We start from the raw sequence: 173,260 nt of genomic DNA, 5'->3' as shown, positions 1-173,260 counted from the left end.
GCCATCATCTTTAATGGAATAACGCTTGCGTACTACGACCGAAAAACCGAGAGTGTGGTCCGGATAGACTAGAAAGTGTTACCTATGTTCCCGGTCTGATCTGTCACCTATGTATCCGGTCATACAGAAGCGCCACCCGGCAACATCAGATACGTCAAAGCCGGTTTAAACTGGCTTTTTCTTGCGCGTCTTTTTGGCGGTCGTAATTCCTTTCACTTCGCTTTCTACCCAACCGTCGGCCAGACGGGTGGTGAGCACGTCCCCGGCTTTCACCTGTTTGGTCTGCTTCAGTACCCTGCCGTCGGTCGCCGTGGTCACACTGTAGCCGCGCGCCAGCGTCGAGAGCGGGCTAACGGCTTCCAGATGCGTCACCGCGTTGCCAAAACGCTCACGGGTGCTGCTCAGACGGGCACGGATATTCTCGCCCAGACGATACTCAAGCTGCTGCATGCGGGTTTGCGCGCGGTAGATGCGCGGCTGTGGGTTTTGCTGATTGAGGCGCTGGGTCATGCGTTGCTGACGCGAAACGGCGCGCTTAAGCTGATTATCCAGCGCGAAGTTCATCCGCTGGCGCAGACGTTCAAGCACCGTTTGCTGACGCGCCAGGCGTAGCTGCGGGTGCTGCTGTTGCAGGCGGTGTTGAAGCTGGGTGAAACGACGATTGCGGTTAGCGAGGAAATAGTCCATCGCCATCTCCAGACGCTGCTGACCGTTCTGCAACTGGCGCAAGAGTTCCAGCTGGTTCCGGCTGACGATTTCAGCGGCAGCCGACGGCGTAGGCGCGCGCATATCTGCGACAAAATCGGCGATGGTAACGTCGGTTTCATGGCCGACGGCGCTGACGATCGGAATCTGGCTTTCAAAAATCGCCCGCGCCACGCGCTCGTCGTTAAAACTCCAGAGATCTTCCAGAGAGCCACCGCCACGCCCGACGATTAACACGTCGCACTCCTGACGCGCGTTGGCTAACGCAATGGCGCGCACAATCTGCCCCGGCGCATCATCGCCCTGAACGGCAGTCGGATAAATAACGACAGGCAGCGACGGATCGCGACGTTTGAGCACGTGCAGAATATCGTGCAGCGCCGCACCGGTTTTAGAGGTAATCACCCCCACGCAATGGGCGGGAGAGGGCAGGGATTTCTTGAACTGTTGCTCGAACAAGCCTTCTGCCGAAAGCTTCGCTTTTAGCTGCTCGTATTTCTGCTGCAACAAGCCTTCGCCCGCGGGCTGCATGCTCTCGACAATGATTTGATAATCACCGCGCGGCTCATACAGGGTGATATTGGCGCGAACCAGAACCTGCTGGCCGTGCTGAGGGCGGAACGTGACCCGACGATTGCTGTTGCGGAACATCGCGCAGCGCACCTGAGCGGTGTCGTCTTTCAGGGTAAAGTACCAGTGCCCGGATGAAGGTTGCGTGAAATTAGAGATCTCTCCGCTGATCCAAACCTGTCCCATTTCCTGCTCGAGCAGCAAACGAACCGATTGATTGAGGCGGCTAACGGTATAAATTGAGGGGCTTTGGGAGGATAACATGTGAGCGGGATCAAATTCTAAATCAGCAAGTTATTCAGTCGATAGTAACCCGACCGGAGGTAATCGCAAGCATTTTTTATAAAAAAGTGTAGATGCAATCGGTTACGCTCTGTATAATGCCACGGCAATATTTAACCACCCAGGTCAGAGATATTGCCCATGCTACGTATCGCTAAAGAAGCACTGACGTTTGACGACGTCCTCCTCGTTCCCGCTCATTCCACCGTTCTGCCGAATACTGCCGATCTCAGCACGCAGTTGACGAAAACCATTCGCCTGAACATTCCTATGCTCTCTGCGGCAATGGACACCGTGACTGAAGCGCGCCTGGCTATCGCCCTGGCACAGGAAGGTGGCATCGGCTTTATTCACAAAAACATGTCAATCGAGCGTCAGGCGGAAGAAGTTCGCCGCGTGAAGAAACATGAATCCGGTATCGTTTCCGACCCACAGACCGTTCTGCCAACCACCACCCTGCACGAAGTGAAAGCGCTGACCGAGCGCAATGGCTTTGCGGGCTACCCGGTTGTGACCGAAGACAACGAACTGGTCGGCATCATTACCGGCCGTGACGTGCGTTTCGTGACCGACCTGAACCAGCCTGTCAGCGTGTACATGACGCCGAAAGAGCGTCTGGTCACCGTGCGTGAAGGTGAAACCCGTGAAGTCGTGCTGGCTAAAATGCACGAAAAACGCGTTGAGAAAGCACTGGTTGTCGACAGCAGCTTCCACCTGCGCGGCATGATCACCGTTAAAGATTTCCAGAAAGCAGAACGTAAACCAAACGCCTGTAAAGACGAGCGTGGCCGTCTGCGCGTGGGCGCGGCAGTGGGCGCAGGTGCGGGCAACGAAGAGCGTGTGGATGCGCTGGTTGCAGCAGGCGTTGACGTTCTGCTGATCGACTCCTCACACGGTCACTCCGAAGGCGTTCTGCAACGTATTCGTGATACCCGTGCGAAATACCCGGACCTGCAGATCATCGGCGGTAACGTGGCAACGGGCGCAGGCGCTCGTGCCCTGGCAGAAGCCGGTTGCAGCGCGGTGAAAGTGGGTATCGGTCCTGGCTCTATCTGTACTACCCGTATCGTAACCGGCGTGGGCGTTCCACAGATCACTGCGGTTTCCGACGCGGTAGAAGCGCTGGAAGGCACCGGTGTTCCGGTTATCGCCGACGGCGGTATCCGCTTCTCCGGCGACATCGCGAAAGCGATCGCGGCAGGCGCAGCGGCGGTGATGGTGGGCTCTATGCTGGCCGGTACCGAAGAATCCCCGGGCGAAATCGAACTCTTCCAGGGTCGTTCTTATAAATCTTACCGCGGCATGGGCTCCCTGGGCGCGATGTCCAAAGGCTCTTCTGACCGTTACTTCCAGACCGACAACGCCGCTGACAAACTGGTACCGGAAGGTATCGAAGGTCGCGTCGCGTACAAAGGGCGTCTGAAAGAGATCATCCACCAGCAGATGGGCGGCCTGCGTTCCTGTATGGGTCTGACCGGCTGTGGTACTATCGATCTGCTGCGTACTAAAGCGGAATTCGTGCGTATCAGCGGTGCAGGTATCCAGGAAAGCCACGTTCACGACGTGACGATCACCAAAGAGTCCCCGAACTACCGTCTGGGCTCCTGATAAGTTTCCGCGCCCGGCTCAATGCCGGGCGCTTTGTTTCACTTGCCTCGGAATTAGCGTCAATAATGGAAAACATTCATAAACATCGCATTCTTATCCTGGATTTCGGCTCTCAGTACACACAGCTGGTGGCACGTCGCGTGCGCGAACTCGGCGTTTACTGTGAGCTGTGGGCGTGGGATGTGACGGAAGCACAAATCCGTGAGTTCAACCCAAGCGGCATCATCCTTTCCGGCGGCCCGGAAAGCACCACCGAACATAACAGCCCGCGCGCACCGCAATACGTGTTTGAAGCTGGCGTTCCGGTATTCGGCGTGTGCTACGGCATGCAGACCATGGCGATGCAGCTGGGCGGCCATGTAGAGTCCTCTAACGAGCGTGAATTTGGCTACGCGCAGGTCGAAGTGTTGACCGACAGCGCCCTGGTTCGCGGCATCGAAGATTCCCTGACCCCAGAAGGCAAACCGCTGCTGGACGTATGGATGAGCCACGGCGACAAAGTGACCGCGATCCCGTCCGACTTCGTGACCGTTGCCAGCACCGAAAGCTGCCCGTTTGCCATCATGGCGAACGAAGAAAAACGCTTCTACGGCGTGCAGTTCCACCCGGAAGTGACCCACACCCGTCAGGGTATGCGCATGCTGGACCGCTTTGTTCGCGATATTTGCCAGTGTGAAGCCTTGTGGACGCCAGCAAAAATCATCGACGATGCCGTTGAGCGTATCCGCAAACAGGTTGGCGACGATAAAGTCATCCTCGGCCTGTCCGGCGGCGTGGACTCCTCCGTCACTGCGATGCTGCTGCACCGCGCGATCGGCAAAAACCTGACCTGCGTCTTCGTGGATAACGGTCTGCTGCGTCTGAACGAAGCCCAGCAGGTCATGGACATGTTCGGTGACCACTTCGGTCTGAACATCGTTCACGTCGAAGGCGAAGAGCGTTTCCTGTCCGCATTAGCAGGTGAGAACGATCCGGAAGCCAAACGCAAAATCATCGGTCGCGTGTTTGTTGAAGTGTTCGACGAACAGGCGCTGCGTCTGGAAGACGTGAAATGGCTGGCGCAAGGCACCATCTACCCTGACGTGATCGAATCCGCAGCTTCCGCAACCGGTAAAGCGCACGTCATCAAATCTCACCACAACGTGGGCGGCCTGCCGAAAGAAATGAAGATGGGTCTGGTTGAACCACTGCGTGAGCTGTTCAAAGACGAAGTGCGTAAGATCGGTCTGGAGCTGGGTCTGCCGTACGACATGCTGTACCGTCACCCGTTCCCGGGTCCAGGTCTGGGCGTGCGCGTGCTGGGCGAAGTGAAGAAAGAGTACTGCGACCTGCTGCGTCGTGCGGATGCTATCTTCATCGAAGAACTGCACAAAGCCGACCTGTACAACAAAGTGAGCCAGGCGTTCACCGTGTTCCTGCCAGTCCGCTCCGTTGGCGTGATGGGCGATGGCCGTAAGTACGACTGGGTTGTCTCCCTGCGTGCTGTCGAAACCATCGACTTCATGACTGCCCACTGGGCGCACCTGCCGTACGACTTCCTGGGCCGCGTATCCAACCGCATCATCAACGAAGTGAACGGGATTTCCCGTGTCGTTTATGACATCAGCGGTAAGCCACCAGCGACGATTGAGTGGGAATAAATCACACCTCTAGTCACACAGAACCCTCTGCTTTGGCAGAGGGTTTTTTATATCAAGTTGAATCGCTTATGTTTTTATATATTTATGGCAGGTATATAACTACATATCTGTTGTGAAATCACCAATAAAATTAAATGCTGAGGTCATACAAGGCACATGATTTAAGTAGCTATGCGGTAACTGAAAACAGCTTAAGAGTATTTAATGAGCTCATTAGTTCTATGAATAAACTAAGTTCGAAAGAAATATCTATTTTTGTGATGTTGTGAAAATATCTTAGATCTAGATCTATTAATGAGTTTGGATATTGTTCTATGCTAGTACGCATAAAAGAATAACTTGTTACTTTTTAATACCCTTAACTTGAATGAGTTTAGGAGATGGGAATCTTGGTTACAATGACAAGATAGACAAAAAGGATCGCGTATAGCGTGAATGTTACATAGTCAACTGGCGGAATCTGACAAATTAGTTTCACGACACATTCACAGCCGAAGTTAATTAGTGGTTTTTAATATGTATAAAATACTACGTATTGCAGCATTATTTATTCTTACTATTTATGCTTTATTTTGTTCTCTTGCTCTAGTTGATGGTGTTTACCACCTTGCCAGGTCGGACGTTGAGCTCTTTCTTTACGGCGGGGCAATTGTTTCTGGGATAGGTTTTTTCACAATTATAATACTTGAACCTTTTTCAGAGGAGGTTAACCCTCTAAAAGGTAATGTGTTAAGCCTGTGGCTGAAACGCAGGAAACTTGAAGAAGAGAAACGTATTAAAGAATTGCAAGAAAAATAATGTAATAAATAATGTTGTTTAATTATTTGCGTGATTACCGCTTCGTTAGGAACGAATGACCTTCAAGCGATAAAGAATTTGCTATCGATTGAAAATGCGTAATTTGTTGATATATATTATATAAATGTTCATTAACCTACGGGTATCACCGATGTGCTTCTTTGTCGCATTTTCGATTTAAAGAGATGCTTAAGAATAGTTTTCTCTTGTTAACCCAAAACCCTCTGACTTGCCAGAGGGTTGTCCCACCATCACCACCGCCTGCCCAAAATCACCACTGTTAATCCACACTCCACCCTCCTTGCCCCGAACACACCCAGTTCCCAATTTAGCTATGCGTAAGCAAACGGCGACACCGCTGCCATAAGCTGCGCCGGAATCAACAACACACAAGCGCAATATCAGGCTGTTTCAGCAAGGGAGGTGCCATTGTTGCAAAAGCAGGTGCGTGATAATTATCAGTTAATATGCGTCAGTGTTACGACAGGGAATACGCTGGTTGTTGTGCGGGTCGTGGAGGAGAACCGTCTGGTCAGATTTCCGGCAAGCGATCGGGCACTGGAGGTGATGTCAGTGCTCGATGAAGAGTTTGTCCTGATACTTTCGTAGGCGCAGGACCGAGATATTCCACTATTAACGCCGCAGTCATTGCACGTACTTCCCATGATTACGTTTGAATCAGGAAGTGGCTCACGGGATTTAATTGATGGCAGGTTTAACGGTTATGGTCTGGAGGTGATCATCTGTGATGAGATTGGGCTGTATCGAAGCCATTAAGCGTATGATCCGTGCCACGCATGGCGGTCGAGAAAGCTGCCGAACGGTGAGATCGTTAAACCTCGATTCTGCATCGTCAGTTAGGTAACGTCTTAAGCCATGAGAAAATTCACAGCAATGGAATTACAGAACTGATTCATTTACTACGCGAGAAAACTACCGAATTGCAGCATCCAACGGCTGACTCACCTGCTGAGACTGGATTTTGTCCTGATGATGGTACCAGGCACCGATGGAGGAATAGACGAAGCGGCCAAAGAAAAACAGGAAGCTGATAAGCAAGATAATGCGGGTCATTCGAGTGTTAAATCGATGTCGTTTGTGCATACGCGTTGCCTGACTCACTGTATTTTCCTGGGCATACCCTTTTGGGCGATGGGACTATTAAGTCACAGTGGGCGTCAAGGGTCAATTACGAAGTGTGTAAAAAATCGTCAGTGTAATAATTAGTTGATGTTATCGATAGCGATGCAATTATTTACCGCATTGATAGAAAACGGAAAACCTCAAGGAAAAATTGTAATATTTGATCTTTTAATGCGCTGGCGTTGATTTAAATCAATTCTCAACCGCCATTGATCACTAAAATCCTCCCTCCACGATGTTCTCTCTATGAAAGCGGTGTGCGTCAGCTCGTCAGGTTAGATGCCTGTCTGCAACTACCCTCAGGATCAAACGGTCTCAACCAGGCGTCTATGAACACTCTATTATTCCTGAAGCAGCACAAAGACCGGTGGTGGGCGCTCCCCCTGATTTTGCCTGTCATTTTTCTGCCCATATTTAGTTTTGCCAGCACCTATACCCACTTAAATGGCGGGATCATTGCCCTCTATTACATGCCGCTGGCATTCCTGCTCACCTTATTGCTGTTTTTCGGCCTGTCGGCCCTTCCGGGTATCATTCTGGCGCTGTTTCTTCGCTATCACTCCACGAGCGGTATTTTTGAAACGGCGGCGGTCATCTGTCATTTTATCGTTCCCCTGACGCTCAGCTGGGGCGGATACCGCGTGTTTTCTCCTCCGCGAAATATGGTGGCCTACGGCGATGCAAAGCTCATGGCGCTACGACTTTTCTGGCAGGTATTGTGCCCGTCGGCGCTGTTTTTGGTGCTGTTTCAGTTTGCGGTCTATCTTGGGATCTACGAGACTCGCCAGAGTATGGCGGGGCTGAACCCGCTGACCATACGCACTCTGGTAAATTTTCAGGGGCTGCTGGTGGGTGGGCTGACGGGCGTGCCGCTGAGCTATCTGCTGATCCGGATCATCCGCCATCCGCGCTATTTAAGGGCGCTGATGTCACAGATCCGAACGCAGATCGACAAGAAAGTGACCGTTGCGGAATTTATCCTCTGGCTCGCGGCGCTGGGCGGTTTGCTCTCTCTCCTGCTGATCCCCTTGAGCGATACCAGTACCATTTTCAGCACTAACTATACGTTGTCGTTGCTGATGCCGCTGATGCTGTGGGGCGCGATGCGGTTTGGCTATAAGCTGATGTCTCTTATCTGGACGCCAGTGCTGATGGTCGCCATTCACTATTTTTACCGCTATATCCCGTTGGGCCAGGGCTACGACATCCAGCTGGCGATCACCTCGTCCAGCTATCTGGTGTTCTCTTTTGTAGTGATTTACATGTCGATGCTGGCCACGCGCCAGCGCGTGATCACCCTTCACGCAAGACGTCTGGCGTTTCTCGATCCGGTCGTTCACATGCCGAATCTGCGCGCAATGACGCGGGCGCTGACGAAATCGCCCTGGTCTGCGCTCTGTATGCTGCGTATTCCGGAGCTCGAAGTGCTGGGCCGCAACTATGGCGTGCTGCTGCGCATCCAGTACAAGCAAAAACTGGCCGAGTGGCTCAAAAGTTCGCTCCAGCCGAACGAGTGTGTCTATCAGCTCTCGGGCTGCGACCTGGCGATTCGGCTGAACACTGAATCTCACGCGCTGCGGATTGAAGAGCTCGACAAGAAGATCAAAGAGTTTCGTTTCATCTGGGACGGAATGCCGCTGCAGCCGCAGGTGGGCATGAGCTATTGCTGCGTGCGCTCCCCGGTGAACCATCTCTATTTACTGCTGGGTGAGCTGAGCATCATTGCCGATTTGTCGCTATCCACTAACCATCCTGAGAATCTTCAGCAGCGCGGCGCCATGCATCTGCAGCGTACGCTGAAAGACAAAGTTGCCATCATGAACCGCCTGCAATGGGCACTTGAGCAAGATGAATTCAGATTAATGGCGCAACGGGTGCAGGGGATCCGGGGCGATCATTACCACGAAATTTTGATACGCATGCCAGGGGAGAACGGCGCGCTGCTCTCGCCGGATAAATTCCTGCCTGTGGCGCTGGAGTTTGGTTTGTCGTCGCGCGTCGATTTATGGGTGCTGGAACGTACGCTGCAATTTATGGCCGAGCATCGTGACAGATTGCCAGGGCAGCGTTTTGCCGTAAATCTGTCGTCCTCAACCATCTGCCGGTCACAGTTCCCGCTCGACGTTCACCGGCTACTGAAAAAGTACGGCATCGAAGCCTGGCAGATGATCTTTGAGATCACCGAAAGCAGCGGGTTTGGTAATGCCGATCTCGCCAGGCAGACTGTTAAACAGCTGCAGAAGATGGGGTGCCGGGTAGCCATAGATGATTTTGGTACCGGGTATGCGAGCTATGCGCGCCTGAAAAGCATCGATGCCGATATGCTAAAAATTGATGGCAGCTTTATTCGCAATATCGCTGACAACAGCCTGGATTACCAGATTGTGGCGTCGATGTGCCATCTTGCACGAATGAAGAACATGCTTGTGGTGGCTGAGTATGTGGAAAGCGAAGCGATTCGCTGCGCGGTGAATGCGCTGGGGATCGATTATCTGCAGGGGTATTTGATTGGAAAACCTGAGGCGCTTGAAACACTGATTGATTCTCAGGCGCCATCCGACGCCTGAGAACAGAGCATTACGCCGCGACGTCCGGCGACTGCTCTTCTTCAATTTTCAGCAACCAGCCGGTCACACCTTCCCAGTACTGCTGCTCTTTTTCGAGATCCAGCAGTACCAGCGCATTCTGGCTAAACCAGTCGTGCGGGAAACTGAGCGTCCAGTGATGGTCGTCGGTTTTAAGAATCAGCGTTGGCGGTGTGGTGGTCGCCTGACGCTGGTTATTCAGCAGTACGCCTAAGCGCAGCAGCTGGATCAGCGGCAGGAACTGTTTTTTCTTGAACAGCGTGAAGCGCGGCAGATCGTCCAGTTTGATCGCTTTACGGTGATAGCGCACGAGGGTCGCCATCATCGTCTGCTGCTCCTGGTTGAAGCCCGGCAGATCGCTGTTTTGCAGAATATAGGCGGAGTGGCGGTGCATGCCGCTGTGGTTAATATTCAGGCCCACTTCGTGCAGCATCGTTGCCCATTTCAGCAGGGCAGCCAGTTGCGGATGCGCCAGCTTCGGATTCTGCGCTTCCCACTGCTCGTAAATGTGCGTGGTGGTTTCCAGAACGCGCTTCGCCTGTTCACGGTCGATGTTGTACTGATTCGCCAGGCTTTGCGCGGTACGGCTGCGGATATCCTGATGACGGAAACGGCCTTCCATTTCGTACAGTACGCCTTCGCGCAATGCACCGTCGGACAGGCGCAGCTCGCGGATTGCCAGCGCATCGAAGACGCCGCACAGGATCGCCAGGCCCGGCACAAACACCGCTTTACGCTCGTCGGACAAGCCCGGCAGGCTCAGGGCATCAAAGCTTTTATGTTTCAGCACCTCTTCGCGCAATAACTCCAGGCGCTCCGGGGTGATAATCCCGTCTTTTTCGCCCATCGCCAGCAATACTTCATGCGCTGCCTTGATACTGCCAGACGCTCCGAGGGCAACGTTCCAGCCCTGAATGCGATACTGCCAGGCGAGGGATTCCAGCTTTTGCACCGCCGCCATTTTCGCGCGCTGGAAGTTTTCCCGGTTTATGGTGCCGCCAGGGAAATACATCTGCGCAAAGCTGACGCAGCCCATACGGCGGCTCTCGACCAGCTTCGGCTCGAAGTCTTCGCCAATGACCAGCTCAGTGGAACCACCGCCGATGTCGATCACCAGCTTGCGGCCTTTTTCCGGCTGAGTGTGTTCCACACCCATGAAAATCAGACGCGCTTCTTCGTTACCTGAGATGATTTCAATCGGGTAGGGGATCACTTTTTCCGCGCGTTTGAGAAACTCCGGCGCGTTCAGCGCCTGACGCAGGGTGTGCGTTCCAACGATGCAAACACTCGACGCTGAAAAACCCTGCAAGCGTTCGGCGAACAGCGACAGGCAGGCTAAGCCGCGCTCCATCGCCTCTTCGCTGAGCATATTTTTGTCGTCAAGACCATCGGCGAGATGAACGCGCTGCTTGAGGCGCCCGATGATCTGCATGGCTCCGTCGACCTCGCGGGCGATGACCATATGGAAGCTGTTAGAACCTAAATCGACCGCAGCAAACTCCTGCGGGCGTGGCGTCTTATCATTTATCGGCATAGGTTAATCAGGTTGCTCGAGTGATTTGATATAGTCGTAAATCGCCAGTTGTGAGCGCACTTTACGGCGGTTGCCGCGCTGCACGTAGCGGTTACTCAGTTCTTTGTCGATATAGCGAGCCTTCACTGTGTCGCTGAGTTGCAGCTCAATAATATCGAGGATTTGCTGCTTGAGACGCGGGTCCAGCAGCGGGGTGGCGACTTCAATTCGGTAATCAATATTACGCGTCATCCAGTCCGCGGAAGAGAGATACACCTGTTTATCGCCACCGTTTTCAAAAATATAGATCCTGTCGTGTTCCAGATAACGGTCCACGATGCTGGTCACGCGAATATTGTCGCTGATGCCTTCCAGTTCTGGAATCAACGAGCACATGCCGCGGATCAGTAAATTCACCGGCACACCGGTGCTGGAGGCCGCATACAGGCGATCCACCAGACCTTTGTCGACCAGGTTGTTTAGTTTGAGCGTGATACCCGACGGTTCACCTTTTTGCGCAGCGGCGATCTCTTTGTCGATCATCGCATACAGCAGGCGGCGCGAGTTCTGCGGGGAGACCAGCAGATAGTCGAAGCTCACCGGGCGGTACGGGTTTTCGATGAAGTTAAACACCCGACGCACTTCGTTGGTGATGCGCGCGTCGGCGGTCAGCAGCGAGTAGTCCGTATAGAGTCGCGCGGTTTTCTCGTTAAAGTTACCGGTCCCGATGTGGGCGTAGCGCACCACGTCGTCGCCTTCTTTTCGGGAAATCAGGAACAGCTTGGCGTGAATTTTCAGGCCAGGGGCGGAGAAGATGACGTGTACACCGGCTTCCGTCAGACGACGCGCCCAGTGGATGTTTGCCTCTTCGTCGAAACGCGCCTGCAGCTCAACCACCACCGTCACTTTTTTACCGTTGTGCGCGGCGTGGATCATCGCATCAATAATGCGCGAGTCTTTTGCCACGCGGTAGATGTTGATTTTGATCGCCAGCACGTTCGGGTCGAACGAGGCCTGGCGCAGCAGTTCCAGCACGTGCTCAAAGGTGTGGTACGGATAGTAAAGCAGTACGTCGCGCTCGCGGATGGCGTCGAATCCGTTACGGAATTTATCGAACCAGATATGGCGCAGGCGCGGCAGCGGTTTGTTGACCAGATTGGCTTTGCCGACGTTCGGGAAGCCAATAAAGTCTTTAAAGTTGTGGTAACGCCCGCCTGGCACGATGGAATCGTAGCGGGAGATGGTCAGCTTGTCGCGCAGCATTTCGACCATCGCGTCCGGCATGTCGCGCTGATACACAAAGCGCACCGGTTCGGCGGTCAGACGTTGTTTCAGGCTGGAGGACATCAGCTCCATCAGGCTGGCTTCCATCTCGTGCACCAGGTCGTACTCGGCGTCACGGGTCATTTTCATGGAATAGGCGTTCAGCGCGTCGTAATCGAAGAAGCCTTTGAAAATATCGTCGAGGCAGTAGCGCAGGATGTTATCAAGCAGGATCATCGGCTTGCGGCGGCGCGGCGTTTCCGGCGGCAGGTTCACAAAGCGCGGGACTTTGTCCGACGGGATCTCCAGCAGCGCATAGCGAATGGAGTCCCCACGAATAATCTCAACCGCCAGATAGGTGTAGTCATCTTTCAGGAACTGCACCAGATCCGTTTCGCGATTGATAAGAATAGGGGTGATGTGCTGGCGCAGATAGTGTTTGAAGTAGTGGCGCAGCCAGGTTTGTTGATTGGCGGAAAGCTGACGTTCATTAATCAGGAAGATTTGGTTGCGTGCCATCTCGAGCAGCAGCTCGTTATACAGACCGTCAAATTCCTGGTCCGCTTTCAGGACGCGCGCCTGGATTTTTCCCAGCAGATGGCGTGAATGGGAGTTCAGACCTTGCTCTTCGCTGATGATGATCCGCCGTTTCAGTTCGGCAAAACGGACCTTGTAGAATTCATCCAGGTTATTGGAATAAATACCCAGAAAACGCATACGCTCAATCAGCGGATTGCTTTTATCAGCCGCTTCCTGAAGCACACGTTCGTTGAACGCCAACCAGCTTAGCTCTTTCTCGATGTATAACTTTTCCTGACCCATTACAACTTACACTCCGTTTCAATCACGGGACGCAGCAAATCCGTCTCGATTCTATTATGGCGAGCTTTGACACGAGATGTCCAACTGTGCCAGAAAAGTATGACAGTTAATTTTTTTTCTGGGGGAATTTAGGGAGTTGGTGGGGGATGAAGGCGTGTCGGGTGGCGCTGCGCTTACCCGACCTACAAAAACCGTAGGCCCGTGCAAGCGCAGCGCCGCCGGGCAAAACAGACTACTCGTCCGCCGCATGTCCCTGCGCGGGCAGCTTCACGCCATCCAGCCAGGCGGCGTTATCGCGCATCTCAAGACGCCCGTCGACAAACCAGCTCACCACTAACGGATAAATGGCGTGCTCCTGCGTCTGGACGCGCTCGGTGATGTCGTCTTCGTCGTCGCCATCAAACACCGGAATTTTGGCCTGCAAAATCACCGGCCCGCCGTCCAGCTCGTCGGTGACGAAATGCACGGAGGTACCATGCTCCTCGTCGCCATTCTCCAGCACCTGACGGTGGGTGTGCAGACCGGGATATTTCGGCAGAAGAGAAGGGTGGATGTTCAGCAGGCGGCCGGAATAGTGAGAGACAAACCCCGGGCTTAAGATGCGCATATACCCGGCCAGCACCACGACATCCGGCGCGTAGGCGTCGATCTCTTGCACCAGCTCGCGGTCAAAGGCTTCACGACTGGCAAACTGTGAGGCTTCCAGCGCGTGCGCCGGGATATGGGCATCCCGCGCACGCTCAAGGCCGAACGCATCGGCCTTGTTGCTGAATACTGCGCGAATGGTGCCATTGATCTGTTTCTGTTTGCAGGCGTCGATGATTGCCTGCAAATTGCTTCCGTTGCCGGAAATGAGCACCACAATATTTTTCATTCAATGACCACGCGCTGTTCGGAATCAGAAGCTTTGATGATACCGATTTTCCACGCGTTTTCACCTTTCGCCTTCATCAGCTCAACGGCTTTATCCGCTTCGCTGGCAGGCAGGGCAATCAGCATGCCGACGCCGCAGTTGAAGGTGCGATACATTTCGTGCTGGCTGACGTTGCCCGCAGTCTGCAGCCAGTTGAACACGGCTGGCCACTGCCAGGAGGACTCGTCGATTACCGCCTGCGTATTGTCAGGCAGCACGCGCGGGATGTTTTCCCAGAAGCCGCCGCCGGTCAGGTGCGCAATGGCGTGAACGTCAACGTTCTCGATCAGCTCAAGAATGTTTTTCACGTAGATACGGGTCGGTGCCAGCAGGTGATCGGCCAGCGGTTTGCCGTCGAGCTCGGTGGTTTCCGGGTCGCAGCCGCTCACTTCGAGGATCTTACGCACCAGGGAGTAACCGTTAGAGTGCGGGCCGCTTGAGCCAAGGGCAATCAGGACATCGCCATCGGCCACTTTGCTGCCGTCGATAATTTCTGATTTTTCTACCACGCCGACGCAGAAGCCCGCGACGTCGTAATCTTCACCGTGGTACATGCCCGGCATCTCTGCGGTTTCGCCGCCGACCAGCGCGCAGCCAGACTGCAGGCAGCCTTCGGCGATACCGGTGATGACGCTGGAGGCGGTATCCACGTCCAGTTTGCCGGTGGCGTAGTAGTCGAGGAAGAAGAGGGGTTCAGCACCCTGCACCACGAGGTCGTTCACACACATGGCCACCAGGTCGATCCCGATGGTGTCGTGACGTTTGAGATCCATCGCCAGACGCAGCTTCGTGCCCACGCCGTCAGTGCCAGAAACCAGAACAGGCTCACGATATTTTTGCGGCAGTGCGCACAGCGCGCCAAATCCACCCAGACCACCCATCACTTCAGGGCGGCGAGTCTTTTTGACCACACCTTTGATTCGGTCAACCAGCGCATTACCTGCGTCAATATCAACACCGGCATCTTTATAGCTGAGAGAAGTTTTGTTGGTCACGGCTTAAGTCCCCACGCATAGCATAGTAAGAAAAATCGGCGCAATTCTAACAGTCCAGGCAAACGTTTGCGAGCCTATTCTGCGGTCAAAAAAAGTCGCTGAAAATTTACACATTTTTGCATTGGGCGAGGACAAACTTGATACCGTTCACGAAAATGAAACCGGTTTCGGTAATCTGCTTGCAACAGGCTAAGCCATTGCACATGATTTGACTGAAACCGGTTTCTGTAATTGTTTTTGCAGAAAATAACGCAGAATGAGGGAAAAGGTATGTCAGGATTTAAAGAAGGTTTTCTGTGGGGCGGCGCGGTGGCGGCGCATCAGCTGGAAGGTGGCTGGAAAGAGGGCGGCAAGGGGATAAGCGTCGCGGACGTGATGACGGTCGGGGCGCACGGCGTACCGCGTGAAATCACCCAGGGCGTCATCCAGGGAAAAAACTACCCGAACCACGAAGCCATCGATTTTTACCATCGCTACAAAGAAGACATCAAACTTTTCGCCGAACTGGGCTTTAAATGTTTCCGCACCTCCATTGCCTGGACGCGCATTTTCCCGAAAGGTGACGAGCTGGAGCCTAACGAAGCCGGTCTGAAATTCTACGACGACCTGTTCGATGAATGCCTGAAACACGGTATCGAGCCGGTGATTACCCTGTCGCACTTCGAGATGCCTTTCCATCTGGTGACCGAATACGGCGGCTGGCGCAACCGTAAGTTGATCGACATGTTCGTGCGTTTCGCCAGCGTCTGCTTCAAGCGTTATCAGCACAAAGTGAAGTACTGGATGACCTTCAACGAGATCAACAACCAGGCCAACTTCCACGAAGATTTCGCACCCTTCACCAACTCCGGCCTGAAATACGAAGAGGGTGAAGATCGCGAGCCTGTGATGTTCCAGGCCGCGCACTATGAGCTGGTGGCCAGCGCCCTGGCAGTGAAAGCCGGACGTGAAATCAATCCATCCCTGCAAATCGGCTGCATGATTGCCATGTGCCCAATCTATCCGCTGAGCTGCGCGCCAAACGACATCATGATGGCGATGAACGCCATGCACCGTCGCTACTGGTTCACCGACGTTCACGTGCGCGGGAAATATCCGCAGCATCTGCTGAACTACTTTGAGCGCCGCGGTTTCGAGCTGGATATTACCGACGAAGACATTGCAGCTCTGAAGCAGGGCTGTGTCGATTACATCGGCTTCAGCTATTACATGTCGTTCGCGACCAAAGCCACGCCGGATAATCCGCAGCTTGATTATGACGAAAGCAAAAGCCTCGTTTCCAACCCGTACGTGCAGAAATCCGACTGGGGCTGGCAGATTGACCCGGTGGGCCTGCGCTACTCCCTGAACTGGTTCTGGGATCACTACCAGTTGCCGCTGTTTATCGTTGAGAACGGCTTCGGGGCGATCGACGTGCAGGAGAGCGACGGCACGGTCAATGACCAGTACCGCATCGATTATCTCGACGCCCATATCCGCGAGATGAAAAAAGCGGTCGTCGAAGATGGCGTGGATCTGATGGGTTACACCCCGTGGGGTTGTATCGATCTGGTCTCTGCCGGAACCGGCGAGATGAAAAAACGTTACGGCTTTATTTTTGTTGATAAAGACAACGAAGGTAACGGCACCCTGAACCGTAGCAAGAAAAAATCTTTCGACTGGTATCAGAAGGTGATCGCCACTAACGGCGCAGACCTGTAATCGCCCGGCGGCGCTGCGCTTGCACGGGCCATAAGCCTCTGCGGTCTGGTGCCCTCACCCCGACCCTCTCCCACGGGAGAGGGCGCAAACACCAAAAACGGCAACCGGGTTGCCGTTTTGCCTTTACCTCCACCCGGCAAAACTCCCTTCTTTTTTTTCCTGTTTTATACTCACTATCGCTCCCTAATCCACTTTGCTTGATCGGCATCAAGCAAGATGGGTATGGCGAACCCGGAAAAAAGCGGTATAATCCGGCGATTTTTTTTGCGGTAGCCACCTCAGAGGAGAATGAGAATGAAGATTGTGGAAGTGAAACACCCACTCGTTAAACACAAGCTGGGCCTGATGCGTGAGCATGACATCAGCACGAAGCGTTTTCGCGAACTGGCCTCTGAAGTTGGAAGCTTACTGACTTACGAAGCAACGTCTGACCTGGAAACTGAAAAAGTGACCATCGAAGGCTGGAACGGCCCGGTCCAGGTTGAGCAGATCAAAGGTAAAAAAATTACCGTGGTGCCAATCCTGCGCGCAGGTCTGGGCATGATGGAAGGCGTGCTGGAGCACGTACCGAGCGCGCGTATCAGCGTAGTCGGTATCTACCGTAACGAAGAAACTCTCGAACCCGTCCCGTATTTCCAGAAGCTGGTGTCTAACATCGACGAGCGTATGGCGCTGGTCGTTGACCCAATGCTCGCCACCGGCGGCTCCATGATCGCCACCATCGACCTGCTGAAAAATGCCGGCTGTAACAGCATCAAGGTGCTGGTACTGGTTGCGGCACCGGAAGGTATCGCGGCGCTGGAAAAAGCGCACCCGGACGTTGAGCTGTATACCGCCTCTATCGACCAGGGGCTGAACGAGCACGGGTACATCATCCCGGGGCTCGGCGATGCCGGCGACAAGATTTTTGGTACGAAGTGATCGAATAACGATAAAGAAGCCGACTTTGATAGTCGGCTTTTTTTTGAATAAAACACAAACAACTCACAATACTTAGAGGAAAACACTATGACGCGCCGTACTATCGGGGTGAGTGAAAGACCGCCGCTTTTGCAGACGATCCCGCTTAGTTTGCAGCACTTGTTTGCCATGTTTGGCGCAACCGTACTGGTGCCCATCCTGTTTCACATCAACCCGGCCACCGTACTGCTGTTCAACGGCGTCGGCACGCTGCTGTACCTTTTCATCTGTAAAGGCAAAATCCCGGCGTATCTGGGCTCCAGCTTTGCGTTTATCTCCCCGGTCCTGCTGCTGCTGCCGTTAGGCTACGAAGTGGCGCTGGGCGGTTTTATTATGTGTGGCGCGCTGTTCTGCCTGGTGGCTTTCATTGTGAAGAAAGCCGGGACCGGCTGGCTGGACGTGATGTTCCCGCCTGCGGCGATGGGCGCAATCGTTGCCGTCATCGGCCTCGAGCTTGCGGGTGTGGCGGCGAACATGGCTGGTCTGCTGCCTGCGGACGGACAATCCCCGGAATCCAAAACCATCATTATTTCGCTGGTGACTCTGGGCGTGACCGTCTTCGGTTCGGTGCTGTTCCGCGGTTTCCTGGCGATTATCCCGATTCTGATTGGGGTGCTGGCGGGCTACGCGCTCTCCTTCGCGATGGGCGTGGTGGATACCTCCCCGATTGCCCAGGCGCACTGGTTCGCGCTGCCAACCTTCTACACGCCACGCTTTGAGTGGTTTGCGATCTTCACCATCCTGCCTGCAGCGCTGGTGGTGATTGCCGAGCACGTCGGCCACCTGGTGGTGACGGCGAACATCGTCAAAAAAGATCTGATCCGCGACCCTGGCCTGCACCGTTCGATGTTTGCCAACGGTCTGTCGACCATGATCTCCGGTTTCTTCGGCTCCACGCCAAACACCACCTACGGTGAGAACATCGGCGTGATGGCGATTACCCGCGTCTACAGTACCTGGGTGATTGGCGGAGCGGCGATCTTTGCGATTCTGCTCTCCTGCGTCGGGAAACTGGCGGCGGCGATCCAGATTATCCCGGTTCCGGTGATCGGTGGTGTCTCTCTGCTGCTGTACGGGGTGATTGGTGCGTCCGGTATTCGCGTGCTGATTGAATCCAAAGTGGATTACAACAAAACGCAGAACCTGATCCTGACCTCCGTTATCCTGATCATCGGCGTGAGCGGCGCGAAGGTGCACATCGGTGCGGCAGAGCTGAAAGGAATGGCGCTGGCGACTATCGTTGGCGTGGGCCTGAGCCTGATCTTCAAGCTGATCTCTGTGCTTCGCCCGGAAGAAGAAGTGCTGGACGCTCAGGAGAGCGAAAAAGCGTCACATTGATCCTGAATCCGGGCGGACGATCCGCCCGGTTCTCTCATCGCGGGTTCCGTGATAAACTCCCTCCCGATTTTATGTGAGACCTTGATCGAGGTATTTCTGAACGGACCGGCACAGCTCTCTCTGCCACTTTATCTTCCTGACGACGAAACTTTCGCGAGTTTCTGGCCGGGCGATAACCCCTCTTTACTGGCTGCACTGCAAAACGTGTTACGCCAGGAGCACAGCGGATACATTTATATCTGGTCACGCGAAGGCGCGGGACGCAGCCATCTGCTGCACGCCGCCTGCGCGGAGCTTTCCCAGCGCGGCGACGCGGTAGGCTACGTGCCGCTGGATAAGCGCACCTGGTTTGTCCCGGAAGTGCTCGACGGCATGGAACATCTTTCGCTGGTTTGCATCGACAATATCGAATGCATCGCCGGGGATGAGCTGTGGGAAATGGCGATGTTTAACCTCTACAACCGGATTCTGGAATCGGGGAAAACCCGGTTGCTGATCACCGGCGATCGCCCACCACGCCAGCTGAATCTCGGATTACCGGACCTGGCGTCTCGTCTCGACTGGGGACAAATTTACAAGCTGCAGCCGCTCTCCGATGAAGACAAACTTCAGGCGCTGCAGTTGCGCTCGCGGTTACGCGGGTTTGAGCTGCCGGAAGACGTGGGACGTTTTCTGTTAAAACGGCTGGATCGCGAGATGCGCACCCTGTTTGATACGCTGGATCAGCTCGACCACGCGTCTATCACCGCCCAGCGCAAGCTGACCATTCCGTTTGTGAAAGAGACGTTGAAGTTATAGAGCCGTAGGCCGGGTAAGGCGAAGCCGCCACCCGGCTTTGTTGCCCGGCGGCGCTTCGCTTGCACGGGCCTACGATTCGATATCCGCTAACAAATGCTCGACTAATAACGGAATCGGCCGTCCTGACGCCACGCTTCTCCCGCCTTCACGCCACAACGCGGTCCCGCTGATATCCAGGTGCGCCCACGGAATCGTCGGCGGACAAAAATGATGCAATAGCCACGCCGCTGACGCGCTGATCGCCGCGTTGTTGGTCGGGGTATTGCACAGATCGGCAATCGTACTCTCCGTCTGCTTTTTCAGCCGCGCGTCCAGCGGCAGCGACCACACTTCGTCCCCGCTCCTGATCCCTGCCTGGGTCAGATGATCCCGCAACATCTCGTTCTGCGTCATCAATCCGCTCAGCTCATAGCCCAGCGCCTTCACTACCGCGCCGGTTAACGTTGCCATATCAATGATGTAGTGCGCCTGCGGATGCCGCTGGCTCGCCCAGGCGATGGCATCGGCCAGCACCAGTCGTCCTTCGGCGTCGGTATTGTTGATCTCCACCGTCAGACCGTTACAGGCCCGCGCCACGGTTCCCGGCTGCATGGCGTCCGGGCCGATGGCGTTTTCCGCCAGCGCCAGCACGCCCATAATCTTCACTGGGAGTTTGAGTTCAGCCACCGTGAGCATCAGCCCCAACACGTTAGCCGCGCCGCACATGTCGTACTTCATGGTGTACATGCCCGCGCCTTCTTTCAGCCACAGACCGCCCGTATCAAAAGTGATCCCTTTGCCGACGTAACAGCGAACCGGACCGTCATTTGTGCCGTCGTAATGAATCGCCAGCAGGCGCGGCGGGCAGGTGGCCCCTTTGCCCACGGCATGCAGCAGACCAAGACCTTGTTCCACGATCTGTTTTTCATCGAGCACTTCGCAGCGCAAGGCAGGGAAGGCGGCACAGAGCGTTTGGGCTTCGTCGACCACATATTGCGGCGTGCAGCGATCGGACGGTGTATCCGCCAGACGACGCGCGGCGATCATTCCGTTGGCGATGGCCTGCTGCTGCTGGATGATTTTCGCCAAACGCTCTCGCTGCTCAGGCAGACAAAGCGCGGCGATGTGGCGAATCCGAACAGTAGAGTCGTCTTTTTTCTTCAGCTGCAAATCACTGAGTTTATGCGCCTGGTTGAACAGAAAGCGCAGCACCTGAGCCAGCACGGTGTCGTGAATATGGCTGACATCTATCACCACATTCTCGCTGACGGGCGTGGCAAACAGCGGACGCAGGGCGTTCACTAATCCGTCGGTCAGCGCATCCTGCCACAGGGCGTCCGGCAGCAGGGTGATGCGAGCGAAGGGCGCGCAGCCGAAGCGCGTATCCGCTACGCTTGTGAGTTCACGCATTTCACGAATCAGGGCGGTATCCGGCAGTTGCGCGCAGGACGGGCGCGCCAGCAGATGTGTCTCAGGTTTTGCTGCTGCAAGAGTGGTCATCAGCTCACAGGTGATCATGGTTATTCCTCAATCGGGGCGCGGATCCGCGCGGCATAGGCCTGCATCCATTCGTCATCCACGGCCTGATAGTGGGTTTTCTCGCGCAGGCGTTCGGTGCGAAAAACGGTTAACGGCTGAGTGGCGGTAGCGACCACAAACGAGAAGGTTTTGATATTGGTCGCTGCACCAAACTCGCCTTTGTTATTCATGCACACCACCGAGAGATCGCCCACGCGGCCAAAGCGCGACATCAGCTTATCTTCCAGCTCGAAGACCACGGAATCCGCGGCCTGCTGCGGCGTCATGCCCTGCGCCATGCGGCGGACGATTTCGTAGCTGGTGCAGCCTTTCATCAGGTCTTCACCCACGCCAGTGGCGGTGGCCGCCCCCGTTTCGCTGTCGCAGTAAAAACCTGAACCGATGATCGGTGAATCCCCGATGCGCCCGCGTTTTTTCATAAACAGGCCGCTGGTGGAGGTGGCAACGCTCATCGAACCCTGTTTATCGAGCCCGATAATGCCGACGGTGTCGTGGCCGTCATAGGGGCTTAAGCCCTTATCCAGCGTTTCTCGACAGCGCTTGCGGTAGTGCTGCATCGCCCGGTCAGTGAGCATGGTTTTGTCCGAAAAGCCCTGACTCAGCGCCCACTCGCGCGCGCCCTGGCCGACCAGCAGGCTGTTGTAGCGCTGGCGGCTGAGCGCCTGAGCGACCCGCACCGGGTTGGCGATATCCACCAGGTTGCCCACTGCGCCGAAGGCCAGGGTGTCGCCGTCCATATAGGCGGCGTCGAGTTCCACCTCGCCATTTTCGGTAGGCAGCCCGCCGTAGCCGACGGACTTGTAAAACGGGAAGTCTTCAACGGCAGCAACGGCATCCACTACCGCCGTCGAAACCGGCTTCCCCGCAGCCAGCGCAGACGCAGACTCCGTCACTCCTTCCAGCGCCATTCGCCAGGTTGCGATAATTCCCCACATGCTTTACTCCTGTTTAGCCAGTGTGGCTTCGGGTTGCGTCGCGGTGGCGATTTCCGCCGCGCGGTACTGTTTGTCCAGAATGCGCATAAACGGCAGATAGAGCATCGCGCCGATCAGCAGGTTGAGCAGTTGCATCACGCTGCCGCTAATGTGCCCGGTGACGATAAATCCGCTGATCACCGGCGGCAGCGTCCAGGGAATAAACACCCCGGTCGTCACGGCGACGGCGCCAATTTTCATCGCCGCATACTGGACGGTGACTAACACCAGCGGCACCAGGTTAAACGGAATCAGCATGATCGGGTTCATGATCACCGGCAGGCCGAATAGAATCGGTTCGTTGATGTTAAACACCGACGCGCCCGCACCGAGCCGCGCCACTTCGCGCATGTTTTTACTGCGGGCAAAAATCAGCATCGCAATCACCAGCGACAGCGTGGCACCCGCGCCGCCCATCCAGATCATGTCGAAAAACTGTTCGGTGATAATGTGCGGCGGCGTCACACCCGCCTGAATGGCGGCGATGTTGTCGGTCTGGTTCTCCATCCACAGCGGACGGATGATGCCGTTGATCATCGACCCGGAGTTAATGCCCACGGACCACAAAATGGTGATGCTGAACACCGTCATCAGCGCGCCGAAATAGGAGGTGCCGTAGTGACGCACCGGCGTGGCGACCACTTCATAGATGAACTGATGGATGGTGTGGTAATGGGTGTTTTCAAACAGGATGCGGATCACCAGCACCAGGATCATCACCACCAGGGCGGGGATCAGCGCGGCAAAAGACTCCTGCACCGCGGGCGGTACCCCCTCTGGCATTTTGATCACCAGATTTTTGCGCTTCAGCCAGCAGAACAGCTCCGTCCACAGCAGCGAGCCAATCATCGCCACGAACAGCCCTTTACTGCCAATCCACTCGACCGGCATCACGGTAATGCCGCCGTTCTCCGCCACTTTGATAAACGGTGTCAGGATCAGGAAGCTGACCAGCGCCAGGATCCCGCACGAGATGCGGTCTTCGCCGTAATGCTCCGCCAGACGGAAGGCGACCAGGAAGCTGATAAACAGCGACATGGTGGAGAAGACGGCGTTAAACGGGATCTCGATAATCGAGCTCCAGCTTTCGCCGAAGGCTGACGACATAAATTGCTGATAGGTCTGATTCGGAAACGACGAGATCACCAGCAGGATCGACCCGACGATGATAAATGGCATGAATGAAACGTACGCGCCACGAATGGCACCCAGATGACGCTGCTGAGCCGTTTTGGCCGCCAGCGGCATCAATTTTGCTTCCATAAATCCCAGAACATTGTTCATTGTGAACTCCGTACAAGATCGAGTGACGTTGTTTGTGTTATGTCTGAGGATTATCAGCGAAGCGTTGCCACCGAAAGGTGAAACAGGTCACAATGTAATCGCGTTGTTAATATAAATCTCATGAGATTAGTTATAAGAAATTCCACTGAGGATTTGGGATGGAAATTAAACTGCACGCCAATGCCACCACCACACCGCGCACCCGTCGCTATCTGCAGGAGTCTGATAAAAGCGACAGAGAGCTGGCCGTGGAGCTGGGCATTTCGGTCACTACCGTCCGGCGCTGGCGCAAGCGCGAGCAGGTTTCAGATAACCATACGACGCCAAAAGTGATACACAAAGCGATGAGACAAGAGCAGGTGTCATTGATTAATGCCCTGCGCGACGCCACCGGTGCGCCGCTGGACGAACTTTTGCTGCTGGTGACTGAAGGACTGGGGATCAGCGTTTCGCGCGCGACGCTCAATCGCTACCTGAAACCCGCTGCGGCATCGCGCCAGGGCGCGCCACTGCAGGGTACAAAGGCGCTAAAAGCGGGTCTTATGCCGCAGCGGCTGGAGCTGCATCATCTCCCGCTCTCGCTGCATATGGATGACGGCGGCGAGCAACATCTCCTGTGGGCGCGGGAGCCGATTAGCGGCTGGTGTTTCGCCCGGCTTTACGCGGGAATTTCGCCGCAGCTGGTGGCGAACTGGGCGAAAGAGCTGCTGAAAGCCTGCCCGGCTGATATCCAATCCGTTGAGACTTTCGGTTTTACCACGCGTTTAAACCTGGACGGTGTGGTGATAAAAAACAGCGCGGCGAAGCACAGTGCGGTGCAGGTGACGGTCCCGCTTGGCGAGATTATTCCGCGGGTGAATGTGGAACCGGCAGGGCAACTGCTGATGCGGATCGGGGAGTTTTACAATCAGGGCAAAGCGCAGAAAAAGCTGGGAGACACGACGCCGCAGGCTTTTCTCGAAGCACTGCGGCGCAATGTTTAGTTGAGGATTTCGAGCACATCTTCCGGCGGGCGGCCAATGCGCGCTTCACCGTTGGCGACCACAATCGGGCGTTCCATTAGCTTAGGATTTTCGACCATCGCCTGAATCAGGTCCTCTTCAGACAGGTGGCTGTCATCAAGGTTTAAGGACTTATACAGATCCTCTTTCTGGCGCATCAGCTCCCGTGCGCTCGTCATACCCAGCATGTGCAGGAGCTGGCGGATGGTGGCGGCGTCCGGCGGGGTGTCCAGATACAACACCACTTCAGGGTCAATGCCGTTAGATTTCAACAGGCTCAGGGTGTCGCGGCTCTTGGAGCAGCGAGGGTTGTGATAAATTTTTACCGCGTCTGACATGACTTCTCCTTATTACATCTTCTCGTACGGCTTGAAGCGTTGCTGCAACCCGCGCAGCTGATCGATTCGGGCGTCGTAACGTGCCTGCTGCAGGCTGCCCAGTTTGACCTGCGAACTGGCGCTGCTTAACAGGGAAATCGACTGATCCAGGCGCCCTACCAGGGCAAAACCTTCGGCGCGCGCGGCCAGCTCCTGATCGCGGTTGCCGAGCTGCGCTTCGGTCTGCGCCAGCAGATCCCAGCCGTTTTGATCGTCTTTGTGGTCAAACGTGTAGCGATTCAGAATCGTCGCCGCGTCCTTGGGCTGACCGCCCTGTAAGTAAGCGTTCGCCAGGTTGAGCTGCAACACCGGATTGGTGCGCAGATCTTTGGCGTTTTTCAGGCGGTTAATCGCATCGGCTGTTTTCTTCTGCCCTAAATCAATATCGGTCGAGAGATCCAGATACCAGGCGTTGTTCGGATCGGCGGCCAGCAGCGGCTGGAGTGCTTTGCGCGCTTCATCGTATTTGCTGGTTTCCATCGCCTGCAGCGCGCGGCCGTACTGCGCCGCGTTCTGCTCGCGGACGTTGCCTTTCGCCAGCGCATCGAGCAGTTCGCCCGTCAGCTGGTTACGCCCGGAATTGTACATGCCGAGGGTTCTGACCTTCGCCATGTAGAAATCCTGCGACGACTGAACGACGACCGGACGCATCTGGTTGGCGCGGTTACGCGCATCGGATAGACGGCTTTCCGGCAGGGGGTGGGTCAGCAAAATTTCCGGTGGGCGGGTAGAGTACCGCGCCTGGTCGAGCAGTTTTTCGAGGAACGACGGCATCGCCTGCGGATCAAACCCGGAGCGCTGGAGCACCTGAATGCCAATGCGGTCCGCTTCCTGTTCGTTCTGCTGGGTAAAGCTGATCATCCCCTGGCGCGTTCCGGCGAGCGTGCCGGTTAACGCCGCCATCCCGGCCTGCGGGCTGGCCATCGCCAGCAGAATCGAGCCTAAGGCACCGACCCAGGTCAGGGGCGCATTCTTTTTCTGATCTTCCATCGCACGCGCCAGATGGCGTTGGGTGACGTGGGAGATTTCGTGCGCCATCACCGACGCAAGCTGGCTTTCGTTATCGGAATAGCGGAATAACGCCGAATGCAGCACCACGTTGCCGCCGAAGAAGGCGAAGGCGTTGATTTCGTCGTTATTGATTAAATAGAAGTGGAAAGGGGTTTTGACCGAATCGGCGTGGGCCACGAGGCGCATGCCGAGCCCGTTGATATATTGCACCAGCAGAGGGTCATTGATCAGCGGCGCGCTGCCGCGGAGCTGACGCACATAGTAATCACCCATCTGCATCTCTTGCCCGATGGAGAGCGTGCTTCCTGCTGAGGTACCCATGTCCGGCAATGTATCGGCGGAGTCAGCGAAAGCTGGCGCCATTTGGCCGACAGTCAGCGCGGCAATCAGCGTTGCAACCAGAGTTTTTTTCAACTGCCTGAACATAACCTCTGCCCTGTATTTTGGATGTAGCCATTTGACCGAAGAACGTGCATATCGTTCACCTTCAACTGCTCTGCGAGTGTAGCCGTGTTAGGGCGTGAAGAAAATCCCCGGCGTCGGCCTTTTGCGTTTCGTGACGCCGCGTCAAAAATGGAAAGTCTTTTGTGTGACAGTTAGATACAATTCGCCTCTCGCTCCAGCCATCAGATTCAGGGAAGGGTTGTATGCTCGAAATGTTAATGCAGTGGTATCGGCGTCGTTTCAGCGATCCCGAAGCCATTGCTTTGCTGGTCATTCTGGTCGCCGGGTTCGGTATTTTATTCTTCTTCAGTGGCCTGCTGGCGCCGCTTCTCGTTGCCCTGGTGCTGGCCTATCTCCTCGAATGGCCGACGGTTCGGCTGGAGAAAATCGGCTGCTCCCGCCGCTGGGCGACCAGCATCGTGCTGATCCTGTTCGTCGGGATTTTGCTGTTGATGTCCTTCGTGGTGATGCCCGTGGCCTGGCAGCAGGGGATTTACCTGATCCGCGATATGCCGGGGATGCTGAATAAACTCTCCGATTTTGCCGCCACGCTGCCGCGTCGTTATCCGGCGCTGATGGACGCGGGCATTATTGATGCGATGGCGGAAAACATGCGCGCCCGCATCATGACGATGGGCGATTCGGTGGTGAAATACTCCCTCGCTTCGCTGGTGGGGCTGCTGACGCTGGCGGTCTATCTGGTGCTGGTGCCGCTGATGGTCTTCTTCCTCGTGAAGGACAAAGAGCAGATGCTCAACGCCGTGCGCCGCATTCTGCCGCGCAACCGCGGTCTGGCAGGGCAGGTGTGGAAGGAGATGAACCAGCAGATCACCAACTACATTCGCGGCAAAGTGCTGGAGATGATTGTGGTCGGCGTCGCGACCTGGATTGGCTTCATCATCTTCGGCCTGAACTATTCCTTGCTGTTGGCGGTGCTGGTGGGCTTCTCGGTGCTGATCCCCTATATCGGCGCGTTCGTGGTGACGATTCCGGTGGTCGGCGTGGCGCTGTTCCAGTTTGGTCTCGGCACTGAGTTCTGGAGCTGTTTCGCCGTGTACCTGATTATTCAGGGGCTGGATGGCAACCTGCTGGTGCCGGTGCTGTTCTCGGAAGCGGTGAACCTGCACCCGCTGGTGATTATTCTGTCGGTGGTGATTTTCGGCGGTCTGTGGGGTTTCTGGGGCGTGTTCTTTGCGATACCGCTGGCGACGCTCATTAAAGCCGTGGTTCACGCGTGGCCGGATGTGCCTGCCGTGGAAGAGTAAATTTGCCGGGTGGCGCTGCGCTTACCCGGCCTACAATGTTAAAAAAGGCAACCTCTCGGTTGCCTTTTGCGTTTTATTTGTAGGCCCGTGCAAGCGTAGCGCCGCCGGGCAGCAGACGGCTCAAGCAACTCACGCGTTCGCTTTCAGCCAGTCGAGCACCACGTCGTGGTGGTTGCTGGTTTTGAAATCGTCAAACACATGTTCAACTTTGCCATCGGCATCGATCAGGAAACTGATGCGATGAATGCCGTCGTAGGTTTTGCCCATAAAGGTCTTCTCGCCCCAGACGCCAAACTGTTCGCAGACCTGATGGTCTTCATCGGAGAGCAGCGTAAAGTTCAGCAGCTCTTTTTCAGCGAAACGTGACAGTTTTTCTGATTTATCGGTGCTGATACCCAGCACGTCGACCCCAGCTTTTTTCAAATCATCCATGTTATCGCGTAAACCGCACGCCTGTACGGTACACCCTGGCGTCATGGCTTTCGGGTAGAAATAGACCAGAACACGCTGTCCCTGGAAGTCGGTCAAATTTACTTGCTCGCCGTCTTGATCGGGCAGGCTAAATTTCGGTGCGATGTCACCGGCTTTCAGTGGATTCATTACTCAACTCCATCCTGTTCGTGCTGCGAATAATTGACGACGTTTATACTGCCTTGTGCATTGAGTTCTGTACAGAGTGCTTTGAACGCTTGCTCAATATTTGATGCATCGTGTGAGGCAGGGCTGTGTGCGGTGATCTGAATGAACAATTTTGGTACAGGCCCCGGCTGTGTGCGGGAGACCAGTTCGGCGATGTTCATCTGATGGCTGTCAAAGAGAGCCGTGAAACGTTCGATTAAATGCGGGGAGTCGGTGACTTCAACCTGCACCCAGACGGTCGCCGGCATCGCCGGGCGCGGGCGCGCAGTTGTGCGTTTCATCACGATCAGCAAATCCAGCTCCGCGCCTTTAAGCGGTAAAGTGGATTCAATGAGCGTAATCGCGTTCCATGTCCCGGAGAGCAGCATGATAAAGGTGAACTCGTCGCCCAGCATGGCCAGGCGGCTGTCTTCGATATTACAGCCGCAACTGCTGACGTGGCGGGTGATGGTGTTCACAATACCGGCTCTGTCGGCACCCAGCGCAGTGATAACCAGGTAATGTTGTGATGAGGTTGTCAAACCTGTTCTTCCTTTGCGTGGTTAAGTCATCCTAAGGAAAGCATAAAAAAAACGTGCATACAACAGCCTGGACGCCTTACGTCGCTTGCTTTTATTACAGTTCCAAACGTACCATTGAGAATCTTGTTTGCACAGAGGATGGCCCATGTTCACGGGAAGTATTGTTGCGCTTGTTACGCCGATGGATGAGAAAGGTAATGTCTGCCGGTCAAGCCTGAAAAAACTGATTGATTACCATGTCGCCAACGGGACTTCGGCGATCGTTTCCGTAGGGACTACCGGTGAATCCGCCACCCTGAGCCATGACGAACACGGCGATGTGGTGATGATGACCGTCGAACTGGCGGACGGGCGTATCCCTGTGATTGCCGGGACGGGGGCAAATGCCACCGCAGAGGCCATCAGCCTGACCCAGCGTTTCAACAACAGCGGTATCGTCGGCTGCCTGACGGTGACCCCGTACTACAACCGCCCGACCCAGGAAGGTCTGTTCCAGCATTTCAAAGCCATCGCTGAACATACTGACTTGCCACAAATTCTGTATAATGTGCCGTCGCGCACTGGCTGCGATATGCTGCCGGAAACCGTAGGCCGTCTCTCGAAAGTTAAAAATATTATCGCAATTAAAGAGGCGACCGGGAACTTAAGCCGCGTTCACCAGATCAAAGAGCTGGTTTCAGACGACTTTATCCTGCTCAGTGGTGATGATGCGACCGCGCTGGACTTCATGCAGCTCGGTGGTCACGGGGTGATTTCCGTGACCTCTAACATCGCGGCGCGTGATATGGCCGAAATGTGCAAACTGGCTGCGGCGGGTCATTTCGACGAAGCTCGCTTGATTAACCAGCGTCTGATGCCGCTGCACACAAAATTATTTGTCGAACCCAATCCGATCCCAGTGAAATGGGCATGTAAGGAGTTGGGACTTGTAGCGACCGACACGCTGCGTCTGCCGATGACCCCCATTACCGACCATGGTCGTGAAGTGGTCACCGGGGCGCTGAAGCATGCCGGTTTGCTGTAGAGTTTAGGGAGATTTGATGGCTTACTCAGTACAGAAGTCGCGCCTGGCGAAGGTTGCGGGTGTTTCGCTTGTTATGCTCCTCGCCGCCTGTAGTTCAGACTCGCGCTACAAGCGCCAGGTGAGCGGTGATGAATCCTATCTGGATGCAGCGCCGCTTGCTGAACTTCATGCGCCAGCGGGTATGATCCTGCCGATTCAAAACGGCGATTACAATATTCCTGTCACCAACGGCAGTGGCGCAGTGGGCAAAGCGCTGGACATTCGTCCACCGGCACAGCCTCTGGCGCTGGTGAGTGGTGCGCGTACCCAGTTTACGGGTGACACCGCAACCCTGCTGGTCGAAAACGGTCGAAACAGTACCCTGTGGCCGCAGGTGGTGAGCGTGATTCAGTCGAAAAATTACGCCATTGATAAGCGCGACGACGCGAGTCAGAGCCTGACGACCGACTGGATCGAATGGAACCGTCTGGATGAAGATCAGCAGTACCGTGGTCGTTATCAAGTCTCTGTCAAACCACAGGGTTATCAGCAGGCCGTCACGGTCAAGCTGCTGAACCTGGAGCAGGCTGGTAAGCCAGTGGCGGATGCGGCATCCCTGCAGCGCTACAGCACCGAAATGCTGAACGTGATTGCCTCGGGTCTCGATAAAAACGCGACCGATGCGGCGAACTCCGCGCAGAGCCGCAGTGGCGTGACCTTCGACGTGCAGAGCGCCGCCGATGACACCGGTCTGCCAATGTTGGTGGTGCGTGCACCGTTCCAGCAGACCTGGCAGCGTCTGCCAGCCGTGCTGGAAAAAGCCGGTATGAAAGTGACCGACAGCACCCGTTCAACGGGCAGCATGACGGCCACCTACAAACCGCTTTCCGATAGCGCATGGAAAGATCTGGGTGCCAGCGATCCGGGCCTCGCTTCCGGCGATTACAAAATTCAGGTCGGTGACCTCGATAACCGCAGCAGTTTGCAGTTCATCGATCCGAAAGGTCACACGCTGACCCAGTCGCAGAACGATGCGCTGGTGGCGGTCTTCCAGGCTGCATTCAGCAAATAAAAAACAGGGCTGGTTAATCCAGCCCTTTTTATTTTCGTGCTACGCAAACGTGTGCGTGGCATAATATCCCGAGATTTTGACCATATCATCACACCAGGAGTAATGAAGATGCAGAAGCAAGCTGAGTTGTATCGTGGCAAAGCGAAGACCGTATACAGCACCGAAAACCCGGATCTGTTGGTGCTCGAGTTCCGCAATGATACGTCAGCAGGGGATGGCGCGCGCATTGAGCAGTTCGACCGTAAAGGCATGGTGAACAACAAGTTCAACCATTTCATTATGAGCAAACTCGCCGAAGCCGGTATCCCGACTCAGATGGAAGCCTTGCTGTCCGATACGGAGTGTCTGGTGAAAAAACTGGATATGGTTCCGGTCGAATGCGTAGTGCGTAACCGCGCCGCGGGCTCCCTGGTGAAGCGTCTGGGCATTGAAGAAGGCATCGAGCTGAACCCGCCGTTGTTCGATCTGTTCCTGAAAAATGACGAAATGCACGATCCGATGGTCAACGAATCCTACTGCGAAACCTTCGGCTGGGTGAGCAAAGAGAACCTGGCGCGCATGCAGGAGCTGACCTACAAAGCCAACGACGTGCTGAAAAAGCTGTTTGATGACGCGGGCCTGATCCTCGTCGATTTCAAACTGGAGTTCGGTCTGTACAAAGGCGAAGTGGTGCTGGGCGATGAGTTCTCCCCGGACGGCAGCCGCCTGTGGGACAAAGAAACCCTCGATAAAATGGACAAAGACCGTTTCCGTCAGAGCCTGGGTGGCCTGATTGAAGCGTACGAAGCCGTTGCGCATCGTCTGGGCGTTAAACTCGATTAATTCCCTTGCAGGCCAAAGGATATGCACATCCTTTGGCTTCTTACCCTTGTTTCCTATGGTAATCCGCCCGTTAACCGCCTACGATCACTCTATCAATATGAAGAGAATTTCGAGGTGGTTATGCGCTGGCAAGGGCGTCGTGAAAGTGACAATGTAGAAGACAGGCGCAGCAGTGGCGGCATGGGGCCCTCCATGGGCGGGGGCGGCATGCGGCTTCCCGGCGGTAAAGGCGGCATTGTGCTGCTGCTTATCGTGCTGGTGGCGGGCTACTACGGTGTCGATCTGACCGGTTTAATGACCGGGGAACCGGTGCAACAGCAGCAACAATCTCAGCGCTCCATCAGCCCGAACGAAGATGAAGCCGCCAAATTTACCTCCGTGATTCTGGCGACCACCGAAGATACGTGGAGCCAGCAGTTCGAAAAAATGGGTCGCACCTACCAGCAGCCAAAACTGGTGATGTACCGCGGCGCAACGCGCACGGGATGCGGCACCGGCCAGTCCGTGATGGGCCCGTTCTACTGCCCGGCGGACAGCACCGTCTATATCGATCTCTCCTTCTATGACGACATGAAACGCAAGCTCGGCGCTGACGGCGATTTCGCTCAGGGCTATGTGATTGCCCATGAAGTCGGCCACCACGTGCAGAAACTGCTCGGCATCGAGCCCAAAGTGCGCCAGCTGCAGCAAAACGCCTCTCAAACCGAGGTAAACCGCCTGTCCGTTCGCATGGAACTGCAGGCCGACTGCTTCGCGGGCGTCTGGGGCCACAGCATGCAGCAGCAGGGCGTGCTGGAGTCCGGCGATCTGGAGGAGGCGCTGAACGCCGCGCAGGCCATCGGCGACGACCGTCTGCAACAGCAGAGTCAGGGCCGCGTGGTGCCGGACAGCTTCACCCACGGCACATCCGAAGAGCGCTACACCTGGTTTAAACGCGGTTTTGCGAGCGGCGATCCGGCCCAGTGCAACACCTTTGGTAAAGCCATGTGATGTGTTGCGCCAGGGAAGAGGCCGTGATGTTTGACCGTCTGGTTGCAGAGCTACAGCGGGAAGGGCATCGTCGACTGCTGGTCATTAGCGGCGACGAGGCGTGGTCCCAGGCGCAGTCCGAGCGGCTTCGTGACGCGCTGCCTGGCGACTGGCTGCGAATGGAGAACGATGCGCCTCAGGCATTAAAAAGCCTGCTCGGGCGCGAATACCGCCACGCGATTTTCGATGCCCGTCGCGGGTTTGACGTCTCAACCTTTGCGGCGCTCAGCGGAACGCTCCGCGCCGGAAGCCTGCTGGTGTTACTCACCCCGCCTTTCGCGGCCTGGCCTGAACAGCCCGACAGCGACTCCCTGCGCTGGAGCGACAGCGAACACCCCATCGCGACGCCGCATTTTGTCCACCATTTTTGCCGAACGGTGAGCCAGGATCCCGGCGTCATGGTCTGGCAACAGCATCAACCTTTCCCGGATAGTACGCTTCCTTCCGCACCCGACTGGCAGCCCGCCAGCGGCGAGCCGCAGCGCGAGCAGGATGAGATTCTGGCGGCATTATGTCAGATGCAATCCGGCGTGGCGGTGGTGACCGCCCCGCGCGGACGCGGGAAATCCGCGCTGGCAGGGATGTTGCTGAGCCGCATTTCGGGCCACGCTATCGTTACCGCTCCGGCGAAAGGGGCGACGGACGTCATCGCTCGCTTCGCGCAGGATAACTACCACTTTATGGCACCCGACGCCCTGCTGGCCTCGGACCAACAGGCCGACTGGCTGATTGTCGATGAAGCCGCCGCGATCCCCGGCCCTTTGCTGGAAAAGCTGGTGTCGCGTTTCCCGCGCGTATTACTCACGACGACCGTTCAGGGCTACGAAGGCACGGGACGCGGATTCTTACTCAAATTCTGCGCCCGGTTCAGCGGGCTGCATCATTTCACCCTTTCTGAACCGATTCGCTGGGCACCAGACTGCCCCCTTGAGCGCGTGGTGGCTGACGCGCTGTTATTTGACGACGTTGTGGATGTAACTCCCAACGGCGCACCCGAGATCCTCGCACTGGAACAAAACGCCTGGGCGCGCCAGCCGCAGCTCGCGGCGGACATCTACAGGCTGTTGTGCTCCGCGCACTACCGCACGTCTCCACTGGATCTACGCCGGATGATGGACGCGCCGGGCCAGCATTTTGCCGTCGCGCGCGTCGGGGAAAAACTGGCGGGTGCGCTGTGGCTGGTGGACGAGGGCGGATTAAGCCCAGAGCTGAGTCAGGCGGTGTGGGCGGGGTATCGACGTCCGCGCGGCAATCTGGTGGCGCAGTCTCTTGCCGCCCACGGCGGTTCACCGCTGGCCGCGACCCTTATCGGGCGACGCGTCACGCGTGTGGCGGTTCATCCTTCGCGGCAGCGCGAGGGCATCGGCCAGGCGCTTATCGCTGATGCAAGCCATCATGCACAGCAGGATTATGTCTCCGTGAGCTTCGGTTACACCGATGAGCTGTGGCGCTTCTGGCAGCGCTGCGGGTTTGTGCTGGTGCGTATCGGCAGCCATCGCGAAGCCAGCAGCGGGTGCTACACGGCGATGGCGCTGCGACCTGTCAGCGAGGCAGGGCAGGCGCTATGCGTGCAGGAGCATCACCGGTTGTGCCGCGATGCGCGCATCATTGAGCAGTGGAACGGAGAAAAGATCCCGGTGGAGGAGCGCTGGGAGACTACCCTTAATGATGATGACTGGCTGGAGCTGGGCGGTTTTGCCTTTGCCCATCGACCGCTGGCAACCTCTGCGCCGGCCCTGACGCGATTGCTGCTGGCGACCACTCTGCCGCTTCAGGCGCTGCGTGGCAAACTGGAAGAGAACCGAGACGACGCCTTGCTGTGTGCCGATCTCGCGCTTCAGGGTCGCAAACCGCTGCTGGCGCGACAGCGTCAGGAGGCGGCGCAAGCACTTGACTATCTTGATGTCGAACGCGCTCAGCAGCTCAAGACTGACATTTTGCAATGGCAATTTTTTCAATGACTTCTTCAATGAAGTGGCATGGTCATTACCCCACAGAGGCGTAAAATCCTGACTATCAATTAAGGAGACTGCCATGAAACATGACCATTTTGTTGTCCAAAGCCCTTCCAGCCCCGCGCAGCAACTGCTGCTGCTGTTTCATGGCGTCGGCGATAATGCAGTGAATATGGGGCAAATCGGCAGCTGGTTTGCGCCGATTTTTCCGGACGCGCTCATCGTCAGCATCGGTGGCGTAGAGCCTTGCGGTCCTCAGGGGCGTCAGTGGTTTTCCGTGCAGGGCGTGACGGAAGAGAACCGTCAGGCGCGTATCGATGCCATCATGCCGACCTTCATTGAAACCGTGCGCTACTGGCAACAACAGAGCGGCGTCGGGGCCGGGGCGACCGCGCTGATCGGTTTCTCGCAGGGGGCGATTATGTCGCTCGAGAGCGTGAAAGCGCTGCCAGGGCTGGCGTCTCGCGTCGTTGCCTTTAACGGCCGCTTCGCGACCTTACCGCAGAGCGCCACGACGGCAACGACGATCCACCTGATCCACGGCGGAGAAGATCGCGTGATTGAGTTGTCCCATGCGGTCGCCGCGCAGGAAGCGCTGATTCGTGAAGGCGGGGATGTGACGCTGGATATCGTGGATGAACTGGGTCACGCCATTGACGATCGCAGCATGCAGTTCGCGCTGGATCACCTGCGTTTTACCGTGCCGAAGCACTATTTCGACGAAGCGTTAAGCGGCAGTAAGCCGAACGACGACGATATTGTGGAATTTATGTGATTCGTTACCCCTCACCCTGACCCTCTCCCCATAGGGGAGAGGGAACTGTAGGGTGCGGAGTTTGACGATTACTTCTGGTCTTTCTGGTCTTTCTTCGGCCAGTTGTCGTCATCGTCCCACTTATCGTTAAAGTCACGATGCGGGGGAAGCTCAGGTTTATTGGCGAGGAACTTCTTGTGGTCCACGCGCTTCAGATCTTTGATCACGTTCAGCAGCACGCCTACCAGAAACACCAACACCAGAATCCACCAATATTTAGCCAGCCAGTCCATTCGCTATTCCTTCTCAGAGCAGTCGTCAGGCGACGAGTTGCTCCATGATACGTTGATACATACGAGCCAGTAGCTGCAAATCAGCCGCGTTCACGCATTCATTGATTTTATGAATGGTGGCGTTTACTGGGCCCAGTTCGACAACCTGCGCACCCATCCGGGCGATAAAGCGTCCGTCTGAGGTACCGCCGGTGGTCAGGAGCTGCGGTTTAATTTCATTATAGTGCGCGATAGCGTTAACCACCGCATCAACCAGCTTGCCGCGTTGCGTCAGGAACGGCTGGCCAGAAAGCCACCAGTCCAGGGTGTAGCGCAGTTCGTACTTATCCAGCAGAGCGATGACGCGGGATTTGATCATCTCGTCCGTCAGTTCGGTGCTAAAGCGGAAGTTGAACTGCACGAAGAAGTCGCCCGGAATGACGTTGTTGCTGCCGGTCCCGGCCTGCACGTTGGCAATCTGCATACTGGTCGGCGGGAAGAATTCGTTGCCTTTATCCCACTCGATGCCCACCAGTTCGTTGAGCATCGGCGCGGCGCGGTGTACCGGGTTATCGGCCAGATGCGGATAGGCAACGTGGCCCTGTACACCGTGGATCGTCAGGTTGCAGGTCAGCGAGCCGCGACGGCCATTTTTCACGACGTCGCCCACCACTTCGGTACTCGACGGCTCACCCACCAGACAATAATCCAGACGCTCGCGGCGCTCCATCAGGGCTTCGACCACTTTCACGGTGCCATTTTTGGCGCTGGCTTCTTCGTCGGAGGTGATTAAAAACGCGAGGCGATTTTTGTGGTTCGGATGCTGGGCAACAAAGCGTTCAGCGGCGACGACCATTGCCGCCAGCGAGCCTTTCATGTCCGCCGCGCCGCGGCCAAACAGCATTCCGTCGCGGATGGTCGGTTCGAAAGGTGGGTTGATCCAGCGATCAGCGTCGCCCGCAGGGACGATATCGGTGTGACCGGCAAAAGCCAGCGTTTCGCCCTGGCCGCGCCATGCCCAGAAGTTCTGGGTGTCGCCAAAATCCATACGCTCAACGGTAAAACCAATGGCGCGCAGGCGCTCAATCATTAATGCCTGACAACCTGCGTCGTCCGGGCTAAGGGAGGGACGGCGAATAAGCTGCTGAGTCAGCTCAATGACCGGGCAAGACATAGACTACACCTCAAATGATTTGTGTATAACTGGATTCACTAAAACCCAGCAGCATAGGCTGCCCTGGCGCGCAGAGCAATGGGCGTTTGATGATCGCTGGCATTTCGAGCATTAATTTCGCGGCGCTGTCGGCATCCGTGATGGAATTGCGCACAGATTCATCGAGTTTTCGCCATGTGGTCCCGCGCGTATTCAGCAGCGCCTCCCAGCCCAGCTCTTTGATTGCGGTATGCAGGAATTCCGCATCCAGGCCGTCGGCGCGATAGTCATGAAAGCGATAATCAACGTTATTGGCTTCCAGGAAGCGGCGGGCTTTCTTGATGGTGTCGCAATTTTTAATGCCGTACATCACAATCATGGTGAATCCTTTTGTCTTTATTTATAGCGAATGTTCAATTTTTTCGACTTTATATTGTTTGGAGAAATATAACACATTCAGCTTATCGTTAATTCAGCTATGCCGATTAATTCAACTTACAGCTGTTAGCTGAATAGTGTTTCATCTTTTACGCATAAATGTCCAGTCGCGTTAAATTTCCTTTAAAGTCAGTCCAGAATAAGATTATCACCCGCTCGTATGGTTGTTTCTAAATATTGCGATTGGTCACATAAAATTAAAGGAGATAGGGCCATATTTGTCTCAGGGCCAGCACAGCAGCGGGGGAGCCAATCGTAACCATTGATTAAATTATCTTCACAATGCCGATATATTCTCATAGAATACGCATAATAATAAGAGAGGTTGTTATGATTGAACGTGAACTGGGGAACTGGAAAGATTTTATCGAAGACATGCTTCGTAAATGACATTCAGGAAGAACTGCAAGAGCACTTAATTTAGTTATAAAAATGATGTGATAGTTTTTAAACAAATCACACGTTAAAAAGGCGGCTATCAAAGCCGCCTTTTTTATTGCCTGATTACTCCGGCTTTTCTTTTAGCGGGAAGCGCTGGCGCACCAGCACGAAGAACAGCGGAACGAAGTAGATGGCGAGGATGGTCGCAGAGATCATCCCGCCCATTACCCCGGTCCCGACCGCGTGCTGGCTGCTGGAGCCTGCGCCGGAGCTGGTGGCCATCGGCAGGACGCCAAACACAAACGCCAGCGAGGTCATCAGGATTGGGCGCAGACGCTGACGACAGGCGTGTAGCGTGGACGAGAGCAGATCGTGGCCCTTCGAATTCATCTCATTGGCAAACTCGACGATCAGTATGGCGTTCTTCGCCGATAGCCCGATCACCGTCAACAGCCCCACCTGGAAGTAAACATCGTTCTCCAGACCGCGCATCCAGGTCGCAAGCAGAGCGCCAATCACCCCGAGCGGCACCACCAGCATCACCGAGAACGGTACCGACCAGCTTTCATACAGGGCGGCCAGACAGAGGAATACCACCAGCAGGGAGACGGCGTACAGGGCAGGGGCCTGCGCGCCGGAGAGGCGTTCCTGATAGGACATCGCCGTCCACTCCAGGCCAAACCCGGCAGGCAGCTGATGCACCAGGTTTTCCATGATATCCATCGCCGTCCCGGTACTCACACCCGGCGCGGCTTCCCCGACGATCTCCAGCGCGGAGTAGCCGTTGTAACGCTCCAGTCGCGGAGAACCGCTCTCCCAGTGGGAGCTGGCGAAGGCCGAGAACGGCACCATGCCGCCGGAGTTATTGCGCACATACCAGAGATTAATGTCGTCCGGCAGCATGCGGTAAGGCGCGGCGGCCTGAACGTAGACTTTTTTCACGCGCCCGCGATCCATAAAGTCGTTCACGTAGCTGGAACCCCAGGCGGTTTGCAGCGTGTCGTTGATATCGTCGATGGACACGCCCAGCGCCTGCGCTTTACGCTGATCGATATCGACCTGCAGCTGCGGGCTGTCATCCAGACCGTTGTGACGCACGCGCGTCAGCTCCGGATTTTTACCCGCCAGCTCAAGCAGCTGATCGCGTGCGGCCATCAGGGCATCGTGTCCGACACCAGCGTGATCCTGCAATTCCATATCAAAGCCCGCCGAACTGCCGAGGCCGCTGATCGCCGCCGGGCTGCTGGCAAAGACCCGCGCCTCTTTGATGTGGCTAAAGGCTTTGGTGGCCCGCTCGATAATGGCGAATGAGGAGCCGGTTTTGCTGTCGCGTTCGTCCCAGTTTTTCAGGCGCACGAACATACGCGCGACGTTCTGCCCGTTCCCGCCCGGGCCGGAGCCGACGGTGGAGAACACCGACACGATGTTGTCTTTCTCTTTGGTGAAGAAGTACGACTCGACGTTCTCCACCACTTTCAGCGTCTGCTGCTGAGTCGCGCCGCTCGGGAGCTGCACGGAGGTGATAAACATCCCCCGGTCTTCCAGCGGCAGGAACGAGGTCGGCAGGCGCAGGAACAGGAACACCATCCCGCCGAGCAGCAGGACGTAAATCAGTATCCAGCGCAGACTGCGGTGGAGGATTTTCCCCACCCCCGCTTCGTAGCGCGCCGCATTGCGGTTGAACATGCGGTTAAACCAGCCAAAGAAACCCTTCTGGCCGTGCTGTTCGCCCTTGTGCAGCGGCTTAAGCAAAGTCGCGCAGAGCGCGGGCGTCAGGATCATCGCCACCAGTACCGAGAGCACCATCGCCGAGACTATGGTGATCGAGAACTGGCGGTAAATTGCGCCGGTGGTGCCGCCGAAGAAGGCCATCGGCACAAACACAGCGGAGAGCACCATGGCGATACCGACCAGCGCGCCCTGAATCTGACTCATCGATTTGCGCGTCGCCTCTCGCGGCGACAGACCCTCTTCGGTCATGATGCGCTCGACGTTCTCCACCACCACGATGGCATCATCCACCAGCAGGCCGATCGCCAGCACCATCGCAAACATGGTCAGGGTGTTGATGCTGTAGCCAAAGGCGTAGAGCACGGCGAAGGTGCCGAGCAGTACCACCGGAACGGCGATAGTCGGAATCAGCGTGGCGCGGAAGTTTTGCAGGAACAGGTACATCACGAGGAACACCAGCGCGATGGCCTCGAGCAACGTTTTGACCACATCCTCAATCGAGGCTTTGACGAAAGAGGTGGTTTCATAGGCGACTTTGTACTCCAGCCCATGCGGGAAGTACTGAGAGAGTTCATCCAGCCGGTCGATAACCAGCTTCGCGGTCGCCATCTCGTTCGCGCCGGAGGCCAGTTTTACCCCGATACCGGACGCCTGATTACCGTTAAACCGGCTCAGATAATCGTACTTTTCCGCGCCCATTTCGACGGTGGCGACATCGCCAAGACGCACTTCGGATCCGTCCTGATTCACCCGCAGGGTGATATCGCGGAACTGCTGCGGCGTCTGGAGCAGGGACTGGGAGTTGATGGTGGCGTTCAGCGCCTGTTTATCCACCGACGGCGTACCGCCCAGCTGCCCGACGGCAATCTGCGCGTTCTGAGATTTGATGGCATTGGTCACGTCGGTGGCGGTCATCTGGACGCTGTTCAGCTTCGCCGGATCCAGCCAGATACGCATGGAGTACTGCGAGCCGTAAGCGTCGATATCGCCGACGCCGTTGATACGGCTCAGCGGGTCCTGAATATTACTCGCGACGTAATCCGAAATATCCTGCTTATCCATCGACCCGTCGGTGGAGACGAAGGCGATGGTCAGGATGTTGGAATCGCCGGTTTTACGCACCGTCACGCCCTGGTTCTGCACCGCCTGCGGCAGCTTACGCATAGCCGATTGCAGCTGGTTTTGCACCTGCTGGACTGCTTCGTCGGGATCGGAGCCGGCGGTAAAGCTCAGGGTTACGGTCGCCTGACCCGTCGCGCTGCTCTGCGACGACATGTACATCAGGTTATCCAGCCCGGTCATGTTCTGTTCAATCACCTGGGTGACGGTGTTTTCCAGGGTTTGCGCCGACGCACCCGGATAGTTCGCGGTGATACGCACGTTCGGCGGGGCCAGATCGGGATATTGCTCAACAGGTAAAGACAAAATGGCGAGAGTGCCGGTCAGACATAAAATAATTGCCAGCACCCAGGCAAAAATGGGGCGATCAATGAAAAAATTCGCCATGAAAATAAGACCTCGTAAGCTTGCATCGTTATTGTTTATTGCCCGCTTAACTCTAGCGGCAAGGCGGATGCCAAACGTGGAGAAAAAAAGGAGTTAGTGTAAATTATCATGCGCATTTACAGCGCATTGTTTACTTTCCGACCTCAGGTTCCGGCGTGCGAAAACGAATACACACCTGGGTTCCACCGTTCTGCGGCTGCGAGAAACTTAGCGAGCCGCCCAACCGTTCGGCGCGCTCGCGCATGATGTTCAGCCCGTAATGCCCCGGCGGTTCGCTCGCGTCCCCGATCCCAATTCCGTTATCACGAATATAGACCGTATGTTCGCCGTCTGGCGCGGTAACGCAGCTGACGGTAATCACCGTCGCCTGGGCGTGTTTGATGGCGTTCAGCACCGCCTCACGCACGATTTGCAGCAGATGGACCTGTTTTTGCGCGTCCAGCGCCAGCGATGAGAGACGGCAGTCCAGCTCCAGCTTCGCGCTGGTCTGGCTTTGCAGGCCGCCGAGCGCTTCATGCAGGGCCGCCGGAAGATTGGAGTGATTGAGCGTCAGGCGGAAGGTGGTCAGCAGCTCGCGCAGCTGTCGCCAGGCGTTGTTCAGCTCGCGTGAGAAATCAGTAATGATGGTCTGCGCCGGGACGTTATCGTCCGGTACCGCGCGTTTGAGCAGCGTCAGCTGAATACGCAGGTAGGACAACACCTGCGCCAGGGAGTCGTGCAGCTCGCGGGCAATGGTGGCGCGCTCCTCCATCAGCAGCAGCTGCTGGAAGTGTTTTTGCGCCTTATTAAAGTAGAGGCCCCGCCCGAGCATTGTCGCCACGCTTTTCATCAGCGGCTCCGGCACCACGCTGTCGCTCTGCCAGCGCAGCTCGCCAAAGCGCGTCTCCTGCATCACCACCGGCAGGGTAAAGGTCTCGCGTTCGGCTTTTTTTGTCCCTTCGCACACCTGCCAGTTGTCTCCGGCCTGCAGTTCCAGATAGCTCATGCCGGTATATTCCTGAACGATCTGGATGATGTGGCGGAAACAATGGGTGTCTATCTGGCTGGCATTCAGCGCCTGCGAGCATTTGAACAGCATTTCGAGCTGCTGGTGGGCTTCGTTCAGATGGCGGGTTTTTTCTTCAACCGTGCTCTCAAGCGAGCGATAGTGCTTATGGAGCTCGGCGGACATGTGGTTGAAGGTGCGCGAGAGCAGCCCCAGTTCGTTGGGCAGGTGCGTGTCCTCGGCCTGAATGTCGAAATTGCCCTGTTCCATTTTCTGGCTGGCGTACACCAGATGATTAAGCGGGGCGACCACTTCCCGGCGGATCCCGCGCAGCGTCATGATCACCAGCAGTAAAATCCCTAAGCCTCCGGCCAGTGAAATGGCGACTACCAGCTGCATTTTATGTTCCGCGTAGTGCTGAAGGGCGAGCACGAAGGTATCAATACGCTCCACATATTGCTGAATATGGTCCTGATACCAGACTTTATCCCCCGCTTCGAGATGGCGGTCCATCTCCACCCACGCAATCTGTAGCTGCTGATAACCGGTTTTCACCGACTCCGGCACGTACCAGCGATCCAGCTCTTTGAGTACCGGGGAGTTGAGGGTGCTTTGCCAGTGAAGGCGATGGTCAGAAAACGCGGTGCTGTTGCGTTCGAGATCGTAGCCCAGCCGGTAGCTCTGCATGCGCAGTGAGCCCGCGATATTAATGGCTTCGGCGTCCCGCAGACTGCTGGCGAGCGTCATCAACGCAATGCCGCTGGTCAGCACGGAGAGCAAAATTATCGAGATAAAAGCCTGGGCCAGGCTTCCAGATACAGGACGTTTAACGATCACAACTCGGTTTCCTGAACGTTACTGAAACGCAATTTTACCTGGGATGAAATAAATTGATCTGTCACAGGTAAGTCGTAAATAGTCCCCCGTCCTGGGCAAATGACCATTGCCTGGGACTGACGGGGTGGTCAATATTCATATAAAAAATAGGGTTAATGCTACCAGAACAGGTGCCTTTATGAATCGTTTTATTATGGCCGATAACCTGCAATGTATTGGCTGTCACGCCTGCGAAGTGGCCTGCGTGATGGCGCACAATGATGAGCAACACGTCTTAAGCCAGCGTCAGTTTGTCCCGCGCATTACGGTGCTGAAAGAGGGCAAACGACACAGCGCGGTCACCTGTCACCACTGCGAAAACGCCCCCTGTGCGCAAAGCTGCCCGAACGGTGCCATCGCCAAAACCCACGACAGCGTACAGGTGAATCAGCAAAAATGCATCGGGTGTAAATCCTGTGCTGTGGCTTGCCCGTTCGGCACGATGGAAATTGTGATCGCCCCCATGTCGGACGGTCAGGTCAAAGCCTCAGCGCACAAATGCGATTTGTGCCACGGCAGGCCGCAAGGCCCCGCGTGCGTGGCGAATTGTCCGGCAGATGCCCTGACGCTGGTTACGCCAGACGTGCTAAATCGGCTGGCAAAAGCGCGCCGTCTGCGTGCGGCCTGTCAGGAAGCGCAGCCGTGGCACAGCGTGGTAACAGAGGTGGTGTCACGGCAAAGCAAAATTCAGCAGATGCAGGCCCTGGCCGCGCGCGGTGAACCGGATAAGCTCTGCCCGCAGGAGCGCGCCGACAATTTCGACGAAATCTATCTACCCTTCAGCGCAGACCAGGCGCACCGCGAGGCGGCGCGCTGCCTGAAGTGCGGCGAGCACTCCATCTGCGAATGGACCTGTCCGCTGCACAACCACATTCCCCAGTGGATTGAGCGCGTCAAAGCCGGAGATATCGACGCGGCGGTTGAATTGTCCCATCAGACCAACTGCCTGCCGGAGATCACCGGGCGCGTCTGCCCGCAGGACCGCCTGTGCGAAGGTGCCTGCACCCTGCGCGATGAATCCGGCGCGGTGACCATCGGCAACATCGAACGCTACATCTCCGATCAGGCGCTGACCAAAGGGTGGCGGCCCGATATGAGCGGCGTCATGCCTGTCGACAAGCGTATTGCGATTATTGGCGCCGGTCCGGCGGGGCTGGCGTGCGCAGACCGGCTGATTCGCCACGGCGTGAGTGTGACGGTCTACGACCGGCACCCGGAAATTGGCGGGCTACTCACCTTCGGCATTCCGGCCTTCAAGCTGGATAAATCCCTACTGGCGCGGCGTCGGGAGATATTTACCGCGATGGGGATTCAGTTCGAACTGAACTGCGAAGTGGGTAAAGATCTGCCGATGTCCCAGCTGTTGAACGATTACGACGCGGTGTTTATCGGCGTGGGAACCTACCGCTCGATGAAAGCGGGTATTCCGCACGAAGACGCGCCGGGCGTGTACGACGCTCTGCCGTTCCTGGTCGCCAACACCCGTCATCTGATGGGGCTCCCGTCCCTGGATGCCGAGCCCTTTATCGACGTCGCCGGGTTAAACGTGGTGGTGCTCGGCGGCGGGGATACGGCGATGGACTGCGTGCGCACCGCGCTGCGCCACCAGGCGGCGAAGGTCACCTGTGCCTATCGCCGGGACGAGGCCAACATGCCGGGTTCCAAAAAAGAGGTCAAAAACGCCAAAGAGGAGGGGGCGTACTTTGAGTTTAACGTGCAGCCCGTCGAGCTGGTGCTGGACGAGACGGGTCAGGTCAACGGCATTCGCCTGCTGCGCACTGCGCTCGGTGAGCCCGATGCCCAGGGGCGTCGCCGTCCGGTCCCCGTCGAAGGCAGCGAGTTTGTGATGCCCGCCGACGCGGTGATCATGGCGTTTGGTTTTAACCCGCATTCGATGCCGTGGCTACAGGCGCAGGGTGTGAATGTCGATGGCTGGGGACGCATCGTGGCAAGCGTCGAGAGCCGCTATCGTTACCAGACCAGCCATCCGCAAATCTTTGCCGGAGGCGACGCGGTGCGCGGGGCGGATCTGGTGGTCACGGCGATGGCTGAAGGGCGGCACGCCGCGCAGGGGATGATGGACTGGCTGCACATAAAACAGCCCAAAATTCATTAAATCAGCGGGGCGACAAAGCGGATTTCAGGGCGTACTATGAATCACTCATTACGTCCTGGAGCCCGTATGAGCCTGAAAATTGAGATCATCAAAGATAAAATCCTCTCTGAAAACTATTTTGTCCTGCGCAACATTACCTACGATTTAACTCACAAAGGCGAAGTGGTCCGCCACAAGCGCGAAGTCTACGACCGCGGCAATGGCGCCACCATCCTCTTATACAGCCGTGAAAAGCAAACCGTCGTACTGATCCGTCAGTTCCGCGTCGCAACCTGGGTGAATGGCAACGCCGACGGACGCCTGATCGAAACCTGCGCCGGTCTGCTGGATAACGACGAACCCGAAGTGTGCATCCGCAAAGAGGCCATCGAAGAGACGGGCTTTGAGGTGGGGCAAGTCACTAAACTGTTCGAGCTGTACATGTCCCCTGGCGGCGTGACGGAACTCATTCACTTCTTTATCGCCGAATACACCGACGCGCAGCGCAGCCATGCGGGCGGCGGCGTCGAGGACGAGGCCATCGACGTGCTGGAAATTCCGTTCACTCAGGCGCTGGAGATGGTCAAAACCGGCGAAATTCGCGATGGTAAAACGTTGATACTGCTCCAGTATTTACAGCTCTCTGGGCTAATGTCTTGATTAATAAACTATCGGTAAATTGTCTTTCAGATAAATCTATCCGATAAATCCGATTGAGCAATCCCGGCAACGAAACGAACATACCGCCAGTTTTCGAGTTTCTGTTTCCGGGATTGTGCCTTTCATGCGCCACAGCATTCTTCTTATTTTATTCCTCAGCGTACTGTCTGTGCCTCTGGCCTGGGCGGCACCTGCACAGCAAGCGTTTTCCGACTGGCAGGTGACCTGCAACAACCAGAACTTTTGCGTTGCGCGCAATACCGGTGAGCATCAGGGGCTGGTGATGACCTTAAGCCGCAGCGCAGGGGCCAAAACCGACGCCAATCTGCGCATTGATTTGGGTGGGCTGGAAGCGTCGCCGGTGAAAGAAGCGCCCGTTGCACCTCGCCTGCTGCTCGATGGTCAGCCCCTGACGCTGGATGCGCTGCACTGGAAAATTACGCCGTGGCATCTGGTGACCGACGATACCGCGACCATCGCCGCATTCCTGAAAACCATTCAGGAAGGGGAGGCGTTGACGCTGAAAGGCGGCAAACAGATTATCTCGCTGGCGGGGCTCAAGGCGGCGTTGCTGTTCATTGATGCCCAGCAAAAGCGTGTGGGGAGTGAAACCGCGTGGATTAAAAAGGGCGACGAACCGCCGCTCAGCGTGCCACCGGCCCCGGCGCTGAAAGAGGTGGCGGTGGTCAACCCGACGCCGACGCCTCTGACGCATGAAGAGCTCAACGATCTGCTGGATTACGGCAGCTGGCGCATGAACAACAGCCAGTGCTCGCTGGACCCTAACCGCCGCGAAGTGCGGGTGACGGCCTTAACGGATGACAAAGCGCTGCTGATGATCAGCTGTGAAGCAGGGGCTTACAATACGGTGGATCTGGCGTGGCTGGTGTCGCGTAAAAAACCGTTCGCCGCCCGAACCGTGCGGCTGCGCCTGCCGTTTGTCTCGTCGAGCGAGAGCAGCGAGATGGAGCTGATGAACGCCCGCTTTGACGAGAAAAGCCGTGAGCTGACGACCCTGGCGTTAGGGCGTGGAATGGGCGACTGCGGGATCCAGACGCGCTGGCGTTTTGACGGCCAGCGTTTCCGTCTGGTGCGGTACGCGGAAGAGCCGAGCTGCGACAACTGGCACGGGCCGGACGCGTGGCCGACGTTGTGGATCACGCGGTAACGTTTTTGCCGCGGTCATGGGGTATGCTCAGCTCGGTTTCATCCATAATTTGCCTGTATGTGTTGTTGGAGTGAACATATCAAAAACAGGCAATTGCACAATTTTAATTATAGTCTCTATCTGCTTTACGATAGACTCAATAAAATTTCGGGAAATTCTTTATAATTCTTATCAGTTTTCCATACTGGATATCCACATACCCTCCATCACGCAAGTCAGCCAGAATTTTCATCATCGTGCTGCGGCTTATATGACTTCTTTCAATGATAAATTTAGCAATACCTGTTTTTAATCGTATTGATTCAGGTAATGCAGCAAGTTCGCAGAGAATCGCACACACAATTCCATAGGGGGTTTGATTGATGAGGCGATTACTGTACCTTACTTCCATATCAGAAATATAAGCATGATAGTTAAGAACATCACGTAGCAGATTGTGATTATTAATTATATCAATTGCCATATCCCTGGGCAGGGCATAGATATTACAGTCACCCACGGCGACATATTTGAAAACCTCTTCTTTAAAGCTGGAACCCAACAATCCAAATACAGATGGACCCTCTGCAGTGCCAAAGAGTATTCCTCCTGAGGACTTTCTGATAAAATTCATTTTTCCCTTTAATAACAAAATGACCGAAAGCCCGCCCTTATTTTTATTGAGAAGTTTCAGGTTGATAACACCTCCACCTTCCTGCATGAAGACCGGAGTCGCGGCTGGAAGCAACTTCTCAATGATTCGTTCCACCTCTGCTACAGGTTTTTCCAGGTTAAAGCAGGGATCTTGATAAACGGAAACGCAATTATGTAATGCCGATTTCATTACTCTCTCCAGATAACAGTTTCTAAAATTACAATGTCAGGTAAAACCTCTGCTAAAATAAGCAATATAGAATGATTCAATATTTTGGCTGTCGTATAAATACAGATTATTTTAAACGCATCATTCACTTATAACAAAGTATCTATAAATGTAGGGTGAAGTGTCTATAATTGGACGGGGTGCTGTACAAAAATGGTTTAAATTTTCTATTTGATTGAAAGTAAAAAACTGCATAATTATCGGCGTAACAAATACCTCGTCATGCCAAAAATATCATGAATTCCCTGGTGTTCATGTGACGAATTATTTGTGAGCACGAGCAATGGTTTAACAATTTTTAGGGCTATTAGTAGATAGCTTATTTAAATAATAAAGGACGATATACATGACTAGTTCACAAAAACTGAACACTTTATTCGCAGCAACCCTTTTGGCTTTATCAGGTTCTGCGCTGGCAGCGGGCACCTCAGTGACCGGTGGTCAGGTGCATTTTAACGGTACCGTTGTCGATGCCGCTTGTTCAGTGGACGAAGACTCCGTCGATTTTAACGTCGATATGGGCCAGGTTCGTACCGCGAAATTTGCAGGTGCAGACGGCAAAGTTGCACCGGGTACCGCGGCGAATCAGAAACGCCCATTCACCATCAAGCTGTCCGACTGTGACACCACTGTCTCCAAAAATGCCGCCATCACCTTCAGCGGTAACGCCCCTGCAGCTATGCCTACCGCTCTCGACAATACCGCCGGTGCGGGTTCAGCCGTGGGTATTGGCATTCAGCTGTATGACAATGTCGGTAAAGCTCTGGCTCTGGGAACGGCGTCTCCAGCCTATGCGCTGATTAATGGTGAAAACTCACTGGTCTTCTCTGCGGATTACATCACCACCGGCACCACGGTGAAACCAGGCGATGTGCAGGCCACCGCGACCTTCAACGTGACCTACTCCTGATCCTGAAAAACTGATTCAAGGATGAAAAAAACGCCAGGGACGGCGTGATGATTCTCTGTTTCAAGGACCTTAAGATGCCGTTTCAGACGCTTACCAGGCAGATGTTTCCTGTTGTCGGCCTGCTTTTGCTCGCCTGTAGCGCCGCCGCGGATGAAACCGGAGGGCTAATCCACTTTAACGGCAACGCCGTAGATGCTGCCTGTGCGGTGAATGCCCAAAGCAGCGACCAGACCGTCGAAATGGGCCAGGTACGTAAAGAGGCCTTCAACGGCGTGGGCAGTTGGGCCGATCCTATTGGTTTCACCCTGACCTTAACTGACTGCAACTCCGCCGTCAGCCAGTCTGCCGGGGTGGCATTTCAGGGCGTTACCGACAGCCACGATCCTCTGGTTCTCGCCATCACTGACGGACCCGGTTCAGCCATCGGCGTCGGTCTCGGGATCTATGACGAACAGGCCAATCTGGTTGTGCCCAACAGTGCTCCACGTTCTTACAAGACCCTGATTGACGGCCAAAACGTCCTGCATTTTATCGCCAAATACCGCGCCACAGCGCGCATCGTCGCCGGTGATGCCAGCGTGGTGGCGAATTTTATCGTTATCTATCCGTAGTTATTGAGGTGAATGTGTTGACTCATCGTTTTATTCAGCCCTTCGCATTAACGGCGATGATGCTCTGTGTCAGCCACACGGCCTGTGCCGGTGGCGTCTCTCTCGGCGGCACCCGGCTTATCTATCCGGCGGGCAGCAGCCAGGTTTCCATGTCGGTCAACAACAGCGATGACAACGCCGTGTTTTTGATCCAGAGCTGGGTGGAAGATGAAAACGGCGCAAGAAGCCCGGATTTCGCAATTACCCCGCCGCTGTTTGTCATTCAGCCGCAAAAAGAAAACACTCTGCGGGTAATGTATATAAGCGCGAAAAACCTGCCTGCCGACCGTGAAACGGTCTACTGGCTGAATATGAAGGCTATCCCTTCAGCTGCCGCGGACACTAAAGGCAAAAACACGCTCCAGCTGGCGGTGCTGAGCCGGATCAAGCTGTTTGTGCGGCCGAAAAATCTGCCGATTAAATCGGTGGATGCACCGGCGCTGCTGCGCTTTCATCGCGTGGGCGCACAATTGTCGATTAAAAACCCGAGCCCCTATTACGTAACGCTGGTGCAGTTTACCGTCGGCGGCGAAAAGCTCCCCAACACCATGGTGCCGCCCAAGGAGAGCCTGACGGTTCCGGTTCCGGACAACGCTCAGGGTGAGATAGTCTTTCAGACGGTCAGCGACTTTGGCGCTAACACCGCCGGACAAAAAGGCATAATGGAATAGCATTATGCGAACGAGAATGGACACTCCGTTAACTCCGCCGACGCGTGCCTTCCTCCGTACGCCGGGATGGCGGCAGATAGTGCTGTTGACGTTGGTGTTTTCTCCTGTGACACGGGCGGATAACTATTTCAACCCTGCCTTTTTGTCGGACGATCCGTCGGCGGTCGCCAGCCTTAAACGCTTTGAAAAAGGCAACGGTCACGGGCCGGGGAAATATCGCGTCGATATCTATCTGAACGGGACGTTCGTCTCGACCGAAGACGTCGAGTTCAAAGCGCCTGCCAACAAACAGGGCGATGTCGCGCCCTGCCTGACGCGCGTGCGGCTGGACGCGCTCGGCGTTGAGATGAAAGCGTTTCCGGATATCGCCGCTATGGCGAAAGATGCCTGTGTGCCGCTGGCGACGATGATCCCCGACGCTCGTACCGATTTTGATTTTGAGCAGCAGCACCTGAACATCAGCCTGCCGCAGGCGGCGATGAAGCAGAGTGCGCGCGGCTATATCCCGCCGGAACAGTGGGACGACGGCATCACCGCGCTGCTGCTGAATTATGATTTCACCGGCAGTAACAGTTGGGGCGATAGCGTCAGCAACAGTTATTACCTCAATCTGCAAAGCACGCTGAACATCGGGCCGTGGCGGCTGCACGACTATTCATCCGGCACCTACGACGGGGGGCAGGGCGACGGCAGCGCCAGCCACTGGGAGCACATCAGCACCTACCTGCAGCGCAACATCATCCCGCTGAAGGGAGAGTTGACCGTCGGCGACAGCTATACCCCGTCAGACGTGTTCGATAGCGTCGGTTTTCGCGGTGTGCAGATAGCTTCTGACGACAATATGTTGCCCGACAGCCTGCGCGGTTTCGCGCCAACGGTGCGCGGTATCGCCCGCAGCAACGCCAAAGTGACTGTCAAACAGAACGGCTACGTCATCTACCAAACTTACGTCTCGCCGGGTGCGTTTGAGATCAACGATCTCTACCCGACCTCATCGAGCGGCGATATGGACGTGGAAATTGCCGAAACCGACGGCAGCAAAACCACCTTCTCGGTGCCTTATTCCGCTGTGCCGCTGTTACAGCGCGAAGGGCGAATAAAATATGCCGTGACCGCCGGGCAGTATCACACCAATACCGCCGATCAGGATGACCAGAATTTCGCCCAGGGCACTCTCATTTGGGGGCTGCCGTACGGGATGACGGCCTACGGCGGTATGCAGCACTCGGAAAACTATCAGGCGGAGAGCCTCGGGCTCGGGCTGAACCTCGGCGATATCGGCGCGTTTTCAGCCGACCTGACCCAGGCCAACAGTACGCTTGCCGACGACAGCAAACACAGCGGGCAATCATTGCGCTTTCTATACGCCAAATCGCTGAACTCGACGGGCACCAACTTCCAGCTGCTCGGCTATCGCTACTCGACGCAGGGCTTTTATACCCTGGATGACACCACCTACACCCAGATGAGCGGCTATACCATCGACACCCAGGACGGCAAAAAAGACGTCGAGCCGGACTGGACGGACTATTACGACCTCTACTACAGCAAACGCGGCAAAATACAGATCAACATTTCGCAGCAGGTCGGCAGCAACGGGTCGGTGTATGTCACCGGTAGCCAGCAAAGCTACTGGAATACCAGCGAAACCGACAATCTGTGGCAGGTGGGCTACAGCGGTAACCTGAATGACGTCAGCTTTAACCTGAGCTACAGCTACAACAAAGCGATGGGCCAGCCGCAGGCCGACCAGCAGTTTGCGTTGGGCATCTCGCTGCCGCTCGGAAAATGGCTCGCCTCTGGCGATAACAGCGACGTGAGCAACCCTCTCAATAACGCTTACGCCACCTACAGCAACAGTACCGATAACCACGGCAAAATGACCCAGTCGGCGGGCGTCAGCGGCACGCTGCTCAGCGACAACAACCTCAGCTACACGGTGCAGCAGGGCTACGCCAATCAGGGCGATGGCACCAGCGGTAACGCGTCGCTGAACTATCAGGGCGGACTCGGCAACGGCAACATCGGCTACAACTACGGCGCAGGCTACCAGCAGGTGAACTACGGCCTGAGTGGGGGGATCGTCGCCCATGCCAACGGCATTACCCTGAGCCAGCCGCTCGGCAGCACCAATGTGCTCATTAAAGCGCCGGGTGCCTCGGGTGTGGATATTGAAAACAGCACCGGGGTGAAAACCGACTGGCGCGGCTATGCCGTCGTACCGTATGCCACCACCTACCGCCAAAACCGTATCGCGCTCAATACCGATACGCTGGGCGATAAAGTGGATATCGACAATGCCGTCGTTGACGTGGTGCCAAGCGAAGGCGCGCTGGTGGTGGCGAATTTCGCAGCCCACACCGGACTGCGGGCAATGGTGACGCTAATACACAACAACAAACCGGTGCCGTTTGGTGCCACCGTCAGCCGCAGTGACGGCGGCAACTCGACCCTCGTCGGCGACGACGGCCAGGCCTATTTGATGGGACTGCCATTGACCGGGGAATTAACCGTCCAGTGGGGGGATGACGTTAAAGAACAGTGCAAAGCGACATACCAGCTTGCCGAGAGTGAAATGAATAAACCGATTAGTCTGTTTACCCTGAGGTGCCAGTAATGAGAGTCTTTTCTGTTATTTTTCTGCGATTTTTATTTGGCGCTATTTTATTGATCGGTAGCATCGATAATGTCTGGGCAAGCGAAGGCCCCTGTTACCCCTCCCCCTCAACACATCAATTTCATTATAATTTTGGCACCTATGCAATATCGGATATAAATTATAATCACCCCGGTGTATTTATTCAGAACGTTTACCACTGGCACAGTGGCGATAACTATCAAGGTTACTGCGATTGCACCGGAAATAGTATGACTGATGTAAAATATAAAACGATAACCTCTCTGGCTAATGGGCATACCTCTGGCTTTTATAAACTCAATGAGTACCTTGAATTTTCTATGGATATTCTTTTAGTTAATGGTGATAGCCAGAATTTCGTTCCCATCCCATGGAATAATGTTGCTAACCACTGGATTGAGCCATGCTATGTAGCTCACAGTGTTCATCAGTGGACCACAGGCTCCGAGGGGAAGCTATCGCTCTATATTGCTAAAGCTTTTATTGGTGAAACAGTCATTATCGATGAAAAACTTGTTGATATTTACGCCACCCGCGTGAGCGGCAATTATGGAAATACCCCTATGGCTTCCGTTTATATGGCAGGCATAATAACGGCACCGCAAAAGTGTGTTATTAACGCGGGGCAGATGGTGACGGTTAATTTTGGCAATATCCCCGCAGCGAATTTTACCACCAAAACGCAAGCTCCGACTGGCTATTCGCCTAAAACAATCAGCACGGCCATTAAATGCACCAACGTTGATGCCTATGCCAATCTGACAGTGCGCTTTCAGGCGGACGCGTCTCCAGACTACGCCAGTGCAATTAAAACGAATAACCCTGACATCGGGGTCATTATGATGGATACCAATGGCAAACTGACCCTCCCAAATTCAGGTCTAATTCCATTTCATCTGGATGGAAATGCTGAAGCTACGGTGACATTTAAAGCCACGCCCGTCAGCACCACCGGTAAAATTCCAGGCTTAGGCAAGTTCACCGCTCAAGCTTATATCCGTGTTGACTATGCCTGATGAGGAGTTAAAGGTTTACTTATGAAAAAAATCATTAGCGTTTTCGCGGGACTATTTTTTATTTCACCGATGCTGGGCTGTCCCGCGTACGCAGATTTAGCACAAATCAACCTGACAATGACGGGTACCATTGTGGACAGCACCTGTGACATCGATACCAACAGTAAAAACCAGACTGTCCATATTGGTTCATTTGCCACCACAGATTTTAAATCAGTGGGCAGCGTCAGCGTTGATGCGCCTTTTACAATCGTATTAAAAAAATGCTCATCAATGATTAAAAATGCCGGCATTTTATTCACGGGCACAACCGGCTCAGACCCGACGCTGCTTTCATTAACGGACACCAGCGGGGGCGGGAATATAGCATCGGGGGTCGCTGTCCAGGTGCTGGATAAAGATAAGAAGCCTGTTGCCATTAACAGTTCATCGCCGCTGAATTACGCTTTAAAAAGCGGCGACAATACACTTAATTTTTCCCTGCGCTACAAGTCCACTCTGGCGACAGTGACACCGGGAAACGCAACTGCTGTACTTTATTTTTCGGTGGAGTATCCATGATGAATCACATCGGGCCGCTCTCTTTTTGTCTGTTGACGATCCTCACCCCCCCTGTAACCGTTGCCTACGATGGCAAGGTGAATATCACGGGTGATATTCATACGGTGACCTGTGCGGTAACCACCAGCGATCTTAAAGTCACTCTGGGTGAAGTCTATTCCACCGCCTTTACAGCGTCCGGCGATAGCAGCGATCTCATTCCGTTCTCCCTTGGGGTTAAGGATTGCTCAGCGGTCAGCAACGTGACCGTCACATTCACCGGCATTGCCGCGGTGAAAGGCAGTCCGCTGGTAGCCCTGGACTCCGCGCCGGGCACGGCCACCGGCCTGGGCGTGAAGATTCTGGACGATACAAAATCTACTATCGCCGTAAACAGCACCAGCCACTCCTATCCTGTTAAGGCCGGAGCCACAACGGCGACGTTAAATTTTTACGCGCAGTTCACTTCCTACAGCACAAAAGTGACCGCTGGCCCCGCCTCTGCCACCGTCACCTTCAACATGACCTATGAATAAAATGAACAAAAGCTTCCCGTTACTGGCTTTATTTTGCAGTTTCACCGTCCACGCGGGAATCGTGATTAACGGCACGCGGTTTGTTTTTCCGGAGGTAGCGGAGTCTCTCACTGTTGATATGAACAACACGGCGACAACGGACTTTCTGGTACAGACCAAAATCAGCCCACTTCAGGGGAACACGATTTTTGTCGCCACGCCGCCGCTGATGATGGTCGGCGGCGGACATGCCGGAAAGATCCGTATCATTCGCACTGGTGGCATTTTACCCGCCGATCGTGAAAGCCTGTTTTACCTGACCATTGCGGCAATTCCGGCGGGCAGACCAGAGGCCAACAGTCTGCAAATTGCGGTAAAGTCTCGGATGAAACTCTTTTATCGTCCTGCGGGGTTAAATGAAGGGGCTGATTTGGCCTATCAGAAATTGCAGTGGGAAATGAATGATGGGGCGCTACAAGTCAGCAATCCTACGCCTTATTTTGTTACGCTCAGTCAGCTTAAAATTAATGATCAGCCTGTAGAACAAAGGAATATGGTCGCCCCCTTTAGTTCGCTAAAAGTGTCGGGGTGCCACGAAAGTGCTTCATGCCAGGTACAATGGCAAAGTCTGAATGATTACGCCGCTTTAATGCCAGTCCGTAAAACCTCAGTTGCACGCTCTCATCCCAACCTTCTCCCCCAGCAGAAGGAGAAAACCAGGGAAGATGAGCGCTGAACGCTCCCCTCTCCTCTGGGAGAGGGGAGCACAACAAGGCGCATTACATCACGCCTAACGCCTTCTCAACCACGTTCTCAACCGTAAAGCCAAAATACGGGAACAGCTTATCGGCAGGTGCCGATTCACCGTATCCCGTCATCCCGACAATCGCCCCTTTCAGACCGACATATTTGTACCAGTAGTCGGCAATCCCCGCCTCGACGGCCACGCGCGCCGCGACGTTGGACGGCAGCACTGATTCGCGATACGCCTCATCCTGCGCATCAAAAATATCCGTGGAAGGCAGCGACACCACGCGCACTGCGTGCCCTTCGGCGGTGAGTTTCTCCGCCGCTTTAACGGTGATTTCAATCTCGGAGCCGGTGGCAATCAAAATCACATCCGGCTTGCCGCCGCTGTCTTTCAGGATATACCCGCCGCGGGCGATATTTTTGACCTGCTCCGGTGAGCGCTCGATCTGCGCCAGGTTCTGCCGCGAGAGGATCAGCGCCGTCGGGCCGGTGTGGCGCTCCACCGCCAGCTTCCAGCCGACCGCCGCCTCGACCTGATCGCACGGCCGCCAGGTGCTGAAGTTTGGCGTCAGGCGCAGGCTCGCGAGCTGTTCCACCGCCTGGTGCGTTGGCCCATCTTCGCCAAGTCCGATGGAGTCGTGGGTATAAACCATAATCTGCCGCGCCTTCATCAGCGCCGCCATACGCGCCGCGTTGCGGGCATACTCGACAAACATCAGGAAGGTGGCGGTATAAGGGACAAATCCACCGTGATGGGCGAGGCCGTTGGCAATTGCGGTCATGCCGAACTCACGCACGCCGTAGTGGATGTAGTTCCCGGAGATATCCTCTTTCAGCGATTTCGAGCCGGACCAGATGGTCAGGTTACTCGGGGCCAGATCCGCCGAGCCGCCCAGCAGTTCTGGCAGGATGGGGCCAATGACGTTGAGGGTATTTTGTGAGGCTTTACGGGTGGCGATTTTCGCCGGATTGGCCTGTAAATCTTCGATCAGCGCCTGCGTTTTTGCTTCCCACTCTTGCGGTAGTTCCCCGCTCATACGGCGGGAAAACTCTGCTGCCAGATCGGGATGCGCTTTTTTGTAGGCACTGAATTTTTCGTTCCACGCCTGCTGCGCCTTCTCGCCGTCCGCGCGCGCGTCCCAGGCTTTGTAGATCTCTTTCGGGATCTCAAAGGCCGGATATTTCCAGCCCAGTTTCTGCCGCGTCAGGGCCACTTCCTCTTCGCCCAACGCCGCGCCGTGGGCCTCTTCTTTACCCGCTTTGTTTGGCGAGCCGAAGCCGATCACCGTGCGACAGATAATCAGCGACGGTTTGTCCGTCACGCTCTGCGCTTCAAGAATCGCTCTCTTTATGGCTTCCGGGTCGTGGCCGTCGATTTCATGCACCACGTGCCAGTGATAGGCCTCGAAGCGTTTTGCCGTATCGTCGGTAAACCAGCCGTCGGTTTCCCCGTCGATGGAGATGCCGTTGTGATCGTAAAAACCGATCAGTTTGCCGAGTCCCAGCGTCCCCGCCAGCGAGCTGACCTCGTGGGAAATCCCCTCCATCAGACAGCCGTCGCCCATAAACACGTAGGTGAAGTGATCGACAATCTCATGGTCCGGGCGGTTAAACTGCGCGCCCAGCGTGCGTTCGGCAATCGCCAGCCCGACCGCGTTCGCCAGCCCCTGGCCGAGCGGGCCGGTGGTGGTTTCGACGCCCGGCGTATAGCCCAGCTCCGGGTGGCCCGGCGTTTTGGAGTGCAGCTGACGGAAGTTTTTCAGCTCCTCTAACGGCAGGTCGTAGCCGGAGAGATGCAGCAGGCTGTAGAGCAGCATCGAGGCGTGGCCGTTGGAGAGGATAAAGCGGTCGCGGTCATACCAGGTCGGGTCGGTCGGGTTGTGCTTCAGAAAGTCATTCCACAACACTTCGGCGATATCGGCCATGCCCATCGGCGCGCCCGGGTGGCCGGAATTGGCTTTTTGTACCGCATCCATGCTGAGGGCGCGAATGGCATTGGCTAGCTCTTTACGGGACATAGTTCACTCCATGGCATGATTAAAGTTTGGCGGCGAGAAGATCTTCCAGTTTGCGCTGGTCAACGGCGAACAGGCGAATGCCTTCGGCCAGTTTATCCACGGCCATCGCGTCCTGATTATGTTCCCAGCGGAACTCGGCTTCGGTCAGCGGCTTTGGTTTTGGCAGGACGGTAGAAGTTGGGATCAGCTTGCGCACCACCGGCTCTTCTTTGTCCTGCAGATCTTTCAGCAGATTGGGCGAGATGGTCAGACGGTCGCAGCCCGCGAGGGCGAGGATCTGCTCGGTGCGGCGGAAGCTGGCGCCCATCACGATGGTCTCGTAGCGGTGCTGCTTAAAGTAATCGTAGATATTGCGCACCGATTTCACGCCCGGATCTTCATCCACCACGTACGGGTCCATCGGCTGTTTTGCCTGATACCAGTCGTAGATACGCCCGACAAACGGCGAGACGAGGAACACGCCCGCTTCGGCGCAGGCGCGCGCCTGGGCAAAGGAGAACAGCAGCGTCAGGTTGCAGTTGATCCCCTCTTTTTCCAGCACTTCGGCGGCGCGGATACCCTCCCAGGTGGAGGCGAGCTTGATCAGAATGCGCGATTTATCGATGTCCTGCTCCTGGTACAGCTCGACCAGGCGACGCGCTTTGGCGATGCTCTTTTCTTTGTCGAAGGAGAGACGCGCGTCCACCTCCGTCGAAACGCGGCCGGGAATACTTTTCAGAATTTCCGCACCGATATTGACCGCCAGTTTGTCGCTGGCCTCCGCCACCTTCTGCTCCTGCGTTTTACCGCGCTGTTTGCCGTAGGCGATGGCGTCGTCGATCAGGTGGCTGAAGTGGGCGAGGCCCGCCGCCTTCAGCAGCAGCGACGGGTTGGTGGTCGCGTCCTCCGGCTGGTAGTGGCGGATGGACTCGATATCGCCGCTGTCGGCGACAACCGTAGTGAATTTTTTGATGCCGTCTAATTGGTTCATGAAAATAACTCCTTAGAAATAAAGGACTCAGGCGAGTGCGTTGGTTCACACTTCTGCGAAATACATGACGTACTTAACAAAAAAGCATAGCAGACGGGGGAGGCATTGCTTTCGGGAGTGGGTAACATGGCTGTTATAAATTGATAACAAATTTTGCTCCGCGATGGTGAGACTTTGGCAGCCTTCAAAGTTTGCGCCGTCCGCAGGGGCGATACTAAGCGCCACTCCAGGGTGAGCATCAGGAACGTGAGTACGCCACCCTTTTTGATCGATACGTGAAAGGAACAATAAGATGGATGATCAGTTAAGACAGAGTGCCCTCGATTTTCATCAATTCCCTGTACCGGGCAAAATCCAGGTTTCCCCCACTAAGCCACTCGCCACCCAGCGCGACCTGGCGCTGGCCTATTCACCGGGCGTCGCCGCGCCGTGCCTTGAGATCGAAAAAGATCCGCTGGCCGCTTACAAATATACCGCGCGCGGCAACCTGGTGGCGGTGATCTCCAACGGCACCGCGGTGCTGGGGCTGGGCAATATCGGCGCACTGGCCGGTAAACCGGTGATGGAAGGGAAGGGCGTACTGTTCAAGAAATTCGCCGGTATCGACGTGTTTGATATTGAAGTGGATGAGCTGGACCCGGACAAATTTATTAACGTGGTGGCCGCACTGGAGCCGACGTTTGGCGGCATTAACCTCGAAGACATCAAAGCGCCGGAATGTTTCTACATTGAGCAGAAACTGCGTGAACGTATGAACATTCCGGTGTTCCACGATGACCAGCACGGGACGGCGATCATCAGTACCGCAGCCATTCTGAACGGCCTGCGGGTGGTCGAGAAAAACCTCTCCGATGTGCGCATGGTGGTCTCCGGGGCAGGTGCGGCGGCGATCGCCTGTATGAACCTGCTGGTGGCGCTCGGCATGCAGAAGCACAACATCGTGGTGTGCGATTCGAAAGGGGTTATCTACAAAGATCGCGAGCCGAACATGGCGGAAACCAAAGCCGCTTATGCGGTAGAGGATGACGGCAAACGCTCGCTGGACGACGTGATCGACGGAGCGGATATTTTCCTCGGCTGCTCCGGCCCGAAAGTGCTGACCCCGGAGATGGTCAAGAAAATGGCGCGTGCGCCAATGATTCTGGCGCTGGCGAACCCGGAGCCGGAAATCCTGCCGCCGCTGGCAAAATCCGTGCGTGAAGATGCGATTATTTGTACCGGGCGTTCCGATTACCCGAACCAGGTCAACAACGTCCTGTGCTTCCCGTTCATCTTCCGCGGCGCGCTGGACGTGGGTGCGACGGCAATTAACGAAGAGATGAAGCTCGCAGCGGTCCACGCCATTGCCGAGCTGGCCCATGCGGAGCAGAGCGAAGTGGTGGCCTCGGCGTATGGCGATCAGGATCTGAGCTTTGGCCCGGACTACATCATTCCGAAACCGTTCGATCCGCGCCTGATCGTCAAAATCGCGCCAGCCGTGGCGAAAGCGGCGATGGATTCCGGCGTGGCGACGCGTCCGATTGAAGACTTTGACGCCTACATCGACAAACTGACCGAGTTCGTCTACAAAACCAACCTGTTTATGAAGCCGATCTTCTCCCAGGCGCGTGCCGACGCAAAACGCGTGGTGCTGGCCGAAGGCGAAGAGGCGCGCGTGCTGCATGCGACGCAGGAGTTGATCACCTTAGGTCTGGCGAAACCGATCCTGATTGGTCGTCCGAGCGTGATCGAGATGCGCATCCAGAAACTCGGCCTGCAGATTAAGCCGGGCGTGGATTTTGAGATCGTGAATAACGAATCGGATCCGCGTTTCAAAGAGTACTGGAGCGAGTACTACGCGATCATGAAACGTCGCGGGGTAACGCAGGAGCAGGCGCAGAAAGCGGTCATCAGCAACACCACGGTGATCGGCGCGATCATGGTTCATCGCGGGGAAGCCGACGCGCTGATTTGCGGAACGGTGGGTGACTATCACGAGCACTTCAGCGTGGTGCAGGAGATCTTCGGCTATCGCGACGGCGTGCATACGGCGGGGGCGATGAACGCGCTGCTGCTGCCTAGCGGCAACACCTTTATCGCCGATACCTACGTCAACGACGATCCGACGCCGGAAGAGCTGGCGGAGATCACGGTGATGGCGGCAGAAACCGTCCGTCGTTTCGGTATCGAACCGAAGGTGGCGCTGCTGTCGCACTCTAACTTTGGCTCATCCAAATCAGCCGCGGCCTGCAAAATGCGCCAGACGCTGGAGCTGGTACGTGAGCGCGCGCCAGAGCTGATGATTGACGGTGAGATGCACGGCGATGCGGCGCTGGTGGAGAGTATCCGCAACGAGCGGATGCCGGACAGCCCGCTGAAAGGCTCGGCGAACGTGCTGATTATGCCGAACGTGGAAGCGGCGCGTATCAGCTATAACCTGCTGCGCGTGTCGAGTTCGGAAGGGGTGACCGTTGGGCCGGTGCTGATGGGCGTGGCGAAACCGGTGCATGTGTTAACGCCGATTGCGTCCGTGCGTCGTATCGTCAATATGGTCGCATTAGCGGTGGTTGAGGCGCAGACGCAGCCGTTGTAAGAGGGGAGTCGTCTGTGTTGTCGGGTGGCGCTGCGCTTACCCGACCTACTTAACCCGTAGGCCGGTGCAAGCGTAGCGCCGCCCGGCGTTAAACCCAGTCGCGGACTTTCAGAAACTCACTCAAGGCAGCCTCCGGGCTGCCTTCTTTTGGCTCGAAATTGTATTCCCAGCGCACCAGCGGCGGCATCGACATCAGAATCGACTCCGTGCGCCCGCCGGTCTGCAGGCCAAACAACGTCCCGCGATCCCACACCAGGTTGAACTCCACATACCGCCCGCGACGATAAAGCTGAAATTCGCGCTCGCGCACGCCGTAATCGGTATCTTTGCGTCGTGCAACAATCGGCAGGTACGCGTCCGTATAGCCCTTGCCCACCGCCTGCATAAAGGCAAACGCGGTGTCAAAATCCGGCGTATTCAAATCGTCGAAGAACAGCCCGCCAATTCCGCGCTGTTCGTCCCGATGCTTGAGGTAGAAATAGTCGTCGCACCACTTTTTGTACTTCGGATAAACGTCCTCGCCAAACGGCTGACAAATATCGCGTGCGGTGCGATGCCAGTGGACGGCGTCCTCTTCGAATCCGTAATAGGGCGTTAAATCGAAGCCGCCGCCAAACCACCACACCGGATCGGCACCCGGTTTCTCGGCGATAAAAAAGCGCACGTTGGCGTGGCTGGTGGGCACAAACGGGCTGTGCGGATGCACGACCAGCGACACGCCCATCGCTTCGAAGCTGCGTCCGGCGAGCTCCGGGCGATGCGCGGTGGCAGACGCAGGCATCGCGTCACCGTGGACGTGAGAAAAGTTAACGCCTGCCTGCTCAAACACGCCGCCGTTACGCAGCACGCGACTGCGCCCGCCGCCACCGGCTTCGCGCTGCCAGTTATCTTCCTGAAATTCGCCGCCGTCGACGGCGGCCAGCTGCTGGCAAATCTGATCCTGCAGGTGCAGCAGAAACGCTTTGACCTGCTGAGAGTTCGGTTTCATTTACGTCTCGACGAATGCGCTTTTTGATTATCAAACCAGTTGAAATAACTGATCACCCCGGAGGCGATGGCGTTGGCGATTTTCTGACGAAACGCCGTGGTGCCGAGCAGACGCTCTTCGTCCGGGTTAGTAATGAATGAAGTTTCCACCAGCACGGACGGGATCGACGGCGATTTGAGGACCACAAACGCCGCCTGCTCCGTACCTTTACTGTGCAGGCGATGCACTGGCTTGATCTTCTTTAAGATGTGCGAGCCGAGCGTCAGGCTGTTTTTGATGGTGTCGGTCTGGACCAGATCGAACAGCACCTGCTGTAACAGGTGATCTTTATCGGTGGTTTTTTTGCCCGCCACTTCGTCCGCGCGGTTTTCGCGATCGGACAAGTATTTCGCCATGGCGCTACTCGCTCCGCGGTTGGAGAGGGCAAACACCGATGCGCCCGCGGCGCTCGGATTGGTAAAGCCGTCGGCGTGGATCGACATAAACAGATCCGCGCCGTGCTGGTGGGCAATTTCCACGCGATCGTACAGCGGGATAAAGGTATCACCGCTGCGCGTCAGGCGCGCGTCGATGCCGTTGGCGCGTAAAATCGAGCGCACGTTTTTGGCGATCGCCAGCACCACATGTTTCTCTTTCGAGCCGTTACGGCCAATCGCGCCGGTGTCGATCCCGCCGTGGCCCGGATCGAGCATCACCACGCGTTTGGCGCCCGCTTTCTTCGCCTTAGGCTTACTGTGCCCATTGCTGGTTTTCAGGGTACTGTCGTCTTTGGCCTGCGCCTGGGCGATGCCGGTTAACGTCAAGGCCGCCAGCCCCGCTTTGAGTACCTGACGACGCGATGTGAGTGTTTTTAAAGGTTTGAATGTGCTCATGCGGCCTGAATTGTAAAAAATGGGGTCCTGGTGTTATATCGTATCGCGTTTTACGTTACGACAGTCCTTGTTGAGAATTGTTTTACTTTTCATTTCAATACGTGACAGAGTGACATTATGCCAAAATTTTGGACATTTTTCGCCGCTTATTGGCTAATGGCGGCGTTCGCGCCATAATCACTGTTTTTAAACCCAAAAAGGCGGTTAATACCATGGAGATACGCGTTTTTCGCCAGGAAGATTTCGAAGAGGTCATTACCCTTTGGGAACGCTGCGATCTGCTGCGTCCGTGGAACGATCCGGAAATGGATATCGAACGTAAGGTCAATCATGACGTTAGCCTGTTTCTCGTCGCAGAAGTGAATGGCGAAGTGGTGGGCACGGTGATGGGCGGCTACGACGGGCATCGCGGCTCGGCCTATTATCTCGGCGTCCACCCGGAATATCGCGGGCGTGGCATCGCCAATGCGCTGCTCAATCGCCTGGAAAAGAAACTGATCGCCCGTGGCTGCCCGAAGATTCAGATTATGGTGCGCGAAGACAACGACGTGGTATTAGGGATGTATGAGCGGCTCGGGTATGAGCATGCCGATGTTCTGAATTTAGGGAAGCGCCTGATCGAAGATGAAGAATACTGAGTTTCACCCGGCGCACTATGACAGCCAGGGCCGCGTCAGATTGCCATTTCTGTTCTGGTGTGTGCTTCTGCTCCAGGCGCGAACCTGGGTGCTGTTTGTGGTGGCGGGGGCGTCGCGCGATCAGGGAAATACGCTGCTGAATCTGTTCTATCCCGACCACGATAACTTCTGGCTCGGGCTGTTGCCCGGCGTGCCGGCGGTGCTGGCGTTTTTGCTTAGCGGTCGGCGGCAGCATTTTCCGCGTGTCTGGTATAGCCTTCGTTGGCTGCTGATCCTCGCGCAGGTGGTATTGCTGTGCTGGCAGCCTCTGCTCTGGTACTTCGGTGAGCCGCTGAGCGGGATCGGGATTTCGCTGGTGGTGGCGGATATTGTGGCGCTGTTGTGGCTCCTGACGCATCCTCGTCTGCGCGCCAGTTTCGCCATCGAAAAAGATTAAAGGCACTTTTTATCGATGCTGCACTCCAACAAGCGTTGAATTAACAAGAAAGGACGTTTCAATGAAATCGCTGCGTTTAGTTTTATGCGCTTTGCCGCTGGTGTTAACCGGGTGTTCAACGCTCTCGTCAATCTCCTCCATCAACTGGTCGGCGGCCTATCCGTGGAACTGGTTTGGATCCTCATTCGAAGTGACCGAGAAGGGCGTCGGGAACATTAACGCAATGACCGCGCTGGACCAGGACGCCATCCAGTCAGAACTCAGCAGCGACTACCGCCTGCGCAGCGGCATGAAAACCGAGAATGGCACCATCGTGCACTACTTCGAAGCGCTGAAAGACGACAAGCTGGCGCTGATCATCAACGGCGATAAAGGCACTGTGAACCGCATTGAGGTGCTGGACCGCGATGTGGAAACCGATACCGGCGTTAAAGTGGGTACGCCGTTTAGCGACCTGTATCAGAAAGCGTTCGGCAACTGCGAGAGCGCGGTGGCGGATGAGAAAGTGGCCGTCGAGTGTAAGGCCAAAGACAGCCAGCATATTAGCTATCTCTTCACCGGTGAGTGGAGCGGCCCAGAAGGGCTGATGCCTGCGGACGACACCCTCAAAAACTGGAAAGTGAGCAAGATTATCTGGAAGCAGTAATTTGCGCCTGAACAAACCGCCTCGCTGAAATCCAGGTATAATACCCGCCATCAATGCCACGATATCGTGGCATCTTTTTTCAGGAGGAGCGATGTCTCAGGTTCAGAGTGGCATTTTGCCAGAACATTGCCGCGCGGCGATTTGGATTGAAGCCAATGTGAAAGGGGATGTGGATGCCCTGCGTGCGGCCAGCAAAGTATTTATCGATAAACTGGCGACCTTCGAGGCCAAATTCCCGGACGCGCATCTCGGCGCGGTGGTGGCGTTTGGCAACAACGTCTGGCGTCAGCTGAGCGGCGGCGAAGGCGCTACCGAGCTGAAAGACTTTATCCCTTACGGTAAAGGCCTGGCGCCAGCCACCCAGTACGACGTGCTGATCCATATCCTTTCCCTGCGTCATGACGTGAACTTCTCCGTGGCCCAGGCGGCGATGGAAGCCTTCGGTGACAGCATCGAGGTCCAGGAAGAAGTACACGGTTTCCGCTGGGTGGAAGAGCGAGATCTGAGCGGCTTCGTCGACGGCACCGAAAACCCGGCAGGTGAAGAGACGCGTCGCGATGTGGCGGTAATCAAAGACGGCGTGGATGCGGGCGGCAGCTACGTTTTCGTCCAGCGCTGGGAGCATAACCTCAAGCAGTTGAACCGCATGAGCGTGCACGATCAGGAGATGATGATCGGTCGCACCAAAGAAGCTAACGAAGAGATCGACGGCGACGATCGCCCGGTGACCTCTCACCTGACCCGCGTGGATCTGAAAGAAGACGGCAAAGGACTGAAAATTGTCCGCCAGAGCCTGCCGTACGGCACGGCGAGCGGCACCCACGGCCTGTACTTCTGCGCCTACTGTGCGCGTCTGTACAACATCGAGCAGCAGCTGCTGAGCATGTTCGGTGACACCGACGGCAAGCGCGACGCCATGCTGCGCTTCACCAAACCGGTGACCGGCGGCTACTACTTCGCGCCGTCCGTTGAGCGTCTAATGGCTCTGTAATTTTGTAGGCCGGGTAAGCGTAAGCGCCACCCGGCATTAACACTCCTCATCCTTATTCCCTTTTCTGCTGCTAAATCACCAAACGGTATATAAAACCGTTACTCCTTTCGTACCCGTTATAAATATTATGGCAATAAGTTAGTCATCACATTTATAAGGGTGCGCAATGGCCGTTACTGTACTGAAAAAAGGATATCTGGCGCTGGCAGCTTCCATGCTGTTGGTCGCGCAGGCGCAGGCGACTGAGCTGCTCAACAGTTCCTATGATGTCTCCCGCGAACTGTTTGCCGCCCTGAATCCACCGTTTGAACAGCAGTGGGCGAAAGAGAACAACGGCGACAAGCTGACCATCAAGCAATCTCACGCGGGCTCCTCAAAGCAGGCGCTGGCGATTTTGCAGGGGCTGAAAGCCGATGTGGTGACCTACAACCAGATTACCGACGTGCAAATTTTGCATGACAAAGGCAACCTGATCCCGGCGGACTGGCAGAGCCGTCTGCCGAACAACAGCTCGCCGTTCTACTCCACCATGGCGTTCCTGGTGCGTAAGGGCAACCCGAAGAATATCCACGACTGGAACGATCTGGTGCGCTCTGACGTGAAGCTGATCTTCCCGAATCCAAAAACCTCCGGTAACGCGCGCTATACCTATCTCGCCGCCTGGGGTGCAGCCGATAAAGCGGACGGCGGCGATAAAGCCAAAACCGAGCAGTTCATGACTCAGTTCCTGAGAAACGTTGAAGTGTTCGATACCGGCGGTCGCGGGGCGACCACCACCTTCGTGGAACGCGGTCTGGGCGACGTGCTGATCAGCTTCGAGTCGGAAGTGAACAACATCCGTAAACAGTACGAAGCGCAGGGCTTCGAAGTGGTGGTGCCGAAGGTCAATATCTTTGCCGAGTTCCCGGTGGCGTGGGTCGATAAAAACGTTAAAGCCAACGGCACCGAGAAAGCGGCGAAGGAATACCTGAACTATCTCTACAGCCCGCAGGCGCAGACCATTATCACCGACTATTACTATCGCGTGGCGAACCCGGACGTGATGAACAAGCTCAAAGACAAATTCCCGCAGACCGAGCTGTTCCGCGTGGAAGACCAGTTTGGCTCCTGGCCTGAGGTGATGAAAACCCACTTCACCACCGGCGGTGAGCTGGACAAACTGTTGGCGGCGGGGCGTAAGTAATGTTTGCAGTCTCCTCCAGACGCGTGCTGCCCGGCTTTACCTTAAGCCTCGGGACCAGCCTGCTGTTCGTCTGTCTGATTTTGTTGTTGCCGTTAAGCGCGCTGGTGATGCAGCTCTCTGAGATGAGCTGGGCGCAGTACTGGGAAGTGATTACCAATCCGCAGGTGGTGGCGGCCTATAAAGTCACGCTGCTGTCGGCGTTTGTGGCGTCGATTTTTAACGGCGTGTTTGGCCTGCTGATGGCGTGGATCTTAACCCGCTATCGTTTTCCGGGCCGTACCCTGCTGGACGCCCTGATGGATCTGCCTTTCGCGCTGCCGACGGCGGTCGCCGGTTTGACCCTGGCGTCCCTGTTCTCGGTGAACGGGTTTTACGGGCAGTGGCTGGCGCAGTTCGACATCAAAGTGACTTACACCTGGCTTGGGATCGCCGTGGCGATGGCCTTTACCAGCATCCCGTTTGTGGTGCGTACCGTGCAGCCCGTTCTCGAAGAGTTAGGGCCGGAATACGAAGAGGCGGCGGAAACCCTCGGCGCGACGCGCATTCAGAGTTTCTGCAAAGTAGTGTTACCGGAGCTCTCTCCGGCGCTGCTGGCCGGTGTGGCGCTGTCGTTTACCCGCAGTCTCGGCGAGTTTGGCGCGGTGATTTTTATCGCCGGGAACATCGCGTGGAAAACCGAAGTCACCTCGCTGATGATTTTTGTGCGCTTGCAGGAGTTTGACTATCCGGCGGCGAGTGCGATTGCCTCGGTGATCCTGGCCGCGTCGCTGCTGCTGCTGTTCTCGATTAACACTCTGCAAAGTCGCTTTGGTCGACGTGTGGTAGGTCACTGATGGCGGAAGTTACTCAATTGAAGCGCTACGACGCACCCCGCATCAACTGGGGAAAATGGTTTCTGATTGGCACCGGCGTGCTGGTGTCAGTGTTTATTCTCGTTGTGCCGATGGTCTACATCTTCGTGCAGGCGTTCAGCAAAGGGATTATGCCCGCGCTGCAAAACCTGGCGGACCCGGACATGCTCCACGCGATTTGGCTGACGGTGATGATCGCCCTGATTTCCGTGCCGGTGAATCTGGTGTTCGGGATTTTGCTGGCGTGGCTGGTGACGCGCTTTGACTTCCCTGGCCGTCAGCTGTTGCTGACCTTGCTGGATATCCCGTTTGCCGTCTCGCCGGTGGTCGCCGGTCTGATCTATCTCCTGTTTTACGGCTCGAATGGCCCGCTCGGCGGCTGGCTTGACGAGCACAACCTGCAAATCATGTTCGCCTGGCCGGGCATGGTGCTGGTGACGGTATTCGTGACCTGTCCGTTTGTGGTGCGTGAGCTGGTGCCGGTGATGTTGAGCCAGGGCAGCCATGAAGACGAAGCGGCGATCCTGCTGGGCGCATCCGGCTGGCAGATGTTTAAACGTGTGACGCTGCCGAACATTCGCTGGGCGCTGCTGTACGGCGTGGTGCTGACCAACGCCCGCGCGATCGGTGAGTTTGGCGCGGTGTCGGTAGTTTCTGGCTCGATTCGCGGCGAAACCCTGTCGCTGCCGCTACAGATTGAATTGCTGGAGCAGGACTATAACACCGTCGGTTCCTTTACCGCCGCAGCCCTGCTGACGCTGATGGCTATTTTGACCTTGTTTTTAAAGAGTGTGGTGCAGTGGCGTTTAGAGAATCAGGAAAAACGCCTGCAGCAGGAGGGAAATCATGAGCATTGAGATTGCCAATATTAAGAAGTCTTTTGGTCGCACCCAGGTGCTGAACGATATCTCACTGGATATCCCATCCGGCCAGATGGTGGCGCTGCTTGGCCCATCCGGCTCCGGTAAAACCACGCTGCTGCGTATCATTGCCGGGCTTGAGCATCAGACCAGCGGGCACATTCGCTTCCACGGAACCGATGTCAGCCGTCTGCATGCCCGCGATCGTAAAGTCGGTTTTGTGTTCCAGCACTACGCTCTTTTCCGCCACATGACGGTGTTCGACAACATTGCCTTTGGCCTGACCGTGCTCCCGCGTCGCGAGCGCCCGAATGCCGCGACCATCAAAGCGAAAGTGACCAAACTGCTGGAGATGGTGCAGCTGGCCCATCTCGCCGACCGTTATCCGGCGCAGCTTTCCGGTGGACAGAAGCAGCGCGTGGCGCTGGCTCGCGCCCTGGCGGTAGAGCCGCAAATCCTGCTGCTCGACGAACCTTTTGGCGCGCTGGACGCCCAGGTGCGTAAAGAGCTGCGTCGCTGGCTGCGTCAGCTCCATGAGGAGCTGAAATTCACCAGCGTCTTCGTGACTCACGATCAGGAAGAGGCGATGGAAGTGGCCGACCGCGTGGTGGTGATGAGCCAGGGGAATATCGAACAGGTTGATGAGCCGGAACAGCTGTGGCGCGAGCCGGCGACCCGCTTCGTGCTGGAGTTTATGGGCGAAGTGAACCGCATGCAGGGCAATATCCGCGGCGGACAGTTCCACGTCGGCGCGCACCGCTGGCCGCTGGGCTACACGCCTGCCCATCAGGGACCGGTCGATCTGTTCCTGCGTCCGTGGGAAGTGGACGTCAGCCGTCGCACCAGCCTCGATTCTCCGCTGCCGGTTCAGGTGCTGGAGGCGAGTCCGAAAGGTCATTACACCCAACTGGTGGTGCAACCCTTGGGCTGGTACACCGAGCCGCTGACGGTGGTGATGCGCGACGAAGAGGCGCCGTCCCGCGGCGATCGCCTGTTTGTCGGTTTGCAGCATGCCCGTATCTATCACGGCACCGAGCGCATCGAGTCGCGCGAGAGTCTTGCTCTGGCGGAGTCGGCCTGATAGGTTAATTAGACGTGGTATTTGCCGGGTGGCGCTGCGCTTACCCGGCCTACAAAGCGATCCCTGTAGGCCCGGTAAGCGAAGCGCCACCGGGCTTTTTATTGGACAGAATTCGTGAACACATTAGAACACACCATCGGCAACACCCCTCTGGTCAAACTACAGCGCATGCATCCCAACAATGGCAGCGAAATCTGGGTCAAACTGGAAGGCAATAACCCTGCCGGTTCTGTCAAAGACAGGGCGGCATTGTCGATGATAGTTGAGGCGGAAAAGCGCGGGGAGATACAGCCCGGCGACGTGCTGATCGAAGCGACCAGCGGCAACACTGGCATTGCGCTGGCGATGATTGCGGCGTTAAAAGGCTATCGCATGAAATTGCTGATGCCGGACAACATGAGTCAGGAGCGCCGTGCCGCGATGCGTGCCTATGGCGCAGAACTGATCCTCGTCACTAAAGAGCAGGGGATGGAAGGGGCGCGCGATCTGGCCCTCGACATGGCCCAGCGTGGCGAAGGTAAACTGCTGGATCAATTTAACAATCCCGATAACCCCTACGCGCACTACACCACCACCGGCCCGGAAATCTGGCGTCAGACCGACGGGCGTATCAGCCATTTCGTCTCCAGCATGGGGACAACCGGCACCATTACCGGTGTCTCGCGTTTTCTGCGCGAGCAGGACAGTGCAGTGACGATTGTCGGTCTGCAACCGGAAGAGGGGAGCAGCATTCCGGGCATTCGCCGCTGGCCGGCGGAGTACATGCCGGGCATTTTTAATGCCCAGCTTGTGGACCAGGTGCTGGATATTCATCAGCGCGAAGCGGAAAATACCATGCGTGAACTGGCAGTTCGCGAAGGCATCTTCTGCGGCGTCAGTTCGGGTGGCGCGGTAGCCGGGGCATTGCGCGTGGCGCAGGCTAATCCGGGTGCAGTGGTGGTGGCGATTATTTGCGATCGCGGCGACCGTTATCTGTCTACCGGCGTCTTTGGTGAAGAGAGTTATTCGCAGGGGGCGGGGATTTAAGCGTCATGGAGATGATTTTATTTCGGGATAAAACCCGTGCGCAGCAGACGGATATCGTGGCTGTGCAGTCGCAGGTGGTTTACGGCAGCGTGGGCAACAGCATTGCGGTGCCGAACATCAGACAGCATCAGTTGACCGTCACGGCGGTCCCGACGGTACTGTTCAGCAATACCCCGCATTACGATACCTTCTACGGTGGCGTGATCCCCGAGGACTGGTTCAGCGGCTACCTGAAAGCCCTCGAAGAGCGCGATGTGTTACGCGAACTGAAAGCGGTGACCACCGGCTATATGGGCAGCGCCAGCCAGATTGCGATCCTCGCCGAGTGGCTTATCGCCATCAAAGCCAAGCACCCTGATTTGCTGGTGCTGGTCGACCCGGTGATCGGGGATATCGACAGCGGGATCTACGTGAAGCCCGAAATCCCGGACGCCTATCGCACGCATTTGCTGCCGCTGGCGCAGGGGATTACGCCGAACGTCTTCGAGCTGGAAGTGCTGAGCGGCCAGCCGTGTCGCACGCCGGAAAGCGCCATTTCTGCGGCCAAAAGTCTGCTGTCCGACACCCTGAAATGGGTAGCGATCACCAGCGCGCCGGTGGAGTCTGATCCTGAGAACATCCACGTGGTACTGGTGACGAAAGAGGGTGTGACGGTAACGGACCATCCGCGCGTCGCGACCGACCTGAAAGGGACGGGTGACCTCTTCTGTTCAGAGCTGGTAAGCGGCATTGTGCTGGGCAGGGATGTGGCTGACGCGATTCGCCGTGCAGGCGATCGGGTGACAGAGGTGATGAAGTACACCCAGGAAAAAGGCTTTGATGAGCTCATTCTCCCCGGATAAACAAAAATGGCGCCCGAAGGCGCCATTTTTCTGTGCGGCAAGAATTACTTCTTGATGCGGATGACCGGGGTTTCGCCCACGGTAACGCTGCCAGACAGTTTGATCAGTTCTTTGATTTCGTCCATGTTGGAGATAACAACCGGAGTCAGGGTAGACTTGGCTTTCTCTTCCAGCAGCGCCAGATCGAATTCGATCACCGGGTCGCCGACTTTCACACGCTGGCCTTCTTCAGCGATACGCTTAAAGCCTTCGCCTTTCAGCTCAACGGTGTCGATACCGAAGTGTACAAACAGTTCGATACCGCTATCAGATTCGATAGAGAACGCATGGTTGGTTTCAAAAATTTTACCGATGGTGCCGTCAACTGGCGCAACCATTTTGTTACCAGTTGGTTTGATAGCAATACCATCACCAACGATTTTTTCGGCAAAAACTACATCCGGCACGTCTTCGATATTGACGATTTCGCCAGACAACGGAGCAATAATCTCAATAGTTCCGGTGTCTTTCTTATCATCAGAAACCAGAGATTTCAGTTTATCGAACAAACCCATGATCTTCTCCTAAGCAGTAATTTGGGCCGCATCTCGTGGATTAGCAGATTGTTTTTTCTTCAATGAACTTGTTAACCAGCGTCATTAACTCGTCCGTTGTCGGTTGAGCAAGAGCCTGCTCTGCTAACACCTTCGCATCTTCGAAGTTCGTGTTACGGATAATCTTCTTAATGCGCGGGATGGAAATGGCGCTCATAGAGAATTCGTCCAGACCCATACCCAGCAACAGAAGTGTAGCACGTTCGTCGCCTGCAAGCTCACCACACATGCCTGTCCATTTACCTTCAGCATGAGAAGCATCAATAACTTGCTTGATTAGCGTGAGTACGGACGGTGACATTGGCTGGTAGAGATGTGAAATCATATCATTACCACGGTCAACTGCCAGGGTGTACTGCGTTAAATCATTGGTGCCGATACTAAAGAAGTCGACTTCTTTGGCCAAATGACGAGCAATCGTCGCGGCTGCTGGTGTTTCCACCATCACGCCCACTTCGATAGTTTCATCAAAGGCTTTACCTTCTTCACGCAGCTGCGCCTTCATGATTTCGATCTCAGCTTTCAGTGCACGCACTTCTTCTACAGAGATGATCATTGGGAACATGATGCGTAATTTACCGAATACAGAAGCACGCAGGATGGCACGTACCTGAGCGTAGAGGATCTCTTTACGATCCATCGCGATACGCACTGCACGCCAGCCCAGGAACGGGTTCTCTTCTTTCGGGAAGTTCATGTACGGCAGCTCTTTGTCGCCACCGATGTCCATGGTACGTACGATAACCGCTTGTGAGCCACAGGCTTCAGCAACCGCTTTGTACGCCGCGAACTGCTCATCTTCAGTTGGCAGTGAATCACGGTCCATGAACAGGAATTCAGTACGATACAGACCCACGCCTTCCGCGCCGTTGCGCTCAGCGCCGTCAACGTCACGGACGGTACCGATGTTCGCACAAACTTCCACCTGATGACCGTCCAGCGTAATGGCTGGCAGATCTTTCAGTTTGGCCAGTTCCGCTTTCTCAGAAGCAACCTGCTCCTGAACGGCACGCAGCTGTTCGATCTCTTCGTTAGTTGGGTTGACGTAAACCAGATTGTTTACGGCATCCAGAATCAGATAGTCGTCGTTTTTCACCTGAGCGGTGACGCTACCGGTACCCACGATGGCTGGCAGTTCCAGAGAACGCGCCATGATAGAGGTGTGGGAGGTACGGCCACCGGCGTCGGTGATGAAACCCAGCACCTTGTTCAGGTTCAGCTGTGCGGTTTCAGATGGAGTCAGGTCGGCGGCAACCAGGATTACTTCGTCCTGAATCGCGCTCAGATCGATAATCGCCAGACCCAGGATGTTGCGCAGCAGGCGCTTACCGATGTCACGTACGTCAGCCGCACGCTCTTTCAGGTATTCATCATCCAGCTCTTCAAGGGCAGTTGCCTGACCTTCGATAATCTCATGTGCAGCCGCGTCGGCCGTCATGCCCTTATCTTTAATCAGGGCTATGATTTCCTGCTCCAGCTCCTCATCTTCGAGCAGCATGATGTGCCCTTCGAAGATGGCTTCTTTTTCTTCACCGAAAGTTTCGCCAGCTTTAGTTTTGATGGCTTCCAGTTGCGCTGATGCCTTGGCACGACCGCTCAGAAAACGCTCAACTTCCTGATCAACCTTGTCGGCAGAAATTTTTTTCCGGTCGATGACGATCTCGTCTTCTTTCAGCAGAAGTGCTTTGCCGAAAGCGATACCCGGGGATGCTAAAATGCCTGAAATCATAACCCTACCTTACTTGTGACTGATATTGAAAAGAACCCGTAACTTACTCGAGCTCAGCCATCAGTTTTACCAGATGCTCAACTGCTTTCTGCTCGTCTTCGCCTTCTGCGGAGATGGTGACGACGGTACCCTGAGTCAGGCCCAGAGTCTGCAGCTTGAACAGGCTTTTCGCGCTAGCGCTTTTGCCGTTGGAGGTCACAGTGATCTCAGAAGTGAAGCCTTTAGCTTCTTTAACAAACTGAGCAGCAGGGCGGGTGTGCAGACCGTTCGGAGCGGTAATGGTAACTTCTTGCTGGAACATTGTATTTCCCCAACTTATAGGTTTAGTGTTGTGGAACTAAAGTCTAGCCTGGCGGTTTAACTTTAGCCTGTCTTGTTAGCGCTGACGTTTCGCTCGTCATTAAACATTATGCAGTGAAAGCAAGACTTGAACCAAATCATAAAATCGATTCAGCTTCGGTATTTCCTGTAATGATTAATTTCGCGCTTCAAAATAATTGTCAGGTTAAATACCAGACCCGACGGGGTGAATCAATGCCAGGAGGAGTAAAAGTTTGACGCAGGCCACAAAAAAGCACCCGTTTGGGTGCTTTTTTACGCGTTATTAACATGCTGGCATTACTGTTGCAGTTCTTTTTCTGTGAAGAGATCGGCAAACAGTGCAGTGCTTAAATAACGCTCACCCGAGGACGGTAGGATAACCACAATATTCTTATTGGTAAAGGTTTCGTCTTCCTGGAGTTTCAGCGCAGCGGCCACCGCGGCACCGGAAGAGATACCGGCCAGAATACCTTCTTCGTCCATCAGACGACGCGCCGTGGAGATCGCTTCTTCGTTCGTGATAGCGACCACTTTATCAATCAGCTTCAGATCCAGGTTGCCCGGGATAAAGCCTGCGCCGATACCCTGAATTTTGTGCGGGCCCGGTTTGATCTCTTCGCCCGCCAGCGCCTGAGCGATGACAGGGGAGTCGGTTGGCTCAACGGCAACGGTGATTAAATCCTTTTTGCCTTTTGTGCCTTTAATATAGCGGCTCACGCCGGTCAGCGTCCCGCCGGTGCCGACGCCGGAGATAAACACGTCAACCTGACCGTCCGTATCTTCCCAGATTTCCGGGCCGGTGGTTTTTTCGTGGATTTCCGGGTTAGCCGGGTTGCTGAACTGCTGCAGCAGCAGGTATTTCGCCGGGTCGCTGGCGACAATCTCTTCCGCTTTCTGAATGGCACCTTTCATGCCTTTCGCGCCTTCGGTCAGAACCAGATTCGCGCCCAGCGCTTTCAGCAGCTTGCGACGCTCAATGCTCATGGTTTCTGGCATCGTCAGCGTTAATTTGTAGCCACGCGCCGCGGCAACATAGGCCAGAGCAATACCGGTGTTGCCGCTGGTGGGTTCTACCAGCTCAACGCCAGGTTTCAGAACGCCACGTTTTTCGGCATCCCAAATCATGTTTGCACCGATACGGCATTTTACGCTGAAGCTCGGGTTACGTGATTCTACCTTCGCCAGAATGCGTCCATTACCGATACGGTTCAGTCGAACCAGTGGCGTATGACCGATAGTCAGCGAGTTGTCTTCGTAAATCTTACTCATGGCCTGTCCTTAACTGTATGAAATTGGGATACCGTCCCAGCATACCCGTTGGATAAGTATGCGGAAGTAAGGAAATCGCATATCTATATGCTGCAAGGAAATAATGGCTATCAGTATGGAATAAGGAGGGCATAAGCCGCCCTCCATTTACACAGTTTTGCATTACTTCCATAACGCGTGCTTAGCACGATAGCAATCTACCCACATCGCGGTCGCGCCGCAGACGGCAACCGGCATGATGAACAGGTTAAGGACAGGGATCATGGTGAACAGGCTGGTGAGGGCACCAAACTGCATATTGATGACCTTTTGCGAGCGCAGCGCCGTGCGCATCTCTTTGAACGGCACTTTGTGGTTATCAAACGGGTAATCGCAATACTGGATGGCCAGCATCCAGGCGCTAAACAGGAACCACAGCACCGGTGCAACGGTCTGGCCGATGCCGGGGATAAAGTAGAGAATCAGCAGAACAATGGCGCGCGGCAAATACCAGGCAAACTTCTGCCATTCGCGTTTCATGATGCGCGGCACATCTTTCATGATGCCAAGCACACCCGTATCGGGCGGCGTCGCGCCTGTCAGTCGGGCTTCGAGCTGCTCCGCCAGCAGTCCGTTAAACGGCGCGGCGATCCAGTTGGCGATGGTCGAGAAAAAATAACCGAAGACCAGCAGGACGGAGATGACCACAATCGGCCACAGCAAATAGCTCAGCCACTGCAGCCAGTCGGGCACATGGCTCATGATAGCCGGCACCCAGCTTTCCAGCCGGGTAAACAGCCACCAGAACGCGCCGCCCATCAGCAGAATGTTGATCAGAAGAGGTAAGATCACAAAGCGGCGGATCCCAGGCAGGGAGACCAGCTTCCATCCCTGAGAAAAATACCCAATGCCGCTGCGCGGAGTCGTTGTTGATGTCGAAACCATAGCCAGGCTGTACTCCTTTTTTCACAACCAGTGGAATTGCACGCCTATATTATCGGGTTATGGACCAATGACCAGTTCGGAAATGTTCGAAAAAACAGCAAAAAGCACGATTTCGTTCATCTTTATGCTTTGAATGCTCTGCACACACTTGCACTTGACGTAATCGGCAAATACTCTTAGTGAGTAAATGTTTGCCGTGGTGGCAAGGTGTTAGAACAACAGAGAATATAATGATGCAGGATTTGCGTCTGATATTAATCATTGTTGGCGCGATCGCCATACTCGCTTTACTGGTACATGGTTTCTGGACCAGCCGTAAAGAACGTTCCTCGATGTTTCGCGATCGCCCACTGAAACGCATGAAGTCCAGTCGTAACGACGATGACGGTGATGACGACATCGACGATAACGACGACGAAGGCGTGGGTGAAGTTCGCGTTCATCGGGTCAATACGACTGCGCCTGCTGCAGGCCATGGGGAGCATGAAGCACCTCGTCAGCCTCCGCAGCACCAGTATCAGCCGCCTTACGCGTCTGCACAGCCGCGCCAGCCCGCGCCACAGCCTGTGGAAGAGCCGGTGCGTCAGCCACAGCAACCGCCGGTACAACAGCCTGTTGTCCAGCAGCCGGTTCAGCCGCAGCACGTTCAACAGCCCGTGCAGCAGCCGCGTCCTGTTCAGCCCTCGCCGCCAGAAATGCCGCCGCAGCCTGTTCATGTGCAACCGGCTCCGCAGCCTGAGCCTGTCGTTGAACCGGAACCGATTATCGAAGAAGCGCCGGTAGCTGAAAAGCCGCAGCGTAAAGAGACGGTGATCATCATGAACGTCGCCGCGCATCACGGGACTCAGCTCAATGGTGACGTGCTGCTCAACAGCATTCAGCAGGCGGGCTTCAAGTTTGGCGACATGAATATTTTCCACCGTCACCTGAGCCCGGACGGGAGCGGCCCTGCGCTGTTCAGCCTGGCAAACATGGTGAATCCGGGGACCTTTGATCCGGAAATGACCGGTGATTTCACCACGCCGGGCATCACGATCTTTATGCAGGTGCCGTCCTACGGTGACGAACTGCAAAACTTTAAGCTGATGCTGCAATCCGCCCAGCACATCGCCGATGAAGTCGGTGGTGTGGTACTCGACGATCAGCGTCGTATGATGACGCCGCAGAAACTGCGCGAGTATCAGGATCGCATCCGCGAAGTAAAGGAAGCTAACGCCTAAATTCTGCGTTCTCTTCCACGTCTCCTCAACCCCCGCCTGTCGGGGGTTTTTCATCTATGGTAACGTTATGAATAAAAAAGAGATATTACATCTAATCGAGAATCTTCGTGATGAGCTGCGCTACCATGAGCATAGATATCATGTTCTTGTTGACCCAGAAATTACTGATGAAGAATACGATGCTTTAATGCGTCGTCTTATTGAACTTGAAAAATCAAATCCTGAGTTTGTAACTTCAACATCGCCCACGCAGCGTGTTGGAGCTCCAGTTATTGATGGGTTCAAGAAAATCAAGCATCGAATGGCTATGCTTTCTTTAGAAAATGTTTTTGAAGAAAAGGGATTTCAGGCGTTTAACTCTCGCATAGAGCAAAAATTAGGCAAAAAAGCTTCTTATTGTTGTGAGCTAAAGCTTGATGGTCTTGCAATAAGTATCTTCTACGAGAATGGTCATTTTGTAAGTGCTGTTACTCGAGGAGATGGTGTGCAGGGAGAAGATGTAACTGCAAACGTAAAGACAATAAAATCAGTACCGCTTGTTCTTTATGGGAATAATATACCCAGTCAGCTTGAAATCCGAGGTGAGGTTATTCTTCCTAAAGATAAATTCAATTCACTGAATAACTATGCTCGGAAACATGGCGGTAAACTGTTTGTCAATCCTCGCAACGCAGCTGCAGGAACCATTCGTTTACTCGACCCCGCGATTGTAAGTAGCAGAAATCTATACTTTTACTGCTATGGATATGGCGTTGTTGATGGCGGTAGTCTGCCCGCTGGCCAGTTTGAAACGTTGCAACTGTTTAGGAAGTGGAGAATACCAGTTAGTGATGATGTGCGCCTTTATGATGACATAAATGATGTAATGGACTACTACAATCGAATTGAATTACGTAGGCCATATATGGGATTTGACATTGATGGTATCGTCATAAAAGTTAATGATAAGAGGCAACAAGAAAAGCTTGGATTTGTTGCTAAAGCCCCGCGTTGGGCTGTTGCGTATAAGTTTGCTGCTCAGGAAAAGACAACACGAGTTATCGGGGTTGATTTTCAGGTTGGTAGAACCGGAGCCATCACTCCAGTTGCTCGACTAACACCTGTTTATGTTGGAGGGGCAACAGTTAGTAATGTCACATTGCATAATGAAGATGTTATCAAAAATTTAGGTTTAAAAATTAATGATTGGGTCATTATTCGACGTGCTGGAGATGTAATTCCGCAAGTAGTAAAAGTATTAGAAAAACAGTTGGATGAAACAGTTCGATTTCCCATCGAATTCCCGTCCCATTGCCCGGTCTGCGGCTCTGACGTGGAACGCGTGGAAGGCGAAGCGGTAACGCGCTGTACCGGTGGGTTAATCTGCGGGGCGCAGCGCAAAGAGGCGCTCAAACACTTTGTCTCTCGTCGGGCGATGGACGTTGACGGGATGGGCGATAAAATCATCGATCAACTGGTCGAAAAAGAGTATGTCCATACGCCGGCGGATCTGTTCCGTCTGACGGCGGGCAAGCTGACCGGGCTGGATCGTATGGGGCCAAAATCTGCGCAGAACGTCGTCAATGCGCTGGAAAAATCCAAAGAGACCACTTTCGCGCGCTTCCTCTACGCCCTGGGTATTCGTGAAGTCGGCGAAGCGACAGCCGCCGGGCTGGCTGCCCATTTCGGTACGCTTGAGCTGCTCGAAAAGGCCTCGATTGAGGATCTGCAAAAAGTGCCGGACGTCGGCATCGTTGTCGCCACCCACGTCTTCAACTTCTTTGCAGAAGAGAGCAACCGCGAAGTCATCGGTAAGCTGCTGGAAGAGGGCATTCACTGGCCTGCGCCGGTGGTGGTTAACGCCGAAGAGATCGACAGCCCGTTTGCGGGCAAAACCGTGGTACTCACCGGCAGTCTGAGCCAGCTTTCCCGTGACGATGCCAAAGCGCGTCTGGTGGCGCTGGGCGCCAAAGTGGCGGGCAGCGTGTCGAAGAAAACCGATCTGGTGATCGCCGGTGAAGCGGCGGGCTCGAAGCTGGCGAAAGCGCAGGAGCTGGGCATTGAGGTTATTGACGAAGCTGAAATGATCAGGCTACTGGGAGAGTAACGTGGAGAAAGAACAGCTCATCGAGATCGCCAACACCGAGATGCCGTTCGGTAAATACAAGGGGCGTCGCTTGATTGACGTGCCGGAAGAGTATTTCCTGTGGTTCGCGCGCAAGGATCAATTTCCTGCCGGGCGACTGGGCGAGCTGATGGCTATCACGTTGCTTATCAAAAGCGAAGGGCTGAGCCATCTGGTTCAGCCCCTCAAACGTCCTTAAGCTTTCGCGGCGCGGGTCTCTTCCTGCGCCAGCTTCTCCGTCTGGCGCTTGTAACGACGTGCCATCACCGCACAGACCATCAGCTGGATCTGGTGGAAAATCATCAGCGGCAGCACCATCATTCCAATCACCGACGTCGGGAAGAGAATGTTCGCCATCGGAATGCCGTTGGCGAGACTCTTTTTCGAACCGCAGAACACAATGGTGATTTCATCTGCTTTGTTGAAGCCAAACTTGCGCGCGGCAAAGGTGTTCACCGCAATCACAATCGCCAGCAGGACAATGCTCACCAGCGCGATAAACAGCAGCGAACCAATCCCGACCTTATGCCAGATCCCGTTCACCACGGCTTCGCCAAAGGCGGAGTAGACCACTAACAGAATCGAGGTCTGGTCGGTTTTGCCAATCCACTTTTTGTTTCTGGCGACGAAATCCCCGGTCCACGGACGCGAGAGATGCCCGAGCACGAACGGCAGCAATAGCTGGAGGCAGATTTTCCCAACCTGTTCGAGGTTGCCCTCTGCGCCGTGCATATTCATCAGCAGGCCGACCAGCAGCGGTGACACAAAAATCCCTAACAGGCTTGATGCAGACGCGGAACAAACCGCCGCCGCAACGTTACCGCCTGCGAGCGACGTAAATGCAATGGCCGACTGCACGGTGGCAGGCAGAATACAGAGATAGAGGAAACCGGTGTACAGCGCCGGATCGACATTCACCGGTGCCCACCAGGCGAATAGCACGCCGAGGATTGGGAACAGAATGAAGGTACTGCACATCACCCAGAGGTGCAGTCGCCAGTGGCTCCCCCCGGCAATGATCGCTTCACGCGACAGTTTGGCGCCGTGCATGAAGAACAGCAGGGCGATGGCGGCCGTCGTCAGGCCCTCAATAAAGGGAACAAAAGCGCCGCGAGCCGGGAAGAAAGAGGCCAGCAGGACCACGGCAATCAGCGTAAGGGTAAAGGGGTCGAGAACACGAAACAGTTTCATAGATGCTCCTGAAATCAGATTTGGCTATTGTGCTTTGTTCCCTTTGAGAAATAAAATCGATTTATTGCATCTATTCATGAATAAATAAGATGAATTACTCCTTACGTCAGCTTCGCGTTTTTGTCACCGTCGCCCAGGCCCGTAGCTTTAGCCGCGCCGGGGAGATAATCGGCCTGAGCCAGTCGGCGGTTAGCCATAGCGTCAAAGAGCTGGAGCTGCAAACCGGCGTGCGCCTGCTCGATCGCACCACGCGGGAAGTGGTGCTGACCGAAGCGGGGCAGCAGCTGGCCGCGCGTCTGGAGCGACTGCTGGATGAACTCAACAGTACGCTGCGCGACGTCGGCAGGGTGGGGCAGCAACTTTCTGGGACCGTGCGCGTGGCCGCCAGCCAGACCATTTCGGCGCATTTGATTCCCCAGTGCATTGCCGAAAGTAACCGGCGTTATCCCGATATCGATTTTGTACTGCACGACAGGCCGCAGCAGTGGGTTCTGGAGAGTATCAGACAAGGCGAGGTGGATTTCGGGATTGTGATCGATCCGGGGCCGGTGACGGATCTTGAGTGTGAAGTGGTGCTCTCAGAGCCATTTTTACTGCTCTGTCGCGATGACGATCCTCTGACCCAGGTGCCAGAGGTGACGTGGCAGGCATTGCAGGGGGCAAACCTGGTATTGCAGGATTATGCATCGGGAAGCCGTCCGCTGATTGATGCGGCGCTCGCCCAGCAGAAAGTGAATGCGACGATCGTGCAGGAGATTGGCCATCCCGCGACGCTCTTCCCGATGGTGGAAGCGGGGATTGGAATCAGCGTGTTACCCGCGCTGGCGTTGCCGCTGCCGCAGGGGAGTCGGCTCGTTGTCAGGCGTTTCGCGCCCTGTATTGAGCGAAAACTGATGCTGGCGCGACGTAAAAATCGCTCGCTTTCCGGGGCGGCTCACGCGCTTTGGGAGGTGGTACGTATGCAGGCACAGCGGTTAATGGAGGCCCGCATACGCGATCCGTTATTTAACGCGCCGGACGATTAGATGTAGATATCGATCTGGTGCTCAGCGGAAGGTGAGGTCACGCCTTCAGCTTTGCCCTGTTTTTGTTCTTGTTTCTTTTGCGCTTCTTCAGCCTGCTGGCGCTGCAATTGTGCCAGCTGGGCCTGCAGCATTTTGATCTGCGCCTGAAGCAGGTCCTGCTGCTTTTTCTTATCTTCAGCAGTGCCGCTGCCGTTCGCCACATCTTTGAGCTGCTGAGTGAGCTTGGTGATCTGCGACGTCAGACGGCTGATTTGCGACGCAATGCTGTTGTCGCTGGAGCTGCTACCACTGCTACTGCTGGTCTGCATTGAAGGTGTTGATGTCTGTATGGTTGTCATTGTAAATCCTCTCGCCATAAAACAAGCATATCGGCATAAAAATCCATAGCTTGAGAGGACCTGCCAGATCTGGGGGGCTATTTGTCGGGTGGCGCTGCGCTTACCCGACCTACGGATCACGCAGGCATAACGTAGGCCTGATAAGCGAAGCGCCATCAGGCAATGTCTTTTGAATTCAGGAATCGCAGATAGCAAAAAAGCGCCTTTAGGGCGCTTTTTTACATTGGTGGGTCGTGCAGGATGACTCGCTTCGCTCGCCCTTCGGGCCGTCGCCTTGCGGCTCCGGTGCCTCACTGCGTTCGGCTCGAACCTGCTGCAGGTTCGAATCTTGAATATCGCAGATAGCAAAAAAGCGCCTTTAGGGCGCTTTTTTACATTGGTGGGTCGTGCAGGATTCGAACCTGCGACCAATTGATTAAAAGTCAACTGCTCTACCAACTGAGCTAACGACCCGAATGGTGGGTGATGACGGGCTCGAACCGCCGACCCCCTCCGTGTAAAGGAGGTGCTCTACCAACTGAGCTAATCACCCATTTCGGTGCTACTAAATAAGATTTAAGAATGGTGGGCGATGACGGGCTCGAACCGCCGACCCCCTCCGTGTAAAGGAGATGCTCTACCAACTGAGCTAATCGCCCAATCTTAAATTCTTATCTACACTGCGGTATCTACTTAAGTAGATGGTGGGTGATGACGGGCTCGAACCGCCGACCCCCTCCGTGTAAAGGAGGTGCTCTACCAACTGAGCTAATCACCCCCGCTGTGTGGAGTCGCATTATAGGGAGAGTTGAAAATGAGTCAACGCCTTTTCTAAAGATTTTGTTTGTTCGTCGTAAAATTAAACAAATGGATCACAAAATGGTCCGCGCAGCATGATTTCTAAACAAATTTAGCAAACCTGCACGTCATTCAGGCTTCCTCATTGAGGAATCGGCCCACAGTGATAGAATATTGCCCATTGTTTTTATCCCAGCATTTGCCGGTCGTCGGCATCTTTATAACGTAAGGCCATTTCATGAAAATCAAAACTCGCTTCGCGCCCAGCCCGACAGGCTATCTGCACGTCGGTGGTGCCCGTACTGCTCTTTATTCCTGGCTTTTTGCACGTAACCACGGCGGTGAGTTCGTGCTGCGTATTGAAGACACCGATCTCGAGCGTTCAACACCGGAAGCTATCGAAGCCATCATGGATGGCATGAACTGGCTGAATCTGGAGTGGGACGAAGGCCCATACTTCCAGACCAAACGTTTTGATCGCTACAACGCCGTCATTGATGAAATGCTGGTCGCGGGTACCGCGTATAAATGCTACTGCTCTAAAGAGCGTCTGGAAGCCCTGCGCGAAGAGCAGATGGCGAACGGCGACAAACCTCGCTACGACGGCCGCTGCCGCCATAGCCATGAACATCATGCTGATGACGAACCCTGCGTCGTGCGTTTTGCTAACCCGCAGGACGGTTCTGTGATCTTTGACGATCAGATCCGTGGCCCGATTGAGTTCAGCAACCAGGAGCTGGACGATCTGATCATTCGTCGTACCGACGGTTCACCGACCTACAACTTCTGCGTGGTGGTTGATGACTGGGATATGGAAATCACCCACGTTATCCGTGGCGAAGACCATATCAACAACACCCCGCGCCAGATCAACATCCTGAAAGCGCTGAATGCGCCAGTGCCGGTCTACGCGCACGTCTCGATGATCAACGGTGATGACGGTAAAAAACTGTCCAAGCGCCACGGCGCCGTGAGCGTGATGCAGTACCGCGACGACGGCTACCTGCCGGAAGCGCTGCTGAACTACCTGGTGCGCCTGGGCTGGTCCAGCGGCGATCAGGAGATTTTCAGCCGTGAAGAGATGATCAAACTCTTCTCCCTGAATGCGGTGAGCAAATCCGCCAGTGCGTTTAACACCGATAAACTGCTGTGGCTGAACCATCACTACATCAACACCATGCCGGCTGAATATGTTGCGACCTACCTGCAATGGCACATTGAACAGGCCAACATTGACACCCGCACCGGCCCTGAGCTGGCGGATCTGGTGAGACTGCTCGGCGAACGCTGCAAAACTCTCAAAGAGATTGCGGAAAGCTGCCGCTATTTCTACGAAGAGTTTGATGAGTTTGATGCTGACGCGGCGAAAAAACACCTGCGTCCGGTTGCGCGTCAGCCGCTGGAAGTGGTGCGCGATAAACTGGCAGCCCTGACGGACTGGACCGCAGAGAACGTGCATCATGCGATTCAGGCAACGGCTGACGAGCTGGAAGTGGGTATGGGTAAAGTCGGTATGCCGCTGCGTGTGGCTGTGACCGGCGCAGGCCAGTCTCCAGGCCTGGACGTCACCGTCCATGCGATTGGCAAGACACGCAGCGTCGCGCGTATCAACAAAGCGCTGGGCTTTATTGCTGAGCGCGAAAGCCAGCAGTAATCGCATCAGGCAGACCCATTTGAAAACGGCAGGTTATCCTGCCGTTTTTTTATGTCTGCTCTTCAGCGATCCCGAGGCGGGTGAGAAAACCCTGAATCCCTTCGCGTGCCAGCAGCACGGCGAGCCTCTGTTGCTCGATTTGGGTCAGGTTTTCCAGAGCAGTGGTCACCTGGCGTGGCAGGCTGGTGGTATTCACATCGCCATACTCGGCGGAGGCTTCTGCTAACTGGTAAACCGCCTGGCGGGTACGAATAGCGGGGAGGGTCATAAGGTGCTCACGCACGCGGGTATCGATGTGGATCAGTCTGGCTCGTCCACCTTTCACGCCGTTTAACCCTTCGGTTTTCCACCCTTGCTTACGTATCCAGCGGTTGACCGTCTGTTTGGCGACCCCCAGGCTCTCGGCCAGCTCTTCCGTGGTCATCTTGCTCCGTAATCTTTTCATATCAGCTCTGGTCGCGTATCCCTAAACGTTGTAGCAATCCGGTGATCCCTTCTCGCAGCAGCAGCGTCGTCAGCTGTTTTTGTTCATCGGGGGTCATTTCATTGGCGAGTGTCAGAAGCAGAGCGTCAAGCGAGCTACTGCTTGCCACGCTTTCAGGATGAAGAGGTGCTTCGGTTACCCGAGAAGCGCTGCGGATGAACTCTCGCACTTTCTCGTTCACGTGGACCAGACGCGCTTTACCGCCCTGAACACCCGGCCTTGGAGATGTTTTCCAACCCTCTTTACGTACCCATTTATTGATGGTCTGTCGGCTATAGCCAGTGAGCCGGGACAGCTCCTCTGGCGTCATTCGTTCCTTGATCATGCAATTACCTGAATATCAGTAGGGTTAATGAAGGCTTCATGTTATAGCACCCTTTTACGCGAAAATGTGACAGGTTTAACTACTGGCTGCGAGCAACCTCGCAATGTGCTTCATTTGCATGATTTTTCGACGATTGAAAGGGCAGGGCTGATTTTGCCGTTGACACTCAGCAATGGAATTCATATTATGCCGCCCGTCAACACGACAGCTTTACGTTGGGGCTATAGCTCAGCTGGGAGAGCGCTTGCATGGCATGCAAGAGGTCAGCGGTTCGATCCCGCTTAGCTCCACCAAATTCTTAATCCAGGGGAATTTGGAACGTAAAGACACTGTGGGGCTATAGCTCAGCTGGGAGAGCGCTTGCATGGCATGCAAGAGGTCAGCGGTTCGATCCCGCTTAGCTCCACCAAAATTCAGACCCTCGCCGAAAGGCGGGGGTTTTTTTATGCGTTTGTTATCATCTCCTGCCTTTTTTGTTGCCATCCGTGTATGTTTATCAATCTGACCTCAATCGAAATCAATAAAAGAGTTCATTTAAAACCGGGAACTTGATTCGCTCAATTAATAAACTTACCATTTCTTCAACCAATGATTCGACTGGGAAATAGCCCCTTGTTACGAGCAAAAAGTCACCTTACAAATAATTTACGAATATTTATGCTGGCATTCATTTTATGTCTGCTGGCGGTGCCTTTCTCTCGTTTTATTTCCCCTCGTTCCATCCTCGACGGTCATTACGTCTATTTAGCCTGGTTACCCTTAAGCGTGATGCTGGCGATGATGTTATTGTTTGGCCGCCGCGCGGTTCTTCCCATTGTCTTCAGTTTTGCCTTAACTAACCTTTATTACTTCCAGCTCACCCCTCTGCAGCATGCGGTGGTACTGTTTTGCCAGACGTTTTCGGTCTTCGCAGTCTGCGCAATCCTGCGCTTCACGCTGGGCAAGCGCTGGCGCTATGGGCTGCCTAACCGGCATATTGGGTTACGCATTTTCTGGCTGGGATTTATCATTCCCCTCGGCATAAAGCTGTCGATGTATCTCGCCGGATATTTCTTCGATTTCCCGCTTTCGATATCAAACTTCTTTGGCGATGGCACCGCAATTTATAACATCGTCGATATTCAGAGCCTGATTTGCGCCAGCCTGATATTTACCATGATGTTCTATTACCCGCTAAGAATGATAATTAATCCGCGCAATGCCAGAACCTTCTGGCTGCGCAGCGTTAAGCCGTATCTTATTCATAAACATTCTGTATTTACATTTGGCTGGCTGATATGTCTGACGCTGGGATTAGTGGTTTTATGCTCCCCGATCGAAGCCAGCTTTATCGCCGGGTATCTGGTGCCGGTGATTTTTATTCTGTTTACTGTGGCGATCAGCCGCCTGAGCTATGCCCTGGTTTCTTTGAGCTGGGCGATCTCCGCTTTCCTGCTCCTGTCTTACAACAAAAATTTCCTTAATGGCGTTCAGACCGGGCATGCCCTGGCGTTCGTCCTGTCGGTGCTGATCTCCTTCGCCATTTGCCTGATGTACATGTCGCGGATTTACCACCGGAGCGAATGGCTAAAGAAGGGCTGGCACGAAAGGGCGTTGACCGATCCGCTCACGGGCCTCGCGAATATGCGCGCCCTGGAAGACTATTTACAGCGACACCCGGATGCCAAAATCTGCTGCCTGCGGATGGGCAACCTGGGGTTTCTCAGCCGCCATTACGGGATGCTGATGCGCATCCACTGTAAGCGAGCCATCACCTCTGCGGTTCAGCCTTTACTTCAGGCGAACGAAAAATTCTTCCAGCTACCGGGCAGCGAGTTGATTCTGGTGCTGCAGGGGCCAGACAGCGGGGAGCGTTTGCAGCACATCGTCGATCGGCTAAACAGCCGTAAAATCTACTGGAACAATACCGGGCTGGACATCGAATTTGGTGCGGCCTGGGGCGAACTGGAGGATCAGGATGCCGAAAATCTGCACCATACGCTCGGGCAGTTGAGCTGGCTTTCAGAGCAGTCCTGCGTCACGCACAGAGTGCTGGCGCTTACCAACAGCGTTGAGCGGGTCTCCGGGCAAACCACGGACCGCGTATTGATGCTTAGCCGGGTGAAACGGGCGCTGGAGGAGGGAGGCGTGCGTCTTTATGCCCAGCCCATTCAGAATGCTGTCGGTGAGGGCTACCACGAAATTCTGACCCGTCTGGAGAGCGACGGTGAAATCCTCACTCCCGATCGCTTCATTCCTCTGGTGGCGCAGTTCAACCTCAGCCACCGCTTTGACCTCTGCGTCCTCGACAGCCTGCTGAAATGGCTGCGGGAAAACCCGTCGACGGAGTGCGGCGCGCGCTTCTCCGTCAACCTGATGCCAATGACGCTCAATCAAAAAGAGGTGGCCGCTGAGATTATCGATCGCTTCAGGCACCACGCGATTGCCCCGCAGGCGGTCATTATCGAAGTCACCGAAGAGCAGGCTTTTTCCGATTCCGAATACAGCATTCAGAATATCCAGCAACTGCGCGAATACGGCTTCAAAATTGCGATCGATGATTTTGGCACGGGGTATGCCAACTATGAGCGACTCAAACGGCTACAGGCGGACATCATTAAAATCGACGGTTGCTTTGTGAAAGACATCTGTACGGACAGCATGGATGCGACCATTGTGAAGTCGATTTGTAATCTGGCGAAGACCAAATCCTTGTGCGTGGTGGCGGAGTTTGTCGAAACGCCGGAGCAGCGGCAGATGTTACTCGATATCGGGGTAGACTATTTGCAGGGCTATTTGCTGGGAAAACCCCAGCCGCTAGATGAACTGAAGGCGTAAAAAAACCGGGGGCGCAAACCCCCGGTTTTTTTATTCTGATTACAGTACCAGTGCCGCGATAGACGCGGACAGTACGCTCACCAGCGTCGAGCCATATACCAGTTTCAGGCCGAAGCGAGAAACCACGTTACCTTGCTCTTCGTTCAGACCTTTAATCGCACCGGCGATGATGCCGATGGAAGAGAAGTTAGCGAAGGAGACCAGGAACACAGACAGGATACCTTCAGCGCGAGGAGAGAGCGTGCTGGCGATTTTCTGCAGATCCATCATCGCAACGAATTCGTTGGAAACCAGTTTGGTCGCCATGATGCTGCCGACCTGCAGTGCTTCGTGAGCCGGAACACCCATCACCCATGCAATCGGGTAGAAGATGTAGCCCAGAATGCCCTGGAAGGAGATACCCAGCACAGCCGCGAACAGGGCGTTCAGCGCAGCGATCAGGGCGATGAAGCCGATCAGCATCGCAGCAACGATAATCGCCACTTTGAAACCTGCCAGAATGTACTCGCCCAGCATTTCGAAGAAGCTCTGGCCTTCGTGCAGGTTAGACATCTGGATATTTTCTTCGCTGGCGTCAACGCGGTACGGGTTGATCAGCGACAGAACGATAAAGGTGCTGAACATGTTCAGAACCAGTGCTGCGACCACGTATTTTGGATCCAGCATTGTCATGTATGCGCCCACGATAGACATGGAAACAGTCGACATTGCGGTAGCCGCCATGGTGTACATGCGGTTGCGGGACATTTTGCCGAGGATGTCTTTATACGCGATAAAGTTCTCGGACTGGCCCAGAATCAGGGAGCTGACTGCGTTGAAAGATTCCAGTTTACCCATGCCGTTGACTTTGGATAACAGGAAACCAATCCCACGGATCACAAACGGCAGAACACGGATGTGCTGCAGAATACCGATCAGCGCAGAGATGAAGACGATTGGGCAAAGCACTTTCAGGAAGAAGAATGCCAGGCCTTGATCGTTCATGCTGCCGAAGACAAAGTTCGTCCCTTCGTTAGCAAATCCGAGCAGTTTTTCGAACATTTCGGAGAAGCCTTTCACGAAGCCCAGGCCTACGTTGGAGTTCAGGAAGAACCACGCAAGTAAAACTTCAATGACGAGCAGCTGTACAACATAACGTATACGAATGTTTTTGCGGTCTGTGCTGACCAGCAATGCAAGTGCAGTAACGACAACAAGTGCCAGGACAAAATGAAGGACGCGGTCCATATTTGCTCCAAATATGAGGCAGGTTTAATTTCCGTGCACATTCTATGTAACAAGCACAAAGAAAACGAGATCAAGGCCACAGTATAGTTACAACCTGTGACGAGTCTCAAAAATAGTGATCAACCATACACTTCTGTTATGTTATGTAAATGAGTGAAAAGTTACGTTTGTGTGCTACGCTTCACAAATGACTGTGCGATTTCACTGTCTGTGAGATCGTTTCATTGCACCCGCCCCAGCTATCGTTCTTTGCTATCAGAGAAATCACTATAAACTTTTTAAATGATCTTGATAATCATTCTCATTTTGATAGCATGAAACATAGCAAAGGCTATATTTCCAGAGGCAGAAATGACAAACAGTCGCGTAGAGGGTAGCAGTGCCAGAGCGGCGCGCAAGCTCAGGTTCGCATTAATGGGACCTGCGTTCATCGCTGCTATTGGCTATATCGATCCGGGTAATTTTGCGACCAACATTCAGGCCGGGGCGAGCTTTGGCTACAAATTACTGTGGGTGGTGGTGTGGGCGAACCTGATGGCGATGCTCATTCAGGTGCTCTCCGCAAAACTGGGTATCGCGACGGGGAAAAACCTCGCGGAACAGATTCGCGATCACTATCCGCGTCCGGTGGTCTGGTTCTATTGGGTGCAGGCGGAAATCATCGCCATGGCGACTGACCTCGCCGAATTTATCGGCGCGGCGATAGGCTTTAAGCTGATTCTGGGCGTGTCGCTCCTGCAGGGGGCGGTACTGACCGGGATCGCCACCTTCCTGATTTTGATGCTCCAGCGCCGCGGGCAGAAGCCCCTCGAGCTGGTGATCGGCGGTCTGCTGCTGTTTGTCGCTGCGGCCTATATTGTTGAGCTGATATTTTCCCAGCCGAATCTGGCGCAGCTGAGTAAAGGGATGATCATCCCCAGCCTGCCGACGTCAGAAGCCGTGTTCCTGGCGGCGGGCGTTCTGGGGGCGACCATCATGCCGCACGTGATTTATCTCCACTCCTCCCTGACGCAGCACGCCCACGAAGGCTCTCGCCAGGAGCGCTATTCGGCCACCAAATGGGATGTGGGTATCGCCATGACCATCGCCGGGTTTGTGAATCTGGCAATGATGGCGACGGCCGCAGCGGCGTTCCACTTTAACGGTCACACGGGGATTGCCGATCTCGATCAGGCATACCTGACGCTGGAACCGCTCCTGAGCCACGCGGCGGCGACCATCTTCGGCCTGAGCCTGGTGGCAGCCGGTCTTTCATCGACGGTGGTCGGGACGCTGGCCGGACAGGTGGTGATGCAGGGGTTCGTACGCTTCCACATTCCTCTGTGGGTGCGCCGCTCCGTGACGATGCTGCCGTCGTTTATCGTCATTCTGATGGGGCTGGATCCGACGCGCATTCTGGTGATGAGCCAGGTCCTGCTGAGCTTTGGTATCGCGCTGGCGCTGGTTCCGCTGCTGATCTTTACCAGCAACCAGAAGCTGATGGGCGACCTGGTCAATACCACGCTGGTTAAACGTATCGGCTGGATTATCGTGGTGCTGGTGGTGGCCTTGAACCTGTGGCTGCTGATTGGTACGGCGCTGGGGCTGTAAGATTGCAGACATAAAAAAAGGAGCCATTTGGCTCCTTTTTGTTTTTTAGTGGTGATGGCCGCCGTGTCCGTGACCGCGTCCATGACCGTGCGGTCCGCGACGATCGTCCCGGTCGCTCCAGCCTTCACGATAGCCACGCTCGTACGCTTTGCGATTATCCCAGCCACGGTGACGGCCATTATCGTGCCTCCACCAGCGGTCTTTTCGCCATTCATAGTTGCGGTGCCAGTAATCACGGTCGCGCCAGCCACCGCCGTCCCAGTAGTTACCATAATTGTCACGATCGCCAATTTGTAATTTTACTGATGGCAACAGGGTGATTTCGCCAGCATTGGCGACCAGCGGTGCTGAAGCCATTAATACCGCTGCAAGAATCAGTGACCTGAACATGCTTCTTCTCCTTCACGATCGGGGCCGTAAGCGGCCTGTTAACGCAATATTACGGGGCCGTAAAGCCCCGTTTAATCGCCTCAACTCCTAATTCGTCAGGGGGAGCACGTTTTGCTAAAAGTGCGTTTATTTTGTCCGGTTCAGGATCGCGTCAATGGCACTGAGTTCATCGGCGCTGAAGTGCAGGTTATTTAGCGTGCCTACCGCGTCCTCGATTTGCGCGGTCTTACTCGCGCCAATCAGCACCGTCGTGACCGCGTCGTGGCGTAACACCCAGGCCAGCGCCATCTGCGACAGTTTTTGACCCCGGCTTTCGGCCAGCGCGTTCAGCTCGCGCACCTGGCTGATTTTTTCTTCCGTAATGTGATCCGGATTGAGGAAACGACTTCCGCTGGCCGCACGAGAATCCGCCGGAATACCGTTCAGATAACGATCTGTCAGTTGCCCGCCGGCCAGCGGAGAGAACGGAATACAGCCGACGCCTTTCTCCTGCAGGACGGACAGCAAACCCTGTTCCGGCGCGCGTTCAAACATGGAGTATTTCGGCTGGTGGATAAGACACGGCGTACCGAGGTCGTCGAGGATCTCAATCGCCTGACGCGCCAGTTCCGCCGGGTAATTCGACAGGCCAACGTAGAGCGCTTTCCCCTGACGCACCACGTGGTCGAGGGCTTTCATCGTCTCGCGCAGCGGCGTTTCCGGGTCCGGGCGGTGGTGATAGAAGATATCCACGTACTCCAGCCCCATACGCTTCAGGCTCTGATCCAGACTGGCGATCAGATATTTACGTGAACCCCAGTCGCCGTAGGGGCCGTCCCACATGGTATAGCCCGCTTTGGTCGAGATAATCAGTTCGTCGCGATAGGGCAGAAAATCTTCCTGCAAAATGCGACCAAAGTTCGATTCTGCCGAGCCGGGAGGTGGCCCGTAGTTATTGGCCAGATCGAAATGGGTAATCCCCAGCTCGAAGGCGCGGTGTAAAAGTTGACGACTGGTGTCAATGAGCGTGGTATCGCCAAAGTTATGCCACAAACCCAACGAAATTGCGGGCAGCTTTAAACCGCTCTGGCCGCAGCGACGATACTGCATTGACTGATAACGCATTTTATCCGCCTGAAAAACCATTGCTAAACCCCTCTGACCTGAAATATCCCATCAGTGTATACGTTTACACCGTGGCGCAGTAAATCAGATTACACCGCCATTTTTCGTAAAGCATTCTTTCCAGCGTCATCTTGTCGCCGTTTCTGGACAGTCATCACGCTTCTTTAATACTCAAAGTGAGGTCAACGTCAGAAGGACACCTGTTATGCGAACCCCATACTGCGTCGCCGATTACCTGCTTGAACGACTAAAACACTGCGGCGCCGAACACCTGTTTGGCGTCCCTGGCGACTACAACCTGCAGTTTCTCGATCATGTCATCGACAGCCCGGACATCCGCTGGGTGGGCTGTGCGAACGAGCTGAACGCCGCCTATGCCGCTGACGGGTATGCCCGCTGCAAGGGCTTTTCCGCGCTGTTGACGACATTTGGCGTCGGGGAATTGAGCGCTATGAACGGTATCGCGGGCAGCTTCGCGGAGTACGTTCCGGTGCTGCATATCGTGGGCGCACCGGGCAGCGCCGCGCAGCAAAAAGGCGAGCTGCTGCACCACACGCTGGGCGACGGCGAGTTCCGTCATTTTTACCGGATGAGTGAGCCGGTGACGGTGGCGCAGGCGATTTTAACGGAGCAAAACGCCTGCTATGAAATCGACCGGGTCTTGTCGATCATGCTGCGCGAGCGGCGTCCGGGGTATCTGATGTTGCCTGCGGACGTGGCAAAAAAACCGGCCACGCCGCCTGTAAACGCTCTCACAGAACGCACCTCTCACGCGGATAGCACCTGCCTGAAAGCCTTCCGCGATGCGGCTGAATCGCGCCTCGCCAGCAGCAAACGTACCGCACTGCTGGCTGACTTCCTGGTGCTACGGTATGGGCTCAAAGATCAGCTGCAGAAATGGGTGAAAGAGACGCCGATGGCCCACGCGACCATGTTGATGGGCAAAGGGATTTTTGATGAGCGCCAGCCCGGTTTTTACGGCACCTACAGCGGCTCGGCGAGCGGGGAAGGGGTGAAAGAAGCGATTGAAGAGGCGGATATGATTATCTGCGTCGGGACGCGTTTCACCGATACCCTGACCGCCGGTTTCACGCACCATCTTCCGGCGGCCAAAACCATCGAAATCCAGCCGCACGCCGCCCGCGTAGGAGAGCGCTGGTTCACGGGCATTCCGATGGCGAAGGCCGTCGAGATCCTCTCGGCACTGTGCAAGCAGCACATCACCAGGCAGGGGACACCGGCCCGACAGGCGCCGCTCACCCATCGGCATCAGGATGAAACCCTCACCCAGGAGAACTTCTGGCACACGCTGCAACCCTTTATTCGCCCCGGCGACGTCATTCTCGCTGACCAGGGCACCTCCGCCTTTGGTGCCGCCGCACTGCGTCTCCCGACCGACGTGAACTTTATCGTGCAGCCCCTGTGGGGATCGATTGGCTATACCCTGGCGGCGGCGTTTGGCGCGCAGACGGCATGCCCGGACAGACGCGTAATTGTCCTGACCGGGGACGGCGCGGCACAGCTGACGATTCAGGAGATGGGTTCAATGCTGCGGGATCAACAGCACCCGGTGATTCTGGTGCTGAACAACGAAGGCTATACCGTTGAGCGGGCGATCCACGGGCCGAAACAGCGCTATAACGATATCGCCCTGTGGAACTGGACGCAGATCCCGCAGGCACTGAGCCAGAACGGTCAGGCTGAGTGCTGGCGGGTAAGTGAAACAGGGCAACTGGCGGAGATTCTGGAGAAGGTTGCCCACAGCGAAAAACTGTCGCTGATCGAGGTGATGTTGCCCAAAGAGGATATTCCTCCGCTGTTGAGCGCCATCACCCAGGCGCTGGAAGCGCGCAATAACGCCTGACTATTTTTTCGGCCGCCAGGCCATCAGCATCGGTTTGCCCGCCAGCAGGAGCCAGGCGGGCAACATCACGATACAGAGCAGCGGCAGCAGGTTGGTATCCGGCACCACTACCACGGCCATGAACAGGCTCAGCCACGCATCGCGCGTCACCACCAGCACAAACCCCAGTATCGAACAGGAGACGGTGATCGCCGCCGGAACCGCATCGACATGCTCATGCAGCATCAGGCCCAGCGCCACGGCGATAAACACCGCCGGGAAAATCCGCCCACCGCGAAAACCGCACGCGGCGGCCACCACCACTGCGGCCAGTTTCACCACCGCAAACAGGAAATAGTCAGACACGCTAAACACCTGGCTGAACGCCATGCGCTGCATCTCATCCAGCCCTTTGAAAAGGGTGATGGGACCGCCAATGGCACCCAGAATACCGAGTAAAAAGCCGCCCGCGCCGAGAATCAGCACCGGGTGTTTCAGCTTGTGCATCAGAAGATGCAGGCGCGGCAGGCACCACACGGCGACCATTCCCACCGCGATGGCGATCGCGGCGACAATTGCCCCGCTAAAGATATCGGCCAGCTGCATGTGTCCGTAGTGAGGGATCGGCAGCGAAAAGTGCGGCTGGAAGAACAGGCTGGTGGTGAGCGCACCGGCCGCCGCCGCCATCAATGGGGCGAAGAGACGATCCCAGAGCGGAACGTCGTTATCGGAGCTCAGGGTTTGCGAGAAAATCAGCGCGGCAGCAACGGGCGTGCCGAACAGCGCACCGATCGTCCCCGCCGATGCCAGAATGGTCCAGTCGAGAGCACCTACGCGCGGCAAAATCCGTGAGCCAAGATAGACGGCAAGAGCGATATTCACCGCCATAATCGGATGTTCCGGCCCGAGGCTCACGCCGCCCGCAAGACCAATCACCAGAGCGAGAATCAGCCCCGGCAGCGCGCCAGGATTCACGGGCGCACCAATCAGCGGCTCCAGCGCCGGATCCGGGCCCGCATGTCCTGGGCTAAAGCGAACCACCAGCCCCACCGCAATCCCGGTGAGCGTTAACATCAAAATGATCCACGACGGAGACGCCACATCAATACCGAACTGCCCGGGAAGCGAGGACCATAAAAACGTCTGCAGCACCGAGGCGACTTTCATCACGACGATTAACACCAGGCTTGATGCAATACCAATCAGTAGCGCGGGTATTGCCAGCAGCAACATCGTTCTGGCGCGGGGATGAAGCATGATGATTTCCTTGTACAAAAGTATTTAGCGTGACTTTGCACAATCAGTTTGACGGCAATAGTGCAAAAGGTGCTGAAACGGTAAAGTTATTCTGTGACGAAGATCGATAATCCTGGGCCACCCGCCTTCAGGCCGTTGTTGTTATCTCGCCTTGAACTTACAGTGTCCCAAAGATTTATTCTGACTTTAGCGGAGCAGTAGAAGAATGACAAAGTATGCTTTAGTAGGCGATGTGGGCGGTACCAACGCCCGGCTGGCGCTATGCGATATTAATACCGGTGAAATCTCTCAGGCAAAGGCCTACTCAGGGCTGGATTACCCGAGCCTGGAAGCGGTGGTTCGCGTCTATCTGGATGAGCATAAGGTCAGCGTAGAAGATGGCTGTATCGCCATTGCCTGCCCGATTACCGGCGACTGGGTGGCGATGACCAACCACACCTGGGCGTTTTCGATTGCCGAGATGAAAAAGAATCTTGGTTTCGCGCATCTGGAAATTATTAACGACTTTACAGCGGTCTCGATGGCGATCCCGATGCTTAAACCTGAACATCTGATTCAGTTTGGCGGGGATAAACCGGTCGAGGGCAAGCCGATTGCCGTTTACGGCGCGGGCACTGGGCTTGGCGTTTCGCACCTGGTTCACGTCGACAAACGCTGGGTGAGTCTGCCGGGCGAAGGCGGCCACGTTGATTTCGCGCCAAACAGCGAAGAAGAGGGCATTATTCTGCAGGAGCTGCGCGCCGAGCTGGGTCACGTTTCCGCCGAGCGCGTGCTCTCCGGCCCGGGTCTGGTCTATCTTTATCGCGCGATTGTGAAATCTGACGGTCGTCTGCCAGAAAACCTGCAGCCGAAAGACGTCACCGAACGCGCGCTGGCAGACAGCTGCACCGATTGTCGCCGCGCCCTGTCGCTGTTCTGCGTGATCATGGGACGCTTCGGCGGCAACCTGGCGTTGAATCTCGGGACCTTCGGTGGCGTGTACATCGCCGGTGGGATTGTGCCGCGCTTCCTCGAATTCTTTAAAGCGTCCGGTTTCCGCGGCGGTTTCGAAGATAAAGGGCGCTTCAAATCCTACGTCCAGGATATTCCCGTTTATCTGATCGTGCATGATAATCCAGGCCTGCTGGGGTCCGGCGCGCATCTGCGCCAGACGCTGGGTCAGTACCTCTGATTCACTTCGCCCTCTTCGTCACGGAGAGGGCGTCAAAAATGCATCAACTGTCTGAACTCTTTCACCTTGCTGCGACTCACCGGCACCTGAAACTCCAGATCCTTCAGCCGTAAAATATAGGTGTTGTTAAACCAGGGCTCGATTTCGCGGATCTTGTTCAGATTGACGCAAAACGATCGGTGGCAGCGGAAAAAGTGCGACGTCGGGAGCCTGGCACAAAACTCGGTGATGTTCATCGGCATCACAAACGAGTCCCGGCGCGTGTAGACGAACGTCATCTTCTCGTGCGCTTCGGCGTAATAAATATCATCCATCGGTGTGACGATAATGCGCTCATCTTTGATCAGATTGAGTGTGTCATTTTCGCGCGTGGCGGCAGGCGCAGGGCTGACTGCCGGGCTGGATTGCTGTCGCCATGCCAGTTCCAGCTTCTGCAGCATGCTGATGATGCGTGACTCCTGATAGGGTTTCAGAATGTAGTCGAAGGCTTCCAGTTCAAAGGCTTCGGCGGCATGCTCTTTCCACGCGGTGACAAACACAATAAACGGCTTATGGGCGAACTGGTTGATGTTTTGCGCCAGCAGTACGCCGTCCAGCGACGGAATATTGATATCCAGAAAAATGGCGTCGACGCGGTTGTGCTGCAAAAATTTGAGCACATCCAGCCCGTCCTCAAAGGTGCCCACGATCTCCATTTTGCTGTGCTCTTTAATCAGCCAGCTTAATTCCTGTTGGGCGAGGATTTCATCTTCCACAATGATGACTTTCATGAGGCACTCCCGTTAAGGCAACAACAGCGTCTGCGTATGAACGGGCAGGCGTTCATTCGGGACGTAAAAAGCGATTTCCGTGCCGGGCTCCAGGCGGCGAATATGCAGCCCTTCGCCATACAGCAGTTTCACGCGGTGATGGACGTTCAGCAGGCCGATTTTATTGCCAGGCATCTCGTTTGACTCGACGCGCGCAATCACGTTGGGGTCGATGCCGTGGCCGGTATCGCGCACCGCCACTCGCACCCGATTCCCGCACTCCGCCACGCTGATGGTCACTACGCCTTTGCCTTTGCACGGCTGAATGCCGTGAACGATGGCGTTTTCCACCAGCGGCTGGATCAGCAGGCTCGGGATCACACAGTGAACCTCTTCATCAATATCGTAGATAACCGTGAGCTTATCGCCAAAGCGCGCCTGCTCAATCGCGATGTAATCTTTAATCTGGTACAGCTCTTTTTTGATGTCGATCTGCTCATCGTCTTTCAGCTCGATGTTGTAGCGCAGGTAGCGCGACAGATTGAAAATCAGCTGGCGGGCGGTGTCCGGATTCATGCGAATCGACGATGAAATGGCGTTCAGGGCGTTAAACAGGAAATGGGGATTGATCTTACTTTGCAGGGCGCGCAGCTCTGCCTTATTTGCCATTTCGCGTAACTGCTCGGCGCGGGAGACTTCCAGCTGCGTCGAGATAATCTGCGACAGGCCAATCGCCATCTCCTGCAGTGTAGAGGTGATCTGATGCGCGTGACAGTAGTAGATTTTCAGCGTGCCGGTCACCACGCCTTTTTCCCACAGAGGAATCACCAGCATCGAGTGAATTTCCGGCGTACGGTGTGCTTCATCATTGTTTTTAATGATGATTTTACCGTAGTTAATCGCCTGGCGGGTGGTGGGGCTGACGGTATCGTCGGTGTTGCGATAGTTGTCTTCACCGACGCCGACGTAGGCCAGCACGTGATCGATATTGGTAATGGCAACCGCGTCGGCATGAATATCGCGGCGAATAATGTCGCACACCTGACGCAGGGATTCGGCGTTCACGTGACGGAACAGCGGCAGCGTTTTGTTGGCAATATCCAGCGCCAGTTTCGCCTGGCGTGCGGCGCTGGCTTCTTTCTCGCCCTCGACGCTCTGTACCAGCAGCACGATAAAACCGATACAGACGGTGCCGAGGATCATCGGAATACCGATTTTGGAAACGATATCCAGACCCAGTTCGATGCTGGGCGCCCAGACGACCACGAGGATCATGGTCAGGGTTTCGCACATCATCCCGGCGACGATACCCGCCCGCCAGCGCTGTTTTTTCGGGATCTTACGGTTAATCCAGCCGGACATAACGCCCGCGATAATACTGGTGATAAAGCAGGGGATGGCCGTGACGCCGCCGATATCGATTAAGTAGCGGTGCGTCCCGGCAATTATACCGGTGATAATCCCGACCCACGGGCCGAACAAAATCCCGCCCGACATCACCGCAATGATACGCACGTTCACCAGCGAGCCTTCGACGTGCACGCCGGACCAGGTGCTGAACAGGGCAAACAGGGAAAAAATCGCCGTGACGGCCAGCAGCTCTTTGGGCGAGTGGGCGGATTTGTGCAGAAGCTCGCGAAAGAGCCGGATGCGGATCAGGAAGAAGATGCAAATCAGCATTAATGCCGCGCGATCGAAGACTGCCAGCAGCATATTGAATGTTTCGTGCACGAGGAAACCTGGGAATTCGGGAAAAAGCTATGATAGAAAACCTGGGGCATAATGACCAGACATCCCTCTGAATAATCAAATGAGGAAAGACCACTTTCTTCAAAGGGGATTGTTTTTTTAGACCCTGTAATCGACGCTTTAGCCTTTTCGCGCCTTTGTATTGTTACTTCATTGATATCGCTGCGTTAAATAAAAGCTGCCGTGGGAACCTTTTTGCCTGAACGCCTTCCGCTTTTTGCCTCAGCAGTCTTCCGGTTTTAGCGTGATAATTTTTTTCGTTTTCCTCTCGACAGCAGCTTTTCAATCAGGCTATTTTCTAAACACGCCACAATCGTGGCAGCGTCGCTCGGACGGTCCGGGCGCTCACGTGAATCTGAGGAATCTATGGCTGAATCCAGTCCTGAACGCCGTTTTACGCGTATCGATCGTCTTCCCCCTTATGTTTTTAATATCACTGCTGAACTGAAAATGGCTGCGCGTCGGCGCGGCGAAGACATTATCGATTTCAGCATGGGTAACCCTGATGGCCCCACGCCGCCGCATATCGTTGAAAAGCTCTGCACCGTGGCGCAGCGCCCGGATACGCACGGCTACTCCACCTCGCGCGGTATTCCGCGTCTGCGTCGGGCGATCTCCCGCTGGTATCAGGATCGCTACAACGTTGAAATCGATCCCGAAAGCGAAGCTATCGTCACCATCGGTTCGAAAGAGGGGCTGGCGCACCTGATGCTGGCGACGCTCGATCACGGCGATACGGTGCTGGTGCCGAACCCGAGCTACCCGATCCATATTTATGGCGCGGTGATTGCCGGGGCGCAGGTTCGCTCCGTCCCGCTGGTGGAGGGAGTGGACTTCTTCAACGAACTGGAACGCGCCATTCGTGAAAGCTACCCGAAACCGAAAATGATGATCCTCGGATTCCCGTCGAACCCTACGGCGCAGTGCGTCGAGCTGGAGTTCTTCGAGAAGGTGGTTGCGCTGGCGAAGCGCTACGACGTGCTGGTGGTTCACGATCTGGCGTATGCCGATATCGTGTACGACGGCTGGAAAGCGCCGTCGATTATGCAGGTACCGGGCGCGCGTGACGTGGCCGTTGAATTCTTTACTCTGTCCAAAAGCTACAACATGGCGGGCTGGCGTATTGGCTTTATGGTCGGCAATAAAACGCTGGTCAACGCGCTGGCGCGCATCAAGAGCTATCACGACTACGGCACCTTTACGCCGCTGCAGGTCGCGGCGATTGCCGCGCTGGAAGGCGATCAGCAGTGCGTGCACGACATCGCCGCGCAGTATAAACGCCGCCGTGATGTGCTGGTGAAAGGCCTGCACGAAGCGGGCTGGATGGTCGAAATGCCGAAAGCCTCGATGTACGTCTGGGCCAAAATCCCTGAACACTACGCCGCGATGGGCTCGCTGGAGTTTGCCAAAAAGCTGCTGCAGGATGCGAAGGTTTGCGTCTCACCGGGCATTGGTTTCGGTGATTACGGCGATACCCACGTTCGCTTTGCGCTGATCGAAAACAGCGACCGAATTCGTCAGGCGGTGAGAGGGATCAAAAGTATGTTCCGCGCCGACGGGCTGTTGCCGGTCGAGAGAAAATCGGAATAAGCAGGATATGCATAAAAAAACAGGAGCCGATTGGCTCCTGTTTTTTTAACTGTATTTTCTTCGCTCAGATCATCAGGGCAAAGGTTCCGGCCCAGACTAATACAATCACCGAAATGCCCATAAAGAAATATTTCACGTTCATCGCTCCGCGCATCAAAGATACGCCTTAAAAAACAGAGTCCAACTGAGTATAGAGAGTTGAAATCAGACCCAGGCGGAAATAAGAATTATCCCGCGAGCTCGCTGACTCCAGCTCAGAATTCTGTGCGTTCCCATTGCCAGACGGCGCTAATGTACGCCTAAATTTGGGGGGTGACAAGAGGCATTTTTTTGTATCATTTCCGTAACTTACGAGTGTCGTGGAACGGAGACAGTTTAATTTCGCAGCGGAATAAATTGCGTTGAGCGAAGGGGTAAATGGACAGTAACGGCGGGTGATTACAGGTGATTGAAAAGGTTAGTTTCCTGTAGAAACTAACCTGATGAAAGGACTAAATATAGAGAGACGACTCGCCGACCGGGCGGGTCTTAAAGCGACGATGCACCCACAGATACTGTTCCGGCGCGCGCATGATTTCGCTCTCAATCACTTTGTTGATGTAAGTCGCGGCTTCGCGCTCGTCCTGTGGGTAATTATGCAGTTCTGGCGAGATAAACAGACGATAGCCCGACTTATCGGCTTTTCTGACCATCGTGACGGTCAGCATGGGCGCACCGGACAGGCGGGAAATCACAAAGGTGCCGTTAGTGGTGGCGACGTCCCTGACCGCGAAGAAGGGGGCAAAACTGCTGCCTTTCCGTCCGTAATCCTGATCGGGCGCGAACCACACCGCTTCGCCTTTCTTCAAAGCGTTGACCAGACCGCGCAGGTTGTTACGGCTGATCATCGCTTTGTTCGAGCGCATACGTCCGCGCGTCTGCACCCATTCCATCAGCAAATTATTGTGCGGGCGATAGGTTGCCATCATCGGCTGACACAGGCCCATTACGCGCCCGCCCAGCTCCAGCGACATAAAATGCACGCCGATGACCATCACGCCGCGATTCTGCGCCTGCACCTGCTGGAGATTTTCCAGGCCTTCGACGTCGAACCATTTGCGCACGCGCTCGTCCGGCCAGAACCAGGCCATACCGGTTTCCAGTAGGGCCATGCCAATGGATTTGAAATTCTCGGCGATCAGCTTGTCGCGCTGCTCGTCGCTGTAATGAGGGAAGCACAGTTCCAGATTTCGGCGGGCAATGGATTCACGACGTTTCAGAAAGAGACGGGAAGCGCTGCCTAAACTTGAACCCAGTACTTGTATTGCGGGATAAGGCAATTGAACGAGCAACCAGAGCAGGCCAAGGCCAAACCAGGTGAGCCAGTAACGTGGGTGGAGAAATGCACGTTCGAATTTGCATTGAGACAAAATTGTGGACCTATATAAAGCCAGAGAAGGTAGCGCAAAGGTTGCGATACTACGTGCTGATTTAGACCGTCGTTCAGGGCGATGGTTTCAGGCCTTACCCAACTTTACGGCGCTGCCTGTCCACTGCCGGGACAAGGCGGGCTGCGTAGATTATCACCCTTATACACTCTGTGCTATGACTTGTTTTCTCGGGAAAATTGTCCGCAGCGAAAAGGTCCACTATCCGGGTTTTCTTAGGAATTAAAAAGGTGATTGTGGGTGTTTCGATGGGGTTAACAATTCGCTGAAAGTGTCCCCTGCAGGAATCGAACCTGCAACTAGCCCTTAGGAGGGGCTCGTTATATCCATTTAACTAAGGGGACGAAGCGGCACGAGTATAGCCTCATTTACACAGGGCGTTAAGCTCGATGCCGCCTGACTGCTTAAAGAGTCGCCATTTAGTGCGTTTTTTCTGGATCCTCATCCTTGTTTTGTCGGGCTTTTTCCTTTTCCTTCAGCTCGGCCTTGCGCTTGTTCGACATATCATTGCGGATTTGCGCATGGCTCAGCAGGGCGAAGATAAAGGTCCCGCCGCAGATATTCCCCGCCAGCGTCGGCAGGGCGAACGGCCAGAAGAAATCACTCCAGTGTTGGGTGCCGTTAAACACCAGGTAGAGCACTTCCACGGTGCCGACGACGATATGGGTGGTGTCAGCCAGCGCAATTAGCCAGGTCATCAGGATGATCACCACGATTTTGGCCGCTCCGGCAGAGGGGAACATCCACACCATAGTGGCTATGATCCAGCCGGAGATAATGGCGTTAGAGAACATCTCCAGCGGGGTATTCTTCATGATGTCCATCCCGATTTTGACGAACGCATCGCGGGTCGGCTCATCAAAGATCGGCATGTATTCGAACGCCCAGGCGGCGACGCCCGTGCCGATGAGGTTCCCCAGCAGCACCACGCTCCAAAGGCGCATCAGCAGCCCGAAATTGCCCCAGGTCGGGGTTTGCATGACGGGCAGCACCGCTGTCACGGTGTTTTCCGTGAACAGCTGCTGGCGCGCCATAATGACGATCACAAAGCCAAAGGTGTAGCCCAGGTTCTCAATCAGAAAACCGCCCGGCACGCCTTCCAGCTGGACGTGAAAAATCCCTTTCGCCAGCAGTGAGGCCCCCATCGACAGCCCGGCGGCGATGGCTGACCAGAGCAGGGCCATCGCATCGCGCTCAAGCTCTTTTTCGCCGTCCTGGCGGATGTGTTCGTGGATCGCCATCGCCCGGGAGGGGAGACGGTCTTCATCGACTTCGATTTTGCCTCCGTGCTGTTTCTCATCGCTTTCTACTTCCAGTTCATCGGTGTGTTTATCAATTTTTTCTGCGTGTAGTTCGTCCATCGGGCACGTCTCGCTGCGTTGTCATAACAGTAATCGTAGCGGTTTTCCGGACATTGCCCGTGGGGATGCTCTTATTTTCCCTGGAATGGCAATAAACGTGATACATCACATTCAGACACAAGATAAAATTACCGACGAAAAGAAAGGTAAAGCCAGGCTATGCTGAGATCAGAGTGATGGCAGATGACTGCCCGTCATTGTGTGCGTGGACATCCAGAAACGTGCTGTTACAATCACTTGCACGATAATCAGCGGAGCGTCAGGCGCTTCGTAACGGATGGCAGTCAACGATAGCCATACTAACAGGGAGAAATATATGAAACTTCGGCTGTCGGCGCTTGCGCTGGGCACCACGCTGCTCGTGGGCTGTGCCAGCTCGGGCGAGCAAACGGGGCGCTCCGATCCTTTAGAAGGATTCAACCGATCCATGTATAGCTTTAACTACAACGTGCTGGACCCGTACGTGGTCCGCCCGGTAGCTGTAGCATGGCGTGATTACGTTCCGCAACCTGCTCGTAATGGTCTGAGCAACTTCACCAGTAACCTGGAAGAGCCTGCCGTCATGGTGAACTTCTTCCTGCAGGGCGACCCGTATCAGGGGATGGTGCATTTCACCCGCTTCTTCCTGAACAGCCTGTTAGGGATGGGTGGCTTTATCGACGTGGCGGGAATGGCGAATCCGAAGTTGCAGCGTGAACAGCCGCACCGCTTCGGTAGTACGCTGGGTAATTATGGCGTGGGTTATGGCCCGTATATGCATTTGCCATTCTACGGAAGCTTTACCGTCCGTGATGACGGGGGTGACATGGTCGATACCCTTTATCCGGTGCTGTCGTGGCTGACCTGGCCGCTGTCGATCGGTAAATGGACCGTTGAAGGGATTGAGACGCGCGCTCAGCTGCTGGATTCAGACGGCCTGCTGCGTCAGTCTTCCGACCCGTATATTATGGTCCGCGAAGCTTACTTCCAGAATCATGACTTCATCGCCAACGGCGGCAAGCTGAAACCGGAAGACAATCCGAACGCCAAAGCCATCGAGAATGAGCTTTCTGAGATAGATAAAGAATAAAAGAAAAAGGTGAGCAAATGCTCACCTTTTTTAATGAAGACGCGATTAGAACGCGTAGTTGAAGTTGGTACCGAACAGCCAGGCTTTACCTTCAGATTTGAAGGTGTACGCCGCAGGGCCTTCGCCTTCGGTGAAGCTGACGTTCTGACCGTGCATGTAAGATGCACCCACGTCGACAGACGCATCGTCGTTAAACGCATAAGTCATACCGGCGCTCAGCCACAGACGGTCCTGATCCGGGATAGAAATGGAGCGTTTGTCAGCCGGAACCGGGCTGTCATCGAACGCGATACCGGTACGGAAGGTCCAGTTCTTGTCGTAGTAGTAGGTGGTACCCAGCGCGATACGATAAGCATCTTTGAAGCTTTCATCTTTATAGAACAGCGTCTGGCCGTCGTTGCCGGTCGCTTTCAGCTCCTGGAACTGACTCCAGCTGGTGTAAGTCAGGCTGTAGTGGATAGCCCACTGTGGCGCAACGCGGTTATAACCAGACACTTCCCACATTTCAGGCAGGTTCAGCGTCAGCGCGCCGTTCTGTGTTCTGCCGCCGGTGCCGGCTGGCAGGCCGGTCAGACCCATGCTGGCAAAGATGTTGCTCAGGTTCGGGTCAATGGAGCTTTTATAGTCGCCGTCGAAGTCAATTTTCACTTCTGAACGGTAGGTAAAGCCCCAGCGGTTGTTTTTGTCCAGTTCATACAGGATACCGGCGTTCCAGCCGAAGCCCCACTCGTCGCCTTTCAGGTACGCGATCTGATCGTCCGGAGAGTTGATGCCATCCAGCATGGAGGGAGGCACCATACCTTGCAGCTGACCCGCCAGCAGTGGGCCGAGTGAACCCGCATAGCGCTCGATTTTCGCTTTCGCGTAGACCGCATCGAAGCCCACACCGAAGCTCCAGTTACTGTCGAGACGATACGCGCCGCTCAGATTCAGGTTGATGGTCTGCAGGTCAGTTTTGCCGCCGTAAATACCGGCCGCGTAGTTGTCGTTAAATTCTGTTGCCAGACCGTAGTTGGAGGTCACAGACGCACCCCAACCAAACTGGTCGTTGATTGGCATAACAAAGTGCATGTTAGGCACCCACGCCACTGGCGCGATGTTGTCCTGGTTAGCACTCTGTCCGGTTAAATTGGATTTCCCGGTGACGTTCACATCCGGGTCGATATAAACGGCACCCATAGAGAAGGTTGGGCGATCAAACATAGTGATCAGCGCCGGGTTACGGCTCACGTTGCCTGCGTCATCGGCAATAGCGCCTTCCCCGGAATATGCACGGCCAAGGCCAGAGGAAGAAAATTCGTTAAGCTGGAAGCCCGCGGACCAGGCGGACGTTGATACGATTGCCACTGCGACTGCCAGCGCAGTCTTTTTGAACAGGGTTTTCTGGCTCATGACCATAACCTCATTGAGTTATTTTTATGCAATATATGTTACATAGAGTAACAGGAGCGCGAAGTGTAGGGTCTGTGGTAACACTTAGAAATCAGACCAGTGGCGAGAGTATAGGGCGGACCAGATGGGATGTTGCAAGTTTGTTTCTGAAGTTTTTCAAAGATGTTTTTTGAAACGAGATCCAGGTGGCAAAAATGCGACCACCGGCACTCACCATAAAGGGTGATTTTTGCGTTAGATCATTTTTTAGTGTGATAACGGTCACTTATCCCCGTTTGCGCCATTAACGGCTGGAGAGACCTTCAGCCAGGGCGTAAAATATCAGCAACGTATTTATCTCGCGCCGTGCGCGAAAACGCAGAGGAACTTGAGCTATGAGTAAATGCAGTGCTGATGAAACCCCGGTTTGCTGCTGTATGGATGTCGGTACCATCATGGATAACACCGATTGCACCGCGTCTTACAGCCGTGTATTTAGCAAACGTTCGGATGCTGAAGAGACCCTGACCGCGTTGACCAAACGCGCGCGCGACGTGGAATCCGATCCGTGTGAAATCAAATCTTCCCTCACAGAAGTGGACGGTGGCGTGAAGCTCGACATCGATTTCGTTTTTGCGTGTGAAGCTGAAACGCTGATCTTCCAGCTCGGGTTGCGTTAATTTTTCCGTAAATATGCCGGGTGGCGGCTTCGCCTTACCCGGCCTACGAAATTGTAGGTCGGGTTAGCGAAGCGCCACCCGACAAAAAACACCTCAAATGCCCCTGCCTGCGCAGGGGCATTTTCTTTTCTTCTCTGTGTCTTACCTCGCAATTTTTCGCTTCCCCGATTGGCTCAATGTAAAAATATGGTTAAAACTGTTATCAGGTCAGACCACTTTGCGCATCAGGTTATTTACAGGGGACTGTTATGAGTCAGGCATTACCGCTCGTCACCCGTCAGGGTGATCGCATTGCCATTGTCAGTGGATTGCGTACTCCGTTTGCACGTCAGGCGACGGCATTTCACGGAATACCGGCTGTCGATCTGGGGAAAATGGTAGTGGGGGAGATGCTGGCACGCAGCGAAATACCCCCTGAGGTCATTGAACAGCTGGTCTTTGGGCAGGTGGTTCAGATGCCCGAAGCGCCAAACATCGCCCGAGAAATCGTGCTCGGCACCGGAATGAATGTCCATACGGACGCCTACAGCGTCAGCCGTGCCTGTGCGACCAGCTTCCAGGCCGTCGCTAACGTGGCGGAAAGCCTGATCACCGGGACTATTCGTGCGGGCATTGCGGGTGGGGCCGATTCTTCGTCTGTTCTGCCGATTGGCGTCAGCAAAAAGCTGGCCCGCGTGCTGGTGGACGTCAACAAAGCCCGCACCATGGGGCAGCGCCTCAAACTCTTTTCTCGTCTTCGCCTGCGCGATCTCGCGCCCGTCCCGCCTGCGGTTGCGGAATACTCTACCGGCCTGCGGATGGGCGACACCGCCGAGCAGATGGCGAAAACCTACGGCATTACCCGTGAGCAGCAGGATGCCCTGGCCCATCGCTCCCATCAGCGCGCGGCGCTGGCGTGGTCCGAGGGCAAACTCGCCGACGAAGTCATGACGGCCTACATCCCGCCGTTTCGTGAGCCTCTCGCCGAAGATAACAATATTCGTGGCAATTCGACGCTGGCGGATTATGCAAAATTACGCCCGGCATTCGACCGCAAACACGGCACCGTCACGGCGGCGAACAGCACGCCTCTGACCGACGGCGCGGCGGCGGTGATCCTGATGACCGAGTCCCGCGCCAAAGAGCTGGGGCTGGTCCCGCTGGGCTATCTGCGCAGCTACGCCTTCACCGCCATCGACGTCTGGCAGGACATGCTGCTCGGTCCGGCGTGGTCCACGCCGCTGGCGCTCGAACGCGCTGGATTAACGATGGCCGATTTAACACTGATCGACATGCACGAAGCCTTTGCGGCACAAACGCTGGCTAACCTGCAGCTGCTAGGTAGCGAACGCTTTGCCCGCGATGTACTGGGCCGCACCCATGCCACCGGTGAAGTGGATGAGAGCAAATTTAACGTGCTGGGCGGCTCCATCGCCTACGGCCACCCGTTTGCCGCCACCGGCGCACGTATGATTACGCAAACGCTGCACGAACTTCGCCGTCGCGGCGGCGGTTTTGGTCTGGTCACCGCCTGTGCGGCGGGCGGCCTGGGTGCGGCGATGGTTCTGGAGGCTGAATAATGGAAACGACTTCCGCTTTTGACCTTAAGGTCCGTCTCGACAATATCGCCGTCGTTACCATCGATGTGCCGGGCGAGAAGATGAATACCCTGAAAGCCGAGTTCGGCGTTCAGGTGCGCGCGATCCTCAAGCAAATCCGCGAAAACAAAGAGATTCGCGGGCTGATTTTTATCTCCGCCAAGCCCGATAATTTTATCGCCGGTGCCGATATCAACATGATCGCCCGCGCCAGCAGTGCGCAGGAGGCGGAGCAGCTTGCCCGTCAGGGCCAGCAGATCATGGCGGAGATCCACGCCTTGCCGATCCCGGCGATCGCCGCGATCCACGGCGCTTGCCTCGGCGGCGGCCTGGAGCTGGCGCTGGCGTGTCACAGTCGTATCTGTACGGATGATGCGAAAACTGTCCTCGGTCTGCCGGAAGTGCAGTTGGGGCTGTTACCCGGCTCGGGTGGAACTCAGCGATTGCCGCGCCTGATTGGCGTAAGTACCGCGCTGGAGATGATTTTGACCGGTAAACAGCTTCGCCCTCGTCAGGCATTAAAGGCCGGACTGGTGGATGAAGTGGTTCCTCATTCCATTCTGCTGGAAGCGGCCGTTGAGCTGGCGTTAAAAGGGCGTCAGGCCAGTCGACACCTGCCGGTCCGCGAGCGGGTTCTCGCGGGGCCGCTCGGGCGCGCTTTGCTCTTTAATATGGTCGGCAAAAAAACCGAACAAAAGACCAAAGGCAACTACCCGGCGACCAGGCGCATTCTTGAGGTGATTGAAACCGGTCTGTCGCAGGGGAGCAGCAGCGGTTATGCGGCGGAAGCCAAAGCCTTTGGTGAGCTGGCGATGACGCCTCAGTCGAAGGCGCTGCGCAGCATCTTCTTCGCCAGCACCGACGTGAAAAAAGATCCCGGAAGCGAGGCCTCACCGGCACCGCTCAACTCTGTTGGCGTGCTGGGTGGGGGATTGATGGGCGGCGGCATCGCTTTTGTCACGGCCAGCAAAGGCAAATTGCCTGTGCGAATCAAAGACATCAATCCGAAAGGCATTAACCACGCTCTGCAATACAGCTGGCAGCTGCTTGATCAAAAGGTCAAGCGCCGCCATATCAAAGCCAGTGAGCGCGACAGAGAGCTGGCGCTGATTTCAGGGTCCACCGACTACAGCGGTTTTCAGCATCGCGACGTGGTGATTGAAGCTGTGTTTGAAGATTTGGCGCTGAAACAGCAGATGGTCGCCGAAGTTGAACAGCACTGCGCGCCGCACACCATTTTTGCCTCGAATACCTCGTCGCTGCCGATTGGTGATATTGCGGCCAAAGCCGCGCGGCCTGAGCAGGTGATCGGTCTGCACTTCTTCAGTCCGGTGGAAAAAATGCCGCTGGTGGAGGTCATTCCGCATGCGTCAACCAACGCACAAACGGTGGCTACGGTAGTCAAGCTGGCTAAACGGCAGGGCAAAACGCCGATTGTGGTGGCGGACAAAGCCGGGTTTTACGTCAACCGGATCCTTGCGCCTTATATCAACGAGGCGATGCGCCTCCTGACCGAAGGCGAGAAGATCGATCATATCGACGAAGCCTTAGTGAAGTTTGGTTTTCCGGTGGGGCCAATCCAACTTTTGGATGAGGTTGGAATAGACACAGGCACTAAAATTATACCTGTGCTGGAAGCTGCTTATGGAGAACGTTTTAGCCCACCTGCAAACATTGTTTCTGTGATCTTGAACGACGATCGCAAAGGCAGAAAAAATGGACGTGGCTTCTATCTTTACGCAGTTAAAGGGCGTAAAAGCAAGAAACAGGTCGACCCCTCGGTTTATGGGCTTATTCAGGCTTCCGGCCAGGGGAAACTATCAGCGCAGCAGTGCGCTGAGCGCTGCGTCATGATGATGCTCAACGAAGCGGCTCGCTGTTATGACGAGCAGGTCGTTAAAAGTGCGCGAGACGGCGATATTGGCGCCGTGTTTGGCATCGGTTTTCCACCTTTCCTGGGTGGCCCGTTCCGCTATATGGATAGTCTGGGCGCGGGTGAAGTGGTGGCAATATTGCAGCGTCTGGCATCGCTTTATGGTCCACGGTTTACCCCGTGCGAACCTTTAGTGCGGATGGCAGAAAATAACCTGCACTTTTGGCCGACAGAGGAAACTGACCTCGTAACTTAAGGTCCAACAAGAGTATATCCAGTGGTGAATGAACCTGTTTTGGCGAATTTGTAAACAGATATTGACTATACTTACGCCATTAAGGTAAAAAACAGCGTTTCATTCATCAGATGGATCAGGCACAATGCCCGGCCATCGGGTTTTCTACCTTTTAGCTGTTTTTGCGGGTAGTCAACGCCGGTGATCCTGGTTAACAAAAGCGGTGCAATATGCAAGTTTTTATCATGCGTCACGGCGACGCGGCACTCGATGCTGCCAGTGACTCTGTTCGTCCTTTGACAACCTGTGGCTGTGACGAATCCCGTCAAATGGCGACCTGGCTCAAAGGCCAAAAAGTGGATATCGATCGTGTGCTGGTGAGTCCGTTCCTGCGGGCCGAACAGACGCTGGATGTGGTGGGGGAGTGTATGAACCTGCCGAAAAGCGTCGATGTTCTTCCCGAGCTCACACCCTGTGGGGATGTGGGTCTTGTCAGCGCGTATCTTCAGGCGCTGAGCAACGAAGGTGTCTCTTCTGCACTGGTGATTTCCCATCTGCCGCTGGTCGGCTACCTGGTGTCTGAACTCTGCCCTGGCGAAACGCCTCCGATGTTCACCACCTCCGCGATTGCCAACGTCACCCTCGACGACGCCGGCAAAGGGGTATTCAACTGGCAAATGAGTCCGTGCAATCTGAAGATGGCGAAAGCTATCTGATGTGACGAATGATCTGGCGGGTAGCCTGTGCCACCCGCCTGCCTGTCAGGGCAGCTCCGGTGGCTGCCACTCTTCCACTTCAATCAACACCAGCAGCGCGGCATCTCCGCCGTACTCTTTTGGCGCCTGATGAAAAGCCATCACGTGTGGATGCTGAGCCAGCCACAGCGGCGTTTGTTGTTTGAGAATATGCTTCCCGTGGCCGTGCATCACACAGGTGCAAAACACGTGCTCGCGACGACAGGCCGCAATCAGCGCGCCCAGTTCCTGCTTCGCCTGCATTTGCGTCAGACCGTGCAGATCGAGAAACAGCTCCGGCGAATAATCCCCGCGACGTAACTTTTTCAGCTCAAAGTGGCTGACATCTTCCCGCACATATTTCACCGCGCCCTGCGTGTTCAGCAGCGGCTGAAATTCGTCTGAAAAATAGTGGCTGTTATCGGCCTGTTCCTGCAGCAGCCGTTTCACCGGGACTTCGCTGACTTTTTTGCGGATCGGTCGATGGACAATGGTGTCCTGTGTAATTTTGCGCGTCCCGCTCATCAGCTGGCGAAAGAGCGTCTGATCCTCCTCGCTAAGCGGCATTTTCTTTTTCATTAGTCCGTCTCATCTCTTATTTCCCTTAGTTTACCTGAGGGAGGCGCAAGCAAAACGCATTTTTTCACCCATCTCACCCCGTCACAATGCTGATTTATCGCCGTCTTCATGGCAAACTAGCCGCCGAAAATTAAGCAAGCATGCCCTGGAGAGAATAATGGATAAAATATTTGTCGATGAAGCAGTAAACGAACTGCATACCATTCAGGACATGTTGCGTTGGTCCGTCAGCCGCTTCAGCGCCGCCAATATCTGGTACGGCCACGGGACGGACAACCCATGGGATGAGGCGGTTCAACTGGTACTGCCATCCCTGTATCTGCCGCTGGATATCCCGGAAGACATGCGCACCGCGCGTCTGACCTCCAGCGAGAAACACCGCATCGTTGAGCGCGTGATCCGTCGCGTTAACGAGCGCATCCCGGTCGCTTATCTGACCAATAAAGCCTGGTTCTGCGGCCACGAATTCTACGTTGATGAGCGCGTGCTGGTGCCGCGTTCCCCAATTGGTGAGCTGATCAATAATCATTTTGCGGGCCTGATCGACCATCAGCCGCAGCACATTCTGGATATGTGTACCGGCAGCGGCTGCATCGCGATTGCCTGCGCGTACGCCTTCCCGGAAGCAGAAGTCGATGCGGTGGATATCTCCACCGATGCGCTGGCCGTCACCGAACACAACATCGAAGAGCACGGTCTGATTCACCACGTGACGCCGATCCGCTCCGACCTGTTCCGCGACCTGCCAAAACTGCAATACGACCTGATCGTCACCAACCCGCCGTACGTTGATGCGGAAGATATGTCCGATCTGCCGAACGAATATCGCCACGAACCGGAACTCGGCCTGGCGTCCGGTTCGGACGGCCTGAAGCTGACGCGCCGCATCCTGGCCTGCGCACCGGATTATCTGACCGACAACGGCATTCTGATTTGTGAAGTCGGTAACAGCATGGTACATCTGATGGAGCAGTACCCGGACGTGCCGTTCACCTGGCTTGAATTCGACAACGGTGGCGAAGGCGTCTTCATGCTGACCAAAGCGCAGCTCATCGCGGCGCGCGAACACTTCAGCATCTACAAAGATTAATCCAACGGGCTGCGGCCCGTTTCACATCGCTCAAACACAGAACAACGACAACGGAGCCGTGATGGCAGGAAACAGTATTGGACAATTATTCCGTGTAACCACTTTCGGTGAGTCTCACGGCCTGGCGCTGGGTTGCATCGTGGACGGTGTCCCGCCTGGCATCGAACTGACCGAAGCCGATTTACAGCACGATCTCGATCGCCGCCGTCCGGGCACCTCGCGCTACACCACGCAGCGTCGCGAGCCAGATAGCGTCAAGATCCTCTCCGGCGTCTTCGAAGGCCGCACCACCGGCACCAGCATCGGTCTGCTGATTGAAAATACCGATCAGCGCTCGCAGGATTACGGCGCCATCAAAGACGTTTTCCGTCCGGGCCATGCCGATTACACCTACGAACAAAAATACGGTTTTCGCGACTATCGCGGCGGCGGACGCTCATCTGCGCGTGAAACCGCCATGCGCGTGGCCGCAGGCGCTATCGCCAAAAAATATCTGGCGCAAAAATTCGGCATCGTGATCCGCGGCTGCCTGACCCAGATGGGCGACATTCCGCTGGCGATCAAAGACTGGGATCTGGTCGAGCAGAACCCGTTCTTCTGCGCGGATGCCGACAAAATTGACGCGCTGGACGAACTGATGCGCGGCCTGAAAAAAGAGGGCGACTCCATCGGCGCGAAAGTGACCGTGGTGGCAGACGGCGTTCCTCCGGGCCTCGGCGAGCCGGTCTTCGATCGTCTGGATGCGGACATCGCCCACGCGATGATGAGCATCAATGCGGTGAAGGGCGTAGAAATTGGCGACGGTTTTGACGTGGTCGCCCTGCGCGGCAGTCAGAATCGCGATGAAATCACGAAAGACGGTTTCCAGAGCAACCACGCGGGCGGCATTCTGGGCGGCATCAGCAGCGGTCAGCAAATTGTGACCAACATTGCGCTGAAACCGACTTCCAGCATTACCGTCCCTGGGCGCACCATTAATCGCTCTGGCGAAGAAGTTGAGATGATCACCAAAGGGCGTCACGATCCTTGTGTCGGGATCCGCGCGGTGCCGATCGCAGAAGCGATGCTGGCGATCGTGCTGATGGATCATTTCCTGCGCCAGCGCGCGCAGAATGCGGACGTGACGGCCCCTCTTCCACGCTGGTAAACATGAAAAAAACTGCTTTTGCTCTGCTGGCCCTGCTCGCCAGTGGAGCCAGTCTGGCAGCCACCCCGTGGCAAAAAATTACCCATCCGATCGCGGGCAGCGCCCAGTCGATCGGCGCGTTTGCCAACGGCTGTATCGTTGGCGCGCAGGATTTACCGCTGCAGTCTGATACCTATCAGGTGATGCGCACCGACCAGCGTCGTTACTTTGGCCATCCGGATCTGGTGCTGTTTATCCAGCGTCTGGGTAACCAGGTACACAACCTGGGGCTTGGGACGATGCTGATTGGCGATATGGGGATGCCTGCAGGCGGCCGATTTAATGGCGGTCACGCCAGCCATCAGTCGGGTCTCGATGTTGATATCTTCCTGCAACTGCCGAAAACACGCTGGAGTTCGTCGCAACTGCTGAAACCGCAGGCGCTGGATCTCGTCGCGCGCGATGGCAAAAGCGTGGTGCCATCTCTGTGGTCACCTGATGTTTCCAGCATGATCAAACTGGCGGCGAAGGATAACGACGTGACGCGCATCTTCGTGAACCCGGCGATTAAACAGCAGCTTTGTCTTGATGCCGGAACGGATCGCGACTGGCTGCGTAAAGTGCGTCCGTGGTTCCAGCATCGCGCGCATATGCACGTGCGTCTGCGCTGCCCGGCGAACAGCCTGGAGTGTGAGGATCAGCCGTTACCGCCGCCGGGAGATGGCTGCGGGGCCGAGCTGCAGAGCTGGTTTGAGCCAGCAAAACCCGGAACCACCAAGCCTGAGAAGAAGACACCGCCTCCGTTGCCGCCTTCCTGCCAGGCGCTACTGGATGAGCATGTACTTTAATGGATAATTTCGTCGATCTGTTTATGGTGTCACCGTGGCTTCTGGCGGTACTGTTCTTTGTCGCGATGCTGGCGGGTTTTATCGATGCGCTGGCGGGTGGGGGCGGTCTGCTGACGGTTCCTGCGCTGCTTGCCGCGGGCATGAGTCCGGCCCAGGCGCTGGCGACCAATAAGCTGCAGGCCTGCGGCGGGTCGCTCTCTGCGTCCATCTACTTTATTCGCCGCAAAGTCGTCAGCCTTGCCGATCAGAAACTCAATATTCTGATGACCTTCATCGGCTCGACCAGCGGCGCGCTGCTGGTCCAGCACGTGCAATCGGACATTTTGCGCCAGATTCTGCCGATCCTCGTCATCTGCATTGGCCTCTATTTTTTACTGATGCCAAAACTGGGGGAAGAGGACAGACAGCGTCGTCTGCACGGCCTGCCGTTTGCCCTGATCGCCGGCGGCTGCGTCGGCTTTTACGATGGCTTCTTCGGCCCCGGCGCGGGTTCGTTCTATGCCCTGGCGTTTGTCACGCTGGCCGGTTTTAACCTCGCCAAATCCACTGCCCACGCGAAAGTGCTCAACGCCACCTCTAACCTTGGTGGTCTGCTGCTGTTTATCATTGGCGGGAAAGTGATCTGGGCGACCGGCTTTGTGATGATGGTCGGACAATTTTTAGGCGCGCGCGTCGGCTCGCGCCTGGTATTGAGCAAAGGGCAGAAACTTATCCGTCCGATGATTGTGATTGTGTCGGCGGTGATGAGTGCCAAACTTCTTTATGACAGCCACGGACAGGAGATCCTCCACTGGTTGGGGATGAACTAATGAACAGTACGCATAAATACGAACAACTGATTGAGATCTTCGACGGCTGTTTTGCGGATGATTTTAATACCCGTCTGATTAAAGGCGACGACGAACCGATCTATCTTCCTGCTGATGCCGACGTGCCGTACAACCGGATCGTCTTTGCGCACGGCTTTTATGCCAGCGGTCTGCATGAGATTTCCCACTGGTGTATCGCCGGGAAAGCGCGCCGCGAGCTGGTAGATTTCGGTTACTGGTACTGCCCGGACGGACGTGATGCCACGACGCAGGGTCAGTTCGAGGACGTGGAAGTTAAACCCCAGGCCTTCGACTGGCTGTTTTGCGTGGCGGCCGGTTTTCCGTTCAACGTCAGCTGCGACAATCTCGAAGGGGATTGCGAGCCGGATCGTATTACCTTCCAGCGCCGCGTTCACGCGCAGGTGATGGAATATCTTGAGAAAGGCATCCCGGAGCGACCGGCGCGTTTCATCAAGGCACTACAGAATTATTACCACACGCCGGAATTCACGGCGGAACACTTCCCGTGGCCGGAAGATCTTAATTGAGGAAAGAAGATGATCGCAGAATTTGAATCACGCATCCTGGCGTTAATTGATGACATGGTGGAACACGCCAGTGACGATGAACTGTTTGCCAGCGGTTATCTGCGTGGTCACCTGACGCTTGCTGTAGCCGAACTGGAAGCGGGCGACGATCACTCACCGGAAGCGGTCCACGCTGAAGTGAGCCGTGGTCTGGAAAAAGCGATTCAGGCGGGCGAACTTTCGCCGCGCGACCAGTCTCTGGTACTGGGCATGTGGGACAATTTGTTTCAGCAGGCTAATCTGAAATAAGTAGTTGTGCCCGGTGGCGCTGCGCTTACCGGGCCTACAAAACCCTCTCCATCCCCATCTCCCTCTCCCGTGGGAGAGGGCCGGGGTGAGGGCATCAGGCCGCACCCAACCGCATCCTACCGCACCAACTTACCCTTCAATAATTTCCGCACCCACAGTCGATTCGGGTTCAATCCTGCCAGCGTAACACCGTCCATCGGAATCGGTTCTTCGCTCATCTGCGAGGCCAGGATCTCTGCCGCCAGCGGGGCGGTACACAATCCGCGTGACCCGAGCGCACCGAGCATAAACAGGTCTGGATAGACCGGGGCACTCACCGCTGTCTCACGATTTTCAGCAAGATTTTCATAGGCCGTCAGCGTCGCGGCGTAATCCGGCACGTTGCCGAGCATCGGCAGGTGATCGCGGGTGGCGCAGCGGATGCCGCAGCGCGCATCGCCATCGCTTACATCGACCTCTTTTACCCACTCCGCCTGAGGGAAGCAATCGATCAGGCGCTGCCGGTTTTGCTGCTGATCCTCTTCGCTGTATTCCATTTCCGTCTCACCGCGATGATAGCTGGCCCCGATGCAGTGATGCCCGTTCGCCGGGTTTTGCGGCGTCAGATAGCCGTCGTAGCACAGGACCTGACGAAGTTCTTTCAGATTCGGCGTGGTGGGAATATGACTCACCTGGCCGCCGACCGGATAGACCGGCAGGTTTTCTGTTTGCGGGAAATCGCCGATGCGATGGCCGTTAGCCAGCACCAGGCTGGCGTGGCGTGCCTCGCTGCCATGAGCAAAACGCAGCTGCCAGCCGCCGTCGATGTTCTCCAGAGATTCCAGCGGATGTTCATAATGCACCGTCAGCCCTTGCGACTGCGCGAGTGCGATGGTCGCCGCGGTCAGCTGTGCCGGGCATAGCCAGCCGCCGAGAGGATAATGAATCCCGCTGCAGTCAATTTGCAGGCCGCTATTTTCCTGCACTTGTTGCGCGTTCACCGCCTCTGCGATTTGTGCGGGCATTCCCAGGCTCAACATCTGGTCTATCTTACGCTGGCTTTTTTCGTCCCAGCCGAGCTGCGTCACGCCGCACCATTGATGGTCAAACTTCACCGGCAGGCTGTCGTACAGGCGTCTGGCGAAGGTAAAGGCCGCCGGGAAAAACTGACTGAGGGCCGGATCGTGGGCGGTCAGCAGCGGATACAGTGCGCCCTGGCGATTGCCGGAGGCACCCGCAGCGGGGGCGGGGTCAGCGCAGTATAACGTCACCTGCCAGCCGCGCCGGAGCAGGGCAAGCGAAAGTAGTGCGCTGGCGATACCGCCGCCAATAATCGCCGTTTCGCGTTTTTCCGCGCCGCTGCGGGCGAACCACGGGGCGCGCGCTGGCAGAGTCTTTTCCTGCTCCATCACGCCCGTCAGCATCTCTCGCTTACGGCCAAAGCCTTTGGTTTTACGCATGGTGAAACCGGCTTCCTGCAACCCACGACGCACAAACCCGGCGCAGGTAAAGGTCGCCAGCGTCGCACCGGGGCGCGCCAGACGCGCCATCGCACAGAAAAGCTGTTCGCTCCACATGTCCGGGTTTTTCGCCGGGGCAAAGCCATCCAAAAACCAGGCGTCGACCTTCTGATTCAGGGAATCGTCGAGTTTGTCCGTCAGCTCGTTGATGTCCCCAAGCCACAGATCGAGCGTCACTCGTCCGCCGTCCAGCACCAGACGATGGCATCCGCCTGACGGCAGCGGCCACTGGGCCTGCAACTGCTCGGCCCAGACGCGCAGTTCCGGCCAGTGCTCATGGGCCAGTCTCAGGTCGTGGGCGGTGAGGGGGAATTTCTCGAAACTGATGAAATGTAATCTTTGCAGCGTAGCCTCAGGGTGCGCCGCCCGGAACTGATCAAACGCCTGCCAGAGGGTGAGGAAGTTTAATCCGGTGCCAAAACCGCTCTCCGCCACCACAAACTGGCTGCGCGGATGCTCTGGAAAACGTGCGTTGAGCTGGTTTCCATCAAGGAAAACATAACGGGTTTCTTCCAGTCCGTTATCATTAGAGAAATAGACATCGTCGAAATCTCGGGAAACAGGTGTACCCTCAGCGTTGAACTCAAGGTTGGCGGGTTGTATGGCGTTTTGTTTCACGTAAGTTACTCGTCTGACAGGCAGTGGCACGATCTTAACGATGTGTGTTCGTTGGTGCAAATTTCCACAGAAATTGGCTGATCGGACTTGTTCAGCGTACAAGTGTACGCTATTGTGCGACTCGAAACTTAATATAGTATGACTTACAGAGGTATTGAATGAAACGTGCAGTGATTACTGGCCTGGGCATCGTTTCCAGCATCGGTAACAACCAGCAGGAAGTCCTGGAATCTCTGCGTGAAGGACGCTCGGGGATCACTTTCTCTCAAGAATTCAAAGATTCTGGTATGCGTAGCCACGTGTGGGGTAACGTCAAACTGGACACCACCGGTCTGATCGACCGCAAAGTGGTCCGTTTCATGAACGATGCCTCTATCTACGCTTACCTCTCAATGCAGCAGGCTGTAGAAGATGCTGGTTTGAAAGAAGACGTATACCAGAACAACCCGCGCGTGGGCCTGATCGCAGGTTCCGGCGGTTCTTCTAAATCTCAGGTGTTCGGCGCAGACGCTATGCGTAGCCCGCGCGGCCTGAAAGCGGTCGGTCCTTACGTTGTGACCAAAGCGATGGCGTCTGCAGTGTCTGCGTGCCTCGCAACCCCGTTCAAAATCCACGGTGTGAACTACTCCATCAGCTCCGCATGCGCGACTTCCGCACACTGCATCGGCAGCGCGGTTGAGCAGATCCAGCTGGGCAAACAAGACATCGTCTTTGCTGGCGGCGGCGAAGAGCTGTGCTGGGAAATGGCGTGTGAGTTCGACGCGATGGGCGCACTGTCCACCAAGTACAACGAAACGCCAGAAAAAGCCTCCCGTACCTATGACGCAAACCGTGACGGTTTCATCATCGCAGGCGGCGGCGGTATGGTTGTGGTTGAAGAGCTGGAACACGCTCTGGCCCGTGGCGCGCACATCTACGCTGAAGTTGTCGGCTACGGCGCGACTTCCGATGGCGCAGACATGGTTGCTCCATCTGGTGAAGGCGCAGTGCGTTGCATGAAGCTGGCAATGGACGGCGTGGATACCCCAATCGATTACCTGAACTCCCACGGTACCTCGACTCCGGTCGGCGACGTGAAAGAGCTGGGTGCTATCCGTGAAGTCTTCGGCGACAACAGCCCGGCGATCTCCGCGACCAAAGCAATGACCGGTCACTCTCTGGGTGCCGCTGGCGTGCAGGAAGCGATCTACTCTCTGCTGATGCTGGAACACGGCTTTATCGCCCCAAGCATCAACGTGGAAGAGCTGGACGAGCAGGCTGCTGGCCTGAACATCGTCACCAAACCGACCGAGCAGGCGCTGACGACCGTTATGTCTAACAGCTTCGGTTTCGGCGGCACCAACGCCACGCTGGTGATGCGTAAACTGAAAGCGTAAGATTGACGCTGATGTGAAAAAAGGGAGCCCAACGGCTCCCTTTTTGTATTCGTTTGGAGTCATAAATGACTGCGCTAACTCAAAAAGAAAAAACCTCGTCAGCGAATGTCTCGCTGTTTCGCATCGCCTTCGCGGTGTTTCTGACCTATATGACCGTCGGCCTCCCGCTGCCGGTGATCCCGCTTTTTGTGCATCAGGAGCTGGGCTACGGCAATACCCTGGTGGGCGTCGCCGTGGGGATTCAGTTTTTAGCCACCGTTCTGACCCGCGGCTACGCCGGGCGACTGGCCGATCAGCATGGCGCAAAACGTTCTGCGCTGCAGGGGATGTTTGCCTGTGGGCTGGCGGGTGGGGCATGGCTGCTGGCGGCGCTGTTGCCTGTGGACGCCATCTATAAATTCGCGCTGCTGGTTGTCGGGCGTTTAATTCTCGGTTTTGGCGAAAGCCAGCTGCTGACCGGGACGCTCACCTGGGGCATGGGCCTGGTCGGGCCGACGCGTTCCGGCAAAGTGATGTCCTGGAACGGGATGGCGATCTACGGCGCGCTGGCCGCAGGCGCACCGCTGGGTCTGCTGATCCACAGCCATTTCGGTTACGCCGCGCTGGCGGGAACCACCATGGCGCTGCCGCTGGTGGCGTGGGCCTTTAACGGCTCGGTGCGTAAAGTGCCTGCCCACAAAGGCGAACGTCCGTCCCTGTGGAGCGTGGTCGGGCAAATCTGGAAGCCGGGTCTCGGGCTGGCGCTGCAGGGCGTCGGTTTTGCGGTGATTGGTACCTTTGTCTCGCTCTACTTTATGAGTCGCGGCTGGGCGATGGCGGGCTTTACTCTGACTGCGTTTGGTGGCGCATTTGTGCTGATGCGGGTCCTGTTCGGCTGGATGCCGGACAGGTTTGGCGGCGTGAAAGTCGCTGTCGTTTCCCTGGTCATCGAAACGCTGGGTCTGCTGCTGCTGTGGCAGGCGCCGGGGGCGTGGATCGCGTTACTGGGCGCTGCGTTAACCGGATGCGGCTGTTCGCTGATCTTCCCGGCGCTTGGCGTGGAAGTGGTGAAGCGCGTAGCACCGCAGATTCGTGGAACCGCGCTCGGCGGCTATGCGGCGTTTCAGGATATCTCTTACGGGATCACCGGCCCGCTGGCAGGCGTTCTGGCAACGTCGTTCGGCTATTCGTCGGTGTTTCTGGCCGGGGCGGTTTCGGCGGTGGTGGGGATTGCGGTGACGATTATCGCGTTTTGGAAGCGGTGAAGGGGCTTGTCGGGTGGCGGCTGCGCCTTACCCGACCTACAAAACCCGTTAATTCGTAGCCGCCATCCGGCAAAAATTAGATAACCAGCCAGAACAATGCCAGCGCAACCATCAGCGCAATAATCATCAGCCCAGGACGTGCGGAGATCGATTTTATCGTGTCCACCACCGGGGCAAACAGCGGACTGTAAATCGGCTGAATGTTGCGCGCTTCCGGCACGCCACTTTCAGGTTCGGCGCGGCGGATAAAGATCTGATTGAGCAAATCCTGAACCTGGGCGGTGGTCAGCACCGTTTGCGGCGTCGCCTGCCAGGTCTGCTGGGCGTAATCACGCACCGCTTCAAATTCACGGGGCTCCAGCGGCTGCTTGAGCGCCGCCTGCAGGGTATGCAGCGTGGGCGCGGTTTGCGTGCTCAGCGTCTGGCGCGCCTGCAGCCAGGTCACCAGATGGGTAAACTGTTTCGCCGGGATCAGCTCGCCGGCCTTCACGCCGGACAGCTCCAGCATCGACTGCCAGATAAGCTTATTCGATTCGCCCGTGGCGGCCGCCAGTCGGGTAACCATCTGCTTGAGCGTATTATGCTCGGCAGGCTGCAGCGGACGCTCGGTGGCGGGGCGCTGCTGCGGCTGCGGAATCGACAGCTGATTACTTTGCAACAGTGTCAGCACGGTTTTCAGCTGGTCCGGCGTGAGCTGGCTCAGCGTCGTCTGACCAAATTGCTGACGAATAAACTCACTCACCGCCTGACGGTTATTCCCCTGACCTAACAGCTCGGTCAGCTGCGACACCACCTGGCGGGTGGTGTGATTTTGCTGCGCGGTGTTCAGGCGCAGATTCAGGTTTTGCTCGGCAGCAGGAAAATGGCGCGACAGCAGCGGGGACTCGTTTTTCAGCCCGAGGTCATGTTTCATTCCCGCCCACACTTCCGCGCTCTGCTGCGAGGTCAACGCAACCAGACGGGTGATCAGACGCTCCAGCACCGTGCGCTGCATCGTCGATAACGGCTGTTCGCCAATGGCGGAAGGTGTTACGGGGCCTTCACCCGGAGGGCGCGGCGGCGTACCTGAAATGGGCTGCATCGTCAAAATCCTTAAAGTCATTACTCACCGTGAACCAGGCAAAGCGATCGGGTATGCCTGGCGGCGAGATTATGGCACACTTGGCAGGTTTTCTTCCTCTCAAACAGGTACTCTGTCGTGAAAATCCTCGTTGATGAAAATATGCCTTACGCCCGTGAGCTGTTTAGCCGCCTGGGTGACGTTAAGGCTGTTCCCGGTCGCCCGATCCCGCTGGCGGAACTGGATGATGCTGACGCGCTGATGGTGCGCTCGGTGACAAAAGTGAATGAGACGCTGCTGTCGGGCAAAAGCGTTAAATTTGTCGGCACGGCGACGGCAGGAACCGATCACGTGGATGATGCCTGGCTGGCGCAGGCGGGTATCGGATTTTCAGCAGCACCGGGCTGCAATGCGATTGCGGTCGTGGAATACGTCTTCTCCTCTTTACTGATGCTGGGTGAGCGCGACGGCTTTGCACTGAAAGACCGCACGGTCGGCATTGTCGGTGTGGGTAACGTCGGCGGACGTTTACAGAAGCGTCTCGAAGCGCTCGGCATCCGCACGCTGCTGTGCGATCCGCCGCGTGCCGATCGCGGTGATGAAGGCGACTTCCGCACCCTTGATGAACTGGTCGAGCAGGCGGATGTGATCACCTTCCATACGCCGCTGTTCAAAGACGGCCCGTACAAATCCCTGCATCTGGCCGATGAGGCGTTTATTCGCCGCCTGAAGCCTGGCACTATTCTGATAAATGCCTGCCGTGGGCCGGTTGTCGACAACGCGGCGCTGCTGACCTGTCTGGAAGCCTGGCAGGATCTGAGCGTGGTGCTGGACGTCTGGGAGCCAGAGCCGGATCTCAACGTCGCACTGCTGAACCACGTCGATGTCGCCACGGCGCACATCGCGGGCTATACGCTGGAAGGTAAAGCGCGCGGCACGACGCAGGTCTTTGAAGCCTATAGCGCTTTTATCGGTCAGGCCCAGCAGGTTTCGCTCGATTCCCTGCTGCCCGCGCCGGAATTTGGCCGCATTACGCTGCACGGCCCGCTCGATGAGTCTTCGCTAAAAAGGCTGGTGCATTTAGTGTATGATGTGCGCCGCGATGACGCGCTGCTGCGAAAAGTGGCGGGCATTCCGGGTGAATTCGACAAACTGCGCAAGAATTACCTTGAGCGCCGCGAGTGGTCCTCCCTGTATGTCATCTGTGACGATGCCGATGCGGCAGCGTTACTGAATCAACTGGGTTTTAATGCCACGCATAACCCGGCGCGTTAATGTCTTCTTAATGCTCCCTGCCGGATAATCTGGCCGGGAGCTGTTTCATTTCTGGAGTAAACCACCATGTCTGAAGGCTGGAATATTGCCGTACTGGGTGCCACTGGCGCTGTGGGCGAAGCCCTGCTCGAAACACTTGCGGAACGTCAGTTCCCGGTGGGAGAAGTTTATGCCCTGGCGCGCGCGGAAAGCGCCGGGACCTCCCTGCGCTACGAAGGTAAAACCGTTCGCGCGCAGGACGTTGCGGAGTTTGACTGGACGCAGGCCCAACTGGCGTTCTTTGCGGCGGGCACTGAAGCTTCAGCCGCTTACGCGGAAGAAGCGGCCAACGCCGGTTGTCTGGTGATCGACCTAAGCGGTCTCTTTTCGCTCGAGCCGGACGTGCCGCTGGTGGTGCCGGACGTTAACCCGTTTGTGCTCGCCGACTACCGCAACCGTAATATTATCGCTGTCCCGGACAGCCTGACCAGCCAGCTGCTGACGGCGCTGAAACCGCTGATCGACGACGGCGGCTTGTCACGTATTACCGTCACCAGCCTGCTCTCTGTCTCTGCGCAGGGTAAAAAAGCGGTCGATGCATTGGCAGGGCAGAGCGCGAAACTGCTGAACGGAATTCCGGTCGACGATGACGATTTCTTTGGTCGCCAGTTAGCTTTCAACTTGATGCCGATGCTGGCCGATCGCGAAGGCAGCGTGCGTGAAGAGCGCCGCATCGTCGATGAGACCCGCAAAATTCTGCAGGATGACGGTCTGATTATCTCCGCCACCTGCGTGCGTGCGCCGGTCTTCTATGGCCACGCGCAGATGGTGAACTTCGAAGCCCTGCGTCCGCTGGCGGCGGAAGAAGCGCGCTATGCGTTCGAGCGCGGCGAAGATATCTCTCTGAGCGAAGAGACCGATTTCCCAACTCAGGTTGGCGATGCGACAGGCAACGCGCGTCTCTCCGTGGGCTGCGTGCGTAACGACTACGGCATGCCTGAGCAGGTGCAGTTCTGGTCTGTGGCGGACAACGTACGTTTCGGCGGCGCGCTGATGGCGGTCAAAATCGCTGAGAAGCTGGTGCAGGAGTATCTGTAAGGATGTCTGAAGTGGAACACAAGCCAGTGCATAGAATTGCCCTCGGGATTGAGTACGACGGCAGCAAATATTATGGCTGGCAGCGTCAGAATGAAGTGCGCAGCGTCCAGGAAAAGCTGGAGAAAGCGCTCTCTCAGGTGGCGAACGAACCGATCGGTGTGCTGTGCGCCGGTCGTACCGATGCAGGCGTACACGGTACGGGCCAGGTGGTGCATTTCGAAACCACCGCGGTGCGTAAAGATGCGGCGTGGACACTGGGCGTAAATGCGAATTTGCCTGGTGACATCGCGGTGCGCTGGGTGAAAGATGTGCCGGATGATTTTCACGCGCGTTTCAGCGCCACGGCCCGTCGTTACCGCTACGTTATCTACAATCAGCGTCTGCGTCCGGCAGTGTTAAGCCAGGGCGTGACTCATTTTTATGAGCCGCTGGATGCCGATCGTATGCATCGTGCCGCGCAGCATCTGCTCGGTGAAAATGACTTTACCTCGTTTCGCGCGGTCCAGTGCCAGTCGCGCACGCCGTGGCGAAACGTGATGCACATTACCGTCAGTCGTTATGGCGCGTATGTGGTGGTGGATATCAAAGCCAATGCCTTTGTACATCATATGGTGCGGAATATTGTGGGCAGCCTGATGGAAGTAGGCGCCGGACACCAGCCGGAGAGCTGGATTGCAGAACTGCTGGCAGCGAAGGACAGAACGCTTGCGGCAGCAACGGCGAAGGCGGAAGGGCTGTATCTGGTATCGGTAGATTATCCGGATCGCTTTGACCTTCCAAAACCGCCAATGGGCCCGCTATTTTTAGCGGACTAACGCAGTTGCAATTCAATTAAGGCTTAGACAATATGGACTTAATACGTTTTCTCATCGATTTCATCCTGCATATCGATGTTCATCTGGCGGAGCTGGTCGCGCAGTACGGCGTCTGGGTGTATGCCATTCTGTTCCTGATTTTGTTCTGTGAAACCGGTCTGGTCGTCACGCCGTTTTTGCCGGGCGATTCCCTGCTGTTTGTCGCGGGCGCGCTTTCTGCTTTGCCGACCAACGATCTCAACGTCCACCTGATGGTGGTGCTGATGATCATTGCGGCTATTGTGGGCGATGCGGTGAACTACACTATTGGGCGGGTATTCGGTGAACGGCTGTTCAGTAATCCGAACTCTAAGATTTTCCGTCGCAGCTATTTAGACAAAACGCACGCGTTCTATGAACGTCATGGTGGCAAAACCATCATTCTGGCGCGTTTTGTGCCGATCGTCCGTACGTTTGCCCCCTTTGTGGCGGGAATGGGACATATGTCCTATCGTCATTTCGCGGCGTATAACGTGATTGGTGCGCTGCTGTGGGTGCTGCTGTTTACCTACGCGGGCTACCTGTTTGGCGATCTGCCGATCGTGCAGGAAAATCTTAAGTTACTGATTGTTGCCATTATTGTGCTCTCAATCCTGCCGGGCGTTGTCGAAATTATTCGTCATAAACGTGCGGCGGCAAAGCAAGCGAAGTAAGTACGCATTTGCGGTTCGACCACTTTTTTATCCAAAGTTTCGGGCTGTTATGTTTTAATGTGCAACATTCATGGTCTGTTTGTGGCAAAAATGGCATTATGCGCCGCTTACAGCAAAACTGGCATACGACCAGGTTCAGGCAGAAAGGTTATCAATGAGCTGGATTGAACGAATTAAAAGCAACATAGCCCCAACCCGTAAGGCAAGTATTCCTGAAGGGGTGTGGACCAAGTGTGACAGCTGCGGCCAGGTCTTGTACCGCGCTGAGCTGGAACGCAATCTTGAGGTGTGCCCGAAGTGTGACCACCACATGCGTATGTCGGCGCGTAATCGCCTGCATAGCCTGCTGGATGAAGGTTCAATGGTTGAACTGGGTAGCGAACTTGAGCCAAAAGATGTGCTGAAGTTCCGTGACTCCAAGAAATACAAAGACAGACTGGCTTCTGCTCAGAAAGAGACCGGCGAGAAAGACGCGCTGATCGTGATGAAAGGCACCCTGCACGAGATGCCGGTTGTCGCTGTGGCCTTTGAGTTCTCCTTTATGGGCGGCTCAATGGGTTCTGTCGTCGGTGCGCGTTTCATCCGTGCCGTTGAGCAGGCGCTGGAAGACAACTGCCCGCTGATCTGCTTCTCCGCCTCCGGCGGTGCACGTATGCAGGAAGCACTGATGTCCCTGATGCAGATGGCGAAAACCTCTGCAGCGCTGGGCAAAATGCAGGAACGCGGTCTGCCGTACATCTCTGTTCTCACCGACCCTACCATGGGCGGCGTATCGGCGAGCTTTGCGATGCTGGGCGATCTGAACATCGCTGAACCGAAAGCGCTGATCGGCTTTGCCGGTCCACGCGTTATCGAACAGACCGTGCGTGAGAAACTGCCGCCGGGCTTCCAGCGCAGTGAATTCCTGATCGAAAAAGGCGCTATCGACATGATCGTTCGCCGCCCGGAAATGCGCCTGAAACTGGCAAGCATCCTGGCGAAGCTGATGAATCTGCCGTCGCCAAGTCCGGACGAGCCGCGTGAAGGCGTGGTCGTGCCGCATCAGGAACCCGAAGCCTGATAACTCAAAAAGGGCAGGGCCAGACGGCGCTGCCCTTTTGCTTTCTAACCTAAAATGAAAGTGCGTATCATGGAAAAACAAATGATTCCTCAAGCCACGTCACCCCTGGTCACGTGGCTTTCTTATCTGGAAAATCTGCACAGTAAAACCATCGATATGGGACTGCACCGCGTTAGCCAGGTCGCTGCGCGTTTAGATGTCCTCAAGCCCGCGCCATTCGTCTTTACCGTAGCGGGAACCAACGGCAAAGGCACCACCTGCCGCACACTCGAATCGATGCTGATGGCCGCCGGTTACAAGGTGGGCGTTTACAGTTCTCCGCATCTGGTGCGCTACACCGAGCGCGTGCGCGTGCAGAATACCGAGTTGCCGGAATCGGCGCACACCGCCTCTTTTGCGGAAATCGAAGCCGCGCGCGGTGAGATTTCGCTCTCCTATTTTGAGTACGGCACGCTCTCCGCCCTGTGGCTGTTCAAACAGGCACAGCTGGACGTGGTGATCCTCGAAGTCGGTTTAGGCGGGCGCCTGGACGCCACTAACATGGTCGATGCCGACGTCGCCGTTGTGACCAGCATCGCGCTGGATCATACGGACTGGCTGGGGCCAGACCGCGAAAGCATTGGTCGCGAAAAAGCGGGCGTTTTCCGCGCCAACAAACCTGCCGTGGTGGGTGAGCCGGATATGCCGCACACCATCGCCGATGTGGCGCAGGAGAAGGGGGCGCATCTGATGCGCCGCGGCGTTGACTGGCAGTATGAGGTGTCGGCTGAGGGCTGGCGCTTTAGCGACGCCCAGGGCGTGCTGGATAATCTGCCGTTGCCGCAGGTTCCGCAGCCGAACGCCGCTACCGCGCTGGCGGCCATTCGCGCCAGCGGACTGTCGGTGAGCGAACAGGCGATCCGTGACGGTATTCAGAATGCGCTCCTGCCGGGACGTTTTCAGATTGTCAGCGAGTCTCCGCGTCTGATCCTGGACGTGGCGCACAATCCCCATGCCGCGGCCTACCTCGCAGAACGTCTCAAATCCCTGCCAAAAACCGGGCGAGTGCTGGCGGTTATCGGTATGCTTCATGATAAAGATATTGCTGGCACGCTGGCCTGCATGGAGAGTGTCGTCGATTGCTGGTATTGTGCTCCACTGGAAGGCCCACGGGGCGCCTCTGCCGAACAGTTGATGGAACATCTCGCGCAGGGCGAAGCTTATGAAAACGTGGCGCTGGCATGGCACGCCGCGATGGCGGATGCTAAACCTGAAGATACCGTGCTGGTGTGTGGATCGTTCCACACCGTAGCGCATGTCATGGAAGTGATGGAGGCGGGGAGAACCGGTGGCAAGTAAGTTTCAGAACCGTTTAACAGGAACCATTGTGCTGGTTGCGCTGGGAGTGATTATCCTCCCGGGACTGCTCGACGGGCAGAAAAAACATTATCAGGATGAGTTCGCGGCGATCCCGCTGGTGCCGAAACCCGGCGATCGCGACGAGCCCGACATGCTGCCTGCGGCCACGCAGGCGCTGCCTGCTCAGCCTCCGGAAGGGGCGGCAGAAGAGGTGCGTGCCGGAGATGCGGCGGCACCGTCGCTCGATCCCTCTCGTTTGACGGCAAGCAACACCGGCGAACTGGACCCAGTTCCGGAACCGGTCGTGCAGCCTAAGCCTGCCGCAAAACCGGCGGACAAACCCCAGCCGAAACCGCAGCGCGATAAAGCCAGCGAGCAGATCGCCGCCGCGGCAGAAGCGCCGCCGGAAAAACCGGTTCAGGAAGAGAAACCTGCGCCGACCGGTAAAGCGTACGTGGTGCAGCTTGGGGCGTTGAAAAATGCCGATAAAGTCAATGAAGTGGTGGGTAAACTCCGCGGGGCAGGATATCGGGTTTACACTTCACCTTCGACGCCGGTACAGGGTAAAATTACCCGCATTCTGGTCGGCCCGGACGCCTCGAAAGATAAGCTGAAAGGGTCGCTTGGCGAGCTGAAGCAGATCTCCGGGCTGAGCGGTGTGGTGATGAATTATAGCGCGAACTGATAGGCGCTTACTCCCCTCACCCTAACCCTAACCCTCTCCCCATAGGGGAGAGGGGACCGATCGGAGCGGTATGTTCCCCCTCGCTCCTACGGGGAAAGAGGACTGCTCGGAGCGGTCTTTTCTCCCTCGCCCCTTTGGGGAGAGGGCCGGGGTGAGGGGAAAATCGCGTGCGCCAGATTGCCAGATAAGGCAACAAGGCCGACGGCGTTGAGCATTTTTTCAGCGCCTTTTTTATTTACGCGCGGGAAGGAAATCCCTACGCAAACGTTTTCTTTTTCTGTTAGAATTCGCCCCGAACTGGATGACAGGGCGTTTAATCGTGGGACACATATGGTCTGGATTGATTACGCCATCATTGCGGTGATAGGTTTTTCCTGTCTGGTTAGCCTGATCCGTGGCTTTGTTCGTGAAGCGTTATCGCTGGTGACATGGGGTTGTGCTTTCTTTGTCGCCAGTCATTACTACACTTACCTGTCTGTCTGGTTCACGGGCTTTGAAGATGAACTGGTCCGAAATGGAATCGCCATCGCGGTGCTGTTTGTCGCGACGCTTCTCGTCGGCGCTATCGTGAACTACGTGATAGGTCAGCTGGTCGAGAAAACCGGTCTGTCAGGAACGGACAGGGTACTGGGGATCTGTTTTGGTGCGCTGCGAGGCGCGCTGATCGTGGCAGCGATTCTGTTCTTCCTTGATACCTTTACCGGGTTTTCAAAAAGTGAAGACTGGAGCAAGTCCCAGCTGATTCCACAGTTCAGCTTCATCATCAGATGGTTCTTTGACTATCTGCAAAGCTCGTCGAGTTTCTTGCCCAAAGTGTAATCACTTTGAGATGTGGCTTAACGAGGAAAAGACGAATGTGCGGTATTGTCGGTATCGCCGGTTTCATGCCGGTAAACCAGTCTATTTATGACGCGTTATCGGTGCTTCAGCACCGTGGCCAGGATGCAGCAGGCATCATCACCATTGATGCCAACAACTGTTTCCGTTTACGCAAAGCGAATGGCCTGGTCAACGATGTATTTGAAGCCCGCCATATGCAGCGCCTGCAGGGCAATATGGGGATTGGCCACGTTCGTTATCCTACTGCTGGCAGTTCCAGCGCCTCTGAAGCACAACCTTTCTACGTCAACTCTCCGTATGGCATCACGCTTGCCCACAATGGCAACCTGACCAACGCACACGAGCTGCGTAAAAAGCTGTTCGAAGAGAAGCGTCGCCACATTAACACCACCTCTGATTCTGAAATCCTGCTCAATATCTTTGCCAGCGAGCTGGATAACTTCCGCCACTACCCGCTGGAAGCAGACAACATTTTTGCCGCGATTGCCGCGACCAACCGCCAGATCCGTGGCGCGTATGCCTGCGTGGCGATGATTATCGGCCACGGTATGGTGGCGTTCCGCGACCCTAACGGCATCCGTCCGATGGTGCTGGGTAAACGCGATTTGGGCGATGGCCGTACCGAGTACATGGTCGCCTCCGAAAGCGTGGCGCTGGATACTCTGGGCTTTGAGTTCCTGCGCGACGTCGCACCGGGCGAAGCGGTCTACATCACTGAAAAAGGCCAGCTGTTTACCCGCCAGTGCGCGGAAAACCCGGTCAGTAATCCGTGCCTGTTTGAATACGTTTACTTCGCCCGCCCGGACTCGTTCATCGACAAAATTTCCGTGTACAGCGCGCGCGTGAACATGGGCACCAAGCTCGGTGAGAAGATTGCCCGTGAGTGGGACGATCTGGATATCGACGTGGTGATCCCGATCCCGGAAACCTCCTGCGATATCGCCCTGGAAATGGCGCGAATCCTGGGTAAACCGTACCGTCAGGGCTTCGTGAAGAACCGCTACGTGGGCCGCACCTTTATCATGCCGGGCCAGCAGCTGCGTCGTAAGTCCGTGCGTCGTAAGCTCAACGCCAACCGCGCTGAGTTCCGCGATAAGAACGTGCTGCTGGTGGACGACTCCATCGTGCGCGGCACCACGTCTGAGCAGATCATCGAGATGGCGCGTGAAGCGGGTGCGAAGAAGGTCTATCTGGCCTCTGCTGCGCCGGAAATTCGCTTCCCGAACGTCTACGGAATCGACATGCCGACCGCCAACGAGCTGATTGCTCACGGTCGCGAAGTGGATGAGATTCGCCAGATCATCGGCGCTGACGGTCTGATTTTCCAGGATCTGAGCGATCTGATTGACGCGGTGCGCGCCGAGAACCCGGACATTCAGCAGTTTGAGTGCTCGGTCTTCAACGGCATCTACGTGACTAAAGACGTTGATCAGCAGTATCTCGACTATCTCGACTCGCTGCGCAACGACGATGCGAAAGCCGTGCAGATGCAAAACGATCTCGAAAGCTTAGAGATGCACAACGAAGGCTAAGTCTTCGGCAGGTGAGGGCGGGCGCCCTCACTTGCAACTCCCCGCAAAATCCTGCAAAGTCTGCCCGAGATGCAAGTAAGGGCGAAATCATGAAACAACTCATTGTAGGGATCTCCGGTGCCAGCGGCGCCATTTACGGCGTACGACTGCTGGAAGTACTGCGCGACGTGGCGGATGTCCAAACCCATCTGGTGATGAGCCAGGCGGCGCGTCAGACCCTCTCCCTCGAAACCGATTTTTCCCTGCGCGACGTTCAGGCCCTGGCCGACGTGGTGCACGATGCCCGCGACATCGCCGCCAGCATCTCCTCAGGCTCGTTTAAAACCGCCGGGATGGTTATCCTGCCGTGCTCCATCAAAACGCTCTCCGGCATCGTGAACAGCTATACGGACACGCTGGTGACGCGCGCCGCTGACGTGGTGCTGAAAGAGCGCCGCACCCTGGTGCTGTGCGTGCGTGAAACGCCGCTGCATCTCGGTCATTTGCGCCTGATGACCCAGGCGGCGGAACTGGGCGCGGTGATTATGCCGCCGGTGCCGGCGTTTTATCATCGCCCGCAAACGCTGGACGACGTGATTAACCAGACGGTCAATCGCGTACTGGATCAGTTTGACATCGACCTGCCGGAAGATCTCTTCGCCCGCTGGCAGGGCGCATAACCCGTTGCCCGTTTTGGGTGCATGATAAGCCTGGTTGCCCCGTTGCGGGGCAATTATGCAACCGCGATCATATCCTCGACATTTAATTCGTTTTTTCCCTTTCTCCCTCTCCGGTTCGTTTGGCAGACCTGCTATCTTTCCTTATTAAGGCAATATCGCAACGTTTTATTAACATATTTAACGTCGAATTTTTGACCCGTCGGCAATATGGCATAAGACCTGCAAGAGAACGCCTGTTACACAACACACAACATAAACCATAAGAAAATCACGACACTTGAGGGTAAATGTATGAAGAAGACGGTTCTGGCTCTGTCTCTGCTGGTGGGATTAAGTGCGGCAGCGAGCAGCTATGCGGCACTTCCTCAGACAGTGCGTATCGGTACTGACGCCACTTACGCGCCATTCTCGTCCAAGGATGCGAAAGGCGACTTCGTCGGCTTTGATATCGATCTGGGAAATGAAATGTGCAAGCGCATGCAGGTGAAATGCACATGGGTGGGCAGCGATTTTGATGCGTTAATCCCGTCGCTGAAAGCCAAGAAAATCGATGCCATTATCTCTTCACTCTCCATTACTGAAAAACGTCAGCAGGAGATTGCCTTCTCTGACAAGCTCTACGCGGCTGACTCCCGTCTGATCGCGGCGAAAGGCTCCCCAATCCAGCCAACGATCGAATCGCTGAAAGGCAAACACGTTGGCGTGCTGCAGGGCTCTACGCAGGAAGGTTTTGCTAACGCCGACTGGCGCGAAAAAGGCGTCGATGTGGTCGCGTACCAGAACCAGGATCTGATCTATTCTGACCTGGCTGCAGGGCGTCTGGATGCGGCATTCCAGGACGAAGTGGCGGCGAGCGAAGGCTTCCTGAAACAGCCTGCGGGTAAAGAGTTTGCCTTTGCCGGTCCGTCGGTGAAAGATAAAAAATATTTCGGTGACGGCACCGGGATTGGCCTGCGTAAAGACGACAAAGAGCTGAAAGCGGCCTTCGACAAAGCCTTTGCTGAACTGCGCAAAGATGGCACCTACGACAAACTGGCGAAGAAATATTTCGACTTCAACGTATACGGTGATTAATCGTCACTGACGGGGCATTCGGATGTGTTGGATCCAAAATGGTGCAAAAAGCGCACCATTTTGGGTCGTCAAGTGCATAGTTAAGCACTTATGATGCAAAAATTTCCATCTGGCGGGCATTATACTTTGCCTTGCTAAGGGGATTAATGGCACATTAACGACACTCCCCCGTCGTAAAATCCCGTAAGAAGACAGTCTGTTGAGGATAAACATGAAAAAACTGGTGTTGTCGCTTTCTCTGGTGCTGGCCTTTTCCAGCGCTACCGCTGCTTTTGCCGCCATTCCGCAAAAAGTGCGTATCGGTACCGATCCGACTTATGCCCCGTTTGAATCGAAGAATTCGAAAGGTGAACTGGTGGGTTTTGACATCGATATCGCCAACGAGCTGTGCAAACGCATCAAAACGCAATGTACCTACGTTGAAAACCCGCTGGATGCGCTGATCCCCTCGCTGAAAGCCAAAAAAATCGACGTGATTATGTCCTCCCTCTCCATCACCGAAAAACGTCAGCAGGAGATTGCCTTCACCGACAAACTCTATGCCGCGGATTCGCGTCTGGTGGTGGCTAAGTCTTCTGACATTCAGCCAACGCTGGAGTCCCTGAAAGGCAAACGCGTCGGCGTGCTGCAGGGCACCACCCAGGAAACCTACGGCAATGAACACTGGGCACCAAAAGGGATTGAAATCGTCTCTTATCAGGGCCAGGAAAACATCTACGCTGACCTGACCGCAGGCCGTATTGACGCTGCGTTCCAGGACGAAGTGGCTGCCAGCGAAGGTTTCCTCAAGCAGCCGGTTGGGAAAGATTATAAGTTCGGCGGTCCGTCCATTAAGGACGAGAAACTCTTTGGCGTCGGCACCGGCATGGGCCTGCGCAAAGAAGACAACGAACTGCGTGAAGCACTGAACAAAGCCTTTGCCGAAATGCGTGCAGACGGCACTTACGAAAAACTGGCGAAGAAATACTTCGACTTTGATGTCTACGGCGGCTAATCGCCCCGTTATATAACGTGCGGCCCCTCCCGCGTTTCGGGAGGGGAAAAGACACGGTGTGACCACTCACGACAGGGCAGGCCTTATGCTGTACGGATTTTCTGGCGTTATTTTACAAGGCGCGCTCGTTACTCTAGAACTGGCCCTCAGTTCAGTGGTGCTGGCGGTGCTGATAGGCCTGGCGGGTGCGGGAGCGAAACTCTCAAGTAATCGGGTACTGGCGCTGATTTTTGAAGGCTACACCACGCTGATTCGCGGTGTGCCCGATCTGGTGTTGATGCTGCTCATTTTCTACGGTCTGCAAATCGCGCTCAACAGCGTGACGGATGCCGTGGGGATGTCGCAAATTGATATCGACCCGATGGTGGCCGGTATTATCACCCTCGGCTTTATCTACGGCGCCTATTTCACGGAAACCTTCCGTGGCGCATACATGGCCGTACCCAAAGGCCACATCGAGGCGGCAACCGCCTTCGGTTTTACCTCCTCACAAATCTTCCGTCGGATTATGTTCCCGGCCATGATGCGCTTTGCCTTACCGGGCATCGGCAACAACTGGCAGGTGATCCTTAAAGCGACGGCGCTGGTTTCCCTCCTCGGGCTGGAAGATGTGGTGAAAGCCACGCAGCTTGCGGGCAAGAGCACCTGGGAACCCTTCTATTTTGCCGTGGTGTGCGGCGTGATTTATCTGGTGTTTACTACCGTCTCCAATGGTGTGCTGCTTCTTCTCGAACGTCGCTACTCCGTGGGTGTGAAGAGGGCTGACCTGTGATTGAGATTATTCAGGAATACTGGAAATCGCTGCTGTGGACCGATGGCTATCGCTTTACCGGCGTGGCGATCACCCTGTGGCTGCTGATTTCGTCCGTAGTGATGGGCGGGATTCTGGCGGTGTTTTTGTCCATTGGCCGGGTGTCGGAAAACAAATACATTCGCTTCCCGATCTGGCTGTTCACCTATGTGTTTCGCGGTACGCCGCTGTACGTTCAGCTGCTGGTCTTTTACTCCGGGATGTATACGCTGGAGATCGTCAAAGGCACCGAAATGCTCAACGCGTTCTTTCGCAGCGGGCTGAACTGTACCGTGCTGGCGCTGACGCTGAACACCTGCGCTTACACCACCGAGATCTTCGCCGGGGCCATTCGCTCTGTGCCGTACGGTGAGATTGAAGCGGCGCGCGCCTACGGCTTCTCGTCCGTGAAACTCTATCGCTGCATTATTATGCCTTCGGCGCTGCGTATCGCGCTGCCGGCGTACAGCAACGAAGTGATTCTGATGCTGCACTCGACGGCGCTGGCATTTACCGCCACCGTGCCGGACCTGCTGAAAATCGCGCGTGATATTAACTCGGCGACTTACCAGCCCTTTACCGCCTTCGGCATCGCCGCGGTGCTGTATTTGATCATTTCGTACGTCCTGATTAGCCTGTTCCGTAAGGCAGAAAAACGCTGGTTGCAGCACATGAAACCTACTTCGACGCACTGAGAAAACGATGTCTGAAAATAAATTAAACGTTATCGATCTGCACAAACGCTACGGCGAACATGAAGTGCTGAAAGGGGTATCGCTCACGGCGAATGCGGGCGATGTGATCAGTATTATCGGCTCATCCGGTTCGGGAAAAAGTACCTTCCTGCGCTGCATTAACTTCCTCGAAAAACCGAGCGAAGGCTCGATTATCGTCAGCGGGCAGAATATCAATCTGGTGCGTGACAAAGACGGGCAGCTGAAAGTGGCGGATAAAAATCAGCTGCGCCTGCTGCGCACGCGCCTGACGATGGTCTTCCAGCACTTTAACCTCTGGAGCCACATGACGGTGCTGGAGAACGTGATGGAAGCGCCGATTCAGGTTCTCGGCTTAAGCAAACAGGAAGCGCGCGAGCGCGCGGTGAAATACCTGGCGAAAGTGGGGATCGACGAGCGCCAGCAGATTAAATACCCGGTGCATCTGTCCGGCGGTCAGCAGCAGCGCGTCTCTATCGCCCGTGCGCTGGCGATGGAGCCAGAAGTGCTGCTGTTTGATGAGCCGACTTCCGCGCTCGACCCTGAGCTGGTGGGCGAAGTGCTGCGCATTATGCAGAAGCTCGCTGAAGAGGGGAAAACGATGGTGGTGGTGACGCACGAGATGGGCTTCGCCCGTAACGTCTCTAACCACGTGATCTTCCTGCATCAGGGCATTATCGAAGAGCAGGGGCATCCGGACGAGGTGCTGGCGAACCCGAAGAGCCCGCGTTTGCAGCAGTTCCTGAAGGGATCGCTCAAGTAGTTTTGTCGCCCGGTGGCGCTGCGCTTACCGGGCCTACGAGTTATGTAGGCCGGGCAAACGCAGTGCCGCCCGCACCACACTCCAACCGATAAACCCAGTCGTCATACCGAACGCCATCGATCTCATAGGCTTTTTCCAACACCTGAGTGCGCACAAAACCCATCTTTTCCAGCACCCGCACGGAACCGGCGTTATCCGCCAAAACGTAGGCATTGATCGCTTTCACGCCCGTCTCAGTGAATGCATAGTCACACACCGCGCGCAGCGCCTCGCTGGCAATGCCTTTTCCCTGCGCCTGCGGGATCACCGTGTAGCCGATATCCGCCTCTTCCCGATACTTCGCACTGATTTGCAGGCCGATATCGCCTAGCGGCGTGTCATCATGACGGGAGCGGATCACGAAGGTATGCGGTGCCGCGAGGCGGATGGCGAACAACCGTCGCGTCTCTTTTTCAGGGCCGATGGCCGCCATATAGCGCATGATAGCGCGGTCTTCGCGCAGCGAGCGGAAGAACGCCCAGTCGGAGGGTTTGAACGGGGAAAGCTGAAGTCGGGGAGTGGTGATTGTCGCCATAGTGTCGCCATTCTGGGGAGTCTGACGTACGACTCTACCATAAGCGACACGGCAGATTTAACCCACCACATCTCCCAGGGCTTCTTCTAAGTCATACCAGCGAAACGCAAACCCTGACGCTTCCAGCCGTTTTGGCAGGGCGCGTTGCCCCCCCAACACCAGCACTGACGATTCGCCCATCATCAGGCGAATGGCGGTGGCTGGGGCGCGCAGAACCGCCGGGCGTTTCAGGGCGTGGCCCAGCGCATGGGCGAACTGTTCGTTACGCACCGGATAGGGCGAAACCATATTGAACGGGCCGTGCAGATCGTTATCCAGCAACCACAGAATGCCGTTGACCATATCGTCGATGTGGATCCACGCCAGATACTGACGACCGCTGCCCATCGGGCCGCCGAGACCAAGTTTAAACACCGGCAACATCTTCGCCAGAATGCCGCCTTTAGGCGCCAGCACCACGCCGGTTCGCAGCAGGCAGACGCGAGTCGTGTCGCTTTGCGCGCCGCAGGCGATTTGCTCCCAGCGCGCGCAGAGTTTGTGGGTGAATTCGTTGTGCGGCGGCTCTTCTTCGGTGACGACCACTTCCCCGAGATCGCCGTAATACCCGGCCGCCGAGCCGGAAATCAGCACCGACGGCGGGGTAGTGCTGGCGTGGAACAGATCGACCAGCTTTTGCGTGATGTTCCAGCGGCTCTCGCACAGCCGCTGTTTTTGCTCTTCGGTCCAGCGTTTGTCGGCGATAGGCTCGCCTGCGAGGTTGATGACGGCGTCGAAGCCGTCCAGATTCTGATGCTCAGCGAGGCCCTTCCAGATGCCAACGTCTTTTCCCAGCACCTGACGGGCTTTCTCTGCATTGCGCGTCACCACGGTAATCTCATGATGCAGCACCTGCAGACGCGAAATGAGATGACGACCAATCAGGCCTGTACCGCCAGTCACCAGAATCTTCATACTACCTCCGGGATTGCGCTTAGCGTTGCCAGCTCAGGGTCATGGAGACCGAGTCGGCGTAACGCAGCGCGTGAAGTTTATCGATTTCCACTTCAGCATAAGTGACCCAGTGATGTTCGCGTGCGATGTCGAGCACATCCTGAGTTAATTTTTCCAGCAATGAGAAGCGGTTATTCTCCACGTACTTAATGATGCTCTTGGTGATGGTGCGATAGTTCAGGGCATCGTTGATGTCTTCGCTGGCGCGCGCTTTCTCGGCCGGGTAGTGGATCACCACGTTAATCACGATGTCCTGACGATTTTCAATCTCTTCAGGTTTAATGCCGATAAAAGTGCGTAAGCGTAAGTTTTTTATACGAATAATAGCGTCATGCTGTGACATTGCAGGCTTCCTCTGTTTGTTATTCAGATCATAATACATGAGGATTTTCGGCGCGCCCAACGGGGCGGGCGCTTAAATTTGTTGCGCCTTCTGCATCGCGCGTTCTGTCGCCGGGCGATTGCGAATTCGCTCGAACCAGTTGTTCACGGCGGGATAAGTCGCAAGGTCGATTCGCTGGCGCACGTGGGCGTTGATCCACGGCCAGCAGGCAATATCGGCGATGCTGTAATGGTCCCCGCCCAGCCACGGGGATTTTTCCAGCCGCTTGTTCATCACGCCGTAAAGCCGCTGTGTCTCCACCTGATAGCGTTCGATAGCATAAGGAATCGGCTGCGGGGCGAAATGGTTGAAGTGATGGTTTTGCCCGAGGCTTGGGCCAAGCCCGCTCGACTGCCAGAACAGCCACTGTAGCGTGTGGTGGCGCTCGCGCAGTTCGCCGCTCAGCAGCTTCCCAGTTTTCTCCGCCAGATAAAGCAGGATCTCGCCGGATTCAAACAGACTCAGCGGCCTGCCGCCGTCCGCCGGAGCGTGATCGACAATAGCGGGGATTTTATTGTTGGGCGAGATGGCGAGAAAATCAGGCCGGAACTGATCGCCCTTGCTGATATCCACTTTGATAATACGATAATCCAGCTGCGTCTCTTCCAGAAATAGCGTGATCTTGTGTCCGTTGGGGGTCGGGGCAAAATAGAGGTCTATCATCTCAACTCCTGTCCTTACATTATTTCATGCCATAAAAACGAGTATAGGCGCTGCGCATAAATCGTGAGTTTTCATCAAGTGACAGGAACGCAAAGAGATTATATGTTGGATGAAAACCGATCAGCCGATGAGGATGTTATGAGCCAACCTGCGATTACCCTGTGGTCCGATACCAACTTTTTCTCGCCTTATGTGATGAGTGTGTATGTCGCGCTGGCGGAGAAGGGGCTGACATTTAACGTCAAAACCGTTGACCTGGATCGCGGCGATCACCTCAAACCGCAGTGGCAGGGTTATGCGCTGACGCGTCGCGTGCCGGTGCTGGAAATTGACGGGTTTGAGCTCAGCGAATCCTCGGCGATCGATGAATACCTGGAAGATCGCTTTGCGCCGCCGGAGTGGGAGCGCATCTATCCTCACGATCTGCAAAAGCGCGCGCGGGCGCGACAGATCCAGGCGTGGCTCAGGAGCGATCTGGGGCCGATTCGCGAACAGCGCTCGACGGATGTGATTTTCGGCGGGGCGAAAAAGCCTGCGCTCAACGACGCGGGCGCGGCGAGCGCCAGTAAACTCTTCGAAACGGCGGCGAAACTGCTGGAGCACGGCAACCCGAATCTGTTTGGGGAATGGTGCATCGCCGATGCCGATCTGGCGTTGATGCTCAACCGCCTGGTGCTGAATGGCGACGAGGTGCCACAAGCGCTGGCCGATTACGCTTCATTCCAGTGGCAGCGCGCCTCCGTGCAGCGTTTTGTGGCGCTCTCAGCAAAGCGCGCAGGCTGATAAACCCCGTGGGTTCAGGTATCATAGGGCAGTGATCATTTGAAAGGAGTCCCTGATGAAACTCATGTTTGCATCGGATATTCACGGGTCGCTGCCCGCGACGGAACGCGTGCTGTCACGCTTTGTGGAAAGCGGTGCGCAGTGGCTGATAATCCTCGGTGATGTGCTCAACCACGGGCCGCGCAATGCGCTCCCGGAAGGCTACGCTCCGGCGCAGGTGGCGGAAAAACTGAATCAGTACGCGGATAAAATTATTGCGGTGCGCGGCAACTGTGACAGCGAAGTCGACCAGATGCTGCTTCACTTCCCGATAACGGCCCCCTGGCAGCAGGTGTTGCTGGAAAATACCCGTCTGTTTTTAACTCACGGACATCTTTTTGGCCCGGAGAATCTGCCGCCGCTCGCGACTGGCGATGTGCTGGTTTACGGTCATACTCATATTCCGGTGGCGGCATTACACGGGGATATCGTTCATTTCAATCCAGGCTCCATCAGCATTCCGAAAGGGGGACATCCTCCCAGCTATGGCCTTCTGGATGAGAATCTCTTGAGCGTTATCGCACTTAATGATCAGCAAGTTATTGCGCAGGTCAGCATTAATCCGTAAGTTACACCTCAAAAGTCAAACGCGCCAAAAGAGCGCTTAACGAGAAGGGTTCCCGATGGTGGAGCAGAGTCATTTGGCAAGTACAGAGTGGGTAGACATTGTCAGCGAAGACAATGAAGTGATTGCACAGGCCAGCCGCGAGCAAATGCGGGCTGAACGTCTGCGCCATCGCGCCACCTACATCGTTGTTCACGACGGTATGGGCAAGATCCTGGTACAGCGACGTACTGAAACGAAAGACTTTATGCCAGGCATGCTGGACGCAACGGCAGGCGGCGTCGTTCAGGCCGATGAAATCCTGCTGGATTCCGCGCGTCGTGAAGCCGAAGAAGAGTTAGGCATCGCCGGTGTCCCCTTTGCCGAGCACGGTTTGTTCTACTTTGAGGACAAACATTGTCGCGTCTGGGGCGGGTTGTTCAGCTGCGTTTCCCACGGGCCATTCGCGCTTCAGGAAGAAGAGGTGAGCGAAGTGAGCTGGATGACGCCAGAAGAGATCACCGCCCGTTGCGATGAATTTACGCCGGACTCACTGAAAGCCCTGGCGCTGTGGATGAGCCGCAACGCCAAAAATGAATCCGCAAAACCTGAGAAGCAGGAGCAGGCTGAGTAAATCTCAGCAGCTTTCCCGCAAGCACAGACTGGAGGCGATCGGTTTCTGATCGCGCCAGTCGTCGCCATTTAAGCGCTCCAGCAGCGCGCGTCCCGCTTCAACACCAATCTTCCGATGTGGCACCGCCATGGTCGTCAGCGGCGGCTGACAGACGCGGCTCACGTCGCTATCGCCAAAACCCACCACTGCCAGATCGTCCGGCACCTTGATGCGTCTGCGCTGACATTCATACAGCACGCCGCACGCCAGTTCGTCAGAGACGCAGACCAGCGCATCCAGCTCAGGCCAGGCGAGTAAAAACTCCGGCAGCTGCGACGCCCCCGTCGAGAAGTTCGGCGGCAGCGCGGCGTTAATCACCCGATTGGGCGACATATGGTGGCGCAACATCGCTTTGTACCAGCCCTGCAGGTGCTGCTGGAAAATCCACTGCTCCTGATTGGCGCACAACAGCCCGATATTCTGATAGCCGCGCTGAATCACCAGTTCGGTGAGTTCGTACATCGCCGCGACGTTGTCGATGCCGATATTCATATCCAGCGGGTCGGCACGCATCGCGCCCATTTCCATCACCGGGATCGAGGCGTTTTTTAGCCAGTGGCGAACGGTATCCGTGTGTTCCGCGCTGAGTAAAATCGCCGCCGCAATATTCGAGGCGAGCAGCGTTTCCAGCAATTTCTCTTCCTGCTCAGGCCTGTGCTGCGATTCCGCCAGCATAATCTGGTATCCGGCGGGCTGCAGGACCTGCTGCAATCCGGCAAACATATCGGAACAACCGTCCTCTGCCAGATTGGGCACGACCATCGCAATGGTCCTGGACGATGCTGACGCCAGCGCGCTGGCCGCAAGATTGGGCATATAACCCAGCTCCTGCACTGCCGCTTCAATTTTTTCTCGTAGCTTATCGGAAACCTGCTCAGGCGTGCGCAATGCGCGGGACACCGTCATAGTACCCACACCGGCAAGCTGCGCGACATCCGAGATAGTCACTTTGCCGGTACTACGTCGTTTTCGGGTTAGAGACATACAAATTCCTGGTGACCAGACGCGTTTTTCTTATCATCCTTCGCTTCACATGAATTTGAGTATACGCCTTAAATCCCTTTTTTTACTGTGATTTCCCATGCGGATTCCAATTTGATAGCGCTATCACAATTCTGAATGTTCGAAATTGGTAGCGCTATCTTTGTGATCCGGATCGCAGCTATCCGCGATGGGCTTGCATAAAGTTTGTTCATCATTGACCTCAGGCGGGAGAAGAAAGTGCTCAAAAGCTGGATACATGATGCAACCATCACGCTGGAAGAGAGCGTTGAGGACTGGCCGCAGGCGCTGGAGCTGTGCGCCAGACCGCTGCTGGAGATGAACGTCATCTCCCCGGAGTATGTGACGGCGATTGTCGAACAGCATCACAAGTTAGGACCTTATTACGTGCTGGCACCAGGGCTGGCAATGCCGCATGCGCGGCCAGAAGAAGGGGCGAAAGGGCTTGGCCTCTCATTATTAAAACTGAAACAGGGAGTCGCATTTGGTGCCGGAGAGTTCGATCCGGTAGATATTATTATTATGCTGGCTGCACCCGATAAACACAGCCATATCGAAATGATCTCTGCGCTGGCCGAATTATTTTCCAGTGATGAGGATTTGGCCGAACTGCATAACGTTAATACGCGGGAGGAAATAAAAGCCATTATCGAACGCTTCTGACGTTATTACCCATTCCGATTAATTGACTCATTACGCCGATGCGTGATGCGGACGTACTCTACTCAAAAAAGGCATAACAATGAAAATTATGGCGATTTGCGGCTCCGGCCTGGGCAGCAGTTTTATGGTCGAAATGAATATCAAAAAAGTCCTTAAGAAATTAAATATTGAAGCTGAGGTGGAGCACTCCGATCTCTCCTCGGCCACACCGGGAGCCGCTGACCTGTTCGTGATGGCAAAAGACATCGCCGCCAGCGCAAGCGTGCCGGAAAGCCAGCTGGTGGTGATCACCAACATTATCGATATCAATGAACTCGAAGCGCAGCTCAGCGCCTGGTTCGCGAAACAATAACCCTGTTGAGGCGAGGTGGATATGTTTATCCTTGAAACGCTGAATTTCGTTGTTGATATTTTAAAAGTCCCCTCAGTGCTGGTGGGCTTAATTGCTTTAATTGGACTGGTGGCGCAGAAAAAGCCGTTTTCTGATGTGGTAAAAGGTACCATTAAAACCATTCTCGGTTTTATTGTGCTGGGCGGTGGTGCCACGGTGCTGGTGGGCTCGTTAAATCCATTAGGCGGGATGTTTGAACACGCCTTTAGTATTCAGGGCATTATTCCGAATAACGAAGCGATTGTTTCGATTGCGCTGGAGAAATACGGCGCATCCACGGCGCTGATTATGGCCTTCGGGATGGTGGCGAATATTATTGTCGCCCGCTTTACGCGTCTGAAATACATCTTCCTCACCGGGCATCACACCTTTTATATGGCCTGTATGATCGGCGTGATCCTGACGGTGGCGGGTTTCGAAGGCATCGGCCTGGTCTTTACCGGCTCGCTGATTCTGGGCTTGATCATGGCGTTCTTCCCGGCTCTGGCGCAACGCTATATGAAGCGCATCACCGGCAATGACGATATCGCCTTTGGTCACTTCGGCACCCTGGGCTACGTGCTCTCCGGCTGGATCGGCAGCAAGTGCGGGAAAGGTTCGCGTTCTACTGAAGAGATGAACCTGCCGAAGAACTTAAGCTTCCTGCGCGACAGCTCAATTTCTATCTCGCTGACCATGATGATTATCTACCTGATCATGGCCGTCAGCGCCGGGCGCGAGTACGTCGAAGCCACCTTTAGCGGCGGCCAAAACTATCTGGTTTACGCCATCATCATGGCGATCACCTTCGCGGCAGGTGTGTTCATCATCCTGCAGGGTGTGCGCCTGATTCTGGCGGAGATCGTCCCGGCCTTCACCGGATTCTCCGAAAAACTGGTGCCGAATGCGCGTCCAGCCCTCGACTGCCCGGTGGTCTATCCCTATGCGCCTAACGCCGTGCTGATTGGCTTCCTGTTCAGTTTCCTCGGCGGGATTGTCGGGCTGTTCCTGTGCGGACAGTTTAGCTGGGTGCTGATCCTGCCGGGCGTGGTGCCGCACTTCTTCACCGGGGCAACCGCTGGCGTGTTCGGCAACGCAACGGGTGGGCGTCGCGGGGCGATGATCGGTGCCTTTGCCAACGGCCTGCTGATTACCTTCCTGCCGGTGATGCTGCTGCCGGTGCTGGGGGCAATTGGATTCGCTAACACCACCTTCTCAGACGCCGACTTTGGCGCGGTGGGGATCGTGCTGGGCAACCTGGCGCGCTATCTGTCACCGTTTGCTATCACCGGCCTCGTCGTCGCGTTGTTTGCCGTGCTGGTGGCCTACAACCTGTTCGCTAAAAACAAAACTGCGGGCGGTAACGCGCAGGAAAACACCGGAGCCAAATCATGAATGTGAAAGAAGTGACCCGACTGGCGCGCGAGATCCGCGTGGAAACGCTCAAATCCTTAACGCAGCTGGGGTTCGGACATTACGGCGGCAGTATGTCGGTAGTGGAAACCCTGGCGGTGCTCTACGGCGCGGTGATGAAAATCGATCCGGCCGATCCCGACTGGCCGGAACGCGACTACTTCGTGCTCTCCAAGGGCCATGCGGGCCCGGCACTCTACAGTACGCTGGCGATTAAAGGCTATTTCCCGGTGGAAGAGCTCAGCACCCTGAACCAGAACGGGACGCGTCTCCCGAGCCACCCTGACCGCCTGAAAACGCGCGGCGTGGATGCGACCACCGGATCTCTCGGGCAGGGGATCTCGATTGCGGGCGGCATGGCGCTGTCACACAAGCTGGCGGGGCGTCCAAACCGGGTATTCTGCATCGTCGGTGACGGCGAGCTGAACGAGGGCCAGTGCTGGGAAGCCTTCCAGTTTATTGCCCATCACCGGCTGAACAATCTGACCATTTTTGTCGACTGGAACAAACAGCAGCTCGACGGTGAGCTGGACGAGATCATCTGCGCGTTCGATCTCGAAGGGAAATTCCGCGCCTTTGGCTTCGATGTGGTGACGGTCAAAGGAGATGACGTGCCCGGGCTGCTGGAGGCCGTTTCGCAGCCGCCTGCCGCCGAGGCCCGCCCGCGGGTGGTGATCCTCGACAGCATCAAAGGGCAGGGCGTGCCGTATCTGGAGCAGTTAAGCAACTCCCACCACCTGCGACTGACGGACGACGTCAAAGCCGCGCTGAATGAGACGATTCGCCAACTGGAGGCCGCAAATGATTAAGGTTGCACCCGCAGGACAAAAAGACGCTATCGAGATGCGCAAAGTGTACGCCGGTTTCGTGGCCAGCCAGATTGAAGCCGGAAGCGAGATTATCGCCCTCGAAGCAGATCTGATGAGCTCAATGGCGATGGACGGCGTGGCGCGTGATTACCCGCAGCACGTGATCAACTGCGGCATTATGGAGGCCAACGTTATTGGTACGGCGGCGGGTTTATCGCTGACCGGGCGCAAACCTTTTGTGCATACCTTTACGGCATTCGCCAGCCGTCGCTGCTTTGACCAGCTGTTTATGTCGCTCGATTATCAGCGCAATAATGTCAAAGTGATCGCCTCGGACGCGGGCGTCACGGCCTGTCACAACGGCGGCACCCATATGTCGTTTGAGGATATGGGGATTGTACGCGGTCTGGCGCATTCGGTGGTGCTGGAAGTCACCGATGCCGTGATGTTCGAAGATGTGCTGCGCCAGCTTATCGATCTCGACGGGTTCTACTGGGTGCGCACCATTCGCAAGCAGGCCCCGAGCGTCTATGCGCCAGGCTCCACGTTCACCATTGGCAAAGGCAACGTGCTGCGCGAGGGGAGCGATATTACTCTTATTGCCAACGGCATTATGGTGGCGGAAGCGCTGGAAGCGGCGCGCCAGCTCGAGCAAGAAGGGGTCAGCGCGGCGGTGATCGACATGTTTACCCTGAAACCTATCGACCGGATGCTGGTGAAAAACTACGCCGAGAAAACCGGGCGGATTGTCACCTGTGAGAATCACAGCATTCACAACGGATTAGGGTCTGCGGTGGCGGAAGTGCTGGTCGAAACGTGCCCGGTGCCGATGCGTCGCGTGGGGGTGAAGGAGCGCTACGGTCAGGTCGGGACGCAGGATTTCCTGCAAAAAGAGTATGGCCTGACGGCACACGATATTGTCTCGGCGTCGCGAGAGCTGCTGTAAATAAAAAAGGCGACCAGTAAAATGGTCGCCTTTTTTTTGCCGGATGGCGCTTCGCTTATCCGGCCTACAAAACCGTAGGCCCGGTAAGCGTCAGCGCCACCGGGCTTTTAAGCCTTACGCTTGTTGCTGTGAAGACTGAATCGCGGTCAGAGCGATGGTGTAGACGATATCGTCAACCAGCGCGCCACGGGACAGGTCGTTCACCGGCTTGCGCATACCTTGCAGCATCGGCCCGATGGAGATCAGGTCGGCAGAACGCTGTACCGCTTTGTAGGTGGTGTTACCGGTGTTCAGATCCGGGAAGATGAACACGGTAGCGCGACCTGCAACTGGAGAGTTCGGCGCTTTGGATTTCGCAACGTCAGCCATCACCGCGGCGTCGTACTGCAGCGGACCATCGATCATCAGGTCAGGACGTTTTTCCTGCGCCAGACGGGTCGCTTCACGCACTTTCTCAACGTCGCTACCCTGACCGGAGGTACCGGTAGAGTAGGAGAGCATTGCCACGCGTGGTTCGATACCGAAGGCAATCGCGGAGTCCGCAGACTGAATAGCGATCTCAGCCAGCTGCTCAGCCGTTGGATCCGGGTTAATCGCACAGTCGCCGTAAACGTAAACCTGTTCAGGCAGCAGCATGAAGAACACAGAAGAGACCAGAGAGCTGCCTGGTGCAGTTTTGATCAGCTGCAGCGGCGGACGGATGGTGTTCGCGGTGGTGTGAACAGCACCAGAAACCAGACCGTCAACTTCATCCTGCTCCAGCATCAGGGTACCCAGCACCACGTTGTCTTCCAGCTGTTCGCGAGCAACGGCTTCGGTCATGCCTTTGCTCTTACGCAGCTCAACCAGACGGGCAACATAGCTCTCGCGGACCACGTCTGGATCGACGATTTCGATACCAGAACCCAGCTCAACGCCCTGAGACGCGGCAACGCGGGTGATTTCATCCGGATTACCCAGCAGCACACAGGTCGCGATTCCGCGCTCAGCACAGATAGCGGCTGCTTTCACGGTACGCGGTTCGTCGCCTTCTGGCAGAACAACACGTTTACCGGCTTTACGCGCCAGCTCGGTCAGCTGGTAGCGGAAGGCTGGTGGAGACAGACGACGGCTACGCTCGGAGGTCGCAGTCAGAGACTCAACCCAGTCAGCGTTGATGTAGCTTGCAACGTATTCCTGAACTTTCTCGATACGCTCATGGTCATCAACCGGCACTTCCAGGTTGAAGCTCTGCAGGCTCAGAGAGGTCTGCCAGGTGTTGGTGTTCACCATGAACACTGGCAGGCCGGTGGCGAACGCACGTTCGCACAGTTTGCTGACGCGAGGGTCCATTTCATAAGCGCCGGTCAGCAGGATTGCACCGATCTCAACGCCGTTCATCGCGGCCAGACAGGCTGCAACCAGCACATCAGGACGGTCAGCGGAGGTTACCAGCAGGGAACCTGCGCGGAAATGTTCCAGCATGTGCGGAATGCTGCGCGCACAGAAGGTCACCGATTTCACGCGACGGGTGTTGATGTCGCCTTCGTTAACCACGGTCGCATTCAGGTGACGCGCCATGTCGATCGCACGGGTGGCGATCAGGTCGAAGCTCCATGGCACCGCGCCCAGAACTGGCAGCGGGCTGCTTGCGCTCAGCTGAGCCGGGTCCACTTTCACGACTTTCGCTTTGGAAGAGTCGTCGAAAATTTCAGACAGGTCAGGGCGGGTACGGCCTTGTTCATCAACCGGTGCGTTCAGTTTGTTAACGATAACGCCGGTGATGTTGGTGTTTTTCGCGCCGCCGAAGCTGCTGCGAGTCAGCTCAATACGCTCGTTCAGCTGTTCCGGGGTATCGGTACCCTGGGACATCACGAACACGATTTCAGCGTTCAGGGTTTTGGCGATTTCAAAGTTCAGAGACTGAGCAAACTGGTGTTTGCGCGTCGGAACCAGGCCTTCAACCAGCACCACTTCTGCGTCTTGCGCATTCGCGTGGAAATTGGCGATGATCTCTTCCATCAGCACATCGGACTGATTGCTGGAGAGCAGAGACTCAACGTGGCTCATTTTCAGCGGTTCAGCCGCTGGCAGACCGGAATTCGCACGCACAATGGCGGTGGTCTGGTCTGGCGCATCGCCACCGGCACGAGGCTGGGCGATAGGCTTAAAGACGCTCAGGCGAACGCCTTTGCGTTCCATAGCACGGATAACGCCAAGGCTGACGCTGGTCAGGCCGACGCTGGTTCCGGTAGGGATCAGCATAATAGTACGGGACACGGTTTATCCTCTTTTGGTTACCGCCGCATCGGGCGGGGTACAAAACAGCACCGCCAGCTAGGCTGGCGGTGTGGAATCAGGCAGTCAGACGGTTCGCGTCTTGCGCGATGACCAGCTCTTCGTTGGTTGGGATAACCAGAGCCGGGCGGGTGCCTTCTTTGTTGATGAAGCCAGACTTGCCGAAACGGGCAGCCAGGTTACGCTCGTGATCAACTTCAAAGCCCAGAACGCCCAGTTTGCCCAGGGACAGTTCACGAACCATTGCCGCGTTCTCACCGATACCGCCGGTGAAGATAACCGCATCCAGACGACCATCCATCAGCGCGGTGTAAGAACCGATGTATTTCGCCAGGCGGTGGCAGTAAACGTCCATTGCACGTTTAGCGTCAGCTTTGGTGGTGTAGTTGTCTTCAACGTAACGGCAGTCGCTGGTGACTTCGGTCAGACCCAGCAGGCCAGACTCTTTGGTCAGCATTTTGTTGATCGCATCAACGCTCATGCCCAGGGTGTCGTGCAGGTGGAAGATAATCGCCGGGTCGATGTCACCGGAACGGGTACCCATCACCAGACCTTCCAGCGGGGTCAGACCCATGGAAGTATCAACACACTCGCCGTTGCGGATAGCAGAAACAGAACCACCGTTGCCCAGGTGGCAAGTGATGATGTTCAGCTCTTCAACAGGTTTGTTCAGAACCTTGGCCGCTTCCTGAGTGACGTAGAAGTGGCTGGTGCCGTGTGCGCCGTAGCGACGTACGCCGTGCTCTTTGTACAGGCTGTACGGCAGGGCATAGAGGTAAGACTCTTCCGGCATGGTCTGATGGAACGCGGTGTCGAAGACAGCGACGTTTTTGTCTTTCAGATTCGGGAAGGATTTCAGCGCTTCCGCGATGCCGATCAAGTGCGCAGGGTTGTGCAGCGGTGCAAAAGAGGCTGCATCTTTGATACCCTGAATCACGGATTCGTCGATCACTACAGAGCCGGTGTACTTCTCGCCGCCATGAACAACACGGTGACCGATTGCAGTCAGCTGAGCAGACAGTTCTGGTTTTTGTGCCAGAATAGTGTTAACGATAAAGTTCAGCGCTTCACTGTGAGCGGCGCCTGCACCTAAAGCCGCTTCTTGTTTGCTGCCGTCCATTTTCCACTTAAGACGTGCTTCAGGAAGATGGAAACATTCGGCCAAACCAGAGAGGTACTCTTCACCGTTGAGCGCATCGATGATGGCGAATTTCAGTGAGGAGCTACCGCAGTTCAGAACCAGTACTAACTTACTCGACATGGAAGTACCTATTATTGATACGTGGCTAAAAAAACGTCAGTGAGTCTCGTAGCGTAGCGCAAGATGACCCAGACATTTATGATTAACATCATGCCAAACGAACATTCTGGCAGGATGAAAGAAATCCATATGATTTTATGCCATTTTGAACGATTTTCAGACAATGGCATAATATGCGATAATTTGACGAGTTAACGATTCTCGTCTAAGGCCCAATCAGGCTGGCACAGAATACCCGATACTGGGTAGCGATGACAAAATATTTTGAACGTTGTCATGGCTTGTTGTGGATTTGCACGAAAATTTTAATTTTTATATGTGAAGTTGAGGTACAGCCATGTCGACACCAGAGAACCCCTCCGTGAGCTTCTTTAGCCTGTTTCGTCGGGGCCAGCATTACGCAAAGACGTGGCCCCTGGAAAAGCGCCTTGCCCCGGTGTTTATCGATAACCGCGTCATCCGCATCACCCGCTATGCGATCCGCTTTATGCCGCCTATCGCCGTCTTTACCCTGTGCTGGCAAATTGCGCTGGGTGGCCAGCTTGGCCCGGCCGTCGCGACGGCGCTGTTTGCGCTAACACTTCCGATGCAAGGACTGTGGTGGCTGGGCAAACGTTCTGTCACACCGCTGCCACCTACTATTTTACACTGGTTTTATGAAGTGCGCGGGAAACTTCAGGAAGCCGGTCAGGCGTTGGCCCCGGTTGAAGGCAAGCCGGATTACCAGGCGCTGGCCGACACGCTCAAGCGCGCTTTTAAGCAACTTGATAAAACATTCCTTGATGACTTGTGATTGATCATCGAAACGGTCACGAAAAGAAGGCACAGTAACAATCAGTTACCGTGTCTTTTTTTTGAGTGCAACGCGCAACAGGAGTCGAAAGATGGAAATGACCAACGCTCAACGTCTGATTTTGTCCAATCAGTACAAGATGATGACTATGCTTGATCCCGACAACGCTGAGCGCTATCGCCGCTTGCAGACTATCGTCGAACGTGGCTTTGGCTTGCAGATGCGCGAGCTGGATCGTGAATTTGGTGAACTGAAAGAAGAGACGTGCCGCACCGTCATCGACATCATGGAGATGTACCACGCGCTGCATGTTTCCTGGACCAATCTGAAAGATGCTCAAACCATCGATGAGCGCCGCGTAACCTTCCTTGGTTTTGACGTGGCGACCGAATCTCGCTACCTGAGCTATGTTCGCTTTATGGTGAACACCGAAGGGCGCTACACCCATTTTGATGCCGGTACTCATGGCTTCAACTCCCAGACGCCGATGTGGGAAAAATATCAGCGTATGTTAAGCGCGTGGCACGCCTGCCCGCGTCAGTACCATTTAAGCAGCAACGAGATTCAGCAAATTATTAACGCCTGAGGGGGTGAGTGTGCAGTGTAAAGGTTTTCTGTTTGATCTGGACGGTACGCTGGTGGATTCGCTGCCGGTTGTCGAGCGCTCGTGGTGCCATTGGGCCGACAGGCATGGCATCGACCATCAGGATGTGTTGAATTTCATCCATGGCAAACAGGCCATTACCTCTTTACGCCACTTCTTATCCGGAAGAACCGAAGAGGAGATTCAGGCGGAGTTCAAATATCTGGAGCAAATTGAAGCTCAGGATGTCGAGGGTATTGCGGCACTCCCGGGCGCGCTTGAGCTGCTCCAGCATCTGAACGAAGCGCAGATCCCCTGGGCGATTGTGACCTCGGGTTCAATTCCCGTCGCTCATGCCCGCCACAAGGCCGCAGGCCTGCCGATGCCCGAAGTGTTCGTCACCGCTGAACGTGTGAAGCGCGGTAAACCGGAGCCGGATGCGTTTTTATTAGGCGCGGAACTGCTGGGTATTCATCCGAAGGATTGCGTAGTGATCGAAGACGCCGCCGCCGGTGTGCTGGCGGGGCTCAACGCCGGAAGCCACGTGATTGCGGTGAATGTTCCGGCCGGTTCGACCCGGCTCGACGAAGTGGATTTCGCGCTCACGTCGCTTGCCGCGCTCTCGGTCCACAAGGGATCGGACGGAAATGTTACCGTCTCCCTGAAAATGTAAACCCATGATTTGGCCCCACATTGTTGGGGCCTTTTTATGGCAAAATTTCCCTCCCTTTCCCTGACAAGGATATGTTGTGAACGGTGAACTGATTTGGGTGCTGAGCCTTCTTGCTATCGCCATCATTCTCTTTGCAACCGGCAAAGTGCGCATGGACGCCGTTGCTCTGCTGGTTATCGTCGCGTTTGTTCTGAGCGGCACCTTAACGCTCTCCGAAGCCTTCTCCGGTTTTAGCGATCCCAACGTCATTTTGATTGCCGCGCTGTTCATCATCGGCGACGGGCTGGTGCGCACCGGCGTCGCCACGGTGATGGGTGCCTGGCTGGTGAAAGTGGCGGGCAGCAGCGAAACCAAAATGCTCATCTACCTGATGCTGACGGTCGCCGGGCTGGGTGCTTTTATGAGCTCCACCGGCGTGGTGGCGATCTTTATTCCGGTGGTGTTAAGCGTCTCGATGCGCATGCAGACCTCGCCGTCGCGGCTGATGATGCCGCTGAGTTTCGCCGGGCTGATTAGCGGCATGATGACTCTTGTCGCGACGCCGCCGAACCTGGTGGTGAACAGCGAACTGCTGCGTGAAGGCTATGCCGGGTTTAGCTTCTTCAGCGTGACGCCGATTGGCCTGGTCGTGCTGGTGCTTGGCGTGATTTACATGCTTCTGACCCGCTTTGCGCTGAAGGGCGATACGCAACACAAAAAAGGCGACGGCTGGCGTCGGCGCACTTTCCGCGATCTGATCAAAGAGTATCGCCTCACCGGGCGCGCGCGTCGTCTGGCGATCCGCCCCGGCTCACCGCTAATTGGTCAGCGTCTGGACGATCTCAAACTGCGCGAACGCTACGGCGCGAATATCATTGGCGTCGAGCGCTGGCGGCGGTTCCGTCGCGTGATTGTGAATGTGAACGGGGTGTCTGAGTTCCGCGCCCGCGACGTCCTGCTGATTGATATGTCGACGGCGGACGTGGATCTGCGTGAGTTCTGCACTGAACAGCTGCTGGAGCCGATGGTGCTGCGCGGCGAGTATTTCTCCGACCAGGCGCTGGACGTGGGGATGGCGGAAGTCTCGCTGATCCCTGAGTCGGAACTGCTGGGCAAAACCGTGCGTGAAATCGGGTTCCGTACCCGCTACGGCCTGAACGTCGTCGGCCTGAAACGCGACGGCGTTGCGATGGAAGGGGCGGTAGTGGATGAGCCGCTACAGCTGGGCGATATCTTCCTGGTGGTCGGCAACTGGAAGCTTATCAGCCAACTCGGGCAAAAAGGGCGCGATTTTGTGGTGCTCAATATGCCTGTCGAAGAGAGCGACGCCTCACCGGCCCACAGTCAGGCTCCGCATGCCATATTCTGTCTGGTATTGATGGTCGCCCTGATGCTCACCGACGAAATTCCTAACCCCATCGCGGCGATTATTGCCTGCCTGCTGATGGGCAAATTCCGCTGCATCGACGCCGAGAGCGCCTACAAAGCTATTCACTGGCCGAGCATTATTCTGATCGTCGGTATGATGCCGTTCGCGCTGGCGCTGCAAAAAACAGGCGGTGTGGATTTGGTGGTGAAAGGGCTGATGGACGTCGGCGGGGGCTATGGCCCGTACATGATGCTGATTTGTCTGTTCGTGATGTGCGCTACCATCGGGTTGTTTATCTCCAATACCGCGACGGCGGTGCTGATGGCACCTATTGCGCTGGCGATGGCGAAGTCGATGGGCGTGTCGCCGTATCCGTTTGCGATGATGGTGGCGATGGCGGCGTCGGCGGCGTTTATGACGCCAGTCTCGTCACCGGTGAATACGCTGGTGCTGGGGCCGGGGAACTATCAATTCAGCGATTTCGTGAAGCTCGGGGTGCCGTTCACCATTCTGGTGATGCTGGTTTGCGTGGTGTTGATTCCGGTGCTGTTCCCGTTTTGACATCGTTGTTGGCATCCCGATAAGGGTTTTATAGGCCCGGCAAGCGTAGCGCCGCCGGGCATAACAGACGACTAAAGCGGTGAATCCTGGCTAATCTCGTCCAGCGACAGATGGAAGCTCGGCACAAACACCTGCATGAAATAATCCATCTCTTCGCTGCGGCGTGATTCGAGGGTTTTTTCCAGTCGCGTTTTCGCCAGTAAAAACTCGTTGTTTCCGGCGGACAACTCTTCGAGGCACTTGAGATAGGCGCACAGGGCATCGGCCTGTTTCACCAGCAATCTTTCCTCTTCTGTGCACTGATGCTCATCGATCAGCGGCGCAAAAATATCCCGCAGCTCTTCTGGCACCATATCCACCAGTTTCTGCTGGGCGATCTTCTCGATAGCCTTATATTCCTGGGCAATCTGCGAATTGAAATATTTCACCGGCGTCGGCAGGTCGCCGGTTAACACTTCCGAGGCGTCGTGGTACATCGCCAGCAGGGCGATGCGTTCGGCATTGACGTTACCGTTGAATTTGCGGTTTTTTATGGCGGCCAGGGCGTGAGCAACCATCGCCACCTGCAAACTGTGTTCCGACACATTTTCGGTGCGCACGTTGCGCATCAGCGGCCAGCGGTTAATGAGTTTCAGGCGGGAGAGATGGGCGAAGAAATGACTTTGACTCATAGAATACCTTTTGTCTTGCACTGCGACAGCGTTCATTGTGCGGCGAGGGGAGGCAAGATGCAAATCAGGCTGCCAGTGGCAGCCTGATGGGAGGTTACTGATGATAACCGGAGAGGAAGCGTCCGAACCGGCTAATCGCCATTTCCAGGTCATCCTCACGCGGCAGGGTGACGATACGCACGTGGTCCGGCCATGGCCAGTTAAACGCGGTTCCCTGAACCAGCAGCACTTTTTCCTGCAGCAGGAAATCGAGCACCATCTTCTGGTCATCGTGAATATTGAAACGTTTAGCGTCAATTTTCGGGAACATGTAGAGTGCGCCGTTAGGCTTCACGCAGGAGACGCCAGGAATATCGTTGATCAGCTCCCATGCGCGGTTACGCTGCTCGTACAGGCGACCGCCGGGCACGATAAATTCGCTGATGCTCTGATAGCCGCCGAGCGCCGTTTGAATCGCATGCTGCGCCGGAACGTTGGCGCACAGGCGCATCGAGGCCAGCATTTCCAGCCCTTCGATGTAGCCCTTAGCGTGCTTTTTCGGGCCGTTCAGAACCATCCAGCCCTGACGGAAACCGGCCACGCGGTAGGTTTTCGACAGGCCGTTAAAGGTGACGGTCAGCAGATCCGGAGCCAGCGTCGCAATCGAGTGGTGCTGCGCTGCGTCGTAGAGGATCTTGTCGTAAATCTCATCGGCGAAGATGATCAGGTTGTGCTGACGGGCGATCTCCACGATCTCCATCAACAGCTCTTTGGAGTAGACCGCACCCGTCGGGTTGTTCGGGTTGATAATCACGATACCGCGCGTGCGCGGGGTGATTTTGGCGCGGATATCGTCGAGATCCGGGAACCAGTCGGCGGATTCGTCGCACAGATAGTGCACCGCTTTGCCGCTGGAGAGGGAAACGGCCGCAGTCCACAGCGGATAATCCGGCGCAGGCACCAGCATCTCATCGCCGCTGTTCAGCAGGGCTTGCATCGCCTGCACGATCAGTTCGGAAACGCCGTTACCAATATAGATATCTTCAACGGTGACATCGCGCATCCCACGGGCCTGATAGTGCTGCATGATGGCTTTACGGGCGGAGTAGAGTCCTTTTGAATCACAGTAGCCTTGCGCAGTGGGCAGGTTACGGATCACATCCACCAGGATTTCGTCCGGCGCGTCAAAACCAAAGGGCGCAGGGTTTCCGATGTTGAGTTTCAGGACCTTGTTGCCTTCCTCTTCCAGGCGCTTTGCCTCTTTGAGAACCGGACCGCGGATGTCGTAACAGACGTTATCTAATTTGCTGGATTTTTCGATAGGGGACATGAATCGTTGACCTTTTAGCTGTTGTTGCCACTCCCTGCCGTGGAAGTCAGCACGGAACAATGTACTCCCACCGCGCTGCGTTTTGAAGGGTGTACAGAAGAAGATTTTGCCGGGATGCGAAAATAAGACGTAATCTATTTATCTGCCAGCAGGGTAGTTTGGTCGTTTAAAGCATTGCGTTATCAGACAAGTGCAGTTTATTATCGCGTTTGCGGTGGTTTTTAATGTATTTTACCCTGCGAAAAACCGCTCTCTGGTAGGGAAACGATGAGATTGCAATGATTTCCTCGGGTGACCTTTCGTAAAACTGGAATGCTTCTTAATATCTTTGCTCAATGGGGGAATTGGTCAAAGGTTGCGCGTGTGAAAATAATGTTAAGCATTATTAATGGATAAAGCTAATCTAAATTAATGTTTATATATTATTGAGGCCGAAATCTTAACTTTCGTTAATTTTAATAAAATTAGTTTAGCCGTTAATCAACATCGATTAATCATTAATGGTGCAATAATACTTATAAATAAAGTGGATTTGGGTTAAGATGTTGTCTCAGGAAAAGAGAGGAATGTTTACAATAACGTGTATTTCCTCCCGTTTTTCCTGAATTAGTTGATTGTTATTGTTAGAATTATCTCTACTATACTGGATAGGCAACACCTTTACTGCTGTGCCCGTGTTGCGTGAAAAAAGGTGATGATGTGTAGTTTCTTTAATGGAATTTACCTAAATCAGCAAAACCTAAAAATATCCTGAACATTTAAGAGAATAAAAATATCGTCATGGAACGTTGTTTCTGACTTCTGCTATACACCAGCCAATAACTATCTGTCATGTAGTCTGCCGGTCGGGCAGCTCCGCACGAGCAACTTGTAAGTGAATAGATATGATAAATGCAAATCGTCCGATAATGAATCTCGACCTCGATCTGCTGAGAACCTTTGTTGCGGTCGCTGATCTCAATACGTTTGCCGCCGCCGCCGCCGCTGTTTGCCGTACCCAGTCGGCGGTGAGCCAACAAATGCAGCGACTCGAGCAGCTGGTGGGCAAAGAGCTCTTTGCACGCCATGGTCGTAATAAGCTCTTAACCGAGCACGGGATCCAGTTACTGGGTTACGCAAGGAAGATTCTGCGCTTCAATGATGAAGCATGTATGTCATTAATGTTTAGCAATCTTCAGGGCGTTTTAACGTTAGGCGCTTCTGATGAATCCGCTGATACGATATTGCCGTTTTTACTTAATCGCATCAGTTCGGTTTATCCGAAGCTTGCGCTGGATGTCAGCGTCAAACGAAATGCCTTCATGATTGATATGCTGAAAGACCATGAAGTTGATCTGGTTGTGACAACGCACCGCCCTGGGCAATTTGATTGCCTGACGCTGCGCACGTCGCCGACGCACTGGTATTGCGCGGCGGAATATGTGCTGCAAAAAGGTGAGCCTATTCCGCTGGTGTTGCTGGACGATCCCAGCCCGTTCCGCGATATGGTGTTGTCCGCGCTGAATGAAGCCAATATTCCGTGGCGCTTAGCCTATGTGGCTTCCACGCTGCCTGCGGTTCGCGCCGCCGTGAAAGCGGGACTTGGCGTGACCGCTCGTCCTGTTGAGATGATGAGCCCGGATTTGCGCGTTTTAGGCAAATCTGACGGATTACCGTCATTACCTGACACGGAGTATCTGCTGTGCCATAACCCGGGCAGCAATAATGAGCTGGCAAAAATCGTCTTTGAAGCGATGGTGAGCTACCACAATCCGTGGCAATTCGAGAATGTTACTCCCGAAGGGGGGGGCGATTCCCTGGTGGTTGAAGGGGATTTTGAGTGATCAGGCTCTAATAATCTCGTAACAATTTGTAAGTGTAAAAAAGAACCACTCGTGCGGATTTTTCGCGGAGTGGTTTTTTTTTGACAAAAATATCGTCATTATCTTTAGGGATATTTTAAAAAGTGTTTAATTATCATAGTAATGAGTATATTTGCTCGATTTTTAAACGTTTCGCGTTTTGTTATTCTGTTTGCAGTGTTGATGTTAAAAAACCAGCAAAAATGTTGCCGTTTTTTGGATTGGATTAACAAAAGCGTGTCTCAGATCAAGAAAATACTCCTATTTGGGGGGAGGAATCAGCAGCAAATCCTGTCAAAATAGGGGGGGTAATATTTCTTTTACTTCAAAACGGACACGATTCAACACCATGCGGTTGACGTAAAGTCATCGACCCACCAGGGTTAAAGGGCATGAAATGTTAATGAGAATCGATCTATGTGATTTAATGTGAAGAAACCTTTGTTAAAGTTGACAAAAGGTTATAGAAAGGAGTAAAAAACCACATCATTTTGCTGTCTATGTCTCATTTCTGACAGTCGGTGTAAGGTTATTTGTTCCTCCCCATGAATCGATGTGATGTCCATCTGCCAGCAAGAGCAGAGCTGTAGATATCACTTTTGATGAGTAAGCAATGAGTATGTCAACATCCACAGAAGTCGTCGCTCATCATTGGGCATTCGCAATCTTTCTTATCGTTGCCATAGGCCTGTGCTGCCTGATGTTAGTCGGTGGCTGGTTCCTGGGCGGTCGCGCCCGCGCAAGGCACAAAAACACCCCATTTGAATCGGGTATCGATTCGGTAGGTACCGCTCGCTTACGCCTGTCCGCCAAGTTCTATCTGGTGGCCATGTTCTTCGTCATCTTCGACGTTGAAGCGCTCTACCTGTTCGCATGGTCAACTTCAATCCGCGAAAGTGGATGGATTGGCTTTGTCGAAGCCGCAATTTTCATTTTAGTGCTACTGGCCGGTCTGGTTTACCTGGTGCGCATCGGCGCGCTGGACTGGACACCTGTGCGTTCACGCCGTGAACTGGTTAACCCGGAAAACAGTAACTCTAATCGTCAGCAGTAACAGCGAGGCAATAAGATGGATTATACGCTCACCCGCATAGATCCTAACGGTGAGAATGACCGTTACCCCCTGCAAAAACAGGAGATCGTAACCGACCCCCTGGAGCAAGAAGTCAACAAAAGCGTGTACATGGGCAAGCTCGAACATGCCATGCACGATATGGTCAACTGGGGTCGTAAGAACTCCATCTGGCCATACAACTTTGGTCTTTCTTGCTGCTACGTTGAAATGGTGACGTCATTCACTGCGGTGCATGACGTTGCGCGTTTTGGTGCTGAGGTACTGCGTGCATCACCTCGTCAGGCTGACCTGATGGTGGTAGCGGGAACCTGCTTCACCAAAATGGCGCCCGTCATTCAGCGTCTTTACGACCAGATGCTCGAGCCGAAATGGGTTATTTCCATGGGTGCTTGTGCAAACTCGGGCGGTATGTACGACATTTATTCCGTAGTGCAAGGCGTCGATAAGTTTATCCCGGTGGATGTTTACATCCCTGGCTGCCCGCCGCGTCCGGAAGCTTACATGCAGGCGCTGATGCTGCTGCAGGAGTCGATCGGCAAAGAGCGCCGTCCGCTTTCCTGGGTGGTTGGTGACCAGGGCGTGTACCGCGCCAATATGCAGTCTGAGCGCGAGCGTAAACGCGGAGAACGTATTGCAGTGACCAATCTGCGTACGCCTGACGAAATTTAATTTGCGCCTGTAGGCCTGGAGAAAAACCTTCGCATATCACTATACAAATAGCGCGAAGCCAGGCTTAACAGTCACCACGGACCATTTGCAATGGTGAACAATATGACCGACTTAACCGCGCAAGATGCCGCATGGCAAACCCGGGATCATCTCGATGACCCGGTCATCGGCGAACTGCGCAACCGTTTTGGGCCGGATGCCTTTACTGTTCAGGCCACCCGCACCGGGGTACCCGTTGTTTGGGTCAAGCGTGAACAATTGCTGGAAGCAGTCGATTTCTTAAAGAAATTACCTAAACCTTACGTCATGCTGTTTGACTTACACGGCATGGATGAGCGTCTGCGCACCCACCGTCACGGCTTACCCGCGGCGGATTTTTCCGTTTTCTACCACCTGATCTCAATAGACCGCAATCGGGATATCATGCTCAAGGTGGCATTGTCTGAAAACGACATGCATCTGCCGACGATCACCAAACTTTTCCCGAACGCGAACTGGTATGAGCGCGAAACCTGGGAAATGTTCGGCATGACCTTCGATGGCCACCCGCACCTGACGCGCATCATGATGCCGCAGACCTGGACCGGCCACCCGCTGCGTAAAGACTACCCGGCACGCGCCACCGAATTCGACCCGTTTGAGCTGACCAAAGCCAAACAGGATCTGGAGATGGAAGCGCTGACCTTCAAGCCGGAAGACTGGGGCATGAAGCGTGGCACCGACAACGAGGACTTCATGTTCCTCAACCTCGGTCCAAACCACCCGTCTGCGCACGGTGCATTCCGTATTATTCTTCAGCTCGACGGCGAAGAGATTGTCGACTGCGTTCCTGACGTCGGTTACCACCACCGTGGTGCTGAGAAGATGGGCGAGCGCCAGTCCTGGCACAGCTACATTCCGTACACCGACCGTATCGAGTACCTCGGCGGCTGCGTGAACGAAATGCCTTACGTGCTGGCCGTAGAGAAACTGGCCGGTATCAAAGTGCCAGAACGCGTTGATGTTATCCGCGTCATGCTCTCTGAACTGTTCCGTATCAACAGCCACCTGCTCTATATCTCCACGTTCATTCAGGACGTCGGGGCGATGACGCCGGTGTTCTTCGCGTTTACCGACCGTCAGAAAATCTACGATCTGGTTGAAGCCATCACCGGTTTCCGTATGCACCCGGCCTGGTTCCGTATCGGCGGTGTGGCACACGATCTGCCGCGTGGATGGGATCGCCTGCTGCGTGAATTCCTCGACTGGATGCCGAAGCGTCTGGCCTCTTACGAGAAAGCCGCGCTGCGTAACACCATTCTGATTGGCCGTTCCAAAGGCGTGGCCGCTTACGGCGCGAAAGAAGCGCTGGAGTGGGGCACCACCGGTGCCGGCCTGCGTGCGACCGGTATTGATTTCGACGTGCGTAAAGCCCGTCCATACTCTGGCTACGAAAACTTCGACTTCGAAGTCCCGGTTGGCGGCGGTGTATCCGACTGCTACACCCGCGTGATGCTGAAAGTGGAAGAGCTGCGTCAGAGTCTGCGCATCCTTGAGCAGTGCCTCAACAACATGCCGGAAGGCCCGTTCAAAGCGGATCACCCGCTGACGACGCCGCCACCGAAAGAGCGCACGCTGCAACATATCGAAACCCTGATCACGCACTTCCTGCAGGTTTCATGGGGCCCGGTCATGCCAGCCCAGGAATCCTTCCAGATGGTGGAAGCGACCAAGGGTATTAACAGTTACTACCTGACCAGTGACGGCAGCACCATGAGCTACCGTACGCGTATTCGTACGCCGAGCTTTGCGCACCTGCAGCAGATCCCGTCCGCCATTCGCGGCAGTCTGGTCTCCGACCTGATTGTGTATCTGGGTAGTATCGATTTTGTTATGTCAGATGTGGACCGCTAATTATGCACGAGAATCAACAACCACAAACCGAGGCTTTTGAGCTGAGTGCGGCAGAACGTGCGGCAATTGAGCACGAGATGCATCACTACGAAGACCCGCGTGCGGCATCCATTGAAGCGCTGAAAATCGTCCAGAAACAGCGCGGTTGGGTACCCGATGGCGCGATCTATGCGATCGCCGAGGTGCTGGGTATCCCGGCAAGCGACGTGGAAGGGGTGGCAACATTCTACAGCCAGATCTTCCGCCAGCCGGTAGGCCGTCACGTGATCCGCTACTGCGACAGCGTGGTGTGTCATATCACCGGTTATCAGGGCATCCAGGCCGCGCTCGAGAAAAAACTCGACATCAAGCCAGGACAAACGACTTTCGACGGTCGTTTCACGCTGCTGCCAACCTGCTGCCTGGGTAACTGCGACAAGGGGCCGAGCATGATGATTGATGAGGATACTCACAGCCATCTGACGCCGGAAGCGATTCCTGACCTGCTGGAGCGGTACAAATGAAAACAGTCATTCGCACTGCTGAAACTCATCCGCTGACCTGGCGTCTGCGCGATGACAAACAGCCCGTCTGGCTCGAAGAATATCAGAGCAAAAACGGCTACGAAGGCGCACGTAAAGCGCTCTCCGGCATGGCGCCAGATGAAATCGTCAACGCGGTTAAAGACTCCGGCCTGAAAGGGCGCGGCGGCGCGGGCTTCTCCACGGGGTTGAAGTGGAGCCTGATGCCGAAAGACGAATCCATGAACATCCGTTACCTGCTGTGTAACGCCGATGAAATGGAGCCGGGCACCTATAAAGACCGCCTGCTGATGGAACAGCTGCCGCACCTACTGGTGGAAGGCATGCTGATCTCCGCGTTCGCGCTGAAAGCCTACCGTGGCTACATCTTCCTGCGCGGCGAATACATCGAAGCGGCAGAAAACCTGCGTCGCGCCATCGCGGAAGCGACCGAAGCGGGCTTGCTTGGCAAAAACATTCTCGGCACCGGTTTTGACTTCGAACTGTTCGTGCACACCGGGGCAGGGCGTTACATCTGTGGTGAAGAGACCGCGCTGATCAACTCCCTCGAAGGCCGCCGCGCGAACCCTCGCTCCAAGCCTCCGTTCCCGGCAAGCTCCGGCGTGTGGGGTAAACCGACCTGTGTCAACAACGTCGAAACCCTGTGTAACGTTCCGGCTATCCTCGCCAACGGCGTGGAGTGGTATCAGAACATTTCGACCAGTAAAGACGCTGGCACCAAGCTGATGGGCTTCTCCGGTCGCGTTAAAAATCCGGGTCTGTGGGAGCTGCCGTTCGGGACCACCGCACGCGAAATCCTCGAAGACTACGCGGGCGGCATGCGCGATGGCCTGAAATTCAAAGCCTGGCAGCCGGGCGGCGCGGGGACCGACTTCCTGACCGAAGCGCACCTCGACCTGCCGATGGAATTCGAAAGCATTGGTAAAGCAGGCAGCCGTCTGGGTACGGCGCTGGCGATGGCCGTTGACCATGAAATTGGCATGGTGTCCCTGGTGCGTAACCTGGAAGAGTTCTTCGCCCGCGAATCCTGCGGCTGGTGTACGCCATGCCGTGACGGTTTGCCGTGGAGCGTGAAGATCCTGCGCGCTATTGAGCGCGGCGAAGGCCAGCCTGGCGACATCGAGACACTTGAGCAACTGTGTCGATTCCTCGGTCCGGGCAAAACCTTCTGTGCCCACGCACCAGGTGCCGTTGAGCCATTGCAAAGCGCGATTAAATATTTCCGCGACGAATTCGAAGCGGGCATCAAGCAGCAGTTCAGCAATACCCATTTGATTAACGGTATTCAGCCGAACCTGCTGAAAGCGCGCTGGTAGCGATACTGAATTTTGATTAACGCTCAGTCTCTGACTGAGCCAACTGGAAGCATGCTAATGGCTACGATTCATGTAGACGGCAAAGAATACGAGGTCAACGGGGCCGACAACCTGCTAGAAGCTTGTCTGTCTCTCGGCCTTGATATTCCGTATTTTTGCTGGCATCCGGCGCTGGGCAGCGTCGGTGCTTGCCGCCAGTGTGCGGTGAAGCAATACCAAAACGCGGAAGACACGCGTGGACGCCTGGTCATGTCCTGTATGACACCAGCGACCGAGGGCACCTTTATTTCGATTGAAGACGAAGAAGCGAAACAGTTCCGTGAGAGCGTCGTGGAATGGTTGATGACCAACCACCCGCACGACTGTCCGGTGTGTGAAGAGGGCGGTAACTGCCACCTTCAGGATATGACCGTGATGACGGGTCATAGCTTCCGTCGCTATCGCTTTACCAAACGTACTCACCGCAACCAGGATCTGGGGCCGTTCATCTCTCACGAAATGAACCGCTGCATCGCCTGCTACCGCTGCGTGCGTTACTACAAAGACTACGCAGACGGTCAGGATCTGGGCGTGTATGGCGCACATGACAACGTCTACTTTGGTCGTCCGGAAGACGGTACGCTTGAAAGCGAATTCTCCGGTAACCTGGTAGAGATCTGCCCGACCGGCGTATTCACCGATAAAACGCACTCCGAGCGTTATAACCGTAAGTGGGATATGCAGTTTGCGCCAAGCATCTGCCAGCAGTGTTCCCTCGGCTGTAACACCAGCCCGGGTGAGCGCTACGGTGAACTGCGTCGTATCGAAAACCGTTACAACGGTACCGTTAACCACTACTTCCTCTGCGACCGTGGTCGTTTCGGCTATGGCTATGTGAACCTGAAAGACCGTCCGCGTCAGCCGGTTCAGCGCCGTGGCGACGATCTGATCACCCTCAACGCTGAACAAGCGATGCAGGGCGCGGCAGATATTCTGCGCCAGTCGAAGAAAGTGATCGGTATCGGCTCCCCGCGTGCCAGCGTCGAAAGCAACTTTGCGCTGCGTGAGCTGGTGGGGGCGGATAACTTCTACACCGGTATCGCCCACGGCGAGCAGGAACGTCTGGAGCTGGTGCTGAAAGTGCTGCGCGAAGGCGGTATCCGTACTCCTGCGCTGCGCGAAATCGAATCCTATGATGCGGTGCTGGTGCTGGGCGAAGATCTGACGCAGACCGGTGCACGCGTTGCGCTGGCGGTTCGTCAGGCGGTGAAAGGTAAAGCACGTGAAATGGCAGCGGCCCAGAAAGTGGCTGACTGGCAGATTGCGGCGATCCTCAACATCGGCCAACGCGCCAAGCATCCGCTGTTTGTCACTAACGTCGACAACACCCGTCTGGACGACATCGCGGCGTGGACCTATCGCGCACCGGTAGAAGACCAGGCGCGTCTCGGTTTTGCTATTGCTCACGCGCTGGATAACAGTGCTCCGGCCGTCGAAGGCCTGGATCGTGACCTGCAGAACAAGATCGACGTGATCGTGCAGGCTCTGGCCGGCGCGAAGAAACCTCTGATTATTTCCGGCACCAACGCCGGTAGCCCGGACGTGATTCAGGCTGCGGCAAACGTGGCGAAGGCGCTGAAAGGGCGTGGGGCGGACGTGGGCGTGACCATGATTGCGCGCGCAGTCAACAGCGTCGGTCTGGGCTTGATTGGCGGCGGTTCTCTGGAAGCGGCGTTAAGCGAACTCGAATCGGGTGCGGCTGACGGTGTGATCGTCCTTGAGAACGACCTGCATCGTCATGCTTCTGCCGCTCGCGTGGATGCGGCTCTGTCGAAAGCGCCGCTGGTGATGGTAATTGACCATCAGCGCACGGCGATTATGGACAAAGCGCACCTGGTGCTGTCGGCAGCAAGCTTCGCCGAGAGCGACGGTACGGTTATCAACAACGAAGGCCGCGCACAGCGTTTCTTCCAGGTTTATGACCCGTCTTACTACGACGCGAACACCCTGATGCTGGAAAGCTGGCGCTGGTTGCACTCTCTGCACAGCACCGTGGAAAACCGTCAGGTGGACTGGACGCAGCTCGATGATGTCATCGATGCCGTTGTGGCCAAACTGCCGCAGCTGGCAGGCATCAAAGATGCCGCGCCGGACGCGAGCTTCCGCATTCGCGGCCAGAAACTGGCGCGTGAACCGCACCGTTACAGTGGCCGTACGGCGATGCGCGCTAACATCAGTGTGCACGAACCGCGTCAGCCGCAGGATAAAGACACCATGTTCGCCTTCTCCATGGAAGGGAACAACCAGCCGTCTGCACCGCGTTCTCAGATTCCGTTCGCATGGGCACCGGGCTGGAACTCCCCGCAGGCATGGAACAAGTTCCAGGCTGAAGTGGGCGGTTCTCTGCGCCACGGCGATCCGGGCGTGCGTCTGATTGAGGCGAGCGAAACGGGTCTGGAGTACTTCACGACCGTTCCGGCACGTTTCGAAGCGCAGGAAGGCAACTGGCGTATCGCGCCTTACTACCATCTGTTTGGTAGTGATGAGATGTCCCAGCGCTCTCCGGTGTTCCAGACGCGCATGCCGCAGCCTTACATCAAGCTCAATCCGGCGGATGCCGCGAAGCTTGGCGTCAACGCGGGCAGCCAGGTCTCCTTTAGCTATGAAGGCCAGACCATCAGTCTGCCGCTGGTGATCGCCGAAGGTCTGACAGCAGGGCAGGTGGGTCTGCCGATGGGTCTGCCGGGCATCGCTCCGGTGCTGGCGGGCGCGCGTCTTGATAATCTGCAGGAGGCACAAGCATGAGTTGGTTAACGCCGGATCTCATCGAAATTCTGTTAAGCATTCTCAAGGCGGTGGTCATTCTGCTGGTGGTTGTCACCTGCGGCGCGTTCATGAGCTTTGGTGAACGTCGTCTGCTCGGTCTGTTCCAGAACCGTTATGGACCGAACCGTGTGGGCTGGGGTGGTTCACTCCAGCTGGTCGCGGACATGATCAAGATGTTCTTTAAAGAAGACTGGATCCCGAAATTCTCGGACCGCGTCATCTTTACCCTGGCACCGATGATCGCCTTTACCTCGCTGCTGCTGGCCTTTGCTATCGTCCCGGTCAGTCCGACCTGGGTGGTGGCGGACCTGAACATCGGGATCCTGTTCTTCCTGATGATGGCAGGCCTGGCGGTTTACGCGGTCCTGTTCGCGGGCTGGTCGAGTAACAACAAATACTCCCTGCTGGGGGCGATGCGTGCGTCTGCGCAGACCCTGAGCTACGAAGTGTTCCTCGGTCTTTCCCTGATGGGCGTGGTGGCGCAGGCCGGTTCATTCAACATGACCGACATCGTCAACAACCAGGCTGATATCTGGAACGTCATACCGCAGTTCTTTGGTTTTGTCACCTTTGCCATCGCGGGCGTGGCGGTGTGTCACCGTCACCCGTTTGACCAGCCAGAAGCCGAACAGGAACTGGCCGACGGTTACCACATTGAATATTCCGGCATGAAGTTCGGTCTGTTCTTCGTGGGCGAGTACATCGGTATCGTCACCATTTCCGCGTTGATGGTTACGCTGTTCTTTGGTGGCTGGCATGGCCCGTTCTTACCGCCGTTCATCTGGTTCGCGCTGAAAACCGCGTTCTTCATGATGATGTTCATTTTGATTCGTGCGTCCTTACCGCGTCCGCGTTATGACCAGGTAATGTCCTTCGGCTGGAAAGTGTGCCTGCCGCTGACGCTCGTCAACTTGTTGGTAACGGCGGCTGTCATTCTCTGGCAGCAGCCATAAGGGGCTTTAGAACATGACCTTAAAAGAATTATTGGTAGGCACCGGCACCCAGCTTCGCAGTATCTGGATGATCGGCCTGCACGCGTTTGCAAAACGCGAAACCCAGATGTATCCGGAAGAGCCGGTATATCTGCCGCCGCGCTACCGTGGCCGTATCGTGCTGACCCGCGATCCGGACGGCTCTGAGCGCTGCGTTGCCTGTAACCTGTGTGCGGTAGCCTGTCCGGTCGGCTGTATCTCTTTGCAGAAAGCAGAGACCAAAGACGGCCGCTGGTACCCTGAGTTCTTCCGCATCAACTTCTCACGCTGCATCTTCTGTGGTCTGTGTGAAGAAGCGTGCCCAACCACGGCGATTCAGCTGACTCCAGATTTCGAACTGGGTGAGTACAAGCGTCAGGACCTGGTGTACGAGAAAGAGGATCTGCTGATTTCCGGTCCGGGCAAATACCCGGAATATAACTTCTACCGGATGGCGGGTATGGCAATCGACGGCAAAGATAAGGGCGAAGCAGAGAACGAAGCTAAGCCTATCGACGTCAAGAGCCTGTTACCGTAAGGAGAGGGCAATGGAATTCGCTTTTTATATCTGTGGCCTTATCGCCATCCTGGCCACGCTGCGCGTGATCACGCACACCAATCCGGTGCATGCGTTGCTGTATCTGATCATCTCGCTGCTGGCTATTTCCGGGGTGTTCTTCTCACTGGGCGCCCACTTTGCGGGCGCACTGGAAATCATCGTCTACGCCGGGGCCATCATGGTTCTGTTCGTCTTCGTGGTGATGATGCTGAACCTGGGCGGCTCTGAAATTGAACAAGAACGTCAGTGGTTAAAACCGCAGGTGTGGATTGGCCCGGCGATTCTGTCGGCCATCATGCTGGCGGTGATCGTTTACGCGATCCTTGGCGTGAACGATCAGGGCATCGACGGTACGCCGATCAGCGCGAAAGCGGTCGGTATCACGCTGTTTGGCCCATACGTTCTGGCCGTTGAACTGGCGTCGATGCTGCTGCTGGCGGGTCTGGTTGTGGCCTTCCACGTCGGTCGCGAAGAGCGTCCGGGTGAAGTGCTGAGCAACCGTGCGAATGACAGCGCGAAAAGAAAAACGGAGGAGCGCGCATGATCCCCTTAACACATGGACTGATCCTCGCCGCGATTTTGTTCGTTCTGGGTTTAACCGGTCTGGTTATCCGCCGCAATCTGCTGTTTATGCTGATCGGTCTGGAAATCATGATCAACGCTTCCGCGCTGGCCTTTGTGGTCGCCGGTAGCTACTGGGGCCAGACCGATGGTCAGGTAATGTACATTCTCGCCATCAGCCTTGCGGCTGCTGAAGCGAGTATTGGCCTGGCGCTGTTGCTGCAGCTCCATCGTCGCCGCCAGAACCTGAACATCGATTCAGTAAGTGAGTTGCGTGGATGAACATGCTTGCCTTAACCATTATCTTTCCGTTGATCGGCTTTGTGCTGCTGGCATTCTCCCGCGGCCGCTGGTCGGAAAATCTGTCCGCGACCGTGGGCATTGGCTCTATCGGCCTGGCGGCGCTGGTCACCGCCTATGCCGGTATCGACTTCTTTAACAACGGCAAGCAGGCGTTCACCCTGCCGCTGTGGACCTGGATGTCGGTCGGTGATTTCAACATCGGTTTCAGCCTGGTGCTGGATGGTCTCTCTCTGACCATGCTCTCCGTGGTGACCGGTGTGGGCTTCCTGATCCACATGTTCGCCTCCTGGTATATGCGCGGTGAAGAGGGTTACTCCCGCTTCTTCGCCTACACCAACCTGTTTATCGCCAGCATGGTTGTTCTGGTGCTGGGTGATAACCTCCTGCTGATGTATCTCGGCTGGGAAGGCGTGGGTCTCTGCTCTTACCTGCTGATCGGTTTCTACTACACCGATCCGAAGAATGGCGCAGCGGCCATGAAAGCGTTCGTCGTGACCCGTGTGGGTGACGTGTTCCTCGCTTTCGCGCTGTTCATTCTTTACAACGAACTGGGCACGCTGAACTTCCGCGAAATGGTGGAACTGGCGCCGGCTCACTTCGAAGCAGGCAACAACATGCTGACGTGGGCAACGCTGATGCTGCTGGGTGGTGCCGTGGGTAAATCCGCGCAGCTGCCGTTGCAGACCTGGCTTGCGGACGCGATGGCAGGCCCAACGCCTGTCTCCGCGCTGATCCACGCCGCGACCATGGTGACCGCCGGTGTTTACCTGATTGCGCGTACCCATGGTCTGTTCCTGATGACTCCGGAAATCCTGCACCTGGTCGGTATCGTGGGCGCGGTGACGCTGGTTCTGGCGGGCTTTGCCGCGCTGGTTCAGACGGACATCAAACGCGTTCTCGCTTACTCCACCATGAGCCAGATTGGCTACATGTTCCTGGCGCTCGGCGTACAGGCATGGGACGCGGCGATTTTCCATCTGATGACACACGCGTTCTTTAAAGCGCTGCTGTTCCTCTCGTCCGGCTCCGTCATTCTGGCGTGCCACCACGAGCAGAACATCTTCAAGATGGGCGGTCTGCGCAAATCGATTCCGCTGGTTTATGTCTGCTTCCTGGTGGGCGGCGCGGCGCTGTCGGCTCTGCCGATTATCACCGCGGGCTTCTTCAGTAAGGACGAAATCCTTGCGGGTGCCATGGCAAATGGTCATATCAATCTGATGGTGGCAGGTCTGGTCGGTGCATTCATGACCTCCCTGTATACCTTCCGAATGATTTTCATCGTATTCCACGGTAAAGAACAAATTCACGCTCACGCAGGGAAAGGGATTACCCACCACCTGCCGCTGCTGGTTCTGCTGGTCCTGTCTACCTTCGTTGGCGCGATGATTGTGCCACCGCTGCAGGGCGTACTGCCGGATACCACCGAGCTTGAGCACGGTCGTGTTCTGACGCTTGAAATCACCTCGGGTGTGGTCGCTATTGCGGGCATCCTGATCGCTGCATGGCTGTGGCTGGGCAAACGTACGCTGGTGACTGCGGTCGCTAACAGTGCGCCGGGCCGTCTGCTGGGCACCTGGTGGTACAACGCGTGGGGCTTCGACTGGCTGTACGACATGATCTTCGTTAAGCCATTCCTCGGCATTGCGTGGCTGCTGAAACGCGATCCGATGAACTCCATGATGAACATCCCGGCAGTGCTGTCCCGCTTCGCAGGTAAAGGCCTGCTGTTGAGCGAGAACGGTTATCTGCGCTGGTATGTGGCTTCGATGTGCATTGGTGCGGTTGTCGTGCTGGCGCTGCTGATGGTGTTGCGTTGATTTGAGATGGGGTTTCGCCCGGTGGCGCTGCTTACCGGGCCTACAAAACCGTAGGTCGGGTAAGCGTAAGCACCACCCGACACAACAAACCCCATCCGAACTGAATTTTCCGTGAGAATTCGTTGAACATCGGCCCCGGCTGGGGCCTTAAAAAGGAATAAAAATCGCCATGTTACTACCCTGGCTAATATTAATTCCCTTCATTGGTGGGTTCCTGTGCTGGCAGACCGAACGCTTTGGCGTGAAGATGCCGCGCTGGATTGCGCTGATCACCATGGGATTGACGCTTGCACTTGGTCTGCAACTCTGGTTGCAGGGCGGCTATTCACTGACCCAGTCTGCGGGCATCCCGCAGTGGCAGTCTGAATTTATCCTGCCGTGGATACCGCGCTTTGGTATCACGATCCACCTCGCGCTCGACGGCCTGTCGCTGCTGATGGTGGTGCTGACCGGCCTGCTTGGCGTTCTGGCGGTACTGTGTTCCTGGAATGAGATTCAAAAATACCAGGGATTCTTCCACCTGAACCTGATGTGGATCCTGGGCGGCGTGATCGGCGTGTTCCTTGCCATCGACATGTTCCTGTTCTTCTTCTTCTGGGAAATGATGCTGGTGCCGATGTACTTCCTGATCGCGCTGTGGGGCCATAAGGCATCCGACGGTAAAACGCGTATCACGGCGGCAACCAAGTTCTTCATCTACACCCAGGCGAGTGGTCTGGTGATGTTGATTGCGATCCTGGGCCTGGTGTTCGTGCACTACAACGCGACCGGCGTCTGGACCTTCAACTACGAAGCGCTGCTGAAAACGCCAATGTCTCACGGCGTGGAATACCTGCTGATGCTGGGCTTCTTCATCGCGTTTGCGGTGAAAATGCCGGTGGTTCCGCTGCACGGCTGGCTGCCAGACGCGCACTCCCAGGCACCAACGGCAGGTTCCGTTGACCTGGCGGGGATCTTGCTGAAAACCGCGGCCTACGGTCTGCTGCGCTTTGCGCTGCCGCTGTTCCCGAACGCCTCCGCTGAGTTCGCGCCTATTGCGATGTGGCTCGGTGTGATCGGTATCTTCTACGGCGCATGGATGGCATTCACGCAGTACGACATCAAACGTCTTATCGCGTACACCTCCGTTTCCCACATGGGCTTCGTGCTGATTGCCATCTACACCGGCAGCCAGCTGGCGTACCAGGGCGCGGTGATTCAGATGATTGCTCACGGTCTTTCTGCGGCGGGTCTCTTCATCCTCTGCGGTCAGCTTTACGAACGTCTGCATACCCGTGACATGCGCATGATGGGCGGTCTGTGGAGCAAAATTAAGTGGCTGCCAGCTCTGTCGATGTTCTTCGCAGTCGCGACGCTGGGGATGCCGGGCACCGGTAACTTTGTCGGCGAATTCATGATTCTGTTCGGCAGCTTCAAAGTGGTTCCGGTGATTACCGTGGTCTCCACTTTCGGCCTGGTCTTCGCGTCCGTGTACTCGCTGGCGATGCTGCATCGCGCTTACTTCGGTAAAGCGAAGAGCCAAATCGCGGAGCAAGAGCTGCCGGGGATGTCGCCGCGCGAACTGTTCCTCGTTCTGTTGCTGGTCGTACTGCTGGTGCTGCTGGGCTTCTATCCGCAGCCGATTCTGGATACCTCGCATTCCGCGATGGGTAACATCCAGCAGTGGTTTGTTAATTCTGCTTCTAATACAAGGCTGTAATTCGCCATGACAATAACTCCACAACAACTGATCGCGCTGCTACCGCTGCTGATCGTCGGATTGACGGTGGTGGTTGTGATGCTCTCCATTGCGTGGCGACGCAATCACTTCCTGAATGCCACGCTGTCGGTTTTGGGTCTGAACGCTGCGTTAGTCTCCCTCTGGTTTGTTGGCCAGGCGGGCGCGATGGATGTCACCCCGCTGATGCGCGTTGACGGTTTTGCGATGCTGTACACCGGGCTGGTTCTGCTGGCGAGCCTCGCGACCTGTACCTTTGCCTACCCGTGGCTTGAAGGCTACAACGACAACAAAGAAGAGTTTTACCTGCTGGTTCTGATTGCCGCTCTCGGCGGGATCCTGCTGGCGAACGCTAACCATCTCGCGGCCCTGTTCCTCGGTATTGAGTTGATCTCTCTCCCGCTGTTCGGCCTGATTGGTTATGCGTTCCGTCAGAAGCGTTCTCTGGAAGCTGCTATCAAGTACATGATCCTGTCTGCTGCGGCCTCGTCATTCCTGCTGTTTGGTATGGCGCTGCTGTATGCGCAGTCCGGTAACCTCTCTTTCCTGGCGCTCGGCAAGAGCCTCGGCGACAACATGCTGCACGAACCGCTGCTGCTGGCGGGTCTGGGCATGATGATTGTTGGCCTCGGCTTTAAACTCTCTCTGGTTCCGTTCCACCTGTGGACGCCAGACGTGTATCAGGGTGCTCCGGCTCCGGTTTCCACCTTCCTGGCGACGGCGAGCAAAATCGCTATCTTCGGCGTGGTGATGCGTCTGTTCCTGTACGCGCCGGTCGGCGACAGCGAAGCGGTGCGCGTGGTGCTGGGCATTATCGCCTTCGCCTCGATCATCTTCGGTAACCTGATGGCGCTCAGCCAGACCAACATCAAGCGTCTGCTGGGTTACTCGTCTATCTCTCACCTGGGTTATCTGCTGGTGGCGCTGATCGCGCTGCAGAGCGGTTCGATGTCGATGGAAACCGTCGGGGTTTACCTGGCCGGTTACCTGTTCAGCAGCCTCGGCGCGTTCGGCGTGGTGAGTCTGATGTCCAGCCCGTACCGTGGCCCGGATGCAGATTCACTGTACTCCTACCGTGGTCTGTTCTGGCACCGTCCGATTCTGTCCGCGGTGATGACCGTGATGATGCTGTCTCTGGCGGGTATCCCGATGACGCTCGGCTTTATCGGTAAGTTCTACGTACTGGCCGTCGGTGTGCAGGCGGGTCTGTGGTGGCTGACCGCGGCGGTGGTTATCGGTTCCGCCATCGGTCTGTACTACTACCTGCGTGTCGCCGTGAGTCTGTACCTGAACGCGCCGCAGCAGCTGAACCGCGATGCGCCTACCAACTGGCAGTACAGCGCCGGCGGTATTGTGGTGCTGATCTCCGCGCTGCTGGTGCTGATCTTCGGTATCTACCCGCAGCCGCTGATCACCCTGGTGCAGCATGCGATGCCGCTGATGTAAGAGTGACAGATGTAAAAAAACCCGCTTCGGCGGGTTTTTTTATTGCCGGGTGGCGCTTCGGTATGAACCGGAAACATGGGTAACACTTTAGACCGGATACATGGGTAACAGTTATAACTGGCATAGAAGAGGAGACTCACTATGCCCTGGACTGAGACCCGACCTATGCAACGCCTTGAATTTAT

157 protein-coding genes, 7 tRNA genes, 1 other RNA gene and 1 pseudogene are annotated in these 173,260 nt (G+C 55.6%); 105 read left to right on the top strand and 61 right to left on the bottom strand.

What is annotated here, in order from left to right:
• Positions 1 to 165: 165 nt before the first annotated feature.
• Positions 166 to 1,539: an exodeoxyribonuclease VII large subunit gene (gene xseA, locus QQF33_RS19840; RefSeq protein ID WP_285158465.1), complete on the bottom strand. Its 1,374-nt coding sequence runs from the start codon at positions 1,537 to 1,539 to the stop codon at positions 166 to 168.
• Between the two features lie 159 nt (positions 1,540 to 1,698).
• On the opposite strand from xseA, the gene guaB reads away from it, so the two are divergent.
• From guaB to QQF33_RS19825, 3 genes are all read left to right on the top strand, one after another.
• Entirely contained in the window at positions 1,699 to 3,165 is a 1,467-nt protein-coding gene (gene guaB / locus QQF33_RS19835; RefSeq protein WP_282495504.1) for an IMP dehydrogenase, read from the top strand.
• Between the two features lie 62 nt (positions 3,166 to 3,227).
• Entirely contained in the window at positions 3,228 to 4,805 is a 1,578-nt protein-coding gene (gene guaA, locus QQF33_RS19830) for a glutamine-hydrolyzing GMP synthase (protein ID WP_285146928.1), read from the top strand.
• 516 nt (positions 4,806 to 5,321) lie between these two features.
• Positions 5,322 to 5,603, top strand: a complete 282-nt coding sequence (locus QQF33_RS19825; RefSeq protein ID WP_285149803.1) for a hypothetical protein — start codon at positions 5,322 to 5,324, stop codon at positions 5,601 to 5,603.
• A gap of 263 nt (positions 5,604 to 5,866) precedes the next feature.
• Here the strand turns inward: QQF33_RS19825 and QQF33_RS25805 are convergent.
• A pseudogene (locus QQF33_RS25805) lies at positions 5,867 to 5,992 on the bottom strand (MFS transporter); the annotation flags it as partial.
• A gap of 544 nt (positions 5,993 to 6,536) precedes the next feature.
• Positions 6,537 to 6,707 (bottom strand): YfgG family protein, encoded by a 171-nt coding sequence (locus tag QQF33_RS19820; protein WP_282495503.1) that lies wholly within the window; start codon positions 6,705 to 6,707, stop codon positions 6,537 to 6,539.
• Between the two features lie 368 nt (positions 6,708 to 7,075).
• On the opposite strand from QQF33_RS19820, the gene QQF33_RS19815 reads away from it, so the two are divergent.
• Positions 7,076 to 9,313 carry an EAL domain-containing protein gene (locus QQF33_RS19815; RefSeq protein ID WP_285149804.1) on the top strand — a complete coding sequence of 746 codons (2,238 nt, stop codon included), beginning with the start codon at positions 7,076 to 7,078 and terminating at the stop codon, positions 9,311 to 9,313.
• Between the two features lie 10 nt (positions 9,314 to 9,323).
• Here the strand turns inward: QQF33_RS19815 and ppx are convergent, their stop codons facing one another.
• From ppx to purM, 4 genes are all read right to left on the bottom strand, one after another.
• Positions 9,324 to 10,865: an exopolyphosphatase gene (gene ppx, locus QQF33_RS19810; RefSeq protein WP_282495501.1), complete on the bottom strand. Its 1,542-nt coding sequence runs from the start codon at positions 10,863 to 10,865 to the stop codon at positions 9,324 to 9,326.
• A 3-nt stretch (positions 10,866 to 10,868) separates the two neighbouring features.
• Complete coding sequence (ppk1, locus tag QQF33_RS19805) at positions 10,869 to 12,929, bottom strand: polyphosphate kinase 1 (RefSeq protein WP_282495500.1); 2,061 nt, start codon at positions 12,927 to 12,929, stop codon at positions 10,869 to 10,871.
• A gap of 232 nt (positions 12,930 to 13,161) precedes the next feature.
• Complete coding sequence (gene purN / locus QQF33_RS19800; protein WP_285158464.1) at positions 13,162 to 13,803, bottom strand: phosphoribosylglycinamide formyltransferase; 642 nt, start codon at positions 13,801 to 13,803, stop codon at positions 13,162 to 13,164.
• Positions 13,800 to 14,837, bottom strand: coding sequence for a phosphoribosylformylglycinamidine cyclo-ligase (purM, locus tag QQF33_RS19795; RefSeq protein WP_285146861.1), 1,038 nt, complete (start codon positions 14,835 to 14,837; stop codon positions 13,800 to 13,802). The genes purN and purM overlap by 4 nt, the downstream gene beginning before the upstream one ends.
• 270 nt (positions 14,838 to 15,107) lie before the next feature.
• Between purM and QQF33_RS19790 the strand changes: the two genes are divergently transcribed.
• The 4 genes from QQF33_RS19790 to QQF33_RS19775 all read left to right on the top strand — a co-directional run bounded on the left by QQF33_RS19790 (position 15,108) and on the right by QQF33_RS19775 (position 19,634).
• Entirely contained in the window at positions 15,108 to 16,538 is a 1,431-nt protein-coding gene (locus QQF33_RS19790) for a 6-phospho-beta-glucosidase (RefSeq protein WP_285158463.1), read from the top strand.
• A 294-nt stretch (positions 16,539 to 16,832) separates the two neighbouring features.
• Positions 16,833 to 17,459, top strand: coding sequence for a uracil phosphoribosyltransferase (upp, locus tag QQF33_RS19785; protein WP_023308769.1), 627 nt, complete (start codon positions 16,833 to 16,835; stop codon positions 17,457 to 17,459).
• A gap of 87 nt (positions 17,460 to 17,546) precedes the next feature.
• Positions 17,547 to 18,836 (top strand): uracil permease, encoded by a 1,290-nt coding sequence (gene uraA, locus QQF33_RS19780; protein WP_095282874.1) that lies wholly within the window; start codon positions 17,547 to 17,549, stop codon positions 18,834 to 18,836.
• A 96-nt stretch (positions 18,837 to 18,932) separates the two neighbouring features.
• A complete protein-coding gene (locus QQF33_RS19775) occupies positions 18,933 to 19,634 on the top strand; it encodes a DnaA inactivator Hda (protein WP_282495522.1) in 702 nt (233 codons plus the stop codon).
• Between the two features lie 69 nt (positions 19,635 to 19,703).
• Here the strand turns inward: QQF33_RS19775 and QQF33_RS19770 are convergent, their stop codons facing one another.
• From QQF33_RS19770 to celB, 3 genes are read right to left on the bottom strand one after another with little or no spacing between them, the layout of a single operon-like run.
• Positions 19,704 to 21,131: a leucyl aminopeptidase family protein gene (locus QQF33_RS19770; protein ID WP_285158462.1), complete on the bottom strand. Its 1,428-nt coding sequence runs from the start codon at positions 21,129 to 21,131 to the stop codon at positions 19,704 to 19,706.
• A gap of 2 nt (positions 21,132 to 21,133) precedes the next feature.
• Complete coding sequence (locus tag QQF33_RS19765) at positions 21,134 to 22,087, bottom strand: N(4)-(beta-N-acetylglucosaminyl)-L-asparaginase (RefSeq protein WP_285146856.1); 954 nt, start codon at positions 22,085 to 22,087, stop codon at positions 21,134 to 21,136.
• 3 nt (positions 22,088 to 22,090) lie between these two features.
• A complete protein-coding gene (gene celB / locus QQF33_RS19760; RefSeq protein ID WP_285158461.1) occupies positions 22,091 to 23,410 on the bottom strand; it encodes a PTS cellobiose transporter subunit IIC in 1,320 nt (439 codons plus the stop codon).
• Between the two features lie 158 nt (positions 23,411 to 23,568).
• Here celB and QQF33_RS19755 point away from each other — a divergent pair, with 158 nt between their 5' ends.
• The gene (locus tag QQF33_RS19755; RefSeq protein ID WP_285158460.1) at positions 23,569 to 24,393 is read left to right on the top strand and encodes an XRE family transcriptional regulator; all 825 of its coding nucleotides are present in this window, start codon (positions 23,569 to 23,571) and stop codon (positions 24,391 to 24,393) included.
• Here QQF33_RS19755 and arsC read toward each other — a convergent pair.
• Together arsC and bepA are read right to left on the bottom strand one after the other, a co-directional pair.
• Positions 24,390 to 24,749 (bottom strand): arsenate reductase (glutaredoxin), encoded by a 360-nt coding sequence (gene arsC, locus QQF33_RS19750; RefSeq protein ID WP_285146852.1) that lies wholly within the window; start codon positions 24,747 to 24,749, stop codon positions 24,390 to 24,392. The genes QQF33_RS19755 and arsC overlap by 4 nt on opposite strands.
• Before the next feature lie 12 nt (positions 24,750 to 24,761).
• Positions 24,762 to 26,225 (bottom strand): beta-barrel assembly-enhancing protease, encoded by a 1,464-nt coding sequence (gene bepA, locus QQF33_RS19745; protein ID WP_285158459.1) that lies wholly within the window; start codon positions 26,223 to 26,225, stop codon positions 24,762 to 24,764.
• A gap of 221 nt (positions 26,226 to 26,446) precedes the next feature.
• Here bepA and QQF33_RS19740 point away from each other — a divergent pair, with 221 nt between their 5' ends.
• On the top strand, positions 26,447 to 27,508 hold the full coding sequence (locus QQF33_RS19740) for an AI-2E family transporter (RefSeq protein WP_282495490.1): 1,062 nt from the start codon (positions 26,447 to 26,449) through the stop codon (positions 27,506 to 27,508).
• Positions 27,509 to 27,637: 129 nt separating this feature from the next.
• Here the strand turns inward: QQF33_RS19740 and bcp are convergent, their stop codons facing one another.
• Both bcp and QQF33_RS19730 read right to left on the bottom strand, forming a co-directional pair.
• A complete protein-coding gene (gene bcp, locus QQF33_RS19735; RefSeq protein WP_100779347.1) occupies positions 27,638 to 28,108 on the bottom strand; it encodes a thioredoxin-dependent thiol peroxidase in 471 nt (156 codons plus the stop codon).
• Positions 28,108 to 28,668, bottom strand: a complete 561-nt coding sequence (locus tag QQF33_RS19730; protein ID WP_282495489.1) for a glycine cleavage system transcriptional repressor — start codon at positions 28,666 to 28,668, stop codon at positions 28,108 to 28,110. The genes bcp and QQF33_RS19730 overlap by 1 nt, the downstream gene beginning before the upstream one ends.
• A gap of 145 nt (positions 28,669 to 28,813) precedes the next feature.
• Between QQF33_RS19730 and dapA the strand changes: the two genes are divergently transcribed.
• From dapA to ypfH, 6 genes are all read left to right on the top strand, one after another.
• A complete protein-coding gene (gene dapA, locus QQF33_RS19725) occupies positions 28,814 to 29,692 on the top strand; it encodes a 4-hydroxy-tetrahydrodipicolinate synthase (protein WP_282495488.1) in 879 nt (292 codons plus the stop codon).
• Positions 29,693 to 29,708: 16 nt separating this feature from the next.
• Positions 29,709 to 30,743 (top strand): outer membrane protein assembly factor BamC, encoded by a 1,035-nt coding sequence (gene bamC, locus QQF33_RS19720; RefSeq protein WP_282495487.1) that lies wholly within the window; start codon positions 29,709 to 29,711, stop codon positions 30,741 to 30,743.
• A gap of 108 nt (positions 30,744 to 30,851) precedes the next feature.
• Positions 30,852 to 31,565, top strand: a complete 714-nt coding sequence (purC, locus tag QQF33_RS19715; RefSeq protein WP_095282862.1) for a phosphoribosylaminoimidazolesuccinocarboxamide synthase — start codon at positions 30,852 to 30,854, stop codon at positions 31,563 to 31,565.
• A gap of 120 nt (positions 31,566 to 31,685) precedes the next feature.
• Entirely contained in the window at positions 31,686 to 32,555 is an 870-nt protein-coding gene (gene ypfJ, locus QQF33_RS19710; RefSeq protein ID WP_285146850.1) for a KPN_02809 family neutral zinc metallopeptidase, read from the top strand.
• Between the two features lie 26 nt (positions 32,556 to 32,581).
• The gene (locus QQF33_RS19705) at positions 32,582 to 34,555 is read left to right on the top strand and encodes a tRNA(Met) cytidine acetyltransferase TmcA (RefSeq protein WP_285158458.1); all 1,974 of its coding nucleotides are present in this window, start codon (positions 32,582 to 32,584) and stop codon (positions 34,553 to 34,555) included.
• 73 nt (positions 34,556 to 34,628) lie between these two features.
• The gene (gene ypfH, locus QQF33_RS19700; protein WP_285149815.1) at positions 34,629 to 35,324 is read left to right on the top strand and encodes an esterase; all 696 of its coding nucleotides are present in this window, start codon (positions 34,629 to 34,631) and stop codon (positions 35,322 to 35,324) included.
• Positions 35,325 to 35,392: 68 nt separating this feature from the next.
• Here ypfH and QQF33_RS19695 read toward each other — a convergent pair whose 3' ends face one another.
• The 3 genes from QQF33_RS19695 to QQF33_RS19685 are packed head-to-tail and all read right to left on the bottom strand — an operon-like array spanning position 35,393 to position 37,107.
• Positions 35,393 to 35,596 (bottom strand): YpfN family protein, encoded by a 204-nt coding sequence (locus tag QQF33_RS19695; protein WP_095282858.1) that lies wholly within the window; start codon positions 35,594 to 35,596, stop codon positions 35,393 to 35,395.
• A gap of 25 nt (positions 35,597 to 35,621) precedes the next feature.
• Positions 35,622 to 36,749, bottom strand: a complete 1,128-nt coding sequence (dapE, locus tag QQF33_RS19690; protein ID WP_282495483.1) for a succinyl-diaminopimelate desuccinylase — start codon at positions 36,747 to 36,749, stop codon at positions 35,622 to 35,624.
• Positions 36,750 to 36,759: 10 nt separating this feature from the next.
• Positions 36,760 to 37,107 carry an ArsC family reductase gene (locus QQF33_RS19685; RefSeq protein ID WP_282495482.1) on the bottom strand — a complete coding sequence of 116 codons (348 nt, stop codon included), beginning with the start codon at positions 37,105 to 37,107 and terminating at the stop codon, positions 36,760 to 36,762.
• 389 nt (positions 37,108 to 37,496) lie between these two features.
• Between QQF33_RS19685 and ypfM the strand changes: the two genes are divergently transcribed.
• Positions 37,497 to 37,556 (top strand): protein YpfM, encoded by a 60-nt coding sequence (ypfM, locus tag QQF33_RS19680; protein ID WP_100780840.1) that lies wholly within the window; start codon positions 37,497 to 37,499, stop codon positions 37,554 to 37,556.
• A 114-nt stretch (positions 37,557 to 37,670) separates the two neighbouring features.
• Here the strand turns inward: ypfM and acrD are convergent, their stop codons facing one another.
• The gene (gene acrD / locus QQF33_RS19675) at positions 37,671 to 40,784 is read right to left on the bottom strand and encodes a multidrug efflux RND transporter permease AcrD (RefSeq protein ID WP_282495481.1); all 3,114 of its coding nucleotides are present in this window, start codon (positions 40,782 to 40,784) and stop codon (positions 37,671 to 37,673) included.
• 130 nt (positions 40,785 to 40,914) lie between these two features.
• Entirely contained in the window at positions 40,915 to 42,606 is a 1,692-nt protein-coding gene (narQ, locus tag QQF33_RS19670; RefSeq protein WP_285158457.1) for a nitrate/nitrite two-component system sensor histidine kinase NarQ, read from the bottom strand.
• 178 nt (positions 42,607 to 42,784) lie between these two features.
• Here narQ and aegA point away from each other — a divergent pair, with 178 nt between their 5' ends.
• The 3 genes from aegA (at position 42,785) to QQF33_RS19655 (ending at position 46,568) form a co-directional block, all read left to right on the top strand.
• Positions 42,785 to 44,761, top strand: a complete 1,977-nt coding sequence (gene aegA, locus QQF33_RS19665; RefSeq protein ID WP_285158456.1) for a formate-dependent uric acid utilization protein AegA — start codon at positions 42,785 to 42,787, stop codon at positions 44,759 to 44,761.
• Between the two features lie 66 nt (positions 44,762 to 44,827).
• The gene (nudK, locus tag QQF33_RS19660; protein WP_285146844.1) at positions 44,828 to 45,400 is read left to right on the top strand and encodes a GDP-mannose pyrophosphatase NudK; all 573 of its coding nucleotides are present in this window, start codon (positions 44,828 to 44,830) and stop codon (positions 45,398 to 45,400) included.
• A gap of 124 nt (positions 45,401 to 45,524) precedes the next feature.
• A complete protein-coding gene (locus QQF33_RS19655) occupies positions 45,525 to 46,568 on the top strand; it encodes a DUF1176 domain-containing protein (protein WP_285149818.1) in 1,044 nt (347 codons plus the stop codon).
• A gap of 136 nt (positions 46,569 to 46,704) precedes the next feature.
• On the opposite strand, the gene QQF33_RS19650 is transcribed toward QQF33_RS19655, so the two are convergent.
• Entirely contained in the window at positions 46,705 to 47,391 is a 687-nt protein-coding gene (locus QQF33_RS19650; RefSeq protein ID WP_285158455.1) for a helix-turn-helix domain-containing protein, read from the bottom strand.
• Positions 47,392 to 47,776: 385 nt separating this feature from the next.
• On the opposite strand from QQF33_RS19650, the gene QQF33_RS19645 reads away from it, so the two are divergent.
• The 8 genes from QQF33_RS19645 (at position 47,777) to QQF33_RS19610 (ending at position 55,106) form a co-directional block, all read left to right on the top strand.
• Positions 47,777 to 48,340 carry a fimbrial protein gene (locus tag QQF33_RS19645; protein ID WP_285146841.1) on the top strand — a complete coding sequence of 188 codons (564 nt, stop codon included), beginning with the start codon at positions 47,777 to 47,779 and terminating at the stop codon, positions 48,338 to 48,340.
• Positions 48,341 to 48,414: 74 nt separating this feature from the next.
• Positions 48,415 to 48,951 (top strand): fimbrial protein, encoded by a 537-nt coding sequence (locus QQF33_RS19640; protein WP_285158454.1) that lies wholly within the window; start codon positions 48,415 to 48,417, stop codon positions 48,949 to 48,951.
• A gap of 56 nt (positions 48,952 to 49,007) precedes the next feature.
• Positions 49,008 to 49,661: a fimbria/pilus periplasmic chaperone gene (locus tag QQF33_RS19635; protein ID WP_285146927.1), complete on the top strand. Its 654-nt coding sequence runs from the start codon at positions 49,008 to 49,010 to the stop codon at positions 49,659 to 49,661.
• Between the two features lie 4 nt (positions 49,662 to 49,665).
• Complete coding sequence (locus QQF33_RS19630) at positions 49,666 to 52,278, top strand: fimbrial biogenesis usher protein (protein ID WP_285158453.1); 2,613 nt, start codon at positions 49,666 to 49,668, stop codon at positions 52,276 to 52,278.
• On the top strand, positions 52,278 to 53,315 hold the full coding sequence (locus QQF33_RS19625) for a fimbrial protein (protein WP_285158452.1): 1,038 nt from the start codon (positions 52,278 to 52,280) through the stop codon (positions 53,313 to 53,315). The genes QQF33_RS19630 and QQF33_RS19625 overlap by 1 nt, the downstream gene beginning before the upstream one ends.
• Before the next feature lie 21 nt (positions 53,316 to 53,336).
• Positions 53,337 to 53,876: a fimbrial protein gene (locus tag QQF33_RS19620; protein ID WP_285158451.1), complete on the top strand. Its 540-nt coding sequence runs from the start codon at positions 53,337 to 53,339 to the stop codon at positions 53,874 to 53,876.
• Complete coding sequence (locus QQF33_RS19615; RefSeq protein WP_285149824.1) at positions 53,873 to 54,391, top strand: fimbrial protein; 519 nt, start codon at positions 53,873 to 53,875, stop codon at positions 54,389 to 54,391. Before QQF33_RS19620 ends, QQF33_RS19615 begins: the two co-directional genes overlap by 4 nt.
• Entirely contained in the window at positions 54,384 to 55,106 is a 723-nt protein-coding gene (locus tag QQF33_RS19610) for a fimbrial biogenesis chaperone (protein WP_285158450.1), read from the top strand. The genes QQF33_RS19615 and QQF33_RS19610 overlap by 8 nt, the downstream gene beginning before the upstream one ends.
• 43 nt (positions 55,107 to 55,149) lie before the next feature.
• On the opposite strand, the gene tkt is transcribed toward QQF33_RS19610, so the two are convergent.
• Both tkt and tal read right to left on the bottom strand, forming a co-directional pair.
• Positions 55,150 to 57,138, bottom strand: coding sequence for a transketolase (gene tkt, locus QQF33_RS19605; protein ID WP_285149826.1), 1,989 nt, complete (start codon positions 57,136 to 57,138; stop codon positions 55,150 to 55,152).
• A gap of 19 nt (positions 57,139 to 57,157) precedes the next feature.
• The gene (gene tal / locus QQF33_RS19600) at positions 57,158 to 58,108 is read right to left on the bottom strand and encodes a transaldolase (RefSeq protein WP_285149827.1); all 951 of its coding nucleotides are present in this window, start codon (positions 58,106 to 58,108) and stop codon (positions 57,158 to 57,160) included.
• A 292-nt stretch (positions 58,109 to 58,400) separates the two neighbouring features.
• On the opposite strand from tal, the gene maeB reads away from it, so the two are divergent.
• Positions 58,401 to 60,680 carry an NADP-dependent oxaloacetate-decarboxylating malate dehydrogenase gene (gene maeB / locus QQF33_RS19595; protein ID WP_282495474.1) on the top strand — a complete coding sequence of 760 codons (2,280 nt, stop codon included), beginning with the start codon at positions 58,401 to 58,403 and terminating at the stop codon, positions 60,678 to 60,680.
• Positions 60,681 to 60,768: 88 nt separating this feature from the next.
• Here maeB and hemF read toward each other — a convergent pair whose 3' ends face one another.
• Positions 60,769 to 61,668: an oxygen-dependent coproporphyrinogen oxidase gene (gene hemF / locus QQF33_RS19590; RefSeq protein ID WP_285158449.1), complete on the bottom strand. Its 900-nt coding sequence runs from the start codon at positions 61,666 to 61,668 to the stop codon at positions 60,769 to 60,771.
• Positions 61,665 to 62,540: an N-acetylmuramoyl-L-alanine amidase AmiA gene (amiA, locus tag QQF33_RS19585; RefSeq protein ID WP_095282836.1), complete on the bottom strand. Its 876-nt coding sequence runs from the start codon at positions 62,538 to 62,540 to the stop codon at positions 61,665 to 61,667. The genes hemF and amiA overlap by 4 nt, the downstream gene beginning before the upstream one ends.
• Before the next feature lie 212 nt (positions 62,541 to 62,752).
• On the opposite strand from amiA, the gene QQF33_RS19580 reads away from it, so the two are divergent.
• The 10 genes from QQF33_RS19580 (at position 62,753) to pdxK (ending at position 71,094) form a co-directional block, all read left to right on the top strand.
• A complete protein-coding gene (locus tag QQF33_RS19580) occupies positions 62,753 to 63,178 on the top strand; it encodes a GNAT family acetyltransferase (RefSeq protein WP_047624910.1) in 426 nt (141 codons plus the stop codon).
• Complete coding sequence (locus tag QQF33_RS19575) at positions 63,165 to 63,614, top strand: DUF2919 domain-containing protein (protein ID WP_285146831.1); 450 nt, start codon at positions 63,165 to 63,167, stop codon at positions 63,612 to 63,614. The genes QQF33_RS19580 and QQF33_RS19575 overlap by 14 nt, the downstream gene beginning before the upstream one ends.
• Positions 63,615 to 63,675: 61 nt before the next feature.
• Positions 63,676 to 64,260 (top strand): RpoE-regulated lipoprotein, encoded by a 585-nt coding sequence (locus tag QQF33_RS19570; RefSeq protein ID WP_285158448.1) that lies wholly within the window; start codon positions 63,676 to 63,678, stop codon positions 64,258 to 64,260.
• Positions 64,261 to 64,351: 91 nt separating this feature from the next.
• A complete protein-coding gene (locus tag QQF33_RS19565; protein WP_285146829.1) occupies positions 64,352 to 65,251 on the top strand; it encodes a Dyp-type peroxidase in 900 nt (299 codons plus the stop codon).
• A 166-nt stretch (positions 65,252 to 65,417) separates the two neighbouring features.
• Positions 65,418 to 66,434, top strand: a complete 1,017-nt coding sequence (locus QQF33_RS19560) for a sulfate ABC transporter substrate-binding protein (RefSeq protein WP_285154403.1) — start codon at positions 65,418 to 65,420, stop codon at positions 66,432 to 66,434.
• Positions 66,434 to 67,267: a sulfate/thiosulfate ABC transporter permease CysT gene (gene cysT, locus QQF33_RS19555; RefSeq protein ID WP_100779371.1), complete on the top strand. Its 834-nt coding sequence runs from the start codon at positions 66,434 to 66,436 to the stop codon at positions 67,265 to 67,267. Before QQF33_RS19560 ends, cysT begins: the two co-directional genes overlap by 1 nt.
• Positions 67,267 to 68,142, top strand: a complete 876-nt coding sequence (cysW, locus tag QQF33_RS19550; protein ID WP_285150125.1) for a sulfate/thiosulfate ABC transporter permease CysW — start codon at positions 67,267 to 67,269, stop codon at positions 68,140 to 68,142. Before cysT ends, cysW begins: the two co-directional genes overlap by 1 nt.
• Complete coding sequence (gene cysA / locus QQF33_RS19545; RefSeq protein WP_282495467.1) at positions 68,132 to 69,226, top strand: sulfate/thiosulfate ABC transporter ATP-binding protein CysA; 1,095 nt, start codon at positions 68,132 to 68,134, stop codon at positions 69,224 to 69,226. The genes cysW and cysA overlap by 11 nt, the downstream gene beginning before the upstream one ends.
• Positions 69,227 to 69,340: 114 nt before the next feature.
• The gene (gene cysM, locus QQF33_RS19540; protein ID WP_282495466.1) at positions 69,341 to 70,252 is read left to right on the top strand and encodes a cysteine synthase CysM; all 912 of its coding nucleotides are present in this window, start codon (positions 69,341 to 69,343) and stop codon (positions 70,250 to 70,252) included.
• 5 nt (positions 70,253 to 70,257) lie between these two features.
• Positions 70,258 to 71,094 carry a pyridoxine/pyridoxal/pyridoxamine kinase gene (pdxK, locus tag QQF33_RS19535; RefSeq protein ID WP_285158447.1) on the top strand — a complete coding sequence of 279 codons (837 nt, stop codon included), beginning with the start codon at positions 70,258 to 70,260 and terminating at the stop codon, positions 71,092 to 71,094.
• 44 nt (positions 71,095 to 71,138) lie between these two features.
• Here pdxK and crr read toward each other — a convergent pair whose 3' ends face one another.
• From crr to cysZ, 5 genes are all read right to left on the bottom strand, one after another.
• Positions 71,139 to 71,648, bottom strand: a complete 510-nt coding sequence (gene crr, locus QQF33_RS19530; protein ID WP_049841435.1) for a PTS glucose transporter subunit IIA — start codon at positions 71,646 to 71,648, stop codon at positions 71,139 to 71,141.
• Between the two features lie 40 nt (positions 71,649 to 71,688).
• Positions 71,689 to 73,416, bottom strand: a complete 1,728-nt coding sequence (gene ptsI, locus QQF33_RS19525; protein WP_282495464.1) for a phosphoenolpyruvate-protein phosphotransferase PtsI — start codon at positions 73,414 to 73,416, stop codon at positions 71,689 to 71,691.
• Positions 73,417 to 73,459: 43 nt separating this feature from the next.
• Positions 73,460 to 73,717, bottom strand: a complete 258-nt coding sequence (ptsH, locus tag QQF33_RS19520; RefSeq protein WP_000487600.1) for a phosphocarrier protein Hpr — start codon at positions 73,715 to 73,717, stop codon at positions 73,460 to 73,462.
• A gap of 317 nt (positions 73,718 to 74,034) precedes the next feature.
• The gene (cysK, locus tag QQF33_RS19515) at positions 74,035 to 75,006 is read right to left on the bottom strand and encodes a cysteine synthase A (protein WP_095282825.1); all 972 of its coding nucleotides are present in this window, start codon (positions 75,004 to 75,006) and stop codon (positions 74,035 to 74,037) included.
• Between the two features lie 162 nt (positions 75,007 to 75,168).
• Positions 75,169 to 75,930 (bottom strand): sulfate transporter CysZ, encoded by a 762-nt coding sequence (gene cysZ / locus QQF33_RS19510; protein WP_282495463.1) that lies wholly within the window; start codon positions 75,928 to 75,930, stop codon positions 75,169 to 75,171.
• A gap of 230 nt (positions 75,931 to 76,160) precedes the next feature.
• On the opposite strand from cysZ, the gene zipA reads away from it, so the two are divergent.
• The 3 genes from zipA (at position 76,161) to QQF33_RS19495 (ending at position 79,453) form a co-directional block, all read left to right on the top strand.
• Positions 76,161 to 77,150, top strand: coding sequence for a cell division protein ZipA (gene zipA, locus QQF33_RS19505; RefSeq protein ID WP_285158446.1), 990 nt, complete (start codon positions 76,161 to 76,163; stop codon positions 77,148 to 77,150).
• Between the two features lie 67 nt (positions 77,151 to 77,217).
• On the top strand, positions 77,218 to 79,236 hold the full coding sequence (ligA, locus tag QQF33_RS19500) for an NAD-dependent DNA ligase LigA (RefSeq protein WP_285158445.1): 2,019 nt from the start codon (positions 77,218 to 77,220) through the stop codon (positions 79,234 to 79,236).
• 1 nt (position 79,237) lies between these two features.
• Positions 79,238 to 79,453: a DUF3820 family protein gene (locus QQF33_RS19495; RefSeq protein ID WP_095282821.1), complete on the top strand. Its 216-nt coding sequence runs from the start codon at positions 79,238 to 79,240 to the stop codon at positions 79,451 to 79,453.
• On the opposite strand, the gene QQF33_RS19490 is transcribed toward QQF33_RS19495, so the two are convergent.
• Positions 79,450 to 80,445, bottom strand: coding sequence for a bile acid:sodium symporter family protein (locus QQF33_RS19490; protein ID WP_282495460.1), 996 nt, complete (start codon positions 80,443 to 80,445; stop codon positions 79,450 to 79,452). The genes QQF33_RS19495 and QQF33_RS19490 overlap by 4 nt on opposite strands.
• A gap of 89 nt (positions 80,446 to 80,534) precedes the next feature.
• On the opposite strand from QQF33_RS19490, the gene QQF33_RS19485 reads away from it, so the two are divergent.
• Positions 80,535 to 81,470, top strand: coding sequence for a LysR family transcriptional regulator (locus QQF33_RS19485; protein ID WP_285150121.1), 936 nt, complete (start codon positions 80,535 to 80,537; stop codon positions 81,468 to 81,470).
• Here QQF33_RS19485 and QQF33_RS19480 read toward each other — a convergent pair.
• The 6 genes from QQF33_RS19480 to QQF33_RS19455 form a co-directional block, all read right to left on the bottom strand.
• The gene (locus tag QQF33_RS19480) at positions 81,467 to 81,808 is read right to left on the bottom strand and encodes a FlxA-like family protein (protein WP_285158444.1); all 342 of its coding nucleotides are present in this window, start codon (positions 81,806 to 81,808) and stop codon (positions 81,467 to 81,469) included. The two genes, QQF33_RS19485 and QQF33_RS19480, sit on opposite strands and share 4 nt — an antisense overlap.
• A 224-nt stretch (positions 81,809 to 82,032) precedes the next feature.
• A non-coding RNA gene (locus QQF33_RS19475) (RtT sRNA) lies at positions 82,033 to 82,156 on the bottom strand.
• 29 nt (positions 82,157 to 82,185) lie between these two features.
• A tRNA-Lys gene (locus QQF33_RS19470) sits at positions 82,186 to 82,261 on the bottom strand.
• A gap of 3 nt (positions 82,262 to 82,264) precedes the next feature.
• Positions 82,265 to 82,340 (bottom strand) — tRNA-Val (locus QQF33_RS19465).
• Between the two features lie 30 nt (positions 82,341 to 82,370).
• Positions 82,371 to 82,446: transfer RNA gene (locus QQF33_RS19460), tRNA-Val, on the bottom strand.
• 43 nt (positions 82,447 to 82,489) lie between these two features.
• A tRNA-Val gene (locus tag QQF33_RS19455) sits at positions 82,490 to 82,565 on the bottom strand.
• Between the two features lie 258 nt (positions 82,566 to 82,823).
• Between QQF33_RS19455 and gltX the strand changes: the two genes are divergently transcribed.
• On the top strand, positions 82,824 to 84,239 hold the full coding sequence (gltX, locus tag QQF33_RS19450) for a glutamate--tRNA ligase (RefSeq protein WP_285146820.1): 1,416 nt from the start codon (positions 82,824 to 82,826) through the stop codon (positions 84,237 to 84,239).
• A 49-nt stretch (positions 84,240 to 84,288) separates the two neighbouring features.
• Here the strand turns inward: gltX and QQF33_RS19445 are convergent, their stop codons facing one another.
• Complete coding sequence (locus QQF33_RS19445) at positions 84,289 to 84,684, bottom strand: YfeC-like transcriptional regulator (RefSeq protein WP_285150119.1); 396 nt, start codon at positions 84,682 to 84,684, stop codon at positions 84,289 to 84,291.
• A 1-nt stretch (position 84,685) separates the two neighbouring features.
• Positions 84,686 to 85,048: a YfeC-like transcriptional regulator gene (locus QQF33_RS19440; protein WP_282491562.1), complete on the bottom strand. Its 363-nt coding sequence runs from the start codon at positions 85,046 to 85,048 to the stop codon at positions 84,686 to 84,688.
• Between the two features lie 217 nt (positions 85,049 to 85,265).
• Here QQF33_RS19440 and QQF33_RS19435 point away from each other — a divergent pair.
• The 3 genes from QQF33_RS19435 (at position 85,266) to QQF33_RS19425 (ending at position 87,865) form a co-directional block, all read left to right on the top strand.
• A tRNA-Ala gene (locus QQF33_RS19435) sits at positions 85,266 to 85,341 on the top strand.
• Between the two features lie 40 nt (positions 85,342 to 85,381).
• Positions 85,382 to 85,457 (top strand) — tRNA-Ala (locus QQF33_RS19430).
• Between the two features lie 248 nt (positions 85,458 to 85,705).
• Positions 85,706 to 87,865 (top strand): EAL domain-containing protein, encoded by a 2,160-nt coding sequence (locus QQF33_RS19425; protein ID WP_285158443.1) that lies wholly within the window; start codon positions 85,706 to 85,708, stop codon positions 87,863 to 87,865.
• A gap of 39 nt (positions 87,866 to 87,904) precedes the next feature.
• On the opposite strand, the gene nupC is transcribed toward QQF33_RS19425, so the two are convergent.
• Complete coding sequence (gene nupC, locus QQF33_RS19420; RefSeq protein ID WP_282493769.1) at positions 87,905 to 89,092, bottom strand: nucleoside permease NupC; 1,188 nt, start codon at positions 89,090 to 89,092, stop codon at positions 87,905 to 87,907.
• 351 nt (positions 89,093 to 89,443) lie between these two features.
• Here nupC and QQF33_RS19415 point away from each other — a divergent pair, with 351 nt between their 5' ends.
• Positions 89,444 to 90,682, top strand: coding sequence for an Nramp family divalent metal transporter (locus tag QQF33_RS19415; protein WP_285150117.1), 1,239 nt, complete (start codon positions 89,444 to 89,446; stop codon positions 90,680 to 90,682).
• A gap of 45 nt (positions 90,683 to 90,727) precedes the next feature.
• Here QQF33_RS19415 and ypeC read toward each other — a convergent pair whose 3' ends face one another.
• Both ypeC and mgrA read right to left on the bottom strand, forming a co-directional pair.
• Entirely contained in the window at positions 90,728 to 91,072 is a 345-nt protein-coding gene (gene ypeC / locus QQF33_RS19410) for a DUF2502 domain-containing protein YpeC (RefSeq protein ID WP_282493767.1), read from the bottom strand.
• 126 nt (positions 91,073 to 91,198) lie between these two features.
• Complete coding sequence (mgrA, locus tag QQF33_RS19405) at positions 91,199 to 92,197, bottom strand: L-glyceraldehyde 3-phosphate reductase (RefSeq protein WP_285158442.1); 999 nt, start codon at positions 92,195 to 92,197, stop codon at positions 91,199 to 91,201.
• Positions 92,198 to 92,381: 184 nt separating this feature from the next.
• Between mgrA and ipdC the strand changes: the two genes are divergently transcribed.
• Entirely contained in the window at positions 92,382 to 94,040 is a 1,659-nt protein-coding gene (gene ipdC / locus QQF33_RS19400) for an indolepyruvate decarboxylase (RefSeq protein ID WP_285150115.1), read from the top strand.
• Here the strand turns inward: ipdC and QQF33_RS19395 are convergent, their stop codons facing one another.
• Complete coding sequence (locus QQF33_RS19395; RefSeq protein ID WP_285150114.1) at positions 94,041 to 95,276, bottom strand: ion channel protein; 1,236 nt, start codon at positions 95,274 to 95,276, stop codon at positions 94,041 to 94,043.
• A gap of 205 nt (positions 95,277 to 95,481) precedes the next feature.
• Here QQF33_RS19395 and glk point away from each other — a divergent pair, with 205 nt between their 5' ends.
• The gene (gene glk, locus QQF33_RS19390) at positions 95,482 to 96,447 is read left to right on the top strand and encodes a glucokinase (protein ID WP_282493763.1); all 966 of its coding nucleotides are present in this window, start codon (positions 95,482 to 95,484) and stop codon (positions 96,445 to 96,447) included.
• A 32-nt stretch (positions 96,448 to 96,479) separates the two neighbouring features.
• Here the strand turns inward: glk and QQF33_RS19385 are convergent, their stop codons facing one another.
• Positions 96,480 to 97,217, bottom strand: coding sequence for a LytR/AlgR family response regulator transcription factor (locus tag QQF33_RS19385; RefSeq protein ID WP_282493762.1), 738 nt, complete (start codon positions 97,215 to 97,217; stop codon positions 96,480 to 96,482).
• A 12-nt stretch (positions 97,218 to 97,229) separates the two neighbouring features.
• On the bottom strand, positions 97,230 to 98,927 hold the full coding sequence (locus tag QQF33_RS19380; RefSeq protein ID WP_285158441.1) for a sensor histidine kinase: 1,698 nt from the start codon (positions 98,925 to 98,927) through the stop codon (positions 97,230 to 97,232).
• A 384-nt stretch (positions 98,928 to 99,311) separates the two neighbouring features.
• Between QQF33_RS19380 and alaC the strand changes: the two genes are divergently transcribed.
• Positions 99,312 to 100,535, top strand: coding sequence for an alanine transaminase (gene alaC / locus QQF33_RS19375; protein ID WP_285146812.1), 1,224 nt, complete (start codon positions 99,312 to 99,314; stop codon positions 100,533 to 100,535).
• A 64-nt stretch (positions 100,536 to 100,599) separates the two neighbouring features.
• Here the strand turns inward: alaC and ypdK are convergent, their stop codons facing one another.
• From ypdK to QQF33_RS19355, 4 genes are all read right to left on the bottom strand, one after another.
• The gene (gene ypdK, locus QQF33_RS19370; protein ID WP_099458937.1) at positions 100,600 to 100,671 is read right to left on the bottom strand and encodes a membrane protein YpdK; all 72 of its coding nucleotides are present in this window, start codon (positions 100,669 to 100,671) and stop codon (positions 100,600 to 100,602) included.
• Between the two features lie 355 nt (positions 100,672 to 101,026).
• On the bottom strand, positions 101,027 to 101,947 hold the full coding sequence (lpxP, locus tag QQF33_RS19365; protein ID WP_285150128.1) for a kdo(2)-lipid IV(A) palmitoleoyltransferase: 921 nt from the start codon (positions 101,945 to 101,947) through the stop codon (positions 101,027 to 101,029).
• A 287-nt stretch (positions 101,948 to 102,234) separates the two neighbouring features.
• A tRNA-Arg gene (locus QQF33_RS19360) sits at positions 102,235 to 102,306 on the bottom strand.
• Between the two features lie 75 nt (positions 102,307 to 102,381).
• On the bottom strand, positions 102,382 to 103,323 hold the full coding sequence (locus tag QQF33_RS19355) for a formate/nitrite transporter family protein (protein ID WP_285154289.1): 942 nt from the start codon (positions 103,321 to 103,323) through the stop codon (positions 102,382 to 102,384).
• Between the two features lie 316 nt (positions 103,324 to 103,639).
• Between QQF33_RS19355 and mlaA the strand changes: the two genes are divergently transcribed.
• Complete coding sequence (mlaA, locus tag QQF33_RS19350) at positions 103,640 to 104,392, top strand: phospholipid-binding lipoprotein MlaA (RefSeq protein WP_282493693.1); 753 nt, start codon at positions 103,640 to 103,642, stop codon at positions 104,390 to 104,392.
• Between the two features lie 45 nt (positions 104,393 to 104,437).
• On the opposite strand, the gene fadL is transcribed toward mlaA, so the two are convergent.
• On the bottom strand, positions 104,438 to 105,784 hold the full coding sequence (gene fadL / locus QQF33_RS19345) for a long-chain fatty acid transporter FadL (RefSeq protein ID WP_285146809.1): 1,347 nt from the start codon (positions 105,782 to 105,784) through the stop codon (positions 104,438 to 104,440).
• A 374-nt stretch (positions 105,785 to 106,158) separates the two neighbouring features.
• Here fadL and QQF33_RS19340 point away from each other — a divergent pair, with 374 nt between their 5' ends.
• The 4 genes from QQF33_RS19340 to sixA all read left to right on the top strand — a co-directional run bounded on the left by QQF33_RS19340 (position 106,159) and on the right by sixA (position 110,844).
• Positions 106,159 to 106,443 (top strand): YfcZ/YiiS family protein, encoded by a 285-nt coding sequence (locus QQF33_RS19340; protein WP_282493691.1) that lies wholly within the window; start codon positions 106,159 to 106,161, stop codon positions 106,441 to 106,443.
• A gap of 248 nt (positions 106,444 to 106,691) precedes the next feature.
• Positions 106,692 to 108,002 carry an acetyl-CoA C-acyltransferase FadI gene (gene fadI, locus QQF33_RS19335; protein ID WP_285149237.1) on the top strand — a complete coding sequence of 437 codons (1,311 nt, stop codon included), beginning with the start codon at positions 106,692 to 106,694 and terminating at the stop codon, positions 108,000 to 108,002.
• Positions 108,002 to 110,149, top strand: a complete 2,148-nt coding sequence (fadJ, locus tag QQF33_RS19330) for a fatty acid oxidation complex subunit alpha FadJ (RefSeq protein WP_285158439.1) — start codon at positions 108,002 to 108,004, stop codon at positions 110,147 to 110,149. Before fadI ends, fadJ begins: the two co-directional genes overlap by 1 nt.
• A gap of 209 nt (positions 110,150 to 110,358) precedes the next feature.
• Positions 110,359 to 110,844, top strand: a complete 486-nt coding sequence (gene sixA / locus QQF33_RS19325) for a phosphohistidine phosphatase SixA (protein ID WP_282493688.1) — start codon at positions 110,359 to 110,361, stop codon at positions 110,842 to 110,844.
• 45 nt (positions 110,845 to 110,889) lie between these two features.
• On the opposite strand, the gene smrB is transcribed toward sixA, so the two are convergent.
• The gene (gene smrB, locus QQF33_RS19320; protein WP_282493687.1) at positions 110,890 to 111,441 is read right to left on the bottom strand and encodes an endonuclease SmrB; all 552 of its coding nucleotides are present in this window, start codon (positions 111,439 to 111,441) and stop codon (positions 110,890 to 110,892) included.
• A 157-nt stretch (positions 111,442 to 111,598) separates the two neighbouring features.
• Here smrB and prmB point away from each other — a divergent pair, with 157 nt between their 5' ends.
• The 6 genes from prmB to QQF33_RS19290 all read left to right on the top strand — a co-directional run bounded on the left by prmB (position 111,599) and on the right by QQF33_RS19290 (position 116,150).
• On the top strand, positions 111,599 to 112,531 hold the full coding sequence (gene prmB / locus QQF33_RS19315) for a 50S ribosomal protein L3 N(5)-glutamine methyltransferase (protein WP_285146804.1): 933 nt from the start codon (positions 111,599 to 111,601) through the stop codon (positions 112,529 to 112,531).
• Positions 112,532 to 112,592: 61 nt separating this feature from the next.
• The gene (gene aroC / locus QQF33_RS19310) at positions 112,593 to 113,678 is read left to right on the top strand and encodes a chorismate synthase (RefSeq protein ID WP_285146802.1); all 1,086 of its coding nucleotides are present in this window, start codon (positions 112,593 to 112,595) and stop codon (positions 113,676 to 113,678) included.
• 2 nt (positions 113,679 to 113,680) lie between these two features.
• Positions 113,681 to 114,505 (top strand): penicillin-insensitive murein endopeptidase, encoded by an 825-nt coding sequence (gene mepA / locus QQF33_RS19305; protein WP_285158438.1) that lies wholly within the window; start codon positions 113,681 to 113,683, stop codon positions 114,503 to 114,505.
• Positions 114,505 to 115,314, top strand: a complete 810-nt coding sequence (locus tag QQF33_RS19300) for a sulfite exporter TauE/SafE family protein (RefSeq protein ID WP_282493683.1) — start codon at positions 114,505 to 114,507, stop codon at positions 115,312 to 115,314. Before mepA ends, QQF33_RS19300 begins: the two co-directional genes overlap by 1 nt.
• A complete protein-coding gene (locus tag QQF33_RS19295; RefSeq protein WP_282493682.1) occupies positions 115,314 to 115,862 on the top strand; it encodes an elongation factor P hydroxylase in 549 nt (182 codons plus the stop codon). Before QQF33_RS19300 ends, QQF33_RS19295 begins: the two co-directional genes overlap by 1 nt.
• Positions 115,863 to 115,871: 9 nt before the next feature.
• A complete protein-coding gene (locus tag QQF33_RS19290) occupies positions 115,872 to 116,150 on the top strand; it encodes a YfcL family protein (RefSeq protein ID WP_100779413.1) in 279 nt (92 codons plus the stop codon).
• A gap of 116 nt (positions 116,151 to 116,266) precedes the next feature.
• Here QQF33_RS19290 and mnmC read toward each other — a convergent pair whose 3' ends face one another.
• Positions 116,267 to 118,267: a bifunctional tRNA (5-methylaminomethyl-2-thiouridine)(34)-methyltransferase MnmD/FAD-dependent 5-carboxymethylaminomethyl-2-thiouridine(34) oxidoreductase MnmC gene (gene mnmC, locus QQF33_RS19285; RefSeq protein WP_285158437.1), complete on the bottom strand. Its 2,001-nt coding sequence runs from the start codon at positions 118,265 to 118,267 to the stop codon at positions 116,267 to 116,269.
• A gap of 158 nt (positions 118,268 to 118,425) precedes the next feature.
• Between mnmC and fabB the strand changes: the two genes are divergently transcribed.
• Both fabB and QQF33_RS19275 read left to right on the top strand, forming a co-directional pair.
• Positions 118,426 to 119,643 (top strand): beta-ketoacyl-ACP synthase I, encoded by a 1,218-nt coding sequence (gene fabB / locus QQF33_RS19280; RefSeq protein ID WP_285158436.1) that lies wholly within the window; start codon positions 118,426 to 118,428, stop codon positions 119,641 to 119,643.
• Positions 119,644 to 119,708: 65 nt separating this feature from the next.
• Positions 119,709 to 120,887 carry an MFS transporter gene (locus tag QQF33_RS19275; protein WP_285158435.1) on the top strand — a complete coding sequence of 393 codons (1,179 nt, stop codon included), beginning with the start codon at positions 119,709 to 119,711 and terminating at the stop codon, positions 120,885 to 120,887.
• 76 nt (positions 120,888 to 120,963) lie between these two features.
• On the opposite strand, the gene flk is transcribed toward QQF33_RS19275, so the two are convergent.
• Complete coding sequence (flk, locus tag QQF33_RS19270; protein WP_282493678.1) at positions 120,964 to 121,968, bottom strand: flagella biosynthesis regulator Flk; 1,005 nt, start codon at positions 121,966 to 121,968, stop codon at positions 120,964 to 120,966.
• A 117-nt stretch (positions 121,969 to 122,085) separates the two neighbouring features.
• Between flk and pdxB the strand changes: the two genes are divergently transcribed.
• The 15 genes from pdxB (at position 122,086) to hisP (ending at position 136,254) form a co-directional block, all read left to right on the top strand.
• Positions 122,086 to 123,222, top strand: a complete 1,137-nt coding sequence (gene pdxB / locus QQF33_RS19265; RefSeq protein WP_285158434.1) for a 4-phosphoerythronate dehydrogenase PdxB — start codon at positions 122,086 to 122,088, stop codon at positions 123,220 to 123,222.
• Positions 123,223 to 123,288: 66 nt separating this feature from the next.
• Complete coding sequence (locus QQF33_RS19260) at positions 123,289 to 124,299, top strand: aspartate-semialdehyde dehydrogenase (protein WP_285146797.1); 1,011 nt, start codon at positions 123,289 to 123,291, stop codon at positions 124,297 to 124,299.
• Positions 124,300 to 124,301: 2 nt separating this feature from the next.
• Positions 124,302 to 125,114, top strand: coding sequence for a tRNA pseudouridine(38-40) synthase TruA (gene truA, locus QQF33_RS19255; protein ID WP_282493675.1), 813 nt, complete (start codon positions 124,302 to 124,304; stop codon positions 125,112 to 125,114).
• A gap of 32 nt (positions 125,115 to 125,146) precedes the next feature.
• On the top strand, positions 125,147 to 125,806 hold the full coding sequence (locus QQF33_RS19250; RefSeq protein ID WP_282493674.1) for a DedA family protein: 660 nt from the start codon (positions 125,147 to 125,149) through the stop codon (positions 125,804 to 125,806).
• Between the two features lie 154 nt (positions 125,807 to 125,960).
• Positions 125,961 to 126,866, top strand: coding sequence for an acetyl-CoA carboxylase, carboxyltransferase subunit beta (accD, locus tag QQF33_RS19245; RefSeq protein ID WP_282493673.1), 906 nt, complete (start codon positions 125,961 to 125,963; stop codon positions 126,864 to 126,866).
• A gap of 69 nt (positions 126,867 to 126,935) precedes the next feature.
• Positions 126,936 to 128,204: a bifunctional tetrahydrofolate synthase/dihydrofolate synthase gene (gene folC / locus QQF33_RS19240; RefSeq protein WP_285158433.1), complete on the top strand. Its 1,269-nt coding sequence runs from the start codon at positions 126,936 to 126,938 to the stop codon at positions 128,202 to 128,204.
• The gene (dedD, locus tag QQF33_RS19235; protein ID WP_282493671.1) at positions 128,194 to 128,889 is read left to right on the top strand and encodes a cell division protein DedD; all 696 of its coding nucleotides are present in this window, start codon (positions 128,194 to 128,196) and stop codon (positions 128,887 to 128,889) included. Before folC ends, dedD begins: the two co-directional genes overlap by 11 nt.
• Before the next feature lie 330 nt (positions 128,890 to 129,219).
• A complete protein-coding gene (gene cvpA / locus QQF33_RS19230; RefSeq protein ID WP_282493670.1) occupies positions 129,220 to 129,708 on the top strand; it encodes a colicin V production protein in 489 nt (162 codons plus the stop codon).
• 35 nt (positions 129,709 to 129,743) lie between these two features.
• A complete protein-coding gene (gene purF, locus QQF33_RS19225) occupies positions 129,744 to 131,261 on the top strand; it encodes an amidophosphoribosyltransferase (protein WP_285158432.1) in 1,518 nt (505 codons plus the stop codon).
• Between the two features lie 89 nt (positions 131,262 to 131,350).
• Positions 131,351 to 131,920: a UbiX family flavin prenyltransferase gene (locus tag QQF33_RS19220; protein ID WP_282493669.1), complete on the top strand. Its 570-nt coding sequence runs from the start codon at positions 131,351 to 131,353 to the stop codon at positions 131,918 to 131,920.
• A 291-nt stretch (positions 131,921 to 132,211) separates the two neighbouring features.
• Positions 132,212 to 132,994, top strand: a complete 783-nt coding sequence (argT, locus tag QQF33_RS19215) for a lysine/arginine/ornithine ABC transporter substrate-binding protein ArgT (RefSeq protein WP_095282776.1) — start codon at positions 132,212 to 132,214, stop codon at positions 132,992 to 132,994.
• A gap of 211 nt (positions 132,995 to 133,205) precedes the next feature.
• Positions 133,206 to 133,988 (top strand): histidine ABC transporter substrate-binding protein HisJ, encoded by a 783-nt coding sequence (hisJ, locus tag QQF33_RS19210; RefSeq protein ID WP_095282775.1) that lies wholly within the window; start codon positions 133,206 to 133,208, stop codon positions 133,986 to 133,988.
• A gap of 85 nt (positions 133,989 to 134,073) precedes the next feature.
• The gene (locus QQF33_RS19205; RefSeq protein ID WP_285146793.1) at positions 134,074 to 134,760 is read left to right on the top strand and encodes a histidine ABC transporter permease HisQ; all 687 of its coding nucleotides are present in this window, start codon (positions 134,074 to 134,076) and stop codon (positions 134,758 to 134,760) included.
• Positions 134,757 to 135,473 (top strand): ABC transporter permease, encoded by a 717-nt coding sequence (locus tag QQF33_RS19200; protein ID WP_282493667.1) that lies wholly within the window; start codon positions 134,757 to 134,759, stop codon positions 135,471 to 135,473. Before QQF33_RS19205 ends, QQF33_RS19200 begins: the two co-directional genes overlap by 4 nt.
• A gap of 7 nt (positions 135,474 to 135,480) precedes the next feature.
• Positions 135,481 to 136,254 carry a histidine ABC transporter ATP-binding protein HisP gene (hisP, locus tag QQF33_RS19195; protein ID WP_285158431.1) on the top strand — a complete coding sequence of 258 codons (774 nt, stop codon included), beginning with the start codon at positions 135,481 to 135,483 and terminating at the stop codon, positions 136,252 to 136,254.
• A gap of 40 nt (positions 136,255 to 136,294) precedes the next feature.
• Here the strand turns inward: hisP and QQF33_RS19190 are convergent, their stop codons facing one another.
• From QQF33_RS19190 to yfcG, 4 genes are all read right to left on the bottom strand, one after another.
• Positions 136,295 to 136,828, bottom strand: coding sequence for a GNAT family N-acetyltransferase (locus QQF33_RS19190; RefSeq protein ID WP_285158430.1), 534 nt, complete (start codon positions 136,826 to 136,828; stop codon positions 136,295 to 136,297).
• Between the two features lie 57 nt (positions 136,829 to 136,885).
• Positions 136,886 to 137,779, bottom strand: coding sequence for a TIGR01777 family oxidoreductase (locus tag QQF33_RS19185; protein WP_285158429.1), 894 nt, complete (start codon positions 137,777 to 137,779; stop codon positions 136,886 to 136,888).
• A 19-nt stretch (positions 137,780 to 137,798) separates the two neighbouring features.
• On the bottom strand, positions 137,799 to 138,161 hold the full coding sequence (gene folX, locus QQF33_RS19180; RefSeq protein ID WP_282493663.1) for a dihydroneopterin triphosphate 2'-epimerase: 363 nt from the start codon (positions 138,159 to 138,161) through the stop codon (positions 137,799 to 137,801).
• A gap of 72 nt (positions 138,162 to 138,233) precedes the next feature.
• Entirely contained in the window at positions 138,234 to 138,863 is a 630-nt protein-coding gene (gene yfcG / locus QQF33_RS19175; RefSeq protein ID WP_285146789.1) for a GSH-dependent disulfide bond oxidoreductase, read from the bottom strand.
• Positions 138,864 to 139,001: 138 nt separating this feature from the next.
• On the opposite strand from yfcG, the gene yfcF reads away from it, so the two are divergent.
• Genes yfcF through yfcD form a run of 3 tightly spaced genes read left to right on the top strand, consistent with a single transcriptional unit; the run spans position 139,002 to position 140,863 of the window.
• Positions 139,002 to 139,646, top strand: coding sequence for a glutathione transferase (gene yfcF, locus QQF33_RS19170; RefSeq protein WP_285158428.1), 645 nt, complete (start codon positions 139,002 to 139,004; stop codon positions 139,644 to 139,646).
• Positions 139,647 to 139,701: 55 nt separating this feature from the next.
• On the top strand, positions 139,702 to 140,253 hold the full coding sequence (yfcE, locus tag QQF33_RS19165) for a phosphodiesterase (RefSeq protein ID WP_285149250.1): 552 nt from the start codon (positions 139,702 to 139,704) through the stop codon (positions 140,251 to 140,253).
• A 55-nt stretch (positions 140,254 to 140,308) separates the two neighbouring features.
• Positions 140,309 to 140,863, top strand: coding sequence for an NUDIX hydrolase YfcD (gene yfcD, locus QQF33_RS19160; protein WP_282493656.1), 555 nt, complete (start codon positions 140,309 to 140,311; stop codon positions 140,861 to 140,863).
• Positions 140,864 to 140,866: 3 nt separating this feature from the next.
• Here yfcD and QQF33_RS19155 read toward each other — a convergent pair whose 3' ends face one another.
• Positions 140,867 to 141,886: a LacI family DNA-binding transcriptional regulator gene (locus tag QQF33_RS19155; RefSeq protein ID WP_282493655.1), complete on the bottom strand. Its 1,020-nt coding sequence runs from the start codon at positions 141,884 to 141,886 to the stop codon at positions 140,867 to 140,869.
• Between the two features lie 237 nt (positions 141,887 to 142,123).
• On the opposite strand from QQF33_RS19155, the gene QQF33_RS19150 reads away from it, so the two are divergent.
• The 5 genes from QQF33_RS19150 to QQF33_RS19130 all read left to right on the top strand — a co-directional run bounded on the left by QQF33_RS19150 (position 142,124) and on the right by QQF33_RS19130 (position 146,105).
• Positions 142,124 to 142,567, top strand: coding sequence for a PTS sugar transporter subunit IIA (locus tag QQF33_RS19150; RefSeq protein WP_282493654.1), 444 nt, complete (start codon positions 142,124 to 142,126; stop codon positions 142,565 to 142,567).
• 79 nt (positions 142,568 to 142,646) lie between these two features.
• Positions 142,647 to 142,919, top strand: coding sequence for a PTS sugar transporter subunit IIB (locus QQF33_RS19145; protein ID WP_095282763.1), 273 nt, complete (start codon positions 142,647 to 142,649; stop codon positions 142,917 to 142,919).
• A 21-nt stretch (positions 142,920 to 142,940) separates the two neighbouring features.
• Positions 142,941 to 144,332, top strand: coding sequence for a PTS ascorbate transporter subunit IIC (locus QQF33_RS19140; protein WP_282493650.1), 1,392 nt, complete (start codon positions 142,941 to 142,943; stop codon positions 144,330 to 144,332).
• Entirely contained in the window at positions 144,329 to 145,159 is an 831-nt protein-coding gene (locus QQF33_RS19135) for a transketolase (protein WP_285149251.1), read from the top strand. Before QQF33_RS19140 ends, QQF33_RS19135 begins: the two co-directional genes overlap by 4 nt.
• The gene (locus QQF33_RS19130) at positions 145,152 to 146,105 is read left to right on the top strand and encodes a transketolase family protein (RefSeq protein WP_285149252.1); all 954 of its coding nucleotides are present in this window, start codon (positions 145,152 to 145,154) and stop codon (positions 146,103 to 146,105) included. The genes QQF33_RS19135 and QQF33_RS19130 overlap by 8 nt, the downstream gene beginning before the upstream one ends.
• A gap of 114 nt (positions 146,106 to 146,219) precedes the next feature.
• Here the strand turns inward: QQF33_RS19130 and pta are convergent, their stop codons facing one another.
• A complete protein-coding gene (gene pta / locus QQF33_RS19125) occupies positions 146,220 to 148,364 on the bottom strand; it encodes a phosphate acetyltransferase (protein ID WP_285149253.1) in 2,145 nt (714 codons plus the stop codon).
• Between the two features lie 76 nt (positions 148,365 to 148,440).
• Positions 148,441 to 149,643 (bottom strand): acetate kinase, encoded by a 1,203-nt coding sequence (gene ackA, locus QQF33_RS19120; RefSeq protein ID WP_282493647.1) that lies wholly within the window; start codon positions 149,641 to 149,643, stop codon positions 148,441 to 148,443.
• A gap of 337 nt (positions 149,644 to 149,980) precedes the next feature.
• Between ackA and yfbV the strand changes: the two genes are divergently transcribed.
• From yfbV to QQF33_RS19100, 4 genes are all read left to right on the top strand, one after another.
• The gene (gene yfbV, locus QQF33_RS19115) at positions 149,981 to 150,436 is read left to right on the top strand and encodes a terminus macrodomain insulation protein YfbV (protein ID WP_282493646.1); all 456 of its coding nucleotides are present in this window, start codon (positions 149,981 to 149,983) and stop codon (positions 150,434 to 150,436) included.
• Positions 150,437 to 150,527: 91 nt separating this feature from the next.
• Positions 150,528 to 151,022 (top strand): YfbU family protein, encoded by a 495-nt coding sequence (locus QQF33_RS19110; RefSeq protein ID WP_095282756.1) that lies wholly within the window; start codon positions 150,528 to 150,530, stop codon positions 151,020 to 151,022.
• A gap of 10 nt (positions 151,023 to 151,032) precedes the next feature.
• A complete protein-coding gene (locus QQF33_RS19105; RefSeq protein ID WP_285158427.1) occupies positions 151,033 to 151,692 on the top strand; it encodes a sugar phosphatase in 660 nt (219 codons plus the stop codon).
• Positions 151,693 to 151,768: 76 nt separating this feature from the next.
• A complete protein-coding gene (locus QQF33_RS19100) occupies positions 151,769 to 153,601 on the top strand; it encodes an SLC13 family permease (RefSeq protein WP_285158426.1) in 1,833 nt (610 codons plus the stop codon).
• A 71-nt stretch (positions 153,602 to 153,672) separates the two neighbouring features.
• Here QQF33_RS19100 and yfbR read toward each other — a convergent pair whose 3' ends face one another.
• Positions 153,673 to 154,272, bottom strand: a complete 600-nt coding sequence (gene yfbR / locus QQF33_RS19095) for a 5'-deoxynucleotidase (protein WP_285146777.1) — start codon at positions 154,270 to 154,272, stop codon at positions 153,673 to 153,675.
• A gap of 94 nt (positions 154,273 to 154,366) precedes the next feature.
• Positions 154,367 to 155,581 (bottom strand): alanine transaminase AlaA, encoded by a 1,215-nt coding sequence (alaA, locus tag QQF33_RS19090; RefSeq protein ID WP_095282753.1) that lies wholly within the window; start codon positions 155,579 to 155,581, stop codon positions 154,367 to 154,369.
• An 884-nt stretch (positions 155,582 to 156,465) separates the two neighbouring features.
• Here alaA and lrhA point away from each other — a divergent pair.
• The 14 genes from lrhA to nuoN all read left to right on the top strand — a co-directional run bounded on the left by lrhA (position 156,466) and on the right by nuoN (position 173,075).
• Positions 156,466 to 157,404 carry a transcriptional regulator LrhA gene (gene lrhA / locus QQF33_RS19085; protein ID WP_282493642.1) on the top strand — a complete coding sequence of 313 codons (939 nt, stop codon included), beginning with the start codon at positions 156,466 to 156,468 and terminating at the stop codon, positions 157,402 to 157,404.
• A 631-nt stretch (positions 157,405 to 158,035) separates the two neighbouring features.
• Positions 158,036 to 158,476, top strand: coding sequence for an NADH-quinone oxidoreductase subunit NuoA (nuoA, locus tag QQF33_RS19080; RefSeq protein WP_282493641.1), 441 nt, complete (start codon positions 158,036 to 158,038; stop codon positions 158,474 to 158,476).
• Between the two features lie 15 nt (positions 158,477 to 158,491).
• The gene (gene nuoB / locus QQF33_RS19075; protein WP_003861482.1) at positions 158,492 to 159,166 is read left to right on the top strand and encodes an NADH-quinone oxidoreductase subunit NuoB; all 675 of its coding nucleotides are present in this window, start codon (positions 158,492 to 158,494) and stop codon (positions 159,164 to 159,166) included.
• Positions 159,167 to 159,256: 90 nt separating this feature from the next.
• Positions 159,257 to 161,059 (top strand): NADH-quinone oxidoreductase subunit C/D, encoded by a 1,803-nt coding sequence (nuoC, locus tag QQF33_RS19070; protein ID WP_282493640.1) that lies wholly within the window; start codon positions 159,257 to 159,259, stop codon positions 161,057 to 161,059.
• 2 nt (positions 161,060 to 161,061) lie between these two features.
• Positions 161,062 to 161,562: an NADH-quinone oxidoreductase subunit NuoE gene (gene nuoE / locus QQF33_RS19065; protein ID WP_282493639.1), complete on the top strand. Its 501-nt coding sequence runs from the start codon at positions 161,062 to 161,064 to the stop codon at positions 161,560 to 161,562.
• The gene (nuoF, locus tag QQF33_RS19060) at positions 161,559 to 162,896 is read left to right on the top strand and encodes an NADH-quinone oxidoreductase subunit NuoF (protein ID WP_285146776.1); all 1,338 of its coding nucleotides are present in this window, start codon (positions 161,559 to 161,561) and stop codon (positions 162,894 to 162,896) included. The genes nuoE and nuoF overlap by 4 nt, the downstream gene beginning before the upstream one ends.
• Before the next feature lie 57 nt (positions 162,897 to 162,953).
• On the top strand, positions 162,954 to 165,680 hold the full coding sequence (nuoG, locus tag QQF33_RS19055; protein ID WP_285158425.1) for an NADH-quinone oxidoreductase subunit NuoG: 2,727 nt from the start codon (positions 162,954 to 162,956) through the stop codon (positions 165,678 to 165,680).
• Positions 165,677 to 166,654, top strand: a complete 978-nt coding sequence (nuoH, locus tag QQF33_RS19050; RefSeq protein ID WP_095282746.1) for an NADH-quinone oxidoreductase subunit NuoH — start codon at positions 165,677 to 165,679, stop codon at positions 166,652 to 166,654. Before nuoG ends, nuoH begins: the two co-directional genes overlap by 4 nt.
• A 13-nt stretch (positions 166,655 to 166,667) precedes the next feature.
• Entirely contained in the window at positions 166,668 to 167,210 is a 543-nt protein-coding gene (gene nuoI / locus QQF33_RS19045; RefSeq protein WP_282493636.1) for an NADH-quinone oxidoreductase subunit NuoI, read from the top strand.
• A 10-nt stretch (positions 167,211 to 167,220) separates the two neighbouring features.
• The gene (gene nuoJ, locus QQF33_RS19040) at positions 167,221 to 167,775 is read left to right on the top strand and encodes an NADH-quinone oxidoreductase subunit J (RefSeq protein WP_282493635.1); all 555 of its coding nucleotides are present in this window, start codon (positions 167,221 to 167,223) and stop codon (positions 167,773 to 167,775) included.
• The gene (gene nuoK / locus QQF33_RS19035) at positions 167,772 to 168,074 is read left to right on the top strand and encodes an NADH-quinone oxidoreductase subunit NuoK (RefSeq protein WP_003861496.1); all 303 of its coding nucleotides are present in this window, start codon (positions 167,772 to 167,774) and stop codon (positions 168,072 to 168,074) included. The genes nuoJ and nuoK overlap by 4 nt, the downstream gene beginning before the upstream one ends.
• Positions 168,071 to 169,912 (top strand): NADH-quinone oxidoreductase subunit L, encoded by a 1,842-nt coding sequence (gene nuoL / locus QQF33_RS19030; protein WP_285158424.1) that lies wholly within the window; start codon positions 168,071 to 168,073, stop codon positions 169,910 to 169,912. Before nuoK ends, nuoL begins: the two co-directional genes overlap by 4 nt.
• Before the next feature lie 169 nt (positions 169,913 to 170,081).
• On the top strand, positions 170,082 to 171,611 hold the full coding sequence (gene nuoM, locus QQF33_RS19025) for an NADH-quinone oxidoreductase subunit M (protein WP_282493633.1): 1,530 nt from the start codon (positions 170,082 to 170,084) through the stop codon (positions 171,609 to 171,611).
• Positions 171,612 to 171,617: 6 nt separating this feature from the next.
• Positions 171,618 to 173,075 carry an NADH-quinone oxidoreductase subunit NuoN gene (nuoN, locus tag QQF33_RS19020; RefSeq protein ID WP_282493632.1) on the top strand — a complete coding sequence of 486 codons (1,458 nt, stop codon included), beginning with the start codon at positions 171,618 to 171,620 and terminating at the stop codon, positions 173,073 to 173,075.
• The last annotated feature ends 185 nt before the right edge of the window (positions 173,076 to 173,260 follow it).

Source organism: Lelliottia wanjuensis (genome assembly GCF_030238365.1).
Taxonomy (GTDB): Bacteria; Pseudomonadota; Gammaproteobacteria; order Enterobacterales; family Enterobacteriaceae; genus Enterobacter; species Enterobacter wanjuensis.
The sequence above is the reverse complement of the archived record's forward strand: the minus strand, read 5'-3'. Positions and strand labels throughout refer to the sequence as shown.

Bases quoted from the DNA above. Each gene is read 5' to 3' on its own strand.
- nuoE (WP_282493639.1), top strand. From the start codon at position 161,062: ATGCACGAGAATCAACAACCACAAACCGAGGCTTTTGAGCTGAGTGCG.
- folC (WP_285158433.1), top strand. From the start codon at position 126,936: ATGGAAAAACAAATGATTCCTCAAGCCACGTCACCCCTGGTCACGTGG.
- amiA (WP_095282836.1), bottom strand. From the start codon at position 62,540: ATGAGCACATTCAAACCTTTAAAAACACTCACATCGCGTCGTCAGGTA.
- QQF33_RS19645 (WP_285146841.1), top strand. From the start codon at position 47,777: ATGACTAGTTCACAAAAACTGAACACTTTATTCGCAGCAACCCTTTTG.
- QQF33_RS19820 (WP_282495503.1), bottom strand. From the start codon at position 6,707: ATGCACAAACGACATCGATTTAACACTCGAATGACCCGCATTATCTTG.
- xseA (WP_285158465.1), bottom strand. From the start codon at position 1,539: ATGTTATCCTCCCAAAGCCCCTCAATTTATACCGTTAGCCGCCTCAAT.
- purC (WP_095282862.1), top strand. From the start codon at position 30,852: ATGCAGAAGCAAGCTGAGTTGTATCGTGGCAAAGCGAAGACCGTATAC.
- dapA (WP_282495488.1), top strand. From the start codon at position 28,814: ATGTTCACGGGAAGTATTGTTGCGCTTGTTACGCCGATGGATGAGAAA.
- QQF33_RS19815 (WP_285149804.1), top strand. From the start codon at position 7,076: ATGAACACTCTATTATTCCTGAAGCAGCACAAAGACCGGTGGTGGGCG.
- nupC (WP_282493769.1), bottom strand. From the start codon at position 89,092: ATGGACCGCGTCCTTCATTTTGTCCTGGCACTTGTTGTCGTTACTGCA.
- truA (WP_282493675.1), top strand. From the start codon at position 124,302: ATGTCTGAAGTGGAACACAAGCCAGTGCATAGAATTGCCCTCGGGATT.
- upp (WP_023308769.1), top strand. From the start codon at position 16,833: ATGAAGATTGTGGAAGTGAAACACCCACTCGTTAAACACAAGCTGGGC.
- yfcE (WP_285149250.1), top strand. From the start codon at position 139,702: ATGAAACTCATGTTTGCATCGGATATTCACGGGTCGCTGCCCGCGACG.
- alaC (WP_285146812.1), top strand. From the start codon at position 99,312: ATGGCTGAATCCAGTCCTGAACGCCGTTTTACGCGTATCGATCGTCTT.
- QQF33_RS19640 (WP_285158454.1), top strand. From the start codon at position 48,415: ATGCCGTTTCAGACGCTTACCAGGCAGATGTTTCCTGTTGTCGGCCTG.
- nuoM (WP_282493633.1), top strand. From the start codon at position 170,082: ATGTTACTACCCTGGCTAATATTAATTCCCTTCATTGGTGGGTTCCTG.
- nuoL (WP_285158424.1), top strand. From the start codon at position 168,071: ATGAACATGCTTGCCTTAACCATTATCTTTCCGTTGATCGGCTTTGTG.
- QQF33_RS19110 (WP_095282756.1), top strand. From the start codon at position 150,528: ATGGAAATGACCAACGCTCAACGTCTGATTTTGTCCAATCAGTACAAG.
- nuoH (WP_095282746.1), top strand. From the start codon at position 165,677: ATGAGTTGGTTAACGCCGGATCTCATCGAAATTCTGTTAAGCATTCTC.
- nuoA (WP_282493641.1), top strand. From the start codon at position 158,036: ATGAGTATGTCAACATCCACAGAAGTCGTCGCTCATCATTGGGCATTC.
- QQF33_RS19685 (WP_282495482.1), bottom strand. From the start codon at position 37,107: ATGATTGTGATGTACGGCATTAAAAATTGCGACACCATCAAGAAAGCC.
- QQF33_RS19385 (WP_282493762.1), bottom strand. From the start codon at position 97,217: ATGAAAGTCATCATTGTGGAAGATGAAATCCTCGCCCAACAGGAATTA.
- hemF (WP_285158449.1), bottom strand. From the start codon at position 61,668: ATGAAACCGAACTCTCAGCAGGTCAAAGCGTTTCTGCTGCACCTGCAG.
- glk (WP_282493763.1), top strand. From the start codon at position 95,482: ATGACAAAGTATGCTTTAGTAGGCGATGTGGGCGGTACCAACGCCCGG.
- bcp (WP_100779347.1), bottom strand. From the start codon at position 28,108: ATGAATCCACTGAAAGCCGGTGACATCGCACCGAAATTTAGCCTGCCC.
- QQF33_RS19190 (WP_285158430.1), bottom strand. From the start codon at position 136,828: ATGGCGACAATCACCACTCCCCGACTTCAGCTTTCCCCGTTCAAACCC.
- QQF33_RS19580 (WP_047624910.1), top strand. From the start codon at position 62,753: ATGGAGATACGCGTTTTTCGCCAGGAAGATTTCGAAGAGGTCATTACC.
- QQF33_RS19490 (WP_282495460.1), bottom strand. From the start codon at position 80,445: ATGAAACTGTTTCGTGTTCTCGACCCCTTTACCCTTACGCTGATTGCC.
- zipA (WP_285158446.1), top strand. From the start codon at position 76,161: ATGATGCAGGATTTGCGTCTGATATTAATCATTGTTGGCGCGATCGCC.
- accD (WP_282493673.1), top strand. From the start codon at position 125,961: ATGAGCTGGATTGAACGAATTAAAAGCAACATAGCCCCAACCCGTAAG.
- celB (WP_285158461.1), bottom strand. From the start codon at position 23,410: ATGAACAATGTTCTGGGATTTATGGAAGCAAAATTGATGCCGCTGGCG.
- QQF33_RS19205 (WP_285146793.1), top strand. From the start codon at position 134,074: ATGCTGTACGGATTTTCTGGCGTTATTTTACAAGGCGCGCTCGTTACT.
- QQF33_RS19355 (WP_285154289.1), bottom strand. From the start codon at position 103,323: ATGGACGAACTACACGCAGAAAAAATTGATAAACACACCGATGAACTG.
- flk (WP_282493678.1), bottom strand. From the start codon at position 121,968: ATGCAGCCCATTTCAGGTACGCCGCCGCGCCCTCCGGGTGAAGGCCCC.
- lrhA (WP_282493642.1), top strand. From the start codon at position 156,466: ATGATAAATGCAAATCGTCCGATAATGAATCTCGACCTCGATCTGCTG.
- nuoC (WP_282493640.1), top strand. From the start codon at position 159,257: ATGGTGAACAATATGACCGACTTAACCGCGCAAGATGCCGCATGGCAA.
- ptsI (WP_282495464.1), bottom strand. From the start codon at position 73,416: ATGATTTCAGGCATTTTAGCATCCCCGGGTATCGCTTTCGGCAAAGCA.
- QQF33_RS19825 (WP_285149803.1), top strand. From the start codon at position 5,322: ATGTATAAAATACTACGTATTGCAGCATTATTTATTCTTACTATTTAT.
- guaB (WP_282495504.1), top strand. From the start codon at position 1,699: ATGCTACGTATCGCTAAAGAAGCACTGACGTTTGACGACGTCCTCCTC.
- yfbV (WP_282493646.1), top strand. From the start codon at position 149,981: ATGTCGACACCAGAGAACCCCTCCGTGAGCTTCTTTAGCCTGTTTCGT.
- cvpA (WP_282493670.1), top strand. From the start codon at position 129,220: ATGGTCTGGATTGATTACGCCATCATTGCGGTGATAGGTTTTTCCTGT.
- acrD (WP_282495481.1), bottom strand. From the start codon at position 40,784: ATGGCGAATTTTTTCATTGATCGCCCCATTTTTGCCTGGGTGCTGGCA.
- hisP (WP_285158431.1), top strand. From the start codon at position 135,481: ATGTCTGAAAATAAATTAAACGTTATCGATCTGCACAAACGCTACGGC.
- QQF33_RS19140 (WP_282493650.1), top strand. From the start codon at position 142,941: ATGTTTATCCTTGAAACGCTGAATTTCGTTGTTGATATTTTAAAAGTC.
- QQF33_RS19575 (WP_285146831.1), top strand. From the start codon at position 63,165: ATGAAGAATACTGAGTTTCACCCGGCGCACTATGACAGCCAGGGCCGC.
- QQF33_RS19565 (WP_285146829.1), top strand. From the start codon at position 64,352: ATGTCTCAGGTTCAGAGTGGCATTTTGCCAGAACATTGCCGCGCGGCG.
- nuoF (WP_285146776.1), top strand. From the start codon at position 161,559: ATGAAAACAGTCATTCGCACTGCTGAAACTCATCCGCTGACCTGGCGT.
- fadI (WP_285149237.1), top strand. From the start codon at position 106,692: ATGAGTCAGGCATTACCGCTCGTCACCCGTCAGGGTGATCGCATTGCC.
- QQF33_RS19340 (WP_282493691.1), top strand. From the start codon at position 106,159: ATGAGTAAATGCAGTGCTGATGAAACCCCGGTTTGCTGCTGTATGGAT.
- QQF33_RS19650 (WP_285158455.1), bottom strand. From the start codon at position 47,391: ATGAAATCGGCATTACATAATTGCGTTTCCGTTTATCAAGATCCCTGC.
- uraA (WP_095282874.1), top strand. From the start codon at position 17,547: ATGACGCGCCGTACTATCGGGGTGAGTGAAAGACCGCCGCTTTTGCAG.
- cysZ (WP_282495463.1), bottom strand. From the start codon at position 75,930: ATGGTTTCGACATCAACAACGACTCCGCGCAGCGGCATTGGGTATTTT.
- mlaA (WP_282493693.1), top strand. From the start codon at position 103,640: ATGAAACTTCGGCTGTCGGCGCTTGCGCTGGGCACCACGCTGCTCGTG.
- ptsH (WP_000487600.1), bottom strand. From the start codon at position 73,717: ATGTTCCAGCAAGAAGTTACCATTACCGCTCCGAACGGTCTGCACACC.
- QQF33_RS19185 (WP_285158429.1), bottom strand. From the start codon at position 137,779: ATGAAGATTCTGGTGACTGGCGGTACAGGCCTGATTGGTCGTCATCTC.
- nudK (WP_285146844.1), top strand. From the start codon at position 44,828: ATGAGCCTGAAAATTGAGATCATCAAAGATAAAATCCTCTCTGAAAAC.
- yfbR (WP_285146777.1), bottom strand. From the start codon at position 154,272: ATGAGTCAAAGTCATTTCTTCGCCCATCTCTCCCGCCTGAAACTCATT.
- QQF33_RS19570 (WP_285158448.1), top strand. From the start codon at position 63,676: ATGAAATCGCTGCGTTTAGTTTTATGCGCTTTGCCGCTGGTGTTAACC.
- ypeC (WP_282493767.1), bottom strand. From the start codon at position 91,072: ATGTTCAGGTCACTGATTCTTGCAGCGGTATTAATGGCTTCAGCACCG.
- fadJ (WP_285158439.1), top strand. From the start codon at position 108,002: ATGGAAACGACTTCCGCTTTTGACCTTAAGGTCCGTCTCGACAATATC.
- ppk1 (WP_282495500.1), bottom strand. From the start codon at position 12,929: ATGGGTCAGGAAAAGTTATACATCGAGAAAGAGCTAAGCTGGTTGGCG.
- QQF33_RS19560 (WP_285154403.1), top strand. From the start codon at position 65,418: ATGGCCGTTACTGTACTGAAAAAAGGATATCTGGCGCTGGCAGCTTCC.
- QQF33_RS19135 (WP_285149251.1), top strand. From the start codon at position 144,329: ATGAATGTGAAAGAAGTGACCCGACTGGCGCGCGAGATCCGCGTGGAA.
- QQF33_RS19220 (WP_282493669.1), top strand. From the start codon at position 131,351: ATGAAACAACTCATTGTAGGGATCTCCGGTGCCAGCGGCGCCATTTAC.
- QQF33_RS19275 (WP_285158435.1), top strand. From the start codon at position 119,709: ATGACTGCGCTAACTCAAAAAGAAAAAACCTCGTCAGCGAATGTCTCG.
- QQF33_RS19295 (WP_282493682.1), top strand. From the start codon at position 115,314: ATGAACAGTACGCATAAATACGAACAACTGATTGAGATCTTCGACGGC.
- yfcG (WP_285146789.1), bottom strand. From the start codon at position 138,863: ATGATAGACCTCTATTTTGCCCCGACCCCCAACGGACACAAGATCACG.
- nuoG (WP_285158425.1), top strand. From the start codon at position 162,954: ATGGCTACGATTCATGTAGACGGCAAAGAATACGAGGTCAACGGGGCC.
- QQF33_RS19155 (WP_282493655.1), bottom strand. From the start codon at position 141,886: ATGTCTCTAACCCGAAAACGACGTAGTACCGGCAAAGTGACTATCTCG.
- sixA (WP_282493688.1), top strand. From the start codon at position 110,359: ATGCAAGTTTTTATCATGCGTCACGGCGACGCGGCACTCGATGCTGCC.
- dapE (WP_282495483.1), bottom strand. From the start codon at position 36,749: ATGTCTTGCCCGGTCATTGAGCTGACTCAGCAGCTTATTCGCCGTCCC.
- QQF33_RS19250 (WP_282493674.1), top strand. From the start codon at position 125,147: ATGGACTTAATACGTTTTCTCATCGATTTCATCCTGCATATCGATGTT.
- QQF33_RS19130 (WP_285149252.1), top strand. From the start codon at position 145,152: ATGATTAAGGTTGCACCCGCAGGACAAAAAGACGCTATCGAGATGCGC.
- crr (WP_049841435.1), bottom strand. From the start codon at position 71,648: ATGGGTTTGTTCGATAAACTGAAATCTCTGGTTTCTGATGATAAGAAA.
- QQF33_RS19485 (WP_285150121.1), top strand. From the start codon at position 80,535: ATGAATTACTCCTTACGTCAGCTTCGCGTTTTTGTCACCGTCGCCCAG.
- QQF33_RS19290 (WP_100779413.1), top strand. From the start codon at position 115,872: ATGATCGCAGAATTTGAATCACGCATCCTGGCGTTAATTGATGACATG.
- cysK (WP_095282825.1), bottom strand. From the start codon at position 75,006: ATGAGTAAGATTTACGAAGACAACTCGCTGACTATCGGTCATACGCCA.
- arsC (WP_285146852.1), bottom strand. From the start codon at position 24,749: ATGTCAGACGCGGTAAAAATTTATCACAACCCTCGCTGCTCCAAGAGC.
- ackA (WP_282493647.1), bottom strand. From the start codon at position 149,643: ATGTCGAGTAAGTTAGTACTGGTTCTGAACTGCGGTAGCTCCTCACTG.
- cysT (WP_100779371.1), top strand. From the start codon at position 66,434: ATGTTTGCAGTCTCCTCCAGACGCGTGCTGCCCGGCTTTACCTTAAGC.
- purN (WP_285158464.1), bottom strand. From the start codon at position 13,803: ATGAAAAATATTGTGGTGCTCATTTCCGGCAACGGAAGCAATTTGCAG.
- QQF33_RS19695 (WP_095282858.1), bottom strand. From the start codon at position 35,596: ATGGACTGGCTGGCTAAATATTGGTGGATTCTGGTGTTGGTGTTTCTG.
- QQF33_RS19445 (WP_285150119.1), bottom strand. From the start codon at position 84,684: ATGAAAAGATTACGGAGCAAGATGACCACGGAAGAGCTGGCCGAGAGC.
- QQF33_RS19630 (WP_285158453.1), top strand. From the start codon at position 49,666: ATGCGAACGAGAATGGACACTCCGTTAACTCCGCCGACGCGTGCCTTC.
- QQF33_RS19260 (WP_285146797.1), top strand. From the start codon at position 123,289: ATGTCTGAAGGCTGGAATATTGCCGTACTGGGTGCCACTGGCGCTGTG.
- hisJ (WP_095282775.1), top strand. From the start codon at position 133,206: ATGAAAAAACTGGTGTTGTCGCTTTCTCTGGTGCTGGCCTTTTCCAGC.
- fabB (WP_285158436.1), top strand. From the start codon at position 118,426: ATGAAACGTGCAGTGATTACTGGCCTGGGCATCGTTTCCAGCATCGGT.
- purF (WP_285158432.1), top strand. From the start codon at position 129,744: ATGTGCGGTATTGTCGGTATCGCCGGTTTCATGCCGGTAAACCAGTCT.
- ypfH (WP_285149815.1), top strand. From the start codon at position 34,629: ATGAAACATGACCATTTTGTTGTCCAAAGCCCTTCCAGCCCCGCGCAG.
- aegA (WP_285158456.1), top strand. From the start codon at position 42,785: ATGAATCGTTTTATTATGGCCGATAACCTGCAATGTATTGGCTGTCAC.
- mepA (WP_285158438.1), top strand. From the start codon at position 113,681: ATGAAAAAAACTGCTTTTGCTCTGCTGGCCCTGCTCGCCAGTGGAGCC.
- QQF33_RS19770 (WP_285158462.1), bottom strand. From the start codon at position 21,131: ATGATCACCTGTGAGCTGATGACCACTCTTGCAGCAGCAAAACCTGAG.
- nuoK (WP_003861496.1), top strand. From the start codon at position 167,772: ATGATCCCCTTAACACATGGACTGATCCTCGCCGCGATTTTGTTCGTT.
- bepA (WP_285158459.1), bottom strand. From the start codon at position 26,225: ATGTTCAGGCAGTTGAAAAAAACTCTGGTTGCAACGCTGATTGCCGCG.
- argT (WP_095282776.1), top strand. From the start codon at position 132,212: ATGAAGAAGACGGTTCTGGCTCTGTCTCTGCTGGTGGGATTAAGTGCG.
- ipdC (WP_285150115.1), top strand. From the start codon at position 92,382: ATGCGAACCCCATACTGCGTCGCCGATTACCTGCTTGAACGACTAAAA.
- nuoI (WP_282493636.1), top strand. From the start codon at position 166,668: ATGACCTTAAAAGAATTATTGGTAGGCACCGGCACCCAGCTTCGCAGT.
- QQF33_RS19300 (WP_282493683.1), top strand. From the start codon at position 114,505: ATGGATAATTTCGTCGATCTGTTTATGGTGTCACCGTGGCTTCTGGCG.
- ppx (WP_282495501.1), bottom strand. From the start codon at position 10,865: ATGCCGATAAATGATAAGACGCCACGCCCGCAGGAGTTTGCTGCGGTC.
- QQF33_RS19480 (WP_285158444.1), bottom strand. From the start codon at position 81,808: ATGACAACCATACAGACATCAACACCTTCAATGCAGACCAGCAGTAGC.
- cysA (WP_282495467.1), top strand. From the start codon at position 68,132: ATGAGCATTGAGATTGCCAATATTAAGAAGTCTTTTGGTCGCACCCAG.
- QQF33_RS19740 (WP_282495490.1), top strand. From the start codon at position 26,447: ATGCTCGAAATGTTAATGCAGTGGTATCGGCGTCGTTTCAGCGATCCC.
- QQF33_RS19610 (WP_285158450.1), top strand. From the start codon at position 54,384: ATGAATAAAATGAACAAAAGCTTCCCGTTACTGGCTTTATTTTGCAGT.
- tkt (WP_285149826.1), bottom strand. From the start codon at position 57,138: ATGTCCCGTAAAGAGCTAGCCAATGCCATTCGCGCCCTCAGCATGGAT.
- pdxK (WP_285158447.1), top strand. From the start codon at position 70,258: ATGGAGATGATTTTATTTCGGGATAAAACCCGTGCGCAGCAGACGGAT.
- QQF33_RS19395 (WP_285150114.1), bottom strand. From the start codon at position 95,276: ATGCTTCATCCCCGCGCCAGAACGATGTTGCTGCTGGCAATACCCGCG.
- QQF33_RS19635 (WP_285146927.1), top strand. From the start codon at position 49,008: ATGATGCTCTGTGTCAGCCACACGGCCTGTGCCGGTGGCGTCTCTCTC.
- folX (WP_282493663.1), bottom strand. From the start codon at position 138,161: ATGTCACAGCATGACGCTATTATTCGTATAAAAAACTTACGCTTACGC.
- QQF33_RS19615 (WP_285149824.1), top strand. From the start codon at position 53,873: ATGATGAATCACATCGGGCCGCTCTCTTTTTGTCTGTTGACGATCCTC.
- QQF33_RS19790 (WP_285158463.1), top strand. From the start codon at position 15,108: ATGTCAGGATTTAAAGAAGGTTTTCTGTGGGGCGGCGCGGTGGCGGCG.
- QQF33_RS19620 (WP_285158451.1), top strand. From the start codon at position 53,337: ATGAAAAAAATCATTAGCGTTTTCGCGGGACTATTTTTTATTTCACCG.
- mgrA (WP_285158442.1), bottom strand. From the start codon at position 92,197: ATGGTTTTTCAGGCGGATAAAATGCGTTATCAGTCAATGCAGTATCGT.
- nuoB (WP_003861482.1), top strand. From the start codon at position 158,492: ATGGATTATACGCTCACCCGCATAGATCCTAACGGTGAGAATGACCGT.
- QQF33_RS19440 (WP_282491562.1), bottom strand. From the start codon at position 85,048: ATGATCAAGGAACGAATGACGCCAGAGGAGCTGTCCCGGCTCACTGGC.
- fadL (WP_285146809.1), bottom strand. From the start codon at position 105,784: ATGAGCCAGAAAACCCTGTTCAAAAAGACTGCGCTGGCAGTCGCAGTG.
- nuoN (WP_282493632.1), top strand. From the start codon at position 171,618: ATGACAATAACTCCACAACAACTGATCGCGCTGCTACCGCTGCTGATC.
- QQF33_RS19765 (WP_285146856.1), bottom strand. From the start codon at position 22,087: ATGTGGGGAATTATCGCAACCTGGCGAATGGCGCTGGAAGGAGTGACG.
- QQF33_RS19755 (WP_285158460.1), top strand. From the start codon at position 23,569: ATGGAAATTAAACTGCACGCCAATGCCACCACCACACCGCGCACCCGT.
- QQF33_RS19625 (WP_285158452.1), top strand. From the start codon at position 52,278: ATGAGAGTCTTTTCTGTTATTTTTCTGCGATTTTTATTTGGCGCTATT.
- ypfJ (WP_285146850.1), top strand. From the start codon at position 31,686: ATGCGCTGGCAAGGGCGTCGTGAAAGTGACAATGTAGAAGACAGGCGC.
- cysW (WP_285150125.1), top strand. From the start codon at position 67,267: ATGGCGGAAGTTACTCAATTGAAGCGCTACGACGCACCCCGCATCAAC.
- yfcD (WP_282493656.1), top strand. From the start codon at position 140,309: ATGGTGGAGCAGAGTCATTTGGCAAGTACAGAGTGGGTAGACATTGTC.
- nuoJ (WP_282493635.1), top strand. From the start codon at position 167,221: ATGGAATTCGCTTTTTATATCTGTGGCCTTATCGCCATCCTGGCCACG.
- prmB (WP_285146804.1), top strand. From the start codon at position 111,599: ATGGATAAAATATTTGTCGATGAAGCAGTAAACGAACTGCATACCATT.
- tal (WP_285149827.1), bottom strand. From the start codon at position 58,108: ATGAACCAATTAGACGGCATCAAAAAATTCACTACGGTTGTCGCCGAC.
- yfcF (WP_285158428.1), top strand. From the start codon at position 139,002: ATGAGCCAACCTGCGATTACCCTGTGGTCCGATACCAACTTTTTCTCG.
- QQF33_RS19655 (WP_285149818.1), top strand. From the start codon at position 45,525: ATGCGCCACAGCATTCTTCTTATTTTATTCCTCAGCGTACTGTCTGTG.
- bamC (WP_282495487.1), top strand. From the start codon at position 29,709: ATGGCTTACTCAGTACAGAAGTCGCGCCTGGCGAAGGTTGCGGGTGTT.
- maeB (WP_282495474.1), top strand. From the start codon at position 58,401: ATGGATGATCAGTTAAGACAGAGTGCCCTCGATTTTCATCAATTCCCT.
- smrB (WP_282493687.1), bottom strand. From the start codon at position 111,441: ATGAAAAAGAAAATGCCGCTTAGCGAGGAGGATCAGACGCTCTTTCGC.
- gltX (WP_285146820.1), top strand. From the start codon at position 82,824: ATGAAAATCAAAACTCGCTTCGCGCCCAGCCCGACAGGCTATCTGCAC.
- QQF33_RS19705 (WP_285158458.1), top strand. From the start codon at position 32,582: ATGTTTGACCGTCTGGTTGCAGAGCTACAGCGGGAAGGGCATCGTCGA.
- alaA (WP_095282753.1), bottom strand. From the start codon at position 155,581: ATGTCCCCTATCGAAAAATCCAGCAAATTAGATAACGTCTGTTACGAC.
- aroC (WP_285146802.1), top strand. From the start codon at position 112,593: ATGGCAGGAAACAGTATTGGACAATTATTCCGTGTAACCACTTTCGGT.
- QQF33_RS19415 (WP_285150117.1), top strand. From the start codon at position 89,444: ATGACAAACAGTCGCGTAGAGGGTAGCAGTGCCAGAGCGGCGCGCAAG.
- QQF33_RS19145 (WP_095282763.1), top strand. From the start codon at position 142,647: ATGAAAATTATGGCGATTTGCGGCTCCGGCCTGGGCAGCAGTTTTATG.
- ligA (WP_285158445.1), top strand. From the start codon at position 77,218: ATGAATAAAAAAGAGATATTACATCTAATCGAGAATCTTCGTGATGAG.
- QQF33_RS19425 (WP_285158443.1), top strand. From the start codon at position 85,706: ATGCTGGCATTCATTTTATGTCTGCTGGCGGTGCCTTTCTCTCGTTTT.